Raw genomic sequence first — 228800 nt, 5'->3', positions numbered from 1 at the left:
CGCTGCCGGCGCGTTCCACGTTGCTGATCGCCTCGAGGGCGCGGCCCATCGTGTCGTTGGTCAGCAGGAACAGCGCGATGACCCCGACGATCAGCGCGAAGAGGTCGAGCCGCCACTTCGTGCGGTCGCTCGCCATCAGATAGAAAACGGTAATTCCGATATGCCGGTTCTTCAGCGTCACATAGCCGGCGGACAGCATCCAGGCGGTGGCGCAGAACACCATCACCATCTCGAACGCCCACTGGGTGGGCGAGTGGAACGCGTAGCGCGAGATCACCTCGTACAGCGTGATCACGCCGCACAGGAAATACAGTTGCGCGACCGCGAGGCCGGAGAACTGACTGAACTTGTTGATGGCAGAATTCATCGGACCGCTTTCAGGGACACTGAGCGCATGCGCATGAAGGAAAACAGGCGACCGCGCGTCGCCTGAGCGTGATGCGGTCCGGGGGCCACACGAGCCCCCGGACCGTCAGCGTTTCCGATCAGTCGAGCAGACCGACTCGCTTCATGTAGGACAGGTGCGCGTCGAGCGCCTCGCGGGCCAGTTCCGACTTGGACGCAGCCGTCTCCCAAGCCTCGACGGCGATCTCGCGGAACTTCTGACGGTCTTCCTTCGACCAGTCGACGATCGTGAGGTCGCCCTTCGCCTTGTGCTCGGCCACCAGATCGCGGTCCTGCAGGTCGGCCTGACGCAGCATCGTGATGTAAGCGGCTTCGAACCAGACCTCCAGGGTCACCCGCTGGCCTTCGGTCAGGCCGTTCCAGACGTCCTTGTTCATGATGAACTGCAGGACGGCCATGGAGTGGATGCCCGGATAGATCGGGTACTTGCCGACCTTGTGCATGCCGGAGGCTTCGTTGTTCACGAAGGCCGAGGCGTCGGCGGCGTCGACGATGCCCTTATCCAGCGAGGTGTAGACCTCGGAGAACGGGATCGACACCGGCGAGGCGCCGGCCAGACGGAACACGTCGGCCGCAAGGCCTTCCGGCGACCGGATCTTGATGCCCTTCATGTCTTCCACGCCCTTGATCGGCACGGTCGAGACGAGAGCTTCCTTGGTGTAGGGGCCGCAGCCGATCACATGGATCGAGTCGGGCCACAGCTTGTCGTAGATCTTCTGCAGGACTTCCTTGCCGCCGCCTTCCGAGCAGAAGGTGCGGACCTGGTCCGGCGTGTCGTAACCGGCGATCAGATCGCCGATGAGGCCGAAGGCGGGTTCGCGGCCGGCGAAATAGGAAACCGCGTTCAGGTCGCCGTCGAGAATGCCGTTGGCGACCGCATCGACGGTCTCGCGATGCGGGACGACTGCCTTGGTCGGCAGGACCTCGACCTCGATCTCGCCGTTGGTCATCAGGCCGACCTTCTGCTGCCAGCCTTCCGTCATGAAACGGTGCGCCCAGTCGCCCGGGCTCGAACTCGCCTGGAGCTTGAGCGTGCGCGCATCGGCATCCCCGATTGCGAACGCACTAACGGTCAGTGCCGCCATGACGGCGACCATGGTTTTCCGCATCGTTTCCTCCCTCGTGCGGTATGTCAAAATCCCTGTATTCAGGGCTTGGTAGTCTTTTGGTTGAGGCGCGAGTGTCACAACGGGGCGCCTGGAATGTCAACAATGCAAGATACGGCAGGCCCTTGCATAGCCTGTTATTTTTTATCCTGGGCTGCCGCTCTCGGTTGGATCTGTCGCACGGCGAAACCACCGCCGGGTGTCGGCACCAGCGCCTTGATCGGCTTACCGCCGAAGGTCTGATCGACCAGTTCGTTCAGGGCCGCATCGCCGCCGCCATAGGGGGCCACGAGGTCGATCAGCCAGGGGATGGTGCCGCCGTCCCACTCGTTCGGCCGCAGCCGGTTCTGGCCCTGGAGCAGGCGCTTCTCGACCTCCTCGGTGACCATCGCCCAGGAGGCGTAGACCACGGGCGCCACGCCCCGCTCGGTGCGGCGGCGCCAGATCCGGACCTGGCGCTTGGTCAGCGGCGGCAGGACCAGCCATTCCAGGTCGGAGATGAAGATATGCCGGTGGGCCGGCGATTGCCCCATCAGCGAGACGATCTGGCCGAGCAGCCGGGTCATGTCGTCGCGCGGCGCCTCCGCGGCAGGGGCCGACACGGCCGCCGGTGCTTCGGTTTCGGCTGCCGCCGGCTCTGTTCCGGATCCGTCGGTTCCGAACACGGTATGGTCGCTCATCATCCCCCCTTGCGCCCCGTTGCGCCGGGCCTGCGCGGCCCGGCTCGTCCGTTCTGTATTGCTTCGCCCCGCTCTGCGGTCAGTGGGCGAAGATCACCGGCATCGTCGCGTCGGCGATGATGTCGCTGGTCGCGCCACCGAAAATCATCTGCCGCAGCCGGCTCTGGGTGTAGGCCCCCTTCACCAGCAGGTCGACGCCTTCCGCCTCGGCCACCTCGAGCACGTCCATGCCGGGCCCGCGCATGGAGCGCTTGCCGGTGGCGACGGTGGCATCGACGCCGTGCAGCTTAAGATACTCGACCAGGGCGGCGCCGTCCGGGCCGGGAACCGACCAGCCTTCGATCTCGATCACGATGGCCTTGTCCGCCGACTTGATGGCCGGCAGGGCCTGGCCGATGAGGCGGGCGGTTTCGGTGCTGCGGTTCCAGGCGATGGCGACCGTGCTGCCGCATTCCCGGGTCCAGCCGACCGGCACCAGGGTGACGGTGCGCCCGCCCTCGAACAGGGCGGTCTCGAACACCGCGCGCCAGTCGGTCTCCTCGCTCTTGCCGACGACGGTGGTGTCGAACAGCCGGGCCGCCTCGCCGATACCGAACCGGGCCCGCAGGGGCTCGTCGCTCAGATCGACCAGCGCGCCGTCCGGGCCGAGCGCGTCGATTCGGGTTCGCATGGCGGCCAGCGCCTCTTCCGCCTCGCGGGCGAGGTCGGGGCCCTTGTCGGCGTAGTCGATGATGCCGACGCCCATCGGATCGACCAGCGGGCTTTCGACGGGCCGCGGATAGAACGTGGCCCGAACGCGTCCGCCCGAACGCTTGGCAAACAAGACGGCAGCCTCCAGCGGGGCGCGATCGACCCCGTCACGGCCGAACGGCAGAAAAAAGGACTTCATCTGCATTCTCCCTCGATGTGGCCGCGCTTGTCGCCGCCGGTCCCGATGTCATGATAGCGGAAACCCTCCCGTCAAGGCACCGGATTGGATCAATGGCCGATATTCGCATCGACAATGCCCTCGTCGTCACCATGGACGGCGACCGGCGCGTGCTGGAGGGTGCCAGCGTTGCAATTTCCGGCACCCGCATCGTCGCCATCGGCCCGCGCGACGAGATCGCCGCCGGCCATCCGGCCGACACGGTGATCGACGGGACCCGAAAGGCGCTGATGCCGGGCTTCGTCGACGTCCATGCCCATGCCGGCCACGGACTGATCAAGACCCTGGGGCTGGCCGGCGACGGGGACTGGGAACGCGCCTGCCACACCGCCTACACGGTGGCGTCGGACACCGGCTTCTGGGCGGCGGAGGCGGCGCTGTCGGCGGTGGAGCGCATCCGCTGCGGCACGACGACGGGGGTCTCCTATCTCGGCGGCGGCGACGACGTGATGCGGACCGACGAGCCGATCTATGCCGACGCCCATTGCCGCGAGATCGAGCGGCTGGGCACCCGGTCGGTGGTCGCGGTCGGCATCAACCGCCCGCCTTTCCCCAAGACCTACGCCAATATCGAGGGCGGTGCCTATCACGAGCACCCGGTCTCGTTCGACACCCAGCTCTCCGTCTGCGAGGACGTGGCGAAGGCCTGGGACGGCGCCGCCGGCGGCCGGGTGCGGATCGCCGTCAGCTTTCCCGTCCACCATCGCGGCTCCGAGCAGGACGCGCTGCTCTCCGAAGTGCGCGATCAGGCGGCGGCGACCCGCGACCTGACCCGTCGGCTCGGCCTGATCTTCACCCAGGACGGCCACCGCCAGGGCAGCATCCGCCTGGCCCACGAACTCTTCGACCTGCTCGGCCCCGACGCACTGATGAGCCATTCGGTGGATCTCGACGGCGAGGAGATCCGGCTGGTGGCGGAGACCGGCACCAAGATCGCCCACAACCCGTCGGCCAACCGCTCGATCACAGGCCGCTGCCCGGTGCCGGAACTGATCGAGGCGGGGGCGGTGGTCGGCCTCGGCTCCGACGGCACCGCGCCGGACCGCGGCTACGACATGTTCCGCCACATGTTCCAGGCGATGCATTACCACCGCCGCCATTTCCGCGACCCGGCCGTCCTGCCGCCGGGCAAGATGCTGGAGATGGCCACCATTGACGGGGCGGCCGCGCTGGGGATGGAGACGGAGATCGGCTCGGTGGAGGTGGGCAAGCAGGCGGACCTGATCCTGGTCGACCTGTTCAAGCCGCACATGGTGCCGATGACCATGCCGCTCTACCGGCTGGCCTGTTTCGCCAACGGCGCCGACGTGGACACCACCATCGTCGCCGGCCGCATCCTCATGCGGGGGCGCCAACTTGTCGGGATCGACGAGGGAGCGATCCTGGAGGAGGCCGACCGCCAGGCCGCTCTGATGGTCGAGCGGGCGGGCCTGAAGGATCTGGAACGGCTGCCGGACCGGTTCTGGGGCGTCGCGCGCGGGTAGTGGCTTCAGAACCACCAATCGTCTGAGAAATCCGTGCGATTGATGTCCACGACAACGTATCTCGGATAACGGGTGTAGAATTCGGCGGAGTCGAATCGGACTTCTGTGCCGCTCTGGGTCACCGATACCGGCGTGAAGCCAATCTCGATCCGATCCCCTTCTTCCGGGTTGAAGTCAGAGAAGACGATCTTGTGCTCGTACAGCCCTGGGGTCGACGAGAGCGTGTCGGCCCCCTCGCCACCAACGACGGTGACGTTTGACACGGGGTAAACTTGGTCGTCGAACACGAAACGATCATCGCCGCGGTTTCCGAAGAACAAGGCGCTGGTGGGGGAAATGCCGCCCTCGACATCGATCGTGTCGTCGTCCTGACCGCCATAGACCGTACTTGAGCCGCTGCCGACGACGATGTAATCGCCCCCATGGTTCCCGTAGATCAGATCATTGCCGCCGCCGCCGGAGATCGTCTCCACACCCGACCGCAGGACGCCGTCGGCACCCGCCGGTCCGGCGTTCTGGCCGCCGTAGATCGTATCCGAGCCGATACCGCCGTTCAGGAGATCTATACCCTGGTTGCCGTAGATCAGATCGTCGCTGTCACCGCCGGTGAGGGTGTCGTTCCCCTCGTACCCTTTCAATTCGCCCGTATTCCGGGACGAGACCCAGTCGAGGCTCAGGTTGTCGTCCGTCGCCGCCCCCTGGCCATGGTAACTGCCGAACGGAAGCCGCCCCTCGCTCGCGCCGAACAGGATATAGTGCTCCCAACCGGACGCGAAATCGCCCCGTGCCACGGCATCGGCAACATCGGAATGGCTCTGGAGATACACCGCTTCGGTGAACTGGCGCACACTGCGCCCCTCGGAGAGCCCGTTGTTGATCCAGTGGGAATAGGCATCCACCCCGGCCTGGGCGACATCCAGATTGTAGGCGAGATACCATTCTTCGTCGAACTCGTATGGGTTCGCCACGATTAACCCTCCGAATTATGAGCCTTCCCGTTGTAGTTAACGATGCATTAGCGCTTCTTCAATACAGTGCCGCCGACGTGAGTTTGGATTCTTCTCCCCCGGGGTCGATAAGGCTATATGATCGCCGACGGGGTTGTTCCGGAGAGACTGGGAATGTTCGGGAAAGCCAAAGCCAAGTCGGCGGGCACTTCAGGCAAGGGAGTCGTGAAGGCCGATGTGAAGCTGGGATCCGCCATCTTCGGCGAAGAAGAGCTCGAGATCCGCGAGCTGCACATCAAAGGGATCCGCATCCCGAACCCGGGCGAAGGCAACATCATCGCGGGGCAGAAGTTCCATTTCCTGCTCAAGCTGGGCGACGGCGAGGCCGCCCCGGTGATCAAGGTCGAGGCGCATGCGCTCGCCGCCTCCGACAAGGAAGTGATCGGCAAGTTCTCCGGCATGGGCGACGACGAGAAGCGGCTGATCGCGCTGCACATGAAGGCGCTGCGCCAATCCGGCGCCATCGCCTGATGGTCGGCATCGGGCCTTTTTAAAAGACGACTTTCTCGAGATTTAAAACGACTTCCTGGAGACCCCGCAGGGGTCGTCCAGGACCATGTTCCGCCGCCGGCAGCGCGGTCCTGGATCAAGTCCAGGAAGTCGGTTTGGGATGATTGCAGAACCGAGCGCGCCTGCCGGACGCATCAGAAATCCGTCGCCACCCCGCCTTCGGACGTCCGTCGCTCGACGAAGGCGTCCAGTTCCTCGCGGATCGCCGGGTCCATCGGCGGTTCCTCGTATTCCGCCAGCAGGCGCTTCACCAGCGCGTTGGCGCGGGTCAGCGCGTCCGGCGCCCCCGCCTCCTCCCAGCTCTCGAAGTTCCGCCAGTCCGACACCATCGGCGCGAAGAACGCCGTCCGATAGCGGTCCTGAGTGTGGGCGGTCCCGAAGAAATGCCCGCCCGGCCCCACCTCGCGCATCGCGTCCAGGGCCAGGGTGGCGTCGTCCACCGCCAGCGGATCGAGGAACCCGGCGACCATGGCGATCATGTCGGCATCCATCACCATCTTCTCGAAGGACGCGGTCAGCCCGCCCTCCATCCAGCCGCAGCCGTGCATCAGCAGGTTCACCCCGCCGGTGACCGCGCCCCAGAGCGAAAAGGCGCTCTCCCACGCCGCCTGGGCGTCGGGGACGTTGGCCGCGTTCACGTTGGAGGAGCGGTACGGCAGGCCGTAGCGCCGGGCGAGCTGGCCGCCGGCGACCGCGGCCTGCATGTATTCCGGGGTGCCGAAGGCGGGCGCCCCCGACTTCATGTCCACGTTCGAGGTGAAGCCGCCATAGACCACCGGCGCCCCCGGCCGCACCGCCTGGGAGAAGGCGATCCCGGCCAGCGCCTCGGCGTTCTGCTGGGCCAGGGCGCCGGCGATGGTCACCGGCGCCATGGCACCGGCCAAAGTGAAGGGCGTGATGACGGTGACCTGCCCCGACTCCGCCAGAGCGATCACCCCTTCCAGCATCGGCGTGTCGTAGCGCAGCGGCGAACTGGCGTTGATGACCGAGAACAGGCTCGGCTCGCGCTCCAGGGTCGCCCGGTCGACGCCCCGGGCGATGCGGACGATCTCGATGCCGTCCTCGATCCGGTCGCGGCCGAGCGAATAGGCGTGCGGGATGCGGTCGGTCAGCGTGACCATGTCCCGCAATGCCTCCAGATGCCGGGTCGAGGCATGGATATCGACCGGCTCCACCGGATAGCCGCCGAGCGCGTGCATGGCGTTGAGGGATTGGGCCAGCTTCAGGAGGTTGCGGTAGTCCTCCCGGTTGCCGACGCGCCGGCCGCGCTCGAGGTCGCTGACATTCGGCGCGCTGGCGACCGAGCAGATGACGATCTCGTCGCCGCCGAAGGCCACCGACCGTTCCGGCGTCCGGGAATGCACGTCGAACGACGCGGGCGCCTTGGCCACCAGATCCATCACCAGGGCGCGGTCGAACCGGACCCGCTCGCCCCGGACCGTCGCCCCCGCGGCGGCGAGCCGGTCGCGGGCCTCGGCCAGCAGGAAGTCGATCCCGATCTCCTCAAGGATCGTCAGCGAGGCCTCGTGGATCGCCTCCACCGCGTCGTCGGACAGGAGTCTGGCCGGTGCCCCCCGATGGAAGAGGCGGCGCCAGGCCGGCTGCTCCAACCGCAGCGGAGCCGAGCGTCGTCCGGCGCCCCGTCCTGCGCCCCGTCCTCTGCGCCCGCGTTCCGCCTGGTCTACGCCCGCCGTGTCCGCCATGCGACCTCCACCGCCTATGGGTGAAGAGTGCCCGCCCGAAACGCCTCGGTCGAGCAGAAAGCGATGCGGCGATAGGCTCTTGACTTCCACCCCGCCGGACGCCCGAGTCAGGCGGCACGAACAGGAGCCAGACCATGCCGTCCATCGCCCCGACGCCGTCCCCGGACATCGCCGCCCTCGCCACCGATCTGCGGGCCGCGGGCGCCCAGACCGATGCCGCCGGGCTGGCCGAGATCCTGGGCCGGATCGCCGCCGGTCCCCGCACCTATCCGGCCCGCGCCTGGCACCGGCTGATCGCCGCCGACCTGTCCGACGCTTTGGCCGAGCGCCTGGACGCGGCGGTCGAGGCCCTGCGCCCGGGCGAACCCAAAGCCGATCCGACCCGGCTCGACCGGCTGCGCGCGGCCCTCGCCGAGGCCGGGGTCGACGGCTTCATCCTGCCGCGGGCCGACGAGCATATGGGCGAGTACATTCCGGCCCCGGCCGAGCGGCTGTCCTGGCTGACCGGCTTCACCGGATCGGCCGGCGTGGTCCTGGTCCTGCCGGAGGTCGCGGTCATCTTCGTCGACGGACGCTACACCCTGCAGGTGGCGCAGCAGGTCGATACCGGCCGCTGGAGCGTCGAGCACGTGATCCGCACCCCGCCGGCCGACTACGTCCGCAAGCATCTGGCCGGCCGGCGCCTCGGCTTCGATCCGAAACTGCATTCGATCAACGCCGCCAAGCGCCTCGCCGATGCCGCCGGAGAGAGCGGCGGCAGCCTGGTGCCGCTGGAGACGAACCCGATCGACGCCCTGTGGGCCGACCGGCCCGCCGCCCCGCTCGGACCGGTGGAGGTGCTGCCGACCACGCTGACCGGCCTGGACGCGGCGGCGAAGCGGGAACGGATCGCCGCCGACCTCGCCACCCGCGGCATCGACGCCACCGTCCTGAACCAGCCGGAATCCATCGCCTGGCTGCTCAACCTGCGCGGCGCCGACGTGCCCTACACGCCCCTGCCCCTGGCCTATGCCACCATGGACCGGACCGGGATGGTGGAGCTGTTCCTGGACGAGGCGAAGTGCACCGCCGACGTGCGGACCGCACTCGGCAACGGCGTCACCCTGCGGCCGTTCGAGGCGGTGGGCGCCGCCCTCGACGCCCTGGGCGCGGCGGGCAGCACCGTCGCCATCGACCCGGATGCCGCGACCGAGTGGATGCGGGGCCGGCTGGACGCGGCGGGCGCCACGGTCGTGCTGGGGGAAGACCCCTGCATCCTGCCGCGCGCCCGCAAGAACGCGGTCGAGCTGGCCGGCACCCGGGCCGCCCATACCCGCGACGCGGCGGCCATGGCCCGCTTCCTGAAATGGATCGACGATACCGGCACCGGCACCACCGAGCTCGGCGCCAGCGATGCGCTGGAAGGATTCCGGTCGCAGGTCGCCAACTGGCGGGGACCGAGCTTCCCGTCCATCTCCGGCGCCGGATCGGACGGCGCCATCGTGCATTACCGGGTCACGCCGGAGACCGACCGGCCGCTGGAGGACGGCAGCCTCTACCTGATCGACAGCGGCGCCCAGTATCTGGACGGCACCACCGACATCACCCGCACCGTCGCGGTCGGCCGGCCCACCCCGGAAATGCGGGAACGGTTCACGCTGGTGCTCAAGGGCCACATCGCCATCGCCACCGCGCGGTTCCCGACGGGCACCACCGGCGGCCAGCTGGACGCGCTGGCCCGGCAGTTCCTGTGGCGGGCAGGGCTGGATTTCGACCACGGCACCGGGCACGGGGTCGGCGTTTTCCTGGGCGTGCACGAGGGGCCACAGCGCATCTCTAGCGCCAGCCGCGTGCCGATCGAGGCGAGCATGATCCTGTCCAACGAGCCGGGCTACTACAAGCCCGGGGCCTACGGCATCCGGATCGAGAACCTGCTGATCGCGGTGGAGGCGCCGGCCCAGGAGGACAACGGGCGGGCGATGCTCTGCTTCGAGACCATCACCTTCGCGCCGATCGACCGGCGGCTGGTCGATCCGGCGCTGATGACGGAGGAGGAGATCGCCTGGCTGGACCGCTATCACGCCGAGGTCCGGCGCCGGGTCTCACCCGCCCTGGACGCCGCCCACCGGGAATGGCTGGAGGACGCGACCGCTCCGCTCGGCGGAGGGTAGGGGCGGTCAGTCCCGGCGGCGGTCGCGTTTGCCGCCGATCGGCACATCCTGGCGGCGGCGGTCGGGTCCGACATAGGACCGGTTCATGATGAACTCCCGGCGCTCGTTCAGCACCACGTTCATGCGCTTGCGCAGGGCCTCCAGGGTGATCGGCTTGGCCATCAACAGGTTCACCCCGGCATCCCGGGCGATCCGGACCGTGTTGCGGTCGGCCTGGCCGGTCACCAGGATGATCGGGACGTAGGGATTGGCCGAGGAGGTGTCGGTGCGCACCCGCTTCACGAAGGTCACGCCGTCCATCGGCTGCATGACCATGTCGCAGACGATCACGTCGGGGGCGTAGCCGCGCAGGACGCGCAGGCCTTCCTCGCCCTCCGCCGCCACCTTGATCTCCGAGATGCCGAGTTCTTCCAGCAGCGCGACCGTCAGCATACGGCTCGCCCGGTCGTCCTCGACGACGAGCACACGAAGCTCGCCGAACCCGACCTCTAAGGACATGCGTGTCTCCGCTTTCAGTCTTTCGTGGACGCTTCGAACTCGGCGATCACCGCCGGCGCCTGCTCACGGGTCGCGGCGACCGCGCGCCGCAGATCCGCCATACAGCCGACGAGTTTGGCGATCTCGTGGCCGGCGTCGTGAAACCGGGCGGCAGCGCGTTCCATCAGCACCGCACCGAAATTCGCCGCCAGACCCTTCATCGCGTGGGCAAGCTGCCGGACCCGGTCGATATCGCCCGCCTCCACCGCCCGTTCCAGCAGCGTGAGCTGGCGCAGGGCTTCCTGAGGGACCAGGGCGATCATCTCGACCGCCCGCGCCGGCGGCAGAGAGCCGACCGCCGCCCGTACCCGGGCCCGGTCGAAAGCAGGCACTGCAAACATTTCGTTCTCGACTCCCGCGCCGTCCGATACCGCCCCCTGCTCGCGCCGGCGGCGCGATGCCCACGAAATCGTGCGGTTGAGGGCACCCCAATCCACCGGCTTCAGCAGGACGTCGTCCAGACCGGCAGCCAGATAGGTCGTTCGATGCTCCGGAATGGCATCCGCCGTCAAGGCGACGATCGGCATCTGCGCCCGGTCGCCGCCCATGGCCCGGATCTCCCGCGTCGCATCGGGGCCGTCCATCACCGGCATCTGCATGTCCATGAGCACCAGATCGTAGACCCGGCGCCGGACCGCCTGGACCGCCTCCGCCCCATCGGCGGCCTCGTCGATCCTGTGACCCGCCTTAGCCAGCATGCGGGAGACCAGCATGCGGTTCACCTCGTTGTCCTCGGCCAGCAGGATGTGGATCGGCTCGCCATCCTCCTCCATCGGCTGGACCGCCGGCTCGACAACTGGCTGCTCGCTCGGCTGCATCACCACGCAGAAGGAGAAGACCGATCCGGTCCCCTGGGTGCTCTCCAGGGAGATCCAGCCGTCCATGCCCTCCACCAGGCGCTTGCAGATCGACAGGCCCAGGCCGGTGCCGCCGAACTGGCGCGACGTGTTGGCCGCCCCCTGCTCGAACGCGGCGAACAGCTGCCCCTGGACTTCGGACGGGATGCCGATGCCGGTATCCTCGACGGCACCGAGGATCTCCACGCGCCCGTCCCGCTCCCCGCCCAGCATCAGCGAAACCGTCACCGACCCCTCGTTGGTGAATTTCAGCCCGTTGGACACCAGGTTGGAGAGGATCTGCTTGAGGCGCAGCGGATCGCCCAGCAACCAGGGCGGCACATCATCGCCGATACGGCCCTCCACCGCGATGCCCTTGGCGGTCGCCGGAATCTGGAACAGCCGCACCACGTCGTTCAGCACCACGGCCGGGGAGAACGGGATCTCCTCCAACTGGACCTTGCCGGCCTCGAGCTTGGAATAGTCGAGAATGTCGTTCAGCAGCGCCAGAAGGGTGTCGGCGGAGTTCCGCATGATGTCGATGAAGCCGGTCTGGTCACTATCGAGGCTGGTGCGCGACAGCAGCTCGATCATGCCCAGCAGGCCGGTCATCGGCGTGCGCAGCTCGTGGCTCATCATGGCCAGGAACCGCGACTTCGCCGCGTCGGCCTCCTCCGCCCGGCGTCGGGCCTCGTCCAGCTCGTTCGCCAGTTGCCGCAGCGAGCGGGTCTGCCCGGCCAGCGCGTCGCGCGCCCGGCGCAGGGCGGTCTCCACCTCGATCCGGTCGGTGATGTCGGAGCGCATGCCGACGACGCCCCCCTCCTGGGTCCTGTTCTCACTGACCAGGATGGTGCGGCCGTCGGAAATAGGCTGAAGGAAGCCCGTCTTGGGCGGATTGCGATGGCGCTCCAGGCGTTCGGCGACCCACGCCTCCTCGCGGCCCCGCGCCTCGGGATACTGATCGCGGGCCAGCGTGTAGCGGACCAGCCGCTCGAAGGTCCAGGACTCGTCGAACGCCGCCTGCGGGAGTCCGTACATCTCCTTGTACTGGGCATTGGACAGCACCAGGCGATCGTTGCGGTCGAACAGCGCGAAGCCTTCCGACATGGTCTCGATCGCGTCGAGCAGCCGCGCCTGGGTGGCCGTCGCCAGCGCCTCGGCCCGGCGTTCCAGGGTCAGATCCCGCCACATGGAGAGGTATCCGCCGTCGGGCATGGGTCGGCCGATGACCTGATAGATCTCCGAGCCCTCGCGCTCCCATTCGAACTCCACCCCGCCGCGCCGGGCGATGGCCCGGAACATCCGTTTGATGCCGGATTCGGTGGACGGCACACGGCGGATGATGTCCTTGGCCACGCCGACCAGCGGCCTGCCGACGGTCAAGTCGCCGGGCGACAGCTCCACCAGGGCCTCGAAGCCGCGGTTCCAGGCGACCAGATAGTTATCCTTGTCGAAGGCGATCAGCGGGTTCGGCATGGTGTCGAGGATCACCTGCAGCACCGTCGTCGTGGCCGCCAGGGTCAGTTCCGTCTGCTTGCGGGCGGTGATGTCCAGCCGGGTCGTGACGGTGAGGCCGTTGGGGCTGTAGGTCTCCTTCACGAGGTACCAGGTGCCGTCGGGCACCTGCCGTTCGGGAATCGGGGCCCCGTCGCGCCGCGCCGCCAGCCGGCGCTGAACGTAGTGCTCGCGCTCTTCTTCGGTGAGCGAGAGGTCGCGGGCGAGGCTGAACCGCAGCAGTTCCTCGAAACCGTGGCCGACGATATCGCCGCGCTCCCGCAGGAACGGGTACATCCTGAAAAAGCTCTCGTTGCCGAAGACGAAACGGTCGTCGCCGTCATAGATCGACAGGGCATCGTCCATGGTGTTGAGCGCGTCGCTCAGCAGATCCAACCGCCGCCGCACGGCGGCCGCCTCGGTGTCAGCCCCGGGGTCAGCCCCGGTGTCAGGCCCGGCGGCGGACTTACCGGCGACCGGCGGTGCCGCGACCCAATGAACGCCGATCACCGCTCCGGCCGCATCACGGGTCGGCAGGCAGTCGACCGCCCCCCGACCGGAACCGAGCGCTACCCGGCCGGTCCCGCCGCCGAGCGCGGCATCGAAGACTCGCCGGGCTTCGCCCTCATCCCCGGCAAGAGCCTCGACGGTGGGGGCGGCTCCGGGTGCGGCCAGGTCACCGAAGACGGTCTGCGCGGCGTCATTCCATGCAATTGCCGATCCGGTCCGGTCGAATGCGACGACCGCCTGGCTCAACCCCCGGACAATACCGGACAAATGATCGGATGGACCGGACATGTCTCCGCGCAAAAAATTTCCACACTTACCAAAGTGATTTATTGACCCGGCTAGGCGACTGCATTTTTCATTGTTGCCGGGTCTGTGGCAAGGACTCACCCGAGACACCGGCATGCCCGGCGCGGGGGTGCGTTATTCCTAACCTATTTCAAAATATAGAAAAATTGGTTAACGGCGGACCGCTACAGGCTCCAGTAGCGGAGTCCTTCCGGCAGATCGCCGGGTGCCACCACCGACTTGATATCGACCAGCAGCCCCCCCGGCCGCAGCCGGGCGCCCAGGCCCGAGACCCCATCCTTCAGGAAGGCCCGGTGCGGGCTCGCCAGGACCAGGGCGTCCAGATCGACAAGCGTGTCGGCGGCGACGAGGTCGATGCCGAGGGCGCGACGGGCCATCGGCGCGTCGACCAGAGGATCGGCCACCATCACCGTCGCCCCGAGATCGGCGAGGCCTTTGACGATGGGCGGTACCTGGCTGTTCCGCGCATCGGAGACGTTCTCCTTGAACGCCACCCCCATGACCCCGATCCGGGCGCCGGCGATGGCCGTGCCGCCGGTACCGAGCAGGGTGACGGTCTTCTGCACGATCCGCTCCGACATGGTGTCGTTCAGCCGCCGTGCCGAGCGGATCAGTTCCGGGTAGTAGCCGTGGGTCTCGGCCTTGGCGATCAGGTAGTACGGGTCCACGCCGATGCAGTGGCCGCCGACCAGGCCCGGCGTGTAGGGCGCGAAGTTCCACTTGGTCCGCGCGGCGGCCAGCACGTCCTCGGTGCGCAGGCCGAGCCGGTCGTAGACCTGCGCCAGCTCGTTCATCAGGGCGATGTTCACATCACGCTGGATGTTCTCGGTGATCTTGGAGGCCTCGGCCACCTTGATCGACGGCGCTTCGTGCAGCCCCGCAGGGACCACCGGGGCATAGAGCGCCACCACCCGGGCCAGGGTCTCGGCATCCTGGCCGGAGACGACCTTCACCACGTCGCCCAGCCCATGGCTCGTGTCGCCCGGATTGATGCGCTCTGGCGAATAGCCGAGCTTGAAGCCCTCGCCCGCCGTCAGCCCGGAGATTTTGGCGACGATGGGGCCGACCACCTCCTCGGTGGCGCCGGGATGGACGGTGGATTCCACGATCACCAGCCCGCCCGGCCGGATCGCGCCGCCGACAACCCGGGCGGCATCGGCCAGCGGGCCGAGATCCGGTCGGCGGCTGTCGTCGATCGGGGTCGGCACCGCCAGCACGAAGACATCGGCCGAGGCCAGGTCGGCTGGATCGGAGGTGAAGCGCAGGCCCGCCGGCAGAGCGATTGCCACCCCTTCGGGGTCGTTGCGGTCGATCCCCCGGCCCAGATCGGCGGTGCGGGTGCCGTCGATGTCGAAACCGACGACCGTGCGTCCCGCTTCGGCGAAGGCCAGTGCCAGGGGCAGGCCGACATAGCCGAGGCCGAGCACCGCGACTGTCGCGTCGCCGCTCATCGCACTTCCTCCCGGGCGTAATCCCGCAAGGCCATGGCCGTGCTCCGCGGCGCGAAGCCGAGGGCGGCGGCCGGGCCGAGATCGACGGTGAAGGACGGTTTGGGCGCCGGGACGTCTTCGATGGCCGCGGCGACGCCGACCGCCTCCGCCAGGCCCATCACCGCCTTGCGCACCGTGATCGGGTCGCGGCTGGCGACGGGGACCGCCGCGAAAGCCTTTGGCGGGTCGATCAAGGCCTGGGAGACGAAGGCGGCCACGTCCTGAACATGGACCACGTTGTTGAAGGCGGCGTCGCCGTTGAAGATGCGCACAGTCTCTCCGCGTATCAGTCTCGCCAGCACCTGGACCGGCCAGTTCCGGGCGGCCCCTCGGCCGATCACCGCCGGCAGCCGGATCGCCAGGGCCGGCCCGGCCCGCTCGGCCACCGCCCGCTCGCCCAGCAGCTTCGACATACCATAGGCGTCCGGGTTCACCACCGGGGTATCCGGCGTCACCACGGGCTCGGTAATTGTCCCGTGCACCGAGAGACTGGAGAGGTAGACGAACATTCCCACCTCCGCAGCCGCCAGCCGCGCCGTCGCTGCCGCGTTGTCGCGGATCAGCCGGGCGCTCGGCACCGTGTCGGCCGCGCCAGTGGCAGGCGAAGTCGCCGCGGTGTGGACGATGGCGTCCAGCTTCGGGGGCAGCGGGTCGTCGCCGGCCAGATCGGCCCGCCAGGTCTCGCCCTCGGCCAGATCGTCGGGCAGCGGGGTGGTGTGCCAATGGGCGACCACCTCGTGACCTTCGGCCGCCAACCATCGGGCGATCGCCCGACCGCTGAACCCGGCCGCTCCGGTGACGAGAACGCGCATGGGGTTACGGGCGCACCGTGGCGAGGATCCGCTCCACCGACAGGCCGTGGGCCGCCAGGATGTCCTCGTGGCTGCCGTAGCAGTGCACGAACTCGTCCTTCAGGGTGAAGGTGTGCAGCTCGCATTCGGCCCGGATGTCCCAGGCGATCTGCTTGGTCTGGGGCGCGAGCCCGCCCTGGGGCGCATGCTCTTCCACCACGATCACCCGCTTGTGCCGGCGCAGCAGGTCGGCGATGCCGGCGGTGTCGAGCGGCTTCAGGGTGTGGCAGACGGCCAGCGAGACCGAGTTGCCGTCCTCGGTCAGCGCGTCTGCGACCTCGGACGCCATCTTGGTGATGACGCCGTAGGACAGCACCGCCACGTCCTCGCCCCGACGCAGGTAGCGCAGCTTGCCGATTTCCCAGGGGTCGCTGTCCGGGCCGGTCAAGGTCGGCTCGCCCGCCTTGCCGAAGCGGAAATAGACCGGCCCGCCGGCCTCGCGGTTGACCAGCCACTTGGTCGCCTCGGTCGCCTCCACCGGATCGCAGGGGGCGATGATCGACATGTTCGGGATGGCGCCGGCGATGGCGATATCCTCCTGGGCGTAGTGGGTACCGCCCAGCGTGGAATAGATCACCCCGCCGCCGATCCCCACCACCGTCACCGGCAGGTTCTGGTAGCCCAGATCGTCGCGCACCATCTCGAACGGGCGGTACAGGGAGAAGGTGGCGATGGTGTAGGCAAAGGGCCGCATTCCCTTCAACGCCAGCCCGGCGCAGATGCCGATCATCGCCTGCTCGGCCACGCCGACATTGATGAAGCGCTCGGGAAACTCCTCGCGGAACTTGCCCATGGAACCGGCGGGCGAGATGTCGGCGACCACGATGTGGATCCGCGGGTCGTCCTTGGCGAGATCGTAGAGGACTTCGGCGAAGGTGTTCCTCACGACGCGATCTCCTTCAGCTCGGCGAGCGCCTGGGCGTATTCCTCGGGATTGGGCGAGCGGTAATGCCAGATCGGCACGTTCTCCATATAGGACACGCCCTTGCCCTTGGTGGTGCGGCCGATCAGGCAGAACGGCTTGCCGCCCTTGCGGTTGGTGACCGCGTTGTAGACCGCTTCCGCGTCGTGGCCGTTGACGGTCGCGGTCTCCCAGCCGAACGCCTCCAGCTTCTCGTCCAGCGGATAGAAGCTCGGATGGGTCTCCGAGGTGCGGCCCAGCGACTGGAAGTCGTTGTTGTCGATTAGCGCCACTAGGTTGGTGAGGCCCAGGGTCGAGCCCATCATGAAGGCCTCCCAGGTGGAGCCTTCCTGCACCTCGCCGTCGGACAGCACGCAGTAGACCGCCCCGGCATCGGCCGCCCCACCGGCCTTGTTGCGCTCGGCCACCGCCATGCCGACCGCCATGGCCATGCCGTGGCCGAGCGAGCCGGTCGACGCCTCGATCCCCGGATTGCCGTAATCCGGATGGGCGCCGAGGATGCCGTGGGCGGTGCAGTATTCGTCCAGGTGCTTGCGGTCGAGCACGCCCCGGTCCTCCAGGATCACGTACTGCGCCATGCAGCCATGGCCCTTCGACATCAGGAAGGTGTCCTGCCCGTCCGGCCGCATCAGCCCGTGGTAGCAGGTATCCGTCAGCTCCATGCAGGAGAAGGCGCCGGCGGCGTGCAGCGCGCTGACATGCTGGGAGATGTCCAGGATCCGGCGGCGATACCGCATGCAGCGCTGGCGCGAGGCGGCGGGATCGAAACTGTTATGTCCGGGCGTGGCGGTCATGGGGCCGTGTCTCCGGCTGTCAGGAAATGAGCGTCCAGTTGTAGTCGCCGGTATAGCCGGCCTCCTCGAAGATCCTGATCCAGCCCTCCGGGTAGTCGTGGGTATAGGCGGTCAGGACCCAGTCGAGGAACAGCGCCCGCGCCTCCTCGGTGCGATAGCTGTCGACCTGGACATAGGCCTTGCCGTCCCGGGCCACCCGCATGATTTCCTGCAGGGCGGTGATCAGGTCCGGCTTCCTCAGGTTGTGCAGGGTGTTGAGCGAGATCACCGCGTCGAAACTGTCATCCGGGAACGGCAGACTGACCGCCGAGCCCAGGTGCAGCCGCCCGATCGCCTCGGGCTCGCAGTGCTTGAGCGCGTATTCGGAAACGTCCAGGCCGAACGCCTCCAGCCCGGGGCAGGCGATCATGAAGTCCTTCACCAGGAAGCCCTTGGCCGCCCCCACGTCGAGCACCCGCATGCCCGGCTCCAGGCCGAAATGGGCGATCATGTCGCGCGCCACCGGCACCCAGCGGCCGTCGTATCGATAGCCGCCATAGCCGTATTCGCGCGGACCGTCGAAATAGGTCTCGCCGTATTCCCGGCTGATGCGAATGTGCTCGTCGGTCTTGGCGTGCTCGCGCGCCTTCACGTTGCGCTTGGACGTCGGCAGCGCGTCGAGCAGGTTGATCTCGCGCCCCATGGGTCAGCCTCCGGTGACTTGGCGGTGGACCTTGGCCAGGCCCTCGGCCAGCGGGGTATAGCGGAAATCGGGGAAGGCATAAAACGTCGCCGAGGGATTGAACGGCCGGTAGCCGTTATGCGGCATCGGTCCGACCCGATCCGAGCCTTTGATCATGATGCGCAGCCGGATGCGCGAGCGCACCATCTCCGCCACCTCGCGGAAGGAATGGACCTCGCCGGTGGCGGCGTTCAGCACGCCGGTGGAGCGGTGCATGACCATGCGCTTGATCAACTCGCCCACATCCTCGACCAGAACGTGGTCGCGCCGTTCCTCGCCGTCGCCGAACAGGGTGATGTCCTTGCCGTCCAGCGCCAGCCGGCGGAAGCGGTTGGGGCCGTAGCCGTTATGCGGATCCTTGGCGCCGTAGACCAGCGTCGGCCGGATGATACCGACCGGCCGGCCGCTCTCGTCCAGCAGCATCCGCTCGCGCGCCAGATGCATGACCCCGTGCAGGGAGCCCGGCTCAGCGCAATCGGCCTCGGTCAGCGGCTCAGCCTTGTCCTTGTAGACCGCGTCGGAGGAGACGTAGATCACATGGGCGACCGGCTGGCGCTTCAGGGCGGCGACCACCGTGTTCATCATCGCGATGTTGCGCGCCAGCATCTCGCCGTCCTTGCACGGCGCCTCGGCGGCGACGACGACGAGCACGTCGTCGGGCCGGAGCTGCTCGGCCAGGAACTCGTAGGCGCCCTCCGCCAGCAGGTCGATCTGGGTCCGGCCGATGCGCTCGACACGGCCGCCCGCCGTCTCGATCGCATCCGCGGCGGCCCCGCCGACGAACCCGGCGCCGAGCACGACGGTGCAGGGCGGCAGGGCAGGCTTGGTCAGGCGATGGTCCAGCATGGCGTTCCTCCTAGCTCCTGGTGACGCCCAGCGTCACATAGTCCAGGCCGGCGGCGAGGGCCTGTTTCTCGTCCAGCACCCGGTAGGGATCGAGCACGAGCCGGCCACGCATGGCCGCCGCCACGGCCTTCGGGTCGAGTGCCTTGTATGGGCTCCACGGCGTCATGATGCAGAGCGCGTCGGCCCCGGTCACAGCCGCCAGGGGGCCGTCCGCCGCGTCCACCGGGATCGGTGCTGCCGACGCCGGCACCACCGGGTCGTGGACGACGACCTCCCTGCCCTCCAGGTCCGACAGCAGGGCCAGGGACGGCGAGTTCTTGGTGGAGTGGGTGTCCTGCTTGTAGGCGAGGCCGAGCACCGCGATCCGGGCCGAAGGGTTGGCGTTCAACATACGGGCTTTCAGAATCCGCGCCGCCCAGCCCTTGCGCCAGACGGAGTTCTCCATCCAGGCCGTCACGATGCCGGTGTCGGTGCCGTGCTCGGCGCCGAGCCGTATGACGGTCGCCAAGTCGCGCTCCAGGTTGCCGCCGGCGAGCCCCAGCCCAGGGCCGAGATAGCTGTAGGCGCCGATGCGGCGGTCGAGCTTAAGGGCCGGCGCGATCTCCGCCCAGTCGGCGCCGACATGCTCGCACAGCTCGGCCATGGTGTTGGCGACGCCGATCGACGCGACGAGGCACATGTTGATGGAGATCTTGGCCAGCTCGGCACTCTCGTAGCGCATCGGCAGGACCGGGCAGCCGAAGGCGTCCAGATAGGTCTGCAGCGCGGCGGGAAGAGGCGCCTCCGGCTCAGCAGATCCGACGATGAACCGCTCCGGCTCCAGCGCGCGCTGCAGGGCGATGCCGAAGACCAGGGTCTCCACCTGATAGTACAGCGGGCCGCGGATGCTCGGGATGGCGCGGGTGAAGCCCGGCGGCGCCTGGCTCAGGATCACCAGCACCGCATCGTCGCGGATCGCCGGCGCCACGAGGGCCAAAAGACGCTCCACCGCCGACAGGTCGCTGGCGCCGGTATCGTCGGTCGGCACGTCGGGGGCCAGGTACACGAGATCGGCGCGGGCCAGATCGGCCGCATCGGCGGTGACCGCGATGCGGTCCTGGTTGGCGGCATAGGTCTCGGCCAGGTCCGGCTCGGAGACCGGCAGTTCCACCCCCTGCAGCCGCCCGACTAGATCGCGGCCGCGCAGGCGGGCGATCAGATCGGCATCCGGGTCGAACAGGATGGTGTCGAACCCCTTCGCCGCCGCCGCCGTACCGGAGACCAGGCCGAGATGGGTCATGCCGCAATAGGCGATGACGGGCGATCCTCTCATTCCGGCGCCCCGAAGCGGTCATAGGCCTGATGGGCGAGGTCGCGCAGGGTCCGGTTCAGCCACAGATCGTTATCGATCTCGGTATGGCTCCCCACGTCGCAGAGCCGCTTGAAATGGGCGTATTCGGCCTCCCAGGTCGGATCGCCCTGGGGCTCCACAACCACTTCCTCCGGCGGACGGCCGGCGGGCAGCACCCGGGTTCGATGGGTGAAGGTGCTTTCCCCCCATTTGCACAGGGACGCGATATGGGCGCTGCCCTTCTCGGCAAACACGTCGCAGGTGAAGTGGTTGCGCCAGGACAGCAGGCTCATCTCCAGCTCGACACTCGGCTGGTCCTCACCGTCGGAGGCGACGATCACCTGATCGAACGAGCGGTTCTCGTGGCGCCGCGCGACACGGGTCTCGAAGGTCCAGCCGCCCGCCTCGGGCAGCCAGAATTTCAGCGTGTCCAGCAGATGCGAGCCCAGATCCGGCAGCACCCCCGCCCCGCCGTCGCGCCAGGCGCTGTCGCGGACCAATCGGGCGGTGCCGTTGCCGTAGAACAGGCGCAGGCTGTAGATCCGGCCCAGCGCGCCCGACCGGATCAGGTCGTGCATGCGCCTGAAATGCGGCTCGAACCGGTGGTTATAGGCGGTGACGCAGACGGCACCGGTGGAGCGGGCCGCTTCCGACAGCTCCTCCAACACCCAGTCGTCCTCGGCGATCAGCGGCTTCTCGACCAGCACATGCTTGCCGGCCCCCAGCAGGGTCTTCAGCAGTTTCGGCTTGGGCTCGTCGGGGGTGCAGACCAGGGCGGCGTCGAAGTCGTGGAACGGCACCTCGGCCAGGTCGCGGTAGAGCGGCACGTCGGAGCCGGCGAGGTCCGGATGCGCCTCGCGGTCCACCACCGGATCGACGATGGCGACGCAGTCGTCGCCGGCCGCCTTCATCCGCTTGGGTCCTTGGACGCCGAACCCGACGATCGCCACTCTCATCCGCGCATTCCCGTTCCGGCCGGCGTCACTCCTGGAAGCCGGCGCGCCTCTCGTAGGTTTCGATCTTCTTCAGCACCATGTCCGGGGTGACCGGGATGTTGCCGTCGATCTCGCATTCTACCGCCGCCGCCATCGCCCCGAGGACCGACGCCACCACCTCGTCCCCGGTCGCCTTCAGCGCCAGGGTGGCATAGGCCAGCAGCGCGTCTCCCGACCCGACCGCATCGACCACGTGGTCGGCGAAGCTGTCCAGGCCGAAGAAGGTGCGCAGCTCGCCGCCGCCTTCGCGGAAGGTCATCGAGCCGCGGGATCCGAGCTTCAGGATCAGCACCTTGCAGCGCGCCTCCTCGTACAGGCGCGTGCCCAGCGGCCGGATGACCGTGTCCTGGTCGCCCAGCGAGAACCGCGCCTCCTTCTCGTTCGGCGTGATCAGGTCGAAGCCACGGAAGTCCAGGATGTTGCCCCAGCGGCTGGCGACCTGGCTGTCCGCCACCTTGAACACGGCGTCGGGGATCGCGGCCGACAGCATCGGAATGCTCTCGCCGTTGAAGATGCCGTGGCGGAAGTCGCTGAAGACCACGGCATCGACGGCGGTGTTCTTGATGCCCCGCACGATCTTCTTGGCGATCTGCTCGGAGATGCCTCGGTTGTCGAGCGTGTCGATCTTCAGCATCCGGTAGCCGCCGGCGACGATGGCGTTCTTGTTGATGGTCGGCCGGGTCTCGTCGACGATGGCGTTCAGGTGGATGCCCGAGCGGCCGATATCCTCGCGCACGAACTCCGCCAGATCGTCCTTGCCGAGGACCGTGGTGAAGGTGACGTCGGCGCCGGCCGCCTCCAGATGCTTGGCGACGATGCCGGCGCCGCCGACATAGTCGCGTCGCCCCTCGTAGCGCACGCTGAGCGTGGGCGTCTTGCCGCTGGCGCCGATCATCGAGGTGACGGTCAGCGAATCGACGATGGTGTCGCCGACCACATGGACCTTCACCCCCTTCACCGCCTGCAGCGCCGCCTTGAGGTCGGCGAAGCTCCGCTTCTCCCCCTCCAGCAGGTTCATCAGCTTCTCGACCGCGAGATCCGGTGGGCCGGTCTCGATGATCGCCGAAGAGGAGTAGACGATGTCGCCCGGGGTGAAGATCACCTCGCCGCCATAACTCTCGACGGCGTCCTTCTCTTCCGCGGTGCGCGGATGCAGGCCGCCGCGCTGGTACTCGTAGCCCTTCACGAAATAGTCGGGCTTGATGGTCAGGATGTTCTCGATGGGCGTGGCGTTCGGATCGATGGTGACGAAATCCACCGTTTCCAGGGCCGCCAGGTTCATCGCCCGCAGACCGTCCGGCACGAAGGGGCGGTGGTCGGCCTTCTTCACGTGCTCGTCCGCCGTCACCCCGACAACGAGCTTGGCGCCCTTGGAGCGGGCATAGATCAGGTGGCGGATATGGCCCGGATGCACCAGATCGAAGGTGCCGTGGCACATCACGATCTTGCGGCGCCGCGGCGGGTCGCCCAGAAGCTCCGCCAGTTCGGCGGCGGTCTTGACCTTGTGCTTGTACTTGTTCTCGATCACCGCCCCGCTCCCTACGCCGTCCCGCTCTTCCCGGCGCCGCCCTCCCGGCGATCCCCAAGATAGTCGAACCAGGTCTTCGTGGCCCGCGCGATGCTGTCCGGAGTCCAGAGCGGCGCCTCGCGCCAGTAGTCGAGCTGCGCCAGCATCCGGCCCACACCCTCCTCGAAGGAGACCTCCTGCTTCCAGCCCAACTCGCGGGTGATCTTGGAGATGTCGGCGAAGGTGCAGTCCGGCTCCCCCGGCCGTTTGGGGATGTTCACATGCGGGCTGTCCAGCAGGTCCACGAGCCGGTTCACCGGCTGCGGATCGCCCGCCCCCAGGTTCCAGACCTCGCCCACCTTGTCGGTCTCCGCCGCCGCCAGGAACGCGCGGGCGACGTCGGTAACGAACAGGAAGTCCCGGCTCTGGGTGCCGTCGCCGACCACGGTCAACGGCTGGCCGGCGATCTTCTGGCGCAGGAACACGCCGAACACCGCCCCATAGGCGCCCGAGGTGCGCGACCGGGTGCCGTAGGCGTTGAAGATCCGCACCGAATTGACCGGCAGACCGTACACCTTGTGCCAGTGGAACGCCGCCTGCTCGCCCTGATACTTCGACAGGGCGTAGGGGTGCTCCGGCGCGATCGGATGATCCTCGCGGGTCGGCACGTCGGCGAGGCCGTAGCAGGAGGACGAGGCGGCATAGACGAACCGCTTCACCCCGGCGGTGCGGGCGGCATCCAGCACGCAGCAGGTGCCCTGGACGTTGACCGACATGTACTCGAGCGGCCGCTCGATCGACGGCACGATGTCGCCGATCCCGGCGAAATGGATGACGACCGTCGCACCGGCGAAGGCCGCATCGTCCGGCTGGATTCCGCGGATGTCCCGGAAGTCGCGGATCAGGTCGGGGCTGTCGCCATGATGAGCGAGGTTGAGCTCGCGCCCGCCGCTCAGATTGTCGATCGCCCGCACCCGATAGCCGCGCGCCAGCAGCAGGTCGACCATGTGGGAGCCGATGAAACCGGCGCCGCCGGTAACGATGGCGTAGGGCTTGTCGGCCATGACCTCGCTCCTTCCGTCAGGTCGCGATGGTATAGCCGGCGGCGCGGGCGTCGCCTTCGAACATCTTCACCGTCTCCAGGCTGAAGCGGTCGAGGTCCTTGCCGAGTCCGCCGAGCTTGGCCAGCAGGTCGTTGGTGACCGTGATGATGGGACAGCCCATCGCATCGGCCTGGACGATGTTCAGCACCTCGCGCGGGCTGGCCCAGAGCAGCTCGGCCTTCGGGCGGTCCTTCAGGATCTCCAGGCACTCCTGCATCACCGGGACCGGGTCGATACCGGTATCGGCGATCCGCCCGGCGAAGACCGAGACGATGGCCGGGGTCGCCGGATCGAGGGCGTCGGCCACCGCCTTCACCTGGGCCGGCGTCATGATCGCAGTCACGTTCAGCACCACGCCTTCCCGCGACAGGGCGGCGATCGGGTCGCCCATGAAGGTGCCGGCCGTGTTGGTGACCGGGATCTTCACGTTGACGTTGCTCCCCCAGGCGCCGATCACCCGAGCCTGGGCGATCATCGCGTCCGGGTCGTCGGCGAAGACCTCGAAGGAGACCGGCTTGTCGGGGATCGCGGCGAGCACGTCGCGCGCGAAGGCTGCATAGTCGGTCACGCCCGCCTTGCGCATGAGGGTGGGATTGGTGGTCAGCCCCCGGATATAGGGTCTGGCGGCCATCGCCTTCATCCCCTCCAGATCCGCCCCGTCGGCGAAGATCTTGATCCGGAGATCGTCGACAGAGGTGACCATGGCCCCGTCCCTTCCGCGCTACGCCGACGGCCGGCCGGCATGGGCCACAATAACGCCGGCGGCCTCGGCAACATCGCGCACCGTGAAATCGGGAATCTCGCGTTCGGGCTCGTCGTACCCCCGGTCGATCAGGATCGTCCGGCATCCGGCCGCCCGGCCGGCGCCCACATCGCGCCACCGGTCACCGACCATGAAGCTCTGCTCCAGATCGAGACCGAGCGCCTTGGCCGCGTCGAGCAGCATTCCGGGAGCGGGCTTGCGGCAGGCACAGCCCGTGTCCCCGTCATGGGGGCAGATCCGCACGTCGTCGAGCGGCAGCGCGGCGCCCAGGGTGGCGTGCATCGCCTCCATGGTGACCGGATCCAGGTTGCCGCGCGCCAGTTCGGGCTGGTTGGTGACCAGCACGGTGACGAAACCGGCTGCCTTCAGCGCCCGCACCGCGCCGGGCGCTTCCGGCAGGATCTCGAACGCGCTCAGGGTGAGGGCCGCATAGGGCTTGCCGCCGCGCACCTCGCTGCGGACCAGCACGCCGTCCCGATCCAGGAAAACCGCCTTGCGCTTCTCCGTCACGGCACCGCACCCGCAAGCCCCTCCCACTTGTTGGCATGGGCCATCAAGTCCGGGTGGCACACGAGCCCGTGCCAGATCACCGCCTGGAACGCCTCGGAATGGGGGGTGATATGGGCCGGATCGACGACCGGCACCACGATCACATGGTCGCCGACCTGCTTGGTGTAGCCGCCGTCGCGGCCGACCACGCCCAAGACCGTCATCCCCTGGCGCTTGGCGTATTCCAGGGCGAGGACCAGGTTCGGGCTGACATTGCGTTCCCGCGATCCGCCGCCGACGGAGAAGACCAGGACCGCATCGCGGGCGCCGGCGCGCGACACCTGGAGCCAGCCGGCGAACACGCTCTCCCAGCCCTCGTCGTTGGTGCGGGCGGTCAGCTCGGCGACGTTGTCGGTCGGCGCATAGGCCTCGATACCGCAGAGCTTGCGGAAGTCGTTCACCGCATGGCCGCAATTGGCCGCCGAGCCGCCGACGCCGAGGATGAACAGCCGGCCGCCGCGCTCCCGCAGGGCGACCAGGGCGGCGACCATCGCCTCCATCTCCGCCGGATCGAGGCTGCGGCAGATCTCCGCCGCCTGGGCGAGATACGTCTCGGCGTGGGACATCGGGCGGCCCGCCTTCCTGCTTCCGTCGCTCAGGCGGCGGTCAGTTTCTGCATGGTCTTGACGTTGAAATACCGGTCGTCGGTCATCGGGTTCGGAAGCTTGCCGTCGCGGAACGCCTGTACCAGGCCGCGGACGGCATCCTCGACCGAGAGCCGCGGCACGAAGCCCAGCGCGTTGCGGATCTTGTCGGAATTGACGTGGTAGGAGCGCAGATCGTCGCTGGGCGTGGTGACGATATCGATCGGCGCCCGCTCCGGCATCTGCTCCTCCACGACCTTCTTCACCACCTCGGCGATCTCGGAGATCGCCATGTTCTGGTAGCCGGCGTTGAAGGTCTCCCCGTTGATCTTCGCCGCGTCGTGGCTCAGCAGGTCCACATAGAGTCGGCAGACGTCCTCGATATGGATGTTCGGCCGCAGCTGGCTGCCGCCGAAGACGGTGATCTTGCCGTTATTGACCGCATGGTTGGTCAGGATGTTGACCGACAGGTCGAGGCGCATGCGGGGCGCGTAGCCGCAGACCGTCGCCGGGCGGATCGTGACGGCGACGAAATCCTCGTCATTGTGCTTCCACAGCAGCGGCTCGCACATGCCCTTGAACTTGTTGTAGTCGGTCAGCGGAACCAGCGGATGGTCCTCGGTGACGTCGGGCGCCTCGGACACGCCGTAGACCGAACTGGTCGAGGCATAGATGAAGCGCTTCACCCCCGCCGCCTTCGCCGCGACGACCATCGGCTCGAAACAGTCGTAGTTGATCGACTTCGACAGGGTCGGGTCGAGCACGAAGGACGGGTCGTTGGAAATACACGCAAGGTGGATGACCGCATCGCAGCCCGCGACAGCCTCGGCGAAGGCAGGAGTGTCGCGCAGGTCGCCCTTGACCGAGGTCAGCTTCGGATTGGAAAGCGGCAGCGTGTCGTCGCCGAAATACTGGATGTCGAAGACGACGACGTCGTAGCCCGCCTCGAGCAGCTTGGGCGTCAGCACCGAGCCGACATATCCGGCGCCGCCGGTCACGAGGACTCGCTTGATGGTGTGGTCGTTCTGCACCGTGGACCCATCCTTTTGGATAGTCGCATCCGTTTCTCGGACGCCTGCCTTCCCATACCACACGGCAGGGGATTCACTGAAGTGGCAACAATATCAAGCCGACCCCGCTACTGTCCAACAGGACGGCCAAACCGCCGCGCGGGTAGGTCAGGTAAAACTGTCGATTCCGTTCAGCGGCGGAAGAATCGACCGGTCTATCTCCCGCGGTGCCTTGTCGAGCGCGTCGTTCAGAAGGAACAGTTCCTCCAGTTCGGCCACCCCGGTCTCGTCCCGGATCACCAGGGATTCGAACACGCAATGCATCTCGCCGCCGGCGGCGAGCAGCATGTCGAAGACCTCGCGCCGCCGGTCCGCATTGGCCGGCAGCATGAAGAGGCTGCACAGGATGATCCCGTCCATCTGGTCGAGATCCCGCAGCATGGCGAAGAGTTGGACGTAGCAGCCGTCGAAGAAGTACTCGCCGCGGGACAGCCGGAAGGTCTTGTCCCGGCTCCTGGCATAGTCCCGCATCACCAGGTTCTGCACATTCGCGGGGATCCGCAGCCCCTTGAAGCTCTGGTGCGTCACGTAGCCCTGGAGCACGTCCGTCTTGGCCCGGGTCATGGCCGCCTTACCCGTCGAAGCCGGTGGGCGTGCGGAAATTCATGCCGATCCGGCTCATGATCTTCACCGTAGCAGGCGAGTAGAACCTGCCCAGGCATTTCTCGTCGCTGGTATAGGGCGTGAACAGGCCGGTCACCCGCGCGTTCAGCGACCACCGGGTCTCGGGAACCTCGTTCATGACGTTGCCGTGCAGCAGCAGCGGCGAGAATACCAGCACCTGACCGTAGGACACCGGGATCCAGCGGAACTTGTCCTCGTACATATTGAACAGGTCGAGGGATTTGCCGCCGTCCGGCAGGTCGCTCATCGCCTCGCGGACCGTGCGGTTGTGCTCCGGCGGCAGGATGAACATCGCCTTGGTGTCGTAGACATCGACCAGCGGGAGCCACTCCACCACCTCGTAGGGCGTCTCGGCCGACCAGGGGTCGGCATGGACCGGCAGGACCGAGGTCACGTCGTTCGGCATCTGGATCGACAGGTTGACCTTGTTCTGCATGGCCAACTCGTTGCCGACGATGCGGTCGATGGCCGAGCGGGCGAGCGACAGGTAGCTCGGCCGCGCCCAGGCGGTGCGGTTGAGCTGCTCGAAGACGAACAGGCGCAGGGCGTTCACGTCGGCAACCGCGACCTGCCTGTGGATGCCGTTCAGAAAGGCCCCGTCATCGTCCGGAAGAGAACAGTCGAGGTGGCGGCAGACCAAGCTGACGATCTCGCGTCGAAACGCATCCAGCCGCTCCCGGTCGTCGACATCGATGATGACGTAACCGTCGGCCATGAACGCCTCGGCGATCTCGGCCTCCTGGGGGTCGACGAAGCTCTCAATCAGGACCAAGGCTTCACCTCGTCATCTGCCTGCATTCGGGTACCGTATCCCGCCGCCTCGCGGGGGCGGGCGGCATTGACGGCACCACAGGATTAGGTATGTATCAGATCCTCCATAGCCGGAAAACGGCCAGGACCCTTTTCCCTGCGGACCGGCCCGGGCATATCGGGTGAGACACGGGGACGTCTCTTTCCCTCCAAGGGCACCAAGAGGATACCAAGTGGGCGATAGTCCTGCACAAGCCACGACCGGCGCGAGCGACGTTGCCGCTGAGGTTCTGGATCGCATTCTGAGGGGGGGAAAGGCTCGCACCGCCGTCGACAAGCATGTGTCCGACCAGGCGTCCGTGGGCGCGATCCTCTCCGCCGTGGTACAGCGCGGCCGCGCTTCACGGGCCCATAAAGTGCTCAAGCCGCTCGCCGACCGCCTCTTCGCCGCCTATCCGAATTCTCCCGTCGTCATCCAATTGTACTGCGACGTGTTCGCCTCGGAACTGGCGCCAGCGCGGCATCTTGCCCTGCGCACGCGCTGCGTCAATCTGAGCCCGCACGATACCACGGCGATCCGGCAGCTGGCCGACCTGCATTTCCAGATCAACGATATCGACACCGCGATCCGCATCATCGAAGCGGCCGAACAGGCCGGCCTCTACGAGGAATTCCTGGAGTTCAAGCTCGGCTACTACTACGCGCTGAAAGGCCGGCACGAAGCGGCGGTGGCGATGTATTTCAAGGCGCTGCGCAAGCAGGTGACACAGCGCACCTGCATGAACCTCGCCTCCTCACTGCGGCATCTGGGCCGCTACGAGGAAAGCGCCGCGTCCTCCAAACGCGCGCTGCTCATGCAGCCACAGGATTCCGGCGTCTATTACAATTTCGGCAATCTGGAACGCGAACGCGGCGATGCCGCCGGCGCCTCCAGGCTGTTCCGCCGCGGCGAATGCCTGGATCCGAAGAACTACTCCATCACCTGGAACTTCTCCCAGTCGCTGATGGCCCAGGGCGAGTTCGTCTCCGGCTTTCGCAAGTATAAGGACCGCTGGCACTTTCAAGGCTTCCCGACGCGCATCCGCTATCCGGGGATCACCAACGTCACCGACCTGTCCAGCGTGTCGGGCCGGCTGTTCGTGTATAGCGAGCAGGGCCGCGGCGACAACATCCTGTTCGTCCGCTTCCTGAATCGGCTGACCGCCGCGCTGCCGGCCGGAACAGAGGTGACGGTCGAGTGCTTTCCGGACCTGCTGCCCCTATTCGAGCGCAGCTTCCCCTCGGTCCGTTTCGTGCCCTACACCCTGAAACTGCCCGACGGGTACGATTTCTATTTCCCGCTGTTCGACATTGCCCGCGTCCTCGGGGTCTCCGATGTGAGCGACCTGACATTCCCCTATCTGGTCGCCCGACAGGACGAGGCCCTGCGGGTTCCCGATACCGGCCGTCCCAAAGTGGCGCTGACCTGGGCCGGCAATCCCGACTTCGTCCACGATAAGGACCGCTCCGCCCGGATCGGCGATATCGCCCCGCTGTTCGACACCGACGCGGTCAGCTACTTCGGCCTGCAGAAGGGGATCGACGAAGGCGAGATCGAGGCCCGGTATCCGGGTGCGCGGGACCTGTCCGGCGACCTGAAGGATTTCGACGACACCGCCCGGCTGATGAGCCAGATGGATCTGATCGTGTCGTCCTGCACCTCCACGGCCAATCTGGCGGGGGCGCTGGGCAAGCGCGGGCTCGTGGTCGTCGGCCATGTCCGCGACTGGCGCTGGATGACCGGGCCGCACAGCCGCTGGTATCCCTCGCTGCGGATCCTGCAGAAGCCGAGAAACCAGTCCTGGCGCGATTTCTACGCATTGGTGCGTGATGAAATTCGCAAAGAAGCGGAATCCCTCTAATGCCGGTGATCGTCTTCATCCACCAGAACATGCCCGGGCAGTTCAAGAACATCTGTCAGGCGCTCGCGAAGAACGAGAAGAACACGGTCTACTTCATTACAAAGAAGAACACCGTCGACCTTCCGAACGTGCGCCGGATCACCTACGACCTGAGCCGGAAGCCGACCGGCGGGTCGCACCAGTACATTTCCGGCCTCGACTCCCACCTACTCTACGGTCAGGCCGTGGCGCGCAAACTCCTGGCGCTGAAGGAGAACAACGTCCAACCCGACATCATCTTCGCCCATTCCGGCTGGGGCGAGGCATTGTTCGTGAAGGAGATCTTCCCCAAGGCGAAACTCGTCGTCTTCTCCGAGTTCTATTACGAGTCCCGCTACTCCGACACCGCGTTCACCCATAAGGGCGACGTCCCCGTCGACACCGCCTGCAAGCTGGTGGCGCGGAACCTTCACCTGACCCAGTCGATGATGGCGGCCGACATCATCATGACGCCGACCCTATGGCAGAAATTCGTCCATCCCCGGATCGTGTGGCCGCAGATCCTGACGCTGCACGAAGGCATTGCCGTCGGGGACATCCGGGCGAACCGGAAGAATAGCGTCACGCTTCCGAACGGCTGGACCCTGAACAAGGGCGACCGGGTCATCACCTATGTGTCGCGCAATCTGGAGCCCTACCGCGGCTTCGACGTGTTCTTCGAAGCCCTCAAGCTGCTGGCCCGCGCCGCGCCGGACGTCAAAGTGGTGCTCATCGGCGGCGACGACATCAGCTACGGCAAGCGGCCCAAGGGCGGCACCTCCTGGCGCGACTTCTTCCTGCACCAGGAAGGCCCGGTGCTCGAGAACGCGGCCTTCCTCGGCAAGGTCCCCTATCCGATGTTCCTGGACCTGCTGGGCATCGCCAAAGTCCATGCCTACCTGACGGTGCCCTTCGTGCTGTCCTGGTCGATGCTGGAGGCCATGGCCCTGGAAACCCTGGTCGTCGCCTCCGCCACCGATCCGGTGCGCGAAGTGATCGCCGACGGCAAGAACGGGCTGCTCTGCGACTACACGCCTCAGTCGGTCTGCGACAACCTCCTGCGTGGCCTCGCCATGGCTGACGAGGAGCGCGGCAAGATCGGCCGGCTGGCGCGGGCAACCGTCGAGCAGAACTACAGTTTCGATACGGTATACCTGCCCGGGCTGGTCGACGAAGTGCGCGCGCGATGCGGCATCGACCTCATCCCCTGACGGTTGGAAAACGGCAGTTTCCCTGAGAAATCCGGCACCTTCCACTGCCCGGCTCCCGATGCCCGCGCGTGTTGCCCGAGGTGACCTCCTGGTCTACATTCCGCGGCGATCGGCCCCCGTCGACCGGACGGGCGCTCAGTCGAGGATCGACTAACATCAAAAATGGAGCAGTCGATGAACCGCGTATTCGTCGGTTTTGACCCAAATGAAACCGTTGCGTTCCACGTGCTGAACCACAGCATCCAGGCGCGCGCGTCCGCCCCCGTTGCGGTCATTCCGATCATGTTGTCGCAGCTCCACGGCGTGTTCAAACGCGAGCGCAACCCGCTCCAGTCCACCGAGTTCTCGTTCTCCCGGTTCCTCGTGCCCTACATGAGCGGCTACGAGGGCTGGAGCGTCTTCATGGACTGCGACATGCTGGTTCTCGACGACATCTGCAAGCTGTTCGAGCTCAAGGACGACCGCTACGCCGTGCAGGTGATCAAGCACGATCACCGGCCGCAAGAGGACGTGAAGTTCCTCGGCGCCGCCCAGACCAAGTACGAGAAGAAGAACTGGAGCAGCGTGATCCTGTTCAACAACGCCAAGTGCAAGGCGTTGACCCCGGACTACGTCAACACGGCGACCGGGCTCGAGCTGCATCAGTTCAAGTGGCTGGAGTCGGACGACCAGATCGGCGAGCTGCCGGGCGGCTGGAACCATCTTGTCGGATACGACCCGCTGCTGCCGGTGGAGCAGATCCAGAACCTGCATTACACCGAGGGCGGACCGTATTTCGACGATTACATCGACACCGACTACGCCGATGTCTGGTTCAAGGAAAAGGACGCCATGCTGAAAGCCTCTCAGCGCAAGGCTTCCTGACGCTCCGCCGCTCCGAGACGCCCTGTCTCCACTCTGGCCCAAGTGACAGCCCCGGATGACGAACCCTTCAGGAGACACGGCGGCGCAATCGCCCAAGTCCTCGTATTACAGCAACGTAAACCAGGACCTGCTGCAGATTGTGCCCGCCACCGCCGAACGGGTCTATGAATTCGGCTGTGGAGAGGGGCGCCTCGGCTGGGCCTACAAGACCTGGAATCCCGGTGCCGAGTATATCGGCATCGAACTGTTCCCGGACGCGGCGGCCAAGGCGCGCGAAGTGCTGGACGCGGTCCACGAGGGCAGTGCCGAGGATCCGTCGGTCACCACGGCGGCGCTGGAACGGCACGGCCTTGCCGACGCCCTGGTCTATGGCGACGTGCTCGAGCATCTGGTGGACCCCTGGGCCGCCCTGAAGGACCATCTGCGCCTGCTGAAGGATGACGGCGTCGTCTGCATCTGCGTGCCGAACGCCCAGCACTGGATGCTGTCCCTGAACCTGATGGCCGGACATTTCGAATACCAGGATTCCGGCCTGCACGATCGCACCCACCTGCGGTTCTTCACCGGCCGGTCCTTGCGCAGGTTCGTGGAGGGGGCGGGCCTCACCATGAAGAAGCTGCACCGGCGGCGCATCGGCACCAAGCCGCCGGCCGAACTGGAACAGATCTGCCGGACCCTGGCGGATGCCAAGGGCGTGCCGCCCCAGGATCTTCATAACGACCTGCTGACCTTCCAGTATGTCGTCCAGGCCCAACGGCCGACCGCGACACCGCCGATGCAGATCGACTTCAAGAAGCTGGCCGACCGCGGCGGCTTCAACTTCACCCGGGTCGCCGCGCCGGCAAGAGCCTTCAATTCGGTCCCGGGCGTGTCGGTCGCCGTTCACGGCGAGACCGCCTCCATCTCCGCCCATCCCGAAGGCCCCAACATTTTCGTCTGGCAGCGCCCGATCCTGAGGCTGAACCGCGACCCGGCGCAGATCGAGATCCTGCGCCGGCGCCGGAAACTGATCGTCACGGATTTCGACGACGACCCGGATCTTTGGCGGGAGATTCCGGAAAACCGCTATCTGAGCTTTCTCGGCGCCCACGTGGTTCAGGTCAGCACCGAATCCCTGGTGCAGAAGATCAAGCAGTGGAATCCGAACACCTTCCTGGTTCCGAACCGGGTGCCGCAGATCTTCTCCTACGCCGAAGCCCGCGCCCAGTCCGAGCCGAACACGATCTTCATCGGCGGGTTCAACCGCGGCCCGGACTTCGAGGCGTTCGCCGAGACCGTGAACGCTTTCGCCGCGCGCTCGGCCCGGGACTGGCGGTTCCTGGTCGTCGGGGACGAGACGATCTTCTCGGCCCTGACGATGCCGAACAAGGAGTTCTTCCGGATCCTGCCCTACGACCAGTACATGGCGGTGATGCGCCGGGCCGACCTGGCCCTGCTCCCCTGTGCCGATTCGGCGGTGAACGCTCACAAATCGAACCTGAAGTTCATGGAGGCCGCCGCCGGGGCGACGGTCGCCATCGCCAGCCGCAACGTCTATGGCGCCAGCGTCTCCGACGGCGCGACCGGCTTCCTCTTCGACACGCCGGACGATCTGGCGCGGGTGCTCGAGCAGATCGACGGCCATCCGGACCTGGAGCCGATCCGGGCGCGGGCCTACGACCAGGCGCGCCGGGACTTTGCCCTCTCCCCGTCCATCGCCGGCGTCCTCGACCTGTACCGCACGCTGTACGACCAGTACGACGCGTTGGACCGCCAGCTCGCGGAGCGTCTGGCCACGCTGCTGGACCGCCCCGCCGGTGGCGCCAGCGGAGGCGGGACCGCCGGCTGACCCGGCGCCCGCTGCATAAGCCATGGCCCCGACGCGCAATAGCCACTAGAACCTGACTGCTCTGCAAGCCCGAGGACACAATGCACGCTGGTTACTCCCTGGATCGGTTCTACGAAACCATCCGCCTGGAAACCCGAGGCCTCAACGCGATCCTGGAGCTGGACCGGACCATCGTCTCCAAGGCGGTGTCGCTGATCCTCAACACCCGGGGCAAGGTCGTGGTGACCGGCGTCGGCAAGAGCGGGATCGTCGGCGAGAAGATGACCGCGACCTTTGCGTCCACCGGCACCCCCGCCCTCTTCGTTCACTCGTCGGAGGCCAGCCACGGCGACATGGGGATGATCGGGTCGGAGGACGTGATCATCATGCTGTCCAATTCCGGCGAGACGAAGGAGCTGTTCGACGTCATCCAGTTCGCCCAGGCCAAGAAGATCCCGATCATCGGGATGACGCGCAACGCCGACAGCGCGCTGGCCCGCAACTCGACCGTCGCCATTCTGGTGCCGCCGACCGAGGAGGCCTGCCCGCTGCATCTGGCGCCGACCACATCGACGACGCAGATGCTGGCCGTCGGCGACGCCCTGGCGGTCACCGTGATGGAGATCCGCGGCTTCACCCCCGACGATTTCGCCGTGCTGCATCCGGGCGGCAGCCTCGGCCGCCTGCTGGCCACCGCCCAGGAGGTGATGCATACCGGCGACGCCATGCCGATCGTGCGCAACGACGTGTCGATCAAGGATGCGATCTCGGCGATGATGGGCCGCCGGTTCGGCTGTATCGGCGTGGTCGATGAGACGGGCCGCCTGGCCGGCCTCGTCTCCGACGGCGACCTGCGCCGTCACCTGAACGACGACCTGTTCGACCAGGACATCGCCCAGGTGATGACGGCCGATCCCTTCACGGTCGGCCCGGAGATGAAATGCCGGGAACTCATGGAGACCATGAACGATCGCCGGATCACGGTGGTGTTCATCGTGGACCGGGCCCACCAGCCGATCGGGATCGTCGACATGCACGACCTCGTCGCGCTGGGACGGTGAGGCCGGCGCGATGAGCTCGACCGGCACGGCACGCAAAGTCACGCCCGTCATTCTGTCCGGAGGCTCCGGAAGCCGGCTCTGGCCGCTGTCGCGCGCGCTCTACCCCAAGCAGTTCCTGTCGCTGGCCGGCGAGCGCACGATGCTGCAGGAAAGTGCGCACCGGTTCTCCGGTGAGCAGTTCGCCGCACCGATGATGATCTGCAACGAAGAGCACCGGTTCATCGTTGCCGAACAGCTGCGCTCGCAAGGCGTCGAGCCTGCCGAGATTATCCTGGAGCCGATCGGCCGGAACACCGCACCCGCCGTCTGCGTCGCCGCCCTGGCCCTGCTGGCGCAGGATCCGGATGCGCTGATGCTGGTCACCCCCTCCGACCACGTGATCACCGCGCCGGACCGGTTCATCGAGGCCGTCGACAAGGCGACCGCTGCCGCGGCGGACGGTTCCCTGGTCAGCTTCGGTATCCAGCCCTCGCGGCCGGAAACCGGGTACGGCTATATTTCGATCGGCGCGCCGACGGCAACCCATGCCGGTGTGCATGTTGTGGACCGGTTCGTCGAAAAGCCCGACCTGGCGACGGCGGAGACGTTCCTGAGCGCCGGCACCTATCTCTGGAACAGCGGCATATTCCTGTTTTCGGCGGCGGGTTACATCTCCGAGCTGGAGCGGACCGCCCCGGCCATCGTGGACGGCTGCCGCGCCGCCCTGGCCGCCGCGGCCCGCGACCTGAGCTTCTGCAGGCTCGGATCGCAGGAGTTCAGCGCCCTGCCTTCGGTGTCGATCGACTACGCCGTGATGGAAAAGACCGACCGCGCCGTCGTCGTGCCGGTCGAGATGGGATGGAGCGACATCGGTGCCTGGTCCGCTCTCTGGGACATCAGCGACAAGGATGCCGACGGCAATGTGGTGCGGGGCGATGCCATCATCCAGGATTCCCGCAACGTCTACGCCCATTCCGACCATCCGCTGATTGCCATTTCCGGCCTCGACGACATCGTCGTGGTCGCCACCGACGATGCGATCCTGGTCGCCGACCGCAACAAGACCCAAGACATCAAGGAACTCGTCGCGCGTCTCCAGGCCGAGGAACGGAGCGAGTTCAGCCTCCACACCAAGGTACACCGGCCGTGGGGCACCTATCGGTCGATCGATCGCGGCGAACGGTTCCAGGTGAAGCGCATCGTGGTCGCGCCGGGACAACGTCTGTCGCTACAGATGCATCACCATCGGGCCGAGCACTGGGTCGTGGTCGAGGGAACCGCGCTGGTGACGCGCGGGCCGGACACCCTGACGCTGGCGGAGAACGAGTCGATCTACATTTCGGCGGGGACCATTCACCGCCTGGAGAACCCGGGGACGTCCCCCCTGCACCTGATCGAGGTGCAGACCGGCAGCTATCTCGGTGAGGACGATATCGTCCGCTTCGAGGACGGGTACGGGCGTCTCACGAGTTCCTGAAGCCCAACGACTCAGGGGGGCGGAAGAACAGTTTTGATAGGCTTCTCGCCGATGCGCCGTTTGAATATCAATTCAAATATCGATCGAGATTCCTGATTTATTTCTACAATAAAAAATATTAACGAGAAACAGCAATAATATTATTCTATAAAACGCTATCACTCTTCAAATTCATATTTGAAAGCACGAATTTCCTTTTGGCACATCCGATAAATACAGTCCTTTGCTACGTCGCTCATTTCATTGACGTAAGTATTTTTCTTATGTCTTATCTCGACGTGTTTGACGGAAATATCCAGAATATCGGCTACTTTCTCCATATCCGAATTGAACGATTCAAACTTGATAAAATGGGAAAACAGATCCGGCCTAAATACAATCACATCTTTTGAGTGCAAAAATGCCAAATGTATATGCAAAGGCTGAAGATAGTCATTAAACATAAAAAATCTCCCCTTATTTATTATTTCTTGATCCAGAACAAATTCGTCAAATGATTTTCCTTGTATTCTGTATTTTTCAATTAATCTTTGATATTTCAAGAAATGGTGGTATGCACCCCAATATCGACTCCATGGGTTTCGAACAGTTGCAAACCACTTCACAGTCCTCAAAGGAATCTTTAGATGTTGATGTAGAGTCCTTACATTCGGATGCGCCGGATAAGGACGTCCTTTTTTCTCTAACATCAACGACATAGAATGCTCTTTGAAAGAAACCATAGATCTTATTTTTTCTTGATTCTCCTGTGAATCCAAACCATCGAAATAATGCCCCAGCGACTCATGCGTCATCGTGAATCCCGTATAATGCGGGAATATGAAAATTGCGTTCTTTTCCGGAATGAACATAGATATTTACTCTCTTATTCTGTCTTACAGATCATTTACCAAAATACTCAGTCCATCTAATAATGATCATTAAAATCGCTAAGGACCAAAATTCAACATGACTGCTTCCACACCGACACAATTACAATCTCTCACACATAATTTCCGTCCATGTACTCGATAATCAAGCGCATTGTCCCATCGCAAGCATAGCACTGCATACGCTTCGCAGGTCCAAGCGGCAAGATGCTCTGACAGGCGCACCACACCCCCGTCTATCCAATAGCCGGGGTGAAGCGGCTTCGGAATGTACAGAACGACGACGGCGTCTCGCATGTGGTTCGATTTTAAGTCGGTATCCACTCCCGACAATCAACTGCATTTAATTGCGATAGTTATAGTTACTTCTGAGCTATCCACGCCCGCGTTAAATAATGCACCGGCACAGACTCGCGTGTTGCGACCGTTTTCTCTACAAATTCGATGAACTCAGAGAAATTCTCTTCACCAAGCTGAGCTCGGATGTCGTTGACCGACCGCCAGGCGCCCACATAATCCGCCGGCGAACGCTCAACGACATCCGTGGCTTCGACATAGGTGACACTCCCAAAATACGGCGACTCGGACAGGATGTCCGTCATCTTTTCAGCGATACCGCTTCGGCCGGAAGACACCCTGTTTTTCAATCCGAAATGATCAACCAACTCATTCTGGATGATTGTCTCCACCTCGGATTTCTCCGTAATCCGCGGGTTCCAGATAGCAACGAACACTCCGTGCTCGGATAAAATTCGATCAAACTCGGCCAGCGCGACCTCGGTATCGGCCCAGTGAAAGGAAGAGGCCATCGACACCAGATCGACGCTTCGATCGTCTAAGCCGGTCTGTTCGGCACTGCCCTTCATCCACCGGATCTTCCCGAATTCCGGCCCGGTCGACATTTTGGCGCCAGCGGCTCTCATATTGTCGTTCGGCTCAACCGCCGTAACGGTAGCAGCGCCTGCCTTCACCAACAGACGTGTGAAAATACCGGTTCCAGCACCAACGTCGGCAGCCCGCAGCTTATCGGTGCCGACCGGATGGTTCCGCACAATATCGTTCGTCAGAGCCTCGTTATACGAAGGGCGATACGCCGCATAGTCATTGGCAAGAGTCGAAAAATCGCCCTTCTTGATCGATGTCATGATCAGCGTCCTTGCGAGCTGTGATTACCTAATTTGGTCGGTATACCAGTTGTCTGGGATTTTCCGGCCCGTCGATCTCGCTTTCCGACATGCCGATCCGCACCATTGCCAGCATGGTCGTCGGATATCGCCTGCGCTCCCCGGCATTGATCGTCCAATCCCTCTTGAGGCGTCACCCTCGCCAATCGTGCGACCATGTAGTGCCCTTGGCCTCGTTCGCCAGCAACGCCGCTTCATAGGCTTCAAGGTCGACGCGCTGGTCCACTTCCGCCCAACGGCCGTCAACCGGAACGGTGGCGATTTCAACACCCCGGGCGATGAGGCGTGACAGCATCCCCGTCATGTCCAGACGATCGCGGTCGGGGATGTCGTGCAAATCGGCAAGCAGTTCCTCAACTGCCGCCCATCCTTCCGAGCTAAACCGCAGAAGCCCCATATACTGGCCTTCGATCGCCCCGGAGTCTTCCGTCTTGCCCCCGATCTCCAGGAGACGCCCAGAGGCGTCGATCCGGAACGTCTCCGCGTCAGACAAAGGGTCCTCGAACCGCAGAGACCACAGATCCCACCATTTCCGATCGAAAGCGATCGTGATTGGCGCAGGGGGGGCGTCGATCAGGCGGGTGACCCATTCGACCGCATAGGCGATGTCCGAATAAGAAACGATCACATCGGTTGCCGACATCCAGTCTCGGGCAACCGCAAGGCTGGCGACCATGTTTGTTTCAGCCCAGCGTTCGTTAACGAAAGGCACAGGCAGAAACGGTGTCAACAGATCAGATCTGTATCCTCCGACGGCCGCGACTGGGCTGACACCGGCAGCCTGCAACGCGTCGCGCTGCCACTCAATCAGCCGCTTTCCAGCGATGGGGACCAGACATTTCGGCCGCAATTCCGTCAGGCTCTCCATCCGGCTGCCCCGGCCGGCCGCGAGCACGAGACCTCTGCAAGACATCATGGCCTCTCTTCAATGAACAGATACCGGACAAGCTCGACCGACGCGGGGTCGGGATGTTCGTCGCGCTCAGGGTGCCACATCAGCAGCAGCATTCGTGAGGTCGCATCTGAAGCGGCCTCGATCATCCCATCGGACGACACCGCCAGAACAATCCAACCGTCCGGCAGTCCGGTCGCGGCCGGCACCCCTACCGTATGATACGAATTCACCTCGTCCGGAAGCGATGGAAGCCCCTGAGGAGCGGCGAACTTTCGCACACGATGTCGCGACGCGACGTGCAACTCCCGGTCACATGGGTGCAGCACACATCCAGCGCGCATCAACGCGAACTGAAGACCACGGCAGATGCCAAGCACGGGCAGGCTCTCGGTCTCCGCCCAATCGACCAGTGCTGCCTCCGTTGCATCCCTTAACGGCGCGTCGCCAGGCGTTTCACCGCCCGACAGAATGAGGCCATCCAAGCCGACGGCACTCGCCCACCGGACTACGTCAGGTCCGACATTCGGGATAGGCACCCACACCGCCTCGGGGAGAGCAGCAGCCATGAAGCGAGCCCAATCATGGGCAAGGGCATCGCGGGCTTCCACATAGGCGTCGGCCTGGACGATGCGTTGTGTGATGCCTATCCGCATGTCAGACAGCCGGGCGGAGAATCTGGTTTACACAGTCCAACTCGATCCGATGAGCGGCACAGATTTCTTCATATAGAAGCTCGCCGCATCCGATCGCCGCCGGCAGGCCAAATTCAGCACAGCGAATGGCCATATGCGAGTTCGTTCCACCGAATTTCGTGACCAGACCGGCGATCCCGCGAGAAAAGATCCAGTCAAAGCCAGGATCGGCATTCTCGATACAGACGACGACGCCGCGGAGATCCCCCGCGGTCTCCGTAGCCTCTACAACCCGCCCCACACCTGTGATCTGTCCGCGCGTCACGAAACTCGGCAGAGCACGGTGCACGGGCACGACATACAGATCGTCAACAGATCGTACGATGTAGCTGATCCGAACCGGCAGATCGCGTTCCCATTTATCCCTGTTCCGGGCAAGGCGCTCTCTGAGTGCTCCCCGATCCAGCGCGGCCGCCGTTCCAGCGACAATATTCTCCAACCAATCAATGTCGAGATGGGAGAGATCGTCTCTTGTCAGAGAGTGGGTTGTCCCCCAAACGGTCAACCGCTCCAAAGCGTCGGAAATATTCCGGCTGAACACGAATTTGGCAAACTCTCTCTGAGCAATCTCCTTCGTCGCATAATCAAAGAACGCATTTGAATCGATCGGCAATCTGGCTTCGGTCAACAGAGACTGTAGCGCCGCAGCCTCCGACAAGGTCGGCGTAAACGGTGGATACTCGTGGAACTCGGTCTCGACGCAGTCGCTGAAGAGGGCGGGCCGATCGTCGTAGCGCGGCGAGGTGATATCGTAGGTGCCGGGTCTGACGTGGCCGAACCGTGCAAGGAAGGCGGCCTGGTCGGCTCTACCGGCAGCAACTTCCGACATCGAGTGAGTCAAGTCGCCGGCGATGGTGCGGATCGATCTCTTGAACTCCGTTACACGCTCCGCCCTCAGCGCCCCCCGGTCCACCGCACTCCGCAACAGAGCCTCTGCCACGAAACAATGGCGCGCAAGTATAGAAAACGAGAACGTCCCGATCTTCCGACACTCCTCCAACAGAGCCAAGATTCCGTGCAGGTCGGCAATCTCACCACCAGAGTTTTTGCCCAAGATCCGGGTACTTTGGTACGTCGCAAGATCATGAATACGCTCGCTCGCCCAGTCGATGGTACCGTGCGCGCCCCGGGTGAGCGTGCGAGCGGTCAGTGCCCGTAGCCTTTCCACGATATGATGACGATCCGTGGCCGACAGCTCGCTGCCATAGGCCTCAACGAGAAACCGATTGGTGGAGAAGTCGAGAATTGTTGGAGCGATCTCGAACTCGATCCTGTCGTGCCATTCCGGCTTGTCGTTCAGGAGTTCGATTTCTGAATTGACCAATCGGCTCCCAACCGCCTCGTCGAGGTCTGCCGGAAGGAACGAATTGAGGGAGGAGCGGACATCGATGTAGGGCCGCCCGGCAAGACCGACCATGAGCTCTTCGGCGACGGGGTTGCGGTATCCCATCTTGGCGCGCGCCTCTCGCCACACACGCTCTGTGATCAATCGACGATAAAGCGAGAATGCCAGCGTCTTCGGCACGGCGCCGATCATCTCGGCCGGATTCCAGTCCGGCATATTGCCAAGGATACTGCGATCACCCAGCAGACCTTGCCGCGGCCCCAAACGCCCAAGAATGAAGGTCTCGACCCCCTCCAGAGATTCCCGAACACGCGCACTAACGCTGATGTCCCAGGCCTTGGCAGTGGACAGCCGCCGGACCTGAAATAGGCACGGTGTACCATCCGTTCGCAAGGCGAACTCGATATCCATGGGCACGGGCCCGGTGATGCTTTCAATTCGGCGCGCCAGCCACAGCATGGCCCGGACTCGAGGGGAGTGAACCTGGACCTCGCCTGATTCCCGATGAATGACGACTGCCTTATGGGCGCCAATGCCACCGGTAACCGTGTCGGTCCGTCCAGACAGAGAGTCGTAGTTAATGACGTAATAGGGCGCGCCATCGTCGATACAGTGCGTGGTGATCACGCCAGCAGCGTCGATCCCTGTCACCATTGTCTGGACCAAGATCTGGTCACCGGAGCCGGCTGTCGCCCCATAGGAGGCCAGAACCTCCTCCACCGCCGCGCTGACAGTTTCAGGATCATCGGCAGGAACGTTCAAGACCGACGTGTACGCTCCGGCCATCGAACTATGCGCACCATCCTCATCGGCCGCGCTTGATCTGACGGCGACGAGTTGCCCTCCGAATTTCTCCCGAAGCCGCAAAAGCCACGCAGACTTGCCTGCCGCCCAGTCCGAAACGGAAAAAAACTCAAAAACGGGGATGAAGAGCGATGAATCGTATTCGCCGACCCGACGGAGGGTTTCAGCCTTCGTACCAAACTCGAAACGTCGTCTGAGTGTAGACATACTCACCGCCCCCCAATGGGTAGCTTGCATCAATCCGTCAGAGGGCGAAGCGCATATATCTGCTCGGCCATAAAGTCGGGCGCAGAGCCGCCATCGTTTACCAGAACCAGGTTCGGGGCAGTGGGAATCTCGACGGCGGAGTTCACGCCCACCACATTCGTCGCACGGCCCGCGCGAGCGCCGCTATACAGACCCCTTTGATCTCGTTGCTCCAGGACCGACATCGGTACGTCCAAGAAAATCTCCCGATATCTGGGGAACCGGCTTCGGTTGGCGACGTGGATCTCGTGGAACAGTGACATCGTCGAGCAGACAACATCCACACCGCGTTTCGTGACCACCTCGCACAGCCTGGAATACCGATGCGCCAATTCAAGTCGCGCTAAATTGTCGAACGACGATTCTGCATTGAATATAGATCTAAGCTCATCTCCATCGAAATGAACTACAGGAATTTTTTCAATATCTAACTTTTTAACTAGGGCGCGCGCAATAGTGGTTTTTCCAGATCCAGATAATCCGGTAATCCACCAAAGAACACCGTCAACCATTTCCGGCCTCTGATCTGGTCAATTTTAATTTCCCTGTCTAACAATTTCCTTCAGCAGATTTTGGATAGAAAGGAGAGCATATAAATATCTCGTCTATTGTTCTCTATGGCTATATTCCGACTCAACTCCCAGATCGACAACGGGCAAGCCGATAATCGGTTTTGGCCATTCTGTGAATCCATTTTGGCCAAGGATATTCGGTCTGCCATCCGATCCTCATCAATTTTTCTGGCCGCGCAGCAATGCCCTTTTTGGGAATGGCATCTTCCGGATATTCAATCCTCGGCGCCGGAAGCCCCAAGGCACCGAAGGCCTCTTCCGTAAAATCCATCACCGAGCGCGTGATCCCCGTTCCGATGACATAGGTGCCTGGATCCTCTTGATCGCAAATCAAGCTCATCGCGGACACGGCGTCCTCGGCAGCGGTCCAGTCGACCGTGGCCCAAGGGTTTCTCAGCGCCAGCGGAGATGAGTCCCCAAGAGCCGCCCGCGCCGCCGCCTGGGTGATCTTCCGCGTGACAAAGCTGGTCGAGCGCCTGATCGATTCATGATTGAAGAGGATTCCGGTGCTGACATGCAGGTCGCGGTTCTCCCGATAGAAATCAGCAGCCTGCATCGCCGATACCTTCGTGATCCCATAGGGGTTCTTGGGATCAAGGGGCGCGTTCTCGTCAGCGACGGGGACAGAGGGGTGACCGAATACCAACGATGACGAGGCGTAGAACAGCCGCGGTCTCGAGCGCGCGCTGTCGGCCGCGGCAAGCCAGTTCAGCCAACCGAGCAGATTTGTATCGACTGATCGCTTGAACAGTTCGCGCAGATCAGCCGCCTGCTCGCCATTCGGCCGGTCTTCGCTGCTGTGATGATAGGCAGCAAGATAATAGATCGTTTGCGGCCGGTAGCGGTCGATCAGGTCGGGCACAGCAAGCGGGTCGCACAGGTCCAGCGGAGCATGTTGGACGACCGTGCCGTCACTGACCCCGTTGCGGGACAGACCTATGACCCGATCACCCTGCCGTCGGTGGCGTCGGGAAAGGAGTGTCCCGTCCTGCCCGGCCGCACCGACAATCAAGACTGTCTTCGCCATACGGGCCCCTCGACGCCTCCTCAGGAGATGACCCGGCACCCGGACTGGTCGACGATTTCCACCTGCGGCAACGGGAAAATGAAACCGCCGCCATTCGCGATGAAGTCCTTCTCCCGCTCCAGGATCCCGTCGCGGAAATGCCACGGCAGAACCATGTAGTAGTCCGGCGCGTGACGCTTGGACTCTTCCTCGGAGACGATAGGAATGTGCGTGCCCGGGGTCATGAGGCCCCATTTGCGCTCATTCACGTCGGCGATCATCGGCATCCGTGCCGCATCCACCCCATAGAGCTGCAGCAGCGTGTTGCCCTTCGTCGAGGCGCCGTAGCCGTGCACGGTCTTTCCCGTCGCGGCCAGCTCTTCGAAGCAGGTCAGCAGGTTCTTCTTCAGCGCATCCAGGCATTCTCTGAACTCGTCGAAGATCGCGTGGAAGTTCCTGTTGAAGGCGGCGTCTTCCTTGCGAAGCTTTGCCAGGGCGTCGGGCGCGATCTCTGCGATCGGGCCATCGACATGGGTGGCGGTAATCCGGAAGCTTCCGCCGTTGATGTCGTTCAGATCGACGGCGACCACCCGCAACCCCGCCTCGGACAGGATCCGCTCGATCTGCGACAGCGTGTAGTACTCGAGGTGCTCATGGCAGATGGTGTCAAACGAACGACGCTCCAGCATCAGCGGCAGATAACTCTGCTCGAACACCCAGACGCCGTCCGACGCGAGGATGGAGGCGATCTCCTTGGCGAAATCGACCGGCCGCTCGATGTCGTAGAACATCGCGATGGAACTGACGATAGCGGCCTTATGGTCGCCCACGCGCTCCATCCAGTTCTTCGCCGAGAAGAAATCGGCGATCTGGAGGATGTCGTCCGGATAGAACTCGCTGAAGGTGCTGATCGTCGGATCCATCCCCACGCGATTGGCGCTGGCGGGATAAGCTTTCAGCGACGTGCCGTCGTTGGCTCCGATATCCAGGACGTAATCTCCATCGGCCAACGGGCGCACTTCCTGGACGGAGCGCACCACCGAATGCAGGTGATTCACCATCGTCCGGTTGAGGCCGGAGCGGTAGCCGTATCCTGCGCCGAAGAAAACCGGCATGTGATAGGAATAGCCCATCTGAACGAGCCCGCAATCGGCGCACCGCACCAGATTCATCGGGCCGTTCAGATCCTCTTCCTCACGCTTTGGAAAGTTTCCGCAAGACGCCATCACACCGAGGTCGAGCAGAACCTGCAGGTCGCGGCCCTGGCAGAGCCGGCAGTTCTCCAGGGTTTTGCTTTCCAAAGACATATCTGATCCTCTACGACTTAATGGTCTTCAGTTCCGCTTCCATCATGTCTTCGACCAGGCCCTCGAAGCTGGTGGAAGCGACCCAGCCGAGCTTCTCCTTGGCCTTGGTGGCATCGCCGAGGAGCAGATCGACCTCGGACGGCCGGAAAAACTCCGGATCGATGCGGACAACCACCCGGCCGGACCCGGCATCGACACCGACCTCGTCCAGGCCGCTCCCGCTCCACTCGATCTTCATGCCGGCGTATTCGAACGACTTCTCGACGAACTCCTTCACCGAATGGGTCTCGCCGGTGGCCAGGACGTAATCGTCGGGCTCGTCCTGTTGGAGAATGCGCCACATGCCTTCGACGAAATCGCGGGCATGGCCCCAATCGCGCTTCGAATGAATGTTGCCGAGATACAGGCAGTCCTGCGTCCCGTTCTTGATGGCCGCCACGGCTCTGACGATCTTGCGGGTGACGAAGGTTTCGCCGCGGATCGGGGATTCGTGGTTGAACAGAATGCCGTTGGAGGCGTGGAACCCGTAGGCTTCGCGGTAGTTCACGGTGATCCAGAACGCGAACATCTTCGCCACGCCGTAAGGGCTGCGCGGGTAGAACGGGGTCTTCTCGGTCTGCGGAGTCTCCTGCACCAGCCCGTACAACTCGGACGTGGAGGCTTGATAGACGCGGACCCGATCCTCCATCCCGAGCAGCCGCACCGCCTCCAGCAGGCGGAGCGCGCCGAGCCCGTCGACATTGGCGGTGTATTCCGGCGTCTGGAAGCTCACATGGACATGGCTCTGGGCTGCGAGGTTATAGATCTCGTCCGGCTCGATCTTGCGCAGCAAATGCGTCAGCGACAGCGAATCCAGCATATCGCCGTAATGCAGGAACAGCTTGGCGTTCTTGTCGTGCCAGTCCCGATAGAGATGGTCGATCCGCCAGGTGTTGAAGGACGAGGTGCGACGCCGGATGCCGTGAACCTCATACCCCTTGGACAGGAGGAGTTCGGCGAGCAGCGCCCCGTCCTGGCCCGTAATTCCCGTGATCAGTGCGCGCTTCTGGGTCATCGTACCGGATATCTCTCACACGGTTTGGCTTGTCTGACTGGTCGGCTGGTCCGCCGCGCTCACTTCTGGCGCGAATTCGCCCAATACGCCTCGTCCCGTTGGACGATGAGGTCGGACGCGTAGGACTGACCGCCATCCTTCCGGGCACCCTTCAGGTGGTCCATATATCCACCGAGCGGACCGTTGATGAACGGGTGCATGGAATCGGGGATTCCCTCGTTCAGATTATAGAATTTAAGCCGCCGGTCGCGGGTGTACTCCTGAACCAGCCGGTCGAAAATATGACAGTCCGTCCAGCGCGGCAGGGTGAAGATCTTGTCGGTGGTGTAATAGGACGAATGCTCTCTGATGAAGTTCCGCACTTCCGGCCGCTTGATGCGGTACAGAACGAAGCTGCATTCGGAATACATCTTCTTTCGGGGCATGTATCCGATATCGGCCCACGACGGCATCAGGCCGTTCAGGAACGACAGTGGCATGTCCTGAAAACAAACGATGTCGGCATCGACATAGATCAGGATGTCGGCGTCGGAAAACTCCGCCGCAGCCTCGACGGCATAGACCTTGTGGCTCCAGCGAACCGAATCGAGCTGGTAGTCGTAGATCCGACCAAAGCGTCCGCGGGCCCCCGGGTTGGAGGCGTGGCGCTGCTTGAACTCGACGAGGGCCGGGCAGGAGTCCAGCAGGTCGCGGATCTGCACCTTGTCGGTTTGAGGCGGCTGGCAGTTTTCGGCCATCACCCAGAGTTTGGTTCCCTCCGGCCAGTGCCGCTCGAACGACTCGATGAATTCCTTGCCGTGCTTCTCGAACCCTTCGGCATGGAACGTCGTCACCCCGTGGTAGACAGGCGCCTCCAGCGATTCATCGACCAGGGGCGCAGCAGCGGCCGCCGGTCGCTTCGCCGGTGCGGCGGCCTCCGGAGCCGGCTTCGGCTTGGTCGCGATGTAGGCCTTGGCCGCAGCCTCGACATCAAGCGTGCGGACGTCGACGAACTTCAGGTTCGGCCGCGCCAACAGCTCGTCGCGCAGAGCCTCGCCGGACATCTTGTATTTGTTCACGAAGACGGTGGTGTAGGCGAAATCCAGAAACTCGAACCGATCGAGCGTCTCGGCCTCGTAGGCGTCCTCGCGCACGAAGAAGACGTTGCAGCCGTCCTTGTTCACGCCGACGAATTTGTAGCCGTAGGGCTCGACCAAGTGCCGGTAGGCGTTCAGAGAAACGCCGAAATACAGGCCGCGCTGCGGATCGAACTCGTACCGGCGAAAGGCTTCGTTGTACTCGACGGTGATCGGGTCGTCCCCGAGGAACGGGTTGAATTCGGCGCAGATGATCTTGGGCCGAAAACCATCCTCGAGAAACTTGTGCATGACGTAATAGTCGATGCTGTCGATATCCAACGAGAAGATGTCGGGCTCAGCGCTGCCGAAGATCCCCATCACCTTTTCGACCGTGGAGTACGATACGGCGCCGGCCGCCAGTCGGAGCTGTTTGGACCAGCCCATCTCGTTGCCCATCTTGGCAAATTGGGCAATTTTGTCGTCATCCATATCGATGCCGAGACCGCTCCACCCCTTTTTAAGGAGATACGTCGAGTTGTTCTCGCGCCCGTCAGAACAACCGATCTCCAGAAAGGTCTTTTCCGGCTTCTTCAAATGTGAAGAAAGTACTTCCAGAATACCATCTTCGCCATTTTGAGAATTAACGCGAAACTCCGCGCTCTCCAGATTAATCTTCGACATATTTTAACTCGCGGATTTGGAAAAGCCGTGTAAGCGATCAGGGTTCTTGCGGGTACCGCTCATAGCATAGCGCCGGTGGTTTTAGGAGGAGATTATCGCTGGGCACGGCGCGTCGCGCCCACGAAACCCGGCGCTGTTCAGGCAGCAACGACAGGCGGCGGGGGCCGAGCCACCGCCGCCTCTGTCCGAACCGAGCCGTCCCCCGATATCAGGGAACCGCCATGCCCCGCTCGAAGATGAACGACAACGGCGACACCAGGAAGTCGAGGACCGATCGACGGCCGGCCTTGAACAGCAGATCCGCCCCCATCCCAGGAATGACCCGAACACCCTCGAGCTTCTTCCACTCGCCGGGCTCGATCGCCACCTTCACTTCATAATAGTCCAGGCCGCTCTGAGGATCGTTGAGAACGTCTGGGGAAACCTCTTCCACATGGCCGAGCAGCAGCGGGCTGCGGCGGGCCGCCTTCAGGCCGGAGGAGGTCTTCACGCGGACCTCGACCGGCATGTCCTGATAGATACCCTCGATGTCCCCAGAACCGATCTTTGCGCCGATGATCAACTGCTCGTCTTCCGGGACGATATACATGAGCGGCTTCCCGGCGCCCACAATGTGGTCCGAGTGAAACACCGATAGGCCCAGTACGATGCCGTCATGGGGGCTGACGATAACCTTGTTGTCCTGATCCTGCTCAGCCACCGCGATGTTGTACTTGAGCTCGGATTCCTGGCGCTTTAACGCGTCCAGCCGGGTCGAGGCGTTGCGCACCGCTTCAGTCTTGAGCTGGAGAATGGATTTATCGATCTCACCCATCTGGTTCTGGCGCAGGGTGATCTCGGACAGAAGCTGAGCACGTTCCCCGACCAGACCGGCCTCCGCGCGGGCCAAGGCCAGCACGCGGGTTTTCGGCACATAACCCTTCTCGGAGAGATAACGCATCCCGTCCAGCTCCTCGGAAACCAGAGAGAGCTGCGTGCCGACCGCCGTACGGCGCGCCCGGAGCCCCTCGATACCCTCCTCCGTCTGCTGTTTACGGGATTCGAGGATCTCAAGTTGCTGCTCCAGCGACTGCCGGTCGGACTTGAACAGGGCGATCTGGCCGTCGATCAGGGCGGCCAGCTCGGGCGAAGAGGCGCGTTCCGTGGCCCAACGACTCACGTCGATCTGATCCAGATCGCTGATCATGGCCTGATGGCGTGCCTGCTCGAGCTGGTTGGAGAGGAGCTGATAGCGCAGAAGGTTCAATCTCTCCTTCTCCTCCTCCGTCTCCAGGGTCAGAAGAACGGTCCCCGCCGTGACAAACTCGTTCTCCTTGACGAAGACCTCGTTCACGCGGCCGCCGATCAGAGTACTGATGGTCAGACGTTCCGTCTCGATCTGCACCCGACCGGATGTGGTCACACCCCGATCCAGCCAGGTCAGCGCAGCCCAGACCAGAAAGCTCCCGAAGATCGCGAAAATAAGAAAGATCCCCATCCAGAGCGGAACGGTTCGGGGGTCTCTTCGGGTCGATCGATCCTTGGAGCCGAAAGTCGAACGCAATGTCTGAGCCATAGCCATAGTGAGGAACTTTCCAGTCGATGCAGTCGGATCAGGCTTCTGCGGCCTTGTTCGGCGCGCGCACGGGCACGGGCTTCGTGAGACTCTTGATCAGGGAATCCCTGTCTCCATCCCGTTCGATCCGGCCTCCCTTGACCACCAGAATACGGTCAACGATGTTCAAAAGTTGAACATTGTGTGTCGCCAGGATGATGGTGGCGCTCTGCTGCTTCAGTTCGGCCAGCTTCTCCTTCAGCGTCAGAAGTCCGCTGGTATCCAGGCTGGCATCGGGTTCGTCGAGCACGATGATCTTCGGCTCGCCGTAGAGAGCCCGCGCCAGGCCGACCCGCTGCCGCTGGCCGCCAGAAAGACTGGCTCCGTACACCCCAAGGGGCGTTTCGTACCCTGAGGGCAACGACAGGACGAGATCGTGAACGCCGGCCTTTGTCGCAGCCGCGATAATCTGCTCCATCGGAGCGTCGGGCTGGAAGCGGGCAATGTTGTCGGCGACCGTTCCGTCGAACAGCTCCACGTCCTGCGGCAGATAACCAATGTGAAGCCCGCGCTTTGCCGGGTCCCAATCATTGATGTCGAAACCGTCGTACCGGACCTTGCCGCGGTCGGGTAGCCAGGCGCCGACGATGGTCTTCAGCATGGTCGATTTCCCCGCCCCGCTGGGGCCGGTGACGGCGATAACCTCTCCCGCTTCGATCGACAGATTGACTCGCGCCAGAACCGCATTCTTCGAGCCTGGGGGAATGACCACCAGGTCTTCCAGACGGATCCGACCGGTCGGTGCCGGCAGGTCGCGCGACCCAACCGAGCTGTCCAGTCGGTCGAAGACCTTCCGCAGACGGCCGAACGAGTCGCGGAAGCGGACGATGTTCTGCCAGACACCGATCGCACCTTCGAACGGACCGATCGCCCGCAGGAACAGGATGTTCGCGGCGATCAGCATACCGGGACTGATGTGATCTGTGATCGCGAGATACGCCGCGATACACAGGATCATAATCTGGGCAAGTTGGCGGATGCCGTGCGAGGTCAGCGAAATATTGGCGTGAGTCTTAAGGTTGCCTTGGGAAAGACTGATTGCCTCGGCATGCCGTTTTGCCCAGATATCCTTGAAGTTCGCCATAATGCCCATGGAGATCAGAGCATCGAAATTCCGGATGCTCCGCTCGATGACGATGCTGGCCTTTTTAGATTCTCGGTGCTCGTCGAGAATGGCTTTCTTGGTCCGGAACTCGGAATATAGCCCGACACCGATCATCAGCAGGATGACGCCCACGGCGAACATGCCCAGGGCTTCGTGCAGCATGAACAGAACCGCGACGAAGACGATCGCCCAAGGTGCATCGACCAGAGAGATCAGGGCGCGGCCTGTCAGAAACTGTCTGACCTGATCCAGATCCGATATCGCCCGAGTGACCTGGGGCTCACGGGTCCGCTGATATTCATGACCGACGGCATCGAAGACTCGTCCGCGGAGCTTTTCGTCAGTCACTAAGCTCGTCGCCGCCAGGAAGCGGTCGCGCGCATATTCCAGACTGACATGGATCACCACCATGACCAGGGCGATGATCGTGATCGCGGCGAGGGTATCGCCACTTCGCGTCGATAGCACCCGGTCGTAGATCTGCAACATGTAGAGAGGCACGACCAGAATCAGCAGATTCGTAAAGAAACTGAAGACTCCGACCGAAACGCAGGTCGAATATACGACGCCTTTGATCTCTGCGAGAATGCCGCCCGAGATGTCGCTGTTACCGGCCATGAAAGGATATCCTGTCTACAACGTTCCGTGCCGAGGCAGGGAAGCTAGTCGTCAACCCTATACTCTCGGATAGTCTAGGCTGTCGCTGTGCAGCCATCGGCCAAACTGACCTCATCTACGCTCTCGCCGCCGGATGGGCAACCATGGTGATCGCTTCCGCCCCGTGACGTTTGGAAGCGCCGATCATGGCCTAGCGCGATCGGAAAAGAGTCTCCGGCCCGCAGTACATCGTTCACAGCCGGGGATCGTCACCACCCCCCTATACTATACCCGTTATTCGATCGCCCGGACATACCGCCGCGCACACTCACAACTTATCGGGGGGGGCGGGCCAGATCGCTCATAAAACGCTGCGTTCAGGTCGGGCACCTGACGGCTATAGATCCCCCCGCCAGTCCATATCGGGCGCGGGCTCTGCCTTGAGCCCCTTGCCGTCTGCCAATAATGCAGCGAGATCTCGGCGAATTTGTGTCAGAGGTGCCTCCCAGTCGCCGACCGATTCTTGGCGATACGAGCGCATGCCCGGATACCACGGCACATCGGTGCGGCCCCAGGTCCATCTCCAGTCGCTGATATGCGGCACCAGGATCCAGCAGGGAACTCCCAACGCGCCGGCGCAATGAACGGCGGCGTTGGTAACGGATATCACGACATCCATGGCCGCGATCTGCGCCATCGCCAGATCCATGCTCTCGAGCGGCTCGACGGTGTCGTCATAGAAGAAGCTGCTGCGGGATTCCTTCTGGAACCAAGCCTTCTCCTCTTCCTTGACGCCGTACTGCAACGAGATCGCCTGAACCCCCTCGTGGCTCAGAAGCCCCTCGAAGGAGTCCTGATCGAGCGATCTGGTCCGGGATCGCAGCAGGCCGCTCCCGCCGCGCCAGGAGAAGCCGACAAGCAGCTTTCCCGGGAACATCGTCTTGTATTTGTGACGGAAATGGCGGGCCAGAGAGGCTTTGGGAATGGCGTAGGGCCGCTGCTTACCGAAATCGGCAAGCGACTTCCGAAAATACAGCGGCAAGGATCCCAGCGGCACGGAATAGTCGATCCGACGATCGCCGAGCAGAGGGGACGGGTTCGCCGGGTTGTAGGCGAAGATCGTGGCGCGCGGAAAGGATCGCCGCATGATGGGCGCCAGTCGCGGCGTGCTTTCCAGATACACGTGCTTGGCGCGTCGGATGAGTTCGGGAAGCACGGACGAGAACATGATCTCGTCGCCGACGCCCTGCTCGGCAGTGACCAGGATCGTCTTGCCCGCGAGCGGCTCACCATTCCACCTGGGCTGCCCGACCCGGCGGCGATGACCTCTCTTCGAATCCGCCGACCGGCCGCCGATCCCGTGCTCGTAGAGGGAAAAGCCCTCGTGGTAGCGCCCTGCCAGCAGGTAGTAGAGGGCCAGATTGAAGTAGGCTTCTTCGTAGTTCTGGTCGAGCCGGAGCGCCTCTTCCTGGAGGCGCGTCGCTTCGGAAAGATGCCCGACACTCGCCAGGTAGACGCCGTAGCTGCTCACCGCCGTTGCATAGGTCGGGTTGAGAAGCAGTGTGCGGCGGTAGTACCGACCGGCAGTCGGGTCCGTCATCGTCAAGCGGTTCGCGCCGGACACATTGGCGAGATTGAGCCAGGCTTCAGGGTAGTCCGGTTTCAGGATCAAGGACTTGCGATAGACCTGGACACGCTTCTCCAGTTCCGTATCCGGCATTGACAGGCCGAGGTTGTTCAAGCCTTCCGCGTAGAACGGCGACAGGACGATGCAGCGCTTGTTCTGAGTGGGGGCCTTGTCGCGGTGTCCGTTTTCCCGCAGCAGGTTGCCGAGGTTGTTGTATCCGGCAGCGAGCTTCGGCATGACAAGTACGGAGCGCTGCAGGCAGGCGGCGGCGCGATCGATCTGACCCTTTCGACGCAAAATAATCGCCAGGTTCGAATTGGCGGATGCGTTGATCGGGTCGGCCTTGAGAACCTGCTCGTACAGGGAGAGCGCGGCCTCCTCCTCACCCCGTCTGTGGGCGAGAACGGCCCGATCGAGGATCGCCTTTACGGTCTCGGCTGCCATCGATCAGCTGACTTCGGCTCCGGGCTCCGGGGCCTTGTCCCGACGATCGGGGATCCAGTCCTTTGTCTGCGTGCGGTAGACGAGCTTGAACTCGTTTTTCAGAGGGACCTCATATCCGGAGTCGAGCGCCGTCAGCCCTGCGTCGGCATCGAGCAGGAAATGGCCCGAAGCAATGCGGGAAAAGACCGCTTCCGGAGCTTCTTTCGGGCTGGAGAGCTGCGCGTCGTTAAGGCTGTCGCAAAGAGTCCAGGCCTGCTCCAGTCCCGCAAAGCCACTTCGGGGCTCCTCAGCGCCCTCGGAAGCGGATGTGCTCTTCTTCGTCGAGGCTTCTTCTTCTTCCTCGTCGGCCTCCGACCCCAAAGCCGCCCTCAAGGCTTCCGGGACGGGAGCGATGAGATCGATCGAGGCGGTCCGCATATCGGCGGCCACGGACCAAAGGTAGCGGATATCGAAACGGAGGGTGACTTTCTCGCCGTCCAAGGTGTCGCATTCCACAAGCGCAATGCCGCCGTCTCGCCTGAAAGACCGAACGCTCTTGATCACCGAATTGGGGGTCAGTTGATCCATGGGTACTACCATTCCAAATCGCTAGCCGGCGGGGATCGTAGGCGATCGTGATCGCCGTTGAGAAGCGCGTCGAACTCGGCCTTCACACGCCCGATCACTTCACCCCAGGTTTCATCGATCGTCGTCTGGCGGAAGACGCGCATGCCTGGGTACCAGACGACATCGTCTCGTCCAAGCGTCCAGCGCCAATCACTCTCGAAGGGGACCAATGACCAGCAGGGGACGCCGAGCCCGCCGGCGGTATGCACGCCAGCATTCGTCGCAGAAATCACTAGATCGCATGCCGCAATCTGGCTCGCCGAGGCCACAAGATCCTTCAATGGGTCGACCGTCGAATCGTAGATGAGATCCTGATCGAGTTCATCGTTGACCTCGCGGATTTCCTGCTCGACGTCACCATATTGGACGCAGACGAACGTGACCCCTGGTACTTTCAGGATCGGCAAAAGGTCCCGTGCCTGGAACGACCGGCGAAGGCGCCTCAATGCAGCAGAGCCACCGCGCCAGCCGACGCCGACAATCAGGTTTCCACCGTACGCTGCCTTGTACTTTTGTCGGAGAGCTTGGCTCAGCTCGGGATTGGGCTGCAGAAACGGACGGTTTCTGCCAAACAACGACGTCGAGCGCCTCAGGTACCTTCCAAGACTTCCGATAGGAACGAAGTAGTCGATGTCCTGGTTGTCCTCGTAAGGACGTGATTCACGGTTATGGAATATCTGAGTCCCGGGGAACGCCCTCTTATAGAGGTCGGTCACGCGCTTGGTTCCCTCCAAATAGACCTTATCGGCCCATTTGACGACGTCGGACACCATCGTCGCAAACATGATCTCGTCGCCAACGCCCTGCTCGGAATGGATGGCGATAGATTTACCGGTGAGATCTTCACCTTCCCAACGGGGTTGCTTGAACTTGCGCTTCAAACCGCGGCCACGCTTTATCTGCTCGAATCCCGTCTCGTAAAGGTCAAACCCAGGCCCCCAATGTCCCAGCGCAAGGAGCTGCATTGCCAGGCCGGACTGGTTCTTTGGCTTTTCCGCCTGAAGCCGGCTGCTTCGGGTATAGGTCTTGAGGGCACGGCGATAGTCTCCGGCCCGCATCCACGCGTTCCAGTAGGCTCGCGCCAAGTGGATCGATCGTGGGTATAGGACGATCTTGCTTTCCAGGAACGCTATGGCGTTATCGAATTCGCCGGCCCGCGCCAGCGACGACGCATATCTCGACATGACCGAGATGTTTTTCGGAAACCGCTTGTATTGCGCTTCCGCAACGGCGAGCGCCTCTCGGTGCCGTTCGTTCGCATGGGCTGCCTTCACATAGGCATCGACGGCTTTGTCTTCGAGCGGGTCAAGGTCGAGCGCCTCTTGCGCTCTCTCGAGGGCACCTTCTATGTCACCAGCCTGTAGTGTGAGCCCGGACAGCGCTGCGATCCCCTGCGCGGTCTTTGCACCGAAGCGCAGCCCACGTTCGAAGTATTTTGTGACCAGGTCTTCCTTGCCAATGAGATCGTAGGCGTTCGCCAGGTTCTCGTAGGCCTGCAGGTGAGTGGGCGCCTCGTAGAGGGCACGCTGAAACATCTTCAGCGATTTACCGTATCTTTCCTGCTCTCGGAGCTGTGTTCCATACAGGGACCAGAGCGAATGATCTTTCTTCGTAAATTTTAGCCCGCCCCTCAAGACGCGTTCGGCCGCCGCGTAATGTCCCTGCGTTGCGAGGACATCCGAGTACAGCATCCACGCCTTAGGATCTGTCTTGTCGGAATTCACCAGCTCTCGGGCTAATTTCTCCGCCTCTTTATATCGACCGAAGTTTTTATAGGCCGCGCCGAGGTAAAGTGGGGCAGTCCGGTCGTTCGGGTCGAGAGAAACCAGATAGCGCATCACCCCAAGCGCTTCATCCTGTTTGCCCGCCCCCGCCAGACGTAGGACCAGCTGCCGGCCGCATTGATTCATGTCGAGCCCGAATGGCTTCAACTTCTTCAATTGCTGTAATGGGTTGACACTCGCGTGCTCCCAGACCGAGCTGGCGGTCATGAAGAGATAGCCAACGGCCAATTCCGGATTCGTCAAAATTAACCGGCGGATTTCCTGGAAGAGCTTCTTGGTCCTATTTTTGGTCGCCAGCGTTTCGACGACCATCGCACGGGGTCCGTCGTCGGTCGGCTGGATCGTGACAGCTCGCGCGGCTTCCCTGTAGTAGGGGCGTCCAAAATGCTGCTCCAAGAGGGCCTGAACGTAGTACGGGCGACCAATATTGGGAGCGGTTATGAGCGCCCGTCGGTTAATCGTGTTCGCCTCTTCGAACTTCTCGGTAGCAAAAAGAAGAGCCGCGCGGGATCTCAATGCTTCGTTCGACAACGGCGAGACAAGCTCCGCCTGGCGACTCAATCTTTCTGCGTTGGCGATATTACCCGACGCCCGGCTGTGGGTCGTCGCCGTGGCGTAGGCGCTCACGTATTGAGGATCCAGAACCAACGCCGCCTTGAGGCAGAGAGCCGCCTCCGCATGCTGGCGCGATGAAATCTCTGGAAGGGAGCGGACGCGCCATGCTTCCGCGTTCGCGGGCGCCAATCGGATGGATCTTGTTGCGTAGCTCCGAGCACCGGCCATCTTCCCGCGCATGAACTGAGCTCTGGCGAGAAGTGTATACAAATCGTTTAGTGGTAACTGGTCTGCGGATTGATGGATCAGAGCTTCCGCCTGACCGGGCATGTTCAACGAAAAGAAATGCTCGACCTGTTCTTTGACGGACATTCCAAATCAACTCACGCTCAAAAAGGAATGAGGTAGAGCCGAAGCTCTACCTCACTTAGATATTTTGGAAGTTCGAGACTTCTCGGATGGAGATTATCCGAGGGTTTCGATCTTCAGGATGCCGCCGCCGGAGACCGACACGCTATCCACACCGTTCAGCTTGATGACATCGACGTTGCCGGTGCCGCCGTTGTTACCGATGTAGAGGACGTCGGTCGCGGTGTTGAAGAAGTACACCGCCGTGCTGCTGCCCTGCGCCGAGGCGAAGGCCGAGAAGCTGGCGAGGAACGTCGAGCTGACACCCGTACCGGCGTAGGCGACGAAGGTGCTGATCGTGCCGGCGCTGGCCATGCTGACGCCGGAGAAGTTCAGCAGGTCACCCGTGCCCGCACCGAAGGTGATGACATCGAACGAACCGTTGACGGAACCGTCCGCAGCGACCGAACCCGCGTTACCAGCCACGTTGAAGTAGCTGTTATCGAAGATGTACTGGTCGATATCGGCACCGCCATCGACCGTGTCGGACACGCTGTCATCGGTCATGACGACGACATCGGCACCCGCACCACCGAAGACGTTGTCGGCACCGCCGGCAGCATCGATCGTATCAGCACCCTGACCGCCGAGGATCTGGTCACCGGAGATGGAACCGACGATCCGATCCGCACCGCTGGTCGCAACCAGGACAGCACCGGAGAGGATGTTGATGCCGTCGACACCCTGCAGGGTCGTGGCAGCAAGGCTCGACGAACCGCCACCAGCGATGGACAGTTCGGTCGTGCCCGTCGTGCCGCTGCCGTCGATCGTGGTGATCGTCGCAGCCTGCGCACCCGTCAGGGTCACAGTACCAGCCGAGGTGAAGGCGATCGTCTCGATACCGCTGACGGTGCTGCCGGAGAAGTTACCGCTACCGGCAAGAGAGATCGTGTCGGTGCCGTCTCCACCCGCAATCGTCGCGGCGGTGGCCGGAGCAGCAGACGTGGAACCGAGAACCAGAAGGTCGTTGCCGACGCCGCCGTTAACGATGTCGCCACCGGAGATGATGTCGACCAGGGTGTCGTTACCCTGACCACCGAACAGAGCCGCGGCGCTGCCGGAAGCGGTCAGGCTGTCGTCACCGAGGTTACCGTACACGACGGAGTTGCCGGTCGCGATCGTGACCGTGTCAGCACCCTGACCACCGAAGATGGTCGCGTTGCCGGTCGAAACGGTGACCGTGTCGGTGCCGCCGTTACCGTAGATCACGTCGTTGCCGCCGCCGTTGGCGACCACGTCGTTACCGTCGCCACCACGGATGGTGTCGGCCTGCGCGCTACCGGTGATGCTGTCGTTGCCGGCGTTACCGAACAGGACGGAGGCACCCGAAGCCTGGGCGATGGTGTCGTTGCCCTGGCCACCGTAGACGGTGTCGGAGCCGTCACCGGCGGTGATGGAGTCGTTACCCTGGTTACCATAGACCAGGTCCGCGCCGTCGGCGGTCGCACCGGTCACGGAGTCATTGTCCTGACCACCGTAGATCGTGTCGGCACCGGCACCACCGACCATGCTGTCAGCACCGATGTTGCCGTAGACCAGATCGGCGCCCGAACCGGCATTGACCGTGTCGTTGCCCTGACCGCCGTAGATCTTCGCGGCGCCTTCGCCGTCGGTGATCACGTCGTTGCCGAAGTTACCGTACAGGACGGCCGCGCCGGAAGCGGTCACGATGGTGTCGGCACCCTGGCCGCCGAAGATCGTGTCGGCGCCGTCGGAACCGGAGACGACGTCGTCACCCTGGTTGCCGTACAGGAGGTCCGCAGCGGACAGCGCGGTGATGCTGTCGTTGCCGTCGAAACCGCGGATCTGGGAACCGGCAGTCGCACCAGCGATGGGGTTCGCCAGCGGGTCGCTGATCGTGCCGTTGGTGTTGTCACCGAAGACCAGAGAGGACTGGTCGGTGAACTGAATCTGGGTATTCGTCAGGGTGTTCGACGCGAACGGTACGGTGACCGACTTCGTGCCGACGGTAAGGGTGGTGGAATTCGTCGCTTGACTGACAACCACGCTCCTGGCCGAGCCGGTATCAACCAGCAAGGTATCCGCAGTAGTGAGCGCCGCAGCTTGGGCGTCCGTGATCGTCGAAAAAACGAAGGTTGCCATGATCTCGTTGACTCCTACGTGTTGGTTCTAGCCTTGGCGCTAGACGGCTCCCCGCTCCCCAAGACCACGATATCTTATGCGTGCCCGAGTTTAATGTCTGCACGCTCTCGTTACGAGTTTGTTCCTACCTGCCATGGAATTGATATGCAAGCGCATTGTGGTGCTCGTTCACCCGGTCAAAGTTAGTTGCGCCGTCACGTGTTGCGTTTTGAACACAGGCATTCCCAGCAGGCGATCAATTGGTGCCTCAAACCCATGCAGCCGTCAACTGCCGTTGCTGAGTATGTCGCTCCGAGAGCACCGGATTTCGCGGATCGTGGCCCGGACGCATCAGTGCTCGCTGACCCTGGCCGGGGCGCGGCGACGGCCCGGACGAGCACCCGGGACCGCGAGACTAGGCCGGTACGCGCCATGGAATGGTCTGAATCGGACAACCCCAACGGGAAACCGGGTCCCGTCGGGGCGTCTCGCGGGGAGCATTTGCCCGGCGCCGTCGCGCCCCTTCCGGTTGCCATCGCAGACGGTTTCGGACGATGGTGTCGCCGGCCTCCTGGAGGGTCGGACAGACAGGTGAGTATGGAATGAAACGCGCTCTCGTCATCGGCGGCGGATTTGCCGGTTGTGCCGCAGCCCATCAGCTCTCCCTGCTCGGGGGCTGGGACATCGATCTGGTGGAACGCGCGCCGTTTCTCGGCGGCGGGGTGAAGACCCACTGGCGCGGCGGGCACCCGTTCACCTTCGGGCCGAGGCACTTCCTCACCCCCTCCGACGACCTGTTCGCCTATCTGAACGCCATCGTGCCGATGCGGAAACTCGACCACGAGTTCATTACGTATGTCGAAAAGGACAGGAACTTCTATTCCTTCCCGATCCACGAGGACGACCTGCCGCGCATGCCGGAGCGCGACGACATTCACCGCGAGATCGCCGAAGCCCAGGAGATCCGCGGCTGGAACAACGCCCGTAACTTCGAGGAGTACTGGCGCGCGTCGGTCGGCGACACGCTCTACCGCAAGATGGTCGACGGCTATTCCCGCAAGATGTGGCAGGTGGACAGCAACACCGAGCTCGACGACTTCGGCTGGTCGCCCAAGGGCGTGGCGATCAAGAGCGGCTCGCGGGAGGGCTGGGACACCGCGATCAGCGCCTATCCGCTGGCCGCGGACGGCTACGACCGCTACTTCCAGGTCGCCACCGCCGAGGTGAACGTGAAGACCGGCACCGAGATTGAGCGGTTCGACATCCCCAACAAGCGGGTACAGATCGCCGGCGAGTGGCACGGCTACGACCTGATCGTCAGCACGATCGCGCCGGATACGTTGATGAACAACGCCTTCGGCGAACTGCCGTTCGTCGGGCGCGACTTCATCACCATCATCCTGCCGGTCGAGCACGCCTTCCCCGACAAGACCTACTTCACCTATTACGCCGGCGACGAGCCCTATACCCGGATCGTCGAGTACAAGAAGTTTACCCAGCACAAGGCGCCGTCGACCCTGCTCGGTATCGAGATTCCCAGCTTCTCCAACCGGCTCTACCCGCTGCCGATCAAGAAGCACATCGCCCGCGCCTACCAGTATTTCGACGCGATGCCCGACGGGGTGGTCTCGATGGGGCGGGCCGGGAGCTATAAGTATATCGACATCGACGACCTGATCCTGCAGGCGATGACCTTCGCCCGGGAGCTCGCGGCCGGCGGGCTGTCGCATCCGGTGCCGATCTACGGCGCCGACCAGTCGGCCCCGAACCTGCTGACCAAGACCATGGTGGATGAGGGCATCGTGCCGGGCGGCAGCGGGTCCGACTGACGCCCCCCACCGCGCCGCACCTGCCGAGTAGCTGGTGTTCCCCTCGGTAGGAGGGCCGTCCCCAGCCGAGTTCAGCGGGACAGGGAGACCACCCCGAACTTGGCCAGCCAGATAACCGTCCGGATGAGCCGGGCGCGGTCGTCGGCCGGGACGGGCTCGGCCAGGGCGGACACCGTCGATGCGCCGGCCGCGATCCTGTCGTGGAGCGCCCGGCAGGCGTCAGCCTCGAGAACGAGACCGGGCGTGAAGTTGGTCATGCCGTTGGCCAGCAGTCGATCGATCACGCCGGACTCCTGAACCGCCGTCACACGCGTGCTCCCGGTGACCGGCTGGGATGCAAACCCGGCGAAGACCATGGTCGGGTCCTCCAGGACCGGCGCCGGCTGGGTCGGGCCCTGGGGACACTCCTGCGCGCTGGCGCGGATCTCGGCCAGTTCCGACCAGAGTTCCTGGTACCGCGGAACGATGACCGACCAGTCATAGACCGTCCGCGCCCGGGCCTGCCCCGCCGCCCCCATACGACGGCGCATCTCGGGATTGGTCGCCAGGCGCCAGATCGCCTGGGCAGCCGCCTCCACCTCCACCTCGGTCATCAGACAGACGGTGCCGATGAACCGGTCGTAGGTGGTCTGGTCGTCCGCATAGGATCTGGCGAGACCGCCGCCGAATCCGCCGGGGGCCATGCGGGTGGGAATACGGAATCCCACCTCCCCGTCGGGTACCGTGTCCTTGTACCCGTCCCAGTCGCTGACCACGCAGGGCAAACCGGCGGCCATCGCCTCGATCGGGGTGATGCCGAAGCTCTCCTGGATGTTGTCGGAGAGGGACAGGAAGATATCGGCCGCCGCCCAGCTCGCCCAGGACTCCGGCCCGGGCGTGCCGTCGATGAAATGCACCGGGACGTCCGGGCAGGCCTCCGCCGCCGAGTCGCGGAAGCTCGGCCCCACATGGACGTTTGCAAACTGGCCGGTCATCACGAAGTGAAGTCGGCGACCCTCCTGCCTGAAGCGCTCCTGCGCCCGCTGCATGGCAACATACATGGGATAGGGATGCGCCTTGGCGTGGAAGGCGAGCCGCCCGAGGAACAGCACGACGATATCATCCTCCGCCACCCCGAGACGGGACCGCATCGAGGCCCGTGCCTCAGCGTCGGCGCCGAGCCTTTCGTAGAATGTGGCATCCATGCCCAGGGGAATGGTTTCCAGCCGGGCGTTCATCCGTGGCCTGGTGCCGTGGACCGCCCCCAACCGGTCGGCGTGGCGCCGCTGCAGCCCCTCGGCGACGTCCCGCACGGCCCGCGACGTGCAGATCAGCGCGTCCCAGGGCTGCAGCGGCGCTGTGAGATAACTGGCAAGACCGGTCTGCACGCTCTTGCTGGAGATCGTATGGGTGATCCCGCACAGGGAATAGCGACGGTGCCCCGCCGAGGCGCGCCGCTGGGCGTGGCCGGACAGAATGGGATCGCCGCAGAACAGGATACCGACGTCGCCGAGGCGGGCGTGGTCGGACACCGAGACGGTCTCGGCCTCCGGCACGGGACCGTCGGTTCTGCCGGCGCGGAACTCCGTGACCGACTGCGCGAAGGGCTCGCCGAACGCCATGTCGGAGACGGCGCCGACGATCCGATCGGTGCCGCTGTGGCGCACGAAGCCCTCCAGGAAGCTCGCACTGGCGACATGCCGCCCTTTCAGTTCCTTGCGCTTAATCTGGAAGGATTCCGGATGATACAGCAGCGCCGCGTTGGTCCTGGTCACGTCTCGATCCCTATTGTTGCACGTCGATATATTCGGCAGCGGAGCCGGGGCCGCGCGGGCCCGGACGCGTCGTCGGCGCTCATCCCGGGTTCATCCAGTCGCTCTCGAACACCGCATTGCGCTCCAGCATGGGCTCGCCGAAGAAGCGCCGGTAATCGGCCCGGGCCCGCTCGTAGAGGTCGCCCGAGGCCGACCGCGCCCGCAGCGCCGAGAGGGTGAAGAGCTTGCGCAGGTATCGCCGCAGCGGCGGCTCTCGCCCCGAGCCGCCTTCCGGCCAGCCCCCGGTCTCGACCAGATATTCCAGGCAGACGACCGCGTAATCGGCCATGCCGTTGCGCAGGGCGAAGACGGCGAGCTTCGCCAGGCCCGCGACGGCCGCCTCTCCGCCCCAGCCCGCAACCGTATCGGGCCGCCGGGCGAAGACCGCGTCGCAGCCCGTCAGGACGCCGTAGTTCTCCTCTCCCACAAGATAGCTCAGCGGTTGGCCGCGGCCGGCATAGTCGAATCGCATCAGCCGGAACCGGTGGCCGTCGATCAGGTGCTGAAGGATCTCGGAGGCGGTCTGGCGTTCGAACGACTCGTCGAACTGCACTTCCACCCGCAGAGCCAGAACCCGGTCCAGGGTCCGCGCCCCGCCCTCCAGAACCGCGCGCTCCTCCCCTTCCACGTCGACCTTCAGGAAATCAGCCCTCCGGCCGCGCTCGGCGAAGGCACGGTCCAGCGTGGTGCAGGGCACCTCCAAAGCTCCCTCGACCGCCCCTTCCTCGGGGCGGACCTGGCCGAACCACAGGCTGTCGGGGTTCGGCTTGTGCGCCCCCGCATAGCCGCGATGGGCGGTCAGCCACAGGGTGGCGGTCGTGTCGGGCTGCCCCCCCAGGGCGCAGGGGTGGACTGACACCTCGGGCCGGGAGGCGTATTTGGCGGTGAGACGGGCGGCCTCTTCAGGCTCCGGCTCGTACATGTCGTAGGCAAGCGGCGCCTCGAAACCACGCCAGGACGGATGGATCCCATACCGCGCACCGACATCCACCACCGCGGTGGTCCAGAGGTCGGTCAGCGGCGCGTCGGTCTCCACGGTCATGACAGGCGCTCGATGGTGGGCCGATGGGGATCGATCGACCAAAGCCGGCCGCGGTAACCGTCGGCTGCCAGCTTCTCCGCGATCGAGGCTTCATGGTGATAGGCGCCGATGAAGATATCGTCCAGCCCGTCCAGAAGAACTCGATTTCGGGCCTGGATCGTCACCGGCCCGCCGCGGCCGTAAGCGAGACGGCCGATCGTGTCGGGATTGTCGTCGATAAAGGCGTTGGGCGCGCGATCCGGCGGGAACTGCGCGTAGAAGGTCACCCCCTGGGACGTGGCGGCATAGACCGCGCTGCGCTCGGGCCGGCCGGCGACCTCGGCCAGGGCGCGGCGATGGAGATCGCGCCGCTCCGGCACGAGGCTGAGGTCCGTGCGCGCGAAGCCGCTAAGGGTCCGGGAAGCGCCGGTGGAAGGCACCGCCAGAACGCCGATATCGTGTCCCCCCAGGATCTGGTGGGTCGCCACCACCGCCAGTCCGGCATCGGCCAGCAGCCGCTCCCGCGCGGCGGCGTCGAGGTAGTGGAGATGTTGGACGTGCACATCCATATAGGCGCCGGTCTCGGCGATGAATTCCAGGGTCGGCACTTCCAGATAGACGAACCCTCCCGGCGCCGCCGCGGCCGCCAGCGCCCGCACGAAAGGCCGGATGTCGGCGATATGCTCTACCACCTGCCGGCAGATCACCCCGTCGAACGTCTCGTCCAGAGTATCGGGGCCGAAGAACGCGTTGATCAGCCGGATGCTTTCCTCGCCCTCCGCCAACAGATCGGGCAGCGACTCGTTCGGCTCCACTACCGTAACCTCGCTGCCGAGTCCCGCCAGAAGCAGCGCCAGCGAGCCGGTACCGCCGCCGACCTCGAGAATGCGCCGGCCGACCAGCCGTTCGCTTCCCAGCATCGCGATGAGGGTCTCGTAACGCTGGGCCATGGCTGCCGAGACGGGTCGGTTGGTGAGAGCCTGACGGCGGTAGATCTCGTCGATTGTGTCCGCCCCCAGATCGCTGTGAAAGACGTGGCCGCAGTCCCGGCACTGGCGCAGCGCGATATCCGCGAACCGGTCGGTCAGCGCCGGATCCGAAACGACCCAGAAGAGCTGCGCCTCCGCGCGGTAGACAACCGGCGCGCCTTCCGCCTCGCAAATCGGGCAAACATCCGCCATTCTGGCGCCTCTCTTCGGGACACACGCGTCATTGCTGTAAGATTATCAGTGTGATCGAACAGAGGCGCGATGACCAAGAAGATTGAACGATCGCCAACCGACGGGGCCATCGCCGTTACGGGTGCCGCCGGCTTCGTCGGAGGCGTTGTGCTCCGGATGCTCGCCGCGTCGGGCATTCCGGTCCACGGCATTGCCCGCACGCCGCTCGCCGCCGCGACGGGCGTCACGGCGCATGGCTGGGATCCGCTGCGCGATGCCGGTCCGCCCGCCCCGGGCATCCAAGTCGACGCGGTGATCGACTGCGCTGCCGCCCTGCCCTCCCGGGTCGACGATCCGGCCGAGTTGAAGCGGATCAACGCGCTGCTGGTGGAGGGCGCCATCGACCTCGCCGCGAGGCGCCGCGGCCGGCTGGTCTACATGTCTTCCCAGTCGGTCTACGGGCGCCCCGGCGGAGCGCGGATCGACACGGACACCCCCCTGGCGCCGGTCGCTCCCTATGGCGAAGCCAAGCGGGACGCCGAGGCGGCCATCGCCCGCGCCGTCGCGCAGGGACGTCTGGTCGGGGCCGCCGTCCTGCGCCTGCCGGCAGTGGTCGGGCCCGGCGCCCATGACAACTTCCCCGCAGCGGCCGCGGCCACCCTGATCCGGGCGAAGACGGTGACGGTCTTCAACCCAGATGCCCCATACAATGCGGTAGTCGATGCAGCAGACCTCGCCCGCTTCGCGATCCGTCTTGCCTGCGTTGCGGCGGGTTTCGTCGCCGTCTCGCCGGCAACCGGCCCTGCGACCACGATCCGAGATGGGGTCCAGGCGATCGCCACCGGGCTCGGCCGCACCGCCGATCTCCGGGTCGTACCGGCCCCCTATACCGCGCCGGTCCTCGATCCGGGTCCAGCGATTGCCCTGGGTCTCGCCGCACGGCCGGCCTGGGACGTGCTGTTCCGCTATGGCGAATCACTCTCCGACACGATCCATAAGGAATGAATCGGATCTACCCCGCCTGCCGACAATGTGGCCGGTCAGCGAGGGCGACGACGTGTCGGGCACCATCACGCCAGGGCCGCGGCCAGTCCCTCGGCGGAAACTTCATACCCCATGGCGGCCATCATCCTGCCAGCAGCCCGCTCGGCGGCGCTGACCTCCTCCGGCGTCATCTCGTCCCGCCAGCCGCCGACCTCGCCGCGGCGATAGTGGGAGGCGGGGTCGACCTCGCCCTGTTTGCGGCCGCCGGACAGGCGCTCGAAGCTCGCCGCCTCCGTCGCGGTCGTCACGTCGGACGGATCGTCCGAGGCGCCGATGAAGCGGAAGATCTCCGCCGCCCGGGCCGACGTGTCCGCATGCAAGTCCTCGTAACGGATCTCCATATATGGCCGGTCTTTCGCCAGCCCCCGGGCGGTGGCGATCCGAGAGGCCCAATCCTTGGCATAGGCAGCGACGTATTGCGTCCGGGTGAGATCCTGGGACAGCCGGGCGCGGAACCGGGTGAAGCCCGATATCGCCCCGTCCCGGGGGTCGCGGATGATGTGGACGATCCGGGCATCCGGGAACACCCGCCAGATCCGTTCGGCATGATACAGGTTGTCGGGGTTCTTCTCGCCGATCGCCCGCAGCGCTCCGATGTCGCGTTCCCCCAGATTGGCCGCCGCCAGCGAGGCGAAGGCCATGCGGAGAACCGGAATCATATGGTCGAGCTGCGGTCCCACCACGCCCGGGGCCCAGGTTCTTTCCGGGTTCTTGCGGGACTTCGTGAAGTTCCAGAGCACGTTGTAGAGGCCCGGCACCATGTCGTTGATGAAATGCGACTCGCCGAGGCACAGGAGCTGCGGATGGGCGTTCAGCATCTGCTGCAGCCAGGTGGTGCCGGACCGCGGCAACCCGGCCACGAAGAAGACCGGCATGTCGTAGAGGCGTCGGATCACCGCCTCGATCTCTTCAGACATCCTGAGCGTCCCTGTGCACGATAGATCTCCGTCCCTAGCATAGCGCTCGCGGCGCGCCTACTGCACCGCACCGTCTTGGCCCGGATGCCGCTATCCCTTGCCAGAGCGGGAGGCGACGACCAGAGTCTCCCGGGGCGGATCACTGGACCGGACGTGCGTTTTCCGATGACTTCGCGATTCCTGTTGCTGATGGGACTGCTCGCCGTCGCGCTTGCCGCCCCCGGACCGACCGCCGCCCGGGACGGCCGGGTCACCGTCGCGCCGGACGCCCATCCCTGGGCCTCCATCGGCCGGCTGAACGTGGCCGGCTATCGCATTCGACGCCACTGCACCGCGACCCTGGTGTCGCCGGATCTGGTGCTGACCGCCCATCACTGCCTGAACCCGATCGGAGCGGGGGAACGAGCCGACCCCGCGATGGTGCATTTCCTCGCCGGCTACGATCACGGCCGCTTCAGCGCCCACCGGACAGCTCTGGCCTATATCCCGCTGGGCGCCGACTCGACGCTGGTCCGCCTGTCCGCGCCGATCGACCTGCCCGCGATCCCGATCTACGACGGCGTCCTGCCGCGGGAGGGTGCGGCCCTGGCCCAGGCGGGCTACAGCGGCGACCGCAGCCATGTGCTGACCGTCGACCCGGCCTGCTCGTTCCTGGGCACTCGCCCCGGCGGCCAGTGGCGGCACAATTGCGAGGCGGTGGCCGGCGACTCTGGATCGCCCCTGCTGATCGATCGGCCGGAAGGACTGAGCATCGCCGCGATCCATGTCGGCCGGATCGACGGCACCGGCGACGCCGAGCCGGTAAGCGCGGCGCAGATCGCCAGGCGGATCGCCGCCCTACGCTAGCCGGATTTCCTGCCATGGGCCGGCGCCAACGATTGTTTCCGCCTCTTGATATCGCCGGATCGCGCGACCATCTTTATCGAAAGCCGATGCCGCAAGGATCGGTGCGTCCGGATCGCGCGACAGCGGATCCGGGGTTCGAGCCGGGCCTGTCGCCCGGACCGGATGTCTCGCTCGCTTGAGGGGATTGCCGATGGCACGCATATCCATGTTCAACTCGCCGCTCCTGCTCGGTTTCGATCATTTCGAGCGGGCGCTAGACCGGGTCCAGAAGGCCCAGTCGGACGGGTACCCACCGTACAACATCGAACAGACGTCGGAGTCAGGGCTGCGGATCACCCTCGCGGTCGCCGGCTTCACGATGGACGATCTCGAGATCCATCTCGAGAACAATCAGCTCGTCGTCCGCGGCCGTCAGGCCGAGGAAGACGGCAAGGTCTATCTGCATCGCGGCATCGCCGCCCGTCAGTTCCAGCGGACCTTCGTGCTTGCCGAAGGGATCCAGGTCGACTCGGCCGAACTGGACAACGGCCTGCTGCATATCGACCTGCAGCGACCGCTGCCCGAAACCACGGTGAAGACCATTCCGATCAAGGGAGCCCGCCGCAAGGCCGACACGATCGATGTCGATGCCGAGCCCGCGGAGGCAGGAGAGTAAACATGTCCGATACCAATCACGCGTCGAACCGCCAGGCCCTGGCCGCGATGTCCCCGCAGGATCTGGGCACCCTGGGCCTGAACCAGGTGGCCTTCATCAAGCCGGTGCATGAGGAAGGGGCGGAGCACTATGTGGTGCACGCCGCCGACGGCATGGCCGTCCGGCTGTTCCCGACCCGGGAGCTGGCCGAACTGGCGATCCGCCAGAGCGACCTGCAGGCCGTCAGCCTGCACTGAGGCCCGGCACCCCCGCGGCGCGGTAAAAATCCTTCCCTCTTCCCGACTTCCCGGACGCCCTCGAACCCTGTTCGAGGGTGAGCCGGGATCCTGCGATTGACGCCAGGGCACGGTCCTGGATAGCGGCGGGGCCGCTTCCAGGAAGTCGGTTAAAAATGAACCATGGAAAAAGAGCGCCCGCCGCTCAGGCGGCGTGGCTGGCCGCCGCGGCGCTGAACAGGGCGTAGATCGCGTCGGTGCTCTCGCAGCCGCGCAGCTTGGTGCAGACCGCGCGGTCACGCAGCAGCCGGGAGACGCGGGCAAGCGCCTTGAGATGGTCGGCGCCGGCCGCTTCCGGAGCCAGGAGCAGGACCACAAGATCCACCGGCTCGTCGTCGATCGAGTCGAACTCCACCGGTTTGTCGAGCCGGGCGAACACGGCATAGAGCCGATCGAGCTTGGGCAGCTTGCCGTGCGGGATGGCGATGCCGTGGCCGACCCCGGTCGTGCCCAGCCGCTCGCGCTCCAACAGCACGTCGAAGATCTCTCTGGCCTCGACCCCGGTCAGCGTGGACGCCTTGCGCGCCAGCTCCTGAAGGAGCTGCTTCTTACTGGTGACCCGCAGGTTCGGAAGGATACCGTCCGTCGAGATCAGGTCGGTGATGTCCATGCTCGTGCTCGCTCTTTTGGCCGTCCAGCCCCCTGAACCGCAGTCAGGGGGCCGACGAAGTCGGAATCGTGCTCGACAGTGACCTGCTTCGGACGCGTCCGTCTATTGGAACGCGTTTAGTCTGCGCCGGTTGCGCCGGCAGGATCCACCCAGCCGACATTTCCGTCGGACCGCCGATAGATCATGTTGATTCCCCCATGCCCGCGGTTGCGGAACATCAGCGCCGGGGCGCCGGACAGGTCGAGGCGCATGACCGCCTCCCCCACCGTCAGGGTATCCACCGCCGTCTCCATTTCGGCGACGACGACCGGGGACCAGCCATCGGGCTCCGGCGCCTCTTCGGCCTCCGTCTCAATCTCTGCCGCCAGGATATACTGTTGCGCAGAAATTACATCCTGTGCATGTCCGCGGTGATGGTCGCGCAAGCGACGCTTGTAGCGCCGAAGACGCTTGCTCATGCGTTCCGCCGCCGCGTCGAACGCGGCATGGGCGTCGGAGGCCTTGCCTTCACTCTGGACCGTGATGCCCTTGCCCACATGAACGACGATATCGGCAATGAACTGGCTCGCCGCCTTCGTCATGGTCACCGTGGACTCGATCGGATCGGAGAAATACTTGGTCGCGATCTCCCCGATCTCGGTTTCGATCCGCTCACGCAGCGCGTCACCGACGTCGAGTTGTTTGCCCTGGACAGAAATCTGCATGGTCATTTCCAATCTTGCGTCCGCCCTTCGCATAGGTGGGTACGGACACTGGGTTTCGCACGAGCTAAAGCTGCTCCGCAGCGCGATTTTCTCGCCGCGCCGGCGCCACCCATTCCGGTCCCATCTGAGCGAAGCGCCGGAACCTAAGTGTAGCGCGTTTCAAGGTCAACAATCGAGTCATGCCGCTCCCCTGCCCGCTATCTGCGGCCGGCCATCACCGCCTGTCCGACCTTCTCGCGGCGGCGTTGCACGCTTGAGGGAATGCGCATTGCTTCCCTGTACTTAGCAACCGTTCTCCGGGCGATGTCGACACCGTCTGCCCGCAATAGTTCGACGATCCGGTCGTCGGACAGGATGGCGTTGGCCGGCTCGCCATCGATCAGCCCCTTGATCCGATGCCGCACCGCCTCGGCCGAATGGGCCTCGCCGCCGGCCGCCGAGGCGATGGCGGAGGTGAAGAAGTACTTCAGTTCGAAGATGCCGCGGGGGGTGGCCGCGAACTTGTTGCTGGTCACCCGGCTGACCGTGCTCTCGTGCATGCCGATGGCGTCGGCGATGTCGCGCAGAACCAGCGGCCGCAGATACTGGATGCCGTGTTCGAAGAAGGCGTCCTGCTGCCGCACGATCTCGGTGGAGACCTTGAGGATCGTCGTCGCCCGCTGGTGCAGCGAACGGGTCAGCCAGTTCGCCGACTGCAAACATTCGGACAGGTATTCCTTGGCCTTGCGGTCCTTGGCCGCGACCTTGGACACCTCGGCGTAATAGGCGTTGTTCACCAGAACCCGGGGCAGGGTGTCGGTGTTCAGCTCGACCACCCATTTGCCGTCGGCCCCGCGCCGGATCAGCACGTCGGGCACCACCGGCTGGTCGAGCGGCCGGTCGAACGCCTCGCCCGGCTTCGGGTTCAACGCCTTGATCTCGCCGATCATGTCGGTCAGATCCTCGTCGTCGACGCCGCAGACCTTCTTCAGGGCGGCGACCTCGCGGCGGGCCAGCATGTCGAGATTGTCGAGCAGCGCCTGCATGCAGGGATCGAGGCGGTTCCTGTCGGCGAGCTGCAGCGCCAGACATTCCTTCAGATCGCGGGCCAGCACGCCGGCCGGATCCAGCCCCTGAACCCGCTTCAGCACCCGCTCCACCTCGTCCAGGTCGGTGCCGAGCTGCTGTGCCAGGGACTCGATGTCGCCGGACAGGTAGCCGGCGGCGTCGACCATGTCGATCAGATGGGCGGCGATCAGCCGGTCGCGCGGCTCGTCGAACTCCAGCGACATCTGGTCGAGCAGATGGTCGCGCAGGGTCTTGGAGTCCGCCACCATCTGTTCCAGGCCGAAATCGTCGTCGCCGACGATCCCGCCGCCGCCCCCGCCGGCGGTGCTCCAGCTCGACAGGTCGCCCGAGCCGATCGCGGCGATGCCGTCGGTCTCCTCGATGCCGGCGCTGCCCCAGTTGTTGTCGTAGTCGATGTCGTTGGGATCGTCGCCGGAGGCCGGGATCGCGTCGGTCGTCGTCCGGTCGAGCGTATCGCGGCCACCGTCGTCCACCGCATCGCCGAAACCGTCGCCTTCGGGCGCCGGGGCCGCCGCCTCGCTCTCGTGACGCAGCAGGTTGTCGCCGGCCACCGCGTCGAGCGTCGCCGGGCCGTCGCCCTCGTCCCTGTCGAGCAGCGGATTCTGCGACAGCTCGCCCTCGACATACTCCGCCAGTTCCATGTTGTTGAGCTGCAACAGCTTGATCGCCTGCTGCAGCTGCGGCGTGAGGACAAGAGACTGTCCCTGGCGGAGGTCAAGGCGTTGCGACAGAGCCATGGTCGGACTGCGTCAGAGACTGAAACGTTCCCCGAGGTAGAAGCGCCGGACATCGCGGTTTCCGACGATATCGTCCGGCGATCCTTCCATCAGGACCATGCCATCATGCAGAATGTAGGCGCGATCGACGATCTCAAGCGTCTCGCGGACGTTGTGGTCGGTGATCAGCACGCCTAGTCCGCGATCGGTCAGATGCGAGATCAGATCCCGGATCTCGCCGACGGCGATCGGATCGATGCCGGCGAGCGGCTCGTCCAGCAGGATGAATTGCGGGCTGGAGGCCAGGGCGCGGGCGATCTCGACCCGGCGGCGCTCACCACCGGACAGGGCCAGCGCCGGCGTGCGCCGCAGGTGGCTGATCGAGAATTCGGCCAGAAGATCCTCCAGCATCACCTCGCGGCGGCTGGCATTGGACTCGACCACCTCGAGCACGGCGGCGATGTTCTGTTCGACGCTGAGTCCGCGGAAGATGGACGCTTCCTGCGGCAGATAGCCGATGCCGAGCCGGGCGCGGCGGTACATGGGGAGGTCGGTGATATCCTGGCCGTCCAGGCTCACGGTGCCCGCGTCGGTCGCGATCAGGCCGGTGATGATGTAGAAGCAGGTGGTCTTGCCGGCGCCGTTGGGTCCCAGCAGGCCGACCGCCTCGCCCGGGCGAACGAAAACCGAGACGTCGCGCAGAACCGGCCGCTTCTTGAACCGCTTGCCGATATTATGGGCGGCGAGCCCCCGGCGCGCGGTGTTCTCGTGCACCAGACGCGGCGAGCCGTCGTCAGCGCGTGTCGGTCGGACCCCGTCCATCGGTGACATCCGTTTTCTCGTCCCCTGCCGGCACTGTCTGCCGAACTCTAGTTACGCCCCCACCGTCGAAGTCTAGCACGGTGATCCGGCGAGCGGCGGTTTTCCGCACCGCGTCAGTTCTTCTCCCTTTCCGGCGTGAACAGGCCCTTCACCCGCTCCCCGGATTTCGAGCCGGGCAGCATGCGGCTGACCCCGGTCTTCAAGTTCACCACGGCGCGCTCGCCGTTGAGCTGGTTCTCGCCCCGGGTCACCCGGACATCGCCTTCCAGCGTGGCGACCTCGCGCAGCACATCGTAGACGCCTTCCTTGCCGTGCACGACCTCTTCGGGCGTCGTGATCACCACGTTGCCGAGGGCGTCGACCTGCTCGATCCGGTTCTCGCCGTTCGGACCGTCGCCGAAATGGGCGGTCAGGACATCGGCGTCGATCCGCTGGCCCTCGCGCCAGGCCGAGGCATCGCCCCGGGCCACCGCCAGCCGGCGGGTCTCCCAGTATTCCAGGCTGTCCCGGGCAGTGATGGTGTCGACGCCGCTCTTGAAGCTCAGATTGTCACCGACCAGGACGATGACCTCCTTGTCGATGTCGTAGACCGCATGGTCGCCGACCGCCCGGTCATCGGTCGAGACGATCTGCACGTTGCCGCGCGCCTCCAACTTGTAGACCTCGCTGCCGCCGCTGTCCTTCGCCCGGTAGGCGGCCGTCAGGGTGTCGGCGCTGACGGTCAGGGTGCCCCGCACCGCCTTGGCGTTGCCGCGGGCGATGTAGAGCTTGTCGTCGCGCACCCATTCGATGCCGTCATCGGCCTCGATGGTGACCGGATCGTCGCCCTCCTGCTGCAGGAGCTGCGCCCGAACGGGCGATCCGACAACGCCCAGAACCAGGATCAGGACGGTCGCAAGCAAGGCGGCCAGGCGTGCCATCATCGGTGTGCCATCAATCAACTGTCGTCACTCGCTGGGGCCGGTGCTGTACAGGACGGCCCGCGCCTTCCCGGTGAAGATGATCCGCGCGCCGCGGTCCAGGCTCTGCATGCCCTCGCCCTCGATGGTGCCGCCGGGGCTCTGGCCATGGGTCGGCACTTCGCTGAACACGTTGCCCGGTCCCATGTCGATCATCGCCTCTTCGGTCTGGAGCTGGTGACCGGCGTCGTGGAACAGAGACACGCCGCCGCTCAGGTTCACAACCGAAGCGTCCTTGAACCACACACCCTCGTCGGCGTTCAGCGAGACCCAGGTGCCGTCCTTGTTGACCATGTCCGCCTGGGGGTGGTCGAGCTCGACGGCCTGACCGGTATCGCCGACCTGGGTCGCCGCCCGGGCCACGATCTCGAAGGGCTGGTCGTTCTCGTCCAGGCCGACGAATCGGGGATTGGCCATCCTCAGGGTGTCGACGTCCTCCAGGGTGACCGGAGACTGGTCGACCGGAATGTCCGCGGCATTGCGCGAGAGCTGCGGCCAGATCAGCACCAGGGCGACCAGGGTTATGGCCAGGGCCGGCAGCAGCATCTTCATCGCCGCCACCATCCGGCTGGCACGCGCCACCGGACGCCGGCGGTCTGCCGCGGGCGCTGGTGAATGCTGGCTGGAGTGTTGAGCGACTGCCACTACTGGTCCTGACTCCGCGACTCTTCTCTCGAGTTTTATAACGCGCAGACGGAACCAGGCATAGGCAAAGGCAGCCGAAGTCAAAAGCTCCGGGCGACCGTACTCAGCAACGCTGCGACTCAGTGGGCGAAGATGTCCTCGTCGCCGTACCCGATAAGGTCCAGATGGGCACGGGTGGCCAGGAAGTCAAAGGCGGCCTGCGCCATCTCCATCCGCCCTTCGCGCACCAGCATCTCGTCGAGCCGGGCCTTCAGCTTGTGCAGATGCAGGACGTCGGAGGCGGCATAGGCCACCTGTTCCGGCGTCAGCTCGACGGCACCCCAGTCGGAGGACTGCTGCTGCTTGGACACTTCCACCCCGAGCAGCTCGCGGCAGAGGTCCTTCAGGCCGTGACGGTCGGTATAGGTGCGCACAAGCTTGGAGGCGATCTTGGTGCAGTAGACCGGAGTGGTCACCACGCCGAGATAGGCCTGCATCACCGCCACGTCGAAACGGGCGTAGTGGAAAAGCTTCAGCACGGTGGGATCGGTCAGCAGCCGGGAGAGGTTGGGTGCCTCGTGCTGGCCCTTGGCGAACTGCACCAGATGGGCATCGCCGTCGCCGCTGGAGAGCTGGACCACGCAGAGCCGGTCGCGCTCCGGGCGCAGGCCCATGGTCTCGCTGTCGATGGCAACGACCTTGCCGAGGTCCAGTCCGTCGGGGAGATCGCCCTGGTGCACGGTCGCGGTCATGATGTCGGTCCCGGATCGGCAGCTTGGACGAGAAGCAGTGGTGCCCAGGAGAAGACTCGAACTTCCACGACCTTACGGTCACTAGCACCTGAAGCTAGCGCGTCTACCAATTCCGCCACCTGGGCAAGGTGCGGACGGTCCGTTGCAGGACCGTTCGGAGGGCCGTGTTATAAGCGCCGCGCAGACAATGTCAAACGGGTTTTCGCAGCTTTTTGCGACGGGCCGGAAGATCGGCCTGCGCGATCTGTCGCACGGCATTCATTCTCCCCTCGGCGAGCAGGCTGTACTATAAGACCCCGTATTCTCGAGTGCAGGAGTGGAACCGGCCATGCAAGGCAAGCTCGTCACCGTTTTCGGCGCCTCCGGCTTCATCGGCCGCAACATCGTGCGCGAACTCGCCCAGCGCGGAGTCCGGGTCAACGCGGTGTGCCGCGACGTGGAGAAGGCGAAGTTCCTCAAGCCGATGGGCGTGGTCGGACAGGTCACGCCGATGCGCGCGGACGTCACCGACGCCACCGCCATTGCCCGTGCGGTCAACGGCGCGTCCGCGGTGATCAATCTGGTGGGCATCCTGCACCAGTCCGGCCGCAACACCTTCGACGCCGTCCAGGCGACCGCTCCCGGCGTGATCGCCAAGGCGGCGAAGGACGCGGGCGCGCAGGCCATGGTGCAGATCTCGGCCATCGGCGCCGACGCCAACTCGTCCTCGAAATACGCCCGCAGCAAGGCCCAGGGCGAGGACGCGGTGCGCGCCGCCTTCCCCGAGGCGACGATTCTGCGCCCGTCCATCGTGTTCGGTGCGAATGACAGCTTCTTCAACCGGTTCGCCGCCCTGGCGCAGATCTCGCCGGTGCTGCCGCTGATCGGCGGCGGCGAGACGAAGTTCCAGCCGGTCTATGTGGACAACGTCGCCGACGCGGTCATCGCCGCGCTGGAGAGCCCGGCCGCCCAGGGTCAGACCTACGAGTTGGGCGGGCCGACGGTGTACAGCTTCAAGGCCCTGATGGAGATGGTCCTGCAGGAGACCAACCGGAAAGCTAAGCTGGTGTCCCTGCCGTTCTGGGCCGCGTCGATCCAGGCCGGCGTGATGGAGCTTCTGCCGAGCCCGATGCTGACCCGCGACCAGGTGGAGCTGCTGAAATCCGACAACGTGGTGGCGACGGATGCCAAGACGCTGGCGGATCTGGGCGTGAAGGCGACCCCGGTGGAAGTGATCGTGCCGACCTATCTCGACAAGTTCCGCCCCGGCGGCCGCTACAGCACGGGCCGCCAGCCGGCGTAGGGAGTGCGCGGCTTCACGCGGCCCGGCCCTTCGACACGCTCCCTACGGGAGCTGCTCAGGGCGAGGACAAATTATTATGAAGCCAATTTTATGACCTCGCCCTGAGCAGCCCCCGCATGAGCGGGGGCGTGTCGAAGGGTGGAGCCGGTGCCTGGCAGCCGCCTTACGCGACCACCAGCTCCTTCCAGTCCTCCGCCAGGGTGAGCGGCGGCTCGGTCATCGCCTGGAGCTGTTCCAGGGTCAGGCCCGGCACCATCTCGCGCACCACGAGCCCATTCTCGGTGACGTCGATCACCGCGATGTCGGTGAAGATCCGCTTCACCACGCCCGGCGCCGTCAGCGGCAGGGAGCAGGTGTTGACGATCTTCGGCTCGCCCTTCTTGGTGACGTGATCGGTCAGCACCCAGATCGCCTTGGCGCCGGCGGCGAGGTCCATGGCCCCGCCCACGCCCGGCGGGAAGCGCCGGTCGCCGGTGGTCCAGTTCGCCAGATCGCCGTTGCCGCCCACCTGGAAGGCGCCGAGCAGCGCCAGGTCGAGATGGCCGCCGCGGATCATGGCGAAGGCGTCGCTGTGCACGAAGAACGACCCGCCCGGCCGCAGGGTCACGTATTCCTTCGACGCGTTGATCAGGTCGCGGTCGCGATCCTCCTCGGCCGGCCCAGGCCCGACGCCGAGGATGCCGTTCTCGCTGTGGAGCACGACCTCCTTGCCCTCGGGGATGACGTTGGCGGCCAGGGTCGGGATGCCGATGCCGAGATTGACGTAGCTGCCGTCGGGAATCATCTCCGCCGCGCGGCGGGCGATCTGCAGCCGGGTAAGCTTGGTGAAACCCTCGGTAGAGCCGGCGTTCTGGACGGCGGTGCTCATATGTCCCACTCCCGGTCGTTGTCGATATGGACCACCCGGTCGACGAAGATGCTCGGGGTGACGATGGTCTCGGGATCCATCTCGCCGAGCGGCACGATCTCGCGCGCCTGCACGATCGTCAGGTCGGCCGCCATGGCCATGACCGGGCCGAAATTCCGCGCCGCCTTGCGGTAGGTCAGGTTGCCCCAGCGGTCCGCCTGATAGGCCTGGACCAGGGCGATGTCGGCACGCAGCGGCAGCTCCAGCACATAGTCGCGGCCGTCGAAATTGCGGACTTCCTTGCCCTCGGCGAGATCGGTGCCGACGCCAGTCGGGGTGTAGAAGCCGGCGACCCCGGCGCCCGCGGCGCGCATCCGCTCCGACAGGGTGCCCTGGGGCACCAGCTCCAGCTCGATCTCGCCCGCAGCATAGCGCGCGTCGAACAGGTCGGAGCCCTTGGAACGCGGATAGGAGCAGATGATGCGGGTCACCCGGCCGCTGCCGATCAGGGCGGCGAGACCCTCGGTCCCGGTGCCGGCGTTGTTGGAGATGATCGTGAGGTCCTTGGCGCCGCTGTCGAGCACGCCGTGGATCAGATCGTTCGGCACGCCGGCGAAGCCGAAGCCGGAAATCATGATGGTGTCGCCGTCCTTCACGCCGGCCACGGCCGCGGCGACGTCAGGGACGATCTTGTCTATGGGCATGGGTCTGGGCGCTCCCCGGATCGGCTGATTTTTGTTCCGCAATTGGTAAGCCGAGCGGGCGGGCGGGTCCAGCCTGAACCCGGCCTTCCCCCTACCCGCGGTCGATCACCGGCACCGCCGGGGCGGCCTCGCCCTCTTCGCCGTCGAACAGGAACTCCGGCAACTGAAAGCTGGTCAGGTTCTCCCAGTGGTCGGCCACATCCTCATGGAACAGGTCGCGGGCGAGGCCGGACGCCATGCGCGGGACGGCGAATTTCATGGCGTTGATGGAGGCGCCCGACGGCCCGAAGCTCATGGTCGCGCCGAAGGTGAAGAGCCGGAGGTGCTTCAGCCAGGGCGCGCTGCCGGGCTCGCGCTCCAGCAATTCATAGGCCGGACCGAGATACGGATAGCGGCCGAGGCGCGGGTTTTCCTCCCCCGGCGGCGGGACGTAGCGGTCGGACCAGCGCGCCACATGTTCCGCCACCCCGTCCAGTTCCGGCTTGAGGGCCAGGTCCATGTCGAAGCCGGTGCCGACGATCAGGTAGTCCGCCTCCAGCGCGCCCGACGGGGTTTCGATCCGCACCGCGTCGCCCACCGCCTCGATCCGATCCCAGGCGGCGTTGGTTCGAAGTTCAAAGGTCTCGTGCCGAGCGACCCGCGCCCAAGTCTCCTTCGGGAAGGCCTCGCGCATGGACAGCAGGTAGTTCATGAAACGCCAGCGCCAGACGTCGTCCAGGCTGTGGAAATGCCCCAGAAAGCCCGGGAAGCTGAGCCAGCGGAACGGCTGGACCCGCTGCAGCTCCGGCCGGCGCACGCAGAGGGTCAGCGACGCCGCCCCCGCCTCCAACGCCGTCGCCGCATTGTCGAAGGCCGAGGCGCCGGCGCCGAGAACGGCCACCCGTTTGCCGGCCAGGGCGGCGAAATCGATCTCCTCGCAGGTATGAGACCAGAATCGCTTGTCGACGCTCTCCATGACCGGCGGTGCCCACCAGCGTCCGGACGACTCGATGCCGGTCGCCAGCACGACCTTGCGGGCGGTCACCCGTTCCAGCCGGTCGGTGGCGAGGTCGCGGATGGTGGCGACGAGATACGGCTCGGCCGGCTCGATCCGCTCCACCCGCTTGCCGTTCTCGACGCTCAGCCCCAGCACCCGGCGCAGCCACAGCAGGTAGGCGACCCAGTCGCCCTTATCGATCTTGTTCAGCTCCTCCCAGGCGAGCGTGCCGTGCTGCGCCTCGAACCAGGACTGGAAGGTCAGCGAGGGGATGTCGAGATCCGGCCCGGTCACCGCCTTCGGCGAGCGCAGGGTCGCCATGCGGGCATAGGTGTTCCAGGGGCCTTCCAGGCCCGGTTCGGAGTCGTCGACGACTCGGAAATTCACGATCCGCTGTCGGGTGAGGGCATGGGCGATGGCGGTGCCGCCCTGGCCGCCGCCGACGATCAGCACGTCGAGGATGCGGGTGCCGTCGGCGGTGTGGTGCGGCGTGACCCAGCGGCCGGAGGGATAGGCGATCTTCGGCAGATCCTCCGCCACCCGCTGTTCCAGCGCCTGCAGGCCCAGGCCCGCCGTGTCGGTCACCGTCATCCCCCACCCTCCCCCGTCCTGTGACGAAACTTCACTCCGTATGGTCGACCGCCGCCGAGATGGCACGTCGCCGCATCCAGATAGCCGCGACGACGACCAGAGCAATGGCACAGCCGACGATCACCGGCGGCTGCAGTCCGACCACGTCGCCCGCCGCCCCCATGGCCAGGGCGCCGATGGCCGGGCCGCCGCGGAAGATCACGCCGTGCAGGCTCAGCACCCGGCCGACCATATCGGAGGGGACGGCGAGCTGGACGATGGTCTGGGTGCCGACGCCGGCCGCCACCATGGACGCGCCATAGATGCCGAGCGCCGGCAGGGCGACCCACAGGCTGCCCGACAGGGCCACCGCGAGGACCGACAGGGCGACCACGATCGAAGCGACCAGCACGATGGGCACCAGCCCGCCCTCCTGGCGCCGTCCGGCCAGCATCCAGCCGCCGACGATGGCGCCGATTCCGGTCACCGAGGTCATCATCGCGAGCGTATCGGCGCCGCCGCCGAAGACGTGGTCGGCGAAGCCCGGCAGCAGTTCGGTGATGGCGCGCACCGAGATCGCCGTCACCAGATGCAGCAGCAGGATCGGGCCGAGCCCCGGATCGTTGGCCCCGTAGCGCATGCCCTCCGCGATATCGCCGAGCAGTCCGCGCCGCGCCCGCGGCACGCCGCCCTCCCGACCGATGGACGGATTGCGCGCGCGGATCACCATCAGCGCCGCCAGGAGGCAGAGATAGCTCAGCCCGTTGACCATGAAGGCCCAGCCGAGATCGGCCCAGACGATCACCAGCCCGGCAATGGCCGGTCCGATGAAGCGGGCCGTGTTGAACACCATGGAGTTGATCGCCACCGCCGTGGTGATGCGCTCGCGCGGCACCAGTCTCGGCACCAGGGCGAGACGGGAGGGCTGGTTGAAGCCGATCACCGTCCCGTTCAGAAAGGTCATCAGGACCACGACCTCGACCGAAATGTTCCCGGTCAGGGTCAGGATACCGAGCACGACGGCCAGGGCCATGGACAAGGCCTGGCAGGCGAAGATCACCAGGGTCCGGTCGAGCCGGTCCGCCGCCACCCCGCCGATCAGCCCGATCAGCACCGAGGGGAAGAGATCGGCGAAGGCCACCGCCCCGAGCCAGGTCGCCGAATGGGTCAGCTCCCAGGTCAGCCAGCCCAGCGCCACCCGCTGCACCCACATGCCGATCAGCGATACGCCGTTGCCCAGCGTATAGAGGCCGTATTCGCGATGCGCCAAGGTGCGCAGAATCGGATGGTCGATCATACTGGGGTCCGGTCTCGCCGTGGGGGATGCCGGCGGCGTCGGCGACGCAGGGGATGGCACACGATCTTAGCGCAGATTGGAACCCCTCCAGCACCGGCGCGTTCGGTCGCAGGGTGCGATGCGTATCCATTGCCTCGCGCCTGAACGGGGAGATCGCGATTCATCTTGCTGATTGAAACGTCAGACCTCATATTCTATATTCATTCAGAAGGCATATAGCGCCTTTTGAGTATGAGAAGGGCAAGTCGGCTATGAGCGCCACGACGGACATGATGATGGAGGACGACGGTCCGGCTCCCATCGTCCGCGTGCCCGCGCCCCGGATGCCGAAACCCATTGCCTCTCCGGCCCTCGGCCAGGTTGTCGACGTTCCCTACACCCTCTGGCTGCTCACGGTCGCGACGGCGCTGATGGCGGCCCTGTCGCTCATCCTCACCCTGACCATCTACATGCTGGACAACGCGCTGACCCTGTCGGGCGGCGCACCGATCTTCGCACCCGGCGACTATCGCAACCTGCTGGAACTGTCGGTGATCTTCGCCCTGCTCTCCATCGCGGCGCATTTCCTGCGGCTGCGGCTTCAGGCGGCGCGGCAGGCGGCAATCGTCATTCCGCTGCCGTTCCGGATCGCGATCGAGCCGCCGATGGGCGACCTGACCTCCCGGTTCGAGGCCTCCTGCAACGTGGCCATCGCCTTCGACCGCGAGGAGCCGATCCGCGTGCTGACCAGCCAGCCGGACGTGCTGAAGCGGGCGCTGGAGAACGCCTTCATCATCGCCGTGACCGATCCGGTGATCCGCTTCTCCAAGCAGAAGATGGAGCAGACCCTGAAGACCGCCGCGATCGGCGTGCTCGGCCAGGGCGTGGCCTTCATCGACATGAGCGAGGTCCGTCAGCGGCGTCTGCCGCCGCGGCCGCCCTCGGTCGATGCCACCGGCCGCGGCGCCGTGCGCTCGGCCCCGGCCTGCTGAGGATCCTCGGCGTTCAGGCCGCCGACCGGACGTACCGGTCCAGGGCGGCGAACAGGATCTCCACCTCCTCCACCCGGTTGAACAGATAAGGCGCCACGCGCACCCGGCCGCTGCGCAGGCTGACATGGACGTTGTCGGCCGCGAGCCGCTCGGCGAGATCGGGCATCGGCGGCTCCGGCAGGGTCAGGCCGATGAAATGCGGCGACCGGTAGGGCTTCGGCGGCACGCCCCAGCCCCTGTTGGCGGCCTCGTCGGCGATCCGGTCGACGATCGGCTCGATCCCGCTGGCGATGGCCTCCACCCCCCATTCGGCGATCTGCTCCATGGCCGTCACGGCCATCGGCAGGTGGATCATGGCATCGGCCGCCCCCTGGTCGAAGCGCTTGGCGCCGGGCTGGAAGGTGCGTCCGTATCCGGGCGAGAGGGTCATCGGCCCGTCGCCGATCCGCGCCGCGTGATTATGCTCCACCGGTTCGCCGTGCTGGCGCCTCGGCGCCACGTAGAGGTATCCGCACTGGTCCGGCGAGAGCAGCCACTTGTAGGCCGAGCACGCCACATAGTCCGGATCGATCCGCGCGACATCCAGCGGCAGCACGCCGATCGACTGGGTCGCGTCGATGAAGATCGCCGCCCCCTGCGCATGGGCCACGTCGGCGATCGGCCCGAGGTCCAGCGTGCCGCCATCCACCCAATGGACGTTGGGCAGCGTGACCAGCCCCGTTTCCGGGCCGATATGCTCGAGAACCGCGCTGGTCCAGTCGCCGTCGGACGGCCAGGGGACGACCGTCATGGTCGCGCCGCTGCGCTCGGCCAGAAGCTGCCAGGCGTAGAGATTGGAGGGGAACTGGGACTCGAGCACGACCACGCTCTGACCCGGCTCCAGGGTGATGTTCCGGGCGGCGACCGCGACGGCATAGCTGGTCGCGGTGCTGAGGGCGATGTCGGTGCCCGAGGCGCCGATGAAGCCGGCGAACAGCTCCCGCGCCCTGGCCATCTCCTGCGAGAGCCCGTTGCGCTCCTGCTCCCACGGCCGGGACTTGCGGGAGACGGCCCGCCGACCTGCCTCCGCGGCCGCCTTCGGGGCGGGGCCCTGGGCGGCACAGTTCATGTACACGACGTCGTCGGTGAGCTCGAAGAGCGGGCGAATGGTGTCGGGGGTCACGATCTCGGCCTCTGCAGCGGCGGAACACGACCAGCCTACGCCCGCGCGGAACCGGCGTTAAGAGTGCAGAGACATAGCGATGGGCGATGGACGACAGATGGCCGGAAGCGGCGCGCGCTACTTGTCGGAGCGCAGCTTCTTCGGCGGCGCGCCCTCCAGGCGGGCTTCGTCGAGTTTCACGCCGTCGAGCACGGCCCCGGTCAGGTTTGCGCCGTTCAGGCGGGTCTCCTGCTTTCGGCCGATATTCTCGCCGTGGCTCGACAGCAGCGGGGCGGCCGTCAGGATCGCGTCGGTGAGGTCCGCCCGGGACAGGTTCGCGCCCGACAGGATCGCACCGGACAGGTTGCAGCGGGCGAGCGAGGCCAGGGACAGGTCCGCCCCCGACAGGTCCGCCAGCACCAGCAGCGCATCGGTCAGCAGCGCGCGATGCATGATCACGCCGCGCAGGTCGGCGCCGGACAGATTCAGGCCGCGCAGATCGGCATCGGTCAGATCCACCCCGTCCAGCGAGGCGCGCGAGCCGCGCTTGCCGTCGCTGCGCACCCAGCGGTCATGCTCGACCAGGGTCCGCTGCACCTCGGCGGCCACGATATCGGCCGGTGGAGCGAGACGGGCGTTGGACGTGTCCACCTTGCTGAGGTCGACATCGCGCAGCCGGGCGCCGATCAGGTTGGCCCGGTCGATGGTCGCGCCGTCGAGCTGGGCGCCGGACAGATCGGCGCCGGTCGCCAGCGAGTCGCTGAGGTCGGCCTCGCTCAGGTCGGCGGATACCAGGTTAGCGTTACGCAGGATCACGCCGGACATGGAGGCCCGGCGCAGGTTTGCCCGCTCCAGATTGGCGCCGGTCAGGTCGGTTTGCGCCATGCGGGCCTGATCGAGCTTCGCGCCCTTCAGGTTGGCGCGGTGCATCCGCGCGCCGGCGAAGTTCACCGAGGCGCCGGCGAAGGCGGCCCGGCTGTCATTCTTCGACGGCAGCCCACTGGCGCCGCGCAGCGACACCCCGCGCAGGTCCGCGCCTTCGAAGATCGTGCCGACGAGCTGGGTGCCCGTCAGATCCGCTTCTTCCAGGGTGGCGCCGCGAAACGACGCACCGCAGAGATCGGCGCCGGCGAAGATCGCCCGGGTCAGGTTGCAGCCGATGAAGCGCACGCCCTGCAGATCGGCGCCGCCGAAATCGACCTCGCGCAGATCCTGACCGGAGAAATCCGAGCCGAAGAGGTTGGTATGGGCAAACGACGCCGGTTGACCCTCGGCGGCGCCCTCCAACCAAAGCCGGTGGCTCGCGAGTTTCCGTTCAACCGCTTCGTGCGCTAAGTGACCCTGGATGCTCATCCGCCCACAGTCGCCGTTACGTGCTTAAAACTTGGTTAATCCCCCGCCACCCGCAGGGAAGAAAATTCGGCTTCTGCCTGTGAGAACGACTTTTCCAGACGGTCGGTTATTTCATCGAGCTCGCTGTCGCTCGTCACCAGCGGCGGAGACACCATCACCCAGTCTCCGTCCCGACCGCCGTTCGTTCGTCGCGTGTACAATATCAAACCGTTTTGCATTGCGATACGGGAGACCGCGGCCGGCACGCCCGCGGGGATCGGGAAGGAGCGCTTGGTCTCCTGGTCGGCGACGAACTCCACCGCCATCAGCAGACCCTTGCCGCGCACGTCGCCGATGATCGGATAGCGGGTCGACATGTCCCACAGACGTTTCTTCAGCTCCGCGCCCAGCAGGGCCGAGCGCTCCACCAGCCCGTGCTCCAGCGTCTCCTCCAGCACGGCCAGCCCGACCGCGCAGGACAGCGGGTTGCCCAGCGCCGTGTGGCCGTGCAGGAAGCCGCCGCCGACCGCCACCTTCTCCACCAGGTCGCGCGGCGCCAGCACCAGGCCGAGCGGCAGATAGCCCGCTCCGATGCCCTTGGCCATGACGATCAGGTCGGCCCGGCAGTCGGGCCAGTGGTCGTGCGACAGGAAGGCGCCGGTGCGCCCGCCGCCGCTCATCACTTCATCGTGAATGAGCAGAATGCCGTAGGTGTCGCAGATCTGACGGACCCGGGTCATGTAGGCCGCCGGGGTCACCAGCGCGCCGGTGGAAACGCCGCCCACCGGCTCCTGGATGAAGGCCAGCACGCTGTCCGGCCCCTCCTCGACGATCCTGTCCTCCAGCTCCTGGGCGCATTTCAGGGCCCAGCTCTCCTCGTCCATCCCGTCGGGAATGCGGTAGGTGACCGGCGCCGGAACCTTCGGCATCTCCTGAAGCATCGGGCCGAACATCGCATGAGCCGAGGGGTCGCCGGTGATCGCCAGCGCCCCCAGGGTGCCGCCGTGATAGGAGGGCAGGCGCGAGATCACCTTCCAGCGCGACGCCTCGCCCCGGGACAAGGCGATCTGCCGGGCGAGCTTCAGGGCCGCCTCGTTGGCCTCCGATCCGCCGGAGACCACGAAGACCCGCTCGTAGCCCGGGCCGGCCGCCTCGGCCAGCCGCTCGGCGAAGTCGCGGTTCGCCTTGCTTTCGAAATGCGAGACGTTGGCAAAGGCCGCCGCCTCCGCCTGGGAGGTCAGGGCGTCCAGCACCCGCCGGTTGCCGTAGCCCAGGTTGCAGGCCACCGGGCCCGAGCTGGCATCCAGATAGCGGTTGCCGGCGGTGTCCCACATCTCGATGCCCATGGCCCGGGCGATCTGCGGCTTGGCGGGGGTGCCCGGCGGGGCGGCAAAGACCTGGATGGGCTCTCCGCGGGCCAGGGTGCCGAGCGGCGGCAGGACGTCGAGATCGTTTCTGAGCAAGCTGGACATGGCGGCCCCCAGGAAGAAGAGGGGATCATAGTGGCCCGCCGCCCTGCCCGCGCCAAGACCTCACCGGTGGACCGGAATATTCGCTCGTCGACCGGCCCTGCATCGTCGCGGACCGGCGCCGAAAAGACGAAAGAGAGCGCGAGACACAATCCTTCGGAGCCACACGGGAAAATCGAATATATATTGTGTTCCGAAGGATTTTTCGGCACTATATATAACGAATCGGAACAGGATTGCGCTGCGATCTCTTTGAAGGAGCGGATCGCCCGGCGCGCAGAGTTCCGTCGCTTCCCCGGCGGCGGAAGCGGGAGAGGCCACGGCTCGTTTCGCGCCCTCTCCCACCACCCTGTGAAGCTCCTAAGGGCGGTTCTCCGTCCAGCCTAGCGGGTGCGCCCGCCTGAGACTTGGCGCACCCGGCTTTTTCAGGTGCCCCGCTGTCCCGCCCGGAGACGGCGCGAGGCAGGGCGGTCGGTTCGATTGCGGCTCTGGCATGTGCGGCGCCGCCCGGCTAGGCTCGGCCTTCGATCCTTTTCCAGCGTCCATCGAAGGAGACTCTGCCATGGCCGGCACCATTGACGCCCGATTGGCCGAACTCGGCATCGACATCCCCACGCCGGCGAGTCCCGCCGCCAACTACGTCCCCTATGTGAAGAGCGGCAAGCTCGTCTTCGTCTCCGGCCAGATCCCCATGGTCGACGGCAAGATCGAAGGCATCGGCGTGGTCGGCAAGGATCTCTCCACCGACGACGCGCGCAAGATCGCCGAGATCTGCGCCAAGAACCTGATCGCCCAGGCCAAGGCCGCCTGCGACGGCGACCTGGACAAGGTCGCCCGCGTGGTGAAGCTCGGCGGCTTCGTGCGCTGCACCCCGGAGTTCACCGAGCAGCCGGAGGTGGTGAACGGCGCCTCCGACCTGATGGTCGCGGTGTTCGGCGACAAGGGCCGCCATTCGCGCTTCGCGGTCGGCACCAATGCCCTGCCGCGCGGCGTCGCGGTCGAAGTGGAAGCGGTGTTCGAACTCGCCTGATCCCGCCGGAAAGCCTTCCGCCGCCGGACGGCGGAGCACATCGATCGGGGGCGGCCTTGCTTCGCGGCACGGCCGCCCCACCTCGATGCCAGTGGAGGACCGCAGCGGATCCCGCCCATGCCCGACGGCACCGATATCCAGACCGACCTGGCCGAAGAGGTCTCCGTCCTGCCCGCGATCTCCGCGGTCGCGGCGGAGGAGTGGGACGCCTGCGCCGGCGCGGCCAATCCGTTTCTCTCCCACGACTTCCTGAACGCCTTGGAGGAAAGCGGGTCGGTGCGGGCACAGACCGGCTGGCTGCCGCGCCACCTGGCGGTCAACGACGCCAACGGCCGCCTCGCCGCCGCCATGCCGCTCTACCTGAAGGGCCATTCCCAGGGCGAATACGTGTTCGACTGGGGCTGGGCCGATGCCTATGAGCGGGCAGGCGGGCGCTATTACCCCAAGCTGCTCTCCGCCGTGCCGTTCACGCCGGTGACCGGCCCGCGCATGCTGATCCGCCCGGACATCGACCGGGGGCGGGCCCAGGAGATCCTGGCCGGCGGCATCGTCGCGCTGATGAACCAGCTCAACGTCACGACCGCCCATGTGAACTTCGTGCCTCAGGGCGAATGGGACCGGCTGGGCGAGTTCGGGTTCCTGCAGCGCAAGGGCCTGCAGTACCACTGGCACAACAACGGCTATGCCAGCTTCGACGACTTCCTCGACGCCCTGTCCTCGCGCAAGCGTAAGGCGATCCGCAAGGAGCGCCGCCAGGTGGCCGAGAGCGACCTCGTCATCCGCCGGCTGGTCGGCAAGGACATCGAGGAGCGCCACTGGGACGCGTTCTTCGCCTTCTACATGGACACCTCGGACCGGAAATGGGGCTCGCCCTACCTGAACCGCACCTTCTTCTCGCTGCTGGGCGAGCGGATGGCGGAGCGGGTGCTTCTGGTGGTCGCCGAGCGCGACGGCCGGCCGGTCGCCGGCGCCCTGAACCTGATCGGCAGCGACACGCTCTACGGCCGCAACTGGGGCTGCACGGAGGAGTACAAGTTCCTGCATTTCGAGGCCTGCTATTATCAGGCCATCGACTTCGCCATCGAGCGCGGCATGGCCAAGGTCGAGGCCGGCGCCCAGGGCCAGCACAAGATCCAGCGCGGCTACCTGCCGGTGGAGACCTACAGCAACCACCTGATCCTGGACGACGGTTTCCGCGATGCTGTGGAGGATTTCCTGGCGCGCGAACGCCGGCAGATTTCCCACGAAAAAGAGCTGCTGTTAGAAGAATCGCCGTTTCGAAAAGACGATTAACAGTTTCTTCGGGAATTGTTGCTTCAATGTCACAGGGAACGCCGTTCGCAAGATTTTCGTCACGAAACCCTTGCGAGCCGGGCAACCGGACATAAAGTGCATAGCAACACCCGGTGAGGCGACCCCGCAACGCGCTCCTGCAGCGCAGTCGCCTACCATGGGCCACAAATGACCCATTGATGATTATCACCATGGAGGTCGCACAATGCGCGATACCTACGTGCTTACGCCGCTCGAAGCGGCCGAGCAGACCGGTCTGGATCTCGACACGATCCTCAACCTGGCCGCCACGACCGATTCGGTCGCCGAGACGAACGGCGAGACCCTGCGGATTGATCCGTGGGCCCTGGCCACTGCGGCTAACGGTGTGAAGCTGGCTGCCTGATCCTGTCCGGATCGACGAAACCTTAATCGCAGGCCCCGCTTCGGCGGGGCTTTCGATTTTCCGGGTGAGGCGTTCCGCTGCTCGAACCGGGGCCTAAAGGTCCGGAAACCGCCGGGATCCGGAGGCCCACCCACTTCCCCTTCCCTCCATCCCCCCGTCGCCTTACATTGCGCTCATCCGCGCAACCGGACGTGTCCCGCTGATGTCGCCGCTCAGAATTTCTCTCCCGCGCCTCGCCGCGATCGCTCTGGTCGCAGCCCTGGCCGCATGCAGTTCCACCGACGACGAGGCCGAGTATGTCGAGCGGCCGGTCGCCGAGCTGTATAACGACGCCTACAACGCCGCGCTCGCGGGCGAATTCAAGGAAGCCGCCCCGCTGTTCGACGAGGTTGAGCGTCAGCATCCCTACTCGGTGTGGGCGACCCAGGCCCAGCTCATGTCGGCCTATGCGCTGTACCAGTCGAACGACTACGACGACGCCGTGGCCGCCCTCGACCGGTTCATCCAGCTCAATCCGGGCAATCCGAACGTCGACTACGCCTATTATCTGAAGGGCCTGTGCTACTACGAGCGGATCGTCGATGTGGGCCGCGACCAGAAGCTGACCCGTGAGGCGCTGTCGTCCTTCGAGGAAGTGGTTCAACGGTTCCCGAACTCGAAATACGCCCGCGACGCCCGGCTGAAGATCGACCTCGCCCGCAATCACCTCGCCGGCAAGGAGATGAGCATCGGTCGCTGGTATATGCGCCAGGGCCAGTATCTCGCCGCGATCAACCGGTTCCAGCGGGTCACCACCGAATTCGACACGACGGAGCAGGTGCCCGAAGCCCTGCTGCGCATGACCGAGTGCTACATGGCGCTCGGCCTGGAGGAGGAGGCGAAGCGGACCGCCTCGGTGCTCGGGTACAACTACCCGGGCACGGACTGGTACGAGGACGCCTACTCGCTGGCGACCAAGGGCCGCGCACGCACCACGGCGGAGTCCGGCGACGACGGCTGGTTCGGCTGGGGCGTCGGTCCGTTCTAACCCCATGCTGGCGTCGCTCTCGATCCGGGATGTGGTGCTGATCGACCGTCTGGACCTCTCGTACGAGCCAGGCCTGTCGGTTCTGACCGGCGAGACCGGCGCCGGAAAATCGATCCTGCTGGATGCCCTGGGCCTGGCCCTGGGAGAACGCGCCGATTCCGGCCTGGTGCGCCACGGCGCCGATCAGGCCACGGTCATCGCCGCCTTCGAGCTCGCGGACCCGTCCGCCGCCGACGCCGTTCTCGGCGAGGCCGATCTGCACCCCTCCGACGGCAGTCTGATCCTGCGCCGGGTGGTCACCGCCGACGGCCGCTCGCGCGCCTATGTGAACGACCAGCCGACCAGCGTCGGGCTGATGCGCCGGCTGGGCGACGTGCTGGTGGAGATCCAGGGCCAGTTCGACCAGCGCGGCCTGATGGATCCCAGTACCCACCGCGATACCCTGGACGCCTTCGCCGGCCTGACCCGCCAGGCGGACGGCGTGGCCAAGGCCTGGAGCGCCTGGCGCACCGCCCTGGTGGCGCTGGAGTCCGCCCGCGCCGATCTGGAGAAGGCCCGCAGCGACGAGGAATACCTGCGCCATTCCGTCGCCGAGCTCGACCAGATCGCGCCGCAGGTGGGGGAAGAGGGCCGGCTGGCCGAAACCCGGTCCATGCTGATGAACGCCGAGGCCGTGGTGGAGGCGTTGAACACCGCCAGCGCGGCGATCGCCGAGGATGGCGGCGCCGACAACGCCGTCGCCCGCGCCCAGCGTGCCCTGGAACGGGTGGCCGACCGGGCCGGCGGACGGCTGGATACCGCCTTGGCCGCTCTGGACCGGGCCGCGGCCGAGCTGGAGGACGCCAGCGCCGAGATCGCCGCGGCGGCCGCCGATATCGAGGCCGATGGCGGGACCCTGACCGAGATCGACGACCGGCTGCACGCTCTGCGCGACCTCGCCCGCAAGCACGGAGTGGAGGTCGACCGGCTGCCGGAAGTGCATCGCCGGTTCGCCGATCACCTGGCCGCCCTGGACGGCAAGGGGGGGGAGATCGGCGCGCTCACCGCCGCCGAGGACAGGGCAAGGCGTACCTATATCGAGACCGCTGAGGTCCTGTCCAAGGCCCGCGCCGCCGCCGCCGCCAAGCTCGACGTGGCGATCGGCAAGGAGCTGCCGCCGCTGAAGCTGGACAAGGCCCGGTTCGAGACGATGGTCAGCCGCCAGGAGGAGAACCGCTGGGGAGCGGCCGGTCTCGACGCCGTCGCCTTCCAGGTGGCCACCAACCCCGGCATGCCGGCGGGGCCGCTGTCGAAGATCGCGTCCGGCGGCGAGTTGTCGCGCTTCCTGCTGGCGCTGAAGGTGGTGCTGGCCGAAGCGAGCCCGATCCCGACCCTGGTGTTCGACGAGGTGGATTCCGGCGTCGGCGGGGCGGTGGCCGCCGCGGTCGGCGACCGGCTGGCGCGGCTGGCGACAAGGCTGCAGGTGCTGGTCGTCACCCACTCGCCCCAGGTGGCCGCCCAGGGCGCCCATCACTGGCACGTGGCCAAGCGGGTGCAGAACCAGGTGACCGCCACGGACGTTGTCCGCCTGAGCGCCGAGCAGCGCCGGGAGGAGATCGCCCGGATGCTGTCCGGTGCGGCGATCACCAGCGAGGCCCGCGCCGCCGCCGACAGCCTGCTGAACCAGTCCCAGCGTTAAGTCCAGAGCACCGACCCGCATGAGCGACATCGAGACCAAGGCCGTCGAAGACCTGACCGAAGCCGAGGCCAAGGCCGAACTGGCCCGCCTGTCCGACGCCATCGCCGAGGCCGACCGTCTCTATCACCAGGAGGACGCGCCGGACCTGACCGACGCGGAATACGACGCCCTGCGCCGGCGCAATCAGGCGATCGAGGAGCGCTTCCCCGACCTGAAGCGGGAGGACAGCCCGAGCGAGCGGGTCGCCCCCGGCCCGGCCGAGGGCTTCGCCAAGGTCCGCCATTCCCGGCCGATGCTGTCGCTGGCCAATGCCTTCGACGAGGAGGACGTCCGCGAGTTCGAGCGCCGGGTGCGCCGCTTCCTGAGCCTCGGCGAGGAGGAGACCGTCGCCCTGATGGCCGAGCCGAAGATCGACGGTCTGTCGGCCTCCCTGCGCTACGAGAAGGGCAAGCTGGTCCAGGGGGCGACCCGCGGCGACGGCACCGAGGGCGAGAACATCACCCGCAATCTGGAAACCGTCGACGACATCCCCAAGACCCTGCCGAAAGGCGTGCCCGACGTGCTGGAGGTGCGCGGCGAGGTCTACATGACCAAGGACGACTTCGTTGCCCTGAACGAGCGCCAGGCCGAGGCCGGATCGAAGATCTTCGCCAATCCGCGCAACGCGGCCGCCGGCTCCCTGCGCCAGCTCGACCCGGAAATCACCCGGTCGCGGCCGCTGCGCTTCTTCGCCTATTCCTGGGGCGAGATCAGCGAGGATTTCGCCGGCACCCACCACGAGTTCCTGGAGAAGCTGGAGGCCTGGGGCTTCACCACCAATCCGCTCTCCGAGCTGTGCGAGACGGCCGACGCGGCCCTGGCGGTCTATGCCCGGATCGGCGAGGGACGACACGACCTGCCCTATGACATCGACGGGGTGGTCTACAAGGTCGACCGGCTCGACTGGCAGCAGCGGCTCGGCATGGTCAGCCGCGCGCCGCGCTGGGCCATCGCCCATAAGTTCAAGGCCGAACAGGCCGAGACGGTGCTGCGCGAGATCGACATCCAGGTTGGCCGCACCGGCGCGCTCACCCCCGTCGCCCGGCTGGAGCCGGTGAAGGTGGGCGGTGTGACCGTCACCAACGCGACCCTGCACAACGAGGACGAGATCCGGCGCAAGGACATCCGGGTCGGCGACACCGTGGTGATCCAGCGTGCCGGCGACGTGATCCCCCAGGTGGTGCGCGTCGTCACCGAGAAGCGGCCCAAGGACTCGCAGGAATACGTCTTCCCCGACCATTGCCCGCGCTGCGGCTCCGAGGCGCCGCGGCCCGAGGGCGAGGCGGTGCGCCGCTGCACCGGCGGCCTGATCTGCCCGGCCCAGGCGGTCGAGCGGCTGAAGCATTTTGTCAGCCGCGACGCCTTCGACATCGAAGGCCTCGGCGCCAAGCAGATCCAGGCCTATTACGAGGACGGACTGATCGACAGTCCGGGCAGCATCTTCCGCCTGAAGGACCACCGCCGCAAACTGATCGGCCGGGAAGGCACGAGGATCGCCTCGACCGACAAGTTGCTGGCGGCGATCGAGGAGCGGCGCACGATCAGCCTGGACCGGTTCGTCTATGCGCTGGGGATCCGTCAGGTCGGCCAGGCCACCGCCCGGCTGCTGGCGACCCATTACGGCACCCTGGACGCCCTGCGTCAGGCCATGGCCGCGGCGGCCGACCCGGAGAGCGAAGCCTATGCCGACCTGATCAACATCGACCAGATCGGCAGTGCGGTGGCCCAGGACCTGACCGACTTCTTCAGCGAGGACCATAACGGCCAGGTGCTGGACGATCTCGACAAAGAACTGACGATCGAGGCGTTCAAGGCGCCGACCGCCGCCGACAGCCCGATCGCCGGCAAGACCGTGGTCTTCACCGGCACCCTGCAGACCGTGGGTCGCAGCGAGGCCAAGGCCAAGGCGGAGTCCCTGGGCGCGAAGGTGGCGGGTTCGGTGTCGAAAAAGACCGATTACGTGGTCGTCGGCGCAGATGCCGGCTCGAAAGCGGCGAAGGCTGAAGCGCTCGGCGTCGCGACGCTCAGCGAAGATGAATGGCTCGCCCTGATCGGCGGGTAACGCCTCAACTCTCCCACGCCATGAGAATTGCTGCGCCGGTTTGCCAATGCGCGCCGCGGCGTAATTTTCTTTCTCGCATGTCTGATGGCTGGTTAACGCATACCTAACACCCATAGGTATGCGTCAAACGCAATGCTGCAGCGCAAAACTTTGCGTGGTGCGCCGCGCGTTTCTGACCAGATTAGGGACAGTAACAGCCGGGCAGTGACCCGGTCTGATGTTCCAAGGAGAAACCCGATGTCCACCCAGAACGATATCCTGCGCGTGTCTTCGGCTCTGCCGGAGGACCCGTCCGCGCTGGTCGCTCGGGCCCGGGCCATGCAGAGCGCCTACATCCGTGGCCTGATCGTCCGCGGCTTCCGCAGCCTCGGCGCCAGCCTGGCCCACCGCCGCACGATGGCGGCGGTCGAGGACCTGAGCCCGCGCATGCTCGCCGATATCGGCATCGACCTGTCCGCCCTGCGGGCCGGCGTTGTCCGCCGCGTCGATGTCGAAGTCGTCGGCACCCCGAGCGAGAGCTATGCCACCGCCGTGGCGCCGAAGACCGCCAATCCGGTCGAGCCGCACCTGCGCGCCACGACCCTCGGCACCGCCGCGAATACCGACGTGCGTCACGCCGCCTGACCCGCTCCCCCTAGAGCGGCCTGATGCAAAACGGCCGGCACCTCGTGTGCCGGCCGTTGCTTTTTGTGCACTGCGGTATGAACGATCAGCTACGGGCGAAGACCAGCGCGCTCCAGCCGTTGCGCCGGTAACGCCGGATCAGCCGCAGCCCCTGGGTCCGGTGCACCGAAATGACCCAACGCTCCTGCTGGTTCAGCAGGCCCGACAGGATGGCGATGCCACCCGGCTCGAGGCCGCGCTTCAGGGACGGCGCCATCTCCGCCAGCGGCCCCGCCAGGATATTCGCCACCACCAGATCGAACGGCGCCTTCGCCCGCACCGCCGGCGAGCGCCAGCCGTTGGAAACCCGGGTCTCGATCCGCCGGGCGACCCGGTTCATCTGCGCGTTCTCCTGCGCGGTCGCCACCGACACCGGATCGAGATCGACCGCCAGGGTCCGGGCCGAGGGCACCAGCTTGGCCAGCGCCATCGCCAGGATGCCGGAGCCGCAGCCGAGGTCCAGCACGTTGCGCGGCGTGCGCCGCTTCACCAGATCCTGAATCGCCCGCAGGCAGAGCGCAGTGGTCGGATGGCTGCCGGAACCGAAGGCGCGGGCGGCGTCGATCAGCAGCTCCACGCTGGAGGCCGGTGCGGCCTCCTCCACATGGGAGCCGCGGATCCACACACGACCCTCTCGGATCGGCGGGAAGGACTGCCGGTTCAGCGCCAGCCAGTCGACGTCCGGCAGCGGCTCGATCACCGTGTCCGGCGGCGGCGTGCCGACCGTCGCGGCGGCCAAAGCCAGGGCGGCGACGATCGCCGGCCGCTCGGGCTCGTCCTCGGAAATCCCTTCGACCGTCCAGGTGCCGCCGGGGGAATCCTCCAGCGCGGTCACGGCGGACACGAAAGGCGACAGGGCATCGGCCACGACTTCTGAAGCCTTGGCCGGCACGGTAAGGGCAATGCGCCAAAGAGAGCTCATGGACGCCGGATTTACGGCTTGGAGACGAAGGTGTCGACCACGTTCTTGTGCCCGGCGTGGTCGAATTCGACTTCCAGCTTGTCGCCGTCGACCTTGGTGACGGTGCCCATGCCGAATTTCTGGTGGAACACCCGCTCGTCCACGGCGTATTTCGCCGGCTTGGATCGGTCGACCGTATAGCCCTCGCCGTCGATCACCGGCGCGCGGGTGCGGATCGATCCGCCGCCGCGCCGCATGTAGCCGGGGCCACGGCCGGCCACCTTGCCGGCGCGTCCGGCGCTGTCCCAGGTGGGAAGCTTGGCGTCGTCGTCGCGGTCGTAGCTCATGCCGTCGCCGCGCCCGTAGCCGGTGCGACCGCCGCCATAACCGTAGCCGCCGGCGCCGTAGCCGCTGCTGCCCGAGCCGTAGAGCCCGGCCTCGCTGATCATCTCAACATGTTCGCTCGGCAGCTCGGAGACGAAGCGCGACGGGATGGCGCTTTGCCACAGTCCGTGCACACGGCGGTTGGCGGCGAAGACGATCTCCACCTTCTTGCGCGCCCGGGTCAGGCCGACATAGGCGAGCCGCCGCTCCTCCTCCAGGCCGGCCGCCCCGTTCTCGTCCAGGGCGCGCTGGTTCGGGAACATCCCCTCCTCCCAGCCCGGCAGGAAGACCACGTCGAACTCCAGGCCCTTGGCCGCGTGCAGGGTCATCAGGCTGACCTGCTCGCCATCGGCGGCCTCGGCATTCTCCATCACCAGGGAGATGTGCTCCAGGAACCCGCCCAGGCTCTCGAACTCCTCCAGGGCGGTGACCAGTTCCTTCAGGTTCTCCAGGCGGCCCGGCGCTTCCGGCGACTTGTCCTTCTGCAGCGCGGCGGTATAGCCGCTCTCGTCCAGCACCATGCGGGCGAGGTCGGAGGGATCCTCGCTCTGCGACGCCTCGCGCCAGCGCGCGAAATCGCCCATCAACCCGCCGACCGCCCGGCGCGCCGCCGGTTTCAGCTCGTCGCTCTGCACAAGCTGTTCAGCGGCGATGGTGAGCGGGATGTTGGTGGAGCGGGCGTGCTGGAACAGCACCTGCTCGGTGGTCTTGCCGATGCCGCGGGCGGGAGTGTTGATAATCCGCTCGAAGGCGAGGTCGTCATCCGGCTGGGCGATCACCCGCAGATAGGCGATGGCGTCGCGGATCTCCTTGCGCTCGTAGAACCGGGCGCCGCCGACCACCCGATAGGGCACGCCCAGCGTGATCAGCCGCTCTTCGAATTCGCGGGTCTGGAAGCCGGCGCGGACCAGCACCGCCATCTCGCGCAGCGGCACCTTGGCGCGCTGATAATCCTCGATCCGGTCGCCGACGACCCTTGCCTCCTCCTCGCCGTCCCATACGCCGCGCACGGTGAGCTGGTCGCCGTCCGCACCCTCGGTCCACAGGGTCTTGCCGAGCCGCCCCTCATTATGGGCGATCAGGTCGGAGGCGGCGGCCAGGATGCGTGAGGTGGAGCGGTAGTTCTGCTCCAGCCGGACGACCTTGGCGCCGGGAAAGTCCTTCTCGAACTTCAGGATGTTGCCGATCTCGGCCCCGCGCCAGCCGTAGATCGACTGGTCGTCATCGCCCACGCAGCAGATGTTCCTGTGGCTCTGGGCCAGCAGCCGCAGCCAGAGATACTGGGCGACGTTGGTGTCCTGATACTCGTCCACCAGGATGTAGCGGAACTGGGTCTGGTACTGCTGCAGCACCTCGGGACGGGTCTGGAACAGGGTCAGGCAGTGCAGCAGCAGGTCGCCGAAATCGGCGGCGTTCAGGGTGGTCAGCCGGTCCTGATACTGCCTGTAGATGTCCTGCAGCTTGCCGCCGGCCATGTCGCCGGCCTCGGCCACGCCGATCTTGTCGGGGGTCAGGCCCCGATCCTTCCACCGTTGCAGCACGCCCATCACCACGCGGGCGGGCCAGCGCTTGTCGTCCACGTTCTCGGCCTGGAGCACCTGCTTCAGCAGCCGGATCTGGTCGTCGGTGTCGAGGATGGTGAAGTTCGACTTCAGCCCCACCAGCTCGGCGTGGCGGCGCAGGATGCGGGCGCAGAGCGCGTGGAAGGTGCCGAGCCAGACCTGCTCCGCCGCCGGGCCGACGATTCGGCCGACCCGCTCCTTCATCTCTCGCGCGGCCTTGTTGGTGAAGGTCACCGCCAGCACGTTCCAGGGCTTGGCCTTGCCCATCGCCATCAGGTGGGACAGCCGTGTCGTCAGCACCCGCGTCTTGCCGGTACCGGCCCCGGCCAGCACCAGCACCGGTCCGTCCAGCGCGTCCACCGCCGCCCTCTGGCCCTCGTTCAACCCGTCGAGATAGCCGCCGCGCGCGCCGATCGCCGGTACATGTCCAGGGCCGGGATAGGCCGGGGCCGGACCGGAAGGACGCCGGTACGCCGCCGGGTCGATCCCGCCGTCATCGTCTTTTGAAAACAGATCCGCCATGACCCCAGCATATAGCATTCCGAGGGGCGATCCGCAGGCCTAAGTCGCACGGCTGGTGCCTCGGCCCGGCCTCGAACCGCCGCCGGATCGTCCCTACAAACAGGATTGCGACATTAATCGAATTTAACCTTTTATTATAACGTTTGCCTTACAAATCCAGATCGCGGGTTACCTCGTAGGGTAAGTTGCAGGCTGGCGGCCCAGGCCGTCCGGCCCATGAGCGGATTCCCCCGGATCGCTCGGTGCAGTCTTGAGCCGGTCCCATGTGCCTGCGGTTCACGGGGAAACGGGGGGTGCTTCGGCACCCCCCGTACTTACATCCACGCAGCCTTACATCGACGCAGCGCTGTCAGATCGTCTCGCCGTGTTCCTCGGCCTGCTGGGTGATGAGCGCCTGGTTGTAGGCCCGCATCACGTCGCGCTCGTGCAGGCAGCCGATCAGCCGCATCCGCTCGGCCGAGTCGACCACCGCCAGCAGCCCTTCCTCGGCTTCCGAGAACCGTCGGATCGCCTTCTCCACATCGTCGCCGATCTCCAGGAAGGGCGGATGCTTGCGCGCCAGGTCGATCGCCGTGTACTCGCGGTCATGGGACAGGTCGAAGGCCACCTCGCCCAGATCCGCCAGGGTGATGGTGCCGACCAGCTTCTCCTCCGAATCGACCACGAACAGCTCGTTCATCGGCGCCAGACGCAGCCGATTGCGCAGGCTGTCGAGCCCGGCATCCTTGTTCACCGAAACGTGATCCTGCTGCATCAGGTCGTGGACCTTCAGGTTGCGCAGGGCGGTGACGTCGTGGCCGCCATGGATATGCACCCCCCGCCGCCGGAGCTGGTCGGTGAAGAAGGACGGGCTGTGCCAGACCCGGGTGATGACCGAGGCGATGACCACCGCGACCATCACGCCGACGGTCAGCTTGTAGTCGCCGGTCATCTCGAAAATCATCAGGATCGTGGAGATCGGCGCCCCGAGCGTGGCCGCCGCCACCGCCCCCATGGCGATCAGCGTGTAGGCGCCGTGGCCCGAGGCCAGGTCCGGGAACGGGATGGCGGCGACGATCCCGTAGGCGCCGCCGATCATCGCGCCGATGAACAGCGACGGCGAGAACACCCCACCGCCGAAACCGGCCCCGAGACAGAGCGCCGTCATCAGGATCTTCAGCACCGCCAGGGTCAGCATCAGCTCGAGGCCGTAGCCCTCGACCTCATTGAGAGCCCCGTCCATCGCCTCGTAGCCGACGCCCAGGATCTCCGGGAACCACAGGGCGACCACGCCGACCACCAACCCGGCCACCGCCGGATGCAGCCAGCGGGGCAGCGGCAGGCGCTGCCCCTGCACCTCGACGAAGGCGGCGACCCGCATCAGCGCCACGGCGGCCACGGCGCAGACCCCGCCGAGGATGACGAAGGCCGGGAATTCCAAGAACGAGGTGATGTGATGGCCCGGCACCTCGAAGGCGGGGAAGTCGCCGAACCAGATTCGCGACAGGATCGTGCCGAAGACCGAGGCGATGACGATCGGCGCGAAGGCCGAGAGCGCATAATGCCCGATCACCACTTCCAGGGCGAAGAACACCCCGGCGATCGGCGCGTTGAACGAGGCCGCCACCGCGCTCGCCACGCCGCAGCCCAGCAGGGTACGCGCCTGGCTGCGGGTCAGGTTGAGCTGGCGGCCAAGGAAACTGGCCAGCGACGCGCCCAGATGCACCGCAGGACCTTCACGCCCGACCGACGCGCCGCAGCCGATCGACGTCGCGCTGATGATTGCGGCCCCAAGCCCCTGACGCATGGACATCCGCCCGGCCCGCAGGGCGCTGGATTCGATGACGTTGGCCACGCCCTGGGGTCGCCCGCCGGGCATCACGAACTTGCAGAACAGACCGACCAGCAACCCGCCGATCGCCGGTGCCAGGATCAGCCGCCACCACTCCGTCTCCGCGGCGTAGGTCGCCACCCGGTCGGATCGGAAGCCGAGGAACAGCAGCTGCAGGAAATCGATGGACTCGCGGAAAACGATGGCGCCGCCGGCCGCAGCCCCGCCGACCGCTACCGCGACGGCAGCCATGACGACCTGGTCGTTGCCGACCAGCCGCTTCAAGTCTTGGATGTACCGGTTCGCCATGAATGCGGGGACCCGCCGGGAAACGCAACAGAGACGGCAGCTTAGCGACGATCCGCGATCCGTCAAAGACCTGACGGCGTCCCAAGGAAAGCGGTTGGCGTCGCGGCCCGCCTGGGCATAGCATCACAGGCATGGACATCACGATCAGACCCGCCCGCTTCCGCGCTCCCGAGGAGACCGGAGACGACGATGCCGAAACCGTCCGCGGCCTGGTGCGCGCGCTGGCCCAGGTGCAGGAGGCCGCCGACTATGTCACCGGCAGCGCCGACGACCTGCGCCGGGACGGCAGCGGCGACCGCCCCTACTTCCGGGCGATGATCGCCGAGCGGGCGGACGGCACGGCGGTCGGCCTCGCGGTCTATTACTTCGTCTACTCGACCTGGGCCGGCCGGCCGAAACTGTATGTCGAGGACCTGTATGTGGACGGCGACCTGCGCGGCACCGGCCTCGGCCGCCGGCTGATGGCCTCGCTCGCCCGGGTCGCGATCGATCACGGCTGCGTCAAGCTCGACCTCTCGGTGAAGACCGACAACAAGGCCCGCGACTTCTACTCGCGCCTCGGCCTGAGCCGGAGCGGTACCTGGCTGCCCTATACGGTGGGCGGCAGCGACCTGGAAACCCTGGCATCCAGCGGCTGACAACCGCCCGTTACGCCTGATCCGCATTGCCCCCGCCCCCTGGGCGCGCTAACTGTTTCGCCATGACAGACACGCTCATCATCACCCTGGCCCAGCTCAACCCGCGCGTCGGCGACGTCGAGGGTAATTTCGCCAAGCTGCGGCGCGTGCGCGCCCAGGCGACGGCCGAGGGTGCGGACGTGATCCTGACCCCGGAACTCTACGCCTGCGGCTATCCGCCGGAGGATCTGGTCCTGAAGCCGATGTTCGTCGCCGAGATCCGCGACGCGGTGGAAGCGCTGGCCGCCGAGACCGCCGATGGCGGCCCGGCGATTCTGCTCGGCGCGCCCTGGGCCGAGGGCGACAAACTGTACAACGCGCTGCTGCTGCTCGACGGCGGCACGGTCCAGGCCGCCCGATACAAGGTCGACCTGCCGAACTACGGCGTGTTCGACGAGAAGCGGGTGTTCGACGCCGGCCCGATGCCGGGTCCGATGGACGTGCGCGGCGTGCGCATCGGCGTACCGATCTGCGAGGATATCTGGACCCCCGACGTGGTCGAATGCGTCAGCGAGACCGGCGGCGAGATGCTGCTGGTGCCGAATGGCTCGCCCTTCGACAGCCAGAAGCTCGACAACCGGCTGCAGCACGCCACCTCCCGCGTGGTCGAGAGCGGGCTGCCGATGGTCTATCTCAACCAGGTGGGCGGCCAGGACGAGCTGGTGTTCGACGGCGCCTCCTTCGTGCTGAATGCCGACCGGACCGTCGCCGCCACCCTGCCGGCCTGGGAAGAGGCGGTCGTCACCACGACCTGGACCCGCGGTCCCGACGGCTGGTCCTGTGCGAAGACGCAGACGGTCGAGCCTAAGACCGGGCTGGAGGCGACCTACCGCGCCATGGTCGTCGGCCTGCGCGATTACGTGACCAAGAACGGCTTCCCCGGCGTCATCCTCGGCATGTCCGGCGGCATCGACAGCGCCCTGTCCGCCGCTGTGGCGGTCGACGCGCTCGGCCCGGACAAAGTCCGCTGCGTGATGATGCCCTCGCCCTATACCAGCGATCACAGCCTGGAGGATGCCGCCGCCGCGGCGAAGCTGCTGGGTGTGGACTACACGACGATCAATATCGGCCCGGCGATGCAGGCCTTCGAGACCATGCTGGCCGACCAGTTCGCCGGCACGTCGCCGGACATCACCGAGGAGAACGTCCAGGCGCGCTCGCGCGGCATCACCCTGATGGCCCTGTCCAACAAGTTCGGCCACATGGTGCTGTCCACCGGCAACAAGTCGGAAATGTCGGTCGGCTACGCCACCCTCTACGGCGACATGTGCGGCGGCTATTCGGTGCTCAAGGACGTCTACAAGACCACCGTGTTCGAGCTCTGCCGCTGGCGCAACGCCAACAAACCGGCCGACTGCCTCGGTCCCGAGGGTGCGGTGATGCCGGAGCGGATCATCACCAAGCCCCCCTCGGCCGAGCTGCGCCCGGACCAGAAGGACGAGGACAGCCTGCCGCCCTATCCGGTGCTGGACGGAATCCTGACCGAGCTGATCGAGAACGAGACGCCGGTCGCCGACATCGTCGCCAAGGGCTACGACAGCGAGACCGTGCTGCGGGTCTGGCGCCTGCTGGACCGCGCGGAGTACAAGCGCCGCCAGGCCCCGCCGGGCGTGAAGCTGACCAGCCGGTCCTTCGGCAAGGAACGGCGCTACCCGATCACCAACGCGTTCGTCGGCGTCTACCGCCCGAAGAAGACGCAGCAGGCGGCCGAATAGGCATATCGCCAAGTAGGCGGCACACCGACCCAACGGGGACCTCATGACCGTACGCGTCCGTTTCGCGCCGAGCCCGACGGGGCTTCTGCACGTCGGCAATACCCGTCAGGCGCTGATCAACTGGTTGTTCGCCCGGGCGAAGGGCGGCGCGTTCATGCTGCGCTCCGACGATACCGACCTCGAGCGCAGCACCGCCGAGTTCGCCGAGAAGATCGAGCGCGACCTGAACTGGCTCGGCCTGACCTGGGATCTGTTCGCCCGCCAGTCCGACCGCCTCGACCGCTACGCCGAAGAGGCCGAGCGGCTAAAGCAGATGGGCCGGCTCTACCCCTGCTACGAGACCGCCGAGGAACTGGCGCTGAAGCGCAAGCAGCAGCTGTCCGCCGGCAAGCCGCCGGTCTACGACCGCGCCGCCCTGTCCCTGACCGACGCCGAGAAGGCCGCCAAGGAAGCGGCGGGCATCCGGCCGCACTGGCGCTTCAGGCTCGACCACGAGGTGGTCACCTGGGACGACCTGGTGCGCGGCGAGAGCCGGCAGGACATGGCCTCCCAGTCCGACCCGGTGCTGATCCGAGCCGATGGCAGCCCGGTCTATTCCATGGCCTCGGTGGTGGACGACATCGAATTCGCGATCACCCACATCATCCGCGGCGAGGACCACGTCACCAACTCGGCCACCCAGATCCAGCTCTTCCGCGCGCTGGGCGCTGAGCCGCCGGTGCTGGGCCACACCTCGCTGATCGTCGGCGCCGACGGCGCCGGCCTGTCCAAGCGCCTGGGCAGCCTCAGCCTGCAGGATCTGCGCGAGACCGACGGGCTCGAGGCGATGGCGGTCAACTCCCTGCTCGCCGGGCTCGGCACCAACGAGGTGGTGGCCGCCACCTCGCTGGATCGGCTGGTGGACGGCTTCGACATCACCCGCTACGGACGCGCCACCCCGCGCTTCGATCCGGCCGAGCTGGCGCAGATGAACGCCAAGATCCTGCACGAGACGGCCTATGCCGATATCGCCGGCCGCCTCGCCGATCTGGGCGTGGAAGGCGGGGAGGCGTTCTGGAACGCGGTGCGCGGCAACATCGCCAAGCTGGCCGAGGCCGGCGAATGGTGGGTGGTGGTGAATACGCCGGTCCCGCCGGTGATCGCCGAGGACGACACGGCGTTCTGCGCCGCCGCCGCCGACCTGCTGCCGGAGGGCGAGCCGACCGCCGAGACCTGGGGGGTGTGGACCGGCACCCTGAAGGCGGAGACCGGCCGCAAGGGCAAGGGCCTGTTCATGCCGCTGCGCAAGGCGCTCACCGGACGTGAGCGTGGACCGGAGCTCGGCGATCTGCTACCTCTCCTCGGTCGCGCGCGGGTCGTCTCCCGCCTGCGCGGCCAGACGGCTTAGACGCCCACCGATTAACCGAGAGGAATCCATGTTCGCGCGCCGCCCGCTCACGTCGATCGGCACAGCGTTCTACACGACGGCCGAGGTCTGTCGCTGATCGCGCCTGCGCTTTCGCGCCCGCCGACAGCCTGAACCAGACCCACCGGAGTCCGAGACATGGATCTCAAGATCACCAATACGCTCCTGCGCGAGAAGCAGGTCTTCACCCCGATCGACCCGTCGAACGTGCGCGTCTATGTCTGCGGCCCGACGGTCTACGACTACGCCCATGTGGGCAACGCCCGGCCCGCCGTGGTCTTCGACGTGCTGATCCGCGTGCTGCGCCATCTCTACGGTGCCGAGCACGTCACCCACGTCGCCAACATCACCGATATCGACGACAAGATCATGACCCGCGCCAAGGAGCGCGGGGTCGAGATCGAGGCGCTGACCGGCGAGACGACGGAGATCTACAACGCCGACATGGCGGCGATCGGGGTCAACCGGCCGGACGTGCAGCCGCGCGCCACCGGCCATGTGGGCCAGATGATCGCGCTGACCGAGCGGCTGATCGAGCGCGGCCACGCCTATGTCGCCGAGGGCCACGTGCTGTTCAACGTGCCGTCGATGGCGGATTACGGCCAGCTCTCCCGCCGCGACCGGGACGACATGATCGCCGGCGCCCGGGTCGACGTCGCCCCCTACAAGCGCGACCCGGCCGATTTCGTTCTGTGGAAGCCGAGTGCCGAGGACCAGCCGGGCTGGGACAGTCCCTGGGGCCGCGGCCGGCCGGGCTGGCACATCGAATGCTCGGCCATGGCGGCGGAGCATCTGGGCGAGGTGTTCGACATCCATGGCGGCGGGCTCGACCTGATCTTCCCGCACCATGAGAACGAGATCGCCCAGACCCGCTGCGCCTTCGGCCACGAGACCATGGCGAATTACTGGATGCACAACGGCTTCGTGACGGTCGAAGGCGAGAAGATGTCGAAGTCGCTGGGCAACTTCTACACCGTCCACGACATGCTGGAGGAATGGCCCGGCGAGGCGATCCGCCTGCTGCTGCTCTCGGCCCATTACCGCCAGCCGCTGGACTTCTCGAAGGCCGGGCTGAAGGAAGCCAAGACCCAGCTCGACAAGCTGTACGGCGCCCTGCACCGGGCGGCCAATGACGGGCACTATCCGGACTGGAACTTCGACCGCACCGACAATCCGGTGCTGGCCGCCCTCTGCGACGACCTGAACACGCCCCTGGCCGTCAGCGCCCTGCATCAGATCGCCCGCGAGCTGAACATCGCGCTGGACAAGGGCCGCAACCGGCAGATCCCGGAACTGATGGGCAAGCTGCTGGACTGGAGCGCGCTGCTCGGTCTGCTCCAGGGCGAGACGGAAGCCTGGTTCAAGGGCGAGGCCGGCGACGACGCCGAGGAGATCGAGGCGCTGATCGCCGCCCGCGTCGCCGCCCGCCAGTCCAGGGATTTTGCGGAAGCCGACCGTATCCGCGACGCGTTGAAGGCCCGCGGCATCGAACTGGAAGACGGCGCCGGCGGCACCACCTGGAAGCGGGCGGGGTAGGGCCCTCACCATTTTACCATTATCGTCATCCCGAACTCGTTTCGGGACCTACTAGGCATCGGTCCGGGATGAGGTCCCGAAACAAGTTCGGGATGACAAACCTGAGAGTTGAGGCCTTCCCGGCCTAGCGCCGGGACCCAGGCTAGGGGCCGCTGGCGAGCTGGAGTTTGTCCCGAAACGCGCCGGCAAGCGTCACTCTCGGCCCCGGCGCGGAAGCGGGGAGACGGATGGGTGAGAGGAGGGCCGAGTCCCCCTACACCCCCACCTCGGCCGCATCGGCCATCGTGTGGATCACCATCGCCTGGTCCCGGCCCTTCGACACGCCCCTCCGGGGCTGCTCAGGACGAGGTCAAAGTTATCCTTCCTAGAGACCTCGCCCTGACCTAAAGACCTCGCCCTGACCTAAAGACCTCGCCCTTAGCAGCACCCGGACTTGATCCGGGAGCGTGTCGAAGGGCCGACCGCCGCGGGCTCAGTGTAAGGGAATGCCCCGCTACACCCCCACCTCGGTGGCATCGGCGATCACCCGGATCGCCATCGCCTGGTCTCGGCCCCTCACCTCGATCTCATGGCTCGGGTAGCGGCTGAAATCAACCCCTGAGGCCCGCGCCAGCGCGTCCGACACGATGAGCTGCGCGCCGAATTCCTTGGTCAGGGACTCCAGCCGGCTGGCGGTGTTCACCGTGTCGCCCACCGCCGTCACCCCGCGCACCCGCCCGTAGCCCATCTCGCCGACGATGGCCGGACCCAGATGCAGGCCGATGCCGATCCGCAGGGGCGCCTCCAGGTCGCCGGCCAGGGACTCGTTCAGGTCCACGAGCCGCCGCGCCATCTCCCGCGCCGCCGCCACCGCCTGGCGCGCGCCCTCCTCCGGGTCGCCGTTCACGCCAAACAGGGCCATGATCCCGTCGCCGATGAATTTGTCGATCCGTCCGCCGGCCCCCTCGATCGCAGCCCCCATCTCGGCGAAGTACCGGTTCAGGATGAACACCACGTCATAGGGCAGCCGCTCCTCCGACAAGGTGGTGAAGCCGCGGATATCGGCGAACAGCACCGCGATCTCCAGCTCGCGCCCCTGCAGATAGCTCGGCCCGCCGCGGGTTTCCGCCATGCCGGTATTGTGCGGCGGAAGCAACGGCGTGATCTCCAGATCCTCGACCACGCGCGTCTGGCAGGCCAGCCGCACGTTCGGCGCCGCCGAGATCCGGTGCAGCACCTTGGCCTCCGCATCGTCGGGCGGGGGCAGATTCTCCAGCCCGCGCGACACCCGCACCCGGCAGGTCGAGCAGCGCCCGCGACCGCCACAGACCGAGGCGTGGGGAATCCCGTGCATCCGGCTGACATCCAGCAGGGTCATGCCCCGGATCGCCTGCACGGAGCGACCGGCGCCGTAGCCTACCCGCACCCCCTGGCTGCGCCGGTGCAACGCCATGCGCATCCAGCGGGCGGCGAAGGCCGCGACCACCACCACCGCATACCCGGCCTTGATCTCGTCGAACCGCTGGATCCACAGGGCGATGGTCTCGTTGTCGGGCAGGTTTGCGGACCGGATCGCCAGCGGCAGCCATCCCGGCGTGGCCGTCAGGTCCGCCACGGTCATCCCGGCCGCGACGAAGCCGGCGAGCGACAGGGCCGGCAGCAGCACCGCGGCCGACAGCAGCCACGGCTTCGCCCGGTCGTACCAGGATGCATAGCGCAGCCACAGGTGCAGGCCGGTGCAGCCATGCCCCCAGGCGACCAGCACGGCCGCCGACTGGTTCAGCGCGCCCACCGGATCGAACACCCAGAGATTCAGCAGCACCCAGGTATGGTCGTCGTCCAGCCCGTAGAGCTCGTGCATCAGCCGGTTGCTCAGCACGTGGCGCAGGATCAGCAGCGGGATCGCCAGGCCCAGCGCGAGCTGAACGACCTCGGGCACCGCCATCGCCTTCAGGGAGTCGCGGTAATAGATCGCCCGCAGGGCGATCAGCATGTGCAGCAGGATGCTGCCGTAGAGCAGGATCGATACGGCCTGGGTGCGCACCACACCCTCGATCAGGGCGAGCCCGGCATCCAGCGCGGCGATCGACCACAATCCCGCCACATGATTAACCAAGTGTGCGCTCACGTAAGTGAACAGCACCAGACCGGTATAAAGACGGAGACGGGAGATGATCGGCGACCAGGAGATCCGCCGTTCCGGGCGGTTCAGCCGCCGCTGCGTGTCGACTGCCGTCATCGCTCTGCTCCCGTCACGCATGGACAATAGCCTAATGTCTTGAATTTCGCTGTAATTTCGATAAATGACGAACCCAACCAACGGTTACGTCACGCACACCAAATGAGCGTCCCATGACGACAGCATTGTCCGTGCGCGGACTGAGTAAGAGTTTCGGACCGGCCAATGCCCGAAAGACCGCGGTCGACGGGCTCAGCTTCGAGTTGGAACAGGGGGAGGTCCTCGGATTTCTCGGCCCGAACGGCGCCGGAAAATCGACGACCATGAAAATGATCTGCGGCTTCCTGGCGCCGGATGCCGGCACCGCGGTCATCTGCGGCCACAACGTTCTGAGCGATCCCATCGCCGCCAAGAGTGCCATCGGCTACCTGCCGGAAGGGGCGCCGGCCTATCCCGACATGACCGTCATCGCATTCCTCGACTTCATCGGCGCCGTCCGCGGCTTCGACGGGGCGGAGCGCCGGGAGCATGTGGAGGCGGCCATGGCCAAGACGCAGCTCCGCGAAGTGGCGCACCAGCCGATCGAGACCCTGTCCAAAGGCTTCAAGCGCCGGGTCGGCCTGGCCCAGGCGCTGCTGCACAACCCGCCGGTGCTGATCCTGGACGAGCCGACCGACGGCCTCGACCCGAACCAGAAGTTCGAGGTCCGCAAGCTGATCCAGGAGATGGCCGCCACCAAGGCGATCGTGATCTCCACCCACATCCTGGAAGAGGTCGACGCGGTGTGTACCCGCGCGGTGATCATCGCCCGCGGGCGGATCGTCGCCGACGGCACCCCCGCCGACCTGCGCGGCCGCTCCGCCAGCGGCAATCTGGACGACGTATTCCGCGAGGTGACGGCCAATGTCTAGGACCGGGCGCAATGTCTGGCTGGTGACGGCGCGAGAGCTGAAGGCCTACTTCGCCACGCCGCTCGCCTATATCTTCATCGTCATCTTCCTGATCCTCGCCGGCGCGATGACCTTCTTCGTCGGCGGCTGGATGGGGCGCGGTCAGGCCGACCTGCAGCCGTTCTTCACCTTCCATCCGTGGCTCTACCTGTTCCTGGTCCCCGCGCTGTCCATGCGGCTGTGGGCGGAGGAGCGGCGGACCGGCACGATCGAGCTGTTCCTGACCCTGCCGGTGACCATGATCGAGGCGGTGGTCGGCAAATACCTGGCCGCCTGGATCTTCACCGGCATCGCCCTGGCGCTCACCTTCCCGCTGTGGATCACGGTCAACGAGCTCGGCAACCCGGATAACGGGGTGATCGCCGCCTCCTATATCGGCAGCCTGCTGATGGCGGGGGCCTTCCTGGCGGTCGGCTCGATGATCTCGGCCACCACCAAGAACCAGGTCATCGCCTTCGTGGTGACGACGGCCGTCCTGTTCGTCTTCACTCTCGCCGGCTCCAACGTCGTGCTGGACGCGATCCGGTCCTTCCTGCCGGACACCGTGGTCGACATCGTCGCCGGCTTCGGCTTCCTGACCCACTTCCAGTCGATCGCCCGCGGCGTCATCGATCTGCGCGATGCGATCTTCTTCGCTTCCGTGATCGTCCTGGCGCTGGCCGCCAATGCGCTGATCGTCGACCTGAAGAAGGCGGAATGACCATGGCAACCGTCGACGCCCCCGCCGGAAAGCACGCCCGCAAGCGCAAGAAGCGGGAGCCCCGACCGGGCTCCCAGGGCCGGCTGACCGCCATCGCCCTGTTCCTGCTGGCCGGCCTGTTCATCTCGATCAACGTGCTGGCCGCCTTCTCGATGACCAGCTTCCGGGTCGACCTGACCCAGGACCAGCTCTACTCCCTGTCGCCCGCCACCCAGCGCGTGCTGAGCGAGGTGGAGGAGCCGATCACCCTGCGGTTCTATTACTCCAAGCGTCTGGGCAGCCAGTACCCGAACTACGGCGTCTATGCCGACCGGGTGCGCGACATGCTGCAGGAATACGCCGACCGCTCGGCCGGCAAGATCGTGCTGGAGATCTACGATCCGGAGCCCTTCACTCCGGTGGAGGACCGTGCGGTGTCCTTCGGTCTTCAGTCCGTCTCGCTGGAAGGCGTGGACGGCAGCGTGTTCTTCGGCCTGGTCGGCACCAACACCACCGACGACGTGGAGCAGGTGCCGTTCTTCCAGCCGGACCGCGAGGCGTTCCTGGAATACGACATCACCAAGATGATCTACGCCCTGTCGAAGGGGACGACCGGCAAGGTCGGCATCCTCGGCAACAAGAAGATCACGATGGACGTGCGCATGGGCCAGAACGGCCGGCCGGAACATCTCCCGCCGGCCCTGGTGACCACGCGGATCGAGGAGGTCCTGGAGGTCGAGGAGCTGGACGAGGAGGTCGAGGTCATCCCCGACGACATCTCGATCCTGATGATCATCCACCCCAAACGGCTGTCCGAGCGCACCCGCTTCGCCATCGACCAGTACATCCTCGGTGGCGGCAAGGCGGTGATCTTCGTCGACCCCTATTCCGAGGCCGACGGCTGGCAGGCCGCGAACGGCCCGGTCAACGGGGCGGCCAGTGCCCTGGACGAGATGTTCGCCGCCTGGGGCCTGGAGATGCCGACCGACAAGGTCGTGGCCGACCGCTTCGCCGGCCGCCGGGTCGGCAACGCGACCGGCACCGGCTACGTCACCTATGTGCCCTGGCTGCTGCTGCGCGGCCCGAACCTGGACAAGGACTCGCCGATCACCGCCCAGGTGGACAGCGTCGCCGTGGCCAGTGCGGGCTACCTGAAGCTCAAGGACGGCTCGCCCCTCACCCTGGAGCCGCTGCTGACCTCGAGCCCCGGCTCGACCCTGTTCGACGTCAAGCAGGTGGCCACCCAGCGCCCGAACCCCCAGGCGCTCCTGAACGATTACCAGGCCGGGCCGGAACGCTTCGTCATCGCCGGAACGCTGACCGGAGAGGCGCCGACCGCCTTCCCGAACGGTCAGCCCGAGGCGATCGAGGGCGGCAATCCGGAGCTGCGCCACGATTTCGACGTGGTCCGCGACAAATCGGACGGACCGATCGACGTGGTCGTGGTCGCCGATACCGACCTGCTGGACGACCGGTACTGGGTGACCTACCAGAACTTCCAGGGCCAGCGGGTGGCGATCCCGGGGGCGGGCAACGGCGATTTCGTCGCCAACGTGCTCGACGCCATGACCGGCTCCTCGGCGCTGCTCGACCTGCGCGGCCAGGGCAGCACCTACCGGCCGTTCGAGGTCATGGAGACGCTGAAGCGCGAGGCCGATCGCACCTACCAGGCGAAGGAGCAGGAACTGCGCCAGACCCTGGACGAGACCCAGAAGAAGCTGCGCAGCCTGCGCGAACGCAACGGCGCCACCGGCGGACCGGTGGTGCTGAGCGAAGAGGAGCAGGCCACCATGCGCCAGCTTCAGGGCGACGTGCTGCGGATCCGCAGCGAGCTGCGCGGGGTGCAGGCGTCCCTGCGCTCCGACGTGGAGCGGCTGGAGCGCGAGCTGCAGTTCGTCAATATCGCGCTGATGCCGATCCTGGTGGCGCTGTTCGCCCTCGTCCTGTCCGTCATCCGCGCACGGCGGCGCCGGCGGCGGATCGAAACCGCCGACGCCGGCGCGTGAGGAGGCTGCGATGATCACCCGACGCACCGTCACCCTGCTGGGATCGCTCACCCTGCTGACCGCCATCGGCGCGTCGGTGGCCATGGTCGACCGGCTGTCCGAGATCCGCACCGAAGTTGCGGCCGAGGTGCTCTATCCCGACTTCGAACGGCGCGCCGGCGAGGTCCGCCAGATCGAGGTCATCCGGTCGGAGGACAACCCGGACGGCATGATCTCCATCGTGCGCACCGGCGACGGCTGGATCCTGCAGCAGCGCGACGGCTACCCGGCCCGCACGGACACGGTCCGCAAGCTGCTGTTCGACATCGGCCAGCTGGAACTCATCGAGCGCAAGACCGCCGATCCGGGCAAGTTCGACCGGTTGGAGCTGCGCGACGTCGCCCAGCCGGAATCCATGGCCTCCCGCCTGGTCATCACCACGGCCGACGGCGAAACCCTGGTCGACCTGCATGTGGGCAAGGGCCGGGACAGCCTGTCCGGCGGCGAGCCGATGGTCTATGTCCGCCGCACCGACGAAACCCAGACCTACCTCGCCGAGGGCGCGCTGGAGCTGAAGGGCAAGGCACCGCTCTGGCTGTTCCGCGAGGTGGTGGACGTGCCCCAGGCCTCGGTGCAGCGGGCGACCATCGTCACCGCCCAGGGCGACCGCATGGAGCTCGAGCGGGCGAGCGCGGACGGGCGCGATTTCGGGATCGCCGACCTGCCGGAAGGCCGCAAGATCGACTCCCAGTACGCGGTGAACAACGCCGCCACCGTGCTCGACAAGCTGATGTTCGACGACGTGCGCACCGCCGACGGGCTGACCTTCGATCCGGCGCTCGGCCATGCCGAGTTCACCACCAAGGACGGGGTGCTCTACACGGTGGAATTCGCCGAGGCGCCGACAGAAGCCGGCGCGGCCGACACCGTCCGCTGGATGCGGGTACGCATCACCGTGCCCTCAGGCGCCCCCGAGGAGGCGCGCGCCCTGGCGGAGAAGCACCGCCAGCAGACCGACACCTGGGCCTTCCGGATCTCCGACTGGGAGATGGAGCGCCTGACGGCCACGGTCGAGAGCCTGACCAAGCCGGCCGAGGCGAGCTGAGGGGCTCGACCTCGCCTTTCCGCGTCCACCTGTTCCTCTCTCTTCCCCATCACCGACTTCCTGGACGGCCCGAAGGGACGATCCAGGAAGTCGGTAAAGAGAAATCGATGAGAGGACGGAGTATCCTACGGCGATTGAGCCCGGGCCTCCCCCGCCCTACGATGGCTGAACCATCGAGGGAGGATTCGACGTGCCACGGTATACGCCCGGCCCCTGGAAGATGCGCCCGAACGGCGAACTCTGGTCCTATCGGCGCGGCGGCAACCCTGCGCAGATCGGGACCGTTTCCTGGACGGGTGCCGCCGACGAGCGCGACGGCAACGCCCGGATCATCGCCGGCTCGGTGGATCTCAGCGAAAGCATGGAAGAGCTGATGCTGATCGTCTGCCAGCCCGAGGTGGTGGCGGCGATCCAGGGCTGCGACCGGATCTCGGCCAAGTCGCGGATGATCATCGAGAACGCCCGCACCACCCTGGAGGAGGTCACCGGCCGCAAGCTGCCGGAATGGCCGAAGCGGGATCCGCACGACACCCGCCTCGAATCGACCTGATCCCGGCGGCCCGAAGCCCATGCAGATCCGGGAGCTCCTCGCGACGATCGCGTCCAGCAAGGTGGCCGACTGGCAGACCATCTTCCGGCCGACCATGCGCCACCGGTTCACCGAAATTCTCGACGAGGCCGGCAAGCGGGAACAGCTGCTCGTAGACGAGCACCGGGTCTCGTTCTGCTACCGGCCGGACATCGCCATCACCATGGCTTACGGCCTGGTGGATCAGGCGGCCGTCCCCCTCCCGGCCGACCATCCCTTCGGTCGGGAAAACGCGCGGTCGATGTATCTGGACATCTTCTACGAAGGCCGGCTGGTGCATCGCGAGACGGTGATCAGCATCGACCGCCACCGGTGTCTGCTTCCCCTGCCGCAGTCCTGGGAGCCGCCGATCGCCGTGCCGACGGCGCAGTTCAGCCTGATCCGGCTGATCCATGCCCTGGCCGGGCCGCCGACGGACTACGACTCGTATTTCAAGGAGTGCGGGATGGTGCGGGCCGACACCGCGGCCTGGCCCTGAGCCGCCGGTCCGCTCAGAATCCCTGGGAGAACAGGGCGCCCGCCTTGTTGATGAGGAACAGCACGCCGAGCCCGCCGATCACGATGACCAGGAGCCATCCCGTCGCCTTGAGCGCCACCGACACGTCCTGATTCTTCGGCTTCTTCTTGGTCCGGGCTGCGGCGGCGGCGGGAGCCGCGGCTGCGGGAGCGTCTGCGGCCTTGGCGGCAGGCGACGGCGGCGTGGGCCGTTCCCTGGCCGTCTTCGACGTATCGAACACCACCAGTTCCTTGCCCTGGCCGGTCTTCGGGTCGAACGTATCCTTGATGACCTTGATGCCTTCGAAGCGCTTTTCGCCATGCAATTGCTTGGCGACCTCGATCGAGGAGTCCTTGTCAGGGTACGTCGAATCGATGACCCACTGGCCACCTTTCAGCGTGTGTACCTCGTACAGTGACTGCGCCATTGCTCCCCTCTCGGCAGGTCTTGCTGAGTACGCGGGATACTAAGCGAAGGTCCCCGGGAAGTCAGCCGAATGGTTCTATCTTAACATCCGGGATCTTAACCAAAACAAAACGGCCCCGCCGAAACCGACGGGGCCGTGCAACCTTTTCCTGAACCGCGGCCGAAGCCGCCGCGAGCGTTACTCGCGGTTGCCGAAGAGCTGCAGCAGGAACATGAACAGGTTGATGAAGTCGAGATACAGGGTCAACGCGCCCATGATCGCCTTCTTGCCGGCGACGTCGGAGGCGTCGATCTCGTTGTACATCTCCTTGATCCGCTGGGTGTCGTAGGCGGTCAGGATCGAGAAGACCAGCACGCCACCGACCGAGATCATGAACTGCAGTGCCGTGGAGGCGAGGAAGATGTTCACGATGCTGGCGATCAGCACGCCGAACACGCCCATGATCGCGAAGGTGCCGAGACCGGACAGGTCCTTCTTCGTGGTGTAGCCGTAGAGGCTCAGCCCGGCGAAGGCGGCGGCGGTGATGAAGAACACCCGCGCGATGCTCTCACCCGTGTAGACGAGGAACACCGACGATAGGGACAGGCCCATCAGCGCCGCGAAGACGTAGAAAGAAATCCGGGCGGCGGAGAGCGACATGCTCGTCACCCGCGCGGAGATCAGGAACACCATGCCGATCGGCGCGAGCATCACGACCCAGCGCAGCGGCGAGGCGTAGAGCGTCTCGCCGAGAGGCGTCAGGTAGCCGTCCTGGACGGCGAGCATGGTGGTGCCGAACGCGATCAGTCCGGTGAACGCGAGCGCCGCCACCATGTGATTGTATACGCCGAGCATGTACTGGCGCAGACCGACGTCGTATTGGGCGACATCGGCCTGTGACCGCGACATCGTCTGACGATCGTAATTCATGAGAACCCTCTTCATCTGCCCCGGCCCCTGCCGGCATACCCTCGTAAGGTAAGGACGAAGAGCCTTTCATTCAACTGCGGCGCAGGGCGATTCTTCCGCCGGACCATACTTTTCCACGGAATTTTTTAATTCGTCCAAAACCGGTTGTCCCAGGACTTTGGACTCTATATCGCCAGGGGTTCTAGACCCGCCGACCGCGCCCCGAAGACGAGAGATCGCGAGAATGGACGAGGAACGCCTGCTGGATGGACTGGTCTCCGGTCCCGACGATGCCGAGTATCAGCTCGACCTGGGCGGGCTCGACATACCTCACGCGACGGAGTCCGTGCGCCAAATGCTTGAGCGTAATAGATTTCGCGCCCCGCGCACGATCCTGGTGACCCTGGGCGATCCGTTCCCGGGCGGCCCAGAAAACCTGTTCCAGCCGATCGGCCGGCAGCTGCTGGAGGCGCGGCGCAGCGGCGTGATCGACTCCATGAAGCCGATCACGACCGATTACGGTCCCGGCTACTGGATCCGGACAGTGGGCAATGAAAAGGCCCCGACGGAGAGCGCCGAGAGCTAGATCACAAGATCGTTATTCGGCGGCCTCGGCCCGCAACTCGCGGCGGGTCTGCTTGCGACTCTCGCTCTTGAGCTGACCGCAGGCCGCCAGGATGTCCCGGCCGCGCGGCCGGCGCACCGGCGAGGCGTAGCCGGCCTTCAGCACCACCTGGGCGAACTGCTCGATCTTCTCGTCGCTCGGGCAGACGTAGTTCGAGCCGGGCCACGGGTTGAACGGGATCAGGTTGATCTTCGCCGGGATGCCGCGGATCAACGACACCAGACGCTTGGCATCCTCGACGCTGTCGTTGATCCCCTCCAGCATCACGTATTCGAAGGTGATGCGCCGGGCGTTGTTGACGCCGGGATAGGCGCGGCAGGCGTCCAGAAGCTCCTGGATCGGCCACTTCTTGTTGATCGGCACCAGGATGTCGCGTGTGTCGTCGGTGGTCGCGTGCAGCGAGATCGCCAGATTGACGCCGATCTCCTCGCCGCAGCGCTCCATCATCGGGACGACGCCCGAGGTCGACAGGGTGATGCGGCGGCGCGACAGGGCCACGCCCTCGTTGTCCATGACGATGCGCAGCGCCTTGGCCACGTTGTCAAAATTGTACAGCGGCTCGCCCATGCCCATGAGGACGATGTTGGTCAGCCGGCGCTCGGTCCCGGCGGTCGGGAACCCGTCCAGTTCGTCCAGCGCCAGCATGACCTGACCGACGATCTCCGCCGCCGTCAGGTTACGCACCAGACGCTGGGTCCCGGTATGGCAGAACGAGCAGGTGAGCGTGCAGCCGACCTGGGAAGAGATGCACAGCGTGCCGCGGTCCTCTTCCGGGATGAACACCATCTCCGCCTCGTTGCCGTCGGCGAAGCGCAGCAGCCACTTGATGGTGCCGTCGATGCTGTCCTGGCGGGTGGCGATGCCCGGTCGCGAGATCCGGAACCGCTGCTCCAGATCGGTGCGCAGCGGCTTGGCCAGGTTGGTCATGCCCTCGAACGCGATCGCACCCTTGTGGTAGATCCACTGCCAGACTTGGTTGGCGCGGAACTTCGGCAGCCCGGCCTCGGCGAACAGGGCTGCGAGTTCGGCGCGGTCGAGGCCGATCAGATCGGCGCGCGAATCGGCCGGCATCGGCCCGCGCGCGGCGAAGGCGCGCAGGTCCGCGGCGGCCTGCTCGGCCGAGACGGTCGTGATGGCAGCTTGCGTCATGCGGCGCAAAATGGCGCCGCGACCGCCGCAACGCAAGTGTCCTGTGCGACGCCCCGCCCGAAATGCCTTACGGACAGGCCTTGTCGATCAGTGCCTTGGTCGCGGTGAAGCCGCTCAGCGAGTAGGTGTCGGTGGTCAGCGTCCCGCGCGACGACACGCCCTTCACCACCATGTCGGCGCCCCGCACCATCGCCTGGACCAGCGGTCCGTCCTCCTCGGGTCCCTGGGTCCAGGCCCGGTCGCCGCTGGTGAACATGTCGAAGGTGGCGCCGCCGATCTGCACGGTCACCTCGCTGTCCTTGCGATAGGTATAGCCGGTGACGATGCTGACCTCGTCGTGAATGCCGGCCTTGGGGTCATGGGTGACCAGGGCGAACACCTCGCCGCGCGCGCTGTAGTCGCCCTCTGCCTTGGTCGGAGAGGACGCCATGTAACAGACCTTGCCGCCGCCCCGAGACAGGGTGAACGCGGTCCAGTCGCCGTTCCGGCCGATCCGCTCCGGCTCGGCCGCCGTCGCCGGCTGCGCCGCCATTGCCCCGATCACCGCCAGGGCCATCATCATCGCTCGGGTAGTCCAGCTCATTGCTCATTTCCCTCCGCGCCCACGTCCGACCCGATCCAGCGCCCACGACGCAGCGGATCGAATGCGGAGCCCGTCTTCGATGCCATCACCGCCCGACGATTTCAATTGCCGAGCACCAGCACGGATCCAAATCGATGGATGTGGCAGATAAATGGCGATGTATCCGAGCCCGGTGATCCGGGCGTCTCGGCGCCGCGTAGAGGGGGCATGGAAGCACGATGCTGGTACGAAGGCGAATCGACACAGCCGGCGGGAGGGGGTCCCGCGGCGATGGTTGCGTTGCGTCGGCGGCTCCCGTTACATGACTGCATGACGTCCGCCCCCGACATCGCCGAAGAGCCGGCGTCCTTCGACTCCCTGATCGAGGCGGTGGCCGTCGACCGCAGCAAGGCGGCATTCGCCGAACTGTTCGAACATTTCGCCCCGCGCCTGAAATCCTATCTGATGCGCCTCGGTACCGACGGTGCTGCGGCCGAGGAGGTGGTGCAGGAGGCGATGGTCATGGTCTGGCGCAAGGCGGACAGCTTCGACCGCCGGCAGGCCAGCGCCAGCACCTGGATCTTCACCATCGCCCGGAACAAGCGGATCGACCGCCTGCGCCGCGAGCGTCGGCCGGAGCTGGATCCGAACGATCCGGCGCTGGTGCCCGATGCGGAACCGCAGGCCGACCGCTCGGTCGAAGCGAACCAGTCGCGGGTGCGCATCCTGACCGCGATAAAAAATTTGCCGGCGGAGCAGTCCGAACTGATCCGGATGGCGTATTTCGATGACAAGTCCCATGCGGAGATCGCCGCTGAGAAGGATCTGCCGCTCGGAACCGTGAAATCCCGTATCCGCCTGGCCCTGGGCCGCATGCGGCGAGAGGTTGACGATCTTGGCTGACATCGGCCCCCATCATCATCCCGAAGCGGACCTGCTGCTGGACTATGCGGCGGGCAAGACCTCGCAGGCGGGATCCGTGCTGGTCGCCACCCACCTCGCCCTGTGCCCGACCTGCCGCCGCGAGGTGCGCGACTACGAGTCGCTCGGCGGTCTGCTGATGGAAACGACGCCCCCGGAAAGCCTGTCCGACGGCGCGCTCTCGGCGGTCCTTGCCCGGCTGGACGACAGTATCGACGAAGCAGAGGATCTGCCCCGGCCGATGCAGCCCCTGGATCCGGAAACCGTCAGGCTGGTGCCTGAGCCCCTGCGCAGCTTCCTGAGCGCCGGAATCGACGCTCTTCCGTGGAAGACCCGCGGAATCGGCGTGCGCGAGGCGATGCTCGATATCGGCGACCCCGCGGTGCGGACCTCGCTCGTGCGGATCGCGCCCGGCGGCCGCGTCCTGTCGCACACCCACGGGGATGTCGAGCACACCCTGGTGCTGAAGGGCGCCTATTCCGACGGCATCGGACGCTATGCCCGGGGCGATGTCTGCGTCGCGACCCCGGAGATCGACCACACGCCGGTCGCGGACATGTCCGAGGAATGCCTCTGCCTGATCGTGGTGGAAGGCGGACTGAAATTCACCGGTCCGTTCTCGCGGCTGCTCAATCCGCTGATGCCGCGCTGACCAGACCGCGCCGGCCAGACTGGGCTGATCTCCCCCGGCAGGCTCAGACTTCGCCCCGATCCGTCTTCGCGTCCTTCAGCCTGGCTTCTTCCGCCTTGCGGTCGCGGCGGCGCTGCTTGCGCACCCACAGCGGCGCCCCGAAGGCGGGCACCGGCGCCGGCTCGGTCGGCGCGCCCGGACGGTGCGGGCGCGGCGCGAACAGGCCCAGGCACAGCATCCGGTCGTACATCACGATGCCGCCCGCCAGGCTGACATTCACCGAGAAGCGCGTCGGGATCTTGATCACATGCTCGCAGCGCTCGACCAGCTCCGGGTCGAGATGGCCGCGCTCCGGCCCCATGATGTAGGCGGCGTTCTTCGGGTGGTGGAAGCTCGGCAGCTCGATCGCGTCGTCGGTGATCTCCACCCCGACCAGCGCGCAGCCTTGGGGCAGCAGCATCTCGTCCGGTGAGCCGAACCGGTAATAGGGCAGGTTGCCGGTCGTCCCCGACGTGTCGGCATGCCGCAGCTCGCGGCTGTTGTAGGTTTCGCCCACGGTGAAGACGAAGCTGGCGCCGAAGGCATGGGCGGTGCGCATGAGCGCGCCCATGTTCTGTGCCTTGTTGATCCGGTCGGCGCCGATGCCGAAATACCCTCTCATGCCGATCCTTCATCTGGACTGTCGCGACGGCGGCGGACCTTGCCCCAGGCCGGGTGTGGAGGCAAGCTGCGTGGCCTTTCAGTCGGAGACCTCAGATGAACGACGTCACCCCCATCGCCCTGCCCGACGACCGCATCCTGCGCGTCCATGCCGGCCACGCCGCCGCCCCCATCGTCGTGGAGGTGACCCGCGGCTCGATGGTGGAGAGCGTCCACCGGGTGATCGCGGCGGTGACCGACGCGGCCGGCAAGCCGGTGATGGCCTGGGGCGATATCGACCGTCTGGTCTACGGCCGCTCGGCGATCAAGCCGATCCAGGCCCTGCCGGTGCTGGAGAGCGGGGCCGCCGACGCCTTCAATCTCGGCGAGGACGAGGTCACCCTGTGCTGCGCCAGCCATTCCGGCGAGGCGATGCATGTGGACCGGGTCAACGCCTGGCTCGGCCGGCTCGGCCTCTCCGCCGAGGACCTGGAATGCGGCCCGCAGATCCCGACCCACGAGGCTTCGGCCCATGCCATGCTGGCCGCGGGCGAGAAGCCGACCCGGGCGCATAACAACTGCTCGGGCAAGCATTCCGGCATGCTGACCACCGCCGTGCATCTGGGCGAGCCCACCAAGGGCTATATCCGCGACGAGCACCCGGTGCAGAAGCGGCTGCGCGCCACCATGCAGGAGATGAGCGGCTGCGACCTGTCCGGCGTGCCGACCGGTTACGACGGCTGCGGTATCCCGGTCTATGGCGTGCCGCTGAAGGGCATGGCGACCGCCATGGCCCAGTTCGCCGATCCCTCGCGTCTTTCCCCCGACCGGGCCGCCGCCACCCGGCGGATCGTCGCCGCCTGTGCGAAGCACCCGCTGCTGATCGCCGGCACCGGCCGGTTCAACAGCGCGATCCTGGGCGAGACCGGCGAGGCCTGCCTGCTGAAGAGCGGGGCGGAGGGCGTGTTCGCCGGCGCCGTGCCGGGTCAGGGCTACGGCATCTGCCTGAAGACCGACGACGGCAACGGCCGCGCCGCCAGCACCGCCATGGGGGCGATCCTGCGCCATCTCGGCGTGATCGACGACGCCATGGCCCAGCGCCTGGCCGACAAGCTGGTGCAGCCGGTGCATAACTGGGAAGGCCGCCTCGTCGGCCATGTCCGCCCGGCCCCCGACCTGGCGTTCTGAGGCAGGGCGTGAGTGAGACCGACCGCAAGGTTCGCGCCCAGTACGAAACCTACCCCTACCCGGCCCGCGACCCGCGCGACGAGGCGAAGCGGCTGATCACCGGCTCGCCCAGCCATCTGGACGAGATACGGCACTACGTCTTCGCCGGCCGCCTCGACCTGTCGACGCCGTTCCGCGCCCTGGTGGCCGGCGGCGGGACGGGGGATGCGGCGATCATGCTGGCCCAACAGCTCGCCGATGCCGGTGCCGCCGATGCGGAGGTCGTGCATCTCGACATCTCCTCCGCCTCGCGCGCCGTCGCGATGAAGCGGGCGGAGGCCCGCGGGCTGACCAACCTGCGTTTCGCCGACGGTCCGATCGAACGTGTGGCCGAGATCGCCCCCGGCCCTTACGACTACATCGACTGCTGCGGCGTGCTGCACCACCTGGACAGCCCCGAGGCCGGGCTGAAGGCGCTGGCCGGCGTGCTGAAGCCCCAGGGCGGCATGGGGCTGATGGTCTACGGCACGCTCGGGCGCACCGGCGTCTATCCGGTGCAGGAGGCGCTGACCCAGCTCAGCGGCGATCTGGGTGAGAGGGATCGTGTGGCGGTGGCCAAGAAGCTGGTCGCCGGCCTGCCCAAGACCCATTGGCTGAAGCGCAACCCCTTCGTCGGCGACCACCTGACCGGCGGCGATGCCGGGCTCTACGACCTGCTGCTGCACCCGCGCGACCGGGCGTATCGGGTGGACGAGTTCGCCGCGTTCGTCGCCTCCGGCGGGCTGTCGATCCGAAGCTGGATCGAACCGGCGCGCTACGACCCGGACACTTATCTGAGCGATCCGGGACTGCGCAAGGTGGCCTCGGGCCTCGACCCGCTGGCCCGCGCCGCCCTGGCGGAACGGTTGTCCGGCGCTATGGCCAAGCATATCGTCTACGCCCTGCCGGCCGCGCGTCCCGATCTGCCGGTGCCCGATCCGGGCGAGGATGGGGCGGTGCTGGTGCTGCGGGACCTGGACCCGGCGGCGGTGGCCAAGGGCCTGCCCGGCGGGGCGCTGAAGGCGGATCTCGGCGGGGCTCCGTGGCAGGCGCCGCTGCCGGCGATCGCGTCTGCGATCATCGCCCGGCTCGACGGCAAGCGGTCGGTGGCGGAGATCCGCGCCGAGCTGAAACCGGCCGACCCGACCCGCTTCGCCGACCATGTCCGCGGCACCTTCGCGGCGTTTCACGCGATCAACCGGATGCTGGTGCGGGAGACCCGGTAGCAGGGGGGAGGTTTACCCTCGCGCCCCCGGCGCTTCTACCCCCTCTCCGACTTCCTGGAAGCGCCGCAGGCGCCATCCAGGACCGTGCCGCAGGCGTCCGCATCAAGGTCCTGGATCGCTACGGCATGCCGCCTTCGCGTCCAGGAAGTCGATTGAGGGTTAGAGGCACCCAGACGATGGAAGCGTGAATGAGGTCGATCACACCGTGACCACGATCCCTATTCTCGTCCAAATCCTCCCCCTCTCCGACTTCCTGGAAGCGCCGCAGGCGCTATCCAGGACCTTGGTGCAGGCGTCCGGATCAAGGTCCTGGATCGCGACGGCGTGCCGCCTTCGCGTCCAGGAAGTCGATTGAGAGTTAGGGTCACCCAGAGGGTGGAAGGGTGAATGAGGTGGATCACACCGTGACCAAGATGCCTTTTCCCACCCAAATCCCTCCCCTCCCCGACTTCCTGGAAGCGCCGCAGCGATCCAGGACCGCGCCGCAGGCGTCCGCACCAGGTCCTGGATCGCTGCGGCGTGCCGCCTTCGCGTACAGGAAGTCGATTGAGGGTTAGAGGCACCCAGCGGGTGGAAGCGTGAAGGAGGTAGATCACACCGTGATCAAGATCGCTTTTCCCACCCAAATCCCTCCCCTCTCCGACTTCCTGGAAGCGGCGAAGGCGCTATCCAGGACCGCGCCGCAGGCGTCCGCATCAAGGTCCTGGATCGCTGCGGCCTAACGCCTTCGCGTCCAGGAAGTCGGATAGAGGAACCTATGAGCGACCCGCCGACCCGCCTACACTGCGGCAAACGCCCGGCGGTTCGCCTCCCAGGCCGTTGTGTATTCCAGGATCCGCGCCGTCTCGGCCGCCGCCTCGGCGCCGCATTCCCGGGCGATCAGGTGCAGGGTCATGTCCATGCCCAGCGACACCCCGCCGCCGGTGAGCAGGTCGCCCTCGTCCACCAGCCTGGCCTCAATCGTATCGACCGCCTCGTGGCGCTGCGCCAGCAGGTCCAGCGGCCGCGCCTCACCGGGGACGATCTCGCGCTTGGTGGTCGCCCGCCGGCCGTCGAGCAGTCCCGTCGCCGCCAGGATCATCCCGCCGGTGCAGACCGCCGCCACCGTGCCGCCGCCGGCATGGAACGCGCGGATATGGTCGAGCAGCGCCCGATCGTCGGCCGCTTGGCTCCAGCCCGGCCCACCCAGGACCATCAGGATATCGGCCGGCGGCACGTCGTCGAAGCCGTGATCGGCGATCAGCCGCAGGCCGTTGGCCATGACGATCTCGCCGCCGGCTTTCGAAACCACATGGAACGCCAAGTCCGGCACGATCCGCTTCGCCATGGAGAGCACGCCATAGGTCGCACCGATGTCGATCGGCTCGATCCCGTCATAGGCGAGCAGCGAGAACCGGGTCACCGTCAGTACAGCCCGCGCTCGGCCATGACCTTGCCCTGGCGCTCGGACTCCTCCTCGGTCAGCCCCTCCACATGGTCGATCAGCATCTGCGAGTAGGAGGCGAGCTGTTTGCGGTCGATCCGCTTGTCCGGGTTCCACAGGTCGGAGCGGACCAATGCCTTGGAGCAGTGGACGAAGGCCTCCTCCACGGTGATCAGCACGCCGATCTTCGGCGCCCGGTCGCGGATCGCGCAGGGTTCCAGCAGCCGGGGATCGTCCGTCAGCTTCGCCGTGCCGTTGATCCGCAGGGTCTCGCCCATGCCCGGCACCAGGACCAGCATCGCGATCCGCGGGTTGGCCAGCAGGTTGGCGTAGTTGTCGAGCCGGTTGTTGCCGACCCGGTCGGGCAGCAGGATGTGGGTGTCGTCCAGCACCCGCAGGAAGCCCGGCGGATCGCCGCGCGGCGAGGCGTCGGCCCCACCCGGCCCCTGGGTGGCGATCACGCAGAACGGGGCCAGGGCCAGGATGTCCCGGCAGTGCTTGTCCAGCCGGCGGATGACCTTGTCGCTGGAGCGGCTCATCATCTTGTGATGCATCGCCCGCAGCGCGGCCTCGTCGGTCACGTAGGAGATGTCGTCCGGCAGCATGGTCCCTCCCCTTAAATCTGTTTTATCCGCCCTCTCTCACTCCACCCCGTCATCCTGATGCAAATCAGGATCCTGCATCCGGCCACGCCAGCGGCTTGGTCCTGACGTGCGTCAGGACGACGGGGATGCCCCTCCTACGCCGCGTCCTCCCGGATCATCGCGGCACCCTTCTCGGCGATCATGATGGTCGGCGCGTTGGTGTTGCCGGTGGTGATCTCCGGCATGACCGAGGCGTCGATCACCCGCAGCCCCTCCATTCCGTGCACCCGCAGGCGGCTGTCGACCACGGCCCCCGGATCCTCGCCCATGCGGCAGGTGCCCACCGGGTGGTAGATCGTCGTGCCGTGGTTGCGGGCGAACTCGCGCACCGCATCGCGGTCCAGCGCGCCGCCGTCTCCCGGCACCTTCTCGCCCATGCTGATCTCCGCCAGCGACGGCGAGGCATAGATCGCCCGGGTCTGGCGGATGCCGGCCTCGAGCACACGGACGTCGTCGTCGTCCTCCAGATAGTTCGGCCGGATCGCCGGTTTGGCGAAGGGATCGGCCGAGGTCGCCAGGATCGTGCCGCGCGAGCGCGGGCGCACCGGGCAGACGGCGACCGCCATGCCCGGCTCCTTGTCGAGGAAGCCGACCTTGTCGATGGAGTAGCTGGCCGGGGTGAAGAGCAGTTGGATGTCGGGTGCGGCCAGCCCCTCGCGGCTGTGGCTGAACACCTGGGCGCTGGTGATGCCGAAGGTAAGCGCGCCGTTGCCGGCGGTGGCGTAGCGCACCATCTCGCGGGCCAGACGCCAGCCGCGGGCGAGCTGGTTGATGGAGGTCTCGTTGCGGATCCGGTGGGCGACGCGGACGACATAGTGGTCGTGCAGGTTGCGGCCGACGCCGGGCAACTCGTGGGCCACCTCCACCCCGATCGATTTCAGGTGCTCCGGCGTGCCGATGCCGGAGATCTGCAGGAGCTGGGGCGAGTTCACCGCCCCACCGCAGACGATCACCTCGCGCCGGGCGGAGATCGCGCGATCCACCCCGCCCTGGCGGAACCGCACGCCGGTGCAGCGCTTGCCGTCAAGGATCAGGCCGGTGGCGGTGGCGTCGGTCTCCACCCGCAGATTCTTGCGGTGCCGGGCCTCGGCCAGATAGGTCTGGGCGGTCGACCCGCGCCGGCGGCCGATCCGGGTCATCTGCGAGTAGCCGACACCCTCCTGCTTGGCGCCGTTGAGATCGGGGCTGAACGGATGGCCCGCTTCCTGGGCGGCCTTCACGAAGCGGTGGGTGAGCGGCAGGACGGTGTCGTAGTCGCGCACCTGCAGCGGGCCGTTGGAGCCCCGGAGTTCGGGATCGCCGCCATTGGCGTAGGTCTCCGATCCCTTGAAATACGGCAGCACCTCGGAGAACGACCAGCCGCGGCAGCCGCGCTGGGCCCAGCCATCGAAATCGGCGGGCTGGCCGCGCACGTAGAGCATGCCGTTGATCGAGGACGTGCCGCCCAGCACCTTGCCGCGCGGCCAGTTGATCGGCCGCCCCGCGGTCCCGGTCTCGCCCTCGCTGGCATAGCCCCAGTTCACCCAGCCGTTGCGCATGATGTAGAGCACGCCGGCGGGTATGTGGATGAACGGGTTCCAGTCCTTCGGCCCTGCCTCGAGCAGAACGACGCTGGCTCCGCTCTCGCTCAATCGCGCGGCGACGACGCATCCGGCCGACCCCGCGCCCACGACGACGTAGTCCGCCGCCGGGATGTTTTGTGTTGCCTCCATGCCGTCATTCGACAGCAGCGGCGGGGGGCTGCCAAGAGGGAGAGTTTGGGGTGGGGAGGGAGAAAGAAAAGAAGGTCCCCTACCGCAGGGTCACCGCGCGCAGGATCCAGCTTCGGAAGGCTTGGAACGACGGTTCCGTCTCGCGGCCCGGACGGACCAGCAGGTACCAGCTATGGCCCTTCGGCACCGCCTGCTTGAACGGTGCCACCAGCCGGCCTGCGGCGAGGTCGTCGTCGATATAGGGGCGGATGCCCATGGCGACCCCCGTTCCGTCGGCCGCCGCCTGCAGCGCCTGGCCGTAATAGGCCAGCGTCAGCCCGCTGGCCGGCGGGGTGGCGATGCCGACCGCCTGGAGCCAGCGCGACCATTCCTCCGGCGCGTGGCCCACATGCAGCAGCCGAACCCCCGCCAGGTCCCGGGGATGCAGCAGGTTGCGGGCGAGTTGCGGCGCGCAGACCGGGGTCAGCTCGGCCCGGATCATCTCCTCCGCCTTCAGGTCCGGCCAGCGGCCGTCGCCGAGCGAGATGCCGCAGCTCCAGTCGGCGCCGAACGCCGAGGTTGCCCCGCCGGTGGTCAGCCGCACCTCCACATCCGGGGCGACGGCGGCGAAATCGGACAGCCGGGGGATCAGCCAGCGGATGGCGAAGGTCGGGCCGACGCCCACGGTCAGCACCTTGGGCCGGCCCGCCGCCGTCACCTGTTCGGTCGCCGCGGCGATCTGGTCCAGAGCCGGCGTCAGCCCCGCGCGGTAGCTCTGCCCGGCGCCGGTAAGCGTCAGCCGGTTCGGGGTGCGCTCGAACAGCACCACGCCCAGGCTGTCCTCCAGCAGGCGGACAAGCCTACTGACCGCCGCCGGCGTGACATTCAATTCTTCGGCGGCCTTCGCAAAGCTCTCGAAACGTGCTGCGGATTCAAAGGCCTTAACGCCATTTAAGGATGGCAATTGACGCAAATTAGCCTCAATAAATCTATCGCTAGCATAAGATAACCCAGTTTGCCCCATTCCCGCAATGCGCGCAGAGTGCCGGCATCGTCTGGAGATCCGCCCTTGACCCCGCTCCTGCCATGACCCCGCTTCTCATTGCCGGCATCGCCCTCGTGATGGTCGCCACCTCGTTCCTGTCGGGAATCTTCGGCATGGCCGGCGGGATGGTGCTGGTCGGCGTGTTGCTGGCGATCCTGCCGGTGCCCACGGCGATGGCCCTGCACGCGATCACCCAGATGGCCTCCAACGCCTGGCGCGCGCTGATCTGGCGGGCGCATGTGCGCTGGCGGATCGTCGGCGCCTATGTGGTGGGCTGCGCGATCGCGGTGGGGGTGTGGAGCCTGTGGCTCTACGTGCCGAGCAAGGCGCTCGCCCTGATCGGTCTCGGCGCCCTGCCGCTCGCCACCCGTTTCGTGCCGGCCCATCTGCGGGCGCGGCCGGAGCATTTCGGCCACGGCATCGGCCAGGGGGCAGTGTCGATGATGCTGATGCTGCTGACCGGCGTGGCCGGACCGCAGCTCGACCAGTTCTTCCTCGGCGGCGGCCTCGACCGGCGGCAGATCATCGCGACCAAAGGGGTCTGCCAGGTCTTCGGCCATACCTTCAAGCTGGCCTATTTCGGCCTGCTGATCGACAACTCGGCCAGCGTCGATCCCCTGCTGGCCGCCGTCGCGATCACCGCCTCGATGATCGGCACCGGCCTGTCGAAAAAGGTGCTGGAGGCGATGAGCGATGCGCAGTACCGGCGCTGGGCCGACCGCATCATCGTCGGCATCTCGGTGTATTATGTCGCCCATGGCGGCTACCTGCTGGCGGCACCCCTGGTGACCGCCGGCGCCTGAAGGAGGAACGTGGCATGTCCCAACAGACCGCTGAACAGACCGACTTCACCGTCGAGCGCCTGCTGCTCGACCTCGTCGCCTGGATCGCCGAGGAGCCGCGGCCCTATGCCGACGTGCTCGACGCCTGGCGGACCTCCTGTCCGCGCCTTCCGGTCTGGGAGGAGGCGGTGGATCGCGGCTATGTGCGCCGGGTTGCCGGACGGGAGGGCGGCGCCGTCGTCCATGTCACTGGTTCGGGCAGCGATTTCCTGCGCCGGCATGGACGCCCGGTCCGCCAGCGGGACGCGGCGCGCCACGATCCGTCGGCGCAAAAGAAAACGGCCTGACTCGCGTCAGGCCGCTGACTTGCCTCAAGCGCTTCCCGAGGGGGGAGGGGAAGCGGCTCGAGGCAGGGATCGGGATCGGAGACTGGGTGGCGCCTCCGGTCCCGGATAGAACGCCTCAGGCGGACCAGAACGGCTTGTTGGCCTCGTAGTTCGCCTCATCGCGGGTCACGCCGATATCTGCCAGGAGACGCGAGTCCAGATCGGCGAGGGTCTCGCGATCCTTGATGCGCGAGCTCCACAGCGTCAGCGTGCCGACGACGGTGGCGAAAACGCGATCCGCCATCGAGGTGTGGGCTCCGCGCTCGGCGGAGGCCCCGAACATCGGGCGAGCGGTCTGGGTCAGGGTCCGGCTCATAGGAACCTCCTTCACAAAGAGTTAATATTTTGGGTAACGAGCAAGGGCGCGGCGCCCTCTTAACTCGTTGTCTGGGAGTGTATTTACGGATTGAATTGCCCGTTCACAAACGATACTTTCTCATCATATCTATTAGATAATCTTATCCGTAAAGGGGCTGTTAATGCGTCGTCTCCCGCCGCTGAATGCCCTGCGCGCCTTCGAGGCGGCGGCCCGGCATCTCAGCTTCACCAAGGCCGCCGGCGAGCTCAACGTCACCCAGGCGGCGATCAGCCACCAGATCCGCGCGCTGGAGGACTGGTTGGGCATGCCGTTGTTCCGGCGCCAGAACCGGGCCCTGCTGCTGACCGATGCGGGCCAGTCCTACCTGCCGGCCATGCGCGATGCGTTCGACCTCATGCATCAGGCCACGGCCAAGCTGCACCAGCGCGACCGCAGCGGGGCGCTGAACGTCTCCACCTTCACCAGCTTCGCCGCCAAATGGCTGATGCCCCGGCTCGGCCGCTTCACGTCGAGCCATCCGGAGATCGAGATCCGGCTGGGCATCAACGACACCCTGCTCGACTTCGCTTCCGACGATGTCGATGTCGGCGTGCGCTACGGCCGCGGCGACTGGCGCGGCGTGCACAAGGAACTGCTGATGACCGAGGAGGTCTTCGTGGTGTGCAGTCCGAAGCTTCTGGAGGGCGAGCATCCGCTGCGCGAGCCGTCGGACCTGCGCCACCACACCCTGCTGCACGACGACCTGCCGGAGGACTGGAGCACCTGGCTCGACGCCGCGGGCGTGGACGACGCGGTCAAGGTCCGGGCCCGGGGCGACCTGGTGTTCAACCACTCAGAAATGGTGCTGCAGGCCGCGGCGGACGGCCTCGGCGTGGCCCTGGGCCGGAGTGCGCTGGTGGCGGACGATTTAGCCGCCGGACGGCTGGTGAAGCCGTTCGACCTGCAGCTACCGACCCAGTCCGCGTATTACGTCGTTCATTCCGAAAACGCCGGCGACCGCCCGAAGATCAAGGCATTCAGCGACTGGCTGCACGAGGAGGCCGCCCGCGACCACCGCAGCCCCCAGGCGGAGCAGAGCGCGGATCAGGCGCCGCCGGTCTGACCGGCTCAGTCCTTCGGGGCGAGCCCCATCGGCTCGGCCCCGAACACTTTGCGGAACGCCTCGTTCAGTTTCAGAATGTCGTCGCTGTTCAGCGCCACGCCCTTCTCGATGAAGTCCTCGCCCTGCCGCAGGTTGCGCCCGCACGCGTCGACATAGACGTCCATGAGCTCGCGGAAGGCGGAAAACGCGTGATTGCCCACGGTACCCGATCGGACATCGAAGACCGAAACGATGGCACCCATCCGACGGACCATGCCGTCGAGCTCTTTTATGCGCATCGCATCAACTGTCACAGCCGAACTCCGATGGTGAAGGGCAATCGCCCCGTTTGTTTCCCCAAAGGCGAGATTTAGACAAAAACCGCCTCCGTTCAAAGGGGTTATCGATGCAGCCGGTCATGGCGTGCCACCGTCCGGTGCGGCTTTCTCCGCCCGCCAGACCTCGACCCGGTTCCGCCCCTGCTCCTTCGCCGTGTACAGCGCCTTGTCGGCCCGCTCGACCAGTTCGGGGATCGGGCGGCGCGGATTGAGCAGGGTGACGCCGAAGGATACGGTCAGCGCCACGGTGCGGCCGTCCTCGGTGGCGAACTCCTCCTTGGCGATCCGCGCCCGCACCCGGTCCAGCACCCGGCGCGCCTCCTCCGGCCCTGTATCCGGCAGGCAGAGGAGAAACTCCTCGCCGCCGTAGCGGTAGACGCTGTCATAGGGCCGCAGGTTGTCGATCAGGGCGGTGGAGACGGAGGCCAGCACCTGATCGCCCACCCCATGGCCGAAGGTGTCGTTGATCGCCTTGAAATGATCGATATCGGCCAGCGCGATGCAGGCGGGCGAGCCGGAACGCCGGACCCGGACGATCTCGCGCTTGAGGTCGCGCTGCATCACCTGACGGGTCTGCGCGCCGGTCAGCGGGTCGATATCGCTGATCGCCGCCTGGAACGCCTTGGCCAGCCGCTGGGCGTGGTCGTGGAAGGCCGACACCTTCTCCAGCAGGGCGTCGTATTCCTCGACCGGCACCTTGTCGGACTTCCAGGCCCGCTCGGCCAGAAGTGCGAGATGGTTCAGCAGCGCCTCGTGCAGCGCCACCAGGGTCTCGAAGGCCGGCTGGTCGAGCGGCGGGTTCTGGCGCCGGTCCTCGTACCACCGGCCGAACTCCGACGCCCCGTGCGAGCCCAGTTGCAGCAGATCCTCGTCCGGTCGCACCTTGGAAATGGCGGAGCGGTGGAACCGCTGCAGCCGGTCGTCCACCCCCCGCACCGCCTTCTCGATCGCGTTGACGATCGCCTCATGGCGGCTTCGGTGGGAGGCGGCGTCCGGGATGACCATCGCGCCGTGCGCCCCCTACTCCGCCAGCTCGGCGCGGTCGCGGTACTCCTCCAGCGCCTCCGGATTGGCCAGAGCCTCGACGTTCTTCACCGGCCGGCCATGCACCACGTTGCGCACCGCCAGCTCGACGATCTTGCCCGACTTGGTGCGCGGGATGTCGGTAACGGCCAGCACCTTGGCCGGCACGTGGCGCGGGGTGCAGCCGGTGCGGATCTTGGTCTTGATCGCCTTGATCAGCTCGTCGTCGAGGGTCACGCCCTCGGCGAGGCGGACGAACAGGACCACGCGCACGTCGTTGTCCCAGTCCTGGCCGATGACCAGCGCCTCCATGACCTGCGGCATCTGCTCGACCTGGCGGTAGATCTCCGCCGTGCCGATGCGCACGCCGCCCGGGTTCAGCACCGCGTCGGAGCGGCCGTAGATGATCATGCCGCCATGCTTGGTGAGCTCGACATAGTCGCCGTGGCACCACACGCCCGGCCAGGCCTCGAAATAGGCGGCCTTGAACTTCTCGCCCTCGGGGTCGTTCCAGAAATAGATCGGCATACAGGGGAACGGTTTGGTGCAGACCAGCTCGCCCTTCTCGCCGACCACCGGCTTGCCGTCGTCGTTCCAGACCTCCACGGCCATGCCCAGGCCGCGCTTCTGGATCTCGCCGCGCCAGACCGGGCTGATCGGGCTGCCGAGCACGAAGCAGGAGACGATGTCCGTCCCGCCGGAGATCGAGGCGAGCTGGATGTCCTGCTTGATCTCGGCATAGACGTAGTCGAAGCCCTCGGGCACCAGCGGCGAGCCGGTGGAGGTCATCGCCCGCACGGTGTCGAGCTTATGGGTGCTCTTCGGGCTGCGTTCGATCTTCTTCAGGTGGTCGATGTATTTGGCCGAGGTGCCGAACAGGGTCATGCGCTCGGCATCGGCGTAGTCGAACAGGATGTCCGGGTGCGGATGGAACGGCGAGCCGTCGTAGAGCAGCAGCGTGGCTTCGGCCGCCAGGCCCGAGACCAGCCAGTTCCACATCATCCAGCCGCAGGTGGTGAAGTAGAACACCCGGTCGCCCGGCCGCACGTCGGTCTGCAGCTTATGCTCCTTGAGGTGCTGCAGAAGGGTGCCGCCGATGCCGTGCACGATGCATTTCGGCACGCCGGTCGTGCCCGACGAGAACATGATGTAGAGCGGATCGTTGAACGGCATCCGCGTGAAGCTGAGTTCCGGCGCGGCACCGTCGCCGAGATAGGCGTCCCACATGACCGCGTCCTTGATGCCGGAGATGTCCGGGGCGGCATTGGCATACGGCACGACCAGCACGCGCTTCAGCGTCGGCAACTGGTCGGCCACGGCGGCGACCTTGTCGCGGATATCGATGGTCTTGGTGGCGTAGAAGTAGCCTTCCACCGCGACCAGCACCGTCGGCTCGATCTGGCCGAACCTGTCCATCACGCCCTGGACGCCGAAATCGGGCGAGCAGGAGGACCACACCGCGCCGAGCGACGTGGCGGCCAGCATGGCGATGATCGTCTGCGGCATGTTCGGCATGAAGGCGGCGACCCGGTCGCCCGGCCCGACCCCGTCGGCCTTCAGCGCGGCGGCCAGCTTGGCGACCTGGGCGCGGGTCTCGTCCCAGGAGTAGCGCAGCTTCACCTTGTCCTCGCCCCAGAAGACCAGGGCGTCGCCGTCGCCCGTGCGGCGCAGCAGGTTCTCGGCGAAGTTGACCTTTCCGTTGGGGAAGAATTTGGCGCCCGGCATCGCGGTCGGGTCGGACAGGGTCACATCGCCCTTCTCGCCGATCACCCCGCCGAAATCCCACAGGGCGGCCCAGAAGGCTTCCGGGTTGTCGACCGACCATTGCCACAGGCTGTCGTAGTCGCTCGCCCCTGCACCGCTTTCGGCATTCGCCTTCTGCATGAAAGCGGTGATCTGCGCCGCAGCGGCGCGCTCAGGCGAAGGTTCCCACAGCTTGGTGACCGCGTCGGTCATCACGTCCTCCGGTAGGTGCGTCTCCCGGCCGATCCCGCCGGACTGTTCCGTTCATTCGTATCGCCAGCACCGGACAGGCGCAACGGCGGCATGCGCGCGGGCGCTTGTTATTGCAGTGCAGCAGACTATTGTGAGCCCGACATGCCAGACCCCGCCGCCGCCCCGTCATCGAGCCCCAATCCGACCCTGAAGCCCGAGGCCGACCGCCCGTGGAGCACCCGGTGGCTCGCCCTGCCCGGCAATGTCCGCGGCGCGTTCTGGATCCTGGCAGCGTCGATCCTGTTCTCGATCATGTCGGCAGCGGTGAAGACCGTGGGCGGGAGGCTGGACATCTTCCAGATCGCGTTCTTCCGCTGTCTGGTCGGGCTGCTGGTCATCCTGCCGTTCATGGTCCGGGTCGGCCCGCATGTGTTCAAGACAAAGCGGCCGGTGCTGCATGTCGTGCGCTCGCTGACCGGCCTGATGGCGATGTTCTGCGGCTTCTACGCGATCACCCACCTGCCGCTGGCCGACGCGACGGCGATCACCTTCGCCAAGCCGCTGTTCATGATCGTCCTGGCGGTGCTGTTCCTGGGCGAGGTGGTGCGCTGGCGCCGCTGGTCGGCGACGATCATCGGCTTCCTCGGTGTGCTGATCATGATCAACCCGGGCGAGAACGGGTTGGACCCGGCGATGGCGGCCGCCCTTGCCGGCACGCTCTGCGTCGCCGTGGTGGTGGTGCTGGTCAAGCGGCTGTCGGCGACCGAGGCGCCGCTGACCATCCTGTTCACCTTCGGCGTGGTCTCGACCATCGCCTCGGCCCTGCCGGCGGCCCTGGTCTGGCAGACCCCGACCTGGACCGAGATGGCGCTGATGGTGCTGATCGGTTCGCTGGGCGCGTCCGGCCAGTCCTGCATGATCCGCGGATTCCGCGTCGGCGAGGCGACGGCGGTGGTGCCGTTCGAGTACTCTCAACTGCTGTTCGCGGGGATCTTCGGCTACATGCTGTTCGGGAACGTGCCGACGCTGAACACGCTGGCCGGGGCGGTGCTGATCGTGGCGAGCACCCTGTACATCGCCCTGCGCGAGGCGAAACTGGGCAAGCAGCCGGCCGCCAAGGCCTCGGTGCAGGCCCCGGCGCCGGTGGCGGTGGGTGAACATAGGCCGCCGCCGGGCTCTTGATCCTGATTTGCATCAGGATGACGGCTGGGGTTGGTTTGTGATCCTTCTTTTCCCGTCGTCCTGACGAAAGTTAGGACCAAGCCTCCCCCTATCCCCTCCGTCATCCCGGCTCGCCGACAGGCGAGGCCGGGACCCAACCAATACGTTGACAGCCGGGTCCCGGGCACCCTGAACGCGTTCAGGGCCCCGGGATGACATAGGGTGAGAAGTGGCGCGCCGGCGCTACTCCGCCGCGGCGGCCACCGTGCCGCCGACCGCATCCAGCGCCTGGCCGAGATCGGCGAGGATGTCGTCGATATGCTCGATGCCGACCGACAGGCGCACATAGCCGTCGCTGACGCCGGTGGCGATCTGGTCCTCCGGGCTGAGCTGGCTGTGGGTCGTGCTCGCCGGGTGGATCGCCAGCGAGCGGGCGTCGCCAATATTGGCCACGTGATAGAACAGCTTCAGCTTGTCGATGAAGGCGCGGCCCGCCTCCTTGCCGCCCTTGATCTCGAAGCCGACCAGCCCGCCATAGCCGCCTTTCAGGTAGGTGTCGGCCCGCTTGCGCGCCTCGCCGTCCTGCTGGCTCGGATGGATGACCGTCGCCACGGCCTCATGGCCCTTCAGGAACTCGGCGACCTTGACCGCATTCTCCGCATGGGCGCGGATGCGCAGCGGCAGAGTCTCGAGCCCCTGGATGATCTGGAACGCGTTGAACGGGCTCAGCGCCGCACCCAGGTCGCGCAGCAGGGTCGTGCGGGCCTTGATGATGTAGGCGACCGGGCCGAGCGGCGCCGTCGCCTCGGTCCACACCGCACCGTGGTAGCTCGGGTCCGGCGTGTTCAGGGCCGGCTGGCGCTCCTTGTGGTCGGCCCAGGGGAAGTTGCCGCCATCGACGATCAGGCCGCCGATGGAGGTCCCATGACCGCCGATATACTTGGTGGTCGAATAGACGATGACCGCAGCACCATGGTCGAACGGCCGGCACAGGATCGGGGCGGCCGTGTTGTCGATGATCAGCGGAATGCCGAAGCCACGGCCGATATCGGACACTTCCTTGATCGGGAAGACCTGCAGCTTCGGGTTCGGCAGAGTCTCGGCGTAATAGGCGCGGGTGCGCTTGTCGGTGGCGCGGGCGAAGTTCTCCGGATCGGACGGATCGACGAAGCGGACCTCGACGCCCTGGTCCTTCAGGGTGTTGGCGAACAGGTTCCAGGTCCCGCCGTAGAGATCGGTGGAGCTGACGATGTTGTCGCCGGCCTTGGCCAGGTTCTGGATCGAGAAGGCGCTGGCCGCCTGACCGGAGGCCACGGCGAGGGCGGCAACGCCGCCTTCCAGGGCCGCGACCCGCTGCTCCAGCACGTCGCAGGTCGGGTTCATGATCCGGGTGTAGATGTTCCCCAGCTCCTTCAGCGCGAAGAGGTTCGCCGCATGCTCGGTGTCGCGGAACTGGTAGGAGGTTGTCTGGTAGATCGGCACGGCCACGGACCCGGTGGTCGGGTCGGCGCGGTAGCCGGCATGCAGGGCCAGGGTCTGAGGATTGGTGGTGTTGAGGGACATCGGTCGTCTCCGTTTAGCAGTCGGCGAGCAGCAGCCCGCCTTGGTCAAAGGGACCAAATGCAGCCGGGACGGAGGCGCCGGACGGACCGGTTCGCTATGGCGGAAAAAGAAAAAACCCGCCAAGCGAGCCAGCGGGTCCGTTACGACCGCCGCTTTAGCTGCATTTGTAACGCGCCCGCAAGCTGGAGGCTCAAATCGGCGCAGTGGGGATTCGGTACGCCGAAATCGGAATGGTGTCAACGCGCCTGACGCGGCGTCCATGCGGGTGCCCGGACGTTGCTCTCTGCGTTACCCCTGGGTAGACATGGAGTGCCATCATGACGGATCAACTCGAAACCCTCCTGGCGACCATTCGCGCCTGCCGGTTGTGCGCCGCGCACCTGCCGCTCGGACCCCGGCCCGTGCTGGTGGTCGAGCCGAGCGCCAGGATCCTGATTATCGGCCAGGCGCCCGGAACCAAGGTGCACGAGACCGGCATCCCCTGGAACGACCGCTCCGGCGATACCTTGCGGGGCTGGATGGCGGTCGACCGGGAAACCTTCTACGACCCGGCCCGGATCGCCATCCTGCCCATGGGCCTGTGCTACCCCGGCGTGCTGCCGTCGAAGAACGGCAGGAGCGGCGGCGACGCCCCGCCCAGGCCGGAATGCGCCCCCACCTGGCACGCGCCGGTGCTGGAGCATCTCCCCAATGTCGAGCTGATCATCCTCGCCGGCCAGTACGCCCAGGCCCACTACCTGGGCGCGGCCCGGCATAGGACCCTGACCGAGACAGTGAAGCACTGGCGCGACTACGGTCCGCGCTTCTTCCCGGTGCCGCACCCGTCCTGGCGCTCGGGCAACATCATCCGCAAGAACCCGTGGTTCGAGGCCGATCTGCTGCCGGATCTGCGGGCGCGGGTGGCGGCACTGGTCTAGCCCTACTCTTCCGGTTCGGTCGTGAAACGCAGCGGAAACCCGGCCTGCCTCGCCATGTCGTTGGCCCGGTCGGCCTTCGTCTCGGCGATGTCGCGGGCGTAGACGGCGACCACGCACACACCCTTGCGGTGAGCCGTCAGCATCACCGCATAGGCCCGGTCCTCGCCCATGCCGAACTCGGCCTTCAGCACCTTCACGACGAACTCGCGCGGCGTGAAGTCGTCATTCAGCAGAATGACCTTGTACATCTTCGGCCGCTCGACCTTGGGCTTCACCCGGGTCTTCGAGCGGGTATCGGTGTCGCTCATCGCAGCGTCTCCGGCCCGGGTCCCGGCCCGGGCGAACCTCAGCGCATCAGGTCCTTCAGGACCACATGGGTCTCGAACCGCTTCACGTAGCTCTCATAGAAATGGAGCTTGGTGAACCGCTGGTAATCCTCAAGGTCGGCGACCTCGATGCCGAGCAGGTAATCAGCGGATCCGGTGACATGGTAGCACTGGACCACCTCGGGAGCCTCGCGCATGCGCCGGGTGAACTGATCCTCGCGGTCCGGACGGTCGCGCTCGAAGGTCAGCAGGACGAAGACCGTGACCTTCCGCTCGCGGTATTCCGGCGCCACCAGGGCCACTTCCCGAGCAATCACCCCCTCGTCGCGCAGCCGCTGAAGTCGGCGCAGGCAGGCGGCAGGCGACAATCCGACCGCCGCCGACAGGTCGGCACCGGTGCGTCGGCTGTTCTCCTGCAACAGCGCCAGGATGCGCCGGTCGAAATCATCCAGATCGATCACTGCCAGTCCCCATGCAAAACGCTTCGTGCGAGCCCGAAGCGCTTGGACCCCCGATTTTGCGAAATTCTATCGTCCCGAGCCGGTCTGCGCGAACCGTCCGCATGCGCCCGGCCCAACTCTTAAGGGACAGCGCGGGCTTCCCGCTCCGAAGATGAAAGGAAAGCACCATGACCGCCCACTCCCAGATATCCCGCATCCTCGCGGCCCACCGACCGCCGGCATTCGGCAGGATCCTCCTGGCCCTGGTCGAGCCCCTGCGACGCCGCTGGCAGGCGATCCTGGACGCCGAGCATCTGGCGGACCAGCCGCCGTACCTGCTGGCCGATGTTGGACTCGACCAGAACGATGTCGAACGCATCCGGCGCGGCGAGAGCCCGACACCGCCTCCGGCGCTGCACCGCACCATGACCGTCGACAGAACCGGCCGTCCTGCCTAAGGTCTCAGGATCCCGCATGCGTCCCTCAAGGCCGACTCCGAAGGAATAACCATGCCCGCCGTCCTCTTCCGTACCGACAACGACAGCCCCGACCAGTGGCGCGAGGCGCTGGCCAAGCGAATCCCCGGCCTCGATTTCCGGGTCTGGCCCGATGTCGGCAACAAGGAGGACATCAAGTTCGCCCTGGTGTGGAAGGCGCCGGCCGGGGCGTATGACGGCATGGCCAACCTGAAGGCGATCTGCTCGCTGGGCCAGGGCGTCGACCACATCTTCGCCGAGCCGAACCTGCCCGAGGGCGCGCAGATCCTGCGCATCGTCGATCCCTGGATGGCCCAGGCCATGGCCGAGTGGGTACTGCTGCAGGTGCTGCGCTTCCTCCGCCAGGGCATGGAGTACGAGCAGTTCCAGCGCGAGGGCCGCTGGGTCAAGCTACCGGCACCGGAGACCTCGACCAAGCGGGTCGGCATCCTCGGCATGGGCGCGCTCGGCGCCCAGGCGGCGACCACAATCGCCGCCCTGGGCTTCGACGTCGCCGGCTGGTCGCGCACCCGCAAGGAGATCGCCGGGGTGAAGAGCTTCGCCGGGGAAGACGAATTCGATACCTTCCTGGCGCGCACCGACATCCTGTGCTGCCTGCTGCCGCTGACGCCGGAGACCACGGACATCATCAACGCGGAGACCCTGGCCAAACTGCCGAAGGGCGCCTTCGTGGTGAACTCCGGCCGCGGCGCCCAGCTCGTGGAGGAGGATCTGCTCGCTGCCCTGGAGAGCGGCCATATCGCCGGCGCGTCCCTGGACGTGTTCCGCACCGAACCGCTGCCCCAGGACCATCCGTTCTGGACCCATCCCAAGGTGCAGGTCTGGCCGCATGTCTCGGCCCAGACCAATGCCGAGAGCGGCGCCGACCAGGTGGCGGAGAACATCCGCCGGATCTTCGCCGGCGAGACGCCGATCAACGTGGTCAGCCGCGAGCGGAAATACTGATGGGCACGGTCGACACCCCGATCGTCGCCGTCCACAGCACAGGCGACGGTCCCTCGGCCTGGGTCGCGGCCCTGAAGGCGGAGATGCCGGGCGTGGACGCCCGTCCCGCTCTCGAGATCGCCGGCGACGACCTCGCGCGTGTCGATGTCTCGATCTCCTGGCGCCTGCCGCACGGGGTCATGGCGAGCTTTCCCAACCTCAAGCTGGCCCAGTCGATCGGCGCCGGCGTCGATCATATCCTGGAGGATCCGCAGCGACCGACGCACGTCCCGATCGCCCGGCTGATCGACCCGTTCATGGCCGGCTCGATGACCCACCACATCGTGCTGCAGATCCTGCGCTGGCACCGTCAGGCGGATAAGTACGAGCGGTTCCGGGCCGATCACTTCTGGGCGATGAGCGAGGCTTTCGATCACCGCAAGCTGCATGTCGCCATCCTGGGGCTCGGCACTTTGGGTGAGCATCTGAGCCGGTCGCTCACAGCCTTGGAGATCGCCAATACCGGCTGGACCCGCTCTCCCCGGTCGGTCGAGGGCGTGGCGTCTGTGTCGGGCGCCGAAGCTCTGGACGCGCTGCTGGGCCGCTCCAATGTCGTGGTCTGCCTGCTGCCGCTGACGGCCCAGACCGAGGGCGTGCTCTGCGCCGAGCTGTTCGCCAAGCTCCCCCGAGGGGCGCTGGTGGTGAATGTGGGGCGCGGCGGGCACCTGGTGGAAGAAGACCTGATCCCGGCCCTGGATTCCGGCCAGCTCTCCGCCGCGGCGCTGGATGTGTTCCGCCAGGAACCGCTGCCGTCCGACCACCCGTTCTGGGCCGACGACCGCATCTACATCACGCCGCATATCGCCGCGGAGGTGAATCCGGCCACGGCCTCCATCGTGTTCGCCAAGAACATCGCCCTGGTCCGCGCCGGCGAGACGCCGACCGGGTTGGTCGATCTGAACCGGGGCTACTGACGGCGGACGCCTCAGTTCGCCTACACCGGTCGCCGGTATTCATCGTATAGTGACTCAACCGTCGCGGTAGATGAGGCCATCCGTGAGTCACACAACCCAGACCGCCTGGAGCGACCCGGGTCCGTATACAGGCAGTCTGGCCGCCCTGCCCGCGGAACCGGTCGCCCTGGCCGATGCGCTCGAGAACGTCCTGATCCATGTTGGCGTCGCCTATGCCGAAGGGCTGGGCGTACCGGAGGCGGCCAAGGCGGATGCCAATGCCCGAACCTTGTCCCGGCTGCTGGAGATCGCCCTGTCGCGCGATCCGCGTCCGCTGACCGAGCGCCGGGAGCCGGCGCATCTGCTGTACGGAACCTGTCACGACTTCGCCCTGTTCGCCGCCGGCGTCCTGCGCAAGGCCGGGGTCGAAACCCGGATCCGCGTCGGGTTCGCCGATTACTTCTCCGACGGCTTCTGGGACGATCATTGGATCTGCGAGTACCGGCGCGGCGGCGACTGGAAACTGTTCGACCCGGAACTCGGCCCCCGGATGCGGCACCGCTTCGGCATTTCCTTCAACCCCACGGACCTTCCGCGCCGACGGTTCATGACCGGGGCTCAGGCCTGGCGGGCCGCCCGCGCGGGGACGCTCGACCCGTCCACCGTCGGAGTTTCGGCGATCGGTATTTCCGGCACGTGGTTCGCCGCCGGCAGCCTGCTGCGCGATGCCGCCGCGGTGGCGGGGCTCGAGCTGCTGCCCTGGGACAGTTGGGGGCCGGCGGCCCAGGCGGTGCGCGACCGGCACGTGGCGGAGGAGAACCTTGCCTGGTTCGACAGCGTCGCCGCCGCCTTCGCTCATCCGCCGTCGACGCGCGCCGCCGCCTATGCCCTGCTATCCGGCTTCCCCGGCGCCCTGCCGGGCGCCACCGTCCTCAGCGTGGTGGACGACAGGCTCGCAGAACAGCCGGTTCTTTAGACCGGCGGGCTGGCCGGCTCCGCCGCCCGTCCGCGCCACAACTTCAGCAGCAGGGGCAGGAACCAGACCGCCAGGGTTATGACCCCCAGAACGGCGGCGATCGGCCGCTCGAAGAAGGCCAGCAGGTTGCCGTCTGCCTTGATCATCGCGGTCATGAAGTTCCCTTCCAGCATGGGGCCGAGCACCAGGCCGAGGATGGCCGGGGCGACCGGGAACCCATTCTCTTCCATGACGAAGGCGAGGATGCCCATGACCAGCATGATCACGACGCCGAACAGGCTGTTGTCGATCGCATAGGCGCCGACGGTGGAGAACAGCAGCACGATCGGCCAGATGATGCCGCGCGGAATGCGCAGGATGTGCCGGGCAAGGCCGATGGCGGCGAAGCCGAACGGGATCAGCACGATATTGGCCAGGAAGAAGGTGATGAAGACGCCGTAGATCAGCTCCGGCGAGTGGATGAACACGGTCGGTCCCGGGTTCATGCCCTTCACGTAGAGCACGCCGATGACGATGGCGGTGATCGAGTCGCCCGGAATGCCGAAGACCAGGGCCGGAACCCAGGCGCCGCTGAGCGCGGCGTTGTTGGCCGAACCGGCATCGACGATGCCTTCCACGTGGCCGGTGCCGAACTTCTCCGGCTCCTTCGACAGTTTCTTGCTCAGCGCGTAGGACACCCAGGCGGCGATGTCGCCGCCAGCCCCCGGCAGGATGCCCACGGCGGTGCCGAGCACGCTGCCCCGCACCACGCCCCTCCAGTAGCGCCGGAACACGCCACCGAGGCCGCTGAAGAGCTGCATAAGCCGGCTCAACTTCGGCGGTGCCTCGCTGGGTCCGGCGACCATGTTGCGCAGGATCTCGGCGATGGCGAACATGCCGATCATCGCCGGGATGAAGGCGACGCCGCCCAGCAGGTCGGGAATGCCCAGCGTGTAGCGCGGATAACCGGCGGTGATGTCGATGCCGACGGTGGCGATGAACAGGCCGATGATCAGCGAGATCGCGCCCTTCAGCGGGCTGGCCGTGGACACGAAGACGGCGCAGGTCAGGCCCAGGCAGGCGAGCCAGAAATATTCGAACTGGGTGAACTGCAGCGCCACCTCGGCGAGCTGCGGCGCCGACAGGACCAGAACGATCGTCCCGAACATGCCGCCGATGGCCGACCCGACCAGGCTGGTGCCGAGCGCCCGCTCCGCCAGTCCCTTGCGGGTCATGGCGAAGGCCTCGTGCGCATAGGCGGCCGAGGCCGGCGTGCCCGGAACGCGCAGCAGGGCGCCAGGAATGTCGCCGGCGAAGATCGCCATGGCGGTTGCCGTCACCATCGAGGCGATGGCCGGCACCGGGTCCATGAAGAAGGTGAGCGGCACCAGCAGGGCGGTGGCCATGGTCGCGGTCAGACCGGGGACCGAGCCGACGACGAGGCCGAAGATCGCGGCGATCGCCATGGTGCTCAGGACTTCGAGATTGAAGACCAGCGGCAGGGCTTGCAGGAAGGGGTCCATCGAAACCTCAGTAGACCACGGACTCGAGCACGCCCCAGGGCAGCGGCACGAGCAGCAGGCCGTAGAAGATCTGGTGAATGGCGGCGGTCACCGCGGCGGCGATCACGAAGGAACTGATCCATCGGCCGCGCAGGCGCACCATCAGCGTGAACACCACCAGGAAGGCGGTGGGAATGAAGCCGAGCCAGTCGGAGACAAGGATGTAGAAGAGGACACCGCCGACCGCGAGCGCCAGGGTCAGGAGATGCCCGGGCGTGCGGGCCCATTCGTCGGTATCCAGCAGCGGCTGGATCGCCCGGTTGCGCCAGCCCGACAGGATCAGGAGCAGGCCGCCGATGGCGAAACCGGCGCAGAGCAGGCGGGGGAAGAGTGCCGAGCCGTAGTCCTGGCCCGGCACCTGTGGGAAATCCAGGGTGCCGACCGCGGCGAGCGCCGCAAAGCCGATCAGGACGATCCCGAGGATCGCGTCGTTGAACCGCATGTCGCCACCCGGATGAGGTTTTGTGGAAGGTGGGCCGGGTCGGGCCTTACTTGGCCAGACCGACCGCCTTCAGAACCTTGCCGTAGTCGGCATCCGAGGTCTCGTAGTGCTTGGCGAGCGCGTCCGGGCCGCCCCAGATCATGCCGAAGCCGCGCCCCGCCATGAAGTCCTTGAACTCCTGGCTGTTGTAGACCTTCTCCACCGTGGCGGCGAGCTTGGCCTGGACGTCCGCCGGCAGGCCCTTCGGGCCGGCCACGGTGCGCCAGGCGGCGGTCTGCCAGTTCGGGCCACCGGCCTCGGTCAGGGTCGGGATGTTCGGGAAGGCGTCCAGGCGCTTGTCGTTCATGACGGCGAGCACCTTGACCTTGCCGGCCTCCATCAGCGCGCGGGCCTCGACCACCGAGGCAGTGACCGTGTCGATGCCGCCGGCGGCGAGATCGGCGAAGGCCGGTGCGGCACCCTGGGACGGGACCCAGCCGATGGCGCTCGACTCCATTCCGGCTTCGACCAGCATCCCGGCCAGCGCCAGGTGCCAGATGCCGCCCTGGCCCGTGCCCGAAGCCTTCATCTTGCCCGGGTTCGCCTTGGCGTCCGCCAGAAGGGCGCCGACGTCGTTGTACTTGGAGTCGATGTTGACGGACACGCCGGCCGGATCGGCGTTGTACAGCGCGATCGGGGTGTAGTCCTTGTAGCTGAGCTCGGTCAGGCCGATCCAATGCATCATCGCGATCTCGACCGTGACGATGCCGATCGTGTAGCCGTCCGGCTTGGCCGAGGCGATGGCCTGGTGGCCGACGACGCCGCCGCCGCCCGTCCGGTTCACCACGTTCACCGGCACGCCGAGCTCGTCCTGCATGATCTTCGCGATCATCCGGCCGGTGGCGTCGGTGCCGCCGCCGGCGGACCAGGGCACGATCACCTGGATCGGGCGTTCGGGATATTCGGCGCGGGCGGGACCGTTGACCAGGGCGACCGTCGCCATGGCAACCATTGCCCAAGCAACCATAAAGGTGCGTTTCATCTGCTGTTTCCTCCGGTATTGGATTTTTTTGGTTATTTGTCGTCTTTGATCCGCCAACGGTAGCATCGGCGGCATGCGCGTCTAGGGGGAAAATCGCGAAATCCGGCTTCCGGCAAGTGCGGTCAGGCCGGCGGCAACGGAACCGGCACGGCGGGACCGACGCCCGGACGCACGCCTACACCGTCTGACCGACGGCGGGCGACCCCGCGACAATCTGTCCCGACTACCGACGGAAGACTATTCCGGTCGCTCGAGCCCCACCGCGGCCAGGGCGGCATCCTGGCGCTCTGTCAGCGTCTCCACGTCGAACTCGCCGATCAGCTCGTGGAACAGGCGGTACCAGTTCACCTCCGCCTTCAGGTGCATGAACACCGAGCCCAGACCGAGGGCGGCGCGGTCCATCAGCACGAACTCGCGCGGCGGGCGCACGCCGCTCAGCCGCTTCAGCTCGCCATGCACCTTCTCGGCGATTTCGCGGCCGTAGAGGCCGGAGCCGCTCTCCTGGATCTTGCGGGTGCGGTCCTCCATCAGCGGGCCGTAGAGGAAGCGCGCCCAGACGTTCAGCACGTCGATGGTCTCGCGGTCGAGATCGGTGAAGCCCCAGCTCGCATAGGCCTGGACCGCCAGTTCCTCGTCGTCGTCGCGCAGCGCGCGGTAGAGGTCGATGACCCCTTTCACGAAGGCCGGCGGGAACACCCGGATGCAGCCGAAATCCAGCAGATTGATCGAGCCGTCGTCGCGGATCGTGTAGTTGCCCAGATGCGGGTCGCCGTGGATCACGCCGTAGAAATAGAACGGCACGTACCAGGTCCGGAACATGTTGTGGGCGACCCGGTTGCGGGTCTCGATGTCCGGGTTCTCCTCCAGGAACTTCATGAACGGCGTACCGTCCAGCCAGGTCATGGTGATCAGCCTGCTGGTGGACAGCTCGTCGACCACCTCGGGAATGTGCACCGCCGGCTCGTCGGCCAGCATGTGGCGGTACAGCGCCATGTGCCGGGCCTCGCGGCCGTAATCCAGCTCCTCACGCAACCGGGCCGAAAGCTCGGTGTGGATCAGCGACGGATCGATGGCGGTGTCGTAGCGCCGGTACAGCTTGAACACCCAGTCGAGCTGGCGCAGGTCGGCCTCCACGGCCGAGGACATGTCCGGGTACTGCAGCTTGACCGCGACCTTGCGGCCGTCATGAAGGACGCCGCGATGGACCTGACCGAGGGAGGCGGCCGAGGCGGCCTCGCGCTCGAACTCGGCGAATTTCTTCTGCCATCCGGCCCCGAGTTCGGTGGTCATCCGCCGTTTCACGAAGGGCCAGCCCATGGCCGGCGCGTTCGACTGAAGGTGGCTCAGCTCGTCGACATATTCCTTCGGCAGGGCGTCGGGCACGGTGGACAGGATCTGCGCCACCTTCATCAGCGGCCCCTTGAGCCCACCCAGCGCCGCCTTCAGGTCGGCCGCGTGCTCCGCCTTGTCCACGCTGAGGCCTAGGTAGCGCTCACCGGCCAGCCGCGCGGCAAGGCCGCCCACGGCGGTGCCGACACGGGCATAGCGGCGCACGCGCCCACCCAACGAATTGCGTTCGGAATCGATGTCGCTCATGCAGGGATAGATAAGCTGTCGGCAGGGAAAGGAAAGGCGAATTCAGCGGGGTGTGGCGCATTCCTCAAACGCGTACCGTCGTCCTGAACTTGTTTCAGGACCAACGCGTGGACGGGTCCGGATCCATAGGCCTCGGAGCGGTCAGAAACTTGATCCTGAAACGAGTTCAGGATGACGAGGGGTGGTTGAGGCAGGGCGTCACGTCCGCCAGGGCGAGGTCTCGCGGTCGTAGTCTCGGCCGACCTCCGCGACCCGGATGCGGTAGCGGGCGAACATAGTGTCCCGGCCCGCCGACTGGGCGGCGTAATGGGCCGAGCGCTCGCGCCAGCGCTGGATCGCCGCCTCGTCCTCCCAGGTGGAGAGCGACAGGATCTTGCCCGGCGTCACCAGGCTCTCGAACCGCTCCACCGAGATGAAGCCCTCCACGGTCTGCAGCTCGGCGCGCAAGGCGGCCGCCATCTCGAAATAGCTGTCGCGGCAACCGTCCTTCGGCTCCACCTCGAAGATCACCACATGCATGCTATCCACCCCGCCTCAGGCGTCGTCGCGCAGCCAGGGAACGGTGCCGACCTCGATCCCCTCATCGGCCAGCGCCTCACGCTCCTGCGGGGTGGTGTCGCCGTAGATCCCGCGGACGTCGCTGTCGCCGTAATGGATCTTGCGCGCCTCCTCGGCGAAACGGTCCCCGACATTGTCGAAATTCTGCTCGATCTTCCGGCGCAGGGTGAGAAGCTGCTGCTTGAGTGCGAGCGCCTGGGCCTGTGACTGGGTGGCGACCTGCTTCTGCTCCGGGCTCTGCGCGGGGACCGGAACCGTCTCCCGGTGGGTGCCCTGGAGGGCCGGGGCCATCAGGGCGCGCGAAACCTCGGACGACCCGCAGTCCGGACAGGACAGCAGGCCCGATTCGGCCTGTTTCTCGAAGGCCGAACTGTTCTGGAACCACGCCTCGAACTCATGCTCGGCGTTGCAGCGCAGGCGGTAATGGATCATCGGTCAACCATTCGCGGACATGTCTGTAATATAGCGAGCATCCGCGGCCGTTCCAGCGACGAAAGCTGCCGCCGCCGCACCAGACAGAGGCCCGTGATGCCCGCGACCCCGTCCGATCTGGCGCGCCTCGACCGCGATCATCACCTGCACCCCTTCACCGATCCCAAGGTGCTGCAGGACGACGCGCCGATCGTCATGGCCGGCGGCAAGGGCAGCACCCTGTGGGACGAGGACGGTAAACTCTATCTCGACGCCCTGGCCGGTCTGTGGTGCGTGAATGTCGGATACGGCCGCAAGGAGCTGGCCGAGGTCGCCGCCGACCAGATGGAGCGGCTGGCCTATTACAACACCTTCTTCAAGACCACGACGGCGCCTGCCGCGGCCCTGTCCGCCAAACTGGCCGAACTGATGCCCGACGGGCTGGACCATGTGGTCTTCGCCAATTCCGGCTCCGAGGCGCTGGACACCATCGTACGGTTCTGCCGGCTGTTCTGGGAGCTCAAGGGCCAGCCGGACAAGAAGATCATGATCGGCCGGGAGGAGGGCTATCACGGCTCCACCCTGGCGACGATCAGCCTGGGCGGCACGCTCGCCATGCAGGCCCAGGGCGGGCTGCCGCTGGCCGGGTTCGAGCATGTGAATACCGCCTACAAATTCCGCCACGGCGCGCCGGGCGAGAGCGACGAGGCCTTCACCGAACGCGCGGCGGGCTGGATCGAGGCGAAGATCCTGGAGCTGGGTGCCGACAGGGTGGCCGGCGTGGTGGTCGAACCGGTGCAAGGGGCGGGCGGCGTCATCATCCCGCCGGCTGGCTATCTGGCCCGGGTGCAGGAGATCTGCCGTCGCCACGACGTGCTGTTCGCCCTGGACGAGGTGGTCAGCGCCTTCGGTCGGCTCGGCGCCTGGTCGGCGGCGGAGAAATTCGGCCTCGCCCCCGACTTCATGGCCCTGGCGAAAGGCCTTTCGTCCGGCTACCAACCGATTTCGGCGGTCATGGTCGGCAGCCGCGTGGCCGAGACCCTGATCGAGAAGAGCGGCGGCATCGCCCATGGCTTCACCTATGCCGGCCACCCGGTGGCCGCCGCCGTGGCGCTGGCCAACCTGGAGATCATCGAGCGCGAGGGCCTGATCGCCCGGGTGCGCGACGACCTGTCCGACTATTTCGCCACGGCCCTGGGCGGGCTCGCCGGCCATCCGATGGTGGGCGAGGTGCGCAGCCTCGGCCTGATCGGCGCGGTGGAACTGGTGCAGCAGCGCGACCCGAAGATCCTCTACGACCCGGAAGGTCTGGTCGGGGCGGTGGTGCGCGATCAGATGCAGAACCGGGGCGTGATCGTCCGCGCCGTGCGCGACGCCCTGGTCATCGCCCCGCCCCTGGTCGTCACCCATCGCGAGATCGACCGGATCGCCGACACCTTGCGCCTCGTCCTGGACGACATCCTGGAGCAGATCGGCGTGGTCGGCGACGACCGGGCGCTCGCCGAGATCACCGCCGGCGGCGGCGCGCTGAAAGGCCTGACGTGCCTCGTCACCGGCGCATCGCGCGGGATCGGTGCCGCTGTCGCCGAGCGCTACGCGGCCGAGGGGGCCCGGGTGGTGCTGGCCGCCCGCTCCCAGGCGGATCTGGACCGCGTGGCCGCCCGCATCCGCAAGGCCGGCGGACAGGTCGCCACGCTCGCCCTCGACCTCGGCGACCCGGCCGCCACCGACGGACTGGCGGCGCGGATCGGCGAGAAATTGGGACGGCTGGACGTGGTGGTGGCCAATCACGGGGTGCTCGGCGAGATCGCGCCGCTGCCTGAGGTATCGGACGCCGTGTTCGACCAGGCCGTCGCGGTGAACCTCACCGCCAGCTTCCGGCTGCTGCGCGAGCTCGACCCGTTGCTGCGCGCCGCTCCCAACGGCAGGGTTCTGCTGGTGACCTCCGGGGCGGCCCAGGGCGCCATGCCCGACTGGGGCGCCTATGCGGCGTCCAAGGCCGGGTTGGAGGCCCTGGCGCGGGCCTATGCGGCGGAGACGCGGTCCAGCCGGGTGCGGGTCAACCTGGTCGATCCAGGCGAGGTGCGTACCGGGATGCGCGCCGCCGCCTTCCCGCAGGAGGATCCCACCCGTCTGCCGGTGCCGGAGGAGATCACCGGCGTCTTCGTGCGCCTCGCCAGCCCCGCCTGCAGCTTCTCGGGCGCGCGGGTGCCGGCCAGTGTGGAGGTGTAGACATGAGCGCCGACGCCGATGCCCGTCCCGACGCCGTCCAGCAGGAGCCGTCCCCCTGGGTCGCACGGTTCGCGCCGATGGTGCCCGAGGGCGGGACGGTGCTCGACGTCGCCTGCGGGTCCGGCCGCCACGCCAGGATGTTCCGCGACCGCGGCCATCCGGTCGTCGTGCTCGACCGCGACGTGGTGCAGGTCAGCGACATGGCGGTCGATCCCGACGTGGAGATCGTCGCCCGCGACCTGGAGAGCGGCCGTCCCTGGCCATTGGAAGGTCGGACCTTTGCCGGGGTGGTGGTGGTGAACTATCTGCACCGGCCGCTGTTTCCGGCCCTGGTGCGCTCGGTCGCCCCCGGCGGGGTGCTGATCTACGAGACCTTCGCGGTCGGCAACGAGCGGTTCGGGAAGCCGAGCAATCCGGACTTCCTGCTGCACCGCAAGGAGCTTCTTATCGCGGTCCGCCCGGAGCTGCAGGTGATGGCCTTCGAGGATCTGGAAGAGCAGGTGCCCCGCCCGGCGGTCAGGCAGCGCGTCGTGGCGGTCCGGGCGGGGTAAATCCCCATTCCAATATAGTTCGACTTCCTTGAAGGCGGCCCAGAGGGCTGTCTATCCAGGACCGTGCCGCCGGCATCAGGGTCCTGGATCGCCCTAGCGGGCGTCCAGGAAGTCGGAGGAATTTATTACTCGCCGGCCTGGCGCAGTTCGCTGCCGTAGATGACCGGGTCGCCGACGACCCGGTCATGGGTGAGCGACGGCACCTTGCCGCGGGCCTCGGCGACCTTGGCGAGGTCGATCTCGGCGGTAATCACGCCGACCTCCTCGCCGGCATCGGCCACGACCGCGCCCCAGGGATCGACGATCACGGAATGGCCGTAGGTCTTGCGACCCTCGGCATGTTCGCCGGTCTGGGCGGCCGAGATCACATAGCAGCCGGTCTCGATCGCCCGGGCGCGCTGCAGCACGTGCCAATGCGCCTCGCCGGTGACCTTGGTGAAGGCGGCGGGCGCGAAGATCACTTCAGCCCCGGCCTGGGCCAACTTGCGGTAGAGGTAGGGGAAGCGGATGTCGTAGCAGATGGTCATGCCCATCCGGCCCCAGGGCGTCTCGGCGATCACCGCCTCGTCCCCGGCCCGATAGGTGTTGCTCTCGCGGTAGGTCTGGCCGTCGCCGACCTGCACGTCGAACATGTGCATCTTGGAATAGCGGGCAACGATCTGGCCGCGGTCGTCCAGCAGGAAGCTGCGGTTGGCCATCTTGTCGTCGGAGACCTTGATCGAGATCGATCCGACCAGCAGCCACACGCCCAGTTCTGCGGCGAGACCGCGGAAGGCGGCGAGGACCTCGTGGGTCTCCTCGGGCTTCGCCTTGACCAGCGCCTGATCGCGCTGGGGCTCGATCATCCCCACCACTTCCGGCGTGGTGATGAGCTGCGCGCCGCGCGCCTTGGCTTCCCGAATCAACGGGCTGACCCGCTCGATATTGTCGAGCGGATCGCGGGTGGTGTTGGTCTGAACGCAGGCGACAGTCAGTCGGGTCATCTCAAGACCTCCGGGCGTCTCGGTCGAACGCTCGGACCCGGGAGGCGGGTGCCTCAGACCAGGGAAACGCCGAGCAGATGGTCCAGCTTACCGGTCCGCTCCAGTTCCGCAAGTTCGTCCGAACCGCCAATGCCTTCGCCGGCGATAAAGATCTGGGGAACGGTCTTCCGACCGTCGGCCCGCTCGCTCATCTTCAGACGAGCGTCGTTCGATCCGCCGACGTCGTATTCCACGTAATCCACACCCTTGTTCGCCAGCAACGACTTCGCGCGATAGCAATACGGACAGAACATGGTCGTGTAGATTTCAACCCTGGCCGCTTTGGCCATCTCGGTCCCCTCCTGTGAAGCACATGCCGCTGCCATGTAGATAAGAAAAGTCCGGTTTTTTGCAAAGCGCTCTCATTTGCGTGAGTTATGTCACGCGGGCCAGAGTCAGCACGTCGACGGCACGTGCGCCGGACCTCCTGAGCACGCGTGTACACGCGGAAACCGTGGCTCCCGTTGTAAAAACATCGTCAACGAGGACGACGCGACGCCCCTTGATCGCTTCCGCCATCCCACCGCAGTTATTCCGTAGCGCGAATGCTCCACGCACGTTTAGCGTTCGTTGCGAGGCCGACTTTCGACCCTGGCTGGGGGTTTGACGCGTCCGCAGCAGTAAACTGTCGACAACATTCACCCCGGATAGACGCCCGAGTGCGTGGGCCAGCACCGCCGCCTGGTTGTAGCGGCGCGACAATAACCGCCATCGGTGGAGCGGCACCGGAACGATGACGTCCGCCTGCTCCAGCAGGTCGGCACCGGCGCCGCGCATCCAGGCGGCGAACAGCGGGGCGAGGGTCAGCCGGTCGGCATGCTTGAAGGCCAGGATCAGCGATCGGGTCGCGTCGTCGTAGACCACCGCCGCCCGTGCCCGGTCGAAGACCGGCGGCCGGGCCAGACAGTCGCCGCACACCGCCCGCCCGAACGGCCGGATCTCGAACGGGATGCCGCAGACCTCGCACAGCGGGTCGGCGATGAAGGTGACGGCGCGCCAACAGTCGAGGCACAGGGCGGCGTCCGTCGGCACATCGACGCCGCAGCGTCCGCAACGCGGCGGCAGCAGCAGGTCGAGCAGGCGATGCGCCAGCACCGCCACGGGAGAGAAAGCCGTCATAGCTCGACCATGGCAGGACGAGACGGGTTTTCCCTTTCCCTGATCCGCCGGGTGCGCCATATGGCGGCCATGACCCCATCATCGCCCCCCGACACGATGCGTATCTTCGACCGTGCCCTGCTGCGCCGCCGACGCGAGCGCGCCCATCCGGGCTACGGGGAGTTCGCCTTCCTGGAGGAGGAGGTCGCCGACCGGCTGGCCGAACGGCTTGAGGACATCCGGCGGCGCTTCCCTGTGGGGCTGGAGATCGGCGCCCGGTCCGGCGCGCTCGGGCGGGCGCTGCGGGCCAGCGGCAAGGTCGACACCCTGATCCAGAGCGACCTGGCCCCGTCCTGGGCGGCGGCGCGGTCGGCCGACGGCCCCGCCCTGGCCCTGGACGAGGAGCTCCTGCCGATCGCCGACGGCTCGCTCGACGCGGTGTTCGGCGCCCTGTCGCTGCATTGGGTCAACGACCTTCCCGGCGCGCTGTCGCAGATCCGCCGAGCGTTGAAGCCGGACGGGCTGCTGCTGGTGGCGCTGCTCGGCGGCGAGACCCTGGTGGAGCTGCGCGACGCCTTCGCCGAGGCCGAGGTGGCCGTCACCGGCGGCCTGAGCCCCCGGGTATCGCCCTTCGCCGACCTGCGCGACGCCGGTGGGCTGCTGCAGCGGGCGGGCTTCGCCCTGCCGGTGGTGGATGCCGACACGATCACGGTGACCTACGACAGCGCCCTCCACCTGATGCGCGACCTGCGCGGCATGGGCGAGACCAATCTGGTGCTGGAGCGCCACCGGGCGCCGATGACAAGGGCCCTGCTGGGCGGCGTGGCCCAGGCCTATGCCGAGCGCTTCGCCGGCGAGGACGGGCGCATCCCGGCGCGGTTCCAGATCCTGTATCTCACCGGCTGGGCCCCGGCGGCGAGCCAGCCCAAGCCACTGCGGCCGGGCTCGGCCACCACCCGGCTGGCCTCGGCCCTGGGCGGCACGGAGACCGGCACCGGCGAGACGCCGGGCTGAGTGAGCTCCTCTTTCCCCTCCACCCCTCTCCGACTTCCTGGAGACGCCCGAAGGGTGTCATCCAGGACCGTGTTCCGGCGCCGATCATAGGGTCCTGGATCGTCCCTCCGGGCCGTCCAGGAAGTCGATTAAAGGAGAGGTAGATCCCCTTTCCACTAATCCGCATCCCGGTCCGAGGTCTGCCAGTCCTGCCAGGTCTCCTCGCCGATCTGTTCCAGGATGAACTCCCGGAAGGCGGCGATGTGCGGCTCGTCGGCCCGGGCCTTGTCGTAGACGAACCAGTAGCCGGCATCCTCGTCCAGATAGGCGTCGTGCAACGGCAGCAGCAGCCCGGCGCTCATCGCCTCGCGCGCCAGGGCGAAGCGCCCCAGCACCGCCCCGTGCCCGGCCAGGGCCAGATCCAGGATCGAGCCGGCGTCGTACAGCACCGCCCCGGAGGACACATCGGCCTCGGGCAGACCGTTGTTCTCGAACCAGCGGCGCCACCACAGCCGGGTCTCCTCGTGATGCAGCGGCAGCGTGGCGATGGTTTCCGCCGACAGCGGCAGGTCGGCCGCCGACAGGCCGTGCTTGGCCAGCAGGCCCGGCGAGGCGATCGGCCGGGCATGGCCGCTGATCAGCCAGTGCTGCTCCAGCCCGTCCCAGCCACCGCGACCGTACCGAAGGCCCACATCGATCGCCCGCTCCCGGCGCAGGTTGACCATCCTCGTGGAATGCTCGATGCGTACGTCGATCTCGGGATGGCGCGCGCTGAAGGCCGGCAGGCGCGGCACGATCCAGCGATAGGCCACCGACGGTGCGGCGGTGATCGTCAGCATGCGTCGGCCGCCTGTCGCGCTGATATCGGCCAGCCGGGCGTCGATCGCGTCGAAGGCCTGCCCCAGCACCGGCAACAGATCCGCACCGGCCTCGGTCAGACGGATGCGGCGATGCTCGCGGCGGAACAGCGGCAGGCCGACCCATTCCTCCAACGCCTTCACCTGGTGGCTGACCGCCGCATGGGTGACAGACAGCTCGTCGGCCGCCCGGCTCATGCTCTCCAGACGGGCGGCCGCCTCGAAGGCGCGCAGGGCATTCAGCGGCGGCAGGCGGCGCGCGGACATATGATACTTTTTCTAACAGTTCAGGTGAGAAAGCATCGTTTGAGATAACCGCAGAACAGGCTCACTTTCAAGTCATCGAACGGGCCCGAAGCCCTCGATTTCCTGAAAGGAGAGATAAAATGACCGGTAATCATCTTCTGCTGCTCGCCCATGCCGCCACCGGCGGTGCCGGAGACCAGATCGAGCGTCTGATCCGGCAGCATCACGAGACGTCGCAGCGTCGCCCGGAGCCGCAGCACCCGGCCGACGGCCGGCGCAACAGCCGCCGGCGCATCCTGGGCCTGTTCTGATCCAGCTCCCCGATGACGGAGTGGAACCGGATCAGCCGATCATGTCCTGGATCATCGCAATCAGAGGGGCGTCGGCCGGCGGCATGGGGTAGTCCCGAAGCCGCACCGGCCGCACCCAGGCGAGGTCGGCGTGTTCGCGCCGGGTCACCTCGCCCTTCCACCGCCGGCACGCATAGAGCGGCATCAGCAGGTGGAAATCGTCATAGGCATGGCTGGCGAAGGTAAGCGGGGCGAGACAGCTCTCGTGGGTGTCGATGCCCAGCTCCTCGCGCAGCTCGCGGATCAGCGCCGCCTCCGGCGTCTCGCCGGGGTCGACCTTGCCGCCGGGGAATTCCCACAGCCCGGCAAGCTTCTTGCCTTCCGGCCGCTTGGCGATCAGCACCCGGCCGTCGGCATCGACCAGGGCGACCGCAACGACCAGAACGATCGGCAGGCTGTTCTCGGCCATAGGAACCGGGGCCATGGCGACGCCTTAGCTGCGGTAGTCGGCGTTGATGTCGATATAGCCGTGGGTCAGGTCGCAGGTCCACACGGTTGCCCGGCCGCGGCCGACGCCGACATCGACCTCGATATCGATCTCCCGGCCTTTCATATGGGCGGCGACCGGCGCCTCGTCGTAGCCGTCGACCCGCACGCCGTTGCGGGCCACATCCACGCCGCCGATGGAGATCGCCAGCTTGTCGCGATCCGCCTTCTGGCCCGACTTGCCCACGGCCATGACGATACGGCCCCAGTTGGCGTCCTCGCCGGCGATGGCCGTCTTCACCAGGGGCGAGTCCGCGATCACCATGGCGATCCGCTTGGCGGCCCGCTCGGAAGCGGCACCGGTCACGGAGATGCGCACCAGCTTGCTCGCCCCCTCGCCGTCGCGCACCACCTGCATGGCGAGGTCGTGCAGCAGGTCCTCCAGCTTGGTACGGAAATCGCGCAGGGCCGGGTCGCCCGGACCGTCGACCGTCACGTGGGTCTCGCCCTTGCCGGTGGCGAAGAGCAGGACCGTGTCGCTGGTCGACTGGTCGCTGTCCACGGTCACCGCGTTGAAGCTCCGGTTCACCCCGCGGGTCAGCAGCGCCTTCAGGACCGGCGCCGGCAGCGTGGCGTCGGTGACGATGAAGGACAGCATGGTCGCCATGTCCGGCGCGATCATGCCGGAGCCCTTGGCGATGCCGTTGATGGTCACCGGCACGCCGCGGATGTTGGCGGTGCGCGAGGCCGTCTTGGCGAAGGTGTCCGTGGTCATGATGGTGGCCGCCGCGGTCTCCCAGGCGTCCTCCGTCAGCTCGGCCTTGGCGGCCGGCAGATGCTCGACGATCCGCTCGTAGCGCATCGGCTCGCCGATCACCCCGGTGGAGGACAGCAGGATCTCCGACGGCTGGCAGCCCAGGGCCGCCGCCGCCGCCTTCGCCGTCTCCGCACAGGCCATCGCCCCATGCGCGCCGGTGAAGACGTTGGCGTTGCCCGCGTTCACCACGAGGCCGCGGGCGGTACCGGCGGGCAGATGCTCCCGGCACCAGTCGATCGGGGCGCCGGGCATCTGGTTGCGGGTCAGCACGCCCGCCACCGTGGTCCCCTCGTCGAACGCCATCAGAAGAACGTCACGACGACCCTTGTAGCGAACGCCGGCCTCCCGTGCCGCCATGCGGCATCCGGCGATCGGCGGGAGGGTTTGTTTCTTGGTCGGCGCCAGGGGCGAAACCGGGAGCGGCTTCATCGTCGTGCTTCCGTGAGGTTGATGGTGGAACGGGTCGGTGGCGAAACGCGGTCAGAAGATCACTGGGCGGCCGGAAGCGGCTTGCCGGTCGGACCGAAGCGCTCGATCTTCGCCGCGCCGCGCAGGTTCGTCAGACGCTCCTGGATCAGGTCCCGGGTCATCTCGGCGGTGAGCTGGTCGCGCACCTGCTCGAAGCTCGGCGCGTCGGCGGTGCGTTTCTCCTCCACCAGGATGACATGCCAGCCGAACTGGCTCTTCACCGGCGTCTTCGTGTAGGTGCCCGCCTCCAGCGCGAAGGCCGCCTCGGAGAATTCCGGCACCATCTGGCCGGCCTGGAACCAGCCGAGATCGCCGCCCTGGGCGGCCGACGGGCCGGTCGACTTCTCGGCCGCGAGCTTGGCGAAATCGGCGCCGCCCTCGAGTTCGGCGATGACCTCCTCGGCCGCCTCCTCGGTTTCGAGCAGGATGTGACGGGCCTTCACCTCTTCATCACCGGTCTGACCGGCGATGGTCTCCTCGTAGCGCTTGCGCAGCGCCTCGTCGGTGACTTCGGCCGCGATCGTCTGGGTCAGGTAGGCCTCGGCGATGACCTGGTCGGCCGCCTCCTCGATCCGCGCCTTCACCTCGTCCTGATCGGCGATACCGCTGGCGCGGGCCGCCTTGGTGATCAGGATCTGGTCGATCGCCCGGTTCAGCATCGGCTCGTAGATCGCTTCCAGCGGGACCTGCTGATACTGCGCCGGGAGCTGGCTGCGCATGGCCATCAGCTCGCCCAGCGTCACTTCCTTGTCGCCGACCCGGGCGACCACGGTCGACAGATCCATGGTCTCGTTGTCGACGGCCGGAGCCGGAGCGGCGGTCTGCGCGACCACCGGGGCGCAAAGTACGAGGCTGAGCGCCACCGAAACGGCGGCGGTCGCGTGGCGCAGGGCAAGCATGGAACGTCCTTTCGAAACTTTCGCTACGGGTCTGGTCGCCCGTCTTGGATGGGCCCGGCTCGGATCAGGCCGGTTCGGCATGGTGGGCGCAGGCCCGTCTTCGGTCTTCGGGAGGGGTATCAGATCGTCCGAGAGGCCACAAGAAAGCCCTGGCGGATGCCCGACGCCGGCACAACGATGGGACGATGGCCGGTCGCAGCCGATGCTCTTCCATCAGCCGCTCCAGGTCGGATCGAACGGCACGTGGACATCCAGGTCCATGACCCAGCCGCCGCCGCGCGCCGGGTCGAAGTCGCTGCCTTCCACCCGGATCAGGACGCAGACACCCTCGGTATCCTTGCTGACGCCGAAACTGGGAAGGTCGCGCCGCGCCTTGGCGACGATGGCATTGGCTGTGGTGGCCTGGGACTCGGTCTCACCGGAATCGACGAAGAAGCCGGGGCTCGGGCTCTGCACGGCGCCGGACGCCCGGATGTCGAACACCACGCCCTTGGTGCGGAAGGCGAAAGCGCGCCGGAAATTCACGCCCCCCACCTCTATGGAGAGCCCGCCGCTGCCCGCATCGACGCTGAGCCTTACATCTTCGAAGGAGATGCCGACCGGCAGCTCCTCATGGTCGGCGGCGTAGGTCCGATACTGGGCGATGGCCACCCGCACCCACTCCAGCGCCTCGCTGGCGAAGGCCTCGGCGAGACCCGCGGTCCGCTCCGGCGACACGCCAAGCAAGGTTTCCGACATTTCTCGGAGCGCTTGGCCGGCACGGCGCAGAATGGCCTGCAGATCGCCTCCTCCGAGGATCGCGGCGGCCCGGGACATGACCACTTCGGCCTCGGCCACCGTGGCCCCGGCACCGCCATAGGCCCGGTTGGCCCGACGCATGGCCGCGCGGCGGGCGGGGGTGAGGGGCTGAGCGGCATCGCCCCCCGCCTTGTCGACAGCCTCGCCCTCATCGGAATCGAGACGATCGGACGGCTCCTGCTGACGCTCGCCGCGCTGTCGTACCCGCACGCCCACGGCACCCGCTGCGTTCTGCACCGCAACAGGAAGCGTCGAGGCCACCGGGATGATCGCGTCCACCATGATACGTTAAGAATGGGTTAACCTTGACCCAAAGGCAACAAATCCGCCTGCTTGCGGCGAATTTTCCTCGCGGGCCGCTTGCGTTGACAGGGCAGGGTTCGCCCCCTAAATCTGCTGCTCGAACCGCCGCGTCGGCTGGCGCGCGCACTTTTCGGGGACCATCCATGTTCGGCGGCATTGCCAGAGCCCTCTTCGGCTCGCAAAACGATCGTATTCTTAAGGGCTTACGCAAACACGTCGAGGCGATCAACGCGCTCGAAGGTGAGATTGCGGCGCTCTCCGACGAGGCGCTGCAAGGTAAAACGGCCGCCTTCCGCGAGCGTCTGGCCGCCGGAGAGACGGTCGACGATCTCATCGACGAAGCCTTCGCGGTGGTCCGCGAGGCAGCCAAGCGGGTTCTCGGGCAGCGGCATTTCGACGTACAGCTCCTCGGCGGTCTCGTCCTGCACCAGGGCAAGATCTCCGAGATGAAGACCGGCGAAGGCAAGACGCTGGTCGCCACCCTGCCGGTCTATCTGAACGCGCTGCCCGGCAAGGGCGTCCACGTGGTCACCGTCAACGACTACCTGGCCAAGCGCGATGCCGGCTGGATGGGCCGGGTCTACAATTTCCTCGGCCTCTCGGTCGGCTGCATCGTCCACGGCCTGGACGACCGCGAGCGCAAGGCGGCCTATGCCTGCGACGTGACCTACGGCACGAACAACGAGTTCGGCTTCGACTATCTGCGCGACAACATGAAGTTCCGGCTGGAGGACATGGCCCAGCGGGAATTCCATTACGCGATCGTCGACGAGGTGGACTCCATCCTGATCGACGAGGCGCGCACGCCGCTGATCATCTCCGGCCCGGCCGACGACAGCTCGCAGCTTTATCGCCAGATCGACGCGCTGATCCCGAGCCTCAAGGAAGAGCATTACGAGAAGGACGAGAAGCAGCGCACGGTCGCCCTGACCGACGAGGGCACCGAGGAGATCGAGCGCCTGCTGGTCGAGGCCGGCATCCTGCAGAACGGCGCGCTCTACGACGTGCACAACGTCAGCCTCGTGCACCACGCCAACCAAGCCCTGCGCGCCCACAAGCTGTTCTCGCTCGACACCGATTACATCGTGAAGGACGACAAGGTCGTCATCATCGACGAGTTCACCGGCCGTGCGATGGAGGGCCGGCGCTATTCCGACGGCCTGCACCAGGCGCTGGAGGCGAAGGAACGGGTCACCGTCCAGAACGAGAACCAGACCCTGGCCTCGATCACGTTCCAGAATTACTTCCGCCTCTATCCCAAGCTCGCCGGCATGACCGGCACGGCCATGACCGAGGCGGCCGAGTTCCAGGAGATCTACGAGCTCGAAGTGGTCGAGATCCCGACCAACGTCCCGGTCTCGCGCAAGGACGAGGACGACGAGGTCTACCGCACCGCCCGCGAGAAATACGAGGCGGTCATCGAGATGATCGAGGACTGCCGGACCCGGGGCCAGCCGGTCCTGGTCGGCACGGTCTCCATCGAGAAATCCGAAGCCGTCGCCGAACTGCTCAAGCAGCGCAAGATCCCGCACGAGGTGCTGAACGCCCGCTTCCACGAGCAGGAGGCCCGTATCATCGCCCAGGCCGGCCGGCCCGGCTCGGTGACGATCGCCACCAACATGGCCGGTCGCGGTACCGACATCCAGCTCGGCGGCAATATCGAGATGCGTCTGTCCCAGGCGCTGGAAGGCGTCGAGGACGAAGCCAGGCGTGCCCAGATCACGGCGGAGATCACCGCCGATGTCGAGGCCGGCAAGAAGAAGGCGCTCGAAGAGGGCGGCCTGTGCGTGATTGCCACCGAGCGTCACGAGAGCCGGCGCATCGACAACCAGCTGCGCGGCCGATCCGGCCGCCAGGGCGATCCAGGCCGCTCGAAGTTCTTCCTGTCCCTGGAAGACGACCTGATGCGGATCTTCGGTTCCGACCGCATGGACGGGATGCTGAAGAAGCTCGGCCTGCAGGAAGGCGAGGCGATCGTCCACTCCTGGATCAACAAGGCCCTGGAGAAGGCGCAGCAGAAGGTCGAGGCGCGCAACTTCGAGATCCGCAAGCAGCTCCTGAAGTTCGACGACGTGATGAACGACCAGCGCAAGGTCGTCTACGAGCAGCGCCGCGAGATCATGCGTCAGCCGGATGTCCACGAGATGGTCACCGACATGCGCCACGAGGTGATCGAGGACATCGTCGCGCGGGCGATCCCGGAAGGCTCGTTCTCCGAACAGTGGGATCTGGACGGGCTGCATGCCGAGGTGCTCCGCCTGCTCGGCCTGACCCTGCCGGTGCAGGACTGGGGCAAGGAAGAGGGTATCGCGGAACGCGAAATCCTGGAGCGCATCCGCGACGCCTCCAACCGGCGCATGGCGGAGAAGACCGTGAATTTCGGCCGCGACCTGATGCGCATGGCCGAGAAGCAGCTCCTGCTCCAGTTGCTGGACCAGCAGTGGAAGGACCACCTGCTGTCGCTCGACCATCTGCGCCAGGGCATCAACCTGCGCGCCTATGCCCAGAAGGACCCGCTGAACGAGTACAAGCGCGAGGCCTTCTCCCTGTTCGAGGCGATGCTGGCCGACCTGCGCGGCCAGGTGACCACGATGCTGTCGCATCTGGAGATCCGCACCCAGTCTCCGGAGGAGATCGAGGCGCGGATGGCGGCCGAGCGGCTCGCCCACGAGATGCACGAGACCCGCGCCGATCCGGCGCTCGCCAGCGACGTCATCGGCACGGTCGAGGACGATCAGGAGATGCGGGCCACCGGCACCGACGGCATGCCGACGCCGCAGCGCGCCGCCGCGACCCGCGTCGCCGCCGATCCCAACGATCCGTCCACCTGGGGCAAGGTCCAGCGCAATGCGCCCTGCCCCTGCGGCTCCGGCAAGAAGTACAAGCACTGCCACGGCGCCCTGAGCTGATCCGCGCCCTGACTTGATCCGAGGCTGAGCCACCGGCTTTCACGGTCGAGCCCGCGTCCGCTTCCCTGGCCACCACCGCTCCCCGCGTGGCCGGATGGCGGACGCGGGCTTGTTCGTTCCGCCCCGCCGCCGCATGATCGCCAAAACAAACAAGACCAGACCCGGAGGAAGCAGATGAACGTCGACGCGCCGTCGTCCGTTCCCGCCAAGGCCATTGCCGCGGCGATCGACCAGATCAAACAGGTTCTCGGCGACAAGGGATGGCTGGAAGAGCCCTCCGACACCCTGAAATACCGCACCGACTGGCGCGGCGGCATGGTCGGCGAGGCGCTGCTGGTGGCGCGCCCCGACAGCACGGAGCAGGTCTCGCAAGTCGTGCGGATCTGCCACGGCGCCGGCATCGCCGTGACCGCCCAGGGCGGCAATACCGGACTGGTCCTCGGCTCGATCCCGACAGAACCGCAGCCGTCCATTGTCGTCTCGCTGGAGCGCATGAACCGCATCCGCGCGCTCGACGCCGACAATTTCGCCGTCGTGGCCGAGGCCGGCTGCGTCATTCAGGTCCTGCAGAAGGCCGCGGCCGAGGTGGGCCGACTGTACCCGCTGTCGCTCGCCTCCGAAGGCTCCTCCACCGTCGGCGGCACGCTCTCCACCAATGCCGGCGGCAACAACACCATCAAGTTCGGCAATGCCCGCGAGCAGGTGCTGGGGCTGGAGGTGGTGCTGCCGGACGGCACCGTCTTCGAGGGGCTGAACACCCTGCGCAAGAACAACACCGGCTACGACCTCAAGCAGCTCTTCATCGGGGCGGAGGGCACGCTCGGCATCATCACGGCCGCCGCCATGCGCCTGATGCCGGGGCCGAAGCTGCGCGAAACCGCCATGCTCTGCGTCCCGGACCCGGAAGCGGCACAGACCCTGCTGTCGCGCGCCCGCGAGCTGTCCGGCGACACGGTCATCGCCTTCGAGCTGATGCCCCGGCGCTGCATCGACCTGGCGATGGAGTATATCGACGGCATCGTCGACCCGATCGCCACGCCCTCGCCCTGGTATGTCCTGATGGAGATGGCGACGTCGTCGGAGATCGACGACCTGCGCGGCAAGCTGGAGGCGATCTTCGGCGAGGCGATGGAGAACGGGCTGGTCACCGACGGGGTGATCGCAGAGAGCGAGACCCAGCGCGGCCAGATCTGGCGGATCCGCGAGGAGCAGGCCGAGGCGGGCCGCCGGGCGGGCAACTCGGTCTCCTGCGACGTCTCCGTGCCGGTCAGCCGGGTCGCCGAATTCCTCGCCCGCGCAAAGGAGATGTGCGAGCGCGAGATGGAAGGGGTGACGCTGAACACCTTCGGCCATATGGGCGACGGCAACATCCACTACGGCATCCGCAAGCCGGACAGCATGAGCGTGGACGCCTGGACCCAGCGCAAGGGCGACATCTCCGACCGGATCAGCGCGCTCTGTGCGGAGTTCGGCGGCAGCTTCTCCGCCGAACACGGCATCGGCGGCCTGAAGCGCGAGGACTTCCGCCGCTACACCCCGCAGAGCCGGATCGACCTGATGCAGGCGATCAAGGCGGCGATCGACCCGGACGGCGTGATGAACCCGGGGAAGATCTTCTAGGGGGCGCTGCTACGAGTCCTCCCCAGTCTTCCCGGCCTTGCGCCGGGACCCAGGATCGGGGCCGCTGGGACTCCCGGCAGGACCTGAAGCGCTCCAGCAAGCGGCACCCTCGGTCCCGGCACAGGGCCGGGAAGACAAGAGAGTAGAGAGTTCCCCCCTCACTCCCCCGGCTGCGGGACTGCCAGCGGGCGGGTGCGGGGCAGGAAGGCGACCGCAAGGGTGATCACCGCCGCGCAGCCCGCGCAGATGAGAAACAGCGTCGAGAACCCCGCCCCGAAAGCGTGCAGCGCCGAAATCGCCGGCACCGCAGTCGCCGCGATCACGAAGGACAGGACGTACTTGATCGCATAGACCCGGCCGCGCCAGTGCTCCGGCGTGTTGCGGGCGATCAGGGTGTCGGTGATCGGGATCTGGCCGAAGACCAGCATCATCATCGCCAGCGACACCGCCAGCATCACCGACCCGGTAGCCTGGGCCGCGACCAGGAAGATCAGGACATCCCCGATCGCCAGCAGCAGGAACACCAGCTTGGCCGAATACCGGTCGATCAGGTGTCCGACCGCGATCTGGGTGAAGGCGGCGACCGCATAGACCAGGGCGATCAGCGACCCCGCCTCCGTCCCGCTCACCGCGAGCGACGCCACGTCCTTGTCGTCGAACACCTTGGGCAGCGAGATCGTGGTCGCGTTGAAGATGAAACCGCCGAAGGCGGTGGCCACGAAGACCACGCCCAGCACCATTTTCCAGTCCGCCGCCGGCTGCGCCCCCGACTTGCGGGCCGCCGCACCGGCATGGGTCGCCGCCTGGCCCGCCGCCGAGCGGCAATGCAGCATCCACAGCACGCCGATCGCCACCGCGAGGCAGCCCGGCACGACGAAGGCCGACCGCCAGCCCGCCAGATCGGCCAGCGCGCCCGCGACCAGCGCGGACGCCGCCACCCCCATGTTGCCCCAGACCCCGTTGACCCCGAGCCGCCGGCCCACCTTGCCGCCGGCCGCCGCCGCACCCTGGCTGACCATGGCGATGCCGACCGGATGATAGATCGCCGCGAACATGCCGATCAGGAACAGGCAGACCGCGATCTGCCAGCGCTCCTGGGCGAGGCCGGTCAGCGCCGTGGTGATGCCGATACCGACGAAGAACACCGCCAGCATGGTCTCCCGGCTCCAGCGGTCGGCGAGCCAGCCGGCCGGCAGGGAGAACGCCCCGAAGGCGATGAAGCCGCCGGTGGACAGCACCAGGATCTCGGCGTAGCTCGCTCCCATCTCCGCCGCCATGATCACCGCCACCGCGGGAAACAGCAGCATCATGAGGTGGTCGACGGCGTGGCCGATGTTGAGAAACAGGAACCGAGTGTCGAGACGCATGCAATCCTCCCGCGGGCGATGACACCCTATCCTCCACCTTGTCCGTCTTGCCGTCTTTCGACAGACTGACAATCGATGTTGCAAACAGGACAGCCCTCCACGGACCGCAGCACGCCCGGTGGCGGCAGTCCGGACGTGCGCGACCGGCAGCACTGGCCGAAGGCCATCGTCGGCTACGCGGTCGACTACGTGCCCGGCCACTCCACCGGCTGGCACCACCACGACCGCGATCAGCTGGTCCATGGCGAGCGCGGGGTGATGACCGTGCGCACCGACGACGGCGCCTGGATCGTGCCGCCCGGCTATGCGGTCTGGGTACCGGCCGGCGTGGTGCATGAGGTGCGCGCCGCCTCCGCCGTTGCCATGCGGACGCTGTATCTGAGGCGCGACGCCGGCGTGCCGATCGGGCCGCGCTGCCGGGTGGTCAGCGTGCCTGATCTGGTCCGCGCCCTCATCGCCCGGGTCGTCGCCCTGCCGCGGGAGTATCCTGAGGTCGGCGCGGAGGCTCGGCTGGTCGCCGTCCTGGCCGACGAGCTGACGGATCTGCCCTCGGCCCCGCTCGACCTGCCGCTGCCACGCGACCGCCGCGCAGTGGCCGTGGCCGAGGCGCTGATCGCCGACCCCGCCGACGGCCGCGATCTGGCCGCCTGGGGGCGGGAGTCCGGCGCCAGCCCGCGCACGCTGGCCCGTCAGTTCCAGGCCGAGACGGGCATGTCCTTCGGCCGCTGGCGCCAGCGCCGCCGCCTGCTTGCCGCCCTGGAACGGCTGGCCGCGGGAGAGCCGGTGACGGCGGTGGCCCTCGATCTCGGCTATGCCAGTCCGAGCGCCTTCATCGCCATGTTCCGCCGCACCCTCGGCGCCCCGCCGACCCGCTATCTCACCACATCGACCCCGCGCCAAGGACCCGCCGCATGACCGAGACCCGCTTCCGCAATGCCCGCCTGCCCGACGGCCGCGCCGTCGATATCGTGATCTGCGACGGGCTGTTCGCCGCCTTCGAGGACAGCGGCGGCACAGAGGGCGAGGATCTGGGCGGCAAGCTGGTGCTGCCGGGGCTGATCGACGGGCATATCCACCTGGACAAGACCTTCCTCGGTCTGCCCTGGCGCCCGCATCGGGCAGGGCCGAGCGTGCCGCACCGGATCGCCGCCGAGAAGGAAGGCCGGAGCGACCTCTCCCTGTCGGTGGAGCAGCGCGCGAAGAACTTTCTCGCCCGCGAGGCTGCCAACGGCACGGTCGCCCTGCGCAGCCATGTGGATATCGACCCGGACAGCAGGCTCGACCATCTGCACCAGGTGATGGCGGCGCGCGACGCCTTCGCCGGCATCGTCGACGTGCAACTCGTCGCCTTCCCGCAGTCGGGGGTGCTGATCGCACCGGGCGTGGCGGACCTGCTGGACGCCGCCCTGTCCGAGGGGGTGGAGCTGATCGGCGGCATCGACCCGGTGGGGATCGAGGGCGATATGGAGGGCCATCTCGACCTGATCTTCGGTCTCGCCGACAAGCACGGGGTTGGGGTGGACATCCATCTGCACGATCCGGGGCATCGGGGCGCGCTGGAGCTGCGGGCCATCGCCCAACGGACGGCAGCTCTGGGCCTGCAGGGCAAGGTGACCGTCAGCCACGCCTTCGCGCTGGCGACGGTGGACGACCGCACCCTGGACCTCACCATCGCCGATCTCCGCGACGCCGATGTCGCGATCCTGACCAGCGCGCCGGGAACCGGAAACCTGATCCCCGTGGTCAAACTGCGAGAAGCCGGGATCCGGGTCTTCGCCGGGTCGGACAATGTGCGCGACGCCTGGTCGCCCTTCGGCAACGGCGACATGCTGGAGCGGGCGATGCTGGTGGCCTATCGGGCGGGACTGCGCACCGACGAGGGCATCGCACTCGCCTTCGACCTGTGCACGGGTGCCGCGGCCCAGGCGATCGGATACGGGCCCTACGGGCTGGAACCCGGCGCACGGGCGGATTTCGTGGCGGTCGAGGCCGAGACCCTGGCCGAGGCTGTGGTGGACCGGCCGATGCGCTCGCTCGTGGTCAAGGGCGGGCGCGTGACGGCGCGGGACGGGGCCGTGCTTTAACGCTTCCCAATCGTCATCCCGGGGCCGCCCGGACTTGATCCGGGAGGCGCCCGGGACCCAGGCTCCGTCACTCGAACCGGGTCCCGGCCGATCTCCGGGTCAAGCCCGGAGCTCGCCGGGATGACGATGAGGCGTAGAGCCGCTCAGCGCTTGTACGGGTAGAAACCGACGTCGTTGAACAGGCTGTTCTCCTGCTTCTCCAGCGCGCCCAGCTTGGCGCTTTCCTGGGTGTAGGCGATCCAGTCCGGGTCTTTCCACATGGCCGCACGCTTGGCCTCGCGGTCGCCCGCGCTCTCGTAGGCCCAGATGTGGATGTAGCAGTTCGGGTCGCCGGTCTCGCACTTGGCGTAGAGCACGGGCTCGCCCAGATGCTTCGCCTGGGGCGCCTTGCCCAGCCGCTCGTAGAGCTCGAGATGCTTGCCGATGGTGCCGGGACGGCAGGTGTATTTGCGCACGTCAAACAGCATGATGGTTTCCTCCTGGATCGCGGTCGTGGCGAGTGCCGCGGCGAGAGTAGCGCAGCCGAGAGGCCGCGAAAGCCCCCCGGATCGCGTTCACCTCGCCGACCGGCGATTGTGCAACCGCGAAAAGCGGGTTGCGCCGGGCCGGGCCCATGCCGTCAACTGCCCCCACTGCAACCGGATTCCAGGACCGCCCATGACCTCCTCCGCTCCCGTGCGCCAGCGTGTCGCCGTCATCGGCCTCGGCGGCATCGGCGGTGCGGCCGCCGGCGCGCTGACCCATGCCGGCCGCCACGACGTCATCGCCTGCGGCCGCCGCCCGCTGAAGCGGCTGCGGGTCGATCTGCCGGACGAGACCGTCGAGGTGGATATGAAAGTGCTGACCGACCCGGCGGACGCGGCGCCGGTCGACTGGGTGCTGCTGACCACCAAGGCCCAGGACACCGACAGTGCCGGCGACTGGCTGCGTGCGCTCTGCGGACCGCTGACCATCGTCGCGGTGATGCAGAACGGCATCGACCATGCCGAGCGGATCGCGCCCTATGCCGGCGAGGCCACGGCCCTGCCGGTGATCGTCTATTACAACGGCGAGCGGATCGCCGACGACCATGTCCGCATGCGCCATATCAGCGAGGCGGATCTGGCACTGCCGGATACCGACACCGCCCAGGCCTTCATCGACCTGCTCGACGGCACGCCGATCCAGGCGGTGCGCACGCCCGACTTCACCGCCCGGCAGTGGCAGAAGCTGCTGATCAACATCGTGGTCAACCCGGTCACCGCCCTGACCCGCATGCGCCAGGGCGTGCTGCAGCGCGAGGACATCCAGGTGCTGACGACGGCGCTGCTGGAGGAGGCGGCCGCCGTCGCCGACGCCGAAGGCGCGGGCCTGCCGGCGAGTGCCGCCGCCGATACCCAGCGCCTGGTGCTCACCTTCCCGCACGATGCCGGCTCGTCGATGTATTTCGACGCGCTCGCCGGCCGCCGGCTGGAGGCCGAGGCGCTGACCGGCGCGGTGGTCCGGGCCGGCGCGAGGCACGGCATCCTGACCCCGATGAACAGCGCCATGCTGGCCCTGCTGCGGGCGCTGAGCGACGGGATGGGCCGGTAACGGGCCGACACCGTGAAAGCCCGACCGTCATCCTGATGTAAATCAGGATCCTGCCAACGGCGCCAGGAACGGCTTGGTCCTGACTTTCGTCAGGACGACGGGGTGGGGCTACATCAACCCAATCGCCTTCGCCTCCGCCGCAAGCGAGTCCCGGAAGTCCGGGTGCGCGATACCGATCAGGGCCTGGGCGCGTTCGCTGAGCGAGCGGCCTTTCATGTCCGCCATGCCGTATTCGGTGACGACGAACTGGGTGTCCACCCGCGGGTCGGTAATCGTGGTGTTGGCGAGCTGCGGGACGATCCGGCTGACGGTGCCGCCCTTGGCCGTGGCGTGCAGCGCGATGAAGGACTTGCCGTTCGGGGCCAGATAGGCGCCGCGCACGAAGTCGAGCTGACCGCCGGTGCCGCTGAACTGGTGGCCGTTCAGCGCCTCGGAATTGACCTGTCCGGTCAGGTCGACCTGCAGGGCGGCGTTCACCGAGATCATGTCCCGGTTCTTGCGGATCACCGCCGGGTTGTTCACCCAGGTCGCCGGATAGCCGACGATGGACGGGTTGTCGTCCATGAAGTCGTACATGTCGGCATTGCCCAGCGCGAGGGTGAACACGTGCTTGTAGCGCAGGATCGTCTTCGCCTCGCCGGTCAGCACCCCGCGTCGCATCAGGTCGATCATCGGCGGCGACAGCAGCTCCGAATGCAGGCCGAGCCGCTTGTGTCCGCGCAGCTCCGCCAGCACCGCCTCCGGCACGCCGCCCACGCCCATCTGCAGGGTCGCCTCGTCCGGGATCAGGGCGGCGATCGCCTTGCCGATGACCAGATCCTCCGGTCCGGGCGCATGGGACGGTAGCTCCATCAGCGGCGCGTCATGCTCGATCACCGCATCGACCTGACTGATATGCAGCAGGTTCTCTCCGAAGGTCCGCGGCATGTTGCGGTTGACCTCGACGATCACCCGGCCCGCCTTGCGCACCAGCTCCGCCGCGTAATCCGGGTTGGTCCCCAGGCTGAAATGACCCGAGCGGTCCATGGGCGAGACCGTGGTCACGAAGGTGTCGGGCCGGATCTGCTCGGTCAGCAGCCGGCCGACCTGGTGGAACATGGAGGGCACGAAATGCACCCAGACCGCGCCCCGCTTCAGTCCCTCCTCGGCGAAGGCGCGGTCGTGCCCGCTCATGAACAGGACGTTGAGCTTGAGCACGTCCATCAGCTCCGGCTTCAGGATCGTCTCCGTCGCCGCCTTGCTGCCGTGCATGTAGTACAGGTTCAGCCGGCTCAGGCCCCGCCGCTCCCGCGCCCGCTCGGCCAAGGCCGCCATGAAGGCCGGCGGCATCGCCACCCCCATGCCCAGCACCAGGTTGCTCTTGTCGTCCAGACTGTCCGCCGCCTCGCGGGCGGAGACGGTCTTGGCGGCGAGATCGCTGTCGTATCCCATCTGTCAGCCCACCACGTTGTAGCCGTTGTCCACATAGACCACGTTGCCGGTCATCCCGGCCGCCGCGCCCGAGGCCAGGAAGGCGGCGACGCTGCCGACCTGTTCGATGGTGACCAGCGCATGGTTCGGTGCCCGGGCGGCGGCCTGGTCCATCAGTTCGTCGAACCGGTCGATGCCCGACGCGGCTCGGGTCTTCAGCGGACCCGGCGACACCGCATAGACGCGGATGTTCTGCCGCCCCAGTTCCACCGCGAGATACCGCACGCTGGCCTCCAGCGCCGCCTTCACCGGCCCCATCAGGTTATAGCGGTCGACCACCTTCTCGGCGCCGTAATAGCTCATGGTCATCAGCGCGCCGCCGTCTCTCATCAGCGGCTCGGCATGCCGGGCCATGCGGATGAAGGAATGGCAGGACACGTTCATCGCCATGTCGAACCCCTCGCGCGAACAGTCGGTCACCCGGCCGTGCAGGTCCTCGCGCGGGGCGAAGGCGATGGAATGCAGCAGGAAGTCCAGCTTGCCCCAGCGGTCCGCCACCGCCTCGAACAGGGCTTCCACCTGACCGTCCTCGCGCACGTCGCAGGGCAGGAACAGCTCCGCGCCCAGAGCCTCGCTCAGCGGCTCGGTATAGGGCCGCCCCTTGTCGTTCAGGTAGGTGACGGCCAGATCGGCGCCGGCCTCGCGAAAGGCCTGGGCGCAGCCATAGGCGATGGACTGGTCGTTGGCGATGCCGACGACGAGCCCCTTCTTCCCCTGGAGCGGGAGTTCCATGAGCCGGTCCCGTGTCTGTGAAGGGGCGGCCGTGGGCCGCTCCCGATTGAGCCTCTGTCATTGTGCAATGCAGCAGGCTTGCCGCAACCGTGCAGTGATCCAAATCAAGAAAGCTTCACAATCGGCCCGGCGGCGTGCTCAGTTAGGCGCATGATTTCCATATCCCACGGCGAATGGCTCGAAACGCCGAAGCCCGCCGCCGCAGACCATCTGATCTGCGCCATCGGCGACGTCCATGGACGGGCCGATCTTCTCGAACCGCTGCTGGAAGCCCTGGCCGAGGACGTGTCCGGTCCGGGGGTGGAGCGGGTGACCAACATCTTCCTCGGCGACCTGATCGACCGCGGCCCGTCGGTGAAGGACACCCTGGGCCTGGCGGCCGGCGGACTGGCGATGTTCTGCGACGGGCGGGTGCCGGTGGAGGACGTCCTGCTGCTCGGCAACCACGACGCCTGGCTGAAGGCCGCGCTCGACGAGACCCTGCACGCGGACGAGCTGCATGTCTGGCAGTCGAACGGGGCCGTGGAGACCTGGCACGACTTCGCCGTCGCCGCCTCCGACCGGCCGGACCGGATCGTCGACACCCTGCGCCGGAACATGCCGGAGATCGTCTCCGAGGCGGTGGCCCGGATGGTGCCGATGCATCGGATCGGCGACTGGGTCTTCGTCCATGCCGGGCTCGACCCGCGCCGGCCGCTGACGGATCAGCCGGAGGAGATCGTGACCTGGATCCGCGACGCCTTCCTGGAGCCGGAGGACGGCTGGCCGTTCGAGGTGGTCGTGGTGCACGGCCACACCCCGGAGGAGCCTTTCGAGGAACCGACGATCCGCCGCCACCGGATCAACCTGGACACGGGTGCTGTGTTCACCGGCGTGCTGACGGCGATCCAGATCCGCAACGACCGGATGCGGTTCGTCCAGGCGAGCGGCTGACTGTTTTCTGATGTTAGTTGGCCCTTCGACACACCCTACGGGGTTGCTCAGGGCGAGGTCATTTTAGTTACTTTGACCTCGGCCTGAGCAGCCCCGAACTTGGTTCGGGGCGTGTCGAAGGGCCGCCCGCACCTACTCTCCCGAGCGCTGCTCCTTCGGCACCAGATCGTGCAGGGCAAGCGCCAGTTCGGCGATGGGCTGGGTCTGGATGATGACCGTGCCCGGACCGCTGATGTGGGTGACGAACAGGCCCTCGCCGCCGAACACCAGGTTCTTGATGCCGCGCTGGAAGGCGATGTCGTAGTCGCAGGTCGCCGAAAACCCGACCAGGCAGCCGGTATCCACCGTCAGGGTCTCACCCTTGGCGAGCTGCCGCTCGATCAGGGTTCCGCCGGCGCCGAGGAAGGCCCAGCCGTCGCCCTCCAGCTTCTGCAGGATCAGGCCCTCGCCGCCGAACAGGCCGGAGCTCAGCCGCTTGGTCAGCGCCACGGTGATCTCGATGCCGCGCGCCGAGGCCAGATAGGCCCGGCGCTGGCAGTAGAAGGCGCCACCCTGCTTGGCCAGGTCGAGCGGCCGGATCTGGCCCGGCATGGGCGAGGCGAAGGAGACCCGCCGGCGCTGGCGCCCCTCGTTGGTGAAGAAGGTCATGAAGAAGGTCTCGCCGGAGACCTTGCGCAGGACGCTGCCGAAGAATCCGCCGGGCATCTCGGTCGACATGGTGATGTCCGGCTCCATCATCACCATGGCACCCGCCTCGGCCTGCACCGCCTCGCCCGGATCGAGCGTGATGGTCAGCATCGGCGAGAAGTCGCCCTCGATCTCGTAGTCGATTTCGTCGGCCATCGGCCCGACTCCCTGGGTCACGTTGGGGGGAGCGGAAGGCTACACCACCAGCCGGATCAGGGCGACCGCGGCCAATGCGCCGAACAGCGCGAAGATGGCGGTGACGCCGGCGCGCAGGATGGCGACCGCGACGGCGATGGCCACCGCCGCCGCCCAGCCGCCATCGAGCACGATGGGCGCCAGGATGGACACGACCAGCGCGCCCGGCAGGTGGTTGAGCGATCGGCGCACGAAGCCGCCCTCCGGCACCAGCCCCATGAGCCAGAAGCCGGAGATCCGGGTCACCCATGTGGCCACCGCCATGGCCAGGATCGACAGCCAGACGAGCGCGTCCTCACTCACGGCTCAGCCCTCCGACCGCCGCACCGACGAGACCGCCGGCGACCACGTGCCAGGTGCCGTCGGGCAGAAGCGCGTGAACGATCAATGCGACCACCGCGGCGACGATCCAGGGATGCAGGTGCCGCACCCCCGGCCAGAGCGAGGGCAGGGTCAGGGCGAAGAAGGCCGGCACGATCATATCGACGCCAAAGGTCTTGGGGTCGGCGATCGCCGTGCCCGCCGCCTGCCCGACCCCGGTCCCCGACACCCAGCCGAGCCACATGACCAGCCCGCTGCCGGCCAGGATGGCGGCGTCCAGTTCGCCCTTGCGCCGTTCGGCCATGGCCTGGGCCCAGTTGGCGTCGGTCATCATCAGCAGCGCCGCGTGGGAGCGCAGGATCGGCAGCCCCCTGAGCCACGGGCGCAAGGCGGCGCCCATGACCACGTGGCGGATGTTAATGGCGAAAGCGGCGATGGCGAGGCCGAGCACCGAGGGCGGGAAGGTCCAGACATCCATCGCCACCATCTGCGAGGCACCGGCGAAGACCAGCGCGCTCATCCCCATCGCCTGGAAAAGGCCGAGCCCGGTGTCGCCTGCCAGGATGCCGAAACCGACACCGCCGAAGAACGAGGCGAAGGCCAGAGGCATGCACATCCGCGCGCCGCGGCGGATGCCGTCCCAGGTGAAGATCACGGAGGGGGTGTCGGTTTTCATGGACAACCATCTAACCGGTTATATAGTTAGAGGCAAGATGAAGGTGACGCTGCGATCCACCGACCCTCTGCTTTCCGGGTACTACACCGGCGCCGGGCTGCTGTGTCTGGATTTCGTCAACACAGTGGACTGGCGCACGTCGGACCGGGCGGCCGAGTTTCTGACCGGTGGCGACGCGGTCGACGCCTGGCTCGCCCTGACTCTCGACCGGCCGCCGCTGCATCTGGCCGATTCCGCCGTGGCGGGACTGCGCGATTTGCGCGAGGCGCTGTACCGGCTGATCACCGGCACCGCCCGCAGCGGCGACCTGGAAGCCCTGAACCGGGCGCTGGCCCAGGGCGGCGATCGCGCGCACCTCACCGAAGGTCCGGACGGCTATCGGTGGGCACCGGCGGAAGACGCCGCCGGCCTGGCGGTGCTGAAAGCCGAGTTGGCACGCGATGCCGCCGACCTGCTGGTGGACCCGGCTCGGCTGGCCAAGGTGAAGGAATGCCATGGCGAAGGCTGCGGCTGGCTGTTCCTCGACGAGAGCCGCGGCGGCACCCGGCGCTGGTGCTCCATGCAGAGCTGCGGCAACCGGGCGAAGGCCCGCGCCCATTATCGGCGCGCGAAAGGCACCGCCGTCGACGCGTAGCGGCCGATGCCGAGACCTTGTTTCAGCGCCGGGGCATAATATATCAAGACATATCTTGTTTTAAGGAGAGCGCCATGACCACTCCCCGCAAGGCCCACGCGGTCGGTTTCAACCATGTGGCCCTGGAGGTCGGCGATATCGAAGAGGCCCTGGCCTTCTACGGAAAGCTGTTCGCGTTCAAGCTCCGCAGCAAGTCGGACACCTCCGCCTTCATCGACCTGGGCGACCAGTTCCTCGCCCTGCAACAGGGCCGCCGCCAGTCGCCGGACGACGGCCGACATTTCGGACTGGTGGTCGACGACCGCGAGGCCGTACGCGAGGCGCTGAGCCGCGAAGGCGTCCAGGTGCTGCCCGGACGCTTCCTCGATTTCCTCGACCCCTGGGGCAACCGGATCGAGATCGTGCCCTACGACAACATCCAGTTCTCCAAGACCGACGCCGTCCTGCGCGGGATGGGCATGACGGATCTGGAGAAGAACGAGAGCGCGCAGCGGGAACTGGCCGACAAGGGCATGGGCCCCGCCTGACGCTCCCGCCGCTTAGGCGACCTTGCCGCCGAGTTCGTCCTCGATGAAGGCGCGGATGATGCTCTGCATGTCGGTGTCCCGCTTGAAGCCCATGGCCTCGGCCCGCTTGGTCTCCAGCCGGGCCGGCCAGCCATAGACGATCTTCTCGATCGCCGGGTCCTTCTGCCACTTCACCCGGGCCGCGACCTCGGCACCGGCGACCTCCTCCAGCGCGTCGACCATGCCCTTCACCATGGCGGTGAAGCCCGGCAGCGGCACCGTGCGCCACGGCCCGAAGGCGCCGGCATCCAGGTCATGGGCGTGGCGGGTATTGGCGACGATGGTGCGCGGGCTGGCCAGCCACATCTCGGTTTCCGGGGCGACCGGACAGATCGCCTCGTCGCCCTGCAGCGGCTCGCGGATGATCGAACTGGCGAAGGTGGAGGCCGCCTTGTTCGGCTTGCCCGGCCGCACCACCACCGTCGGGTAGCGCAGGCTGCGGCCGTCCACGAAGCCCTTGCGGGAGTAGTCGTTCACCAGCAGCTCGCCGATCGCCTTCTGCACGCCGTAGGAGTTCTGCGGGGTGATCTGCTGGTTGTCGGTCACCAGATCCGGCAGGTCGCCGCCATAGACCGCGCAGGAGCTGGAGAACACCATCTTCGGCTTGTTGCCGTGCCTGCGGGCGAGTTCCAGGATCGTGCGGGTGGCGTCCAGATTGACCGCCATGCCAAGGTCGAAATCCGCCTCCGCCCCGGCGCTGACCACGGCGGCGAGGTGGAACACGCTGTCGGTATCGGCGCGGATCGCGTCGGCCAGCAGGTCCTCGTCGGTGACGTCGCCGACCACCGAGCGCACCCGGCCGTCCTCGGTCAGCTCGTCCGGGGCGGCGACCATATCGGCCAGCACCACCTCCTCGACCCCGAGTTCGTTGTCGTCCAGCAAGGCGCGGGCGAGTTTCTTGCCGAGGAACCCGGCGCCGCCGGTGATCGCGATCTTCATGGTGTCCGTCCCCTGAGGTGTTCTTGTGGCGATTTCGCCCAAGACTAGAGCGGCGGCGCCTGCTGATCCATGGCTAGCTTAAGGGCCTCATTCTCGACCACCGTCTCATCGCTACCGGGCGCGAAGGCACCGACAACCGGGGCGCCGGGCAGGTCCGGAAAGGCGTAGACCGCGGCGACCGTAAAGCCGACGCCGGAATGGCCGTAGACCCGTCCCGCTTCTCTCCAGGCGCCGATCATCAGTCCGAGGCTGTAGTGCGGTTCCATCCAGGGCCGACCCGGCATATCTCCGCCGACGTGATGGACTGTCAGCATCGCCGCCCACAATTCCTCTCCGAGCAATGCCCCGACGCCATGGACGAACCGCACCGCCTCTTCCGCCGGGCCGGTCAGCAGGCCGTGGTAGACCCAGCCCGGATGGTAACCTGTTGGATTGCCCCAAACCGTCGGCTCCAGATCCTCCGGTGTGGTTACGATACCGGTCGCCGCTAGTCCCAGCGGATCGAGCACCAACGACCGTAGCGCCGGGCCAAGCGCCTCGCCCGTCGCCGCCTCGATCATCCGAGAGACGAAGTAATAGCCGATGTTCGAGTAGGCCCATCCCTCCCCCGGCGGAAAGAGAAGCGTATCCGACCGGACCCATTGCAGCATTTTCTCGCTGGACCAGGGCGGATCGCCGCGCGCGACCGCGTCGTGATACTCCGGCCCTCGGTAAGTCGGTACGCCGGCAGTGTGCTGCAGGAGATGGCGCAGGCTGTAGGGGCGGTTCGCCACCGGTTCGTCGAGGGTCAGTCGGCCCAGATCGACCAGGCGCAGCGCGGCCGCCGCGATCACCGACTTGGTCAGGCTCCACCAGATGACCGGACGAGCGTCGCTCGCCGTCTCCAGCCGACCGTTGCGCAGGACGGCCCGGACGAAATGTCCCTCGGTCACCGAGGCAATCAGCGTGTCAGCGCCTTGAACCAGCCGAGCCCTTCGATGGTACCCGCCTTGGGCCGGTACTCGCAGCCGACCCAGCCGTCATAGCCGAGCCGGTCCATGGTCTCGAACAGGTAGGGATAGTTCACCTCGCCGATATTCGGCTCGTGGCGCTCGGGCACGCCGGCGATCTGCACGTGGCGGATGATGTCCAGGTGCTTCTCGAAGGTCTTGGCGGTGTCGCCTTGCATGATCTGGCAGTGATAGAAATCGAACTGCAGCCCGACATTGTCGGCTCCCACCGCCTCGATGATGGTGCGCGCCTGCTCCTGGTAGTTCAGGAAATACCCGGGGATGTCGCGGGTGTTGATCGGCTCGATGATCAGGGTCTTGCCCTTGGCCGCCGCCTTGGGTGCCGCGCGCTTCAGGTTGGTGACCAGCGTGTCGGTGCAGGCCTCCGGCGTCATGCCGTCGGTCATGATCCCGCTCATCACGTGCAGCAGCTCGTTGCCGATCACCTCGGCATAGGACAGGGCCTTGTCGATGGCGGCGTCGAACTCCGCCTCGCGGCCGGGCATCGCCCCCAGCCCGCGCTCGCCCTTGGTCCAGTCGCCCGGCGGCAGGTTGAACAGCGCCTGGGTCAGGCCGGCGGCCTCCAGCTTGGCGCGGATCTCCACCGCCTCGTGCTCGTAGGGGAACAGGAACTCGACGGCGTCGAAACCGGCCATCTGGGCGGCGTCGAAGCGGTCGAGGAAATCCACCTCGTTGAACATCATCGACAGATTGGCGGCGAATTTGACCATGGCGTCCCGATCCCGTGTCCTTATGATTTGCGCCAACGATACGCGGGCGACCGGGCGCGGCCAAGGCCCCGGAGCCGTCCATCACAAAAGCGACGATCGGGAGGACCGAATGGCACCAATCCTGGGCTGCGTGGCCGACGACTTCACCGGCGCGACCGACCTTGCCAACAACCTGGTGCGCGGCGGAATGCGGACGGTGCAGCTCATCGGCGTGCCGGGGCCGGAGACCGAGGTGCCGGACGTGGATGCCATCGTCGTCGCCCTGAAGTCGCGCACCAACCCGGCCGCCGAGGCGGTGGAGATGTCGGTGGCCGCGCTGGACTGGCTGAAGGCGGCCGGCTGCCGGCGCTTCCTGTTCAAATACTGCTCGACCTTCGACAGCACGGACGACGGCAATATCGGGCCCGTGGCCGACGCGCTGCTCGACCGGCTGGGCGCCGATTTCACCATCGCCTGCCCGGCCTTTCCGGAGACCGGGCGGACGATCTTTAAGGGCCATCTGTTCGTCGGCGACCAGCTTCTCTCCGACACCCACATGCGCCACCACCCGCTGACCCCGATGACCGACAGCAACCTGGTGCAGGTGCTGGGCCGTCAGACCGGGCGCAAGGTCGGACTGATCCAGCACCGCGATATCCAGGGCGGCGTGGAGGCGATCCGGGCCAAGGTGGAGAGCCTGCAGGGCGACGGGTACGGCTACGCCATTCTCGATTCGGTGGACGACGCCCAGCTCCACACCGCCGGCGAGGCGCTGGCCGATCTCGACCTGATCACCGGCGGGTCCGGCATCGCCATCGGCCTGCCCGAAGCCTATCGCAAGCGCGGGATGCTGCAGGCTGCCGCCGGGGCCAACGAGGTGCCCGCCGTGGGCGGCAAGGCGGCGGTGATCGCCGGCTCCTGCTCGGCCGCCACCCTGGGCCAGATCGCGGAATGGGAGAAGGCGCACCCATCCCTCAACATCGACCCGATGAAGCTGGCCAATGGCGAGGACGTGGTCGGCGAGGCGCTCGCCTTCGCGCGGAGCAAGATGGCGGACGGCCCGGTGCTGATCTACGCCTCGGCCCCGCCGGAGACGGTGAAGGCGATCCAGGACAAGCTGGGACGCGCGGAGGCCGGCGAACTGGTCGAAGGAGCGATGGCGAAGATCGCCAAGGCGCTGGTGGACGAGGACGGGGTGCGCCGGCTGGTAGTGGCCGGCGGCGAGACCTCCGGAGCCGTCGTTTCGGCCCTGGGCGTGACCGGCCTGCATATCGGCGCGCAGATCGATCCGGGCGTGCCGGGGACGGTGACCCTGGGCACGGCCGAGCCGATCGCACTGGCGCTCAAGTCGGGGAACTTCGGCGCGCCGGACTTCTTCGACAAGGCGCTGAGGGTGATGCCGTAACACCACCTTTTCGCCGTCATCCCGGACGGCCCCGGACGTGATCCGGGGACGGGCCGGGACCGTGTCGGCGTCCCCGGGTCCCGGCCGAGCCCCGGGGCAGGCCCGGGCCTCACCGGGATGACAGTGGTTTTGGATTGATGGGGCGAGGCCTACAGGCTGCTGCCCTTGATCTTGCCACGCTTGATGCCGCGCACTCGTTCGCGGTGGATGATGTAGAGGCCCGACGCGGCGATCAGGCCGGCGCCGACGAAGACGTTCCAGCCGGGCACCGTGCCGAAGACGAAGAAGCCGAATCCCATCGCCCAGATCATCGCCGTGTAGTCGAACGGCGCCACCACCGAGGGCGGAGCCAGTCGGAAGGCCTCGGTCATGAAGATCTGCGCCACCCCGCCGAGCAGGCCGATCGTCATCAGCAGGACGAGGTCGTCGAAGGTCGGCGTCACCCACTGACCCGGTGCGACGAGGACGATCAGGCTGACCACCCCGCTGCCCAGGGTGAAGTAGAACACCGTCGCCGCCGACTTGTCGGTCGCGCCGAGCTTGCGCATGGAGATCATCGCCACGCCGTAGCCCAGAGCCGAGCCGACCGCGAACAGCGCCACCGGATCGAGCGACCCCGACAGCGGTCCCAGCGTGAACACCGCGCCGGCGAACCCGACCGCCACGGCCCCCAGCCGCCATACGCCGACCCGCTCGCCCAGCAGCGGGATCGACAGCAGGGTGCCGAACAGCGGCGCGGTGAAGGAGATCGCCACGTAGTCCGCCATCGGCATCAGCGTCAGGGCGTAGAAGCCGACGAACATCGACACCAGCCCGGAAACCGTCCGCACCAGGTGCCAACCCGGCCGCCGGGTCTTCAGCGCCGCCAGACCGCCCTGCATCGGCAGATAGAACAGCAGCGGGATCAGCGCCGGCCAGCAGCGGAACAGGATGACTTCGGAGGTCGGGTAGCGCCCGTCCAGCAGCTTGATCAGCATGCCCATCACCGAGAACCCGGCGACGGCGACGATCTGCAGGAGGATGCCGCGCACGGCGGCGCCATCCACGGTAACGGGCTGAACAGGCTTGGGAGGCACGGCGTCAGACGGCATTGGCTCGGTCCGGCAAGGCAGCCGCGACCGGGTGACGCGACAACCCGTGCACCATGCGCCCGGTCACGCCTTTGCGAAAGCGCCAATCGCGGGACCGAGCCATGCGATCCGGGCTGGTCTGGAGCGGTGCGGGTGTGGGGGCGAGCCCGCCGGACCGCCCCCTACACCATCGTCAGTCCATCTTCTCCAGCTCGTCGATCATGCCCTCGATCACGGTCAGACCCTTGGACCAGAAGGCGGGGTCGGAGGCGTCGAGGCCGAACGGGGCAAGCAGCTCCTTGTGTCGCATCGTGCCGCCGGCCTTGAGCATGTCGAGATACTTCTCGGCGAAGCCCTGCTCGGCGTCCTGGTAGACCGCGTAGAGCGAGTTCACCAGACAGTCGCCGAAGGCATAGGCGTAGACGTAGAACGGCGAATGGATGAAGTGCGGGATGTAGGACCAGAACACCCGATAACCGTCCTCGAAATTGAACGCCGGGCCCAGGCTCTCGCGCTGCACGTCCATCCAGATGTCGCCGAGCTGGGTCGGGGTCAGCTCGCCCTCGGCGCGGGCGTCGTGCACCCGCTCCTCGAAGGTGTGGAAGGCGATCTGGCGGACCACCGTGTTCAGCATGTCCTCCACCTTGCCGGCCAGCATCACCTTGCGCTGGGCGGGGTCGGTGCGCTGGGCGAGGAGCGAGCGGAAGGTCAGCATCTCGCCGAACACGCTGGCGGTCTCCGCCAGGGTCAGCGGCGTGTCGGACATCAGGTGGCCCTGCGGTCCGGCCAGCACCTGATGCACGCCGTGGCCGAGCTCATGGGCGAGCGTCATCACGTCCCGGGTCTTGCCCTGGTAGTTCAGCAGCAGATAGGGGTGGGCCGCCGGCACCGTGGGATGGGCGAAGGCGCCCGAGGCCTTGCCCGGCCGCGCCGGGGCGTCGATCCACGGGTTGTCGAAGAATTTCTTGCCGACATCGGCCAGGTCCGGAGAGAAGGCCGCATAGGCGTCCAGCACCGTGTCCCGGGCCTTGTCCCAGGAAATCGACGCGTCGTCGTCATTCGGCAGCGGCGCGTTGCGGTCCCAGGTGTCCAGCTTGTCGCGGCCGAACCACTTGGCCTTGATCGCGTAATAACGGTGCGACAGCTTCGGATAGGACGCGCGCACGGCCTCCACCAGGGCGGAGACGACCTCGTCCTCCACCGCGTTGGACAGATTGCGGGCGGAGATCGGGCGCTTGTAGTGGCGCCACTTGTCGTCGATCGCCTTGTCCTTGGCGAGCGTGTTGGTGATCAGCGCGAACAGGCCGACATTCTCGCCCAGCACCTGGGACAGACTCTCGGCCGCCTTCTTGCGGACCTTGCCGTCGCGGTGGCTCAGCTTGTCGAGGATTTCCGAGGTGGTGAGGGTCTCGCCGTCCAGCGGGAAGCGCAGGCGGGCCATGGTCTCGTCGAACAGCCGGGTCCAGGCGGCGCGACCGGCGACGTATTTCTCGTGCAGCATCTGCTCCAGCTCGTCGGAGAGCTGGTGGTCGCGGAACGCCCGCACCTCGCGCAGCCACGGCGCGTAGTGGGCCAGGGCGGGATCCTGGATCTTGGCGGCGAGATCGGCCTCGGCGATGCGGTTGATCTCCAGGGTGAAGAACAGCAGCTCGGTGCTGATCGCGTTCACCTTCTCCTGCATCGACTGATAGAACTTGCCGATCTCCGGATCCGACATGTCGCCGGCGTAGCGCAGATGGGCGTAGGACATGATCCGGCCCAGCACCTCCTCGATCGCCTCGTATTCGGCGATGGCGGCCCCCAGGTCGGCGCCGCTCAGCCCCGCCACCTTGCCTTCCAGCGAGGCGCGGAAGGATTTCGCCTTCTCCGTCGAGCGCTCAAGATCGCCGGCAAGCTCCGGCCCGTCCGGGCTCGGATAGAGATCGGCGAGGTCCCATTGCGGCAACGGGCCGAGTGATGAGGCGTCCGGCATCGGGCATGTCCTTCGGGTGGGTTTCCGAACCATTGGGGTAACGGCGACTTGGCATCGCCGTCCCTTAACGCGATATAGAGGGTCGAACCGGCGGCGCCAACCGTCCGGCCGAACAGGGAGAGGCATTCTCCACCAAGAGCCGTGGCATTTGCCATATAACGGCCGGAAAAGCCGGAAAGAATGCCGCACCGACTGCCGAACGGGGGAAACGCATGGACTACGCCGCCATCACCAACCTGCCGACGATGTTCTACGGTCAGGCCGCATCCCTGGGCAGCAAGCCCTTCCTGTGGGCCAAGATCGACGGACAGTGGACGTCCTGGAGCTATGGCGAGACCCGCGACCAGGTGATCAAGCTGGCCCGCGGACTGCTGAAGATCGGCATCAAGGCCGGCGACCGGGTCGTCGTCGTGTCGGACAACCGGCCCGAATGGGGCGTGGCGGACCTGGCGATCATGTCGATCGGCGCGATCACCGTCCCGGCCTACACCACCAACACCACCGACGACCATCTCTACATTCTCGACCATTCCGGTGCGAAGGCGGCCATCGTCAGCACCTCGCGGCTGGCCCGCCGGGTGATCCCCGCCGCCCACAGTTCCGAGAACTGCGGCATCGTCATCACCATCGAGGAGCCCAAGGACGCCGCCGCCGGCGGGATCGACCTGCACGGCTGGCAGGAGGTGATGGCGCTGGGCGAGGCCGACGGGACCGACATTCCCGCCATCGCCGCCGGTCTCGCCAAGGACGACACCGCCTGCTTCATCTACACCTCGGGGACCGGCGGCCGGCCGAAGGGGGTGATGCTCACCCACCGCTCGATCCTGGCGAACTGCGACGGCGCCTATCACCTGCTGAAGGAATACGAGCTCGGGGACGAGATCTTCCTGTCGCTGCTGCCGCTGTCGCATTCCTACGAGCACACCTGCGGCCTGTTCTTCCCGATCTCCATCGGCGCGCAGATCTACTACTGCGAGGGCCCGGACCAGCTCGCCGCCAACCTGCAGGAAGTGCGGCCGACCATCATGACCGCCGTGCCCCGGCTCTACGAGGTGCTGCACGACCGCATCCTGCGCGGGGTCGAGCGCCAGGGCGGCAAGTCGGCCAAGCTGTTCCACGACGCCGTCCGCCTCGGCCGCAAGCGATACGAGGACCCGTCCAGCCTTTCCCTGTGGGAGCGGATCTACAACTGGATCCTGTCCAAGCTGGTGCGCAAGAAGGTGTCCCAGCGGTTCGGCGGCCGGCTTAAGGCCTTCGTGTCCGGCGGCGGTCCCTTGAACCCCGATATCGGCAAGTTCTTCCTCGCCCTCCACGTCAACCTGCTCCAGGGCTACGGCCAGACCGAGGCCTCGCCGGTGGTCTCCGCCAACCCGCCGGGCCGGATCAAGATCCACACGGTCGGGCCGCCGCTGAAGGGCGTACAGGTGAAGATCGCCGAGGACGGCGAGATCCTGGTCGACGGGCCGCTGCTGATGAAGGGCTACTGGCACGACCCGGACACCACCGCCGCCACCATAAAGGACGGCTGGCTGCATACCGGCGATATCGGCCATATCGACGAGGACGGCTATCTCGTCATCACCGACCGCAAGAAGGATATCATCGTCAATTCCGGCGGCGACAACATCTCGCCGGCCCGGATCGAGGGCAAGCTGACCATGCAGCCGGAGATCCTCCAGGCCATGGTCTACGGCGACAAGCGGCCGTATCTGGTCGGGCTGATCGTGCCGGATGAGAGTTTCGTGGAGGAATGGGCCTCGGCCAACGGCAAGACCGCGAACCTCTCCGTGCTGGCCGAGGACGAGGGCTTCCGCAAGGCGGTGTCCGCCGCCATCGATCGGGTGAACACCGACCTCGCCCAGATCGAGAAGGTGCGGCGCTTCCAGGTGGCGACCGAGCCGTTCACCACCGAGAACGGCATGATGACCCCGACCCTGAAGATCCGCCGGCACAAGATCCGCGAGAACTACTACGAGCGGCTCGACCGGCTGTACGGCAAGGGGTGAGGACCGGCCTCCGTCAGGAGGCTGCCATCAGGTGATTGTCGAAGGCGGCGACCTGGGCGACGGCCGTCCAGGCCACGTCCACGCCGGCCGGCCGGGCGGTCACCTGGCCGATGCGGCCGCCGGTGCCGGTGGAGATCACGAAGCCACCCGCCCCGCGCCCCGTGGCGATGGCGCAGCCGTCGGGCGCCTCCACGGAGCCGAGGAAACGGCCGTCCTGCACCGACCAGAAGGCGAAGAATCCGCCGCGCGGCAGCCCGGCGCCGACGACGGCCCCGGTCGGATCGAAGGCGACGTCGCCGGTATACTGGCGCGAGCGCATCGCCAGGATGTCCGGCAAATCGAGCAGCCGCGGCACCCCGCCCTCGGTCGTCGTCACGGCGACCAGCGGCACGATATCGCTCTCCGGACCCTCATACTGCATCGCGACGGCGACCGTCTCCCGGTGGGTGGCGACGTGGCGCATGCTCAGCTTGTGCAGCTCTGCGGGCAGGACCAGGACCCGCTCGGCCTCGGTGCCGCCGGGCGCCACCCGGGCCAGGGTCGGCTCCATGGTCGGCAGGTTCAGCTTGATCCGGCCGCTGTCCGGATGGGTAAGGATGCCGCCATTGGCGACCCAGAGCGACCCGTCATCGGCGGCGCGGCGGACCTCGTGCGGGCCGATTCCGGCACTGTCGACCTCGCCGACCCGGGCATAGCCGGCGGTCGCGTCCCACACCCCCAGCACGCCGCGGTCCTCGTCGAAGGCGTTCTCCGTCGTGTAGAGCAGGCGGCCGTCGGCGGAGTAAGCGGCATGGCCGTAATAGTGGCGGGTATCCGGCAGATCGAGCTCGGCCCGGACGGCGCCGGTCTCGGCGGCGACCACATAGCCGAAACGCCCCGGGCGCCGGGCGATCACCGCGACATCGTCGCCGCCCGGACGTGGGACCACCCCGTGGCCTCGGTCGGGCAAAGGCTCCACGAAGCTGGCCCGCCCGTCGGCGTCGAGGCCGACGATGGCGAAACCGCCGGCCGCCAGCTTGGCGGTGGTGACGACCGCCGGCCGGGACGCGGCGAGGGCCGGCAAGGCGCTCAGCGCCGGCAGGCTGGCCAGGGCGGCAAGCACCTGGCGGCGGGACGGCACGGCGTCGCGCATGTCAGTCCCCATCGAGGGCGTTGAATCCGCCGGCGATGCCGAGCGCCGGACCCACCTTCTGGATGATCAGCGCCTTCAGCGCCGAGACCTGGGTCACGAGTTCCTCCAGGACGGGTCGCAGCGCCGGATCGACGACGGCCTCGCGCAACGGTCTGTCGATCTTATCGGCGGTGTCCCGGGTAACGCGGAAGGCCTTGGTCATCAGGTCGGCCAGGTCGGTCTCGCCGCTGTCGCGCAGGGCGGCGTCGAGACCGCGCGGCGCCTCGCCCTCTTCAGCACCGCCGTGATAGAAATCGGCGACGGTGGCGAGGTCGGCCCGGATCAGATCCATGGAGAGCCCGCTGCGCCATGCCTCGGCCCGCTCCGGCCGCACGATCCCGCTCTCCTCGCCCAGCGGCCGCTTGAGCCGCAGGCGCAGGATCCCTTCCAGCGACGCGACCGCCCCGGTCATCAGCGCGGTCAGGGATTCCGAATAGCTGAAATAGACCCCCGCGCCACCGCCGGGCGAGACCAGCGCCTTGCGGAACGGGCTGTCCCCTTCGGTCCATTCGATCAGGATCTCGGCCGCCATGCCATGCAGGTTCGCGGCGATCGGTCTGGCGATGAAGCAGTCGTTGGCGCCCTCGCCCTCATAGATCAGGCGCTCGAGTGCGGGAAAGCCCTGCACCCCGACGACGGCGGCGGCGATCTCCGGCTCTCCACCGGCGACGCGCAGGTCGTTCAGCGCCCGTTCGATCCGGTTGCGGCCGTCCGGCCAGAACTCGATGCGGAACTGCCGGTCGAAATAGGTGACCGGCCCCTTCACCACATGCCGTGCCCCGGCCCAGGCGATCCAGGCCTCGGCGAAGACCGCCTTGACCGTTTCGGTCGCCAGCGCGTCCTGCGCACAGGCGGCATCCACCGCCTGGGACAAAGCGGCGGTCTTGGACTCGAAAGCGCGGTAGGCCGGGATCACGTTCCCGTCGACCAGATCCTCCACCAGCACCGCCGACACGTCGGCGCGCGCGCCGGTGGAGGACATGAGGCAGACGGCGGCGAACAGGACGGCGAGGACCCGCATAGCGGCCTCCTAGAGCGAGTTGATGTAGGCGATCAGGGCGTCCCGGTCCGCGGCATCGAGGCCGACGACGTGATCGCGGGCCGCCCGCGCCTCGCCACCATGCCACAGGATGGCCTCCAACAGCGACCGGGCGCGGCCGTCATGCAGGAAATTGGTGTGGCCGTTGACGGTCTCGGTCAACCCGATGCCCCAGAGCGGCGGCGTGCGCCACTCCGACGCCTCGGCATCGCCTTCCGGCAGCCCGTCGGCGAGATCCGGTCCCATGTCATGCAGCAGCATGTCGGTGAAGGCGAAGATCGTGTGTCCGGCCAGCGCCGGGTCCTCGGCATCCGCCGCCGTGGTCAGGCTCGGACGGTGGCAGCTCGCGCAGCCCGCCTCGGCGAACACCGCTTCGCCGCGGGAGACGGCGGGATCGGTCAGGTTGCGCCGCGCCGGCACGGCGAGGTGCCGGGAGTAGAAGACCACCAGCTTCAGCATGGTCTCGCTGACTTCCAGTCCGGTCGCCTCGCTGCCGCCCCCCGGCGCCTCGCGGCAGAGCTTCTGTCCCTCGGTGCAGTCGCCATGGGCGAAGGGGAAGGCGGTGGTAGCCAGGCCCATGTCGCCCAGGAAGGCCGCCTGGGCCTGCATCCGCAGCGTCGGCTGGGAGGCCTTCCAGCCGAACCGGCCGAGCATCGCCTCGCCGGTCTCGGCGTTGGTGACCTCCGCCGCCCGGCCCGAGATTCCGTCGCCATTGGCGTCGTCGGGATCGGCATAGGCGGCGATCTGATCCGCCGGGACCGCTTCCAGCAGACCGAGCCCGATCATCGGCGGCGCGATGCGCACGGAGGTCCGGGTCTCCGGGTCCATGGGGCCGTAGCCCAGGTCCACGACGGTCCAGTCCGGCCGGCGCAGGGAGACCTCGGTCCCGTCAGCCATCGCCACCAGCTCCTCGGTCCAGGTGACGTGGGGCCGGCCCTCGATCGGAATACCGGCGACGGCGAAATCCTGAAGTTGGCCGCCATAGACCGGATCCGGCCGGGTGTCCCGCGGCGAGATCGGAATACCCAGGCGGATCAGCATGGAGACGGCGTTGTCGTCGGGGAAATTGGCGGCGGGCGGATGGCCGCGCCCATCCTTCAGATGGCAGCGCTGGCAGGCGCGCGCGTTGTAGAGGGGCCCAAGCCCGTCGGAGGATTTGGTCGATGCCGGGGAGCTGACCCACAGCTTCTTGAAGATGCCGTTGCCGACCTTGAAGTCGAGCTCCTTCTCGAAGGGCAGGGTCGCCGAGGAGTGGGAGAAGGCGTTCCCGTCGGCGGCATTCAGCGAGGTCGCATCGCCAGCCGGCAGACTACCCGCGGGATCGGCCGCCGTCTCGCAGACCGCTGCGAACCCCATCGAAACGGCGAACCCTGCGAGAAGAAACGCGGTGAACGCGCGCGTCACCTGAATGCGTCGCATGACCTTAAATTACCTGTCGGGTTTCGGCGAAAAGGGGCGGCCCGTTGCCGGACCGCCCAAGTTGCCATGCTTCGACTAGAGAGTGATCGCGTCAATCCCGGTCACTGAAAAACAGCGGCGGGATTGTCCAAACTGTCAGACCCCTCGATCGAGAGATTTTCCAGCCCGAGCGCCGCGACCGCGCGCTCGATCTCACGTGTCTGCACCAGCAGGGCGGTGATGGCGGCATCGACCCGGGCGTTGCCCGCCTCGTTGCCTTCGCCGATCTGCTGATCGTAGGCCTCGCCCGCCTCGGCGGCGTCGGCCATCTTGCCCATCTTCGCCATGGTGTCGTTCAGGGCACCGGTGATGGCCTTGTCCAGGTCGGCATCGGTCGCGGCCACGAGGTCGGAGACGCTCGCGCCCTCCACCACACTGCCGTCGACCCGCTCGTAGCGGCCCTCGTAGACGTTCTTCACACCCTGGGCGTCGTAGTAATGGGACCAGTGGGTGTTGTCGGAGAAGCAGTCATGCTCTTCCTCCGGATCGTGCAGCAGCAGGCCGAGCTTCATGCGCTCACCGGCCAACTCACCGTAGGACAGGCTGCCCATGCCGGTCAGGATCATGGCCAGACCGCCCTTGTCGCCGGCCTCCATGAGCTGCGTCCGGGCGGCACCGCCCTCGTCCCAATTGGCGACCATCTCCTCCAGATCGGCGATCAGGAGATCGGTGGCGACCTCGAGATAGGCCGCACGGCGGTCGCAGTTGCCGTTGGTGCAGTTCTTGGTGTCAAAATCGGTATAGGGGCGGTTGCCGGCACCCGGACCGGTGCCGTTCAGATCCTGGCCCCAGAGCAGGAATTCGATGGCGTGATAGCCGGTGGTGACATTCGCCTCGACCGCGTCGAGCTCATGCAGCTCCTGGATCACGGCCGTGGTGATCTTCGGCGTCTCCAGGGTGCGGCCGCCCAGCTTCAGGGTCGGATTGGCGACGATATTGGCGGTGTAGTACGGGTTGTCGTCGCTCGACTTGCCGTACTTGCCGCTGTCGACATAGTCGATCAGCCCCTCGTCCAGCGGCCAGGCGTTCACCTTGCCTTCCCACTCGTCGACGATCGGGTTGCCGAAGCGGAAGGCCTCGGTCTGCTGATAGGGCACGCGGGCGGCCCTCCAGGCCGACTTCGCGTCGTTCAGCGTCTTCTCCGAGGGCAACGCGATCAGCGCATCGACGGCGGTTTCCAGACGCTTCGCGGTGATCAGCGAGTCCTCGTATCCGGCATGGGCGATGTCGGCATAGGTCTTCAGCACGGCCTCCGCCGACGGAGCCGCCGCCTGAGCCGAAACCGGCGCCACACCGAGGGCCAGCAGGCCCGCCAACATCATACGTCTCATCGAATCTTCCCCTCTGTCGGTCACGCCGCGCGCGGATCGCCCGCCGACGCGTTGTGTCGGATCGACATCCGTCGCCGTTCCGCTAGACTTGTTATTGCAAGCCATTCGCATTTGCAACAGCAAACTGAGAATCATTCGCAGTATGTCGGCTGTGTGACGATCCGCACCCGGGGGAGGTGGATAGGTCCGATTTTCGGTCCTTCTGCGGTCCGAATACGCGGATATCCGATATTTTTAGATTGTGATGTTATATCATAACATTTATAGAGCCAGAGACACTGACCTAAACTGGGTTTAGTATTGCCCCTGCATGTCATTTGCAAAAATGTCTGTAACCCTGCGATCGCATCGCGTCGCACCTGACCTGACCCTCTGGAGGGGGGGACCCATGAACCAACCATTTGGATTGGTACGGTGGCGGCCGGCCGGCCTCGCCGCTTCCCTGTTCGCCACCTTCGCCATCGCGCCGTCTGCGGGCGCGGCGGAAAAGCTCTCCGTCGGTATCGGCGGTGAGTACACGCAGTATTTCGGTTAAGTGGACAATGACACGAATACCGGCGACTTCACCGGCTTCGATGTGAAGACCGACGGCACGCTCGTGTTCGGCGGCGAGCTTATCCTCGACAACGGCCTCGCGGTCGGCATGGAAGTCGGGTTGGACGCGATGTCCTCGGGCTCCGACCAGATCGACGGCTCGATGCTGTATCTGGAAAGCTCGGCCGGCCGGCTCGAAGTCGGTCAGACCGACAGCGTCGCGGCGATCATGCATTACGCCGCTCCGGATGTCGGCTTCGGCATCAACGACAGCGACATCTCCGACTGGGTGGTCAACCTGACCGGCGCGGATGCGGATTCCGCCTTCCAGTCCACCTACCTGTATCTCGGCGAAGACCAGGCGTCGAAGATCAACTACTACACGCCCCGCTTCTCCGGCTTCCAGTTCGGTTTCTCCTACATTCCGGAGTTCGAGCGTGACAGCAACATCCAGCCGTCGGGCGACATCTACCGCGACGGCTTCTCGCTGGGCGCGAACTTCGTTCAGGAGTTCGGCGATGTCGAGGTGGCGCTGGCCGCGGGATACCTGTTCGCCGACAAGCCGGACGGCGTGGGTGCCGCCGGCGACGACGCTCAGGGGTACAGCTTCGGCGCCAACCTTACCTATGCCGGGTTCACCGTCGGCGGATCCTACGCCAACACCCAGGGCAACCCGGGCGGCGGCACCGACACGGCGACCTCGTTCGACGGCGACGGCTTCGACATCGGCGTCGCCTATGCCTTCGGCGACGCCTCGGTCTCCCTGTCCTATTACCAGGGTTCGGTGGAGGACAGCGTCGCCACCGCCGGCGACAGCGACCACAACACGGTCATGCTGTCCGGCGCCTACGACCTCGGCCCGGGCGTGACCGCCCTCGGCTCGATCTTCCGCACCGAGTTCGAGTCCGACAGCGGCGCCGACAACGAGGGCTGGGCCGTCGTCACCGGCATCACCCTGTCCTTCTAAGATCCTTCGGGGCCTAAGATCCTTCGAGGCGGCCGGTCGCAATCGGCCGCCTCTTTTCCGCGCGTCAGATCAGGGCGCGGACCTCCCTGGCGCGGGCCCGCGCCCCGGCCATCAGGAACGCCATGTCGTTTCCGGCCAGCACCATCCGCACGCCCATCGACACATAGCGCTGCATGATCGCCGGATCGTAGACCCCGCCCATGCCCGCGAACTTGCCGTGGGTCCGGCAGGCGTCGAGCATGGTCTCGTAGGCCTTGATCACGTCGGGATGTTCCGGCTGGCCCGGGATGCCCATCTCCATGGTCAGATCGCTGGTGCCGATCAGCAGGGCGTCGACTCCCGGCACGGCGGCGATCTCGTGGGCGTTGGCGATGGCGGTCGGGGTCTCCAGCATCACCACCAGCAGGGTCTCGCGGTTCACCACCTCGGCGGTCTCCGCCACCGGATGGCCCTCGAAGTCGAGCTGCGGCAGCGCGCCGGTCACCGAGCGGTGGCCGAGCGGCGGATAGCGCATGTTCGACACCATCTGCGCCGCCGTCTCCGCGTCGTCCACATGGGGGACAACGATGCCCTGGGCGCCGCCGTCCAGCACCCGGGTCGCATGGAAATGCTGGAAGCCGGGGACGCGGACGATCGGGGTGATGCCGGCATCCTGGGAGGTGACGCAGATCTGCACCGCGGTGTCCACGTCCATGGAGTTGTGCTCCATGTCGATGAACAGCCAGTCGAAGCCGGCGGTCTTCATCGCCTTGCCGATATCGACCGTGCGCGCCTGGCGCAGGCCGACGCCGAGCGACAGCTCCCCGGCGCGCAGTTTGTCCAGGGCGTGGTTCTTCAACTCGATCATGGCCGTTTCCTTCCGTGAGCGCCCGGGTCGGGCGCTCACCGAAAGGTCAGGAGGCGGCCGCCAGGGCTTGGGCCAGATCCTCGGTCAGGTCGTCGGGGTGTTCAAGACCGACAGACAGCCGGATCGCCCCCTCGGTGATGCCGCAGTCAAGCTTCTCCTCCAGCGGAACCTTGGCATGGGTCGTCGTGAACGGATGACAGGCCAGCGACTTGGCGTCGCCCAGGTTGTTCGACAGGTCGATGACCTTCAGGCTGTCCAGCACGGTGAAGGCCGCCTGCTTGCCGCCGGCGACCTCGAACGCCACCAGACTCCCGAAGCCGCGCATCTGCCGCTTGGCGAGGTCGTGCTGGGGATGGTCGGCACGGCCGGGATAGCGGACCCGCACGATCTTTTCCTGAGCGGCCAGCCAGTCGGCGACCTTGGCCGCCGTCGCGCTCATCCGCTCCACACGGAGTTCCAGCGTCTCCAGGGACTTGGCCATGACCCAAGCGTTGAACGGGCTCATGGACGGGCCGGTGTTGCGGTAGAACGGGATGAAATGCTCGTTCATCCAGGCGGCCGAGCCGAGCACCGCGCCGCCCAGGCAGCGGCCATGGCCGTCGATATGCTTGGTCGCCGAATAGACCACCACGTCGGCGCCCAGTTCCAGCGGGCTCTGGAACAGCGGGGTGGCGAAGACGTTGTCGACGATCACCTTGGCGCCGACCGCATGGGCCATCTCCGACACCGCGGCGATATCCACCAGGTCGAGCATCGGGTTGGACGGGCTCTCCAGCAGGACCGCGTTGGTCGGCTTCGACAGGGCCGCCTTCCAGGCCTCCAGATCGGTGCCCTTCACGAACTGGGTCTCGATCCCCCATTTCGGCAAGATCTTGGAGACGATGTGGTGGCAGGCGCCGAACAGTTCGCGGGCGGCGACGACCCGGTCGCCCGCCTTGAGCTGGCAGGCCAGCGCCGAGAAGATCGCCGCCATACCGGTCGCGGTCGCCCGGCACATCTCGGCCCCCTCCAGGGCAGCCAGACGGTCCTCGAAGGTGGTGACCGTCGGGTTGCCGTAGCGCGAGTACATATAGACGTCGTTCTCGCCCTTGAATGCGGCCTCGGCCTCGGCGGCCGAATTGAAGACGAAGCCGGAATTCAGATAGAGCGCTTCGGCGGTCTCATTGTTCGGGCTACGGGCGAGGCCGGTGCGGACCAGCTTGGTCGACCGGCGCCAACCATCGGAGTCGGAAATCACGCGGACGTCTCCTTGGGCAGGGGCGGCAGGTAGTCCGGCAGCACGACCGCCTGGGAGACGATCACGCCCTCGGGGCCATGGGTGATCCCGGGCGAGCCGTAGAGGACATAGCCCTCCTTCAACGCATCGCCGACGCGCACGCAGAACGCGGCGTCGTCGGGACCGGTGAGCAGGCGGTAGATCTTGCGCTCGGCCACGGTATCCCCCTCAGCCCTGCTGCCAGGGCAGGCCGGCGGCGCGCCAGCCCGACACGGTGTTCCGGTGGCCGGCCTCGTCCTTCGGGCCCTCGAAGCCGTCGGAGATGTTGCGGCAGTCGGAATATCCGGCCTCGGTCAGGGCGACGGCGGCACTCTTGGAACGCTGACCGGAGCGGCACATCACCAGAACCGGCACGTCCTTCTTCAGGATCGAGCGTCCGACCGCCGCGACGAAACCGCCGTTCGGCGCCATACCCGGGAAGGTCTGCCAGGCGATCAGCACCGGCTCCCGGCCGAGACTGCTCAGGTCGGGGCGCCCGACGAAGGTCCACTCCGCGTCGGTGCGCACGTCCAGCAGCACCGCGTCCACGTTGTTTCTCAGAATTTCCATCGCTTCGGCGCTGGTTACATCGCCGGCATAGCCGTCGGCTGTCATTGTCCGGTCCTCCCGTGACTGTCGCGTGCCGTTGGGGGCCATTCCCATAGCCCCTGGGGTCTCGCACGACAACGTTTCTCGACGGCCCCACCCGTATTCGGCGTCTTGCCGTCCGGTTCGCGCAGCCCCTACGCTTCGACCAGCATAAAGCACACCGACCGGTCGCCAAGCCGCTTCGCCAGGAAGCAGAACGATAAGACCGGCGGAGCCCCAGGGAGGCTGCCGTGACTGTTCGCATCACGAAGTCCATCGACCGCCGCGATCTGCCGCGTCCGACGACGGACCTGGATCGGGCCCGTGCCGATATCGACCGTTTCGGATACTGCCTGCTGCAGGATGCCGTGCCCGAGCCGCTGCTCGGCCAGGTGCGCGCCCGCACCCAGGCCCAGGCGGATGCCGAGAAGCAGCTCGATCATGCTTTCGAGGATGGCGGTGCCGACCAGCAATGGGGCGCCTTCCGAGACGCCGACGGCCGGATCCGCGCCGACGCCTTCAAGGCCCGCAACGGCGGGGTGAACCAGCGGGTCTGGATGCTGGCCAACAAGGGCCGTGTCTATCACGACGTGCTGGAGCGCGAGCCGGTGCTCGACCTGGTCGGCCATATCCTGGGCGACGCCTTCCAGCTCTCCGCCTACAACGCCAATATCGCCCGGCCGGGCAGCGTGCCGATGAACCTGCACACCGACCAGTGGTGGGCCCCGGTGCCGCACCGGCCGGACCGCCGCCCGCTGCCGATCGGCTCGACCAACCGCACCACCTTCGACCGGGATCCCGACCTCGCCCCGAACGACGTGCCGGCGATGATCGCGCCGGCCGCCTGTGCCCAGGTGATCGTCATGCTGAACGACTTCACCGAGACCAATGGCGGCACCCGGCTGGTGCCCGGCAGCCATCTCTGGGGCCGGCATCCGGACCCCGCTCTCGACGGCGACGTGGAGACAATCGCCGCGGAGGGGCCGGCCGGTACCGCGGTGATCGCCGACGGCCGCATCTGGCACGGTACCGGCGCCAATACCGGCAATACCGACCGCTGGGGCCTGCTGGTCACCTTCTGCGGTCCGCAGTTCCGGCCGCAGGAGAACTACACCGTGGGGCTGAGCGACGCGATGTACGACGCAGCCTCCGACCGGGTCCGCGCCCTGCTCGGCTTCGGGGTGTGGTGGGCCTATGGCCGCACCGGCGATCCGACGGTGGAACAGATCTCGCGCCGACCGGCCCTGGGGGAGCTCGGCTGACATGGATGCTGCCGTCTACCGCACGCCGGAACGCGCCGCCCTGCGCTGGGTCGAGGACTTCAACGCGGCACTGGCCGCCGGCACCGCCGAGGCGGTGGCGGACATGTTCGAGAGCGACAGCCACTGGCGCGACACGCTCGCCCTGACCTGGACGCTGAAGACCACCAGCGGCTGCGACCGCATCGCGGGCGACATCGCCCGGCTGGCGGCCGAGAAGGGTGTGCGCGAGGTGGCGCTCGACCCGGCACGCTGCCCGCCCCGCACAGTGCGCCGGGCCGGGGCGGAGGTGGTGGAGGCGTTCCTCGCCTTCGAGACCGATATCGGACGCGGGGCAGGGCTGCTGCGGATGGCGGTCGGCTCGCAGAAGGCCTGGACCCTGCTGACCACCCTTGAGTCGATCCGCGGCCACGAGGAAGAGACCCTGCGCGCCGGCCGCGACGAGCCGGCGGTATCGCGCGCCTTCCACGGCCCAAACTGGGCCGACAAGCGCCGGGAGAGTGCCGCCTACACCGACCGCGACCCGGCAGTACTGATCGTCGGCGGCGGCCATGGCGGCATCACCGCAGCGGCACGCCTGGGCCAGCTAGGCATCGACACGCTGATCGTCGACAGGATGGCCCGGATCGGCGACAACTGGCGCCTGCGCTATCACGGGCTGAAGCTGCACAACACGCTGCACAGCAACCACCTGCCCTATCTGCCGTTCCCGGAGACCTTCCCGTCCTACATTCCCAAGGACCTGATCGCCAACTGGCTCGAGTTCTATGTCGACGCCCTGGCGATCAATTTCTGGACCCGTACCAGCTTCGACGGCGCAGACTGGGACGAGGCGGCGCAATGCTGGACCGCCCGGCTGACCCTGGCCGACGGCAGCACCCGTCAGATGCGGCCGCGCCACATCGTCATGGCGACCAGCGTCAGCGGCACCCCGCACATTCCCGAGATCCCGACCCTGGAGACCTTCCAGGGAAAGGTCGTGCATTCCAGCCAGTTCGGCGACGGGGCGGAATGGCGCGACCGGCCGGTCATGGTCTTCGGCACCGGCACCAGCGCCCACGACATCGCCCAGGACCTTCAGGGCAACGGCGCGCAGGTCACGATGGTCCAGCGCAGCCCCACCCTCGTGGTCAACATCGAGCCGAGCGCCCAGCTCTATGACGGCGTCTTCCTCGGCCCCGGCCCGTCGCGCGACGACCGCGACCTGACGGTTCTCTCGATCCCGCTCGCCCTGATGAAAGTGGCGCATAAAGAAATCACCGACCGCGTCCGGGCGATCGACAAGCCGCTGCTCGACGGGCTGGAGAAGGCCGGCTTCCGGCTCGATTTCGGCGAGGACGGCACCGGCTGGCCACTGAAGTACCGCACGCGAGGCGGCGGGTATTACTTCAATGTCGGCTGCTCCGAGCTGATCGCTGCGGGGAAAATCGACCTGATCCAGTATGCCGATATCGACCGCTTCACCGCCGGCGGCGTGGCGATGAGGTCAGGCGACGAGCGGTCGGCGGAGCTGGTGGTGCTGGCGACCGGCTACAAGAACCAAGACCATCTGGTGCGCCTGCTGTTCGGCGAGGCGGTGGCCGAGCGGGCGGGGCCGGTGTGGAACTTCAACCCGGACACCCAGGAGCTGCGCAACATGTGGATGGCCACCGGCCAGCCGGGGCTGTGGTTCACCGGCGGGGCGTTCTCCCAGTGCCGGGTGTATTCCAAGTACCTGGCCCTGCAGATCCAGGCGCGGGAGTTGGGGTTGGTGGCTTAGGTCCCACCCCACCACCAACTGCGTCATCCCGGATCGTCCCCGGGCCAGATCCGGGGCGAGGCCGGGACCGTAACTCAGACGTTTGATTGGGCTCGGTCCCGGGCAGCCCCCGGATCAATCCCGGATTAAATCCGGGACGGGGCCTCCCGGGATGACGGCTGAGAAAAGGCTGGCGGGCTACTTCCCCCAGCGCATCGCGATCAGGTCCAGATCTTTCGCCATGGTCAGCAGCGCGTCCCGGGTCGGCGCGGGCAGCGGCTCCAGCGGGTGGCGGACCGCGTCGGACTTGATCACCCCGCCGGCCTGCATCACCGTCTTGCAGGCCCGCAGCCCGCACTGGCGGTTCTCGAAATTGATCAGCGGCAGCATGCGGTTGTACTGCGCCTCGGCCTTGGCGCGGTCGCCGGCCAGGAAGTCCATGACGATCGGCCGGATCTGCTCGCAGGCGAGGCCGCTGGTCATGGTGCCGGTCGCCCCGGCGTCGAGATCGGCCATCAGGGTGATGCCCTCCTCGCCGTCGAACGGCCCGTCGATATGCTCGCCCGCCGCCTCGATCAGCGCCCGCAGCTTGCCCGCCGTGCCCGGCATTTCGATTTTGAAGTAGCTGACGTTGGCCAGCTCCTTCGCGATCCGCGCCAGCAGCGGTACCGACAGGTTGGTCCCGCTCAGCGGCGCGTCCTGGATCATGATCGGGATGTCGATCGCTTCCGACAGGGCGGCGAAATGCTCGAACACGCCCTGGTCGCCGGCCTTCAGCAGCGCGCCGTGATAGGGCGGCATCATCATCACCATGGCCGCGCCCTGCTCCTGCGCCCGCTTGCAGCGCGCAACGGCGACCTGGGTGGAGAAATGGCTGCAGGTGGCGATCACCGGCACCCGGCCCGCCACATGCTCCATGCACAGGGTCTGCAGGGTCTCGCGCTCGGCATCGGAGAGTAGGAACTGCTCGGAATAGTTCGCCAGGATGCACAGCCCGTCGACGCCCTGGTCGATCATGCAGTCGAGCACCCGCTTCTGGCCCTCCAGGTCGAGCGACCCGTCCTCATGGAACGGTGTGGGGACGATGGGGAAGATACCGGTATAGGGCGTGCTCTGGGCGCGATGATCCTGGGCCATGGGGGCTCTCGTTGGTTGGTTCGTATCGGCGCCAGCCTAGCGGCCGCCGCGTCAGGACGCGAGCATCCACACGCCGCCGGCGACCATGAAAATGCCCGCTCCCTGGGCGATCCGATGCCCGCCCGGTACCGCCTTCTCCAGCAGGACGAGGATCGCGAGTGCTGCTATCCACAGCAGGTTCATCACCCCGAAGACGAACAGCAGCGCCATCGCCACCCAGCAGCAGCCCAGGCAGTACAGCCCGTGCTCCACGCCCATGCTCAGGGCACCCGCCGCCCCGTCGCGCCAGCGGTTCAGCACGAAATCGAAGGGCGAGCGGCAGTGGCGCAGGCAGGCGTGCTTGAGCGGCGTAAACTGGTAGATCCCGGCGGCGATCAGCAGCAGCCCGCCGAAGACCGGGCTGGTGGACATCATCATCGGCGACAGCAGGGCCGCCTGCTCCAGTGCCCACTGGGCGGCCACCGCCGCGACGCTGAAACCGCCCCAGGCGATCAGGTAGCCGCCGACGAAGACGGCCGTCGCCACATGGGGCTGGCCCCGGTCGCGCCGCCGCCGGCCGATGGTGGCGAATGTCAGGATCATCGGCATGGCGCTGGGCAACATCATGCCGGCCATCATCACCACCCACATGATCAGCATCATGGCGCCATAGGCCGGGGTCCAGACCGCCGGCCCCATCGCCATCGGCATGGTCATGCCGTTCGCCGTCCCGCCCGGCATCTCTCCGGCCATATCCCCCGACATGTCCCCGGCCATCCAGACCAGATAGGCCCAGCTCAGCGCGGTCAGGCCGAGAATGGCGGACACGACCAGCCGCCGGTCGCGGGCGACGGCGGCCTCCAGGGCGAGCGATCCGGCCATGAACGGTCAGTTGCTCCAGGCGAAGGGCGCGAAATGGCCGTTATTGCCCATGCCGGACATGTCCAGCTTCAGGTCGAACCCGTCCAGGTGCAGCTCGCGGGTCCGGGCCAGGGCCAGGCGGGAATTCGCCGGGTGGGAGACGTTGTCGATGGAGATGACCTCGCCGCTGCCGGTGCGCGAGGCCACGCCGCTGATGGCGAAGGAGAACAGGCCGGCATCGGTCGCCCGGTCCAGACCGTCCATCTCGAAGGAGATCGGCGCAAAGGCGATGCCGCGGAAATCGCCCACCAGATTGTCGTGGATCATCGCCGGACGGCCGCCGGCCCGGCCGGACAGGATCTCGGTCAGGGCGGCCCTTTGAGCGTCGTCGGCGTCCTCGTCGGCGATGCAGGCGAAGATCCAGTCGCCGTCGGCCATCACCTTGTTGGAATGGATCACCAGCGCGAATTTCAGCCCGACGAGCGAGACGTCGCCGTAGCTCCCCTTGTCGATGCGGTAGACCATCAGGGCGATGCAGTGATCGTGCGTCACCTCGCCCTGCGGATTGGTGTAGATGCAGGGGCAGAGATAGTCGCAGTTGCAGCTCTCCATATACTCGCCGCTCACGGACCAGGACGTCATCTCCGCCTCCCTCGGCTCACTTCAGTGGGCATAGTCCGGCTGCTCGGCGTCGACCCAGCGCTTGAACCCCTCCCAATGGGCGAGGTTCTGGCCCTTGCGCGCCAAGTTGCCCATCTCGGCGCAGATATCCTCAGGGATCAGCGCCATTTCGCCGCCGCCGGCCGTCGCCAGGAGCTGGTACATGCAGGCGCGTTCGAGCTGATAGACGTCGAGATAGGCCTTGGCGATGCTGTCGGTGGCGATCAGGGCGCCGTGGTTGCGCAGCATCAGCAGGCGCTTGTCGCCCAGGGCTTCCGCCATGCGCTCGCCCTCGTCCTCGCCGGACAGGACGCCGTCATAGACCTCGTAATAGACCACATCGTCGTGGAACCGCGCCGCCTGCTGGCTGGAGCGCGGCTCGAAGCGCATGTCGCTGCGGATCGACATGGCGGTGATGTAGGGCGAGTGGACGTGGATCACGCATTTCGCATCCGGCCGCGCCTTGTGGACCGGGTAGTGGATGATCCAGCCGGCCCGGATCGGCGCCGGGCCGCCGCCGAGCAGTTCGCCCTTGCTGTTCATCAGCGCGAGGTTGCTGGCGGTCACCTGGGACCAGTGCATATGGCCGGGCGAGATCAGGAAGGCGTCGGGATCGTCCGGCGAGATCAGGCTGATATGGTTCCACACTCCCTCGTTCAGCCCGTGCAGGACGGCGAGGCGGTGGGCGGCGGCCACGTCGCGGCGGGCATCCAATTCGGCGCTGTTCATCTTCATGACCGATCTCCCTGGTTGCCCGGGTAGTGTAGGAGCGCAGCGGCGGCGGCGGAAGCCACGGCCTTGCGTCCGTCGCGATACGGGCCAAGTATCGGGCGTTACCGATCCCAAGGAGCATGTCATGGCCGAAGCGGCCTCCCAGGACGCGACCGGGGGTGCGAGCCTGTTCCCCTTCGACAATACCTATGCCCGCCTGCCGGAGCGGTTCTTCACCAAGCTCGACCCGACACCGGTCCAGGCACCCAACCTGCTGCTGCTGAACGAGGAACTGGCCCGCGAGCTCGGTCTCGACCCGGCTTTCCTGCGCAGCGCGGAAGGGGCACAGGTACTCGGCGGCAACCGGATCCCGGAGGGTGCGGAGCCGCTGGCCATGGCCTATGCCGGCCACCAGTTCGGCGGCTGGGTGCCGCAGCTCGGCGACGGGCGGGCGGTCCTGCTGGGCGAGGTGGTCGACCGAAACGGGGTGCGCCGCGACATCCAGCTCAAGGGCTCCGGTCCGACCCCCTACTCCCGCATGGGCGACGGCCGCGCGGCACTCGGCCCGGTGCTGCGCGAGTACATCGTCAGCGAGGCGATGGCCGCCTTCGGCATCCCCACCACCCGCTCCCTCGCGGTGGTGACCACCGGCGAGGCGGTATTCCGCGAGCGCGCCCTGCCCGGCGGCATCCTGACCCGCATCGCCCGCAGCCACATCCGCGTGGGCACCTTCCAGTTCTTCGCCGCCCGCCGCGACACCGAGGCGCTGCGGCTGCTGGCCGACCATGTGATCGACCGCCACTATCCCGACCTGCGCCAGGCTGGAAACCCGTACAGCGCCCTGCTCGACGCGGTGGCGGGCCGGCAGGCCGAGCTGATCGCCGCCTGGATGTCGGTCGGCTTCATCCACGGGGTGATGAACACCGACAACATGTCGGTGGCCGGCGACACGATCGACTACGGCCCTTGCGCCTTCATGGACACCTATCATCCGGGCACGGTGTACAGCTCGATCGACCATGGCGGCCGTTACGCCTACGGCAACCAGCCGGGCATCGCCCACTGGAACCTCGCCTGCCTCGCCCAATGCCTGCTGCCGCTGATCGACGAGAGCGAGGAGAAGGCCCTGGAGGCCGCCCAGGAGATCATCAACACCTTCCCCGATCGCTTCCGCGCCGCCCACACGAGGCGTTTCGCCGCCAAGCTGGGGCTGGGGACGGTGCGCGACGGCGATGCGGATCTGATCGACGGGCTGCTGAAGGCGATGGAGGAGGGCAAGGCGGATTTCACGCTGACGTTCCGCGGACTGTCGGATCTGTCGGGCGAGGGGACCGCGGACGGCGCGGTGCGGGGGCTGTTCGAGGAGCCGGCGGCGTTCGACGCCTGGGCGCCGGCATGGCGGGCGCGTCTTGCCGAGGCAGGGCGGGACGATACGGCGCGGCAGGCGGCGATGCGGGCCATCAACCCGGTCTACATCCCGCGCAACCACCAGGTCGAAGCCGCCCTGAACGCGGCGGTGGAGAACAACGACCTGGAGCCGCTGCACGACCTGCGCGCGGTGCTGCAGACCCCGTTCGAGGCGCAGGCAGGCCAGGAGCGTTACGAGCTCCCGCCGCGGCCGGAGGAAGAGGTCAAGGCGACGTTCTGCGGGACGTGAGAAAAGACTCTCCGCCCATACATTTCCAAACACTCCCCGGACTTGTTCCGGGGCAAGCCCCACCGGCGCAGGGGCGTCCGGTTATCATCCCCCGACCCCACGCATGCGCCGAGCCTTGGCCCCGGAACAAGTCCGGGGAGTGTCCGGACTGTGGTGTCGGGTACGAGAGAGGAAGAGCCTCGGCCCCACCTCTCCCACCCGGACGCAAGAAGTCGTCGCGTGTCCCTGTCCGCTTCGAAGGCAAGGACACACGCCATCCGCCGGCGAACCGCACTGGCCCGCCGCCGTCTTTCTTTGAGGAACGCCCCTTAGTGGGCCGTCGCCAATTCCAGCTTGATGCCGGTCGGCTGTGGCTCGATCGGCTGCAGGGACTGCTTGTCCTCGCCAGCCCATACCGCCACGAGCATGAATTCCACCGCGTCCTCAGTGGCCTCCGGAGCGGCCGGCTCCGGCGTGGTCTCGGGAACCACCAGGCCCTGCTCGGCGACATAGAACGTGTGTTCGCCGAAGATTTCGCGGAGCTGGCCCATGGTCGGATTGTCTTCCGGCAACGGATCGGCCCCGGTCTGCCGCTGGACGGCAGCCGTCTGATCTGTGGTCAACTTCATAGGGATCCCCTTTCCAGTAGGGGGGTCGGACCAGGCATCGAGCTTACGCTTCGGTTCGGTCCATGGTTTCGGCTCTCGTCGACACCCGCCCCCAGGGTGACAGAGACAGCCGCGGATTTCAAATTGTGCGCCGCAAAAACGGGGAGGCCCTTCGACACGCTCCCTGCGGAAGCTGCTCAGGACGAGATCGATCAATTAAAAAACAGTCGTCATCCCGAACGTGTTTCGGGACCTTGTGCGCCCTCAGGCTGAAGGGAGGTCCCGAACCGAGTTCAGGATGACGATGGTAGGAGAATTGTAGCGAAAGCTTCGTCTCACCCGCCCCGCAGCCGTTTCTCGTGCTCGGCCAGAACCTGGCCCGCCCCCCAACCGGTGCCCCGCAGGGCCTTCAGGATCGCCACCAGATTGTCGTCGCGGATCTTCTCCAGGTCGCGCGGCGAGCGGCCGTCCGCCTGGGCGTCGGACTGTTCGGCGATGCGGTCCACCAGCTCCGGGGTCATCTCCGGGACGTCCATCAGCTTGGTCCAGGGCCAGGCCAGCGCCGGGCCGAACTGCTCCATGAAATGCCGCATGCCCAGCTCGCCGCCGGCGATGTGGAAGGTCTGGAACGTGCCCATCTGCGCCCAGCGCAGCCCGCAGCCGTAGCGGATGGCGTCGTCGATCTCCTCGGTCGTCGCCACCCCGTCCTTCACCAGCCACAGGGCCTCGCGCCACAGCGCCTCCATCAGCCGGTCGGCGACGAAGGCGTCGATCTCGACATTCAGGTGGAGCGGCTTCATACCCAGCTCGGTGTAGAGCGCCATCGCCCGCTCGACCACGGCAGGGTCGGTCTCCTTGCCGCCGACGATCTCGACCAGCGGCAGCAGATAGACCGGGTTGAACGGGTGGGCGACGATCAGCCGGCCGGGATGGGCCATGCCCTCCTGCAGCACCGACGGCCGGAAGCCGCTGGTGGACGAGGCGATGATGCCGTCGGCATTCGCCGCCTCGATCTCCTTGTAGGTCGCGTGCTTCACGTCGAGCCGCTCGGGCACCGCCTCGACGATCAGGTCGGCCCCGGTCACCGCCTCGGCGATCGAGCCGACCAGCGACCAGGCGCCCTTCGCCGGCCGCGGAGCGTCGATCAGGGCCGCCGCCGCGCGCTCCGCATTGTCGAGCACCGGAGCGATCTTCGCCTCGGCATTGGGAGCGGGATCGTAGACGGCGCACTCGACGCCGCTGTCGATCAGCCGGGCGAGCCAGCCGGAACCGATGACCCCGGCGCCGAGAATGGCGGCTTTCTTGGGAAGGGCGCTCACGATTTGGGCGCCCGCTTGGTCAGGCCGAGCTTGGCGCGAACCGCGTCCGGGCCGACGATCTTGGCCCCCATGTTCTCGACCACCGTGACCGCCTTCTCGACGAGCTGGGCGTTGGTCGCCAGCACGCCTCGCTCCAGATACAGGTTGTCCTCCAGTCCGACGCGGACATGGCCGCCGGCCAGGACCGAGGCGGCGGCATAGGGCATCTGATCGCGGCCGAGCGAGAAGGCGGAGAAGCTCCAGCCCTCGGGGATCGCGTTGACCATGGCCAGGAAGGTGTGCAGGTCGTTCGGCGCGCCCCAGGGAACGCCCATGCAGAGCTGCACCAGGGCCGGCCCGGTGATCACGCCCTCGGCCACGAGCTGCTTGGCGAGCCAGAGATGGCCGGTGTCGAAAGCCTCGATCTCCGGCTTCACGCCGAGCTCGGTCATCATGGTGCCCATGGCCCGCAGGGTGCCGGGCGTGTTCATCATGACGTAGTCGGCTTCCGCGAAGTTCATGGTGCCGCAGTCGATCGTGCAGATCTCCGGCAGGCACTCGCGGATATGGGCCATGCGCTCCGACGCGCCGGCGAGGTCCGTGCCCTTCTCGTTCAGCGGCAGCGGGCTTTCCACCGGCCCGTGGGTCAGGTCGCCGCCCATGCCGGTGGTCAGGTTCAGCACCACGTCCACCTCGGCATCCCGGATCCGGTCGGTCAGCTCGCGATACAGCGCCAGCTTGCGGCTCGGCGCACCCGTCTCCGGATCGCGCACGTGGCAGTGGACGACCGCCGCACCGGCCTTGGCCGCGTCGATCGCGCTCTCGGCGATCTGCTGCGGCGAGCGCGGCACGTGCGGGCTCTTGTCCTGGGTCCCGCCGGAGCCGGTGACGGCACAGGTGATGAACACCTCGCGATTCATGGCGAGCGACATGGTTGTCCTTTCTGTTTCCTGCTTGTGCAGCATTTCTCCTCGCCCGGGCGGGCCGATGCCTGCCCGGACAGATGGCGTGGCGCGAGCGCCCGAAACCGCCTCCCGATCCCGGCCGGAAGGCACCCGAAGACAGGCGTCAGCCCAACTCGAACGTGGTCACGCCATAGATTTTGGCGATGTCTAGCGCGGGTGCGGGGCCGGTGTACATCCTGGCGGTCTCGAAACCGGGGGTAAGCCCCAGCGCCTCGGCCAGGGCCACCGCCTGCGGGTTCGGTTCGGGCACGTCGAGATAGATCTCCGCCCCCATCCCGATTGCCGGCAGGAGATCCGCCAGCAGGGCCTCGGCGGTCGCCCGGTCCGGGGCGACCAGCGGGCCGATCTTCCAGCCGGACCGGCAGGGCCGCGCCACCGCGAACCCGACCAGCACGCCGTCGCGATACGCCGCGCGGGCCAGATGGCCGTCGGTGGAGAACCAGTCCTCGAGGAACGCCGGCCGATCGGCCGGAAAGACCGCCCGGTCCAGGGCCGCGACCTCGGCCCCGGCGGAGGAAACGGTGCGGACCTCGATTCCCGGCACGGCAGCCGGCACCGTGGTCACGGCGCCGCCGTAGCGGATGTTGCGATAGGCCAGGACGAAGCCGGAGCGCTTGTAGTTCTCCTGCTCCGCCACGACCCCGTCGAGGCCGACCAGCCGGTCGCCTGCATGGGCGATGCCGGCCTGCCAGAGTTTGTAGCCGTAGCCCTGACCGCGAAACTCGGGATGGGCGATGTAGAAGCCCAGGAAAGAGAAGGCTGGGTCGTAGTTCACCACCGAGATCGACGCGATGAGCCGACCGTCGAGATAACCGCCCAGAAATCCCTGAGGGTCGACCGCGGTGAAGCAGGCGGCGTCGCGGATGCCAGGATTCCAGCCCTCCGCCGCCGCCCAATCCACCGCCGTCGCCACGTCGGCGTCGCCCATCATGTCGATCCTGTAATCCCCCGCCATCAGGCGTCTCCCGGTTTGTGGTGTTCGTGCCAATGCCGGGCGATCTCGTCGCGCCGGCAGATCCAGACCCCGTCATGCTTGGCCACATGGTCGAGGAAGCGTTGCAGGGCCGCGAACCGGCCGGGTCGGCCGACCAGACGGCAATGCAGGCCGACCGACATCATCTTCGGCTGGTCCGCCCCCTCGGCGTAGAGCACGTCGAAGCTGTCGCGCAGATAGGCGAAGAACTGGTCGCCCGAGTTGAAGCCCTGGTTCACCGCGAAGCGCATGTCGTTGGCGTCGAGCGTATAGGGCACGATCAGGTGCGGTTTCCCGAATTCGTGGGTCCAGTACGGCAGCTCGTCGGCATAGCTGTCGCTGTCGTAGAGGAAGCCGCCATGCTCGACCACCAGCCGGCGGGTATTGGCGCTGCCGCGGCCGGTATACCAGCCCACGGGCCGCTGCCCGGTGGCGCGCTCGATGGCGGCGATCGCCAGGGACACGTGCTCGCGCTCGGTCTCCTCCGGCATGTTCAGATAGTCGATCCAGCGATAGCCGTGGCTCGCCACCTCCCAGCCCGCCTCGACCATGGCCGGGCCGACCTCGGTGTTGCGCTCCATCGCCATGCCGACGGCATAGACGGTCAGCGGCAGGTTGCGGCGGGTGAACTCCCGGTGGATCCGCCAGAACCCGGCGCGCGAGCCGAACTCGTAGACCGACTCCATGTTGAGGTTGCGCTGCCCCGGCCAGGGGGCGGCGCCGATCATCTCCGACAGAAAGGCTTCGGAGGCCGGGTCGCCATGCAGGATCGCGTTTTCCCCGCCCTCCTCGTAGTTCAGGACGATCTGCAGGGCGACGCGGGCACCGCCGGGCCATTTCGGATCGACCGGGTCGCGGCCGTAGCCGACCATGTCACGGGGATAGGGTGTGGTCATGCCATCGCCTCCTGCCGGTTCCGTCTGATTCTCGGCGGTGACTATAACCGGATGCCGGGAAGGGTCGCCATGGCGCAAGGCGTCAATAGTCGCCGCGCCCTCTTTAAAACCGTTCTAAACGAAATACCTATCTGCTCTCGCCATGGGTAGGAGCGACCGCAAGGTCATGGGTTCGATGCCGCATTCGACGGGTCAGGTCTCGCAACGGCTGCAGGGCGGCACGTTCGACTTCACCTCCTCCTACCTGAAGCAGCAGGGCGCCGTCTTCGCGCGGCACCAGAACCGGGATCCGGTCCTGCGGGTGGATTTCGGCGGCAACCACGCCACCGTTCCGCTCGCGACCGTGGCCTCCGCCGCCGATCTCGCCGAGGGCCATCCCGACATTGCGCTGCTGCACAAGGTGGGACCGGCCCTGCTGTATCGCGAGGAGATCGTCGCCGGCGACGGCATACCGACCGAGCTCGCCGACGGCCGCCCGTCCTGGCCCGTCTCGCCGAAGATCGCGCGCCGCGTCGAGCAGCGGATCCTCGAGATCCTGTGGGCCCGCAGCACCGGACGGGACACGGTGCCCGCCGAGGATGCGCCGGAGCTGATCGCCCGGCAGCTGATCGGGGTGGATTCTCGGCGCAATTCGCAGATCGTGGACCGCATCCGCGACCACATCGATGCCGCGGCCAGGGCCGTCCAACTCCGCGACGACGTTACCGGCTGCCAGCGCATGGTCGGCGACCTGGCGACCCTGGCGACGCAGCGCGACTCCTTCGCCGAGCAGGACAGGCTGCGGGACACCGCCCTCAAATTGCGCAACGTCATGGTCTGGGCGACGAAACGCACGATGCATCTCGACATGCTGACCAACGACATCAAGGGATCCCTGGTCGAGGAAGACCGGCTGGCGCGGCGGACCTGGCCGGCGATCAACGAATTGCGCGCCTGGACGCTGGATCTGGCCCCCGTGCGGCGCGCCTGGAACGCCACCGGGCGAAGCACCAGGGACATGCGGATCGCCGATATCGAGAAGCTGCACCGGCTGGTCTCGATCCGGTTCGGCGATTTCACCCCGTCAATCTATCGCCCGTCGCTGGACTCTGTCCCCGCCGAGCACAATGCGAAAGGAGGGCTCCGTGGCCATGGCGAATGACCATCAGACGAAGCAGACGGCCACGACCGACCTGGACACAGCCGATGCCGCGCACCCGGCGCAGCACAGTCGGCAGGAAGATCTCAGCCTCGACGCCATCGCCGCCTATCCGCTGCTGGCAAGCTGTCTGAAGGCCTGGGAGGCCGCCCGCGGAGAGGACGCCCTGCCGGCGTCGATGGAGGTGGGCGACGTTCCCGATGCGGTGCTCGACTACACCATGCTGCTGGACTACCTGCCCGCCGAGCGCGACGCCGCCGTGCGGATGGTCGGCAACTACATCGGCGAGAACGCCGCGTTCCAGGCCCATGGCATGACCGTGCGGGCCTTCTTCGAGGAACGGGATGCGGACGTGGTCACCGAAGCCCTGCGCCGCATCGCCGAGAGCCGGGCTCCGAGCCTCGCCCGGCGCAGCTTCGTGCCGATCGCCGGCGCGCCGATGAGCTATGTCCGGCTGATTCTGCCGCTCTCCGCCAACGGACAGGACGTGACGGGATTCTTCAAGACCATCGAACCCTCCACTCTCAAGGATACGGCCCCCTGATCTCGGGCCGATCAGGCCGCGGCGGAAACGGGGCGCCGCTTCAGCATGACCTCCCGCGCGTAGTCGGGATCGACCTCCAGATGAGCGAGCGCGTCGTCAAGCGTCTCGAAGATCGCGAACGTGATGTCGGTGTCGTTGAGATCGCGCAGGGCGTTCCAGAGCGGTATGAGCATGCGGGCCGTTGAAGAGTCGGACAGCAACGTGGCCCCCGCTCGGCGGTGCGATCCGATCGTCTTCAGCTGCTCGCTGCGGCGTCTATAGAGATCCTTGAGCCCCGCCAGGGTGGCGTCGGGTGCCTCGACATCCGATTCGAAGATCGTCAGGGTGACGAACTCGCCGTTCTGCGGGACCACTGAAACGGAGGCGATCTGGCTCTCGATCACCTCGTCCCGGGTCACCTTTCCGGAAAACCAGAACACAAGGAAATCGCCGGACTGGCTCGCCGCCCATGCAATCGGCATATTGAAACCCTTCCGGCGCAACCAGTCGCATATAAGTTTATTTAACTTAGCACATCTCCCTCAAATCAAGCCTGTCGTGCATGGCTTGCCTGTCGCGGTTACTCTTTGATCCGTCAGCACGATGGAGTTGCCAATGCCCGCCGCCGTCGCCTCTCTTCCGGTCGGTCAAAGCGAGAGCGCCCTGGCGATACTGGCCCGCGATGGCGCCGTCGGCTTTCCCGGATTGCTCGGGGCCGACACGGTGGACGCCCTGCGTGCCGGGCTGGCCGCGGCGGTTGAGGACTGCGCCACGATCATGCGGGCCAAAGGCATGGCGCCATCGGACGCCGGCATCGCCCATCATGTTCTCGCCAGCGACGACAGCTTTCCCGATCTGCTGGAGGATCTCCCCGCCGCCGACACGATCGAGACCTTCCTGGGCGGCAATTTCATTCTGAATTCCTTCGGCGGCCTGATGAACCGCCCGGCCGCCGCCGGCGCCTACCTGCACCGCTGGCACCGTGACCTGCGCGCCTTCGCCGCCGGCGACGAGATGCGGCTGATGATCAACATGCTCGTCACCCTGGACCCCTTCACCGCGGAGAACGGCGGCACCCTGCTGGATCTCGGCTCCCACCGGGTGGCCGCACGATCGGAGGGCGAGCGCCGGGTGGCAATCTACGAGGCGCCGGCCGGCAGCGTCCTGCTGTTCGATTCCCGGCTGCTCCATGCCGCCGGAGCCAACCGCTCCGGCGAGATCCGCCGGGCGCTGACGCTCACCTTCACGCCACCCTTCTTCAAACCACAGATGGACCATGTGAAGCAGCTCGGCGCCGACCGTGTCGCGGCGGCCAGCGAGGCCCTGAAACGCCGGCTCGGCTGGTACGCCCGCGTGCCCGAAAGCCTGGACGACTGGTACAATGCGCCGGAACACCGGTTCTACCGGGAAGACCGCTGAGGAACCCACATGACCGATGCCCGCCCGAAAGACATCGAGTTCGCCTACGTCAACGATCTGGTCAAGGACTACGACGAGTCGGAATTCGACGTGCGGATGCGCGGCTGGATGATGCGGGCGATGGAACCCTGGATGCCGTCGACCGGCGCCTGCCTACAGATGGGCTGCTACAAGGGCGACCTCACGGTTCTGCTGGAAGAGCGGTTCGGACAGATCGATGTGGTCGACGCCGCCGAGCGGTTTCTGGATGTCACCAGATCCCGACTGAAGAACCCGGGCACGTTCCACCAGACCCTGTTCGAGGATTTCGTCACCGACAAGCGGTACGATGCCGTTTTCCTGGTCCATGTACTCGAGCACGTGGTCGATCCGGTGGCGACGCTCGCCAGCATCGGCCGTCTTCTCGCCCCCGGCGGGCGGGCCTTCATCGTCGTGCCCAACGGCCACGCCGCCTCGCGCCGGATCGCCGTCGCCATGGGTCTGATCGAGCACTGCACCTCGCTCACCCCCAGCGACGTGAAGCACGGCCACCGGCGCACCTATGTGCTCGACACCCTGGAAAGCGACGCCCGCAAGGCCGGGCTGAAGGTCGCCCATCGCGGCGGAATCTTCTTCAAGCCGCTGGCCAATTTCCAGTTCGACGCGCTGTTCGGCGGCGAGGTGATGAGCGATGCGTATCTGGAGGGCTGCTTCCAGCTCGGCTTCACCTATCCGGACCTGACAGCCTCCATTTTCCTGGTGCTCGAGCGGGAATGAGCGTTTCGCTTCGGCCGCTGGAGGAGCGCGACCTCCGCCGCATCTACGACTGGCAGCGCGATCCCGCCCTCTACGAGCACCTCGTCGGCGACCGCCGCGAGGTCGGCTGGGACGAGGCGCGGGACTGGATGGTGCGGCACTGGCTGTCCCAGAGGATCGATCGACGATACGCGCTCTGCGCCGATGGGGAGATGGTCGGCTGCGTCTACCTGCTGGCGGTTCCGGACGGGGCGGGGGAGCGGGAATTCCACATCTTCATCGGCGATACGAGGCAGCGAGGGCGGGGCGTGGGCAAGCAGGCTCTAGCCGAGGCCCTGCGCATCGCCTTCGACGATCCGGACGTCTCCGCCGTGCGGCTGGAAGTCCTGGAGACCAATACCGCCGCGCGCCGGCTCTATTGCGACGCGGGCTTCGCGGAAACCGGACGCCGGCAAGTAGCCAAGCGCGGCGAAACGGTCGACGCAATCGCCATGGGGCTCAGCGCCGAGGATTACCGCGCGCGGTAGGCGGGGAAGAAACCGGTCGCGGAATCGGCGCCGCTGTCCCGCAACGCCGCCGCATATCCCTCCCGGTCGAGCACAAACCCGCTCAGCCAAGTTGCGCCCTCCGCATTGGCGAAGCCGCGCTTGAACCGGGCCAGCCCATGGTCGGGGTCGTCCGCCAGTCCCGGCGCACCGCCGAAGTCCAGCACTCGGCACTCCTCCAGCGTCTCGACCGCAGCGGCATAGAGCGCGTAGCTGGCGCCGACGGCGTAGCCGGCCTCGCTGGAGGCGCCGAGATGGTTGTGCGCCACCGTGCCGTCGCTCAGCCAGATCGACATCGCCACGACCTCCCCCGCCGCCCGGGCCGCAAGCACCACCGCCGCCGGATCGGCCGCCAGATGGGCGAAATGCCGGGCGCCGAGGCGGGCCCCCGCCTGGATCTCGTGGCGCTCGGCCAGATGGTCGTACAGCGCCGCCCAGGTCGCCATCGCCTGCGACAGTGCCACCCGCTCCACGATCACCTGGCGCCGGGCGCGGCGGATCTCGGCGCGGTGGTGCTTGGACGGTGCGAAGGGACCGATCTCCCGGTCGAGGAGGTAGTGGGTCTTCAGGCGGCGGTGAACATCCGCCGTCCGGGACAGAGCACCGGCATCAGGCGCGTTCAAGGGATCGGCGATCACGGTCAGGCTGATTGCCCCGGCGGCACGCAGGTCGGCAAGCCCGTCGTCCAGATCCGCATCCGCGGCGAACCCTCCCATGGGATAGGCGCTCACCGCGTCGCGCCCGGCACCGGACGGCAGCGGCCGCAGCAGCACGTGACCGCCCCAAAGGGAGACCACCTCGCCGCCCTCCCCCGCCAGGCTGTCCACATAGGACCGGCGGCCGTAGGGCCCGCTCATGCCAGCGCCTGCCGTACCCGGTCGGCCAGCCCGGTCATGTCTTCGGGACCGTAGCGGTGGTCCAGCGGCAGGGTCAGCATCCCGTCGCGCAGACGGGTCGCCACCGGATCGGCGGTCTCCGCCGCCCCAAGCGCGCGCCAATGCACCGCGCAGAACACCCCGTCGGCGGCAAGCCGAGCCGCGACCGCGTCCCGTCCGTCCGCCAGCAGCAGCGGATAGCCGAAGGGGGCCGCGCTGCCGCGAAGCCGCTCGACCACCGGCGCCGCATACCGGTCCAGCCGGGCGTCCAGAATTGCCAGATTCTCCCGCCGGCGCCGGGCCATGTCGTCCGGGGAGGCAGCCGCCAGAATACGACGTGTCCTGCCGCTCATGGCCAGGTCGGCGACGGCATGGTCCCGCTCGATCGCGACGTAGCGGCGGTAGGCCTCGGCGATGTGGTCGCGCGTGGCGGCGGCCGCCCGCGCTTCCGCAGCAGCGTCATGCTCAACGGGCGGCAGTGTCAGCGACGGCATGGGCAGTCCGGAGACCGGGCCCACCAGCAGCCCGCCCTCCGCCGTCCCCAGCAGTTTGCGGGGACTGAACAGGCGCCAAGCGCCGGGGATGTCGTCCTCGATAGGCACCGACAGCGCCTGGGCACGGTCCTCCAGCCAAGTCACGTCGGGTCGTCGGAGGGCGAGGTCGCGGAGCCGGCGGCAGACCGGCGCACCGAAATAGGCCACTGCGACCACCAGATCGCCCGGTGCCAGCGCGGCCTCGAAGGCTGCGTCGTCCAGATCCAGCACGGGGCCGACCCCGTAGCGCCGTATTGCGGGTCCGGCGCCCGCGTCCATATCGGCGCAGAGATAGGACGGCAGCCAGACGGTTCCGGGGGCAAGGCCGCGCACCAGATGGGCGAAGGCGCTGCGGGCGTTGTGGAACCCGAGCCAGTCTTCCCCCTGGGTCCACCGCGCGAGGACGCCGCCGTCGGCGCGCGGCCGGTCGGGCGGCTCCAGGCCGAAGAAGCCGCCGATGGTGGTGGCCTGCGCGGTCATGGCGGAATCAGCGGCCCGCCAGGGTGTCGCGGACGATGCCGGCGATCTCGAGGATCTCGTCGCGCTCCAGCCCCGGATAGCAGGGCAAGCCGATGCAGCGCTCCGCCAGCCAGTCGGTGACCGGCAGGAGATCCGAACTGAACCGGCGATAGGCGACCTGCTTGGCGATCCCCCCGCCCCACCAGCGCCGGGTACCGACGCCGCGCTCGGCGAGCGCCTCGTCAAAACCGGGCGGCAGGGGATCCTCGCGGGCGATCATGATGGTGGAGGATGCATAGTCGTCACCCGCGCCGGGTAGCAGGCGGATCCGGTTATCGGCGGCGAAGCCGTCGCGATAGGCCTTGGCGATGTCGTCGAAGATCCGCCGGGCCTGCGGCCAGGCGTCAAGGGCGGCCAGGGTCACGGCGGCGTGGTACTCGCTCATCTTGCCGTTGATCGCGCGGCTCTGCGCCACCCGATCTCCGAAGAACCCGAAATTGATGCATTTTCGGATTTCGTTGACGAGGTCAACGTCGGTGGACACCGCGAAGCCGCCCTCGCCCGCCGCCAGCACCTTGGTCGCGTGCAGGCTGAACACGGCCGGGCTGGCGCCAACCTCCCCCTTGTCGAATGCGGCGGCGGCGTCGATCACGACCGCAAGCCCGGTGCGGCGGGAGAAGGCGTCCCAAGCCGCCATGTCGTAAGGCCGGCCGAACGGGGAGACCGGCACCACGGCGACCGGCTCCCCCGGGATACGCGCCAGGGCATTTTCGACCGATTGCGGCGTCAGCGACCAGGAGTCCTCGTCGACATCCAGCAGATAGGGCTCCAGCCCCGCGGCCAGCACGGCATGCAGCGTCGCGACGAACGTCCAGGCCGGCAGCAGGCAATAGGCGGCTCCGTCGTTCACGTTGCGCTTGCGTGCCCGCGCCTCGGCCTGCAGGGCCGCAGTGAGTCCGGCGGTTGCGTTCGAGACCGTCGTCACGCAAGCCGGGTCGATGCCGTACCTTTCGGCGAGCCTGGCTTCGACCGTGCCGGCGAGGGGACCGAAATTCGAATAGTACTGGTTCTCGTCGATCTGCCGCAGATAGGGCAGGATCGCATCGGCGGTTGCAAGTCGGGGACGCGCGACGGGAAAACGCAACATCATCATCGTTCTCTTGGAACTTTGTGTCGTGGTAGACACGGTGATCACTCCGGTCGACACCGCTAAATCTAGCCGGTTTCTCGGGCCGCCGCCCCAAGAAGGATCGCTACTTGAAGGAAGATGTCTGGTGAGCGGAACCGCGCTGCCCATCGCCAGTGTCGCCAGACGGCTACAAAGCCGCCTGAATGAGGGCCGCCTGGCCGAGGCCGCCGTCGATCTGCGGCGGCTCGTTCTGGCGATGCCCGACTCCGTCGGCCCTCTTCAACTTCTGGCGGCGATCGAGGGGCGAATCGGCCTCCTTGAAGCGGCCGGACGCCATTTCCGCCAGGTCTTCGCGCTCGATCCGTACACAATGGAGCATGTGCTCCAGGCCATCGCTCTGCCGCCGGAGGCAGGCATTCCGCCGCAGCGCATCCGGCGTGCGCTGGCGGCGCAGCCCGATCTGGCGCGGGCCTACGCCGTCCTGGCGGCGGCGCCGCTCGGCTCGCCCGGGGACAACGGGGTCCGGGCCGCCATCCTGGCGCCGGTGGAACCCGCCTATCTCGTCCTCGCCGGGGTTTGCCGGCTCGCCAGGGACGAGATCGAGCGCGCGGAAGATCTCGCCCGGCGCGCCTCGGTGATCAACCCGATGGCCCATGAGGCGACGCTGGTTCTGGCGGAGGTTCACCGATCTCTCGGCCATCCCGAGCGGGCCCTGGCCCTGGCGCGCCGCGCCCTGGCGACCGCCCCCCACGATCCGAAGGCCTGGGTTACCGGCGCCGTCAGCGCCTACCGGCTGTCGAACTTCGACGAAGCACGGCACATGGCCGAGGCGGCGTCCATCCTGCGGCCGCGCGATGCAGGCCACGCCGCCCGAGCCGCGACCCTGCTGCCGCATATCACCATGTCCGAAGACGAGATGTGGCAGATCCGGGCACGGATCCGCGATCTGTGCACGCGGGAGGGCTTCGCCCCGATCCGGGATCCGATCCAGGAGGTGGGCACGGTCCCTTTCGCGCTCGGCTATCACGGCATCAACGACCGGGATCTGCTCATGGATCTCTGCGCCTTCTACCGGCGCACCTGCCCGATGCTGACGATGACGGCGCCCCATATCGGCCGGCGCCGGCGGCCGGGAAAGCGCCGGGTCGCCTTCGTGTCGGAGTTCTTCCGCGATCACTCGATCTACAACATGACCGAGGGTCATCTGCGGATGATCGACCGGGACGAGATCGACGTGACGGTGGTACAGATCGGGACGCTGCCGCCGCCGATGCATGACAAGATCGCGCGCTTGGTGGACCGAGTCGTCGTCCTCCCATCCGTGCTGGAGACCGTCCGTGCCCGGCTGGCCGAGATGGAACTGGACAGCATCGTCTTCGCCGATATCGGCATGACGGCGATGAGTTACTTCCTGCCCTTCGCCCGGCTGGCTCCTCAGCAGATTGTGCTGCCGGGACATCCGGTGACCACCGGCATCGACACGGTGGACCAGTTCTTCACCTCGGCCTGGATGGAGCCGGACAACTGTCGCGACCACTATTCGGAGACGCCGGTCCTGGTGGACGGTCTGGCCATCGCCTATGCCGAAGAGCGGACCCGGCACACGCCCGTTTCCCGAAGCGAAGTCGGCCTTCCGGAGAGCGGCGCGATCTATCTCTGCGGCCAGACGCCGTTGAAGATGCACCCGGCTTTCGACCGGATGCTGGGGGACATCCTGGAGCAGGATCCGGCCGGCACCCTCGCGCTGTTCGACGCGCCGGGTGTCTACAGCAACATGACCAAGGGGCTACTCGAGAGGCTGGCGCGCGCCAACGCGGACCGGCCGCGGATCATGGATCAGATCCGTCTGCTGCCGCGCCTGCCGCTGGACCGCTATCTCGGGGTGATGCTGCAGGCCGACGTCGTGCTCGATACCCTTCACTTCAACGGCGGCAACACCTCGATGCAGAGTCTGGCGCTCGGCCAGCCGCTGGTGACCTATCCGACAGACATGATGCGGGGGCGCGTGACGCTGTCCCCGCTGATCGCCATGGGGATGCGCTCGGATCTCGAAGCCACCTCCGCAGAGGACTACGTGGCCCGATGCCTGGACATCGCCCGAGACCGGGAGAGGACGGAGGATCTGCGGCGCCAGCTGACCGCCGCGGCGCCGGCGCTGATCGATTCCGACATCGCCCCGCGTGCCCTGTCCCAGCTTATTCTCGACGCCGAGGCCTGAGCCGGAGGCGACCCCGCGCTGCCGATGCCCGTGGCGACGATTCTCAAATTGAATTGCTCCCGGACAAACCTCCGCGCATACTGGTAAAAAGCACCGGATAGCGTCGTGACGGACTGCTCGGCGCGCCAGAACGGCCAGATTTTTGGGGGACATGATGCGGCGATCTCTTTCAGTTTCCAGCTTGGCGCTTGTCGCCCTTCTGAGCGTTGCCCGACCGGCCTCCGCCGACACCACGACCACCCTGGCGCAGACCTTCGCGCTCACCTTGGCCGGCACGATCATCGGCGCCTATGGCCTGCCCTACGTGCTGCCGGCCGTGGCCCCGGCCGTCGGCTCCGCCTATGCCGCCACGGCGGGTGCGGTGAACGGCGCGCTGACCCCGGTCTTCTCCGCACCGGCGACGGTCGCGGCCGGATACACGGCGACGGCGGGCGCCATCGACGGCGCGCTGACCACCGCCGGCACCTACACCGTCTTGCAGCCGCGGCTGGTCGGTGCCGTCACCGGCATGGCCCTCGGCCTGATCAGCGGGCTGTACATCTTCTCCGAGCCGGCTCCCGACAAGGTGGCCACCGGCCCGATGGAAACCACCAACACGGTTGTCATGCTGCAACAGTAGTATCGGCCCATCGGACAGGTTGTCCGATGGGTTCTTTCGTGATTCCCACTCAACTTTGTGGAGTTAAACCCATGCTCCGCATAAGCCTAAACGGTACTATGCGACACGGCCAGGCGGCGGCCGCCGCCCTGTCCTTCTGCGTCTGGTCAATGCCGGCGCTGGCGCTTGAGGTCGGAGAAACGCTGACCGGCTACGCCGAACTGCAGGGACGCCAGGTGCCCCTGCCGGAGGGTGAGTGGGTCGTGGCCGGTCTCGGAAACAACACCATCGTCTCCGGGGTGGCCGGCGCCTATGGCACCATCGAGAACGCGGTTCTGCTGCAGTTCAACGGCGACAAGGCCCGCGGGATCGTCGAGATCAACACCAACACCATTTCCGTGACGGAAGGCTGGGGCACCACGGATGCCTGCCTGCGCGACGGCGTGCTGGCCAAGCTGAACCTGTACCGAACCGCCGTGGACGGCTTCTGCTATTTCGTGACCGAGACCGCCCAGCCCGTCACCGGAGGCACGGACGCCTGGAAGGCGGCGAAAGCCTTCACCGCAGAGCGCGGCTACGCCATGCCGCAGGAGTGGTTGACCGTCGGCTTCCGCCTGTCGAACCGCCACGACATTCTCGACGCCCGGTACCATTTCGACGGGCTGGAGCTCGGCACCCTGGCCCCCTCGATGACCACCTGGTCGCCGGAGACGGTGGTGACGGATCCGGACAAGTACGCGGTCGTGAACGACCTGAACGCCTGGGCGGGCCTCACCTCGGAGCTGTTCGAGAGCGGCCTGCGCGGCCGGCTGGCGGAGAAGCTGCACGGCCGGTCCGTGCCCCAGCCTCTGGCGGTGCTCGAGACCGGCACCATCGACCCGAGCGCCGTCGGCAGGGCCAGCAAGGCCGCCCGCAAGCGGGCACTGCAGGAGCTCGCCGCCGAGGGGGTGATCCGCGAGGACGACCTGGCCAGCTATTTTGCGGCGGTGGACAACACAGCACCGCCGCCGACGCTGGAGAACTATTACCAGACCCTCGTCGCCAAGATGATCTCGTTCAACCTGTTTCGGGTCTCGGTCGACTATCTGCTGGCCTACATCGTGACCGTGAGTGCGGCGGTTTCCGGCTACATCACGGCGTCCATCGTGGTGACCCATTCCATGGCGCAGATCGCCAACGATCTGGCCTGGGATTCCTATATCGCCGGTCAACGCAAGGACGGCTCGGAACTGGTGGAGTTCGACTACATCGAACGTCCGGTGGAGACGAAGTCATGATCGGCCCGACCTTCTCCCGCATTGCCGGCCTGCTGCTCGCCGCCGCGGCGCTGATACCGGCTCCCGCCGCCGCGATCGCCGTCGGCGACACGGTGAACGACGTGCTGCGCATCTCCGGCAAGGACGTCCCGCTGCCCTCCGGACCGCACACGGTGGCCGCGATCGGCTTTGCCCAGATCTCCCAGCCGGCCTACGGCCCCCAGGTCAATCCCGAGGATTACGGTCCGATCCGTCATATCACCCTGGTGCGCGCCGAGGACGGCATCGTCGCCGACACGGTCGAAATCGTGGTCAACACCCTGCCCCATCCCGATGGCTGGGGCATTGCCAGCGACTGCGCGCGTAGTGACGTCTACGCCACCCTGACCCGGTACAAGAGCGGATGGGACGTCTCCTGCATGTGGGTGCAGCCCGCCTCCTCCACCGGATTCGGGGAGAAGACACGGCCGGTGGACGACGCGGTGGTGAGCTACGCGCTCGCCCGGGATCTGGTCGTCCCGCCGCTCTTCGTGGAGGCCGGGTTCCGGGTCGCCAACCGCTACGACGCGGTGAACGTCCGATACCAGTTCGCCGCCATGGACAACGGGGTGGCGATCACCGGATCGGAGATGGACTCCTGGCTGCCCGCCAACATCGCCGACGCGCCCGAGCCGCTGGCCAAGGTCCAGTCGGTCGCCGCCTGGGCCAGTTCGATCTATCCCGCCGTGGAACAGGGGCTGCGCATGCCCCTGGCCAGCGGGTCGAGCTTCGCCAGCCCGTTCGACGATGTGATCTTCACCGGCAAGGTGACCGACCGGGCCCAGCGCCTCGCCCAACTGGAGGTGATGCGGGAATCCGGCACGGTCAGCCTTGAGGAATACGCCCGCCAGAAGGCGATCATCGATGCCGAAATCGAGCCGAAGGTGGAGAACGCCTGGACCCATGCGACGGTGGCTGGGTACAAGGCCTTCACCTATCGGGTGGTGGTGACGACGATCAATGCCGGGATCGACTACATCTTCATCGGCCAACCCTTCGCGGCCGGCGTGCTGGTGATCCTGCAGGTCGTGGTGAACACGACGAAGTTCTTCTTCCACGAGGTGATGTGGCAGGAACTGTTCGGCGTCGGTCCGCTGCAGCGCGAGAACCCGCGGGTGATGGATTTCGTGCCGGCCAGGGCTGTTTAATCGCTCAAGCACTCTCCGGCCCAGTGCCGGGGAGTGGCTGAGAGATACAGAGTCGGACGCGTCTACGCGTCGACCCCGAAGGCCAGAACCCGGCTGATATGGGACAGCGGGCGGCCCGATTGCGCGGCCCAGGCGTTGAACGCCGCCTGCACCGCGGCCACGTCCCTGCGCGAGGTCGGCTCCTTGTCGACCACGCCCTCGCGGATCAATGCCGTCACCACGTCTTCCGACAAGACGTAGCCGTCGCGGCCCATGAACCGCATGGCGATCGCCCCGACCCGGCCGCCGAGGCGCGACCCGCGCTTCTTCAGCATCTCCAGCAGCCCGGCATAATCCTCGGCAGGCCACTCGGCGAAGCACTTCGCGGCCGATCCGTATTCGGCGGCCAGATCCTGCAGGAAGGCGGCGTTCTCGCGGACCGAGCGGATCTTCGCGCCGTTGCGCACGATCCTTGTGTCGGACACCAGGGCGTCCAAATCCTCGTCGCTCATCAAAGCGCAGCGGCCCACGTCGAAGCCCCAGAAGGCAGCCTCAAAGCCGTCCCACTTGGCGTCGATGACCTTCCAGTTGAACCCGGACTGGAAGATCCGCCGGGTCATGTCGGAGAGCCACCGTTCGTCCGGGATGGCCGCCAGCTCGGCCGCGCTCTTCGGCGTCCCCAGCAGCGCCTCGAGCGCCGCGTCGCCGCCCTTGCGGGCGGCGGCACGGGCGTAGAGGTCGTCGAAGGATGCGGTCATCGCACCCGTCTCCCGGTTCCGGCGTCAGGTCGCCGTGAAGTTGGGGGCCCGCTTCTCCATGAAGGCGGTGCGGCCTTCCTTGTAGTCGTTGCTGCCGAAGCACTTGCGCACCGCCTCGTCCGGCTGGGACAGGTCCCAGTCGCCCTGCGGCTTGGCGAGCTCGATCAGCGACGCCTTCACCGCCTGGACGGACAGCGGGGCGTTGCCGGCGATCCGGTCGGCCATCGACCACAGCACGTCGTCGAGCTCTGCCTTCGGCACCACCCGGTTCACCAGGCCCATGATCCGGGCCTCCTCGGCGTCGAACTGGCGGGCGGTGTAGAAGATCTCGGCGACGAACTGCGGGCCGACAATGTCGTACAGTCGGCGCACGCCCTCGAAGGCATAGCCGATGCCGAGCTTGGCGGCCGGCACGGCGAAGCGCGAGTCGTCGGAGCAGACGCGGATATCGGCGTCCAGCGCAATGGCGAGGCCGCCGCCGATGCAGTAGCCGTTGATCCGCGCGATGGTCGGCTTGCGCAGGTTCTGGACGGTGTCGTGGAAGTCGGCAACCGCCTCGTTATAGACCTCGATATGCTCGACCGAGGACCGCTCGTTCTCGAACTTCGAGATGTCGGCGCCGGCCACGAAGGCCTTGTCGCCGGCACCGGTGAGCACGACGCAGCGGATCTCGTCATCCTCGGCGAAGGTGGCGACCGCCTCGCGGCCCTCGCGCCACATGTCGAGCGACATGGCGTTGTGCTTGGCGGGGTTGTTGAAGGTCACCACGCCGACGCGCCCGCGGCGCTCGACGAGAAGACGGTTTTCGGAGGCTTCGGCTGTAGCCATGGTCTGGGGAACTCCTGCGTTCTGTCTGTTCGGATGAAGTTAGATCACGGAGCGGGCGCGCAAGTCCGCGATCTCCGCCTCGCTGTAGCCATGCTCGGCCAGGATCTCATCGGTCTGCTCGCCCGGATCCGGCGGATAGACGACGATCTCGCTCGGCGTGCGCGACATCTTGATCGGCTGGGCCACCAGGTCGATCCGGCGGCCGACATTGGGGGAGTCCACCCCGCGCTGCATGCCGAGATGCTGGATCTGCGGGTCCTGGAAGACCTTGTCGATGGTGTTGATCGGCCCGGCCGGAACGCCGGCCTCGTTGAACAGGTCGACCCACTCCTCCGACGATTTGTTCCGCGTCACCTCGTCGATGATCGCGTTCAGGGCGTGGCGGTTGGCCGAGCGCAGCTCGCCGGTGGAATAGTCCGGATGATCGGTCAGGTCGTCGCGGCCGATGGCCGTGCAGAACCGCTTCCAGATCGCCTGGCCGGCGACGGCGATGTTGATGTGGCCGTCGGTGGTGGTGAACACGCCGGTCGGGATCGAGGTCGGATGATCGTTGCCCGCCTGCTTGGGCACGTTGCCGTCCATGGTCCAGCGCGCGGCCTGGAAGTCGAGCATGAAGGTCATGGCCTGCAGCAGCGAGGTCTGCACCCACTGGCCTTTGCCGCTCTCGCCGCGCTCCAGCAGGGCGATGAAGATGCCGATGGAGGCGAACAGGCCGGCGGTGAGGTCGGCGACCGGGATGCCGGCGCGCACGGGGCCCTGGCCGACAAGGCCGGTGATGCTCATCAGCCCGCCCATGCCCTGGGCGATCTGGTCGAAGCCCGGGCGCTTCTCGTACGGGCCGTCCTGGCCGAAACCGGAGATCGAGGCGTAGACGATGCGGGGATTGATCGCCGACAGCGCCTCGTAATCGATGCCGAGGCGGGTCTTCACGTCGGGGCGGAAGTTCTCCACCACCACGTCGGCGCTCTCCACCAGCTTCTTCAGGACCGCGACACCGTCCGGGTCCTTCAGGTTCAGCGAGATCGCCCGCTTGTTGCGGTGCAGGTTCTGGAAATCCGAGCCATGGCGCTTGCCGCCGAGCTGGTTGCCGCCTTCGAGCGCCTCCGGCAGTTCCACCTTGATGACATTGGCGCCCCAGTCGGCGAGCTGGCGGACGCAGGTCGGCCCGGACCGGACGCGGGTCAGGTCGAGCACCTTGATGTGCTTCAAAGCGTCTGAAGCGGGCGTGAACGGCATTTATTTTCCTCCCTGTGAGCGCGGGCAGACTAGACGACACCGGCAGGTGCGCCAATCCTCGCAATAAACGTCATGCGGCGGAGTGTCGCAGCGCCCATATGGACTCGAAACCGCCGCCCACCGTTCCCATATCCGTTTCAAGGCCAGTCAAAGAGCCATGATCTGGTCGGGAGTTTACTCCCGGACTGCCTCGGAAGCGGCATCGCACCCTCCCCTCCCCCCGCAGATGCGGTGCCGCTTCCACCGGTTTTTTCCCCGCTCCCTGCAATCCGTGAAATCGCCCGCGTCCCGCGCTATAGAGGATCGATGGCCGATTTCTCCACAGCACCCGCCCCCCTGACCGCCTCCGAGCTCGCGGTGATCCGCGGCGGACGCCCGGTATTCGCCGGGCTGTCCCTGGCGCTGGACGTCGGCGGCGCCCTACGGCTGGCCGGTCCGAACGGCGGCGGCAAGAGCACCGTCCTGCGGGTCGTCGCCGGACTGCTGGCGCCGCTGCGGGGTCGGGTGAACTGGAACGGCGCGCCGATCGGCGACGATCCGGCCGCCCACGGCCGTCGCATCGCCTATCTGGGCCATGCGGACGCGCTGAAATCGGCGCTGACGGCGCGCGAGAATGCCGAAACCCTGTTGGCGGTCGCCGGACGGCGCTCCCAGGAAACCCTGGATCGGGCCTTCGCCCTGCTCGACCTGGAGCGGCTGGCCGATCTGCCGGCCGGATGGCTGTCGGCCGGCCAGCGCCGCCGGGTCGCCCTGGCCCGGGTCGTCGCCTCAGGGGCGCCGCTCTGGCTGCTGGACGAACCGACGGTCGGCCTCGATGCCGCCTCGGTCGCCGCGCTCGAGCGGGCCATCGCCGGCCACCGATCCGCCGGCGGCATGGTGATCGCCGCCACCCACATCGCCCTCGACCTCGGACCGGGCGATGCGACCCTGGACCCGGGCGCCTTCGCCTGGAGGCCCGATGCCTTCGACGAGATGTCGCAAGAGGGCCTGGTGTGAGACCGTTTCTCGCCGTCGTCGCCCGCGACCTGCGCCTCGCCCGGCGCCAGGGCACCGATATCGCGATGACCCTCGCCTTCTTTGTGGTCGTGGTCGCCCTGTTCCCGCTCGGCCTCGGCCCGACGCCGGAACTGCTGTCCCGGATCGCGCCGGCGGTGCTCTGGGTCACCGCCCTGCTCGCCGCGATGCTCTCCTTCGACCGGCTGTTCCAGCAGGATTCCGAAGACGGGGGGCTCGAGCAGCTCGCCCTGTCCGGCCTGCCCCTGTCGCTGCTGGCCCTGGCCAAGGCCTGCGCCCATTGGCTGACGACCGGGCTGCCGATGCTGGTGCTGGCGCCGCTGCTGGCCGTGAGCCTGAACCTCGCCGCCGATGCTTACTGGACCCTGGTCGCCACCCTGGCGATCGGCACGCCGGTGGTCAGCCTGTTCGGCACGGTGGGCGCCGCGCTGGTCGTCGGGGCGCGGCGGGCCGGCGTCCTGGTGGCGCTGATCGTCCTGCCCCTGCTGATCCCGGTACTGATCTTCGCGGTGTCCGCGGTGGAAGCGTCCGGCGCCGGGCTGTCGGTTCGGGTGCATCTGCTGTTTCTTGGCGCGATCCTGGCCGCCTCCATCCCGCTGGCGCCGCTTGCCGCGGGTGCCGCCTTGCGCCAGGCGCTCGACTGAGCGATATCCACCCCATGCACCGCTTCGCCAACCCGACCCGGTTCTTCCGCATCGCCAACGCCCTCCTGCCGGTTCTGGGGGCGGTGTCGGCCGGCCTGTTCGCCGCCGGCCTGTATTACGCGCTGTTCGACAGCCCCGCCGATTACCAGCAAGGCGAGACGGTGCGGATCATGTATGTGCACGTGCCGGCGGCCTGGGCGGCCCTGGCCTGCTACGCGACCATGGCGCTGGCCGGCGCGTCCTTCCTGATCTGGAAGCATATCCTGGCGGATCTCGCGGCCCGGGCGGCCGCACCCATCGGCGCGGGCTTCACCCTGATCTCGCTCGCCACGGGGTCGCTCTGGGGTCAGCCGATGTGGGGCACCTGGTGGGTCTGGGACGCCCGGCTGACCTCCGTGCTGATCCTGTTCTTCCTGTATCTGGGCTATATCGCGCTGGTGAACGCCTTCGACGACCAGGACCGGGGCGGACGGGCCGGGGCGGTGCTGGCGCTGGTCGGCGCGGTCAACCTGCCGATCATCAAGTTCTCCGTCGACTGGTGGAACACCCTGCACCAGCCGGCCAGCGTGCTGCGCATGGACGGACCGTCCATCGCCCCGGAAATGCTGCTGCCGCTGATGCTGATGGCGAGCGCGTATTTCTCGCTGTTCGGTGTGATGATGATCCTCCGGCTGCGCAGCCTCTATGCCGGACGCCGCCTGCGCCAGATGCGGCTTGCCGCGGCGGCCCGTTAACCCACATTCCTGTCGCCCCGTGATGCGATTGGCCGCACGGCGCAGGCCGCCGTCACGCTTGGCGTAGCGGGTCTGACGCCTTAGGTTTGACGGACAAGGGTGCGCAGGGACCCGTGAGTGACAGACCGGGGAGAACCGGGCGTGGACTATTTCTCGATGGGTGGATACGCGGCATATGTCTGGCCGTCCTACGGCATCGCCGCGCTCGTGCTGATCGGCCTCCTGATCCATTCCTGGACTGGTGCCCGCCGCCAAGAGGCGGAAGTGGCCCGTCTGCGCGAGCTCGGCGCCGATATCCGTCGACGCGCCGGCGAAGACCGGGCGGAGGACGGACGATGACCCGCAAGAACCAGCGCATCGCCATGATCGTCGGCGGCCTCGCCTTTCTCGGCATCGCCGCCGGGCTGGTGCTGACCGCATTCGAGGACAGCGTCGTCTTCTTCTTCAGTCCGACCGACCTGCAGGCGCAGCCGACCGATCCGGAGCGGCGCATCCGCATCGGCGGCCTCGTGGAAAGCGGCTCGGTCGAGCGCGGGCCCGCCGACGCGGAGATCCGGTTCGTGGTGACCGACGGCAATACCAGCCTGCCGGTGCGCTATGTGGGCATCCTGCCCGACCTGTTCCGCGAGGGTCAGGGCATCGTCGCCCAGGGGCGCCTGCGGGACGCCGTTTTCCAGGCCGACGAAGTCCTGGCCAAGCACGACGAGACCTACATGCCCAAGGAGGTCGCCGACGCGCTGAAGAAACAGGGTCACTGGAAGGAGGGCGATCCGCCGCCCGGCACGGCTGCTCCCGGGACCGCCCCGAACGCCGGAGGCGACTCTTGATCGCCGAGCTCGGCCATCTGGCCCTGGCCGCCGCCCTGGTCGTCGCGGTGTTCCAGACGGTCGTGCCGCTCTACGGCGCAGCGCGGCGTGATTCCACCTTGATGGAGATGGCGCAGCCGGCCGCCCTGGTGCAGTTCGCCGCCCTGATCTTTGCCTTCGGCGCACTGACTCACGCCTTTGTGACCTCCGACTTTTCGGTCTCCAACGTGGCCGAGAACTCCCATTCCCTGAAGCCGATGCTCTACAAGGTCTCGGGCGTGTGGGGGAACCACGAGGGCTCGATGCTGCTCTGGGTGCTGATCCTGTCGCTGTTCGGCGCGGCGGTGGCGGCCTTCGGCGGCAACCTGCCGGAAAGCCTGCGGGCGCGGACCATCGCGATCCAGGGCCTGATCGGCATCGGCTTCCTGGCCTTCATCCTGTTCACCTCCAACCCCTTCGAGCGGGTGATCCCGGCGCCGATCGACGGCCGCGGACTGAACCCCCTGCTGCAGGATATCGGCCTCGCCCTGCATCCGCCGATGCTCTACCTCGGCTATGTCGGGCTCTCGACCACCTTCTCCTTCGCCGTGGCCGCCCTGCTGGAAGGTCGCGTCGATCCGTCCTGGGCGCGCTGGGTGCGGCCCTGGACCCTGGCCGCCTGGGTGGCCCTGACCGCCGGCATCACGCTGGGCTCGGGCTGGGCCTATTACGAACTCGGCTGGGGCGGCTGGTGGTTCTGGGATCCCGTGGAGAACGCCAGCTTCATGCCCTGGCTGGCGGCGACCGCCCTGCTGCACTCCGCCATCGTGGTGGAGAAGCGCGACGCCCTGAAGAGCTGGACCATCCTGCTGGCCCTGATCGCCTTCGCCCTGTCGCTGCTCGGGACCTTCCTGGTCCGCTCCGGCGTGCTGACCAGCGTCCATGCCTTCGCGGTCGATCCGGAGCGCGGCATGTTCATCCTGGTTCTGCTCGCCATCGCCATCGGCGGCTCCTTCGCGCTCTACGCGTGGCGCGCGCCGACGATGGAGGGGGGCGGCGTGTTCCGCCCGATCAGCCGCGAGGGCGGGCTGGTGCTGAACAACCTGCTCAACGCCACCGGCGCCGCCACGGTCCTGATCGGCACCCTCTATCCGCTGGCGCTGGAGACCGTGACCGGCGAGAAGGTTTCCGTCGGCCCGCCGTTCTTCGAGGCGACGTTCGTGCCGCTGATGGTGCCGCTGATCATCGCGCTCGGCATCGGCCCGATGCTGGCCTGGAAGCGCGGCGATCTGGCCGGCGCCCTGCACAATCTCTGGGCCGCGGCCATCATCGCGATCTGCGTCGGCATGGCGCTGGCCTGGCTCCAGGGCGCGCCGGTCGGGGCCGCCCTGGGCATGGCGCTTGCCGCGTGGCTGGCAATCGCCGTGCTCACCGAATGGGCCGACCGGGTCCGCCTGTTCCGGGTGCCGCTGTCCTCCTCCCTGTCCCGCGCCGCCGGTCTGCCGCGCTCCGCATACGGCATGACCCTCGCCCATTTCGGGCTGGCGGTGTTCATCGTCGGCGCGGTCGGTGAGACCTATTTCAGCGCCGAGGTCGTGCGCTACGCGGCACCGGGCGACAAGGTTGAGATCGCCGGCCATACCCTCACCTTCGAGGGGGTCACCGAGCGCGCCGGTCCGAACTTCAACGCCCAGGTCGGCAGTTTCGTTCTGGAAGACGGCCATCGTCTGGAATCCGAACGCCGCTTCTTCCCGGCCGAGGGCCAGCAGACGACGGAGGCCGCGATCCGGGTGCGACCGGCCGGCGACCTCTACACCGTGCTCGGCGAGCCGGCCGACGGGGATCGCTGGACCATCCGCGTCTACTACAAGACCCTGGTGATGTGGATCTGGGTCGGCGGCTTCCTGATGTCGCTGGGCGGGCTGGTGTCGCTGGCCGACCGGCGCCTGCGCGTCGGCGCCCCGGCGCCGCGCCGCGCCCGGATGGATCTCGCCGCAGCCGGCGGAGACGACTGAACCCGTGCGCCGCCTTTTTGCCCTGATCCCGCTGCTGGCCGCCATCGCGCTGGTCGTGGCCCTCGCCTGGCCGATCCTGGAGGGACGCAACCCGCAGGAGCTGCCGTCGGTGCTCCTGGACAAGCCGGTGCCGGCCTTCGACCTGCCGGGGCTGGAGCCAGGCGCCCCCGGTCTTGCCTCGTCGGACCTCGCCGGCAAGCCGGTGCTGGTCAACATCTTCGCCTCCTGGTGCGCGCCGTGCCGGGCCGAGATCCCGCGTCTGCAGGCGCTGGCCGGCGACGGCGTGACGGTCTACGGCCTCGCCTATAAGGACGATCCGGTGGCCACGCGCCGCTTCCTGGCCGATCTCGGCGACCCGTACGAGCGCATCGGCGTCGACCGCGACGGCCGCACCGGCATCGAGTTCGGCGTCTATGGGGTGCCGGAGACCTATGTCATCGACGGCAACGGGGTGATCCGCCATCGCCATGTGGGCGAGGTCACAGAGCGGGTGGCCGAGGCGACGCTGGTGCCGCTGCTGAAGGAACTGGCCAAATGATCCGCGCCCTGCTCTTTGCCCTGCTGCTGCTGGCGAGCGCGCCGGTCCTGGCGGTGCAGCCCGACGAGGTGCTGGACGACGCAGCCCTGGAGGCCCGCGCGCGCACGCTCAGCGCCGAGGTCCGCTGCCTGGTCTGTCAGAACCAGTCGATCGACGACAGCAACGCCGAACTGGCCCGCGACCTGCGCCTGCTGGTCCGCGAACGGCTGCTGGCCGGCGACAGCGATCAGCAGGTCCTAGACTTCCTGGTCGCCCGCTACGGCCCCTTCGTCCTGCTGGAGCCGCCGAAGACGGAGAGCACCCTGATCCTTTGGTACGGCCCGGCCGTCCTGCTCGGTCTCGGGGCGATCGCGGTGATCGTCGCCTTCGCGCGGCGCCGCAGGTCGGCCGGCCCGGCGCCCCTGACGCCGGAGGAGCAGATGCGGCTCGACGCCCTGCTCGACGAGGATGACGACGGAACGGGGAGGCCGGCATGATGTTCTGGATCGTCGCCGGCATTCTGGCACTCGCCGCCGTGCTCGCCCTGATCGCGCCGCTGGTCCGCCGGCAGGCGCCGGGTGCCACACGGGCCGAGCACGGGCTTGCCGTGCTGAAGGACCAGTTGGCCGAGATCGAGCGCGACCGCGCGGCCGGCCGGCTGGCGGACAGCGAGGCCAACGCGGCCCGGATCGAGGTCGAACGCCGGATTCTGGCCGAAGCGGACCGGCACGAGGCGGCACCGGCCGCGAGCGCGGCGGCGTCTCGCTGGCGGCGGTTCACGGTCGCGGGTCTCGTGATCCTCGGCCTGCCGATCGCCACCGGGCTGGTCTACCTCCGGGCGGGGAGCCCGGGCATGCCCGATCTGCCGCTCTCCGCACGGGCGGACGAACGCACCCGCATGGCCGAACTCGCCCAGCGTCAGCGGGGCATCATGGACATGGTGCAGAGCCTCGAGCAGCGTCTGGGCGATCAGCCTGACGACCTGGAGGGCTGGATGCTCCTGGGTCGTTCCCGTCTGGCGCTCGGGGATTTCGAGCCGGCCGCCTTGGCCTTCAAGCGCGCCGCCGAGCTGGGCGGCGGGGCCGATGCGCTCGGCGAAATGGCCGAGGCGCTGGTCCGGCGCGACCGGGGAATCGTCACTTCGGATGCCCGCCGGGCCTTCGAGAACGTTCTGGACATCGCGCCGGCCGATCCGCGCGCCCGCTACTATCTCGCCCTGGGCGCCCTGCAGGCCGGCAATGCCGAGGCGGCGCTGCGGCAATGGCTGACCCTGGCGGCCGACACCCCGCCGGACGCCCCCTGGCGGGCCGGGCTGATGCAGCGGATCGAAGACGTCGCCGCCGAAAACAACCTCGACCTCGCCGCCCTGCGCGATCAGGTCGGCGGCGAACGGCCCGAAACAGGCGGTCCCCGCGGGCCCAGCCAGGAGGATGTCGCCGCCGCCCAGTCCATGTCGGCGGACGACCGGCTGTCGATGATCCGCGGCATGGTGGACGGATTGCAGGCCCGGCTGGAAGCCGATCCCAGCGACATCGACGGCTGGCTGCGGCTCGGCCGGTCCTGGCAGGTGCTGGGCGAGGCGGAAAAGTCTGTCGCTGCCTACAAGGAAGCGGCGGACCGGGCACCCGACCGGGCCGATGTTCAGCTCGACTATGCCCGCGCCCTGTTCCCGCCGGGCACCGCCAACCGGGCGATGCCGCAGGAGTTCATCGACACCGTGGCGCGGGTGCGCGACCTAGAGCCGGAAAATCCCGAAGGACTGTTCTTCGGCGGCATGATCGCGGAGCGCAAGGGCGACACCGATACCGCCCGCGCGCTGTGGAGCCGGCTGCTGGAGAGCCTGCCGGAAGGCTCACCGATCCGCGACGCCATCGAGCAGCGGCTGGCTACCCTCGGCGCGGGCTGAGCCGCCGGTTCACGTGGCCCATCTTGCGGCCGGGGCGGGCCTCCGCCTTGCCGTAGAGATGCACATGGGCGTCCGGATCGCGCAGATAGCCCGCCACCTTCTCCACGTCGTCGCCGATCAGGTTGAGCATCTCGGATTCCACCAGGATGTCGGTCGGCCCGAGCGGTAGACCGACGACGGCGCGCACGAACTGCTCGAACTGCGAGGTGGCGCAGCCATTCTGTGTCCAGTGACCGGAATTGTGCGGCCGGGGTGCCACCTCGTTGATCAGCACCTCGCCCTCCGCCGTCACGAACATCTCCACCGCCAGCAGGCCGACGATGTCGAGCGCGGCGATCAGCGTCTCCGCCGCCTTGCGGGCCGCCTCGGCGATCTCGTCCGACACCCGGGCCGGTACCGCCGAGCGGCGCAGGATGCCGCCCTCGTGGCTGTTCTCCGTCACCGGGAAGCAGGCGATCTCGCCGTCCAGGCCGCGCGCGGCGATCACCGAGACCTCGGTGACGAACGGGACCATGCGCTCCAGGATCGCGTCGTCGCTGCCCAGATCCTCCCAGACCGTGGCCAGGCTCGAATCCATGTCGACCCGGATCTGGCCCTTGCCGTCGTAGCCCAGACGGCAGGTCTTCAGGATCGCCGGCACGCCCACCGCCGACAGGCCGTCGATCAGCTCGTCCAGGGTGGTCACGCCCCAGAACTGCGCCGTCTCCAGTCCCTGGGCGCGGGCGAAGCTCTTCTCCTCGACCCGGTGCTGGGCCACTTCCAGCGCCATGGGGCCGGGCCGCACGGGAACCCGCGACATCAGGTACTCGACCGTGGCCACCGGCACGTTCTCGAATTCGTAGGTGACCACGTCCACCGCCTGGGCGAAGGCGTCCAGGGCCGCCCAGTCGTCCCACGCGGCGGAGGTCGCGGCAAAGGACACCTGGGCCGCCGGTCCGCCTTCGGCATCCGGGTCGTAGATGTGGCAGCGATAGCCCAGCGGAGCCGCCGCCAGGGCGGTCATGCGGCCGAGCTGACCGCCGCCGAGAATACCGATGATCGCGTTGGCGGGAAGCGGGCCGGGGCGGCGGGATGCCATGCTCAGCCCTCGTCCGAGGGAGCGTCGGCGACCGAGTCCGTCCGGGCCTTGCGCCAGGCGGCCAGCGTCTCGTCCACCTTGGGGTCGGACAGGGCGAGAATCGATCCGGCCATCAGCCCCGCATTGGTCGCCCCGGCCTTACCGATCGCCAGGGTGCCGACCGGAATGCCGCCCGGCATCTGCACGATCGACAGGAGGCTGTCCCAGCCCGACAGCGCCTTGCTCTCGACCGGTACGCCGAGCACCGGCAGGGAGGTCAGGGAGGCGACCATGCCCGGCAGATGCGCCGCACCTCCCGCGCCGGCGACGATCACCTGAAGCCCCCGCCCCTTGGCCGCCTCGGCGTACTCAACCATCCGCTTCGGCGTGCGGTGGGCCGAGATGATGCGCGCTTCATACGCGACCCCGAGGGCGTCCAATACGTCGCAGACGTGTTTCATGGTTGACCAGTCGGACTGGCTGCCCATGATCACGCCGACCTTGGGAGAGGGCATACTCGCCTCCAAGTTGTCGATTGTGCCCGCAGCCGCCTGTGGCCGCGAAGCCGCGGACTATACGAACGGGACCGGTCTCATTCAAGAACAGCCAGCCTTGCTGACATCGCAGGTTGCGACGGTTAGAATAAACTCTTGTGATCAAAGGCGTAGCTGATGTCGATGAAGACGTATGCATTGGACGCGATCTCGGTCCTTGTGGTCGAGGATAACCGATTCATGCGGTCTATATTGGTTAACGTCATCAAAGGACTCGGCGTGACCCATGTGCAGGAGGCCCGCGACGGGCAGGAGGCGCTGGAGGAACTTCGCAACAACGCCGCCGACATCATCGTCATGGATTGGGAGTTGGACGGGATGTCCGGCGCCAAGCTTCTGCAGACGGTCCGCGGGGGCAAACGCGGGCTGAATCCGCTCACGCCGGTGATCGTCGTCTCCGCCAATACCATCGCCCGCAACGTGCTGCAGGCCCGCGACACCGGGATGACCGAGTTCCTGGCCAAGCCGGTCTCGGCCGCCGCGATCTATGCCCGGATCGTCTCCATCATCGAGAATCCGCGCCGGTTCGTGCGCACCGGGTCCTATTTCGGTCCCGACCGGCGGCGGCGCTTCGATCCGATCTACAAGGGCCCGCGGCGACGGGCCGACGACCGGTCGATGGATGCCGGAAAGGATGTCGATGTGAGGAGCCAGGCGTGATACCGGGCCGAGACGCGAGGACGCGGGGATGAGCGACAATCCGAAGGTCGAGTTCATCGAGAACCCGAACCCGATCCGCAAGAAGGTCCGGATCGAGCAGGGGGTCGATCCGGCGAACCTGATCCGGCGCGCGGACAAGCAGGTGCAGAAACTGTCCGGCGAGTTCGAGGAGATCTTCGCCGCCGCGATCCCGGCCCTGGGCCAGGAGATGGAGGCGGTGCGCGCCAGCGACGGCGCCGACAAGGAGGCGCTGGGCCGGGTCCGGCGCATGCTGCACGACCTGCGCGGCCAGGCCGGCACCTTCGGCTACCCGCTGGTCAGCCAGGTCGGCGACAGCGCCTGCAAGTTCATCGACCTGTCGGAACAGATCGGCGCGGCGGAAACCGAAGTGTTGGGCATGCATGTGGACGCCCTGAAGGCGATCAGCCAGGCCAAGATCAAGGGCGACGGCGGCCCGATCGGCGCCGAGCTGCGCGGCGGCCTGCGCAAGGTGATCCTGAAGTATAACGACCGGAAGAGTGGCTGACGCCACACACTCGACTTCGGGATGACGGGGGTGGGAACGGGAAGCTACGCGATGATGTCGGGCAGGAGCTGGCTTTCGATGCGGCTCATCTGGTCCTTCAGGGAGAGCTTGCGCTTCTTCAGCCGCTGAAGCTGGATCTGGTCGA

The 228800-nt window shown here is 66.9% G+C and carries 218 protein-coding genes, 1 tRNA gene and 1 riboswitch (2 of these 220 running past the window's edge); of the genes, 87 read left to right on the top strand and 132 right to left on the bottom strand.

The features are described 5' to 3' along the window. The 4 genes from T8K17_RS08770 to T8K17_RS08755 form a co-directional block, all read right to left on the bottom strand. A protein-coding gene (locus tag T8K17_RS08770) for a TRAP transporter large permease subunit (RefSeq protein ID WP_322334123.1) crosses the window boundary here: on the bottom strand, nt 1–367 show its 5' end (the start). It extends 1619 nt beyond the left edge of the window; only the first 367 of its 1986 coding nucleotides appear in the window; its start codon is at nt 365–367; its stop codon lies off the left edge, out of view. A 118-nt stretch (nt 368–485) separates the two neighbouring features. Continuing rightward, nucleotides 486–1514, bottom strand: a complete 1029-nt coding sequence (locus T8K17_RS08765) for a TRAP transporter substrate-binding protein (RefSeq protein WP_322334122.1) — start codon at nt 1512–1514, stop codon at nt 486–488. A gap of 134 nt (nt 1515–1648) precedes the next feature. Beyond that, the gene (locus tag T8K17_RS08760; protein ID WP_322334121.1) at nt 1649–2191 is read right to left on the bottom strand and encodes a toxin-activating lysine-acyltransferase; all 543 of its coding nucleotides are present in this window, start codon (nt 2189–2191) and stop codon (nt 1649–1651) included. Between the two features lie 79 nt (nt 2192–2270). Further along, the gene (locus T8K17_RS08755; protein ID WP_322334120.1) at nt 2271–3080 is read right to left on the bottom strand and encodes a universal stress protein; all 810 of its coding nucleotides are present in this window, start codon (nt 3078–3080) and stop codon (nt 2271–2273) included. A gap of 92 nt (nt 3081–3172) precedes the next feature. Between T8K17_RS08755 and T8K17_RS08750 the strand changes: the two genes are divergently transcribed. Beyond that, a complete protein-coding gene (locus T8K17_RS08750; RefSeq protein ID WP_322334119.1) occupies nt 3173–4603 on the top strand; it encodes an amidohydrolase family protein in 1431 nt (476 codons plus the stop codon). A gap of 5 nt (nt 4604–4608) precedes the next feature. On the opposite strand, the gene T8K17_RS08745 is transcribed toward T8K17_RS08750, so the two are convergent. After that, a complete protein-coding gene (locus T8K17_RS08745; RefSeq protein ID WP_322334118.1) occupies nt 4609–5571 on the bottom strand; it encodes a calcium-binding protein in 963 nt (320 codons plus the stop codon). A 117-nt stretch (nt 5572–5688) separates the two neighbouring features. Between T8K17_RS08745 and T8K17_RS08740 the strand changes: the two genes are divergently transcribed. Continuing rightward, nucleotides 5689–6081 carry a hypothetical protein gene (locus T8K17_RS08740; protein ID WP_322334117.1) on the top strand — a complete coding sequence of 131 codons (393 nt, stop codon included), beginning with the start codon at nt 5689–5691 and terminating at the stop codon, nt 6079–6081. Nucleotides 6082–6254: 173 nt separating this feature from the next. Here the strand turns inward: T8K17_RS08740 and T8K17_RS08735 are convergent, their stop codons facing one another. Continuing rightward, nucleotides 6255–7823, bottom strand: a complete 1569-nt coding sequence (locus T8K17_RS08735) for a trimethylamine methyltransferase family protein (RefSeq protein ID WP_322334116.1) — start codon at nt 7821–7823, stop codon at nt 6255–6257. A 134-nt stretch (nt 7824–7957) separates the two neighbouring features. Here T8K17_RS08735 and T8K17_RS08730 point away from each other — a divergent pair, with 134 nt between their 5' ends. Beyond that, nucleotides 7958–9973, top strand: coding sequence for an aminopeptidase P family protein (locus T8K17_RS08730; protein WP_322334115.1), 2016 nt, complete (start codon nt 7958–7960; stop codon nt 9971–9973). A 6-nt stretch (nt 9974–9979) separates the two neighbouring features. Here T8K17_RS08730 and T8K17_RS08725 read toward each other — a convergent pair whose 3' ends face one another. Both T8K17_RS08725 and T8K17_RS08720 read right to left on the bottom strand, forming a co-directional pair. Further along, nucleotides 9980–10471 (bottom strand): response regulator, encoded by a 492-nt coding sequence (locus tag T8K17_RS08725; protein WP_322334114.1) that lies wholly within the window; start codon nt 10469–10471, stop codon nt 9980–9982. Between the two features lie 14 nt (nt 10472–10485). Then, nucleotides 10486–13248 (bottom strand): PAS-domain containing protein, encoded by a 2763-nt coding sequence (locus T8K17_RS08720; protein ID WP_322334113.1) that lies wholly within the window; start codon nt 13246–13248, stop codon nt 10486–10488. 87 nt (nt 13249–13335) lie between these two features. On the opposite strand from T8K17_RS08720, the gene T8K17_RS08715 reads away from it, so the two are divergent. Next, complete coding sequence (locus T8K17_RS08715; protein WP_322334112.1) at nt 13336–13683, top strand: hypothetical protein; 348 nt, start codon at nt 13336–13338, stop codon at nt 13681–13683. A gap of 137 nt (nt 13684–13820) precedes the next feature. On the opposite strand, the gene T8K17_RS08710 is transcribed toward T8K17_RS08715, so the two are convergent. From T8K17_RS08710 to T8K17_RS08635, 16 genes are all read right to left on the bottom strand, one after another. Beyond that, nucleotides 13821–15107 carry a nucleotide sugar dehydrogenase gene (locus T8K17_RS08710; RefSeq protein WP_322334111.1) on the bottom strand — a complete coding sequence of 429 codons (1287 nt, stop codon included), beginning with the start codon at nt 15105–15107 and terminating at the stop codon, nt 13821–13823. Beyond that, nucleotides 15104–15958 (bottom strand): NAD-dependent epimerase/dehydratase family protein, encoded by an 855-nt coding sequence (locus T8K17_RS08705; protein ID WP_322334110.1) that lies wholly within the window; start codon nt 15956–15958, stop codon nt 15104–15106. Before T8K17_RS08705 ends, T8K17_RS08710 begins: the two co-directional genes overlap by 4 nt. A gap of 4 nt (nt 15959–15962) precedes the next feature. After that, nucleotides 15963–16883, bottom strand: a complete 921-nt coding sequence (locus T8K17_RS08700; protein ID WP_322334109.1) for a transketolase family protein — start codon at nt 16881–16883, stop codon at nt 15963–15965. Further along, on the bottom strand, nt 16880–17713 hold the full coding sequence (locus T8K17_RS08695) for a transketolase (protein ID WP_322334108.1): 834 nt from the start codon (nt 17711–17713) through the stop codon (nt 16880–16882). Before T8K17_RS08695 ends, T8K17_RS08700 begins: the two co-directional genes overlap by 4 nt. 19 nt (nt 17714–17732) lie before the next feature. Then, nucleotides 17733–18395 (bottom strand): class I SAM-dependent methyltransferase, encoded by a 663-nt coding sequence (locus T8K17_RS08690; protein WP_322334107.1) that lies wholly within the window; start codon nt 18393–18395, stop codon nt 17733–17735. A 3-nt stretch (nt 18396–18398) separates the two neighbouring features. After that, nucleotides 18399–19280, bottom strand: coding sequence for an NAD-dependent epimerase/dehydratase family protein (locus T8K17_RS08685; RefSeq protein WP_322334106.1), 882 nt, complete (start codon nt 19278–19280; stop codon nt 18399–18401). Between the two features lie 10 nt (nt 19281–19290). Next, nucleotides 19291–20592 carry a UDP binding domain-containing protein gene (locus T8K17_RS08680; protein ID WP_322334105.1) on the bottom strand — a complete coding sequence of 434 codons (1302 nt, stop codon included), beginning with the start codon at nt 20590–20592 and terminating at the stop codon, nt 19291–19293. Continuing rightward, nucleotides 20589–21566, bottom strand: a complete 978-nt coding sequence (locus T8K17_RS08675) for a Gfo/Idh/MocA family oxidoreductase (protein WP_322334104.1) — start codon at nt 21564–21566, stop codon at nt 20589–20591. The genes T8K17_RS08680 and T8K17_RS08675 overlap by 4 nt, the downstream gene beginning before the upstream one ends. Nucleotides 21567–21591: 25 nt before the next feature. After that, nucleotides 21592–23133, bottom strand: coding sequence for a PfkB family carbohydrate kinase (locus tag T8K17_RS08670; RefSeq protein WP_322334103.1), 1542 nt, complete (start codon nt 23131–23133; stop codon nt 21592–21594). A gap of 11 nt (nt 23134–23144) precedes the next feature. Further along, nucleotides 23145–24176, bottom strand: coding sequence for an NAD-dependent epimerase/dehydratase family protein (locus T8K17_RS08665; RefSeq protein WP_322334102.1), 1032 nt, complete (start codon nt 24174–24176; stop codon nt 23145–23147). 16 nt (nt 24177–24192) lie between these two features. Further along, nucleotides 24193–24918: a transaldolase gene (locus tag T8K17_RS08660; RefSeq protein WP_322334101.1), complete on the bottom strand. Its 726-nt coding sequence runs from the start codon at nt 24916–24918 to the stop codon at nt 24193–24195. A gap of 18 nt (nt 24919–24936) precedes the next feature. Then, nucleotides 24937–25488, bottom strand: coding sequence for an HAD-IIIA family hydrolase (locus tag T8K17_RS08655; protein ID WP_322334100.1), 552 nt, complete (start codon nt 25486–25488; stop codon nt 24937–24939). Beyond that, nucleotides 25485–26093 (bottom strand): SIS domain-containing protein, encoded by a 609-nt coding sequence (locus T8K17_RS08650; RefSeq protein ID WP_322334099.1) that lies wholly within the window; start codon nt 26091–26093, stop codon nt 25485–25487. The genes T8K17_RS08655 and T8K17_RS08650 overlap by 4 nt, the downstream gene beginning before the upstream one ends. Nucleotides 26094–26122: 29 nt before the next feature. Further along, nucleotides 26123–27142: an SDR family oxidoreductase gene (locus T8K17_RS08645; RefSeq protein WP_322334098.1), complete on the bottom strand. Its 1020-nt coding sequence runs from the start codon at nt 27140–27142 to the stop codon at nt 26123–26125. A gap of 147 nt (nt 27143–27289) precedes the next feature. Next, complete coding sequence (locus T8K17_RS08640; protein WP_322334097.1) at nt 27290–27745, bottom strand: LIC12192 family sporadic carbohydrate cluster protein; 456 nt, start codon at nt 27743–27745, stop codon at nt 27290–27292. Nucleotides 27746–27752: 7 nt separating this feature from the next. Next, entirely contained in the window at nt 27753–28577 is an 825-nt protein-coding gene (locus tag T8K17_RS08635) for a sporadic carbohydrate cluster 2OG-Fe(II) oxygenase (RefSeq protein WP_322334096.1), read from the bottom strand. 319 nt (nt 28578–28896) lie between these two features. Here T8K17_RS08635 and T8K17_RS08630 point away from each other — a divergent pair, with 319 nt between their 5' ends. The 6 genes from T8K17_RS08630 (at nt 28897) to T8K17_RS08605 (ending at nt 36873) form a co-directional block, all read left to right on the top strand. Further along, nucleotides 28897–30456 carry a tetratricopeptide repeat-containing glycosyltransferase family protein gene (locus tag T8K17_RS08630; RefSeq protein WP_322334095.1) on the top strand — a complete coding sequence of 520 codons (1560 nt, stop codon included), beginning with the start codon at nt 28897–28899 and terminating at the stop codon, nt 30454–30456. Further along, nucleotides 30456–31685, top strand: a complete 1230-nt coding sequence (locus T8K17_RS08625) for a glycosyltransferase (protein ID WP_322334094.1) — start codon at nt 30456–30458, stop codon at nt 31683–31685. The genes T8K17_RS08630 and T8K17_RS08625 overlap by 1 nt, the downstream gene beginning before the upstream one ends. Nucleotides 31686–31859: 174 nt before the next feature. Then, a complete protein-coding gene (locus tag T8K17_RS08620) occupies nt 31860–32549 on the top strand; it encodes a hypothetical protein (protein ID WP_322334093.1) in 690 nt (229 codons plus the stop codon). Nucleotides 32550–32604: 55 nt separating this feature from the next. After that, nucleotides 32605–34377, top strand: coding sequence for a methyltransferase domain-containing protein (locus T8K17_RS08615; RefSeq protein WP_322334092.1), 1773 nt, complete (start codon nt 32605–32607; stop codon nt 34375–34377). 80 nt (nt 34378–34457) lie between these two features. After that, complete coding sequence (locus T8K17_RS08610) at nt 34458–35417, top strand: KpsF/GutQ family sugar-phosphate isomerase (protein WP_322334091.1); 960 nt, start codon at nt 34458–34460, stop codon at nt 35415–35417. A gap of 10 nt (nt 35418–35427) precedes the next feature. Continuing rightward, nucleotides 35428–36873: a mannose-1-phosphate guanylyltransferase/mannose-6-phosphate isomerase gene (locus tag T8K17_RS08605; RefSeq protein WP_322334090.1), complete on the top strand. Its 1446-nt coding sequence runs from the start codon at nt 35428–35430 to the stop codon at nt 36871–36873. Between the two features lie 158 nt (nt 36874–37031). Here T8K17_RS08605 and T8K17_RS08600 read toward each other — a convergent pair whose 3' ends face one another. The 16 genes from T8K17_RS08600 to T8K17_RS08525 form a co-directional block, all read right to left on the bottom strand. After that, nucleotides 37032–37724 (bottom strand): hypothetical protein, encoded by a 693-nt coding sequence (locus tag T8K17_RS08600; protein ID WP_322334089.1) that lies wholly within the window; start codon nt 37722–37724, stop codon nt 37032–37034. A gap of 380 nt (nt 37725–38104) precedes the next feature. Then, complete coding sequence (locus tag T8K17_RS08595) at nt 38105–38887, bottom strand: class I SAM-dependent methyltransferase (RefSeq protein WP_322334088.1); 783 nt, start codon at nt 38885–38887, stop codon at nt 38105–38107. Between the two features lie 172 nt (nt 38888–39059). Beyond that, a complete protein-coding gene (locus T8K17_RS08590; protein WP_416153196.1) occupies nt 39060–39839 on the bottom strand; it encodes an NTP transferase domain-containing protein in 780 nt (259 codons plus the stop codon). Beyond that, nucleotides 39839–40474 (bottom strand): gamma-glutamyl-gamma-aminobutyrate hydrolase family protein, encoded by a 636-nt coding sequence (locus T8K17_RS08585; RefSeq protein ID WP_322334086.1) that lies wholly within the window; start codon nt 40472–40474, stop codon nt 39839–39841. The genes T8K17_RS08590 and T8K17_RS08585 overlap by 1 nt, the downstream gene beginning before the upstream one ends. Nucleotide 40475: 1 nt before the next feature. Beyond that, nucleotides 40476–42869 carry a PEP/pyruvate-binding domain-containing protein gene (locus T8K17_RS08580; RefSeq protein ID WP_322334085.1) on the bottom strand — a complete coding sequence of 798 codons (2394 nt, stop codon included), beginning with the start codon at nt 42867–42869 and terminating at the stop codon, nt 40476–40478. A 29-nt stretch (nt 42870–42898) separates the two neighbouring features. After that, nucleotides 42899–43420: an adenylyl-sulfate kinase gene (locus T8K17_RS08575; protein WP_322334084.1), complete on the bottom strand. Its 522-nt coding sequence runs from the start codon at nt 43418–43420 to the stop codon at nt 42899–42901. Between the two features lie 121 nt (nt 43421–43541). Continuing rightward, nucleotides 43542–44507: a GDP-mannose 4,6-dehydratase gene (locus T8K17_RS08570; RefSeq protein WP_322334083.1), complete on the bottom strand. Its 966-nt coding sequence runs from the start codon at nt 44505–44507 to the stop codon at nt 43542–43544. 20 nt (nt 44508–44527) lie between these two features. Further along, entirely contained in the window at nt 44528–45793 is a 1266-nt protein-coding gene (locus T8K17_RS08565) for a class I SAM-dependent methyltransferase (RefSeq protein ID WP_322334082.1), read from the bottom strand. Between the two features lie 10 nt (nt 45794–45803). Beyond that, nucleotides 45804–46847, bottom strand: coding sequence for a GDP-mannose 4,6-dehydratase (gene gmd / locus T8K17_RS08560; RefSeq protein ID WP_322334081.1), 1044 nt, complete (start codon nt 46845–46847; stop codon nt 45804–45806). Between the two features lie 59 nt (nt 46848–46906). Next, complete coding sequence (locus T8K17_RS08555; protein ID WP_322334080.1) at nt 46907–48586, bottom strand: hypothetical protein; 1680 nt, start codon at nt 48584–48586, stop codon at nt 46907–46909. 208 nt (nt 48587–48794) lie between these two features. Next, entirely contained in the window at nt 48795–50147 is a 1353-nt protein-coding gene (locus T8K17_RS08550; RefSeq protein ID WP_322334079.1) for an HlyD family type I secretion periplasmic adaptor subunit, read from the bottom strand. A gap of 31 nt (nt 50148–50178) precedes the next feature. Next, a complete protein-coding gene (locus tag T8K17_RS08545; protein ID WP_322334078.1) occupies nt 50179–51903 on the bottom strand; it encodes a type I secretion system permease/ATPase in 1725 nt (574 codons plus the stop codon). A 376-nt stretch (nt 51904–52279) separates the two neighbouring features. Continuing rightward, complete coding sequence (locus tag T8K17_RS08540) at nt 52280–53953, bottom strand: tetratricopeptide repeat protein (protein ID WP_322334077.1); 1674 nt, start codon at nt 53951–53953, stop codon at nt 52280–52282. Between the two features lie 3 nt (nt 53954–53956). After that, complete coding sequence (locus T8K17_RS08535) at nt 53957–54520, bottom strand: hypothetical protein (RefSeq protein WP_322334076.1); 564 nt, start codon at nt 54518–54520, stop codon at nt 53957–53959. Nucleotides 54521–54525: 5 nt separating this feature from the next. Further along, the gene (locus tag T8K17_RS08530; protein WP_322334075.1) at nt 54526–57270 is read right to left on the bottom strand and encodes a tetratricopeptide repeat protein; all 2745 of its coding nucleotides are present in this window, start codon (nt 57268–57270) and stop codon (nt 54526–54528) included. Nucleotides 57271–57363: 93 nt separating this feature from the next. Further along, complete coding sequence (locus T8K17_RS08525; RefSeq protein ID WP_322334074.1) at nt 57364–59409, bottom strand: calcium-binding protein; 2046 nt, start codon at nt 59407–59409, stop codon at nt 57364–57366. Nucleotides 59410–59990: 581 nt separating this feature from the next. Here T8K17_RS08525 and T8K17_RS08520 point away from each other — a divergent pair. After that, nucleotides 59991–61217 (top strand): FAD-dependent oxidoreductase, encoded by a 1227-nt coding sequence (locus T8K17_RS08520; RefSeq protein ID WP_322334073.1) that lies wholly within the window; start codon nt 59991–59993, stop codon nt 61215–61217. 71 nt (nt 61218–61288) lie between these two features. Here the strand turns inward: T8K17_RS08520 and T8K17_RS08515 are convergent, their stop codons facing one another. The 3 genes from T8K17_RS08515 to T8K17_RS08505 form a co-directional block, all read right to left on the bottom strand. Beyond that, nucleotides 61289–62971: a glycosyltransferase family 4 protein gene (locus T8K17_RS08515; protein WP_322334072.1), complete on the bottom strand. Its 1683-nt coding sequence runs from the start codon at nt 62969–62971 to the stop codon at nt 61289–61291. 79 nt (nt 62972–63050) lie between these two features. Beyond that, on the bottom strand, nt 63051–64052 hold the full coding sequence (locus T8K17_RS08510; protein ID WP_322334071.1) for an FkbM family methyltransferase: 1002 nt from the start codon (nt 64050–64052) through the stop codon (nt 63051–63053). Then, nucleotides 64049–65212, bottom strand: coding sequence for a methyltransferase domain-containing protein (locus tag T8K17_RS08505; protein ID WP_322334070.1), 1164 nt, complete (start codon nt 65210–65212; stop codon nt 64049–64051). Before T8K17_RS08505 ends, T8K17_RS08510 begins: the two co-directional genes overlap by 4 nt. A 69-nt stretch (nt 65213–65281) precedes the next feature. On the opposite strand from T8K17_RS08505, the gene T8K17_RS08500 reads away from it, so the two are divergent. Then, complete coding sequence (locus T8K17_RS08500) at nt 65282–66196, top strand: NAD-dependent epimerase/dehydratase family protein (RefSeq protein WP_322334069.1); 915 nt, start codon at nt 65282–65284, stop codon at nt 66194–66196. 65 nt (nt 66197–66261) lie between these two features. On the opposite strand, the gene T8K17_RS08495 is transcribed toward T8K17_RS08500, so the two are convergent. Further along, entirely contained in the window at nt 66262–67152 is an 891-nt protein-coding gene (locus T8K17_RS08495; protein ID WP_322334068.1) for a sulfotransferase, read from the bottom strand. Between the two features lie 165 nt (nt 67153–67317). On the opposite strand from T8K17_RS08495, the gene T8K17_RS08490 reads away from it, so the two are divergent. The 3 genes from T8K17_RS08490 (at nt 67318) to T8K17_RS08480 (ending at nt 68889) form a co-directional block, all read left to right on the top strand. After that, the gene (locus T8K17_RS08490) at nt 67318–67998 is read left to right on the top strand and encodes a trypsin-like serine peptidase (RefSeq protein ID WP_322334067.1); all 681 of its coding nucleotides are present in this window, start codon (nt 67318–67320) and stop codon (nt 67996–67998) included. Between the two features lie 190 nt (nt 67999–68188). Continuing rightward, nucleotides 68189–68653 carry an Hsp20 family protein gene (locus T8K17_RS08485; RefSeq protein ID WP_322334066.1) on the top strand — a complete coding sequence of 155 codons (465 nt, stop codon included), beginning with the start codon at nt 68189–68191 and terminating at the stop codon, nt 68651–68653. A gap of 2 nt (nt 68654–68655) precedes the next feature. After that, a complete protein-coding gene (locus T8K17_RS08480) occupies nt 68656–68889 on the top strand; it encodes a DUF1150 family protein (protein WP_322334065.1) in 234 nt (77 codons plus the stop codon). A 184-nt stretch (nt 68890–69073) separates the two neighbouring features. On the opposite strand, the gene ptsN is transcribed toward T8K17_RS08480, so the two are convergent. The 8 genes from ptsN to T8K17_RS08440 form a co-directional block, all read right to left on the bottom strand. After that, the gene (ptsN, locus tag T8K17_RS08475) at nt 69074–69538 is read right to left on the bottom strand and encodes a PTS IIA-like nitrogen regulatory protein PtsN (RefSeq protein WP_322334064.1); all 465 of its coding nucleotides are present in this window, start codon (nt 69536–69538) and stop codon (nt 69074–69076) included. A 116-nt stretch (nt 69539–69654) separates the two neighbouring features. After that, on the bottom strand, nt 69655–70242 hold the full coding sequence (hpf, locus tag T8K17_RS08470) for a ribosome hibernation-promoting factor, HPF/YfiA family (protein ID WP_322334063.1): 588 nt from the start codon (nt 70240–70242) through the stop codon (nt 69655–69657). 197 nt (nt 70243–70439) lie between these two features. Further along, complete coding sequence (gene rpoN / locus T8K17_RS08465) at nt 70440–72047, bottom strand: RNA polymerase factor sigma-54 (RefSeq protein WP_322334062.1); 1608 nt, start codon at nt 72045–72047, stop codon at nt 70440–70442. Nucleotides 72048–72059: 12 nt separating this feature from the next. Next, nucleotides 72060–72848, bottom strand: a complete 789-nt coding sequence (lptB, locus tag T8K17_RS08460; RefSeq protein ID WP_322334061.1) for an LPS export ABC transporter ATP-binding protein — start codon at nt 72846–72848, stop codon at nt 72060–72062. 113 nt (nt 72849–72961) lie between these two features. Next, nucleotides 72962–73771, bottom strand: coding sequence for an LptA/OstA family protein (locus T8K17_RS08455; RefSeq protein WP_322334060.1), 810 nt, complete (start codon nt 73769–73771; stop codon nt 72962–72964). A gap of 24 nt (nt 73772–73795) precedes the next feature. After that, nucleotides 73796–74389, bottom strand: a complete 594-nt coding sequence (gene lptC / locus T8K17_RS08450; protein ID WP_322334059.1) for an LPS export ABC transporter periplasmic protein LptC — start codon at nt 74387–74389, stop codon at nt 73796–73798. A 182-nt stretch (nt 74390–74571) separates the two neighbouring features. Then, complete coding sequence (locus T8K17_RS08445; RefSeq protein WP_322334058.1) at nt 74572–75183, bottom strand: ribonuclease D; 612 nt, start codon at nt 75181–75183, stop codon at nt 74572–74574. Between the two features lie 38 nt (nt 75184–75221). Beyond that, nucleotides 75222–75308, bottom strand: a tRNA-Leu gene (locus tag T8K17_RS08440). 203 nt (nt 75309–75511) lie between these two features. On the opposite strand from T8K17_RS08440, the gene T8K17_RS08435 reads away from it, so the two are divergent. Continuing rightward, complete coding sequence (locus T8K17_RS08435) at nt 75512–76465, top strand: complex I NDUFA9 subunit family protein (protein WP_322334057.1); 954 nt, start codon at nt 75512–75514, stop codon at nt 76463–76465. 163 nt (nt 76466–76628) lie between these two features. Here T8K17_RS08435 and T8K17_RS08430 read toward each other — a convergent pair whose 3' ends face one another. The 4 genes from T8K17_RS08430 to T8K17_RS08415 form a co-directional block, all read right to left on the bottom strand. Further along, nucleotides 76629–77333, bottom strand: coding sequence for a 3-oxoacid CoA-transferase subunit B (locus T8K17_RS08430; protein ID WP_322334056.1), 705 nt, complete (start codon nt 77331–77333; stop codon nt 76629–76631). Then, entirely contained in the window at nt 77330–78016 is a 687-nt protein-coding gene (locus T8K17_RS08425) for a 3-oxoacid CoA-transferase subunit A (protein ID WP_322334055.1), read from the bottom strand. The genes T8K17_RS08430 and T8K17_RS08425 overlap by 4 nt, the downstream gene beginning before the upstream one ends. A 91-nt stretch (nt 78017–78107) precedes the next feature. After that, a complete protein-coding gene (locus T8K17_RS08420) occupies nt 78108–79583 on the bottom strand; it encodes an NAD(P)/FAD-dependent oxidoreductase (RefSeq protein ID WP_322334054.1) in 1476 nt (491 codons plus the stop codon). 31 nt (nt 79584–79614) lie between these two features. Then, nucleotides 79615–80859 (bottom strand): MFS transporter, encoded by a 1245-nt coding sequence (locus tag T8K17_RS08415; RefSeq protein WP_322334053.1) that lies wholly within the window; start codon nt 80857–80859, stop codon nt 79615–79617. A 251-nt stretch (nt 80860–81110) separates the two neighbouring features. Here T8K17_RS08415 and T8K17_RS08410 point away from each other — a divergent pair, with 251 nt between their 5' ends. Continuing rightward, on the top strand, nt 81111–81830 hold the full coding sequence (locus tag T8K17_RS08410) for a hypothetical protein (protein ID WP_322334052.1): 720 nt from the start codon (nt 81111–81113) through the stop codon (nt 81828–81830). A gap of 13 nt (nt 81831–81843) precedes the next feature. Here T8K17_RS08410 and T8K17_RS08405 read toward each other — a convergent pair whose 3' ends face one another. The 3 genes from T8K17_RS08405 to T8K17_RS08395 all read right to left on the bottom strand — a co-directional run bounded on the left by T8K17_RS08405 (nt 81844) and on the right by T8K17_RS08395 (nt 85775). Next, nucleotides 81844–82992 (bottom strand): aminotransferase class V-fold PLP-dependent enzyme, encoded by a 1149-nt coding sequence (locus T8K17_RS08405; RefSeq protein WP_322334051.1) that lies wholly within the window; start codon nt 82990–82992, stop codon nt 81844–81846. 117 nt (nt 82993–83109) lie between these two features. Beyond that, a complete protein-coding gene (locus T8K17_RS08400) occupies nt 83110–84324 on the bottom strand; it encodes a pentapeptide repeat-containing protein (protein ID WP_322334050.1) in 1215 nt (404 codons plus the stop codon). Nucleotides 84325–84359: 35 nt separating this feature from the next. Further along, on the bottom strand, nt 84360–85775 hold the full coding sequence (locus T8K17_RS08395; RefSeq protein ID WP_322334049.1) for an aspartate aminotransferase family protein: 1416 nt from the start codon (nt 85773–85775) through the stop codon (nt 84360–84362). A gap of 559 nt (nt 85776–86334) precedes the next feature. Between T8K17_RS08395 and T8K17_RS08390 the strand changes: the two genes are divergently transcribed. The 7 genes from T8K17_RS08390 to T8K17_RS08360 all read left to right on the top strand — a co-directional run bounded on the left by T8K17_RS08390 (nt 86335) and on the right by T8K17_RS08360 (nt 93910). Beyond that, a complete protein-coding gene (locus T8K17_RS08390) occupies nt 86335–86802 on the top strand; it encodes a RidA family protein (protein WP_322334048.1) in 468 nt (155 codons plus the stop codon). 117 nt (nt 86803–86919) lie between these two features. After that, nucleotides 86920–88095 (top strand): GNAT family N-acetyltransferase, encoded by a 1176-nt coding sequence (locus T8K17_RS08385; RefSeq protein ID WP_322334047.1) that lies wholly within the window; start codon nt 86920–86922, stop codon nt 88093–88095. 205 nt (nt 88096–88300) lie between these two features. Then, a complete protein-coding gene (locus tag T8K17_RS08380) occupies nt 88301–88480 on the top strand; it encodes a hypothetical protein (RefSeq protein WP_322334046.1) in 180 nt (59 codons plus the stop codon). A 202-nt stretch (nt 88481–88682) separates the two neighbouring features. Further along, a complete protein-coding gene (locus T8K17_RS08375) occupies nt 88683–89507 on the top strand; it encodes an outer membrane protein assembly factor BamD (protein WP_322334045.1) in 825 nt (274 codons plus the stop codon). Between the two features lie 4 nt (nt 89508–89511). Next, nucleotides 89512–91185, top strand: a complete 1674-nt coding sequence (gene recN, locus T8K17_RS08370) for a DNA repair protein RecN (RefSeq protein ID WP_322334044.1) — start codon at nt 89512–89514, stop codon at nt 91183–91185. 19 nt (nt 91186–91204) lie between these two features. Beyond that, complete coding sequence (gene ligA, locus T8K17_RS08365) at nt 91205–93286, top strand: NAD-dependent DNA ligase LigA (RefSeq protein ID WP_322334043.1); 2082 nt, start codon at nt 91205–91207, stop codon at nt 93284–93286. Nucleotides 93287–93523: 237 nt separating this feature from the next. Then, the gene (locus T8K17_RS08360) at nt 93524–93910 is read left to right on the top strand and encodes a DUF1127 domain-containing protein (RefSeq protein WP_322334042.1); all 387 of its coding nucleotides are present in this window, start codon (nt 93524–93526) and stop codon (nt 93908–93910) included. 85 nt (nt 93911–93995) lie between these two features. Here the strand turns inward: T8K17_RS08360 and T8K17_RS08355 are convergent, their stop codons facing one another. The 3 genes from T8K17_RS08355 to T8K17_RS08345 form a co-directional block, all read right to left on the bottom strand. Then, on the bottom strand, nt 93996–94871 hold the full coding sequence (locus T8K17_RS08355) for a 50S ribosomal protein L11 methyltransferase (protein ID WP_322334041.1): 876 nt from the start codon (nt 94869–94871) through the stop codon (nt 93996–93998). Between the two features lie 11 nt (nt 94872–94882). Next, the gene (locus tag T8K17_RS08350) at nt 94883–97318 is read right to left on the bottom strand and encodes an ATP-dependent helicase (RefSeq protein ID WP_322334040.1); all 2436 of its coding nucleotides are present in this window, start codon (nt 97316–97318) and stop codon (nt 94883–94885) included. Nucleotides 97319–97667: 349 nt separating this feature from the next. Next, nucleotides 97668–99437, bottom strand: coding sequence for a chloride channel protein (locus T8K17_RS08345; RefSeq protein WP_322334039.1), 1770 nt, complete (start codon nt 99435–99437; stop codon nt 97668–97670). Nucleotides 99438–99568: 131 nt separating this feature from the next. Here T8K17_RS08345 and T8K17_RS08340 point away from each other — a divergent pair, with 131 nt between their 5' ends. The 4 genes from T8K17_RS08340 (at nt 99569) to cysS (ending at nt 104770) form a co-directional block, all read left to right on the top strand. Continuing rightward, nucleotides 99569–100075, top strand: coding sequence for a GNAT family N-acetyltransferase (locus T8K17_RS08340; RefSeq protein WP_322334038.1), 507 nt, complete (start codon nt 99569–99571; stop codon nt 100073–100075). A 62-nt stretch (nt 100076–100137) separates the two neighbouring features. Beyond that, nucleotides 100138–101829 carry an NAD+ synthase gene (locus T8K17_RS08335; RefSeq protein ID WP_322334037.1) on the top strand — a complete coding sequence of 564 codons (1692 nt, stop codon included), beginning with the start codon at nt 100138–100140 and terminating at the stop codon, nt 101827–101829. Nucleotides 101830–101872: 43 nt separating this feature from the next. Further along, nucleotides 101873–103216, top strand: a complete 1344-nt coding sequence (gene gltX, locus T8K17_RS08330; RefSeq protein WP_322334036.1) for a glutamate--tRNA ligase — start codon at nt 101873–101875, stop codon at nt 103214–103216. 156 nt (nt 103217–103372) lie between these two features. Further along, the gene (cysS, locus tag T8K17_RS08325; RefSeq protein WP_322334035.1) at nt 103373–104770 is read left to right on the top strand and encodes a cysteine--tRNA ligase; all 1398 of its coding nucleotides are present in this window, start codon (nt 103373–103375) and stop codon (nt 104768–104770) included. A gap of 493 nt (nt 104771–105263) precedes the next feature. Here cysS and T8K17_RS08320 read toward each other — a convergent pair whose 3' ends face one another. Beyond that, entirely contained in the window at nt 105264–106988 is a 1725-nt protein-coding gene (locus T8K17_RS08320) for an adenylate/guanylate cyclase domain-containing protein (protein ID WP_322334034.1), read from the bottom strand. Between the two features lie 113 nt (nt 106989–107101). Here T8K17_RS08320 and T8K17_RS08315 point away from each other — a divergent pair, with 113 nt between their 5' ends. The 6 genes from T8K17_RS08315 to T8K17_RS08290 all read left to right on the top strand — a co-directional run bounded on the left by T8K17_RS08315 (nt 107102) and on the right by T8K17_RS08290 (nt 112714). Beyond that, complete coding sequence (locus tag T8K17_RS08315) at nt 107102–107839, top strand: ABC transporter ATP-binding protein (protein ID WP_322334033.1); 738 nt, start codon at nt 107102–107104, stop codon at nt 107837–107839. Further along, complete coding sequence (locus T8K17_RS08310) at nt 107832–108578, top strand: ABC transporter permease subunit (RefSeq protein WP_322334032.1); 747 nt, start codon at nt 107832–107834, stop codon at nt 108576–108578. The genes T8K17_RS08315 and T8K17_RS08310 overlap by 8 nt, the downstream gene beginning before the upstream one ends. Further along, nucleotides 108575–110563 (top strand): GldG family protein, encoded by a 1989-nt coding sequence (locus tag T8K17_RS08305; RefSeq protein WP_322334031.1) that lies wholly within the window; start codon nt 108575–108577, stop codon nt 110561–110563. Before T8K17_RS08310 ends, T8K17_RS08305 begins: the two co-directional genes overlap by 4 nt. A gap of 10 nt (nt 110564–110573) precedes the next feature. Further along, nucleotides 110574–111647: a DUF4340 domain-containing protein gene (locus tag T8K17_RS08300; RefSeq protein ID WP_322334030.1), complete on the top strand. Its 1074-nt coding sequence runs from the start codon at nt 110574–110576 to the stop codon at nt 111645–111647. Nucleotides 111648–111837: 190 nt separating this feature from the next. Continuing rightward, nucleotides 111838–112197 (top strand): hypothetical protein, encoded by a 360-nt coding sequence (locus T8K17_RS08295; RefSeq protein WP_322334029.1) that lies wholly within the window; start codon nt 111838–111840, stop codon nt 112195–112197. Nucleotides 112198–112216: 19 nt separating this feature from the next. Continuing rightward, a complete protein-coding gene (locus T8K17_RS08290; protein ID WP_322334028.1) occupies nt 112217–112714 on the top strand; it encodes a hypothetical protein in 498 nt (165 codons plus the stop codon). A 13-nt stretch (nt 112715–112727) separates the two neighbouring features. On the opposite strand, the gene T8K17_RS08285 is transcribed toward T8K17_RS08290, so the two are convergent. Continuing rightward, nucleotides 112728–113159: a hypothetical protein gene (locus T8K17_RS08285; protein ID WP_322334027.1), complete on the bottom strand. Its 432-nt coding sequence runs from the start codon at nt 113157–113159 to the stop codon at nt 112728–112730. 177 nt (nt 113160–113336) lie between these two features. Next, complete coding sequence (locus T8K17_RS08280; RefSeq protein WP_322334026.1) at nt 113337–114068, bottom strand: Bax inhibitor-1/YccA family protein; 732 nt, start codon at nt 114066–114068, stop codon at nt 113337–113339. 223 nt (nt 114069–114291) lie between these two features. Between T8K17_RS08280 and T8K17_RS08275 the strand changes: the two genes are divergently transcribed. After that, a complete protein-coding gene (locus tag T8K17_RS08275) occupies nt 114292–114633 on the top strand; it encodes a hypothetical protein (RefSeq protein WP_322334025.1) in 342 nt (113 codons plus the stop codon). Nucleotides 114634–114645: 12 nt separating this feature from the next. Here T8K17_RS08275 and rlmN read toward each other — a convergent pair whose 3' ends face one another. Both rlmN and T8K17_RS08265 read right to left on the bottom strand, forming a co-directional pair. Beyond that, entirely contained in the window at nt 114646–115821 is a 1176-nt protein-coding gene (rlmN, locus tag T8K17_RS08270; protein WP_416153176.1) for a 23S rRNA (adenine(2503)-C(2))-methyltransferase RlmN, read from the bottom strand. Between the two features lie 67 nt (nt 115822–115888). Continuing rightward, a complete protein-coding gene (locus tag T8K17_RS08265) occupies nt 115889–116404 on the bottom strand; it encodes an invasion associated locus B family protein (protein WP_322334024.1) in 516 nt (171 codons plus the stop codon). Nucleotides 116405–116713: 309 nt separating this feature from the next. Between T8K17_RS08265 and T8K17_RS08260 the strand changes: the two genes are divergently transcribed. Both T8K17_RS08260 and T8K17_RS08255 read left to right on the top strand, forming a co-directional pair. Next, nucleotides 116714–117286: a sigma-70 family RNA polymerase sigma factor gene (locus tag T8K17_RS08260; RefSeq protein ID WP_322334023.1), complete on the top strand. Its 573-nt coding sequence runs from the start codon at nt 116714–116716 to the stop codon at nt 117284–117286. Then, a complete protein-coding gene (locus T8K17_RS08255) occupies nt 117279–117956 on the top strand; it encodes a ChrR family anti-sigma-E factor (protein WP_322334022.1) in 678 nt (225 codons plus the stop codon). Before T8K17_RS08260 ends, T8K17_RS08255 begins: the two co-directional genes overlap by 8 nt. Before the next feature lie 43 nt (nt 117957–117999). Here the strand turns inward: T8K17_RS08255 and T8K17_RS08250 are convergent, their stop codons facing one another. Further along, on the bottom strand, nt 118000–118596 hold the full coding sequence (locus T8K17_RS08250; RefSeq protein ID WP_322334021.1) for an RNA methyltransferase: 597 nt from the start codon (nt 118594–118596) through the stop codon (nt 118000–118002). 95 nt (nt 118597–118691) lie between these two features. On the opposite strand from T8K17_RS08250, the gene T8K17_RS08245 reads away from it, so the two are divergent. Continuing rightward, nucleotides 118692–119762 (top strand): asparaginase, encoded by a 1071-nt coding sequence (locus tag T8K17_RS08245; protein ID WP_322334020.1) that lies wholly within the window; start codon nt 118692–118694, stop codon nt 119760–119762. Between the two features lie 8 nt (nt 119763–119770). Beyond that, a complete protein-coding gene (locus T8K17_RS08240) occupies nt 119771–121006 on the top strand; it encodes a methyltransferase (RefSeq protein WP_322334019.1) in 1236 nt (411 codons plus the stop codon). A gap of 778 nt (nt 121007–121784) precedes the next feature. On the opposite strand, the gene T8K17_RS08235 is transcribed toward T8K17_RS08240, so the two are convergent. The 4 genes from T8K17_RS08235 to gcvA all read right to left on the bottom strand — a co-directional run bounded on the left by T8K17_RS08235 (nt 121785) and on the right by gcvA (nt 125788). Continuing rightward, entirely contained in the window at nt 121785–122408 is a 624-nt protein-coding gene (locus tag T8K17_RS08235) for a DJ-1/PfpI family protein (protein ID WP_322334018.1), read from the bottom strand. Between the two features lie 2 nt (nt 122409–122410). Beyond that, complete coding sequence (locus tag T8K17_RS08230) at nt 122411–123034, bottom strand: MSMEG_1061 family FMN-dependent PPOX-type flavoprotein (protein WP_322334017.1); 624 nt, start codon at nt 123032–123034, stop codon at nt 122411–122413. A gap of 134 nt (nt 123035–123168) precedes the next feature. Then, complete coding sequence (locus T8K17_RS08225) at nt 123169–124785, bottom strand: GMC family oxidoreductase (protein ID WP_322334016.1); 1617 nt, start codon at nt 124783–124785, stop codon at nt 123169–123171. Nucleotides 124786–124864: 79 nt separating this feature from the next. Next, nucleotides 124865–125788: a transcriptional regulator GcvA gene (gcvA, locus tag T8K17_RS08220; protein ID WP_322334015.1), complete on the bottom strand. Its 924-nt coding sequence runs from the start codon at nt 125786–125788 to the stop codon at nt 124865–124867. 62 nt (nt 125789–125850) lie between these two features. Here gcvA and T8K17_RS08215 point away from each other — a divergent pair, with 62 nt between their 5' ends. Next, on the top strand, nt 125851–126612 hold the full coding sequence (locus T8K17_RS08215; RefSeq protein ID WP_322334014.1) for a sulfite exporter TauE/SafE family protein: 762 nt from the start codon (nt 125851–125853) through the stop codon (nt 126610–126612). 14 nt (nt 126613–126626) lie between these two features. Next, complete coding sequence (locus T8K17_RS08210) at nt 126627–126938, top strand: hypothetical protein (protein ID WP_322334013.1); 312 nt, start codon at nt 126627–126629, stop codon at nt 126936–126938. A 115-nt stretch (nt 126939–127053) separates the two neighbouring features. Here T8K17_RS08210 and T8K17_RS08205 read toward each other — a convergent pair whose 3' ends face one another. Further along, a complete protein-coding gene (locus tag T8K17_RS08205; protein WP_322334012.1) occupies nt 127054–127293 on the bottom strand; it encodes a DUF1127 domain-containing protein in 240 nt (79 codons plus the stop codon). A gap of 163 nt (nt 127294–127456) precedes the next feature. On the opposite strand from T8K17_RS08205, the gene T8K17_RS08200 reads away from it, so the two are divergent. After that, entirely contained in the window at nt 127457–128398 is a 942-nt protein-coding gene (locus tag T8K17_RS08200) for a transcriptional regulator GcvA (protein WP_322334011.1), read from the top strand. A 5-nt stretch (nt 128399–128403) separates the two neighbouring features. Here the strand turns inward: T8K17_RS08200 and T8K17_RS08195 are convergent, their stop codons facing one another. The 3 genes from T8K17_RS08195 to T8K17_RS08185 all read right to left on the bottom strand — a co-directional run bounded on the left by T8K17_RS08195 (nt 128404) and on the right by T8K17_RS08185 (nt 131694). Then, a complete protein-coding gene (locus T8K17_RS08195; RefSeq protein ID WP_322334010.1) occupies nt 128404–128691 on the bottom strand; it encodes a hypothetical protein in 288 nt (95 codons plus the stop codon). A gap of 102 nt (nt 128692–128793) precedes the next feature. After that, nucleotides 128794–129720, bottom strand: a complete 927-nt coding sequence (locus T8K17_RS08190) for a diguanylate cyclase (protein ID WP_322334009.1) — start codon at nt 129718–129720, stop codon at nt 128794–128796. Nucleotides 129721–129735: 15 nt separating this feature from the next. Continuing rightward, nucleotides 129736–131694, bottom strand: coding sequence for an acetoacetate--CoA ligase (locus T8K17_RS08185; RefSeq protein ID WP_322334008.1), 1959 nt, complete (start codon nt 131692–131694; stop codon nt 129736–129738). A 141-nt stretch (nt 131695–131835) separates the two neighbouring features. Here T8K17_RS08185 and T8K17_RS08180 point away from each other — a divergent pair, with 141 nt between their 5' ends. Further along, nucleotides 131836–132855 (top strand): DMT family transporter, encoded by a 1020-nt coding sequence (locus tag T8K17_RS08180; RefSeq protein ID WP_322334007.1) that lies wholly within the window; start codon nt 131836–131838, stop codon nt 132853–132855. A 222-nt stretch (nt 132856–133077) separates the two neighbouring features. Here T8K17_RS08180 and T8K17_RS08175 read toward each other — a convergent pair whose 3' ends face one another. Next, on the bottom strand, nt 133078–134397 hold the full coding sequence (locus tag T8K17_RS08175; protein ID WP_322334006.1) for an O-acetylhomoserine aminocarboxypropyltransferase/cysteine synthase family protein: 1320 nt from the start codon (nt 134395–134397) through the stop codon (nt 133078–133080). A gap of 133 nt (nt 134398–134530) precedes the next feature. After that, a riboswitch (SAM riboswitch) is annotated at nt 134531–134609 on the bottom strand. Nucleotides 134610–134714: 105 nt separating this feature from the next. Between T8K17_RS08175 and T8K17_RS08170 the strand changes: the two genes are divergently transcribed. Continuing rightward, complete coding sequence (locus T8K17_RS08170) at nt 134715–135314, top strand: uracil-DNA glycosylase family protein (RefSeq protein ID WP_322334005.1); 600 nt, start codon at nt 134715–134717, stop codon at nt 135312–135314. 2 nt (nt 135315–135316) lie between these two features. Here the strand turns inward: T8K17_RS08170 and clpS are convergent, their stop codons facing one another. Next, complete coding sequence (gene clpS, locus T8K17_RS08165; protein WP_322334004.1) at nt 135317–135622, bottom strand: ATP-dependent Clp protease adapter ClpS; 306 nt, start codon at nt 135620–135622, stop codon at nt 135317–135319. Nucleotides 135623–135660: 38 nt separating this feature from the next. Continuing rightward, nucleotides 135661–136101, bottom strand: a complete 441-nt coding sequence (locus T8K17_RS08160) for an Lrp/AsnC family transcriptional regulator (RefSeq protein ID WP_322334003.1) — start codon at nt 136099–136101, stop codon at nt 135661–135663. Between the two features lie 167 nt (nt 136102–136268). Between T8K17_RS08160 and T8K17_RS08155 the strand changes: the two genes are divergently transcribed. The 4 genes from T8K17_RS08155 (at nt 136269) to T8K17_RS08140 (ending at nt 139430) form a co-directional block, all read left to right on the top strand. After that, the gene (locus T8K17_RS08155; RefSeq protein ID WP_322334002.1) at nt 136269–136538 is read left to right on the top strand and encodes a hypothetical protein; all 270 of its coding nucleotides are present in this window, start codon (nt 136269–136271) and stop codon (nt 136536–136538) included. Between the two features lie 51 nt (nt 136539–136589). Next, on the top strand, nt 136590–137522 hold the full coding sequence (locus T8K17_RS08150; protein WP_322334001.1) for a glyoxylate/hydroxypyruvate reductase A: 933 nt from the start codon (nt 136590–136592) through the stop codon (nt 137520–137522). After that, the gene (locus T8K17_RS08145) at nt 137522–138475 is read left to right on the top strand and encodes a glyoxylate/hydroxypyruvate reductase A (RefSeq protein ID WP_322334000.1); all 954 of its coding nucleotides are present in this window, start codon (nt 137522–137524) and stop codon (nt 138473–138475) included. The genes T8K17_RS08150 and T8K17_RS08145 overlap by 1 nt, the downstream gene beginning before the upstream one ends. Before the next feature lie 82 nt (nt 138476–138557). Then, nucleotides 138558–139430, top strand: a complete 873-nt coding sequence (locus T8K17_RS08140; RefSeq protein ID WP_322333999.1) for a transglutaminase domain-containing protein — start codon at nt 138558–138560, stop codon at nt 139428–139430. Here T8K17_RS08140 and T8K17_RS08135 read toward each other — a convergent pair. From T8K17_RS08135 to T8K17_RS08110, 6 genes are all read right to left on the bottom strand, one after another. Then, entirely contained in the window at nt 139427–140932 is a 1506-nt protein-coding gene (locus T8K17_RS08135; protein WP_322333998.1) for a tripartite tricarboxylate transporter permease, read from the bottom strand. The two genes, T8K17_RS08140 and T8K17_RS08135, sit on opposite strands and share 4 nt — an antisense overlap. A 7-nt stretch (nt 140933–140939) precedes the next feature. Beyond that, complete coding sequence (locus T8K17_RS08130) at nt 140940–141413, bottom strand: tripartite tricarboxylate transporter TctB family protein (RefSeq protein WP_322333997.1); 474 nt, start codon at nt 141411–141413, stop codon at nt 140940–140942. A 46-nt stretch (nt 141414–141459) separates the two neighbouring features. Then, the gene (locus T8K17_RS08125; protein WP_322333996.1) at nt 141460–142434 is read right to left on the bottom strand and encodes a tripartite tricarboxylate transporter substrate binding protein; all 975 of its coding nucleotides are present in this window, start codon (nt 142432–142434) and stop codon (nt 141460–141462) included. A 237-nt stretch (nt 142435–142671) separates the two neighbouring features. Further along, the gene (locus T8K17_RS08120) at nt 142672–144030 is read right to left on the bottom strand and encodes an ABC1 kinase family protein (protein ID WP_322333995.1); all 1359 of its coding nucleotides are present in this window, start codon (nt 144028–144030) and stop codon (nt 142672–142674) included. Between the two features lie 198 nt (nt 144031–144228). Continuing rightward, nucleotides 144229–144549 carry an antibiotic biosynthesis monooxygenase gene (locus T8K17_RS08115; RefSeq protein ID WP_322333994.1) on the bottom strand — a complete coding sequence of 107 codons (321 nt, stop codon included), beginning with the start codon at nt 144547–144549 and terminating at the stop codon, nt 144229–144231. A gap of 15 nt (nt 144550–144564) precedes the next feature. Then, entirely contained in the window at nt 144565–145020 is a 456-nt protein-coding gene (locus tag T8K17_RS08110; protein ID WP_322333993.1) for a DUF1178 family protein, read from the bottom strand. Between the two features lie 96 nt (nt 145021–145116). Between T8K17_RS08110 and T8K17_RS08105 the strand changes: the two genes are divergently transcribed. Beyond that, nucleotides 145117–147231: an aminotransferase gene (locus tag T8K17_RS08105; RefSeq protein ID WP_322333992.1), complete on the top strand. Its 2115-nt coding sequence runs from the start codon at nt 145117–145119 to the stop codon at nt 147229–147231. Between the two features lie 2 nt (nt 147232–147233). Beyond that, nucleotides 147234–147782: a class I SAM-dependent methyltransferase gene (locus tag T8K17_RS08100; protein WP_322333991.1), complete on the top strand. Its 549-nt coding sequence runs from the start codon at nt 147234–147236 to the stop codon at nt 147780–147782. Nucleotides 147783–147907: 125 nt separating this feature from the next. On the opposite strand, the gene T8K17_RS08095 is transcribed toward T8K17_RS08100, so the two are convergent. The 3 genes from T8K17_RS08095 to T8K17_RS08085 form a co-directional block, all read right to left on the bottom strand. After that, a complete protein-coding gene (locus tag T8K17_RS08095; protein WP_322333990.1) occupies nt 147908–148765 on the bottom strand; it encodes a carbon-nitrogen hydrolase family protein in 858 nt (285 codons plus the stop codon). A gap of 53 nt (nt 148766–148818) precedes the next feature. After that, nucleotides 148819–149094: a glutaredoxin 3 gene (gene grxC, locus T8K17_RS08090; protein WP_322333989.1), complete on the bottom strand. Its 276-nt coding sequence runs from the start codon at nt 149092–149094 to the stop codon at nt 148819–148821. Nucleotides 149095–149179: 85 nt separating this feature from the next. Next, nucleotides 149180–149905 carry a ComF family protein gene (locus T8K17_RS08085; RefSeq protein WP_322333988.1) on the bottom strand — a complete coding sequence of 242 codons (726 nt, stop codon included), beginning with the start codon at nt 149903–149905 and terminating at the stop codon, nt 149180–149182. A 78-nt stretch (nt 149906–149983) separates the two neighbouring features. Between T8K17_RS08085 and T8K17_RS08080 the strand changes: the two genes are divergently transcribed. Further along, nucleotides 149984–150916 carry a methyltransferase domain-containing protein gene (locus T8K17_RS08080; RefSeq protein ID WP_322333987.1) on the top strand — a complete coding sequence of 311 codons (933 nt, stop codon included), beginning with the start codon at nt 149984–149986 and terminating at the stop codon, nt 150914–150916. Between the two features lie 155 nt (nt 150917–151071). Here T8K17_RS08080 and T8K17_RS08075 read toward each other — a convergent pair whose 3' ends face one another. Then, nucleotides 151072–152019 (bottom strand): LysR substrate-binding domain-containing protein, encoded by a 948-nt coding sequence (locus T8K17_RS08075; RefSeq protein ID WP_322333986.1) that lies wholly within the window; start codon nt 152017–152019, stop codon nt 151072–151074. A gap of 119 nt (nt 152020–152138) precedes the next feature. On the opposite strand from T8K17_RS08075, the gene T8K17_RS08070 reads away from it, so the two are divergent. Beyond that, nucleotides 152139–152309 (top strand): hypothetical protein, encoded by a 171-nt coding sequence (locus T8K17_RS08070; protein WP_322333985.1) that lies wholly within the window; start codon nt 152139–152141, stop codon nt 152307–152309. 31 nt (nt 152310–152340) lie between these two features. Here the strand turns inward: T8K17_RS08070 and T8K17_RS08065 are convergent, their stop codons facing one another. From T8K17_RS08065 to T8K17_RS08050, 4 genes are all read right to left on the bottom strand, one after another. Next, on the bottom strand, nt 152341–152772 hold the full coding sequence (locus tag T8K17_RS08065) for a (deoxy)nucleoside triphosphate pyrophosphohydrolase (RefSeq protein ID WP_322333984.1): 432 nt from the start codon (nt 152770–152772) through the stop codon (nt 152341–152343). A 9-nt stretch (nt 152773–152781) separates the two neighbouring features. Continuing rightward, nucleotides 152782–154020 (bottom strand): bifunctional glutamate N-acetyltransferase/amino-acid acetyltransferase ArgJ, encoded by a 1239-nt coding sequence (gene argJ / locus T8K17_RS08060; protein WP_322333983.1) that lies wholly within the window; start codon nt 154018–154020, stop codon nt 152782–152784. A 59-nt stretch (nt 154021–154079) separates the two neighbouring features. Then, on the bottom strand, nt 154080–154958 hold the full coding sequence (locus T8K17_RS08055) for a peptidylprolyl isomerase (protein WP_322333982.1): 879 nt from the start codon (nt 154956–154958) through the stop codon (nt 154080–154082). A gap of 213 nt (nt 154959–155171) precedes the next feature. After that, nucleotides 155172–156038 (bottom strand): hypothetical protein, encoded by an 867-nt coding sequence (locus T8K17_RS08050; protein ID WP_322333981.1) that lies wholly within the window; start codon nt 156036–156038, stop codon nt 155172–155174. Between the two features lie 164 nt (nt 156039–156202). Here T8K17_RS08050 and secA point away from each other — a divergent pair, with 164 nt between their 5' ends. Beyond that, the gene (secA, locus tag T8K17_RS08045) at nt 156203–158968 is read left to right on the top strand and encodes a preprotein translocase subunit SecA (RefSeq protein ID WP_322333980.1); all 2766 of its coding nucleotides are present in this window, start codon (nt 156203–156205) and stop codon (nt 158966–158968) included. A gap of 174 nt (nt 158969–159142) precedes the next feature. Next, nucleotides 159143–160588 carry an FAD-binding oxidoreductase gene (locus tag T8K17_RS08040; protein ID WP_322333979.1) on the top strand — a complete coding sequence of 482 codons (1446 nt, stop codon included), beginning with the start codon at nt 159143–159145 and terminating at the stop codon, nt 160586–160588. A gap of 158 nt (nt 160589–160746) precedes the next feature. Here T8K17_RS08040 and T8K17_RS08035 read toward each other — a convergent pair whose 3' ends face one another. After that, complete coding sequence (locus T8K17_RS08035) at nt 160747–161955, bottom strand: MFS transporter (RefSeq protein WP_322333978.1); 1209 nt, start codon at nt 161953–161955, stop codon at nt 160747–160749. A 75-nt stretch (nt 161956–162030) separates the two neighbouring features. Between T8K17_RS08035 and T8K17_RS08030 the strand changes: the two genes are divergently transcribed. Continuing rightward, complete coding sequence (locus T8K17_RS08030; RefSeq protein ID WP_322333977.1) at nt 162031–162870, top strand: helix-turn-helix transcriptional regulator; 840 nt, start codon at nt 162031–162033, stop codon at nt 162868–162870. Next, on the top strand, nt 162867–164039 hold the full coding sequence (locus T8K17_RS08025) for an amidohydrolase family protein (RefSeq protein WP_322333976.1): 1173 nt from the start codon (nt 162867–162869) through the stop codon (nt 164037–164039). Before T8K17_RS08030 ends, T8K17_RS08025 begins: the two co-directional genes overlap by 4 nt. A gap of 143 nt (nt 164040–164182) precedes the next feature. Here the strand turns inward: T8K17_RS08025 and T8K17_RS08020 are convergent, their stop codons facing one another. Beyond that, nucleotides 164183–164506, bottom strand: a complete 324-nt coding sequence (locus tag T8K17_RS08020) for an NIPSNAP family protein (protein ID WP_322333975.1) — start codon at nt 164504–164506, stop codon at nt 164183–164185. Between the two features lie 190 nt (nt 164507–164696). Here T8K17_RS08020 and T8K17_RS08015 point away from each other — a divergent pair, with 190 nt between their 5' ends. After that, on the top strand, nt 164697–165611 hold the full coding sequence (locus T8K17_RS08015; RefSeq protein ID WP_322333974.1) for a 2-dehydropantoate 2-reductase: 915 nt from the start codon (nt 164697–164699) through the stop codon (nt 165609–165611). A 108-nt stretch (nt 165612–165719) separates the two neighbouring features. Here T8K17_RS08015 and T8K17_RS08010 read toward each other — a convergent pair whose 3' ends face one another. Together T8K17_RS08010 and fabI are read right to left on the bottom strand one after the other, a co-directional pair. After that, the gene (locus tag T8K17_RS08010) at nt 165720–167042 is read right to left on the bottom strand and encodes an acetyl-CoA hydrolase/transferase family protein (protein WP_322333973.1); all 1323 of its coding nucleotides are present in this window, start codon (nt 167040–167042) and stop codon (nt 165720–165722) included. Between the two features lie 3 nt (nt 167043–167045). Further along, nucleotides 167046–167813, bottom strand: coding sequence for an enoyl-ACP reductase FabI (fabI, locus tag T8K17_RS08005; protein ID WP_322333972.1), 768 nt, complete (start codon nt 167811–167813; stop codon nt 167046–167048). A gap of 150 nt (nt 167814–167963) precedes the next feature. On the opposite strand from fabI, the gene T8K17_RS08000 reads away from it, so the two are divergent. Further along, nucleotides 167964–168746 carry a metallophosphoesterase gene (locus T8K17_RS08000; protein WP_322333971.1) on the top strand — a complete coding sequence of 261 codons (783 nt, stop codon included), beginning with the start codon at nt 167964–167966 and terminating at the stop codon, nt 168744–168746. Between the two features lie 132 nt (nt 168747–168878). Here T8K17_RS08000 and T8K17_RS07995 read toward each other — a convergent pair whose 3' ends face one another. From T8K17_RS07995 to T8K17_RS07985, 3 genes are read right to left on the bottom strand one after another with little or no spacing between them, the layout of a single operon-like run. Then, nucleotides 168879–169589, bottom strand: coding sequence for a TIGR00266 family protein (locus tag T8K17_RS07995; protein ID WP_322333970.1), 711 nt, complete (start codon nt 169587–169589; stop codon nt 168879–168881). A gap of 39 nt (nt 169590–169628) precedes the next feature. Further along, on the bottom strand, nt 169629–169931 hold the full coding sequence (locus tag T8K17_RS07990; RefSeq protein WP_322333969.1) for an AzlD domain-containing protein: 303 nt from the start codon (nt 169929–169931) through the stop codon (nt 169629–169631). Continuing rightward, on the bottom strand, nt 169924–170625 hold the full coding sequence (locus T8K17_RS07985; protein WP_322333968.1) for an AzlC family ABC transporter permease: 702 nt from the start codon (nt 170623–170625) through the stop codon (nt 169924–169926). The genes T8K17_RS07990 and T8K17_RS07985 overlap by 8 nt, the downstream gene beginning before the upstream one ends. 37 nt (nt 170626–170662) lie before the next feature. Between T8K17_RS07985 and T8K17_RS07980 the strand changes: the two genes are divergently transcribed. Both T8K17_RS07980 and T8K17_RS07975 read left to right on the top strand, forming a co-directional pair. Continuing rightward, a complete protein-coding gene (locus tag T8K17_RS07980; protein WP_322333967.1) occupies nt 170663–171259 on the top strand; it encodes a CGNR zinc finger domain-containing protein in 597 nt (198 codons plus the stop codon). A gap of 74 nt (nt 171260–171333) precedes the next feature. Further along, nucleotides 171334–171786 carry a VOC family protein gene (locus T8K17_RS07975; protein ID WP_322333966.1) on the top strand — a complete coding sequence of 151 codons (453 nt, stop codon included), beginning with the start codon at nt 171334–171336 and terminating at the stop codon, nt 171784–171786. Between the two features lie 12 nt (nt 171787–171798). On the opposite strand, the gene denD is transcribed toward T8K17_RS07975, so the two are convergent. Genes denD through otnI form a run of 3 tightly spaced genes read right to left on the bottom strand, consistent with a single transcriptional unit; the run spans nt 171799 to nt 174484 of the window. Beyond that, nucleotides 171799–172764 (bottom strand): D-erythronate dehydrogenase, encoded by a 966-nt coding sequence (gene denD, locus T8K17_RS07970; RefSeq protein WP_322333965.1) that lies wholly within the window; start codon nt 172762–172764, stop codon nt 171799–171801. Nucleotides 172765–172808: 44 nt separating this feature from the next. After that, on the bottom strand, nt 172809–173696 hold the full coding sequence (locus tag T8K17_RS07965; protein ID WP_322333964.1) for a serine hydrolase domain-containing protein: 888 nt from the start codon (nt 173694–173696) through the stop codon (nt 172809–172811). Nucleotides 173697–173704: 8 nt separating this feature from the next. Then, nucleotides 173705–174484, bottom strand: coding sequence for a 2-oxo-tetronate isomerase (gene otnI / locus T8K17_RS07960; protein ID WP_322333963.1), 780 nt, complete (start codon nt 174482–174484; stop codon nt 173705–173707). A gap of 109 nt (nt 174485–174593) precedes the next feature. Here otnI and otnK point away from each other — a divergent pair, with 109 nt between their 5' ends. Beyond that, nucleotides 174594–175868 carry a 3-oxo-tetronate kinase gene (otnK, locus tag T8K17_RS07955; RefSeq protein ID WP_322333962.1) on the top strand — a complete coding sequence of 425 codons (1275 nt, stop codon included), beginning with the start codon at nt 174594–174596 and terminating at the stop codon, nt 175866–175868. 149 nt (nt 175869–176017) lie between these two features. Here the strand turns inward: otnK and T8K17_RS07950 are convergent, their stop codons facing one another. Both T8K17_RS07950 and T8K17_RS07945 read right to left on the bottom strand, forming a co-directional pair. Further along, nucleotides 176018–176899: a DMT family transporter gene (locus tag T8K17_RS07950; protein WP_322333961.1), complete on the bottom strand. Its 882-nt coding sequence runs from the start codon at nt 176897–176899 to the stop codon at nt 176018–176020. A gap of 232 nt (nt 176900–177131) precedes the next feature. Further along, entirely contained in the window at nt 177132–178910 is a 1779-nt protein-coding gene (locus T8K17_RS07945; protein ID WP_322333960.1) for a M3 family oligoendopeptidase, read from the bottom strand. 212 nt (nt 178911–179122) lie between these two features. On the opposite strand from T8K17_RS07945, the gene T8K17_RS07940 reads away from it, so the two are divergent. Then, nucleotides 179123–180916, top strand: coding sequence for a long-chain fatty acid--CoA ligase (locus T8K17_RS07940; RefSeq protein WP_322333959.1), 1794 nt, complete (start codon nt 179123–179125; stop codon nt 180914–180916). A gap of 13 nt (nt 180917–180929) precedes the next feature. On the opposite strand, the gene T8K17_RS07935 is transcribed toward T8K17_RS07940, so the two are convergent. The 4 genes from T8K17_RS07935 to T8K17_RS07920 form a co-directional block, all read right to left on the bottom strand. After that, nucleotides 180930–182048 (bottom strand): DUF1513 domain-containing protein, encoded by a 1119-nt coding sequence (locus tag T8K17_RS07935; protein ID WP_322333958.1) that lies wholly within the window; start codon nt 182046–182048, stop codon nt 180930–180932. Between the two features lies 1 nt (nt 182049). After that, nucleotides 182050–183108: an imelysin family protein gene (locus tag T8K17_RS07930; RefSeq protein ID WP_322333957.1), complete on the bottom strand. Its 1059-nt coding sequence runs from the start codon at nt 183106–183108 to the stop codon at nt 182050–182052. Between the two features lie 9 nt (nt 183109–183117). Continuing rightward, nucleotides 183118–184545, bottom strand: coding sequence for a di-heme oxidoredictase family protein (locus T8K17_RS07925; protein ID WP_322333956.1), 1428 nt, complete (start codon nt 184543–184545; stop codon nt 183118–183120). A gap of 101 nt (nt 184546–184646) precedes the next feature. Beyond that, entirely contained in the window at nt 184647–185915 is a 1269-nt protein-coding gene (locus T8K17_RS07920) for an imelysin family protein (RefSeq protein WP_322333955.1), read from the bottom strand. Between the two features lie 388 nt (nt 185916–186303). On the opposite strand from T8K17_RS07920, the gene T8K17_RS07915 reads away from it, so the two are divergent. Further along, nucleotides 186304–186450, top strand: a complete 147-nt coding sequence (locus tag T8K17_RS07915; RefSeq protein ID WP_322333954.1) for a hypothetical protein — start codon at nt 186304–186306, stop codon at nt 186448–186450. After that, nucleotides 186451–187416, top strand: coding sequence for a porin (locus T8K17_RS07910; protein WP_322333953.1), 966 nt, complete (start codon nt 186451–186453; stop codon nt 187414–187416). 64 nt (nt 187417–187480) lie between these two features. Here the strand turns inward: T8K17_RS07910 and T8K17_RS07905 are convergent, their stop codons facing one another. The 4 genes from T8K17_RS07905 to T8K17_RS07890 are packed head-to-tail and all read right to left on the bottom strand — an operon-like array spanning nt 187481 to nt 190133. Beyond that, a complete protein-coding gene (locus T8K17_RS07905) occupies nt 187481–188263 on the bottom strand; it encodes an HpcH/HpaI aldolase family protein (protein WP_322333952.1) in 783 nt (260 codons plus the stop codon). 46 nt (nt 188264–188309) lie between these two features. Further along, nucleotides 188310–189497, bottom strand: a complete 1188-nt coding sequence (gene metZ, locus T8K17_RS07900; RefSeq protein WP_416153195.1) for an O-succinylhomoserine sulfhydrylase — start codon at nt 189495–189497, stop codon at nt 188310–188312. Then, nucleotides 189497–189697 carry a DUF1737 domain-containing protein gene (locus T8K17_RS07895; protein ID WP_322333950.1) on the bottom strand — a complete coding sequence of 67 codons (201 nt, stop codon included), beginning with the start codon at nt 189695–189697 and terminating at the stop codon, nt 189497–189499. The genes metZ and T8K17_RS07895 overlap by 1 nt, the downstream gene beginning before the upstream one ends. 10 nt (nt 189698–189707) lie before the next feature. Continuing rightward, a complete protein-coding gene (locus T8K17_RS07890) occupies nt 189708–190133 on the bottom strand; it encodes a rhodanese-like domain-containing protein (RefSeq protein ID WP_322333949.1) in 426 nt (141 codons plus the stop codon). A 224-nt stretch (nt 190134–190357) separates the two neighbouring features. Here T8K17_RS07890 and T8K17_RS07885 point away from each other — a divergent pair, with 224 nt between their 5' ends. Both T8K17_RS07885 and T8K17_RS07880 read left to right on the top strand, forming a co-directional pair. Further along, a complete protein-coding gene (locus tag T8K17_RS07885) occupies nt 190358–191368 on the top strand; it encodes a phytanoyl-CoA dioxygenase family protein (RefSeq protein WP_322333948.1) in 1011 nt (336 codons plus the stop codon). Nucleotide 191369: 1 nt separating this feature from the next. Beyond that, on the top strand, nt 191370–193124 hold the full coding sequence (locus T8K17_RS07880; RefSeq protein ID WP_322333947.1) for an NAD(P)/FAD-dependent oxidoreductase: 1755 nt from the start codon (nt 191370–191372) through the stop codon (nt 193122–193124). A gap of 177 nt (nt 193125–193301) precedes the next feature. On the opposite strand, the gene T8K17_RS07875 is transcribed toward T8K17_RS07880, so the two are convergent. Genes T8K17_RS07875 through T8K17_RS07860 form a run of 4 tightly spaced genes read right to left on the bottom strand, consistent with a single transcriptional unit; the run spans nt 193302 to nt 196475 of the window. After that, nucleotides 193302–194240, bottom strand: a complete 939-nt coding sequence (locus T8K17_RS07875) for a dihydrodipicolinate synthase family protein (protein ID WP_322333946.1) — start codon at nt 194238–194240, stop codon at nt 193302–193304. Between the two features lie 51 nt (nt 194241–194291). After that, entirely contained in the window at nt 194292–195101 is an 810-nt protein-coding gene (locus T8K17_RS07870) for a DUF2182 domain-containing protein (RefSeq protein WP_322333945.1), read from the bottom strand. Between the two features lie 6 nt (nt 195102–195107). Beyond that, nucleotides 195108–195722, bottom strand: coding sequence for a DUF1326 domain-containing protein (locus tag T8K17_RS07865; RefSeq protein ID WP_322333944.1), 615 nt, complete (start codon nt 195720–195722; stop codon nt 195108–195110). Between the two features lie 21 nt (nt 195723–195743). Further along, complete coding sequence (locus tag T8K17_RS07860) at nt 195744–196475, bottom strand: class II aldolase/adducin family protein (protein ID WP_322333943.1); 732 nt, start codon at nt 196473–196475, stop codon at nt 195744–195746. Nucleotides 196476–196596: 121 nt separating this feature from the next. On the opposite strand from T8K17_RS07860, the gene T8K17_RS07855 reads away from it, so the two are divergent. Beyond that, nucleotides 196597–198108: a protein adenylyltransferase SelO gene (locus T8K17_RS07855; protein ID WP_322333942.1), complete on the top strand. Its 1512-nt coding sequence runs from the start codon at nt 196597–196599 to the stop codon at nt 198106–198108. A 308-nt stretch (nt 198109–198416) separates the two neighbouring features. Here the strand turns inward: T8K17_RS07855 and T8K17_RS07850 are convergent, their stop codons facing one another. From T8K17_RS07850 to puuE, 5 genes are all read right to left on the bottom strand, one after another. Continuing rightward, entirely contained in the window at nt 198417–198716 is a 300-nt protein-coding gene (locus T8K17_RS07850; RefSeq protein WP_322333941.1) for a hypothetical protein, read from the bottom strand. Nucleotides 198717–199030: 314 nt separating this feature from the next. After that, nucleotides 199031–200014, bottom strand: a complete 984-nt coding sequence (locus T8K17_RS07845) for a 3-hydroxyacyl-CoA dehydrogenase NAD-binding domain-containing protein (protein WP_322333940.1) — start codon at nt 200012–200014, stop codon at nt 199031–199033. Then, nucleotides 200011–200925 (bottom strand): 3-keto-5-aminohexanoate cleavage protein, encoded by a 915-nt coding sequence (locus T8K17_RS07840; RefSeq protein ID WP_322333939.1) that lies wholly within the window; start codon nt 200923–200925, stop codon nt 200011–200013. Before T8K17_RS07840 ends, T8K17_RS07845 begins: the two co-directional genes overlap by 4 nt. A 136-nt stretch (nt 200926–201061) precedes the next feature. Beyond that, nucleotides 201062–201913 (bottom strand): GNAT family N-acetyltransferase, encoded by an 852-nt coding sequence (locus T8K17_RS07835; RefSeq protein WP_322333938.1) that lies wholly within the window; start codon nt 201911–201913, stop codon nt 201062–201064. After that, a complete protein-coding gene (puuE, locus tag T8K17_RS07830; protein ID WP_322333937.1) occupies nt 201913–202827 on the bottom strand; it encodes an allantoinase PuuE in 915 nt (304 codons plus the stop codon). Before puuE ends, T8K17_RS07835 begins: the two co-directional genes overlap by 1 nt. A gap of 142 nt (nt 202828–202969) precedes the next feature. Here puuE and T8K17_RS07825 point away from each other — a divergent pair, with 142 nt between their 5' ends. After that, nucleotides 202970–203968, top strand: a complete 999-nt coding sequence (locus tag T8K17_RS07825) for a hypothetical protein (RefSeq protein WP_322333936.1) — start codon at nt 202970–202972, stop codon at nt 203966–203968. Next, nucleotides 203958–204509, top strand: a complete 552-nt coding sequence (locus T8K17_RS07820) for a PAS domain-containing protein (RefSeq protein WP_322333935.1) — start codon at nt 203958–203960, stop codon at nt 204507–204509. Before T8K17_RS07825 ends, T8K17_RS07820 begins: the two co-directional genes overlap by 11 nt. Before the next feature lie 11 nt (nt 204510–204520). Here T8K17_RS07820 and T8K17_RS07815 read toward each other — a convergent pair whose 3' ends face one another. Then, a complete protein-coding gene (locus T8K17_RS07815; protein WP_322333934.1) occupies nt 204521–204928 on the bottom strand; it encodes a hypothetical protein in 408 nt (135 codons plus the stop codon). A 175-nt stretch (nt 204929–205103) separates the two neighbouring features. On the opposite strand from T8K17_RS07815, the gene T8K17_RS07810 reads away from it, so the two are divergent. From T8K17_RS07810 to T8K17_RS07800, 3 genes are read left to right on the top strand one after another with little or no spacing between them, the layout of a single operon-like run. Continuing rightward, nucleotides 205104–205907: a phytanoyl-CoA dioxygenase family protein gene (locus T8K17_RS07810; RefSeq protein WP_322333933.1), complete on the top strand. Its 804-nt coding sequence runs from the start codon at nt 205104–205106 to the stop codon at nt 205905–205907. A gap of 9 nt (nt 205908–205916) precedes the next feature. Then, nucleotides 205917–206663 (top strand): class I SAM-dependent methyltransferase, encoded by a 747-nt coding sequence (locus T8K17_RS07805; RefSeq protein ID WP_322333932.1) that lies wholly within the window; start codon nt 205917–205919, stop codon nt 206661–206663. Further along, nucleotides 206660–207169, top strand: a complete 510-nt coding sequence (locus T8K17_RS07800) for a GNAT family protein (RefSeq protein ID WP_322333931.1) — start codon at nt 206660–206662, stop codon at nt 207167–207169. The genes T8K17_RS07805 and T8K17_RS07800 overlap by 4 nt, the downstream gene beginning before the upstream one ends. Here the strand turns inward: T8K17_RS07800 and T8K17_RS07795 are convergent. The 3 genes from T8K17_RS07795 to T8K17_RS07785 are packed head-to-tail and all read right to left on the bottom strand — an operon-like array spanning nt 207154 to nt 210201. Then, nucleotides 207154–208044, bottom strand: coding sequence for a GNAT family N-acetyltransferase (locus tag T8K17_RS07795; protein ID WP_322333930.1), 891 nt, complete (start codon nt 208042–208044; stop codon nt 207154–207156). The genes T8K17_RS07800 and T8K17_RS07795 overlap by 16 nt on opposite strands. Beyond that, nucleotides 208041–209075, bottom strand: coding sequence for a hypothetical protein (locus tag T8K17_RS07790; protein ID WP_322333929.1), 1035 nt, complete (start codon nt 209073–209075; stop codon nt 208041–208043). Before T8K17_RS07790 ends, T8K17_RS07795 begins: the two co-directional genes overlap by 4 nt. A 7-nt stretch (nt 209076–209082) precedes the next feature. Beyond that, complete coding sequence (locus tag T8K17_RS07785; RefSeq protein WP_322333928.1) at nt 209083–210201, bottom strand: DegT/DnrJ/EryC1/StrS family aminotransferase; 1119 nt, start codon at nt 210199–210201, stop codon at nt 209083–209085. 127 nt (nt 210202–210328) lie between these two features. On the opposite strand from T8K17_RS07785, the gene T8K17_RS07780 reads away from it, so the two are divergent. The 4 genes from T8K17_RS07780 to T8K17_RS07765 all read left to right on the top strand — a co-directional run bounded on the left by T8K17_RS07780 (nt 210329) and on the right by T8K17_RS07765 (nt 215442). Continuing rightward, entirely contained in the window at nt 210329–212401 is a 2073-nt protein-coding gene (locus tag T8K17_RS07780; RefSeq protein WP_322333927.1) for a CDC27 family protein, read from the top strand. A gap of 154 nt (nt 212402–212555) precedes the next feature. After that, nucleotides 212556–213020 carry a hypothetical protein gene (locus tag T8K17_RS07775; RefSeq protein WP_322333926.1) on the top strand — a complete coding sequence of 155 codons (465 nt, stop codon included), beginning with the start codon at nt 212556–212558 and terminating at the stop codon, nt 213018–213020. 98 nt (nt 213021–213118) lie between these two features. Then, complete coding sequence (locus T8K17_RS07770; RefSeq protein WP_322333925.1) at nt 213119–214276, top strand: hypothetical protein; 1158 nt, start codon at nt 213119–213121, stop codon at nt 214274–214276. Continuing rightward, the gene (locus tag T8K17_RS07765; protein ID WP_322333924.1) at nt 214273–215442 is read left to right on the top strand and encodes a DUF2061 domain-containing protein; all 1170 of its coding nucleotides are present in this window, start codon (nt 214273–214275) and stop codon (nt 215440–215442) included. Before T8K17_RS07770 ends, T8K17_RS07765 begins: the two co-directional genes overlap by 4 nt. 62 nt (nt 215443–215504) lie before the next feature. On the opposite strand, the gene T8K17_RS07760 is transcribed toward T8K17_RS07765, so the two are convergent. The 3 genes from T8K17_RS07760 to T8K17_RS07750 are packed head-to-tail and all read right to left on the bottom strand — an operon-like array spanning nt 215505 to nt 218243. Further along, complete coding sequence (locus T8K17_RS07760) at nt 215505–216179, bottom strand: DNA-3-methyladenine glycosylase I (RefSeq protein ID WP_322333923.1); 675 nt, start codon at nt 216177–216179, stop codon at nt 215505–215507. Between the two features lie 24 nt (nt 216180–216203). Then, nucleotides 216204–217007 carry an enoyl-CoA hydratase gene (locus T8K17_RS07755; RefSeq protein WP_322333922.1) on the bottom strand — a complete coding sequence of 268 codons (804 nt, stop codon included), beginning with the start codon at nt 217005–217007 and terminating at the stop codon, nt 216204–216206. Between the two features lie 39 nt (nt 217008–217046). Then, nucleotides 217047–218243, bottom strand: a complete 1197-nt coding sequence (locus tag T8K17_RS07750; protein WP_322333921.1) for a CaiB/BaiF CoA-transferase family protein — start codon at nt 218241–218243, stop codon at nt 217047–217049. A gap of 306 nt (nt 218244–218549) precedes the next feature. On the opposite strand from T8K17_RS07750, the gene ccmA reads away from it, so the two are divergent. From ccmA to ccmI, 9 genes are all read left to right on the top strand, one after another. After that, nucleotides 218550–219239, top strand: coding sequence for a heme ABC exporter ATP-binding protein CcmA (ccmA, locus tag T8K17_RS07745; protein ID WP_322333920.1), 690 nt, complete (start codon nt 218550–218552; stop codon nt 219237–219239). Beyond that, complete coding sequence (ccmB, locus tag T8K17_RS07740; RefSeq protein ID WP_322333919.1) at nt 219236–219901, top strand: heme exporter protein CcmB; 666 nt, start codon at nt 219236–219238, stop codon at nt 219899–219901. The genes ccmA and ccmB overlap by 4 nt, the downstream gene beginning before the upstream one ends. A 14-nt stretch (nt 219902–219915) precedes the next feature. Continuing rightward, nucleotides 219916–220635, top strand: a complete 720-nt coding sequence (locus T8K17_RS07735) for a heme ABC transporter permease (protein WP_322333918.1) — start codon at nt 219916–219918, stop codon at nt 220633–220635. 141 nt (nt 220636–220776) lie between these two features. After that, nucleotides 220777–220974 (top strand): heme exporter protein CcmD, encoded by a 198-nt coding sequence (gene ccmD / locus T8K17_RS07730; RefSeq protein WP_322333917.1) that lies wholly within the window; start codon nt 220777–220779, stop codon nt 220972–220974. Next, entirely contained in the window at nt 220971–221462 is a 492-nt protein-coding gene (ccmE, locus tag T8K17_RS07725; protein ID WP_322333916.1) for a cytochrome c maturation protein CcmE, read from the top strand. Before ccmD ends, ccmE begins: the two co-directional genes overlap by 4 nt. Continuing rightward, nucleotides 221459–223435: a heme lyase CcmF/NrfE family subunit gene (locus T8K17_RS07720; RefSeq protein WP_322333915.1), complete on the top strand. Its 1977-nt coding sequence runs from the start codon at nt 221459–221461 to the stop codon at nt 223433–223435. The genes ccmE and T8K17_RS07720 overlap by 4 nt, the downstream gene beginning before the upstream one ends. Nucleotides 223436–223439: 4 nt before the next feature. After that, nucleotides 223440–223973, top strand: coding sequence for a DsbE family thiol:disulfide interchange protein (locus tag T8K17_RS07715; protein ID WP_322333914.1), 534 nt, complete (start codon nt 223440–223442; stop codon nt 223971–223973). After that, nucleotides 223970–224449, top strand: coding sequence for a cytochrome c-type biogenesis protein (locus T8K17_RS07710; RefSeq protein WP_322333913.1), 480 nt, complete (start codon nt 223970–223972; stop codon nt 224447–224449). Before T8K17_RS07715 ends, T8K17_RS07710 begins: the two co-directional genes overlap by 4 nt. Next, entirely contained in the window at nt 224446–225858 is a 1413-nt protein-coding gene (gene ccmI, locus T8K17_RS07705; RefSeq protein ID WP_322333912.1) for a c-type cytochrome biogenesis protein CcmI, read from the top strand. The genes T8K17_RS07710 and ccmI overlap by 4 nt, the downstream gene beginning before the upstream one ends. On the opposite strand, the gene T8K17_RS07700 is transcribed toward ccmI, so the two are convergent. Further along, nucleotides 225839–226936, bottom strand: a complete 1098-nt coding sequence (locus T8K17_RS07700; protein WP_322333911.1) for a 5-(carboxyamino)imidazole ribonucleotide synthase — start codon at nt 226934–226936, stop codon at nt 225839–225841. The two genes, ccmI and T8K17_RS07700, sit on opposite strands and share 20 nt — an antisense overlap. A gap of 2 nt (nt 226937–226938) precedes the next feature. Beyond that, nucleotides 226939–227430, bottom strand: a complete 492-nt coding sequence (purE, locus tag T8K17_RS07695; protein ID WP_322333910.1) for a 5-(carboxyamino)imidazole ribonucleotide mutase — start codon at nt 227428–227430, stop codon at nt 226939–226941. 156 nt (nt 227431–227586) lie between these two features. Here purE and T8K17_RS07690 point away from each other — a divergent pair, with 156 nt between their 5' ends. Both T8K17_RS07690 and T8K17_RS07685 read left to right on the top strand, forming a co-directional pair. Then, nucleotides 227587–228129, top strand: a complete 543-nt coding sequence (locus tag T8K17_RS07690) for a response regulator (protein ID WP_322333909.1) — start codon at nt 227587–227589, stop codon at nt 228127–228129. Between the two features lie 28 nt (nt 228130–228157). Continuing rightward, nucleotides 228158–228655, top strand: a complete 498-nt coding sequence (locus tag T8K17_RS07685; RefSeq protein ID WP_322333908.1) for an Hpt domain-containing protein — start codon at nt 228158–228160, stop codon at nt 228653–228655. A gap of 44 nt (nt 228656–228699) precedes the next feature. Here the strand turns inward: T8K17_RS07685 and T8K17_RS07680 are convergent, their stop codons facing one another. Then, nucleotides 228700–228800, bottom strand: partial view of a YdcH family protein gene (locus T8K17_RS07680; protein ID WP_416153175.1) — the final stretch only. 124 nt of this gene lie beyond the right edge of the window; the window shows 101 of its 225 coding nt (coding positions 125–225); its start codon lies off the right edge, out of view; the stop codon is at nt 228700–228702.

This window comes from Thalassobaculum sp. OXR-137, assembly GCF_034377285.1.
Taxonomy (GTDB): domain Bacteria; phylum Pseudomonadota; class Alphaproteobacteria; order Thalassobaculales; family Thalassobaculaceae; genus Thalassobaculum.
Note: the sequence above shows the minus strand (reverse complement) of the source record. Positions and strands in the feature narration are given on the sequence as shown.

Coding starts and splice junctions, on each gene's coding strand:
- rlmN (WP_416153176.1), bottom strand. CDS start 115,821: ATGACGCAAGCTGCCATCACGACCGTCTCGGCCGAGCAGGCCGCCGCG.
- T8K17_RS08120 (WP_322333995.1), bottom strand. CDS start 144,030: ATGAGCGACATCGATTCCGAACGCAATTCGTTGGGTGGGCGCGTGCGC.
- T8K17_RS08260 (WP_322334023.1), top strand. CDS start 116,714: ATGACGTCCGCCCCCGACATCGCCGAAGAGCCGGCGTCCTTCGACTCC.
- T8K17_RS08480 (WP_322334065.1), top strand. CDS start 68,656: ATGTCCGATACCAATCACGCGTCGAACCGCCAGGCCCTGGCCGCGATG.
- T8K17_RS08485 (WP_322334066.1), top strand. CDS start 68,189: ATGGCACGCATATCCATGTTCAACTCGCCGCTCCTGCTCGGTTTCGAT.
- T8K17_RS08650 (WP_322334099.1), bottom strand. CDS start 26,093: ATGTCCCACGCCGAGACGTATCTCGCCCAGGCGGCGGAGATCTGCCGC.
- T8K17_RS08135 (WP_322333998.1), bottom strand. CDS start 140,932: ATGGACCCCTTCCTGCAAGCCCTGCCGCTGGTCTTCAATCTCGAAGTC.
- T8K17_RS08020 (WP_322333975.1), bottom strand. CDS start 164,506: ATGCTGTTTGACGTGCGCAAATACACCTGCCGTCCCGGCACCATCGGC.
- T8K17_RS08065 (WP_322333984.1), bottom strand. CDS start 152,772: ATGGCCCCGGTTCCTATGGCCGAGAACAGCCTGCCGATCGTTCTGGTC.
- T8K17_RS08390 (WP_322334048.1), top strand. CDS start 86,335: ATGGCCGGCACCATTGACGCCCGATTGGCCGAACTCGGCATCGACATC.
- T8K17_RS08410 (WP_322334052.1), top strand. CDS start 81,111: ATGAGCGCCACGACGGACATGATGATGGAGGACGACGGTCCGGCTCCC.
- T8K17_RS08320 (WP_322334034.1), bottom strand. CDS start 106,988: ATGACGGCAGTCGACACGCAGCGGCGGCTGAACCGCCCGGAACGGCGG.
- T8K17_RS08000 (WP_322333971.1), top strand. CDS start 167,964: ATGATTTCCATATCCCACGGCGAATGGCTCGAAACGCCGAAGCCCGCC.
- gcvA (WP_322334015.1), bottom strand. CDS start 125,788: ATGGGGCAAACTGGGTTATCTTATGCTAGCGATAGATTTATTGAGGCT.
- T8K17_RS08585 (WP_322334086.1), bottom strand. CDS start 40,474: ATGCGGATAGGCATCACACAACGCATCGTCCAGGCCGACGCCTATGTG.
- T8K17_RS07775 (WP_322333926.1), top strand. CDS start 212,556: ATGCGGCGATCTCTTTCAGTTTCCAGCTTGGCGCTTGTCGCCCTTCTG.
- T8K17_RS08425 (WP_322334055.1), bottom strand. CDS start 78,016: ATGCCCATAGACAAGATCGTCCCTGACGTCGCCGCGGCCGTGGCCGGC.
- T8K17_RS08590 (WP_416153196.1), bottom strand. CDS start 39,839: ATGTCTTGCAGAGGTCTCGTGCTCGCGGCCGGCCGGGGCAGCCGGATG.
- T8K17_RS08435 (WP_322334057.1), top strand. CDS start 75,512: ATGCAAGGCAAGCTCGTCACCGTTTTCGGCGCCTCCGGCTTCATCGGC.
- T8K17_RS08130 (WP_322333997.1), bottom strand. CDS start 141,413: ATGCGGTTCAACGACGCGATCCTCGGGATCGTCCTGATCGGCTTTGCG.
- T8K17_RS08300 (WP_322334030.1), top strand. CDS start 110,574: ATGATCACCCGACGCACCGTCACCCTGCTGGGATCGCTCACCCTGCTG.
- T8K17_RS08570 (WP_322334083.1), bottom strand. CDS start 44,507: ATGGCGAAGACAGTCTTGATTGTCGGTGCGGCCGGGCAGGACGGGACA.
- T8K17_RS08210 (WP_322334013.1), top strand. CDS start 126,627: ATGTCCCAACAGACCGCTGAACAGACCGACTTCACCGTCGAGCGCCTG.
- T8K17_RS08180 (WP_322334007.1), top strand. CDS start 131,836: ATGCCAGACCCCGCCGCCGCCCCGTCATCGAGCCCCAATCCGACCCTG.
- T8K17_RS08605 (WP_322334090.1), top strand. CDS start 35,428: ATGAGCTCGACCGGCACGGCACGCAAAGTCACGCCCGTCATTCTGTCC.
- T8K17_RS08265 (WP_322334024.1), bottom strand. CDS start 116,404: ATGAGCTGGACTACCCGAGCGATGATGATGGCCCTGGCGGTGATCGGG.
- T8K17_RS08055 (WP_322333982.1), bottom strand. CDS start 154,958: ATGCTTGCCCTGCGCCACGCGACCGCCGCCGTTTCGGTGGCGCTCAGC.
- T8K17_RS07835 (WP_322333938.1), bottom strand. CDS start 201,913: ATGGCGGGGGATTACAGGATCGACATGATGGGCGACGCCGACGTGGCG.
- T8K17_RS07810 (WP_322333933.1), top strand. CDS start 205,104: ATGCCCGCCGCCGTCGCCTCTCTTCCGGTCGGTCAAAGCGAGAGCGCC.
- recN (WP_322334044.1), top strand. CDS start 89,512: ATGCTGGCGTCGCTCTCGATCCGGGATGTGGTGCTGATCGACCGTCTG.
- T8K17_RS07915 (WP_322333954.1), top strand. CDS start 186,304: ATGAACCAACCATTTGGATTGGTACGGTGGCGGCCGGCCGGCCTCGCC.
- T8K17_RS08250 (WP_322334021.1), bottom strand. CDS start 118,596: ATGAGAGGGTATTTCGGCATCGGCGCCGACCGGATCAACAAGGCACAG.
- T8K17_RS08015 (WP_322333974.1), top strand. CDS start 164,697: ATGACCTCCTCCGCTCCCGTGCGCCAGCGTGTCGCCGTCATCGGCCTC.
- T8K17_RS08105 (WP_322333992.1), top strand. CDS start 145,117: ATGCCCGCGACCCCGTCCGATCTGGCGCGCCTCGACCGCGATCATCAC.
- T8K17_RS08765 (WP_322334122.1), bottom strand. CDS start 1,514: ATGCGGAAAACCATGGTCGCCGTCATGGCGGCACTGACCGTTAGTGCG.
- T8K17_RS08610 (WP_322334091.1), top strand. CDS start 34,458: ATGCACGCTGGTTACTCCCTGGATCGGTTCTACGAAACCATCCGCCTG.
- fabI (WP_322333972.1), bottom strand. CDS start 167,813: ATGGAACTCCCGCTCCAGGGGAAGAAGGGGCTCGTCGTCGGCATCGCC.
- T8K17_RS08685 (WP_322334106.1), bottom strand. CDS start 19,280: ATGCTGGACCATCGCCTGACCAAGCCTGCCCTGCCGCCCTGCACCGTC.
- T8K17_RS07865 (WP_322333944.1), bottom strand. CDS start 195,722: ATGACGTCCTGGTCCGTGAGCGGCGAGTATATGGAGAGCTGCAACTGC.
- T8K17_RS08625 (WP_322334094.1), top strand. CDS start 30,456: ATGCCGGTGATCGTCTTCATCCACCAGAACATGCCCGGGCAGTTCAAG.
- puuE (WP_322333937.1), bottom strand. CDS start 202,827: ATGACCACACCCTATCCCCGTGACATGGTCGGCTACGGCCGCGACCCG.
- otnK (WP_322333962.1), top strand. CDS start 174,594: ATGGCACCAATCCTGGGCTGCGTGGCCGACGACTTCACCGGCGCGACC.
- T8K17_RS07860 (WP_322333943.1), bottom strand. CDS start 196,475: ATGAAGATGAACAGCGCCGAATTGGATGCCCGCCGCGACGTGGCCGCC.
- T8K17_RS08245 (WP_322334020.1), top strand. CDS start 118,692: ATGAACGACGTCACCCCCATCGCCCTGCCCGACGACCGCATCCTGCGC.
- T8K17_RS08730 (WP_322334115.1), top strand. CDS start 7,958: ATGCCGTCCATCGCCCCGACGCCGTCCCCGGACATCGCCGCCCTCGCC.
- T8K17_RS08495 (WP_322334068.1), bottom strand. CDS start 67,152: ATGTCTGAAGAGATCGAGGCGGTGATCCGACGCCTCTACGACATGCCG.
- T8K17_RS08290 (WP_322334028.1), top strand. CDS start 112,217: ATGCAGATCCGGGAGCTCCTCGCGACGATCGCGTCCAGCAAGGTGGCC.
- T8K17_RS08620 (WP_322334093.1), top strand. CDS start 31,860: ATGAACCGCGTATTCGTCGGTTTTGACCCAAATGAAACCGTTGCGTTC.
- T8K17_RS08145 (WP_322334000.1), top strand. CDS start 137,522: ATGGGCACGGTCGACACCCCGATCGTCGCCGTCCACAGCACAGGCGAC.
- T8K17_RS08600 (WP_322334089.1), bottom strand. CDS start 37,724: ATGTTCATTCCGGAAAAGAACGCAATTTTCATATTCCCGCATTATACG.
- T8K17_RS08525 (WP_322334074.1), bottom strand. CDS start 59,409: ATGGCAACCTTCGTTTTTTCGACGATCACGGACGCCCAAGCTGCGGCG.
- T8K17_RS08175 (WP_322334006.1), bottom strand. CDS start 134,397: ATGTCCCTCAACACCACCAATCCTCAGACCCTGGCCCTGCATGCCGGC.
- T8K17_RS08170 (WP_322334005.1), top strand. CDS start 134,715: ATGACGGATCAACTCGAAACCCTCCTGGCGACCATTCGCGCCTGCCGG.
- T8K17_RS08125 (WP_322333996.1), bottom strand. CDS start 142,434: ATGAAACGCACCTTTATGGTTGCTTGGGCAATGGTTGCCATGGCGACG.
- T8K17_RS08505 (WP_322334070.1), bottom strand. CDS start 65,212: ATGGCGGATGTTTGCCCGATTTGCGAGGCGGAAGGCGCGCCGGTTGTC.
- T8K17_RS08345 (WP_322334039.1), bottom strand. CDS start 99,437: ATGGCGAACCGGTACATCCAAGACTTGAAGCGGCTGGTCGGCAACGAC.
- T8K17_RS07945 (WP_322333960.1), bottom strand. CDS start 178,910: ATGCCGGACGCCTCATCACTCGGCCCGTTGCCGCAATGGGACCTCGCC.
- T8K17_RS08710 (WP_322334111.1), bottom strand. CDS start 15,107: ATGAGCGGCGACGCGACAGTCGCGGTGCTCGGCCTCGGCTATGTCGGC.
- T8K17_RS08340 (WP_322334038.1), top strand. CDS start 99,569: ATGGACATCACGATCAGACCCGCCCGCTTCCGCGCTCCCGAGGAGACC.
- T8K17_RS07760 (WP_322333923.1), bottom strand. CDS start 216,179: ATGACCGCATCCTTCGACGACCTCTACGCCCGTGCCGCCGCCCGCAAG.
- T8K17_RS08350 (WP_322334040.1), bottom strand. CDS start 97,318: ATGGCGGATCTGTTTTCAAAAGACGATGACGGCGGGATCGACCCGGCG.
- T8K17_RS08275 (WP_322334025.1), top strand. CDS start 114,292: ATGGACGAGGAACGCCTGCTGGATGGACTGGTCTCCGGTCCCGACGAT.
- T8K17_RS08400 (WP_322334050.1), bottom strand. CDS start 84,324: ATGAGCATCCAGGGTCACTTAGCGCACGAAGCGGTTGAACGGAAACTC.
- ptsN (WP_322334064.1), bottom strand. CDS start 69,538: ATGGACATCACCGACCTGATCTCGACGGACGGTATCCTTCCGAACCTG.
- T8K17_RS08360 (WP_322334042.1), top strand. CDS start 93,524: ATGTCCACCCAGAACGATATCCTGCGCGTGTCTTCGGCTCTGCCGGAG.
- T8K17_RS08030 (WP_322333977.1), top strand. CDS start 162,031: ATGTTGCAAACAGGACAGCCCTCCACGGACCGCAGCACGCCCGGTGGC.
- T8K17_RS08110 (WP_322333993.1), bottom strand. CDS start 145,020: ATGATCCATTACCGCCTGCGCTGCAACGCCGAGCATGAGTTCGAGGCG.
- ccmA (WP_322333920.1), top strand. CDS start 218,550: ATGGCCGATTTCTCCACAGCACCCGCCCCCCTGACCGCCTCCGAGCTC.
- T8K17_RS08395 (WP_322334049.1), bottom strand. CDS start 85,775: ATGTCCAGCTTGCTCAGAAACGATCTCGACGTCCTGCCGCCGCTCGGC.
- T8K17_RS07805 (WP_322333932.1), top strand. CDS start 205,917: ATGACCGATGCCCGCCCGAAAGACATCGAGTTCGCCTACGTCAACGAT.
- T8K17_RS08640 (WP_322334097.1), bottom strand. CDS start 27,745: ATGACCCGGGCCAAGACGGACGTGCTCCAGGGCTACGTGACGCACCAG.
- T8K17_RS08100 (WP_322333991.1), top strand. CDS start 147,234: ATGAGCGCCGACGCCGATGCCCGTCCCGACGCCGTCCAGCAGGAGCCG.
- T8K17_RS08285 (WP_322334027.1), bottom strand. CDS start 113,159: ATGGCGCAGTCACTGTACGAGGTACACACGCTGAAAGGTGGCCAGTGG.
- T8K17_RS08665 (WP_322334102.1), bottom strand. CDS start 24,176: ATGGCCGACAAGCCCTACGCCATCGTTACCGGCGGCGCCGGTTTCATC.
- denD (WP_322333965.1), bottom strand. CDS start 172,764: ATGAAGATCGCGATCACCGGCGGCGCCGGGTTCCTCGGCAAGAAACTC.
- T8K17_RS08760 (WP_322334121.1), bottom strand. CDS start 2,191: ATGAGCGACCATACCGTGTTCGGAACCGACGGATCCGGAACAGAGCCG.
- T8K17_RS08580 (WP_322334085.1), bottom strand. CDS start 42,869: ATGTCTACACTCAGACGACGTTTCGAGTTTGGTACGAAGGCTGAAACC.
- T8K17_RS08190 (WP_322334009.1), bottom strand. CDS start 129,720: ATGGTCATCCCGGACGCCGCCTCCCACCGAAGCCGCCATGAGGCGATC.
- T8K17_RS08035 (WP_322333978.1), bottom strand. CDS start 161,955: ATGCGTCTCGACACTCGGTTCCTGTTTCTCAACATCGGCCACGCCGTC.
- T8K17_RS08070 (WP_322333985.1), top strand. CDS start 152,139: ATGACCGGTAATCATCTTCTGCTGCTCGCCCATGCCGCCACCGGCGGT.
- T8K17_RS08225 (WP_322334016.1), bottom strand. CDS start 124,785: ATGGAGGCAACACAAAACATCCCGGCGGCGGACTACGTCGTCGTGGGC.
- T8K17_RS07880 (WP_322333947.1), top strand. CDS start 191,370: ATGGATGCTGCCGTCTACCGCACGCCGGAACGCGCCGCCCTGCGCTGG.
- rpoN (WP_322334062.1), bottom strand. CDS start 72,047: ATGGCTCTGTCGCAACGCCTTGACCTCCGCCAGGGACAGTCTCTTGTC.
- T8K17_RS08335 (WP_322334037.1), top strand. CDS start 100,138: ATGACAGACACGCTCATCATCACCCTGGCCCAGCTCAACCCGCGCGTC.
- T8K17_RS08415 (WP_322334053.1), bottom strand. CDS start 80,859: ATGATCGACCATCCGATTCTGCGCACCTTGGCGCATCGCGAATACGGC.
- cysS (WP_322334035.1), top strand. CDS start 103,373: ATGGATCTCAAGATCACCAATACGCTCCTGCGCGAGAAGCAGGTCTTC.
- lptB (WP_322334061.1), bottom strand. CDS start 72,848: ATGGACGGGGTCCGACCGACACGCGCTGACGACGGCTCGCCGCGTCTG.
- T8K17_RS08305 (WP_322334031.1), top strand. CDS start 108,575: ATGACCATGGCAACCGTCGACGCCCCCGCCGGAAAGCACGCCCGCAAG.
- T8K17_RS08050 (WP_322333981.1), bottom strand. CDS start 156,038: ATGGTGGACGCGATCATCCCGGTGGCCTCGACGCTTCCTGTTGCGGTG.
- T8K17_RS08675 (WP_322334104.1), bottom strand. CDS start 21,566: ATGAGAGTGGCGATCGTCGGGTTCGGCGTCCAAGGACCCAAGCGGATG.
- T8K17_RS08680 (WP_322334105.1), bottom strand. CDS start 20,592: ATGAGAGGATCGCCCGTCATCGCCTATTGCGGCATGACCCATCTCGGC.
- T8K17_RS08695 (WP_322334108.1), bottom strand. CDS start 17,713: ATGACCGCCACGCCCGGACATAACAGTTTCGATCCCGCCGCCTCGCGC.
- T8K17_RS08545 (WP_322334078.1), bottom strand. CDS start 51,903: ATGGCCGGTAACAGCGACATCTCGGGCGGCATTCTCGCAGAGATCAAA.
- T8K17_RS08530 (WP_322334075.1), bottom strand. CDS start 57,270: ATGTCCGTCAAAGAACAGGTCGAGCATTTCTTTTCGTTGAACATGCCC.
- purE (WP_322333910.1), bottom strand. CDS start 227,430: ATGCCCTCTCCCAAGGTCGGCGTGATCATGGGCAGCCAGTCCGACTGG.
- T8K17_RS08150 (WP_322334001.1), top strand. CDS start 136,590: ATGCCCGCCGTCCTCTTCCGTACCGACAACGACAGCCCCGACCAGTGG.
- T8K17_RS08280 (WP_322334026.1), bottom strand. CDS start 114,068: ATGAATTACGATCGTCAGACGATGTCGCGGTCACAGGCCGATGTCGCC.
- T8K17_RS08750 (WP_322334119.1), top strand. CDS start 3,173: ATGGCCGATATTCGCATCGACAATGCCCTCGTCGTCACCATGGACGGC.
- T8K17_RS07920 (WP_322333955.1), bottom strand. CDS start 185,915: ATGAGACGTATGATGTTGGCGGGCCTGCTGGCCCTCGGTGTGGCGCCG.
- T8K17_RS07840 (WP_322333939.1), bottom strand. CDS start 200,925: ATGTCGCTCGCCATGAATCGCGAGGTGTTCATCACCTGTGCCGTCACC.
- T8K17_RS07765 (WP_322333924.1), top strand. CDS start 214,273: ATGATCGGCCCGACCTTCTCCCGCATTGCCGGCCTGCTGCTCGCCGCC.
- T8K17_RS08715 (WP_322334112.1), top strand. CDS start 13,336: ATGAACGCCGATCACCGCTCCGGCCGCATCACGGGTCGGCAGGCAGTC.
- argJ (WP_322333983.1), bottom strand. CDS start 154,020: ATGAAGCCGCTCCCGGTTTCGCCCCTGGCGCCGACCAAGAAACAAACC.
- T8K17_RS07790 (WP_322333929.1), bottom strand. CDS start 209,075: ATGACCGCGCAGGCCACCACCATCGGCGGCTTCTTCGGCCTGGAGCCG.
- T8K17_RS08725 (WP_322334114.1), bottom strand. CDS start 10,471: ATGTCCTTAGAGGTCGGGTTCGGCGAGCTTCGTGTGCTCGTCGTCGAG.
- T8K17_RS07700 (WP_322333911.1), bottom strand. CDS start 226,936: ATGGCATCCCGCCGCCCCGGCCCGCTTCCCGCCAACGCGATCATCGGT.
- T8K17_RS07795 (WP_322333930.1), bottom strand. CDS start 208,044: ATGAGCGGGCCCTACGGCCGCCGGTCCTATGTGGACAGCCTGGCGGGG.
- T8K17_RS07925 (WP_322333956.1), bottom strand. CDS start 184,545: ATGCGACGCATTCAGGTGACGCGCGCGTTCACCGCGTTTCTTCTCGCA.
- T8K17_RS08205 (WP_322334012.1), bottom strand. CDS start 127,293: ATGAGCCGGACCCTGACCCAGACCGCTCGCCCGATGTTCGGGGCCTCC.
- T8K17_RS08185 (WP_322334008.1), bottom strand. CDS start 131,694: ATGACCGACGCGGTCACCAAGCTGTGGGAACCTTCGCCTGAGCGCGCC.
- T8K17_RS08520 (WP_322334073.1), top strand. CDS start 59,991: ATGAAACGCGCTCTCGTCATCGGCGGCGGATTTGCCGGTTGTGCCGCA.
- hpf (WP_322334063.1), bottom strand. CDS start 70,242: ATGCAGATTTCTGTCCAGGGCAAACAACTCGACGTCGGTGACGCGCTG.
- grxC (WP_322333989.1), bottom strand. CDS start 149,094: ATGGCCAAAGCGGCCAGGGTTGAAATCTACACGACCATGTTCTGTCCG.
- T8K17_RS08115 (WP_322333994.1), bottom strand. CDS start 144,549: ATGCATGTGGTGATCTTCGAGGTGGAGCCGAAGGACGGTTGCCGCGAC.
- T8K17_RS08510 (WP_322334071.1), bottom strand. CDS start 64,052: ATGACCGTGGAGACCGACGCGCCGCTGACCGACCTCTGGACCACCGCG.
- T8K17_RS07800 (WP_322333931.1), top strand. CDS start 206,660: ATGAGCGTTTCGCTTCGGCCGCTGGAGGAGCGCGACCTCCGCCGCATC.
- T8K17_RS08375 (WP_322334045.1), top strand. CDS start 88,683: ATGTCGCCGCTCAGAATTTCTCTCCCGCGCCTCGCCGCGATCGCTCTG.
- T8K17_RS08095 (WP_322333990.1), bottom strand. CDS start 148,765: ATGACCCGACTGACTGTCGCCTGCGTTCAGACCAACACCACCCGCGAT.
- T8K17_RS08445 (WP_322334058.1), bottom strand. CDS start 75,183: ATGACCGCGACCGTGCACCAGGGCGATCTCCCCGACGGACTGGACCTC.
- T8K17_RS08420 (WP_322334054.1), bottom strand. CDS start 79,583: ATGACGGTGACCGACACGGCGGGCCTGGGCCTGCAGGCGCTGGAACAG.
- T8K17_RS07755 (WP_322333922.1), bottom strand. CDS start 217,007: ATGGCTACAGCCGAAGCCTCCGAAAACCGTCTTCTCGTCGAGCGCCGC.
- T8K17_RS07770 (WP_322333925.1), top strand. CDS start 213,119: ATGCGACACGGCCAGGCGGCGGCCGCCGCCCTGTCCTTCTGCGTCTGG.
- T8K17_RS07995 (WP_322333970.1), bottom strand. CDS start 169,589: ATGGCCGACGAAATCGACTACGAGATCGAGGGCGACTTCTCGCCGATG.
- T8K17_RS08075 (WP_322333986.1), bottom strand. CDS start 152,019: ATGTCCGCGCGCCGCCTGCCGCCGCTGAATGCCCTGCGCGCCTTCGAG.
- T8K17_RS08010 (WP_322333973.1), bottom strand. CDS start 167,042: ATGGGATACGACAGCGATCTCGCCGCCAAGACCGTCTCCGCCCGCGAG.
- T8K17_RS07850 (WP_322333941.1), bottom strand. CDS start 198,716: ATGAAGTTGACCACAGATCAGACGGCTGCCGTCCAGCGGCAGACCGGG.
- T8K17_RS08615 (WP_322334092.1), top strand. CDS start 32,605: ATGACGAACCCTTCAGGAGACACGGCGGCGCAATCGCCCAAGTCCTCG.
- T8K17_RS07750 (WP_322333921.1), bottom strand. CDS start 218,243: ATGCCGTTCACGCCCGCTTCAGACGCTTTGAAGCACATCAAGGTGCTC.
- T8K17_RS08705 (WP_322334110.1), bottom strand. CDS start 15,958: ATGCGCGTTCTCGTCACCGGAGCGGCCGGGTTCAGCGGTCGGGCGATC.
- T8K17_RS08490 (WP_322334067.1), top strand. CDS start 67,318: ATGACTTCGCGATTCCTGTTGCTGATGGGACTGCTCGCCGTCGCGCTT.
- T8K17_RS08755 (WP_322334120.1), bottom strand. CDS start 3,080: ATGAAGTCCTTTTTTCTGCCGTTCGGCCGTGACGGGGTCGATCGCGCC.
- T8K17_RS08595 (WP_322334088.1), bottom strand. CDS start 38,887: ATGACATCGATCAAGAAGGGCGATTTTTCGACTCTTGCCAATGACTAT.
- T8K17_RS07785 (WP_322333928.1), bottom strand. CDS start 210,201: ATGTTGCGTTTTCCCGTCGCGCGTCCCCGACTTGCAACCGCCGATGCG.
- clpS (WP_322334004.1), bottom strand. CDS start 135,622: ATGAGCGACACCGATACCCGCTCGAAGACCCGGGTGAAGCCCAAGGTC.
- T8K17_RS07905 (WP_322333952.1), bottom strand. CDS start 188,263: ATGATCGAGTTGAAGAACCACGCCCTGGACAAACTGCGCGCCGGGGAG.
- T8K17_RS07855 (WP_322333942.1), top strand. CDS start 196,597: ATGGCCGAAGCGGCCTCCCAGGACGCGACCGGGGGTGCGAGCCTGTTC.
- T8K17_RS07930 (WP_322333957.1), bottom strand. CDS start 183,108: ATGCGGGTCCTCGCCGTCCTGTTCGCCGCCGTCTGCCTCATGTCCTCC.
- T8K17_RS08230 (WP_322334017.1), bottom strand. CDS start 123,034: ATGCTGCCGGACGACATCTCCTACGTGACCGACGAGGCCGCGCTGCGG.
- T8K17_RS08555 (WP_322334080.1), bottom strand. CDS start 48,586: ATGTCGAAGATTAATCTGGAGAGCGCGGAGTTTCGCGTTAATTCTCAA.
- T8K17_RS07820 (WP_322333935.1), top strand. CDS start 203,958: ATGGCGAATGACCATCAGACGAAGCAGACGGCCACGACCGACCTGGAC.
- ccmI (WP_322333912.1), top strand. CDS start 224,446: ATGATGTTCTGGATCGTCGCCGGCATTCTGGCACTCGCCGCCGTGCTC.
- T8K17_RS07825 (WP_322333936.1), top strand. CDS start 202,970: ATGGGTAGGAGCGACCGCAAGGTCATGGGTTCGATGCCGCATTCGACG.
- T8K17_RS08315 (WP_322334033.1), top strand. CDS start 107,102: ATGACGACAGCATTGTCCGTGCGCGGACTGAGTAAGAGTTTCGGACCG.
- T8K17_RS08430 (WP_322334056.1), bottom strand. CDS start 77,333: ATGAGCACCGCCGTCCAGAACGCCGGCTCTACCGAGGGTTTCACCAAG.
- T8K17_RS07935 (WP_322333958.1), bottom strand. CDS start 182,048: ATGCGCGACGCCGTGCCGTCCCGCCGCCAGGTGCTTGCCGCCCTGGCC.
- T8K17_RS07980 (WP_322333967.1), top strand. CDS start 170,663: ATGAAGGTGACGCTGCGATCCACCGACCCTCTGCTTTCCGGGTACTAC.
- ccmE (WP_322333916.1), top strand. CDS start 220,971: ATGACCCGCAAGAACCAGCGCATCGCCATGATCGTCGGCGGCCTCGCC.
- T8K17_RS07735 (WP_322333918.1), top strand. CDS start 219,916: ATGCACCGCTTCGCCAACCCGACCCGGTTCTTCCGCATCGCCAACGCC.
- otnI (WP_322333963.1), bottom strand. CDS start 174,484: ATGGTCAAATTCGCCGCCAATCTGTCGATGATGTTCAACGAGGTGGAT.
- T8K17_RS07890 (WP_322333949.1), bottom strand. CDS start 190,133: ATGACAGCCGACGGCTATGCCGGCGATGTAACCAGCGCCGAAGCGATG.
- T8K17_RS08660 (WP_322334101.1), bottom strand. CDS start 24,918: ATGGTCACCTCTGTCGACGATCTCCGGATCAAGATCTTCGCCGACGGG.
- T8K17_RS08040 (WP_322333979.1), top strand. CDS start 159,143: ATGAACGTCGACGCGCCGTCGTCCGTTCCCGCCAAGGCCATTGCCGCG.
- T8K17_RS07690 (WP_322333909.1), top strand. CDS start 227,587: ATGTCGATGAAGACGTATGCATTGGACGCGATCTCGGTCCTTGTGGTC.
- T8K17_RS07685 (WP_322333908.1), top strand. CDS start 228,158: ATGAGCGACAATCCGAAGGTCGAGTTCATCGAGAACCCGAACCCGATC.
- T8K17_RS08385 (WP_322334047.1), top strand. CDS start 86,920: ATGCCCGACGGCACCGATATCCAGACCGACCTGGCCGAAGAGGTCTCC.
- T8K17_RS08690 (WP_322334107.1), bottom strand. CDS start 18,395: ATGGGGCGCGAGATCAACCTGCTCGACGCGCTGCCGACGTCCAAGCGC.
- ligA (WP_322334043.1), top strand. CDS start 91,205: ATGAGCGACATCGAGACCAAGGCCGTCGAAGACCTGACCGAAGCCGAG.
- T8K17_RS08080 (WP_322333987.1), top strand. CDS start 149,984: ATGGCGGCCATGACCCCATCATCGCCCCCCGACACGATGCGTATCTTC.
- T8K17_RS07985 (WP_322333968.1), bottom strand. CDS start 170,625: ATGAAAACCGACACCCCCTCCGTGATCTTCACCTGGGACGGCATCCGC.
- T8K17_RS08455 (WP_322334060.1), bottom strand. CDS start 73,771: ATGATGGCACGCCTGGCCGCCTTGCTTGCGACCGTCCTGATCCTGGTT.
- T8K17_RS08740 (WP_322334117.1), top strand. CDS start 5,689: ATGATCGCCGACGGGGTTGTTCCGGAGAGACTGGGAATGTTCGGGAAA.
- T8K17_RS08380 (WP_322334046.1), top strand. CDS start 88,301: ATGCGCGATACCTACGTGCTTACGCCGCTCGAAGCGGCCGAGCAGACC.
- secA (WP_322333980.1), top strand. CDS start 156,203: ATGTTCGGCGGCATTGCCAGAGCCCTCTTCGGCTCGCAAAACGATCGT.
- T8K17_RS08200 (WP_322334011.1), top strand. CDS start 127,457: ATGCGTCGTCTCCCGCCGCTGAATGCCCTGCGCGCCTTCGAGGCGGCG.
- gmd (WP_322334081.1), bottom strand. CDS start 46,847: ATGACCCAGAAGCGCGCACTGATCACGGGAATTACGGGCCAGGACGGG.
- T8K17_RS08550 (WP_322334079.1), bottom strand. CDS start 50,147: ATGGCTATGGCTCAGACATTGCGTTCGACTTTCGGCTCCAAGGATCGA.
- T8K17_RS07870 (WP_322333945.1), bottom strand. CDS start 195,101: ATGGCCGGATCGCTCGCCCTGGAGGCCGCCGTCGCCCGCGACCGGCGG.
- T8K17_RS07710 (WP_322333913.1), top strand. CDS start 223,970: ATGATCCGCGCCCTGCTCTTTGCCCTGCTGCTGCTGGCGAGCGCGCCG.
- T8K17_RS07875 (WP_322333946.1), bottom strand. CDS start 194,240: ATGGCCCAGGATCATCGCGCCCAGAGCACGCCCTATACCGGTATCTTC.
- T8K17_RS08025 (WP_322333976.1), top strand. CDS start 162,867: ATGACCGAGACCCGCTTCCGCAATGCCCGCCTGCCCGACGGCCGCGCC.
- T8K17_RS08540 (WP_322334077.1), bottom strand. CDS start 53,953: ATGGCAGCCGAGACCGTAAAGGCGATCCTCGATCGGGCCGTTCTCGCC.
- T8K17_RS08565 (WP_322334082.1), bottom strand. CDS start 45,793: ATGTCTTTGGAAAGCAAAACCCTGGAGAACTGCCGGCTCTGCCAGGGC.
- T8K17_RS08310 (WP_322334032.1), top strand. CDS start 107,832: ATGTCTAGGACCGGGCGCAATGTCTGGCTGGTGACGGCGCGAGAGCTG.
- gltX (WP_322334036.1), top strand. CDS start 101,873: ATGACCGTACGCGTCCGTTTCGCGCCGAGCCCGACGGGGCTTCTGCAC.
- T8K17_RS08215 (WP_322334014.1), top strand. CDS start 125,851: ATGACCCCGCTTCTCATTGCCGGCATCGCCCTCGTGATGGTCGCCACC.
- T8K17_RS07975 (WP_322333966.1), top strand. CDS start 171,334: ATGACCACTCCCCGCAAGGCCCACGCGGTCGGTTTCAACCATGTGGCC.
- T8K17_RS08155 (WP_322334002.1), top strand. CDS start 136,269: ATGACCGCCCACTCCCAGATATCCCGCATCCTCGCGGCCCACCGACCG.
- T8K17_RS08575 (WP_322334084.1), bottom strand. CDS start 43,420: ATGGTTGACGGTGTTCTTTGGTGGATTACCGGATTATCTGGATCTGGA.
- T8K17_RS08535 (WP_322334076.1), bottom strand. CDS start 54,520: ATGGATCAACTGACCCCCAATTCGGTGATCAAGAGCGTTCGGTCTTTC.
- T8K17_RS08500 (WP_322334069.1), top strand. CDS start 65,282: ATGACCAAGAAGATTGAACGATCGCCAACCGACGGGGCCATCGCCGTT.
- T8K17_RS08735 (WP_322334116.1), bottom strand. CDS start 7,823: ATGGCGGACACGGCGGGCGTAGACCAGGCGGAACGCGGGCGCAGAGGA.
- T8K17_RS08355 (WP_322334041.1), bottom strand. CDS start 94,871: ATGAGCTCTCTTTGGCGCATTGCCCTTACCGTGCCGGCCAAGGCTTCA.
- T8K17_RS07940 (WP_322333959.1), top strand. CDS start 179,123: ATGGACTACGCCGCCATCACCAACCTGCCGACGATGTTCTACGGTCAG.